This window comes from Actinosynnema sp. NPDC050801, assembly GCF_040673975.1.
Classification (GTDB): Bacteria; Actinomycetota; Actinomycetes; order Mycobacteriales; family Pseudonocardiaceae; genus Actinosynnema.
The window spans coordinates 286,917-517,602 of record NZ_JBFAQZ010000003.1; the positions used below are offsets into that span (position 1 = coordinate 286,917).

Consider the following 230,686-nt stretch of genomic DNA (forward strand, 5'->3'; position numbering starts at 1 on the left):
CACCGCGAGCCCGATCCAGAAGCCCTTGGTGCGCAGGAACGCCTTCATCTCCCGCTCGGCGACCAGCTTGGTGGCCGCCGCGAAACCGCGGGGCCTGCCGTCCTGCCGGGTCACGCCGGTCATCAGATCGCCTCCTTGAAGATCTCGTCGAGCGTGGGCACGACGGGGGTGAAGCTGCGCACGGGTCCGCGGCGCAGGGCGGCTTGCAGGACCACCTGGTCCGCGTCCGCGGCACCGTCCGGTTCGAACACCACGCGCGGACCGTCGACGTCCACCACGCGGACACCGGGCACGTCCCGCACCCACCCCGCGTCCGAGGTCACGACCAGCTCGAACCGCGCGGCGCCGTACCGGGCGCGCAGCTCGTCCCGCGCTCCGCTGACCGTGATCCGGCCGGCGGAGATGATGACCACGTCGTCGCACAGCCGTTCCACCACCGCCAGCTGGTGGCTGGAGAACAGCACGGGCACGCCGCCCGCGGCACGCTCGCGCAGCACGCCGAGCACCGTCTCGACCGCGATCGGGTCCAACCCGGAGAACGGCTCGTCCAGGATCAGCATCTCGGGGTCGTGCACCAGCGCGGCGGCGACCTGCGCGCGCTGCTGGTTGCCCAGCGACAGCTCTTCGAGCTTGTCCTGCGCCCGGTGCCCCAGCTCCAGCTGGTCGAGCAGGCGATCGGTGTTGCGCCGCGCCGCCTCCCGGTCGAGGCCGTGCAGCCGGCCGAGCCAGCTGATCTGCTCGGCGACGCCCATCTTCGGGTACAGGCCGCGTTCCTCCGGCATGTAGCCGAACTGCTGCCGCACCGCGCCGGTCACCGGCGAGCCCTGCCAGGCGACGGTGCCGCCGTGCGCGGCGAGCACGCCGAGGATGATGCGCATGGTGGTGGTCTTGCCGGACCCGTTCGCGCCGAGGAACCCGGTCATGCGGCCGGGTCGGACCTCGAAGGACACCTCGTCGAGGACCCGGTGGTCGCCGAAACTCCGGCTGACCGACGTCACTGTCAACATGGCGCCAACGCTATGCGCCCGGCGCCCCGGCCACGTCCGGCGCGAGATCGACCGCCGGGGTCATCCTCGCGGAGGACGCCGGTCAGGCCCGGCCCGGTTCCACGATCCCGTGCTCGTAGGCGAACACGACGGCGTGCGTGCGGTCGCGCAGGCCGAGCTTGGCCAGGATGCGCGACACGTGGGTCTTCACCGTCGTCTCGCCCAGGTACAGCGCCCCGGCGATCTCCGCGTTGCTCGCGCCGCGCGCGAGGTGGACCAGCACCTCGAACTCGCGGTCGGTGAGCTCCGCCGGCCGCCGCGACGGCGTCGCCCGGGCAGGCGTGGTGAACCGGGCGATCACCCGGCGGGTGACCTCCGGCGACAGCAGGGCGTCGCCCCGGGCGACCACCCGGACCGAGTCGACCAGGTCCTCCGGCGAGGCGTTCTTGAGCAGGAAACCGCTGGCGCCCGCCCGCAGGGCCTCGAACAGGTAGTCCTCGCGGTCGAACGTGGTGAGGATGACGACCTTGATCGGGTTGCCCGCGCCGTCCGGGCCGAGGATGCGCCGGGTGGCCTCCAATCCGTCCACGCCGGGCATCTGGACGTCCATCAGCACCACGTCGGGTTGGAGCCGGCCGACCACGTCCACGGCCTCGGCGCCGTCGCGGGCCTCGCCGACGACCTCGATGTCGTCCTCGGTGCCGAGGATCACCCGGAAGCCCGCCCGGACCAGGTCCTGGTCGTCGGCGAGCACCACGCGCAAGGGGATCGTCATGCGGGGAACCTCGCACGGACGCGGTACCCGGCGTCACGGCGGGGTCCCGCGTCGAGCTCGCCGCCGTGCACCGCGACCCGTTCCCGCATGCCGACCAGGCCGAAACCGGCGCCGACGACGGCCTTGTTGGCCCGGCCGCGGCCGTCGTCGGAGACCTCGACCTCCAGCGAGGTCTCCAGGAACCGCACCCGCACGTCGACCCGGCGCGCGTCGGCGTGCTTGACCACGTTCGTCAACGACTCCTGCACGATCCGGTACACCGACAGCGCCACGCCCTCGGGCACCGGCCGCGGCTCGCCGTACACGGTGTGGTCCACGTCGAGCCCGGCGGACCGCGCCTGCTCCGCGAGCTCGGGCAGCTGGTCCAGCCCCGGCGACGACGTCGCGCCCGCCGTCTCGCGGACGTCGTCCTCCGAGTCGGCGCGCAGCACGCCGAGCAGCCCGCGCAACTCGCCGATGGCGGTGCGCGCGGTGTCCTCCACGGTCCGCAACGCCTCGCGGGCCAGGTCCGGGTCGCGGTCGAGCACCCGCCGGGCCGCGCCCGCCTGCACCCCCATCACCGACACGTGGTGCGCCACGACGTCGTGCAGGTCACGGGCGATGCGCACGCGTTCGGCGACGATCGCGCCACGCGTGTTCTGCTCCTGCGACCGGCGCAACTGCTCGGCGCGGTGCTCCAGTTCGGCCTGCCGGCGGGCGGAGACCCATGCCATGTCACCGAAGAAGTACGCGGTGAGGAAGTACAGCACGTTGATCCCGATGCCGTAGAGGACCGTGGCGAGCACCGGGTCGAGCGGCCCGGCCGCGTCCTCGAACGACGGCGTCGGCGCCAGCAGGAACCGCATCAGCGAGAAGCAGAGCCAGCCGAACATCACCACGATCACCGCGAGCCGCGCCCACCGCGCCCGCCGCCGGTCCCGTCCCCAGGCGCCCGCGCTGAAGATCGCCAGGAACAGGGCGAGGGAGGGCACGAGGTTGTCGCCGACCTGCCTCACCTGCACCGCGATGAACAACGCGCTGACGACGAACAGCACGATCAGGGGGAACCGCCGCCGCACGACCAGCGGCGCGGTCAGGGCCAGGCCCCAGGCGAACTGCTCGACCAGCGGCGGTCCGTCCTCCCACGGGCTCGCGCCCATGCTGGTGATCAGCGCGGTCACCAGGAAGGTGCCCGCGATCGCGACCAGCGTCAGCCACACGTCTTGCCGCTGCTGTGCCGGCGTGGGGCCGGGGCGTTGCCAGCGAGCCCACGCGGGCTCGTCCCCGTGACCACCCTCGGGCGGCCGTTCGTCCGTCATGCCCGAGAACGTAACCCGAGCGGCGTTCGCCCAGCGCGTCGGACCGCTGCGGTTTACTGGTGGCACCGGGAGGCGCAGAAGGGTCGCGGATGGTCACCGACGAACCGAACTCGGCGCGCAACGAGTTCTCCGGCACCGCCGAGCACGTGGTGCAGGCGGGCCGCATCGACCAGGTGCACGTGCACGTCGGCGGGGCGTCCCCGCTCGACCAGGCGGCGCGGGAGCTGCGCCGGGTCGTCGCGGCGCAGTGGCGGGAGGAGGCGTCCGAGCGGCGCCTGTTCACGCCGGTGCCGCTGCGGGTGCGCTGGGAGCCGCGCGAGCCCGACGGCCCGCCCCTGCACAGCGACGACCCGGTGGAACTCGCGGCGGCGTTCCGGGCGGTGCCCCGGCGGCGTCTCGTCGTGCTCGGCGAGCCGGGCGCGGGCAAGACGACGTTGGCGCTGCTGTTGGTCCTGGCCCTGCTGCGGGACGCGCGCGAGTCCGACCCGGTCCCCGTCCTGCTGTCGTTGCGCGACTGGGCCCCGGGCCGCGAACACCTGCGCGCCTGGCTGATCCGCCGCCTGCTGGAGGACTACCCGGGCCTGCGGGCGCACGACGCGGCCCGTCGGCTGGTGACCGCGCACCGGGTGCTGCCCGTGCTCGACGGGCTGGACGAGCTGCCGCCGGCCGTCCGGCCCGAGGCGCTGAGCGAGCTGAACCGCGCACTCGGTGGTGACGCGCCCCTGGTGGTGACGTCCCGGACCGACGACTACGACGCCGCCGCGGGCGACGCGGGCCAGGTGCTCACCGCCGCGACCGTCGTCGAGGCACGGCCGCTCGACCTCGCCGTGGTCGACCACTACCTGCCCGCGTCGGCGTCACCGCGACGGGCCGCGCAGTGGCAACCGGTGCTCGACGCCCTGCGCGCCGAGCCGGACGGGCCGCTCGGGCAGGCCATGGGCTCGCCGCTGACGGTCTGGCTGGCCCGCACCGTCTACGCCAACTCCGCCGACGACCCGGCCGAGCTGCTCGACTTCACCGACCGCGCGGCGCTGGAGGAGCACCTGGCGAACGCGCTGATCCCCGCCGTGTACGCGCCCGGCCCCGCCCCGCCTTCCGCCGCCGGTGAAGCGCCGGCGCTGCCACCGCCGCGCTACTCCCCCGACCGCGCCCGCCGCCGGCTCACCTACCTCGCCCGCCACACCGGGGACATGGCCCACTACGGCGGCCTCATCCACGTGTCGAAGAAGCGGGCCGGCGAGATCGCGTGGTGGCGGTTGATCGACGCCATCCACCCGGTCCTGCTGCTGGCGATGCTGGTCGGCGCCGGCGTGCTGGGCACCGTCGCGCTCGGCATCCCCTACCCGGAGTTCGGGTGGCCGGAGAACGTCGTGTTCGGTCTGGTGGCCGGGGTCCTCTCGGTGCTGCTCGCGGTCGCCGACGACACACCGCCGATGCGGCACCGGTCGACGCTGCGGGCGTGGGTGCACTTCCGGCGCCTCTCCGGGCCGCTCGCCGTGATGCTGCTCGTCTTGGCGGCCCTGGTCGTGGCGAGCGAGGTGTCCGGTGTGGTCCTGTCGCTCGAAACCGTGGACGTGAACCGGAACGGCGTTCCCTCCCGGGACATCAGGTTCACGCCTCGCGGGAGCGAGTGGACGTGGGCGCACCTCCCGGCCGTGCTCAGGTACGTGCTGGCGCCGTTCGTGGCGCTCTGGTTCGCGATGACCGCCGCGGGGTTGGGCTCGAACTTCATCTCGTCGGAGACGCCGCACCTCGTCGTGGACCTCTCCGAGGACGCGCCCACACCGGTCGCGCTGCTGCGCGCCGACCGGCGCAACACACTGGTCAAGCTCGTGCGGTGCTTCGTGGTGGTGGAACTGGCCGCGTGCCTCTGCGCCGTGGCGCCGATGGACTGGGACAGCCTGCTCGCGCTGCTGCGACTGGGCGCGTTCGTCGGCTGTCTGGTCACGTTGTGGGTCCTGTTCTTCCGCACCGCGTGGGGGCGGTGGGTGTTCGCGCGGACCGCGTTGGCGGCGGTCGGCCTGGTGCCGTGGCGGCTGCTGGGGTTCCTGGAGGACGCCCGGCAGCGGGGCGTGCTGCGCCAGACCGGCGGGGTGTACGAGTTCCGCCACACCCGCCTGCTCGACGCGCTCGACGGGCAGGACCGCCCAACCCCCGAGCCACCGCGATCGCAGCCGCCGTCGGACCCGAGCTACTACGGCATGGGCGGTCCTCACCCGTACTGAGAACGCTGACCCCGCCCGGCGGGGTCAGCGCGGCGGGGTCAGCGCGGCCGTGCCCGCCCGGCGGGGTCAGCGCGGTTCGACCCTGGTGGCGGTGTCGCCGAAGACGAACGGGGACGGTTCGCACTCGGCGATGAAGTCGGACGGGAAGCCCAGCCGGAAGTCCACCGCCGCCTCCAGCCGCCGGATCGCCTCGTCGGGCAGGGTGACGTCCAGCGCGGCCAGGTTCTCGTCGAGCTGCGCGACGCTGCTCACGCCGACCAGCGGCAGCACCGCGCGGGACTTGGCGCGGGTCCACGCCAACGCCACCTGCGCCGGGCGCACGCCCAGGTCCTCGGCGACCTCCCGGACGGCACGGGCCGCGGCGCGCTCCGACCCGGTGAGCGTCGCGGGGTCCACCCGCCTGCCGGTGGCCCCGGTCAGCTTGCCCGCGGCGAGCGGGGCCCAGGCGGTCACGCTCAGCCCCAGCGCCTCGGCCATCGGCAGCAGCTCGCGCTCCACGTCCCGCTTCAGCAGGTTGTAGGGCACCTGGAGGCCGGCGAACGGGGTCCAGTCGCGCCACTGGGCGAGCGTGTTGGCCCGGGCCACCACCCAGGCGGGCGCGTCGGAGACACCGGTGTAGAGGACCTTGCCGGCGCGCACCGCGTCGTCCAGGGCGCGCATGGTCTCCTCGATCGGCGTGTGCCGGTCCCAGATGTGCACCCAGTAGATGTCGACGTGGTCGGTGCGCAACCGGCGCAGGCTCCGGTCCAGCGACGCCATCAGGTTCTTGCGGTGGTTGCCCGAGGCGTTGGGGTCGGCGGCGTCGCGCGACAGCGTGTACTTGGTGCCGATGACGAACCGGTCGCGTCGCCGCACGATCGAGCCGAGCAGCTCCTCACCGCCGCCGTACGCCGACGCGGTGTCGAGCACGTTGCCGCCCGCGTCGGCGTAGGCGTCCACGATGCGCCGCGCCTCGTCGGGGTCGCTGAACGTCATGGTGCCGAGCAGCAGTTCGGACACGCGCAGACCGGTCTGGCCGAAGAGCCGGTACTTCATCGTCATGACGCACAGCCTGCGACGGCGGCTCGGCCGGAGGGAGGCCCCGACAGGGCCCCTCTGCGGTGCGGGCGACCTAGACTGGGCGATCGTGAACGCGCTCGGAGGGTTCCTGCGCGCCCGCAGGGAGGCGATCACCCCGACCGAGGTGGGGTTGCCGACCGGCGCGCGCCGCCGCACGCCGGGTTTGCGCCGGGCCGAGTTGGCCGCGCTCGCGGGCGTCAGCGTCGAGTACCTGACCCGCCTCGAACGCGGTCGCGACCGCCACCCGTCCGCGCAGGTCGTCGGCGCGTTGGCGGACGCGTTGCGCCTGTCGCCGCACGAGCGCGTGCACCTGCACCGGCTGGTGAAGGCGGGCGGCGCGGTGTGCTCGGCGGTCGGTGAACCGCGCCCGGTGCGCCCCACCGTGCTGGCGCTGCTCGACCGGCTGGAGCCCACGCCCGCGTGCGTCGCCGACGCGCAGGGCGACCTGCTCGCCTGGACCGCCGGCTTCCGGTGGCTCGCCGCGCCGTCGGGCCTGCTCGACGTCGACCGGCCCAACCTGGCGCGGTTCGTGTTCGGCGACGCCAGGGCGCGCACCGCGTTCCCGGACTGGGACCGGGTGGCCGACGAACGGGCCGCCGCCCTGCGCGCGGCCGCCGACCTGGGCGACGGCTCGGCGGCCGCGCTGGTGGAGGAGCTGTCCATCACCGCGGGCGCGGAGTTCGGCCGCCGCTTCGCCGCCGCGGCCGTGCTGCCGGTCGGAACGGGCGTGGAGCGGTGGCGGCACCCCGAGGCGGGCGTGCTGCGGCTGGCCTACGAGAGCCTGGCGGTGCCCGGCGACGAGGACCACCACCTCGTCGCCTACCTCCCCGCCGACGACGCCACGTCGAGCGCTCTCACCGCGAACGCCCTCGCCGCCACCTCGTAGGACTTACAGGACGGCGGCCAGCCGTTGCAGGGCCGACACCGGGTCGTCGCCGATCGGGAACAGCACCGCACTGTCCACACCGGCCGCGAACAGCTCGTCCAGCCGTGCCCGCGCGTCCTCGGGCGTGCCGGTCACCGCGAGCTGCCGCACCCACTCCGCCGGGAGACTGCGCACGAACTCCTCGCGGCTGCCGCACTCGCGTCGCAGCGCGGCGAACTCCTCCGCGAACGGCAGCGGCTCGATGTGCGGCGCCCAGTCGGGCTCACCGATCCACGCCAACCCCTCCCGGACCGCGTCCACCGCCACGGCGCCGTCGGGGTGGACGGCGGCCACGTTGTAGCCCACGAGCCGGTGCGGCCGTCGCGCGCCGATCCGCGCCAACGCGGCCCGCGCGTACTCCGGGGTCGTCGGCTCGGCCAGGATCGTCCCGTCCGCGACCCGGCCGGACAGGGCCAGTGAACGCGGGCCGCGCACGCCGGCCAGCAGGCGTGGCGGGTCCGCCGGCACGCAGGCGTCCTCCAGGCGGACGCCGTCCAGGGTCACGTACCCACCCGCCTGCTCGACGGTCTCACCGCGCACCAGGGCCGCCACCGCGCCCAGGTACTCCTCCAGCAACGTCAACGGGCTGGCGGGCCACTCCCCCACCGACCGCATCCAGCCGGGCATGCCGTGCCCGATGCCGATGTCGACCCGACCGGGGAACAGCTGGGCCAGCGTCGCCACCTCCATCGCGGCGAACGCGGCGTTGCGCGCGCCGACGGGCAACAGCCCGATGCCGACCCGGATCCGCCCCGTCACCGCCAGGACCGCCGCGGCCTGCGCGACGCCGCCGCGGAAGCCCAGGTCCTCCACCACCCACAACTCGTCGAACCCCAGCTCGTCGGCACGCCGGGCGAACGGCAGCACCCCCGCCGGCGGGAGGTCGCGGGGCAGCATCACCCCGACCGATCCGGAACGGCTCACGTCGTCTCCTCAGGTCCGCAGGTAGGAAGCACCGTTGAGGTCCAGGACGGCGCCGGACGCCCACTCCGCCGCGGGCGAGGCGAGGTAGACCACCGCGGCGGCGACCTCCTCGGGTCGCGCCACCCGCCCGAACGGGCTCTGCCGGAGCACGTCGTCGGTCACCATGTGGGCCACCCGGTCAGTGGCCACGAAGCCCGGCGCCACCGAGGCCACCGCGATGCCGTGCGGCGCCAGGGCGACCGCCAGCGACTGGCCCATCGAGTGCAGTGCCGCCTTGCTCGCGCCGTAGGCGGGCATGTCCGGCTCACCGCGGAACGCGCCGCGCGAACCGACGTTGACGATCCGCCCGCGGGTGCCGCGCTCGATCATGTGCCTGGCCACGCAGTAGGACATGTCGGCCGCGCCGAAGACGTTGACCGCGAACGTGCGCCGCCACAACGCCTGCCACTCGCGGTACGACTTGTCCGCCACCGAGCCGAGCTCCACCAGGCCCGCGTTGTTGACCAGGACGTCGATGCCGCCGAGGGTGTCGACGGCGGCGGCCACGGCCCGCTCGACCGAGTCCGGGTCGGCCAGGTCGACGTCCGAAGAGGACAGCGCGGCGACGGTGTCGCCCTGTGCCCGGAACGCCTCCGCGATCGCCGCGCCGATACCGCGGCTGCCGCCGGTGACCAGGACGCCCCGGCTCACTTGGCGAACACCTGCGCCTCGTCCTTGAACGCCTTGAACTCCAGCGCGTTGCCCGCCGGGTCGCGGAAGAACATCGTCCACTGCTCGCCGGGTTCGCCTGCGAACCTCAGGTACGGCTCGATCACGAACTCACGCCCCGCCGCGCGCAGCCGCTCGGCCAGCGCGTGGAACTCGGGGATCGGCAGCAGCAGGCCGAAGTGCGGCACGGGCACGTCGTGGCCGTCGACCGGGTTGCGGCCGGCGTCGTCACGCGGGCCGGGCACGACGTGCGTCACGAACTGGTGGCCGTAGAAGTTCCAGTCGACCCACTTCTCGGCCGAACGCCCTTCTTCGAGCCCGAGCACGCCGCCGTAGAACGCGCGCGCCTCGGCCAGGTCGTCGACGGGGACCGCGAGGTGGAAGCCAGGTCTCATGCCTCCACCTTGACCAAGCGCCGCACTGATGTCAACATTCGACATTATGCAGTTGCCCAAGGCCGATCGGCGGGGTCTCGCGGACGAGGCCGCCGACCGGATCCGCGACGCGATCCTCGCGGGCGTCTTCCCACCCGGCTCGCCGGTGCGCGAGGTCGAGCTGGCCGCGTCACTGGACGTCAGCCGCGGGTCGGTGCGCGAAGGCCTCGCCGTGCTGGAGCGGGAAGGGCTGGTGCGCAGCGCCTGGCACCGCGGCACCAGGGTGATCGACCTGACCGCGCAGGACGCCGTGGAGGTCTACTCGGTGCGCGCCGCGCTGGAAGGGCTGGCGGGGCGCGGTGCGATCGGCCGCGTCGACCTGGACGTGCTGGGCCGGCTCGTCGACGCCATGGCGCGGCGGCTGGCCGCGGGCGCCCCCAGCGACGAGCTGCTCGCGCTGGACATCGAGTTCCACGACACGATCTACCGCGCGGCGGGCAACCGGCGCCTGCTCGAAGCGTGGCGGGCGGTGCGGTCGCAGGTGCACCTGTTCCAGCTCACCCGCATCCGGCTGGGCCACCACCACTACCGCGCGGTCGTCGTGGACGAGCACCGGGAGATCGTCCGGCTGCTCGACGCCGGTGACGCCGCCGAGGTCACCCGCTACGCCGAGGAGCACGTCCACTCGGCGTTGCGGGTGCTCGTCGGTCAGCTCGACGGCTCGACGAAGGACACCTCGGGGTAGCTCGCCGACGGCCGGTCGAGCAGGGGTTGCCGCTCGCCGCGCAGGTGCAGGTCGAAGAACGCCCGCACGTAGGCGCGGGTGATCGCCGCGCCGCGCTCCCCGCCCACGTCGGCGCCGAGGTCCAGGCCCAGCTGCGGCGCCACCACGCCGAGGTCGGTGAACGACGGGTGCTCCATGCCCGCCACCACCAGCCACCGCTTCCACCCGGTCAACCGCGGCCAGGTGTCCGACCAGGTCTGCGCCGCGCCGCCGGGCGCGCCGGGCGCGTAGGTGTTCTGCCGGCCCAGGAGCATGACCGGGCGCGACAGCTCGGGCGCCGGGTCCGGTGCGGTGATCGTGCCGTCGACGTTGATCGCGGCACGGATGCGGTGGTCGGCGTGCAGGGCGACGAGGCTGCTCACCCCGCCCACGGAGTGGCCGCCCATCGCGATCCGCGAGGCGTCGACCAGGTTCGCGCCGGGCCGGTGGCGCAGCGGCCCGGTGAGCTGGTCCAGCACGAACGACACGTCGGCCGCCCGGCCCTGCTGGAGCCTCAACCAGAACGGGATGTCGTACCGGCCGCACGCCACGCACGGCGCGACCCGACCGTCCGGGAACGTGGTGGCGACGTTCTCGTAGGTGTGGTCGACCACCACGACGACGTTGCCGTGGCTCGCCAGGTCCTCCGCCAGCGTGGTGAGGGTGGCGCGTGGCCTCTTGAACCCGGGCGACAGCACGACCAGCGGCAGACCGTGCCGACGACCGGCCGGTCGCGCGTCCACGACGGCGTTGGTCCGGACCGCGCTCAACGCGTCGGGCGGCACGGTGGTGATGCCCGCCTCCTCGAACACCGCGGCCGACTCGACCGCCGTCATGTACTGCTTCTTCGGCCCACGCGCCGACGCCGCCGGGTAGAAGAGGGAGACCATCAGCTCCCGGTTCGCCGTGGGCACCCACGGATCGAGCCGCGAGGTGTCCGTCAGGTGCAGCGATGTCGTGCCCACCGGGTGCCGGCCGGTGGGCGCGGGCAGGTAGGGCGTCGCACCCGGTTCGGGACCGGACGCCGCGGCGGACGCGGACGTGGCGGACAGGACGAGGGTCAGGGCGATGAAGAACGTGATGCCGCGCATGGGGTTCCTCCGTGGGAGTCAGGACAAGGTGCGGAGTCGGCGGAAGCAGAACCACGTCACCAGCGCCGCCAACGCGAGGTACAGCGCCAGCTCGGCCCACTGCAAGGGCCAGAACCGGCTCGCCGGCTGGTAGGCCAGGTGCTGCCGGTAGCCGAGGTCGTCCAGCCCGGCGAAGCACGCGCGGATCCGATCGAGTTCCGGCAGCGTGATGGGGTCGGTCTGCGCGGGCGGCAGGCAGTGGCCCACCGCGGCGGGCAACGGACGCACCGCGGCGCCGTTCGCGTCCACGGTCTCGTTCGCCAGCACCCACGCGCCCGCGGGTGTGAACACCTTCAACGACTCGGGCACGTCACCGTCAGGGCCTGGTTCCGTCTGGATGCCCGCGATGGTCCGCGCGGTGAGCGTGACGGACTCCCCGACCGGCGGCAGCACGTGCGGGCGCACCGCGAGCGGGACCGCCAGCTGCACGGCGGCGTACACGACGAGCGTCACCGCCATCGCGGTCACGGTGCGGCGCACCAGGATCGCCACCGCGATCCCGAGCACGAACGCGAACGCGGCGTAACCGATGGGCGCGATCCCCCGCACGGCGAACACCAGCGGCGTGACGCGCGGCTCGAAGCTCCGCTCGGTGTCGAGGCCGGCGGCCGTGTCGATGGGGTCGGCCCACCAGCTGACGACCAGGCTGAGCACGCCGGCCGCGACCGCGGCGGCGGGCAGGCCGATGCCGAGCTTGACGGCGAGCCACCGGGAACGGGTGACGCTCTGGTTCCACACCAGGTTGTGCGTGCCCGTCTCCAGCTCGCGGGTGATCATCGGCACGCCCCAGAACACGCCGAGGACGGCGGGCAGCAGCAACACGGCGAGCAGGCTGCCCATGTACAGCAGCTCCTGGTCGCCGAAGGGGCCGCGGGCCGGGCGACTGGCCGCCAGCACCACGCCGGCCAGCGCGAGCGCCCCGTACACCGACAACACCGGGAAGCGCAGCTGCCGCCACGTCAGCCAGGTCATCGGACGACCTCCAGACCGGGTCGCCCGGCGCCGGGGTTGGTCAGGTAGGCGAGGATCAGGTCCTCCAGGTCGAGCTCGCCGACGTCCCAGGAGGGGTCGAGGATCGGCGCCTCGGTGCGCACCAGCACGGTGGTCTGGCGGTCGGTGTGGCGCACGGAGACGACTTGCTGGTCCCCGGGCAGGGTGTCGACGTCCCGGCGCGGCCCGGTCAACCTGCGGTGGGTGGCGAGCAGGTCGTCCACCTCGCCGGCGATCCGGACCCTGGAGTCCACCAGCACGACGAGGCGGTCGCAGACCCGTTCCAGGTCGGCGACGAGGTGCGAGGACATCACCACGCTCAGCCCGTGCTCGGCCACGGCCTCCATCAGGTCCTGGAGGAACTCCCGCCGGGCCAACGGGTCGAGCGAGGCGACCGGTTCGTCCAGCAGCAGCAGCTCGGGCCGTTTCGCGATGCCGAGGGTGAGCGCGAGCTGGGCGCGCTGACCACCGGACAGCTTCCCCGCGGCCAGCGCCGGGTCGAGGCCGATCCGGGCGATCCGGGCGCGCGCCAGCCCGTCGTCCCAGCCGGGGTTGAGGCGTGCGCCCAGGCGCAGGTGCTCCTCGACGGTGAGGTTCGCGTAGACCGGGGCGTTCTGCGCGACGAAGCCGACCTTCGCCAGCTGGGCCGGGCCGCTGCCCGGCACGCCGCCGCACACCTCGATCGTGCCGCTCGACGGTGCGAGCATGCCCGCGGCGAGGCCGAGCAACGTGGACTTGCCCGCGCCGTTCGGGCCGACCAGCCCGGTCACGTGCCCGGCCGGGACGTCCAGCGTGCACCCGGTCAACGCCCAGCACCGCTTGTACTTCTTGCCCAGTCCCCGGGCGCTCAGCACGGTCACGCTATGTCCTCTCGGGACGCGGAGCGAAACGTGGTGAGGAACAAGGCCTCGATGCCCTCCTCGTCCAGACCGGCGCGGCGGGCCTTGGCGAGCCATCGCCGCAGGTCCTGGCGCAGCGGCGCGAGCGCGGTGAGCGAGGTGCCGGCGAGCGTGGCCGTCACGAAAGTGCCCACGCCGGGACGGGCGGCCACCAGGCCGTCGTGCTCCAGTTCCCGGTAGGCCTTGAGCACCGTGTTCGGGTTGATCGCGAGGTCCGCCACCACGTCCTTCACCTTCGGCAGCTGATCGCCCTCGTGCAGCAGGCCCAGCCGCAGCGCGTGCCGCACCTGCCGGACGAGCTGCTGGTACGGCGACAGGCCGGACCTCCCGTCCAGGTGGAACTCGATCACGACTACCTCCATTTATCTAGTTACCTAGCACTATAGGCACCTAGGCGCGCGGCGTCGAGTCGCCGGGTCGGCCCGCAGGCCGGTCAGCCGACGGTCAGCAGGCGGTCAGTCGGTGCCCCGACGGTGGGCACGCAGGACTCCGACATCCGTGAGGAGCACCATGAGCACCAGACGCACGGCCGTTGTCGCGATCGCGGCCCTGACGGGCGCGTTGATCGCGGTCACCGCGGCGGCCGCGGCCGCCGCGACGTGCACGCCGAGCTACCTGCCGCTACCCGCGGACCTGCCCAACGGCGCGGTCACGGCCGCCGACAGCGCGGGTGGCTACGCGGGGTACGGCTGGGTGGTCGTCCGCGGTCTGTCCATCACGATGAGGGCGATGCGCTGGTCCGACGGCCAGGTCACCGACCTCGGCCGGTTCGCGGGGACCAACCCCTCGGTGGCCGACGTGAACCGGCACGGCACCGTGGTGGGCTCCGCCGCCGGACGCGCCCTCCGCTCGCGCGACGGCAGGTTGGAGGCGCTGCCCACGCCGGCCGGCCACACCGGGGCGAGGGCCGTGGGCGTCAACGACAACGGCGACATCGTCGGCAACGCGTCCAGCACTCCCCCGGACACCGCGCCGTACTCGATCTCCACGCCCGTGCTGTGGCCCGCGAGCGGTGCGGCGCCGGTGGTGCTGACCGGCCTGCCGACCACCGGGCACGCGGAGGCCAAGGCGATCGACCAGGACGGCACGGTGCTCGTCGAACACCTGCCCCGGCGCGACTCCGGCGCCGCCACCGCGCTGTACCTGTGGAAGGCGGGCGCGGCCCGCAAGCTCGCCAACCCGTCCGGCACGACCACCGTGCGCGGCTGGGACCTGTCCGACGGCCGCGTCGCGGGTGAGACCTACCCGGCGTCGGGCTACGACGGCAGGGGCGCGCTGTGGGACCGGAACGGCGTCCCGTCACGGCCCGCCGGCAGCGCCTACCTGCACTCGATCAACCGGTCCGGCCAGTCGGTCGGCTGGTCGCTGAGCACGGGGACCTGGGGCGCGTGGCAGCTCGACACGCAGGTCGCCGCGCTGGACGACGACCCGAGCGTCGACGTGTCCGCGGACAACGGCACGGTCGCCGGTCGCAGCATCCCCGCGTCGGGGGCCAGGCAGCTGCCGACGGTCTGGCGCTGCGGCTGAGCGTCGGCACGAGCCCGCGGCGGGACAGCCGTGCCGATCCAGGGTGGGATCGCCACCCGGCGTCACCGGGTGGCGGTGACCCCGCCGCCGGACCTGGTGGCCCTGACCGGCCAGGGCAGCGGCTTGCGGTTGAACACGTCGCGCCAGCTGTCGGTGGGGACCGCGACCACGCCCACGTCGACCACGTGCTCCGCACCCGCCTCGACGGTGAAGACCTCGCTGCTCCCGTGGCGGTACCAGGCGTCCTCGGTGGTGGGCACGATGTCGGAGTCCGCGGTGTCGTTGCCGACGTTGGGCGTGGTCAACCGCCACGAGTTCTTGGACAGGCTCACGTGCGCCTGGAACCGCTTGGCGGCCACGTCCAGCCGGTACTGGCCCTGGAAGGTGTTCGAGAAGCCCGCGGAGTCCTCGTCGTCCAGCGCGCGGAAGGAGATGCCGACGCTGTCGACCGGGGGCTCGTTCGGCTCGCGCACGCCGTTGGCGTTCAGGTCGTGCCAGATCCGCCCCTTGACCACGCCCTTGCCCACGAAGTCGAACGACCGCTCGGAGTGGTTGTTGCCGGTGACCGACTCCGGCGAACCGGTGGTCACCGACGCGGTCGCGATGACCGACGTGCCGATCGGCGCCTGGTAGGAGACACCGGCGCTGAAGCGGAAGTGGAAGGGGGTCGCCCCCGGCTGGAGCGGACCGACGTGCTCGCACGTCGCGGTTCCCGGCGCCGGGCTCTCGCAGTCCCACTCCGACGACGTCTCGGTGCCGAAGGATTGGAGGTGGGACGGCAGGGTGACGGTGAACCGGACGTTCTCCGCCGGGGCCGTGCCGACGTTGCGGACGTGGGTGTAGACCAGGGTCCAACCGCCCGGCGGCAGGATGTTGCGCGGCGCGGAGACCTCGATGGTCACATCCGCCTCGGCCTCCTGCGCCGCCGCGGTTCCCGCCAGTGCGGTCGCCGCCGCGGTGCAAGCGATCACCAAGACGCCCGTGACGCGGCGCGCGAGTACTCCGACTGACATGGTTCCCCCCCAGCGGTTCCGTCCGGGAGATGGTAAGGCTTCGCCGACAGCGGCGGACCGGCTGTCGGCGAAGACACACCACTCGAAGGCGGAGCGCTGGAAGATGGACCGCTAGAAGCGGGCACCCACGTCGGCGCCGTTGGCCGGGCGCAGGAACGTCGACGACCGGATCGAGCCGTCGGCGTTGCGGGCTCCCGTGATCACGCCCGGGTCCGTGCTGACGAACGACCACGTGCCGCCGAGGTTCCACGAGTTGCCGCTGCCGGTCGAGGACGAGCCGAGCGAGGCGTTCGTGCCGTTGGCCGCGGCCAGGTTCCTGGTCAGCGTGCCGGACGAGCGGTCGAACTGGAACCCGGTCTTCGGGTTGTCCCACGCGGTGCTGCGCTCGACCTGGTGCCGGCCGGGGTTGTTGTTGTCCACGAAGCCGCCGGCCGCGTTGTCCCACGTCATCGTGTTGCGCACGGTGTGGTTCGCGGCCACGCCGTTGCCGCCGAGCTTGAACCCGTTGCCGTCGCCGGTGAAGTCGGGCAGGTTCCAGCGGTTGAACCCGTTGCCCCAGGCCAGGCCGTTCTCCAGCAGGATCGGCGAGGAGAACATCCAGTAGTCCAGGCCGTCGTCGGAGTTGTTCCACAACCGCGCGCCGCGCACCACGTTGCCGCTGCCGGAGCCCTCCTTGATGGCCAGGCCGTCGGCGCTCTCGCCGTTCTTGCGCGGGTCGCGGTTTCCGTAGGCGTCGAGGTTGACGATCTGGTTGTTGCCCGACGCGCCCTGGATGTGCAGGCCCGACTCGTAGTTGTCCCGCGTGACGAGCCGCTCGAAGACGTTGTTGTTGGTGTCCAGGCCGAACACGCCGTAGGGGCCGTGGACGATCTCCAGGCCGATCAGCCGCCAGTGGTCGCCCTCGATGTGCACGGCGCCGCGTTCGGGGCGCGGGATGCTGGAACCGACGGCGCCCGGCGTGTACGGCATGTTCTCGCCGTCGACGACCACGTGCTCGCCGTTGTAGTTGCGCAACGTGATCGGTTGGCCGGACGTGCCGTTCTTGAGGATCTGGATGTTGGTGCTCGGCGCGTACGTGCCGCCGCGCACGTGGATCGTGTAGCCGGGCTGGGCCAGGTCTACCCCGCGCTGGATCGTGCGCAGCGGTGCGGCGAGCGTGCCCGGGTTGGCGTCGTTGCCGTTGGTCGCCACGTACAGCGCGTCGGCCGGCGGCTGGGTGTCGTCCTGCGTGAAGTCCAGGTAGTCGACGTTCGGCAGCCCGGCCGAGGTGGTCGGGCTGAGCCGGATCGTGGTGGCGCCCGCCGGCACCGTGACGGAAAGGGTCTTGGAGACCCACGTGGACCACGCGCCCGTCGCCTCGAACGAGACCGACTGCGCGGTGGTGCCGTTGACGAGGAGGTCGGCGGACCGGCTGGTCGTGCCGCCGTTGGCGAACCGGACCACGACCGTCGCGGCGCCCGCGGTCGACGCGGTGACGGTGAACTGCGCGTGGGCGCCGACGGCGTTGTCCGCGTTGCAGAACCCCGTGCCCGAGTAGCCGGGCCAGTTGCTCTCGATGGCGCCCGTGCACACCGCGCTCTCGGCCTCGTGGTGCGAGGTCGCGGCAATCGCGGCGGCGCCGGGCAATCCCAAGGCTGCGGCGGCAACTGCTGCAATGCCGACGACAAGGGGTTTCACGCTCATTGTGCTCTCCCTTGGTGCGAGGCGGAGCGAACCTGGTTCACGCTTCTGAACTGGGCAAACCCGTTCTGGGAGCGTTCCCGGGGCACGCTAACGCACACCTTTGGAAAAGCGCAACGCACACCGCGACAATCCTGCGGTTTCACAATTATGAACTAATTGCCACGAGCGCCGGACGGGCGCGGGGACGACGAATCACGTCGTCCCCGCGCACGCCGCTAAACCGGCGACTCGGCCTTGCCGGCCTTGACCATGAACGAACCGGCCACCGCCACCAGCGACAGGATCGCGGCCAGCAGGAACGCCGTCTGCATGCCGCCCATCTCCGCGCCGGCGGCGGGCTCACCGGACGCGACCAACCCGGCGGCCCGCGCGCTCATCACGCTGACGAGCAACGCCACGCCCGCCGCGGCGGCGAGCTGCTGGGTCGTGCTGAAGATCGCGCTGCCGTGGGAGTAGAGCCGCGCCGGCAACGCGCCCAGGCCGGACGAGAACAGCGGCGTGAAGGAGAACGCCAGGCCCAGGCTCAGCACGAGGTGGAACACCAGCACCAGAGCCGCGGGCGTGGAGGTGTCGAACGTGGTCGCGAACCACAGCGAGCCGCTGGTCGCGACGGTGCCGACGATGAGCAGGACGCGCGGCCCGACCCGGTCGTAGAGGCGGCCGACGAACGGCGACAGCAGACCCATCAGCAGGCCGCCGGGCAGCAGGAGCAGGCCGGTGGCCAGCGGGTCGAGCGCGAGCACGTTCTGCATGTAGATCGGCAGGATCGTGACCACGCCGAGCAGCAGGCCCATCATCACCATCATCAGGGCGCTGGCGATCGTGAACGTCCGGAAGGCGAACGTCCGCAGGTCCAGCAGGGCGCGTTCGGTCCGCTGCAACTGCACCTGCCGCAGCACGAACGCCGTGATGCCCAGCACGCCCACCGCGAGCGACGCCCACAGCGTGGCGGACGACCCGCCGCCGCTGTGCCCGATGCTCGACAGGCCGTAGACCAGGCCACCGAAGCCGAGCACGGACAGCAGCACCGACAGCGGGTCGATCGGCGCGCTGCTCGCCTCGCCGATGCGAGTCACCCAGCGCAGGCCGAGCACCAGCGTGGTCACCGAGATCGGCAGCACGACCCAGAACATGGCCCGCCAGCTGAAGGAGTCCAGCAGCACGCCCGACACCGTCGGGCCGATGGCCGGCGCGACCGAGATGACGATCGAGATGTTGCCCATCACCGCGCCGCGGCGGGCCGGCGGCACGAGCGTCATCACGGTCGTCATCAGCAGCGGCAGCATGATCGCCGTACCGCTGGCCTGCACCACGCGTGCGGCCAGCAGCACCGGGAAGCCCGGCGCCAGCGCGGCGAGCAGGGTGCCCGCGCTGAACAGGCCCATCGCCACGCCGTAGAGCACGCGCGTCGACACCCGTTGGATGAGGTAGCCGGTGATCGGGATGACCACCGACATGGTCAGGAGGAAGCCCGCCGTGAGCCACTGCCCGACGGCGGCGGTCACGTCGAGCTCGGTCAGCAGCACGGGCAGCGCGACGCCCATGATGGTTTCGTTCAGGATGACCACGAACGTGGCCACGAGCAGCACGCCGATCACCGCGCGGTCGGCGCGGCTGAGCGCGGGCGGCGACGACACGGCGTCGGACACACCTGCGGAAGTCATGCGTAGATCCCCCAGAGGAAAAAGACGGGCGCGACAAAGAGGCAACGGCGCCCCGAGCGCCTCCAACACTACCTCCGTGGTTCACGACGCCAACTCACTTTTTCCCGTCGGCGAACCCGGCCGCGACCCGCGGGGGCCTCGGGCCGGGGGTGCGCGTCGCCGTGCCGGCGCGGGCCGGACTCGCGACCGGGCTACCTCCGCTCCGCCGGACGTGCGAGCGAGGACGCCTCCGGCGCAGCGGCCGACCGCGTCCCGGCCCCGTCCGCGGCCGTGGAGCCCCGAGAAAGTCGCATGACGATCAAGGAAGCTCCATTCCCGCTGATCAGGCCGAAACTTTCGGCACGCTCCGGGGTTGACGTGCTACGTCTCGTACCGGGCCACCGGCCACCAAAAGGACGCCGAGCCGGCCACCGAATGGGCTCTACCAGCCAAGTGGCCACCTTTTGATACGCGGTGGTACACCGGCAGTTCATTGACGCGACACCACGGTCACCCCTATCGTTTCGAAGCAGTTCCCGAAAGTTTACCCTAATATTCGAAAGTTTCGGCGACCGTCCTGCAGACCTCCGCCAAGAAGCGGTCGGTGCCCAGCCGATTTCGGCCTGCGGCTGTAGGAGGAACGAACGAGATGTCCCAACTCGTCCTGTTCGCGATAGACATCTGCGCGGTGGTGCTGCTCGTCTTCGGGCTCTACTTCCCGCGACACCGCCGCCGCGACCTGGTCGTCGCCTACCTCGGGGTCAACGTCGGCGTGCTCGCCGTGGCGAGCGCGTTGAGCACCACGAACACCGGCGCGGGCATCGGCCTGGGCATGGCGTTGTTCGGCGTGCTGTCGATCATCCGGCTGCGCTCGACGGAACTCGACCAGCACGAGGTCGCGTACTACTTCTCCGCGCTCGCCCTGGGCCTGCTCGGTGCGCTGAGCACGACCTCGCTGTGGCTCAACGGCGGCCTGATGGGGCTCATCGTGGTGGTGATGTTCCTGGGCGACAACCGGAGGCTGTTCCGGCACTACCGGCACCAGGTCCTGGTGCTCGACTCGGCCATCACCGACCACGTCGCGCTCGTCGCGCACCTGGAACAGCTGCTGAACGCCAGGGTGCACGCCGTCACCGTGCAGCGGCTGGACATGGTGAACGAGACCACGGTCGTCGACGTCCGGTACGCGCTGACCGAACGCGCCCTGACCGCGCCCACCGCGACCGCGCACTCCGGAGCGCGCCGATGACCACGACGACCTTCGTGCCCGCCCTGGCGCGGATGGCCCCGGTGGGGCTGGCCGAGCTGATCGAGCGGGCCGCGTTGCAGACCAGGGTGGACCGCAAGTACGTGATACCGGCCGAGGCGCTGCCCCACCTGCTGGAGCAGCTCGCGCCGCACGCACGGGTGCTGGACATCGACGGCGAGCGGACGTTCCGCTACGAGTCGGTGTACTTCGACACGCCGCGGTTGGTCAGCTACCACTCCGCGGCCTACCGCAGGCGTCGTCGGTTCAAGGTGCGCACCCGCACCTACCTCGACTCCGCCGAGTGCTGGCTGGAGGTCAAGATCAGCGGCGCGCGGGGCAGCATCACCAAGCACCGCCTGCCCTACCACCCGAGCGACCGCGACACCGTCAGCCCGGGACGTCACTTCGTCGAGGAGGCGCTCACCCGCGAGTCGATCGCGCCCGACACCGACGGCTCCCTCGACCCGGTGCTGATCACCGACTACCAGCGGACCACGCTGCTGCTGCCGGAGTCCGCGAGCCGGGTCACCATCGACACCGCGCTCTCCTGGCGGCACGACGGCTCCACGCTCCACCTGTCCGGCCTCGCCGTCGTCGAGACCAAGACCGCGTCGGCCGCGTCGCCGGTCGACCGCATGCTGTGGCAGCGCGGCGTGCGCCCGGTCCGCATCTCCAAGTACGCCACCGGTCTGGCCGCGCTCCGACTGGACCTGCCCGACGCGCCGTGGCGGCGGACGTTGCGCCGCCACTTCCGGGACGCGACGTCGTCGGTGGGCACCGTGCCGACCACCCAGTCCCACCGACCCGAACAGGAGGCATCGTGCGTTTGACCTTCCGCAGCAACGGCGCCGCGGCAACCCATCGCACCACGGGCCTGGCGGTCGCCGCCGTGGTCCTCGCCGGGCTCCTCGTCCCGCTGTCGGCCGGCGCCCAGCCGGGTCCGACCGGATCGACCGGCCCCGTCGGCGACAAGGCGGCCGCCGACGCCATCACCGCGGCCGCGGCCGCCGAAGACCTGGTCGGCGACATCACGTTCTCCGTGCCCAGCGGCACGTTCCAGGGACAGGTGTCGGTATCGCTGAGCACCACGATCAGCGGCGCCCAGATCCGCTACACCACCAACGGGCAGCTGCCCAACGCGCAGTCGACGCTCTACCAGGGCTCGCCCGTGCAGCTCACCCGCACCACGCAGCTGCGCGCGCAGGCGTTCGTCAACCAGGCGGCCTCCGGGCGTCCCGGCACGGCCATGTACGTCGCCCGCGAAGCCACCGCCACGGCGCACGACCTGCCCGTGGTCGCGATCGACTCCTACGGCGCGGGCAAGCCGCAGCGCGAGTACTTCGACGGCGCCACCATGATCTTCGAACCGCAGGCGGGCGGCACGACGTCGCTGGCCGCGGCGCCGAAGGTCGCCACCCGCGCCGGGTTCCGGTTGCGTGGGCAGTCGTCGGCCTCGTTCGAGAAGACGCCGTACCGCCTGGAGTTCTGGGACAACGCGGGCGACGACGCCGACTACCCGGTGCTGGGGATGCCCGCCGACTCCGACTGGGTGCTGCGCGGCCCGTTCACCGACAAGGCGCTCATCCGGGAGGCGTTCATCTACGACCTCGGCCGGGAGATGGGCCTCAAGGCGCCGCGGTACAAGTTCGTCGAGTTCTACCTCAACACCGACGCCACCGCGGTGGGTCCGAACGACTACATGGGCGTCTACATGATGGTCGAGACCATCAAGAACTCGAAGAACCGGCTCGACCTCAAGGGCCTGGACGAGGACGACACGACCCTGCCGACGATCCAGGGCGGGTACATCTTCAAGTTCGAGTGGATGGCGGCCGAGGAACCGACACTGCCGTGCACCGGGCCGACGAACACCTGCTGGAACTACCTCGAGGTGGTCGACCCCGACCCGTTGAACACGCAGCAGCGGGACTGGTTGCGCGGCCACATCCAGGAGTTCCACAACGTGCTGCGGGCACCGAACTTCGCCGACCCGACCACCGGGTACCACAAGTACATCGACGTGCCGTCGTTCACCGACCACATGATCATCAACGAGCTCAGCCGCGGCATGGACGCCTACCTGCGCAGCGCCCACTTCTACAAGGACCGGGACGGCAAGATCGTCGCCGGGCCGCTGTGGGACTTCGACCTCACGTTCGGCGTCGGCGGGTTCTTCCAGAACGACCAGCCCGCCGGCTGGCAGTACCAGCAGACCAGGCAGCCGCAGGCCAACGACTGGACCACCCAGCTCCTGCGCGACCCGGCGTTCGTCAACCAGGCCAAGTCGCGCTGGCAGTCGCTGCGGCGCGGCCTGCTCTCCGACTCCGCGCTGCAGAGCCGGATCGACACCCTCGCCCGGCCGCTGACCAACGGCGCCCAGCGCAACTTCCAGCGCTGGCCCAACCTCAGCTCGGCGACGGTCGGCTTCTTCCGCACCCCGACCGCGCCCACGTGGCAGGGTCAGGTGCAGGCGATGCGGGACTGGATGCAGCGCCGCATCACGTGGCTGGACTCGACGGCCGGTTGGGGCGGTTCGACCACACCGACCTCGACGACACCCACCTCGACCACCTCCACCACTTCGACCACCACGACAACGACGACCACCACCACTCAACCCGGTGGTGCACGGTGCTCGGCGACGTACACGGTGGTCAACCAGTGGCAGGGCGGTTTCCAGGGCGAGGTCCGCGTCACCGCGGGCACGTCGGCGATCAGCAACTGGACCGTGTCGTGGAGCTACGCCAACGGCGAGACGGTCAGCCAGGCGTGGAACGCCACCGTGACCAGCCAGGGCTCCACGATCACCGCCCGCAACGCCGCGCACAACGGCTCGGTCGGCGCCGGCGCCAGTGCCACGTTCGGCTTCCTCGGTTCATCCGGCGGGGCGCCCGGCACACCGGTGCTCAGCTGCACGGCGAGCTGACCGGACGCGTGCCCGGTGCCCCCGCGGCGCCGGGCACGCGTCCCGCGGCGGCACATTCGCGGCTTGATCACGTAATTCCGATCGGCTCGCCCGACCGGGACGTTTCGCAAACCGTTGACATGCTCGTTCTGGACCGACAGCCAGGGCACGGTCTCGATGGAACTGGGTTCCGGCGGCAATTACAGCACGTCGTTGCGCAACACCGGCAACTTCGTGGCCGGCAAGGGCTGGGCCACCGGCAGTCGCCGGACGGTGGCCTACTCGGGCAGTTTCACCCCGTCCGGAAACGCGTACCTGACCCTCTACGGTTGGACGCGGAACCCGCTCGTCGAGTACTACATCGTCGACAATTGGGGCACTTACCGGCCCACCGGGTCGTACAAGGGGACGGTCACCACCGACGGTGGCACCTACGACATCTACCGGACGACGCGGACCAATGCGCCGTCGATCGACGGCACCCGGACTTTCGACCAGTACTGGAGCGTCCGGCAGTCGAAGAGGACGGGTGGGGCCATCACGTCCGGCAACCACTTCGACGCGTGGGCCCGCCACGGGATGAACCTGGGCAGCCACCACCACATGATCATGGCGACCGAGGGCTACCAGAGCAGCGGCAACTCCGACATCACCGTCGACGGCGTGGTCGGCGGCAACCCGGTGGCGCGGCGGCCCTCCAGCCGCCGCGCCGCGCGGCCCGCCCTCACCAGAGGAGGTCGCCGCGCTCGAAGCCCAGCAGCATGCGCTTGCGCTCGATCCCGCCGCCGTAGCCCGTCAGGTTGCCGGTCGAGCCGACGACCCGGTGGCACGGCACGATGATGCTGATCGGGTTCTTGCCGTTGGCCAACCCCACCGCGCGGGACGCGGTGGGGCGGCCGATGGTGGCCGCCAGCTCGCCGTACGACACGGTCTCACCGTGCGGGATCGCTTTGAGGGCATCCCACACCGTCCGCTGGAACGGGGTGCCGGCCATCGACAGCGGCAGGTCGAAGTCGGTCCTCTTGCCGGCGAAGTACTCCTCCAGCTGGGCGACCACCTCGTCGAACGGCGCGGCGTCGCGCTCGCCGAAGGTCGCGAGCGGCGGCCGGTGGCGGTGTTCGGGCATGTACAGGCCGGCGAGCACGCCGTCCCGCGCGACCAGCGTGATCTCGCCGACCGGGCTGTCGATCACCGTGTGCACGGCGACTGCGGTTGACATGGTGGTCATTCTGCCGCGCGCACCCGCACCCTGATCATCCCGGCCGCCTTCTCGGCGAGCGCCACGGCCTCGCCCGGCGTGTCCGCCACGACCGTCACCGAACCGGCCCGGTCCCACGAGCTGCGCAGCTCCCGCACGGCCTCGCCGGGCGCCGCCGCCACCGACGCCGCCAGGACGCCGGGCATGGCCTTGGCCTCCTCGACGCCCTCCACCGACACGACCTCGCCGGCGGGCGCCTGCAGGAAGCGCACGGCCGCGGCGCGTTCGGCCCTGGTGGGCAGCGCGGGCGGCTCCTCGCCGCTCATGATCGTGTAGTACCGCTCGGCCAGGGGGAAACCGTAGGCCTCGTCGATCAGCCAGGTGATGCCGTCGCCGGGGAACCGCCCCGCGCACTCCACCAAGTGCGGCGTGCCGTCGGCGACGATCCACTCGCAGTGCACCACACCGGTGCCGAAGCCGACCGCGCGCAACACCGCCTCGGTGCGCTCGGCCAGCAGCGCGGTCGTGTCCTCGGGCAGGTCGGCCGGCACGAGGTGGCCGAGCTCGATCGGGCGCGGACCGGCGAACAGGGTCTTCCCGGTGATGTTGGTGAACAGCGGCACGCCGTCGCGCACCAGCATCTCCACGCTGTACTCGTCGCCGCTGACGAACGTCTCGACCAGCATCCGCAACGGGATCTCGCGGTCGGGCACCAGGATGCCCTCGTCCTGACCGGCCAGGCACTCCTGCCACGCCTGGTCCACCTCGGCCGGGTCGCGCAGCACCTTCGTGCCCAGCGACGCCTGCCGGTTCGCGGGCTTGAGCACGACCGCGCCGGGGTGGGCGGCCATGAACGCCCGCACCTCGTCCGGACCGTCCACGGCCGTCGAGACCGGGTTGGCGATGCCCGCGGCGCGGGTGACTCGGCGCAGCAACTCCTTGTCCCGCAGCAGCTGGGCCGCGCCGCTGGTCGCGCCGGGCACGCCGTAGCGCTCGGCGAGCCGGGCGGCGAACGGCGTCGCGTACTCCACCAGCGGCACGACGTAGGCCGGGTCGAGGTCGGGGTGGGCGTTGTAGAACTCGTCGGCCGCACTCGGCAGCTGGTACTCCCACGCCACGAGCTCGCGCAGCATGGGCGCGCCCGCCATCTTCGCCGCGACGTCCCGCTTGCGGATGACGTCCGGCTCGTCCACGAGGACCATCGAGGAGTCCTCGAACTCGGTGCGGGTGGGCAGCGGCGCCAGGAAGCCGACGATGATCACCGGTCGCGGGGTCATGGTGTCCTCTCGAAGCTCGGTCGGGTGGGGCACACTATCGGGTGATGCCGAGCGCCAGCGGGAAGACGGGCGCGCCGCCGAGCAGGTAGGCGCCCGCGGTCTGCAGGATGCGGTCCTGCGCCACGATGTGCTGGCACATGGTGGTGGTGTCGCGCAGCCACCGGTCCAGCGGCGACGGGCGGTAGATCGACGAGGTCTGCATCAGGTCGTACAGCCGGGTCACGATGGACCGGGCGGTGCGGAACGCGTGCAGCCGGGACAGCGGCAGCGCGGCGCGCTCGTGCGGCGAGAGGTCGTCCATGGTGCCGCCGGCGGACAGCACGTCCCACTGCCGCCGCAGGCTCTCGTACACGCCGGCGCGGGTGGCGGTGAAGTCCGCCTCGCACTCGGCGAGGGCCACCTGGATCCGGTAGTTGTCCGCCGACCCCTTGGCGACGGCGGTCTCCCGGACGTGGTCCAGGGCGGCGCGCGCCACGCCCAGCGGCACGCCCGGCATGTTGCGCATGTGCACCTCGGCCTGGGCCAGCGGCCCGGCGGGTCCGTGCACCTCGCTGAACAGCAGGGTGTGTTCGGCGGGCACGAACACGTCGGAGATCGTGTAATCGCAGCTGCCGCTGCCCGCGAGGCCCGTGGTGTGCCAGGTGTCGACCACCTCGACCTGCTCGCGCGGCACCATCATCAGCATGGAGTTCTGCGGCACGCCGTCGGGTTCGCCGTCGCGGAACAGCATGGCGCCCGACACCACCCAGTCGGCGTGCGTGATGCCGCTGCCGAACTGCCAGCGGCCGGTCAGCCGGTAGCCGCCGGGCACGATCTCGGCCCGGCCGGTCGGGAACAGCAGCCCCGCGGTGACCATGTCGATGCTGGGGAACATCTCCTTGGCCGCGGCAGGTTCCAGGAACCGGGCGTAGAGGCCGGTGTCCATGCCGATCATGGCGCACCACCCGGCGGAGGCGTCGCCGTAGGCCAGCGCCTCGACCACCCGGGTCTGCTGCTCCGAAGTCATCTCGGGGCCGCCCCAGTCGCGGCCGAAGCCCATCCGGAACACGCCCGCGTCGCGCATCAGCGCCACGACGTCGTCGGGCAGCCGGCGCAGTCGTTCGATCTCCTCGGACCGCTCGCGCAGCCTCGGTGCCAGTTCCTCGGCGCGGGCGAGGATCTCCTCGCCGGTCTCGGGCACGCTCATGTCACTCCTCGGCGTTCGGTGGGTCGGTGTCGTCCAACGTGCGGTAGTGACCGCGCAGGTAGACCAGGGGCACGCGGCGGGGGCCGGTGCCGGCGGCCACCACCTCGCCGACGACCATCGTGTGGTCGCCGAGCTGGAAGGAGTCCCACAGCTCGCACTCCAGCCAGCTCGGCGCGTCCAGCACGAGGGCGCCGGTGTGCCGACCGGGTGAGGCGCACAGCGACGACAGGGCGCCGACGCGGCTCGGCCGGTCACCGGAGCACAGCCGGGCCGCAGCGGCGGCCGAGCCGTCCAGCACGGACAGCGCCCACTTCTTCGTCGTCAGCAGGTCGGCCAGGAACCGGGACTCCAGCCGCAGGCACAGCGACACCAGGGGCGGGTCGAGGGAGACGGAGGTGACCGAGTTGACGGTCACCGCGTCGTGGTCCCGACGGTCGCCGCGGTCGACGTAGGTGGTCGCGATGCACACGCCGGTCGCGAGGTTGCGCATGGCGCCGCGCAGGTCTGGTGGCACCGGTGGCTCCTAGATCGCCTGGGGGAAGCGGAAGACGCGGTCGGGGTCGTAGCGGCGCTTCACCTCGGCCAGGCGGGCGTAGTTGGGCCCGTGGTAGGCCGACCGCCAGTCCCCCAGGTCGGGGTCGGTGAAGTTGACGTAGGCCGAGTCCGCAGCGAACTCGCCCATGCGCTCGTGCAACCCGCCGAGCCAGTCGAGGTTGGCGCGCACCACGGCGGGCCCGTCCTCGGTGTGCCACGAGGTGTCCATCGAGATCAGGAACAGCACGTCCCGGTGCGGGAACGCGGTCTCGGCCACCGGCACGCGGTTGATCGCGCCACCCCACGTGAACAGGGCGACGCCGGCGCCGTCGGCGTTGGTGCTGCCCGGCCACGCGTCCACCGCGTCCACGATCGTGGCCACGCCCGCGTCCGGCAGCGGCTTGGTGGTGGACCGGGTGCGCACGGCGAACGCGCCGCCCTCGGTGTTGTGGTGCAGGTAGTCCTTGGCCTCCCAGTAGGTCCGGTCGGCGATGTCGACGCGGAACGGCTCGGCGACGGCCAGCGCGGGGCGCAGCATCTCGCGCAACTCGTCCGCCGGGCCCAGGTGCCAGCCGACGACGGAGACGACCGCCTCCTCGCCGGGGGCGCGGCTGACGCCGATGCGCGCCGCGAACTCGTCCGGCGCCCGGTCCATGATCTCCTGCATGCAGGCCAGCACGTCGCGCGCGTGCCTGCGGTGCCACAGCAGCAGGCACGTCGAGCTCGCCAGCACCGGGCGGGCCTGGAAGGTGAACGAGGTGTTGACGCCGAAGTTGCCGCCGCCACCGCCCCGGCACGCCCAGAACAGGTCGGCGTTGGTGGTCTCGTTGCAGGTGACGGTGGTGCCGTCGGCCAGCACGACGTCGGTTTCCACCAGGGAGTCGCAGGTGAGGCCGAACGACCGCGACACCGCCGCGACACCGCCGCCGAGCACCAGCCCGCCGATGGCCACGTCGTCGGCGTTGCCCGCCGGGAACGCCAGGTCGTAGGGCTCCAGCGCGGCGTAGAGGGTGGACATCCGGGTGCCGCCGCCGACGGTCACCAGCTCGCTGGACCGCTCGACCCGCACCTGGTCCAGCCCGCGCAGGTCCAGCACCAGCCCGGTGTTGACCGAGTTGCCCGCGTAGCTGTGCCCGCCGCCCCTGGCCACCACCGGCACGTCGTTGCCGCGCGCCCAGACGATCGCCTTGCCCACGTCGTCCGCGCCGGCCACGGACAGCACGGCGGCCGGGCGGATGTCGGCGTAGCGCCGGTTGAACGGGCGGCTCGCGGCGTCGAAACCGGGGTCGCCCGGCAGCCGGACGTAGCCGTCGACCAGGTCCGCGAGCTTCGAGAAGTCGACCGTGCGGCCCACGTCAGCGCACCTCCTCCAGGTAGGACACGCCGGTTGCGGCGTGCTCGCCGTACCGCTCCCACTCCTCGCGCAGCACCAGCCGCCCGTCGGGCTCCTGTCGCGGCACGTTGACCGTGCTGCCCGCGATGACCTCGCCGGTGACCAGCACCATCGTGTAGGCCAGGCGGATCGTCCCGTCCTGGTCGCAGGTGCCGGTCACCGTGCCGCGGCGCACCTTGCCGCCGGTGAAGTCGGCCCACACCAGGTCGCCGTCCTGGTGGTAGCGGGCCTCGGTGCCGTCGCCGCCACCGGCCTTGCGGAACCGCCGCCCGTCGTAGTTGATCGTCATTCGTCCACGTCCAGGAGTCCGGTGGGCATTTCCAGGGTCGCGCCGGGCGGCAGCGGGTCGATGCGCTCGGCGTCCAGCGCGACCAGCGCCGCCGCCGCGTCCAGGCGGTCACCGCAGGTGTCGGCGTCGTCGGCCTCGCACACCACGAACGAGTGGCGCGCGATGTAGCCGCCGGGTGGCAGCCGCAGGCTCGCGCCGGGGTCGACCATCGGCGCGGCGACCACCAGCCCGGGCGACTCGCTGGGCACGGTCACCGACCGCACCACGCAGTCGTGCTCGGGGTAGCCGAAGCGGATGCCCGCCACGGAGCTCTTCGTCGGCGTGACCTCGGGCCGTCGGCCGGTGGCCACGTCGAACAGCACCTCGCCGGGGTCGATGCCGGTGGCGGTGCGGCCCAGGAACGGGATCAGGTCGCCGCCGAGCCTGCCGTTGATCTCGATGATCACCGGGCCGCGGTCGGTCAGCCGGACCTCGGCGTGGGTGATGCCGTCCTCGACGCCGAGCACGCGGTGCGCCCGGGCCAGCGTGTCGATCAGCGCCTCGTCGCGCAGCAGCGGGTCGGCCGCGTCCACGACGTGCCCGACCTCCTCGAAGTACGGCGGCTCGCCGGTCTGCTTGCGGGCCAGGAACAGCGGCAGGTACTCGCCCTTGTGCAGGGCGCCGTCCACGCTGATCTCGGGCCCGTCGGCGAAGCCCTCCACGATCGCGCCGCCGCGGTAGGGCTCGTCGCCGATGAGGCTGGCGTCCGAGGCGACCCGGAACGCCGCGTCCAGCTCGCTCTCGTCGGCGGCGAGCACGACGCCCATGCTGGCGCCCAGCGCACGCGGCTTGACCACGACGGGGTAGCCGATGCGGGCGGCGGCGGCACGTGCGGCCTCGACCGTCTTGGTCATCTCGCAGCCGGGCTGGGGCAGGCCGGCCGCGGTGAGCCTGGCCCGGGTGTGGTACTTGTCCCGGCAACCGTCCACACCGGACACGCTCAGCCCCGGCACGCCGAACTCGGCGGCCAGGTGCGCGGACGGCATGACGAACGGCTCGTCCCAGCACATCACGCCGACGATCCGCCGCCGTGACGCGATCTCGCGCGCGGTGGCGGCCACCAGCTCGTGGTCGAACAGGTTGACCACGGTGATCTCGTCGAAGTACGCCCGCTGCCAGGTCGGCTGGATGTTGTTGACCAGCACCAGTTCCAGCCCGGCCGCCCTGGCCCGGCCCGCGATCGAGCGGACCAGGTACTCGCGGTACAGCTTCAACCCGCTGCCGATCACCAGCACGGCGTCGGTCGTCCGGTCGTCGGCTCCACCGACGGACATCGGATTGTCGGCTCCGCCGACGGTACCGCTCATGCCCCTACCTCCTCGACGATCCGTTCGGCGACGACGGGAGCGGTGCGGAACCCGTCCCCGCCGCTGGCCGCGCGCGCCCACGTGGACGGTCCGGTCCGGACCAACCGGCCGCCGCCGGTCTGCGCGTCGACCGCGTAGTGGCACGTCCTGGTCGCGGTGACGGTGTAGCGCTCGTGGTCGGCCAGCACCGACGACAACGCCAGGTGGTCGGTCCACCCGCGTGCGTCGTCACCGACCTCCGCGACCTCCCGGCACAGGTTCGCGGAACTGATCTTGAGCTGCGTGCCCTCCCCCGGAGGGACCAGCCACGCCTGCCCGTCGTCCCCGATGCGGCCCGCGCTGGGCGCGCCCTCCCACCAGTGGACCAGGTCGTCGGGCGGGCTCAGGTGCACGGTGGTCTGCCGGTGCAGCACGGTCGGCACGTCCACCAGGTCGCCCGACCACGGCCCCGCGGCCACCAGGACCGCGTCGCCGCGCACGGTCGACCCGTCGGCCAGGCGCACCGAGGCGGCCTCGGTGTCGACCTCCCGCACCGCGCAACCCGGGCGCAGCGCCACCGACGGCCGCTCGCGCAGCCACCGCGCGGCGGCGTCGAGGACGCGGTCCGCCAGCAGGACGCCGGCGTCGGGTTCGAGCAGGCCGACCGACCCGGCGGGGAAGCGCAGGTGCGGGTACTTCTCCGGCTCCACCACGGAGACCGGCGTCCCGGACTGCCGTGCGACGTCCAGCGCCGCGTCCGCCGCGTCGGCGGGCCACCCGGTGACCACGCCGACCCGGCGGTAGAACCGCGTGCCCAGCAACGCCTCCAGCTCCAGCCAGCGGCGGTGCAGCGTCGCTGAGGCGCGGGTGGCGTCCACGTCGCCCGGGTCGAGCGCGCGGATCGCCCGGTGCTCGTCGTGCGACGTGGACGCCGGGTTGGGCACGGGCCCCGCGTCCAGCACGGTGACCCTCAGCCCGGCGAGCGCGCACCGGACCGCGGTGAGCAGCCCGGTGACGCCCGCGCCCACGACGACGACGTGCCGGGTCACCTCACACCACCCCTACCGACAACCTCGGCAGCTCGCGGGGCGTGACCTCGGTCGCCGACGGCTCGGCCGGGATCGCGGTGTCCGGGAGGGCTCCCGCCGCCAGGTCGACCAGGATCGGCGCGGCGCACCGCAGGAACACGTCCAGCTCGTGCCAGAAGTCGCCCGCGTCGGCCTCGGTGACCTCCCACCGCGACAACCGGCCCAGCTGCTCGGCGACGAGTTCCGCCGCGCGGTTGAGGCTGAAGTGGCGCAGCTCGTAGGTCGCGGCGAAGCGGGCGACCACCCGTGCCGCCACCGACCGGGACCGGTCCGACACCGGCAGCGGACCCCGCCCGACCCACGGCCGCGCCCTGTCCACCACCGCGTTCCACGGGTCGACCAGGCGGGTGCGGGTGATCGTCGCCAACGCGTCCAGGGTGAAGTTGGTGCGCTGGTGCTCGGGGCTGGTGGTGGCGAGGTGGAAGCGGATCAGGTCGCGCGGCACCCGCTCGGCCAGGTCCCGGCCCTGCACCACGTGCCCCCGGCTGGTGGAGAACTTCTCGTTGTCCAGCTCGTAGAACTCGTTGGTGACGAACCGGTGCGGCAGCGCGTAGCGGTCGCCGTGCGCCATGAGCACGGCCAACCCGGCGATGGCGAACGGGAACGTGTTGTCGAAGCCGAGGAAGTACACCACCTCCGAGCCCGCACCCGCCGACCACAGCTCGTCCTCCGCGCCCAGGGAGATGCCCTGGTGCTCGGCGGCCAGCGCGGCGCAGTGCATGCTCCACGCCTGCGTCTCCGCGTTCGGGTTGATCACCTGGCCGGGCGTCTCGGCGAACGGTGCCGGGATGCCCCACGACACCGGGTGCGTGATCGGGAAGTCGGGCAGCGGCCGGGACAGCATCTCCTCGACCAGTTGCGCCATGTGGGGGCGCATCGAGTCGACGTGCCGGGCGAAGTGCTCCCGCAGCCGCGGCCGGAACTCCTCCAGCGGCAGCACCAGGATGTCGGCCTCGCGCAGCTCGACCGGCTCGTCGGGGTGCAGGGTGGACCGCGGGTTCACCAGGTCGCCCGGCGCCACCGGGTGGCCGCAGCTCTCGCACAGCCCGGCGCACCCGTCGGCCAGGCACAGCGGGCACCCGCCGCGCACGTAGCCGTCCACCAGGAATTCGCCGGTGCGGGACAGGTGCGGCAGCTTCACCGTGCGCAGCCGCAGGTGCCCGGTGGCGTGCAGCTGCACCATGAAGCTCTCGACCCACTTGGTGAACCGGTCGTCGAAACCGGTGAAACCGTCGACGGCGACGCCCACCGCCGCCAGGGTCGCCTCGATCTCGGCGGCCGACCGCTCGGCCAGCTCCCGCGGCGCGAGGCCGAGGCGGTGCGCCGTGGTCACCACGTAGGTCGGCGTGTCCTGCGCGCCGGTCCCGAACACCACGTCGCGGCCCACCGCGCGGGTGTAGCGGGTGTGCACGTCGGCGGCGAGGAACGGGCCGGCCAGGTGGCCGAGGTGCAGGTCGCCGTTGGCCGTCGGCGCGGGCGACACCACCACCACTCGGCCGGTCACGGCCGTGCCTGTTCTTGGGAGGCGTGCTCTTGGACCTGGTCGCCGCGGGACCGCTCGTGGCGGGCCAGGAAGGCCTCGGACATGTCGGTGTCCCACCAGATCGCGTAGTACTCGAAGTCGGCGTCGTTCTCGTTGAGCACCTGGTGGGTCGTGCCCGGCACGAGGTGCGCGATGTCGCCCTGCACCAGCTCGCGGCGCTCGTCCTCGACGACCAGCGTCGCCCGGCCCTTCATCGCGATGAAGACCTCGTACTCGTGGTGCGAGTGCGCGGTGGACACGTCGCCGGGCCGCACCACGCACCACGCGCCCTCGAACGGCGCGTTGAGCACCTCCCACGGCAGCAGCCGCTCGGAGTCCAGGCCGTAGGCCCTGGTCAGGTTCTCCCGGTCCAGCCTGCGGATCTCGATCATGCTCCCGCCACCTCCACCGCGCGCCGGTCGAGCAGATCGCCGACGATGTCGCCCGAGCGGTGCGCGAGCACGCTGATCAGCGAGTCGGCGATGCCGTGCGTCTCCTCGTTCACACCCTGGAGGTACAGCGCGCCCCAGGCGGACTCGCCGAGGTCGACCCGGTACCGGCGGCTGACCGCGACGTCCTCGACGCCCGTGCGGGCCACCAGGTCGCGCACCAGCTTCGGCATCTGCGGCTCGTAACCGGTGCCCAGCAGCACGACGTCGCAGTGCAACGGCTCGACCTTGCCGCTCTTGCGGTCGCGCAGGTCGAGGACCACCTCGTCGTGCTCGACCCTGGCGCGCACGACCTCCGTCATCGAGCGGACGGTCGAGCGCGGCTTGCCCAGCATCTTCTGCTGGTAGAGCATCGAGTACGTCTCGTCCAGGAACGGCGGCGCGAGGCCCGCGTAGTTGGTCAGGTGCACCTCGTCCAGGATCTGCGACCGCACCTCCGGCGTGCAGTCGTAGAACTCGTCCACGAAGGACGGGAAGAACAGCTCGTTGACGAACTTGCTCGTCTGGTAGTTCTGGAAACCGATGGAGCGCAGCACGATCGTCGGCTCGCACTTCGGCAGGTCCTGGTGCAGCGCCATGAACATCTCGGCCGCGCTCTGCGCGCCGCCGATCACCACGGCCCGCAGCGGACGGTCGGCGTCCAGCGCGGCGACACCCGAGCAGTACTGCGTGCTGTGGATGACCCGGTCGGCCGGCAGCTCGCCGAACACCTCCGGGACGCGCGGGTCGCGGCCGATGCCGACGACCAGGTCGCGCGAGCGCACGGTGTCGCCGTTCGCCAGCGTGACCACCCAGCCGCGGATCGAGCCGTCGTCACCGCGCCACGGGTCGATGCGCTCACCGCGTGCGCCGTAGCGGACTCCCACGTGCTCCAGGGAGTTCGCGACCCACTGCATGTACTCCGACAGCTCCCAGCGGTACGGGTTGAACGTGCCCAGGTTGACGAACTCGTCCAAGCGGCCCGTGGTGTGCAGGAAGTTCAGGAAGGAGAACCGGCTGCGCGGGTTGCGCAGGGTCACCAGGTCCTTGAGGAACGAGACCTGGCTGCGGGCCCACGGCAGCAGCAGGTTGCGCTGCCACTTGATGTCCGGGTGCTGTTCGAGCAGCAGCGTGCCCTCGGCGAGCCCGAGCACCCCGGACTCCTCGATGGCCGCCGCGAGGGCAAGGTTCGCCGGGCCGGCGCCGATCGCCAGCACGTCAACCTCTTGGTCCGTCACATCCCACCCCGATCGTCGTGTTCGGTCGAAAACAGGCGCGTGGCAGTGCCAGCTGCGCGCACACGTGCGCGGCGGAGAATCGTCGGTTTGTCGGGAGAACAATCACCCGGGGCGCGGGAAGGTGATTCCCCGCACACATCCGGATCAATTACGACAAGCGTCCGGCACGACTACAGTCAAGCCGACGTGACAGTTGATCGGTAGTGCCGGCCGGCCGTGACAATCAATTCCTGGCGGCCGGACCGGCGGACCGTGTGACCGGCGCCGCGCAGGTCGAGGGCGAACGCCCGCGCCAACGGGTCCAGGCGGTACACGCCCGGCCGGCCCGCGCAGCGCAGCAACCCCGCGTCGGCGAGCTCGTACACCGGCTCGTCGTCGGCGAACGCGCCGCGGACCACCGGCTCGTCGGCGACCTGGTGGGCCAGCTGGTGCAGCACGGCCTTCGCCGCGTCGCCCAGCCCGAGGTAGGCCGACTGGTAGGAGTCGCGGACCGACAGGTCACCGATGCTCAGCCAGTCCAGCAGCGCGCACGGCTCGGTCAGCCGCGCGAGCACCCGGCTCACCGGGACGTCGGGCCTGGCCGCGAGCTTGCGCGCGGCGATGTCCAACGCCTGCGGCAGGTCGCCGCACAGCCGGGCGAGCCGGTCGCAGTCCTCCGGTTCGGCCGCGACCGCGAGCATGGCGACAGCCTCGGCCCGGGACGGCACGCCCAGCCGCAGCCTGCGCACGTCGCGCAGGCCCAGCAGCGGCGTCCGGCCGACGATCACGGTGGTGCTGTGCGCGCTCTCCACCAGCAGCGGGCGGACCTGGCGCTCGTCGCGGACGTTGTCCAGCAGCACCACGAGCCTGCGTTCGGCGATCAACGACCGGTATAAACCCGCCTGCTGGTCGACGTGGTCCGGCAGGTGTTCGACGGGCACGCCCAGGGCGCGGAGGAACCCGTCCAGGACGGTCCGCGCGCCGCGCTCACCCGGCTCCAGCGGCCCGAGGTCGACGTAGAGCTGGCCGTCCACCGCGGCGGCGGCCGAGCGGTGGGCGTGGTGCAGCGCCAGCTGGCTCTTGCCCACGCCCGCCGGACCGCTGATCACCACGGGTGTGACGGGGTCCGCGGCGAGCAGGCGCAGCTCGTCGACCCGGCCGACGAAGCCGCGCGGTCTCATCGGGAGCTGTGCCGGGCGCGGGACGCAGGACCGCACCACCACCGGTTCCGGGCGGCTCGGCGAGGTAGTCACCTCCGGGTCGAGCCCGCTGGAGACCTCCAACCACCGACGGCGCCACTGCTCGCGGTCGCCACCGCACGCGGCCACGAACGCGAGCGTCACCTGCAGGGTCGGCATCCGGTGGCCGCTGGCCGCGCTGGACAGCACCGACGAGGAGTACAGCGCCGCCCGACCCATGTCCCGATAAGTGGGGTTACCCGCCCGAGCGCGCAGTCGTCTCAATTCGCTCGCGAAAATCGCGACCGCGCCGGACGAGGCGTCGACAGGTTTTTCCGGTCTACCCATCCCCAGCGCATCCCTTTCTCTCCGTGTGCGCGCCAAGCATGAATAAGGGGCCGACCGGCCGCTACCGCCGATCGGAGGATGTAGGAATCCATAGGATTTGAACATGACCACGAACGCCGGTGCGTAACGTTCACCGCCGGGCACATTTGTGACGCATCGTCGCAGCACGTGCGCGGCGCGTTGCGGACCATATTGTGGGTGAACGGGAAATGTCCGGGAAAGAGTTATTCGTGACGCCGTTACCGCAAACGGCGACCGGCCCGGCAGGCGTCGCCTGCCGGGCCGGTCGGCCGAGGTGCCGGTGCTTCACACCGAAGACTTGCCCTCCCGCATGCCGACCAGGGCGAACCAACCGCCGATCAGGCCGAGCACGCCGCACAGCAACCACACACCGTTGCCGAACGCGCCCCAGGCCAGCACACCGAGCGTGGGCCCGAGCGCCGAGCCGAGGCCGAACGTGGCCTGGTGCGTGCCGACGTAGCGGCCGCGGACCGAGGCGGGGAACTTCGCCGGGTGCGCGAACATCGTCGGCCCGCTGATCATCACCCCGAGCACGAACACCGCGGTGCTGACCACGATCACCACCGCGTGCGAGCCGAGCCCGTACCCGGCCGCGCCCAGGCCCATCACCACCGTGCCGACGGCGCCCGCCGCCCACGGCACCCAGTTCTTGACGTACGAGGTGATCTTCAGCTCGGACACGACCAGGATGATCGACGCCGTGGTGAGCACGATGCTGTAGAGCGCCGCCGGGTGCCCCTCGCTGGTGATCTTCAGCGGGAGCGCCACCACGTACTGCACGTAGATGAGCGTGCCCAGCAGCACCGAGGCGAGGAACGCCAGGTACCGGCCGTCCCGCAGCATCACCGCGTAGGCCGACCGCTTCTGCGCGCCGGACTCGGCCTCGTCCTCGTCGTCGCGCGGCGCGTCCGTGGCGGGCAGCGTCAGCCTGGCCACCACCGCGTAGGCCAGCGCCGACACCGCGTCGAAGTAGAACAGCAGGTCCCAGTCGAGCAGGATCAGCCCGGCCGCGATGAGCGGTGCGAGGGCCGCGCCGCCGTTGAGGGCGATGCGCATCATGGAGAACGCCATGACCCGGTGCTCGGCCGGCATCAGCTCGCTGAGCAGCACCGCCGCCGCGGGCCGGTAGCACTGGGTGGCCAGGCCCGCCGCGCCGATCGCGACCAGCAGCACCCCGAACGACCCGGGCGTGCTCAGCGACGGCATGACCGCGAGGACCGCCGCCGACGCCGTCATCGCGCCGACGATCGTGGCGCGCGGCCCGAGCCGGTGCACCAGTTCGCCGCCGAGCAGCGTGCCGAGCACCGCGCCCGCGCTGTAGCAGGTGAGCGCGATACCGGCCTGGCCGATGGAGAACTGGCGCACGGTCAGGTACAGCACCAGGAACGTCTGCGCGAACGCGCCCATCTGGTTGATGAGCACGCCACCGAGCAGGTAGCGGACCGCCCGGGGCGTGGCCCGGACGCTCGCGAAGACGCCGCCCGGTGTGCCCGCTTCCTTCGTGGTCACTGCGATTCCCCGTCCGTTGCCGTCCGATTTACCAGTCGTCGTCCGCCGGGGCGCCGTTACGCGCCCCGACGGGGCCCAGTCCACCGGAGTCGGACGTTGTCCGACAGGGTTGATCTGACCTGGCGATCAATCGCGATCAGCGGGTGAACACACCGTTGACGGCGCCGAAGTCGAGCGCGCCTTCGAGTTCGGTGTAGGTGCCCTTGGTCAGGGCCTCCTCGGCCGCGCGGTGCGCGACGGAGTACGCGGCCTGGGTCACGGCCGTACCCAGGCTGACGCGCCGGACGCCGACGGACTCGAACTCGGCCACGGTCGGCGCGCCGGGGCCCGCCATCACGTTGACCGGCAGCGGCGAGGCCTCCACCAGCTGCTTGAGCACGTCGAGGTCGACCAGGCCGGGCACGAACAGGCAGTCGGCACCCGCCTCGGCGTAGGCGGCCGCGCGCGTCAGCACGTCGTCCAACCGGCCCTCGGGCTCGCCGACCTGGAACAGGAACACGTCGGTCCGGATGTTGAGCACCAGCTCGGGCAGCCCGGCGCGCTGCGCCGCCTCCCGCGCCGCGCGCAACCGGGCGGCCTGCTCCTCGGCGGTGAACAGCGGCACACCGAAGCCCTTGGAGTCCTCGATGTTCACGCCCACCGCGCCCGCCTCGACCACGGCCTCGACCGTCGCCGCCACGTCCTCGGGCGCGTGGCCGTAGCCGCCCTCGACGTCGGCGGTCACGGGCACGTCCACGGCGGCGGCGATCAGGCGGACCTGCTCGACCATCTCGTCGCGCGACAGGCTCTGCCCGTCGGGCCTGCCCAACGCCCACGACACCCCGCCGCTGGTGGTGGCGACGGCCTTCGCGCCGGCCCGCGCGATCAGGGCGGCGCTGCCCGCGTCCCAGGCGTTCGGGAGCACCAGCACCCCGTCCGCGTGGAGGTCACGCAGTAAGTCCGCCTTCGCCTTGTTTCTGTGCATTTAACGACACCTTTCGATCACCGCGACTGGGTGGGGCGGCGCATCGTAACAGCGCCGGATGACCACTCAGGGCAGGTGCCTCTCCACCGAACACCCCAGGGTGCGAGCGTCGAACCCCGACCAAAAGCAGGGCTTCGTGTCATCCCGCCGACCTGGCGCAGCCCTACCGCGCGTGTCAAGGGGGCACTCGGAGCCAGACCGCACCTGACGCTGGAACCGCCCCCTTGACACGTGTGGTTGCCCTTGTGGAGGTCGGCGGGATGACACGAAACCGACCACCAACACAGCCGCACAGACCGCCCAAACCCCGTCATCCTGCTGATCTGCCCGTCCGGCGAGGACTCTTTCGCTCTTTCTCCTTTGCTCTTTCCCTTTCAGACCCCCACCAATCACCCCTTCACCACCCACCCCTCAACCGGCCTTAAACCCTCACCATCACCCCTCTACCGGTTCGCGTCATCACGCGACAGCCGCCACCACCCGAGCAGCAACACCCCGACCGCCCAGCAGAGCATCGTCACCACCGACGACGTCCGGGTCATCCCCGGCACCTCCCCGATCAGCAGGAACGCCGCACCGGACCCGGGCAGCAGCTCCGCGATCGCGGACGACCACTCGTACCCGAAGTTCGGCAACATCAACGGCAGCACCAACATCAGCAGGAACACCGTCACCAACGCGCCCGCGGTGTTGCGCAGCAGGAAGCCCAACCCGACCGCGAACGCGGCGCCCGCCGCGAAGACGAACCCCACCGACGGCAGCACGTCCCAACCGCCGCCCAGGTCGAGCAACGGCCGCGCCGTCACGAACGACGCGACGGTCGCCGCGGACGCCAGCAGCACTCCGGCAACGGTGGCCGCGAACACCGCCACCGCCGCCCGGGACAGGAACAGGACCGCGCGCCTGGGCGTCCACTGCAGGCTGGGCACGATCCCACCGGTCGCGTAATCCGCCGTCACCGCCGTGAGCACGAGCGCGAGCAACGCGAACTGCCCCGGCAGCCCGGTGACGGCCGCCGCCGCCCAAGCCGACCCGCCCCGCGCGGGATCGGGGTCCGCCGCCACCTCCAAGCCCGCGATGGTGGCGATACCCGTCATCGTCACGGCCGCAGCGGCCAGGAACCACCACGTCGCCTTCACCGTCCACAGTCGCGTCCACTCGGCGGCGCACGCACGGGCGAACACGCGCCCGACGGGAACCTCTTGCGCCGCTGCCGTCACCGTGCCTCCTCCATCGTGAGCACGGGCTCGCGGCCGTGGTACTCGACACTGCTGTCGGTCAACCCCAGGTAGGCGTCCTCAAGGGACTGGCGCACCTCGGACAGGTGGTGCAGCGGAACGTTGAGCGCGTGCGCGAGCCCGCCGACCTCCTCCGCGGTGCTGCCGTCGACCCGCAACTCGTGGCCGTCGACCCGCACCTCGAACCCGCGTTCCCGCAACGGGGTCACCAGCAGGTCCGGCTCCGGGCTGTGCACGCGCACCTGGACGTGCCCGAGCCCGCTCAGGATCTGCTCCGTCGTGGCGTCGGCGATGAGCCGGCCGCGGCCGATGACGACCAACCGGTCGGCGATCTGCTCCATCTCGCTCAACAGGTGACTGGACACCAGCACCGTGCGACCCTCGTCGGCGAGTTGCCGCAGCAGCCCGCGGATCCACCGGACGCCGTCGAGGTCGAGCCCGTTGATCGGCTCGTCGAACACCAGCACGCCCGGGTCGCCGATCAGCGCCGTCGCGATGCCCAGCCGTTGCCGCATACCCAGGGAGTAGCCCTTGATCCGACGACGGGCCGCGCGCTCCAACCCGACCCGCTCGATCACCTCCTCCACCCGCCGGCTCGGGATGCCGTTCGACCGGGCGGCCACGCGCAGGTGGCTGCGTCCGGTGCGGCCGGGGTGCGCCGCTCCGGGGTCGAGCAGCGCGCCGACCTGCCGGAGCGGTTCGGCGAACGTCGCGTACCGCCGCCCGTTCACCAGCGCCGTCCCCGACGTCGGCCGGTCGAGGCCGAGCAGCACGCGCATCGTGGTGGACTTCCCGGCGCCGTTCGGCCCGAGGAACCCGGTCACCTTCCCGGGGTGCACGTCGAAGCTCAGCTCGTCCACGGCGAGCACGTCGCCGTACCGCCTGGTCAGCCCTCGGACCTCGATCACCGGCCGCCGCCCTCGTCCCCGGCCTGCGCGACGATGACGCCGTCCTCCTCCTCGTCGACCCATTCGAGCAGGTCGCCGGGCTGGCACTCAAGCACCCGGCACATGGCTTCCAGGGTGCTGAAGCGCACCGCCTTGGCCCGGCCGTTCTTGAGCACCGCCACGTTGGACGGCGTGAGCCCGATCCGCTCGGCGAACTCGCCGACGCTCATCTTGCGCTTGGCCAACTCGACGTCGATGCGCACGATGATCGCCATCAGATCACCGATTCCATGTCGGACCGCAGCGTGGTGGCCTGCCGCAGCAACGCGCGCATCACCACCATCAGCAGCCCCACCACGGTGATGCCGATCGACATCAGGAACAGCACGAGCGGCACGCCGGGGTCGTCCGCGTTGAAGCCCACGTAGAGGAAGAACGCCTGGAACACCACCCACGCCGCCGTGATGGCCCACACGATCGCGTCCACCCACCTCAGCGACACCTCGCTGAAGATGCGGTCCTCCTTGACGAGGGTGAGCAGCTTCCAGATGGACACGATCACCACCTGGACGCACAGCACCCAGAACACCGACACGGCCGTGAGCGGCCACCTCAGGTACGCCAGGTCCGGCGACTCCTCGGCCATGTGCCGGAACTGGCCCGGCAGCGACATGACCTGGAACAGGACGAGCACCCCGAACATCAACACCAGGAACACCCGGAGCGCGGCTACCGCTCGATGCGTTGTCACCATGCATCGAGTCTCGCGCGTTACCTATCGAATGTCAATCGGTAGCTATCGCCTCTCGCTACCTACGGTCACGCGTCAGCGGCCTCCGCACCCCCTGCCGCACCCAGCCCCAAACCCGCACCGGCCTCCGCACCCGGCCCTGTACCCGCACCCGACGCCGCACCAGCCTCCGCCCCCGCCTCCTCCTCCCGCCTCGGCTCCAGCTCGCGCGTCCAGGTCAGCTTGATCTTGAGGTGACCCTCCACCCCCGTCTTCGCGATCACCGCCCCCGCCTGCGCGTTGAGCTTGACCCCGAACTCGACCTGCACCTCGTCCGGCCGCACGTCCATGTCCCGGAAGTTGGCCAGCGCGGCCGACGCGGCCTTGCGGACGTGCCGCAGCGCGCCGTCGAGGGACGTCGCGGCGGACCGGATCACGTCACCGCCGCGCGAGACCGGCGAGATCTCCGGCCCGTCGGACTCCACCTCGACCAGCACCACGTCGTCGTCGGGCAGCGAGAAGCTGATCAGCTCGGGCACACGTCCCCCTGGTAGGCGTCCTGCGGCACCAGCTCCTGGACCGCTTCGTCGGTGTTCGGGTCGGCCAGCAACCCGCACAACCGGTCCATGATCTCCTCGGTGTCCAGCCGCTCCCGCTCCGACCCCTCGGTCAGCCGGCGCAGCGGCGACGGCTGCTCCGCACGCGGCAGGACCACCCCGATCGTGCTCGTGCTGATCAGCGCCAACGGCCCGCTCGCGAGGTCCGCCAGCGGGACCAGGTCCGGCCAGATCAGGTCGTGCGACACCGTGCCCTGCTTCGCACCGGTCGGCAGCGCCCACGTGGACAGGTGGTTGCGCGGAGTGCCCGCGAGCTCCCGGACATCGGTGGTGGACGTGTCGAAGTCGTCCCTCCACGAGAGCAGCAAAGTGGCACCGGCGCCGTCGAGACCCACCGTGCCGCCCGACTCCTCCGGGGACAGGCCGCTCACGCGCGTGGTGACGGCACGCGCACGGGCGTCCCACACGACGACCTCGTGGCCGTTGTCCGGTGTGGACACCTTGGCGGCGAAGGTGTGCCAGTCCAGGCTGACGGCCGTCGACCGGGCGTGCGCGGCGATCTCCTGCCTGGTCGGCTCTCCGGCGAAGTCCACCGCGGACAGCGCGGACCGGATCGACAGCGCTCCCTGCTCGCCCGACACCGTCTCCCGCAGCACCGCACGGCGCCCGCCCTGGCCCAGCCACAGGCCGGTGATCCGGCTGTGCCACGGCAACCGCCGCACCTCCCGCCGCTCACCGGTCCGCAGATCCCACACCGCCAGGTCGTTCTCGACCGAAGCGAGCCCGCGCACGTCGACGCTGCTGCTCGTCGGCAGCGCCGCGGCGACCACCTGGTCGTCCGGGTCGATGCTCACGTCCGACACGCCGAACAACGCCCCGCCCAGCCGCACGGCGGACGTGACGCGGCGGTCGTCCAGGTCGTAGACCACCAGGCAGGCCAACGATTCCGCGATGCTGCGCGGCACGCACGTGCGGTAGTCCGCGGGGTCGATGCTCGGCAGGCCCTCGTGGTCGACGGGTCCGGTGATCGAGCTCTTGTCGGCGTTCCAGAGGACCACCTGCAGGAAGGCGACGTACCGGCCGCTGCGGCTGATCGTCACGTGCGTCGCGTGATCTTGCGGACCGAACAGGTCGTCCAGCCGCACGGGCGTGACCCGGTCGTCCCGCACCTCCCACACCACGACCCGGCGGGCGGAGTCCGTGGTGGCGATGCGGCGGCCGTTCGCGCTGACCTTCTTGGACATCAGGGTGGCGTCGACAGGTTGCGGGGGCGATGTGCCGCCGGACGACGTCGGCGCGGAGTCGTCGCGCCGCTCCATCGTGTAGTCCGGCAGCAGGCGGTCCGCCGTGACGCCCCAGTCCGGCGACGGGCTGAACGTGACCTCGGGATCGGTGCGGTAGGCGCGCAGTGCCAGTTGCAGGCTGCCGTAGCTGTCGTAGGACCGGAGCTTGGTCGACTTCTCCGCCAGGTCGCCCGCCGCGAGCGCGGCCCGCCGCTCGTCGATCGTGCGGTAGGTGAACACGGTCGCGACCAGCGCCACCACCAGCACCACCGCCGTGCGCGCGGTCCTGCGGCGTCGCCGCCGGTTGCTCGCGTCCAGGTAGGCGCGTTCGGCGGGGGCGAGGTCCGCGTGGTGCTCACCCGCCCAGCGGTTGGCGTCACGCAGGTCCGGCCCGGACAGGAGGCGCCGCGGCGCGGAGCCCTCGTCCGACCAGCGCCGCACCCGCTCACGCAACGTCTCCTGCCACGTGCGGAACTCGCGGTACCGGCCGGTGGCCTCGCGCAGGCGTGCCCACTGGGTCAGCAGGGACTCGTGCGCGAGCTCGACGCCGGGCTCCGGCGCGACCCGCAGCACGAGCAGGCGCGTGCTCGCCAACCGTTGCGCGATCGCCCACTGGTCCTCGTCCAGCTCGTCCCGGCGGGCCGTGCGCCGGACCGCGAGGTCGCCCTCCGGCAGCGGCCGGACCAACTGGACCAGCAGGCGCGTGGCGACCCGTCGTGACGTCGGGTCCAGCGCGGCCCACACGTCCTCGGCGTACCCGGCGAGCGCGCCGCGCACCCCGCCCAGCTCGTCGTAGGCCTCGTGCAACAGCAGTCCGCGGCGCCGCCGCGCCCACAGCTCGGTCAGGGTGAACTGCAGCAGCGGCAACGGGCTCGCCGCGCTCTGCACGTCCTCCACCAGCCGGTCGACCAGCCCCGGTTCGCAGGCCACCGTGCCGATCCGGGCCAACGGCGCGGTGATCGCCCGGCGCAGCTGGGACGAGGTCAGCTCGGCGACCGTCACCGGCAGCCAACCGGCCGCCAGTTCCACCGTCGCCGGGTTGCGCAGGCCCGTGCCGAGGAACGTGTCGCGCAGGTTCAGCAGCACCGTCCACCGGGCCGAAGGTTCCAGCGCGGCTCGGAGCACCCTGGTGAACGCCGCCTGGACCTCTTGCGGGTAGGCGAAGAGCTCCTCGAACTGGTCGACGGCGACGACGAGCCGTTCCCGGTCGCACCGCTCCAGCACGGCGGCGACGACGTCGGCCACACCGCCACCGCTCAGCCGCTCCACCAGCCCGTCCACCCGCTCGGGTGACGTGCCGCCCAGGAGCCGGTCGAGCGCCGCGGCCAACGACCGCAGCGGCGTGCTCGCGTCGGAGGGCCGCAGCACCGCCACCGCCGCGTCCGCCCGCAGCCTCGGCAGGACGCCCGCGCGCAGCAGCGAGGACTTGCCCACCCCGGACGGGCCGACGACGCACACCACCGGCGCGGCGCGGGCCAGCTTCGCCACCTGCCCGGCCTGCTCCTCCCGCCCGAAGAACAGCTCCGCGTCCTGCTCGTCGAACGGCCGCAGCGCCCGGAACGGCGGCTCGCGCTCGATCACCTCGGCCAGCTCGGGCCACGCGGACAGCACCGCGTCCACGGTGACCATGTAGCCCACCTTCGGCGGCGCGCCGGTGATGCGGCGGACCACCATGCCGACGGCGGCGTCCAGCTCGGGCCCCCACACCGGCGTGCCGGAGAAGCCGGGTTCGAGGGTCGCCTCACGGCCGGGCTCGCTGTGGATCTCCACCCAGCCGGTGGCCACGGGTCCGCCCCGCCGCCCGTAGACCCAGCTCCCCATCTCCAACTTCCGGGGGAACCCGACCATCACCAGCTGATCCGGCGTGACCCCGCCCGACCGCGTGAGCACGAGCGGAGCGGCGCCGTCCGGCGGGTCCCCCACCAGTTCCAACCCCGCGACGTCCCCGCGGAGGTCCTCCCCCACCGGCACCCACGCCACCACCATCGCCGACAACCGCCGCCCGGGCGCCACCAGCGGGAAGTCCACTTCGACGAGCACCTCGGACCGGTCGCCACCCGCCAGACCGACCAGGTCCCCCTCCGCCAGACCGACCGCGTCGGCCACCACGTGCGCGGCCGTCACCACCTGCCTCGGCCCCGCGAGGAACCCGGCCCCGACCGGCGACCCACCCCGCCAGACGCGAACCAACGCCCCTTCGACCGAAACCCGTTCCACGCGCCCCTCCACCCCCGCCGACCAGGGCGTTCATGATCGGCTCAGGCTATCCGACAGGCCGCGCGCCACCGGTGGAAAGACGGAACTCCCGCGAGGTCTCGTCGATCCACCGCGTCATCCCGGTGGCGGCAGGGGCCACGGGTCGGCGGTCGCCCCGCCCGGCTCGATGCCGTACGCGTGCACCCGGCCCGCTTCGGCGGCGCGGCCGGTCCGCTCCAGCAGGTCCACCAGGTCCCGCATCCCACTCGGCTCGGTCTTGCGGGGACGGGGGAGGCCGCCTCGTGGCGCCCGCTCCGCCACCCGGCGACGCCACGCGACGGCCTCCTCCGCACGCCCCAGGCGTTCGAGCAGGCCGGCCAGCTTCTTCATGGCGGAGACCTCCCCCTTCTTCGCCTGGAACTCCAGCGGGCCTTCGGCCTCCTCCGAGCGCCCCAACTGCGCCAACCGGTCCGCCAGCAGGCTCACGCCGAGCAGGCTGTGCCGCGCGCTCGCCTGGAACCACCCGATCGCCTCGGGCACCTGGTCCCTGTTCACCAGCCACTCGGCCAGGTGCCACATCACGCCCGGATCCCCCGCCTCGGCGTGCGCCCGCAGCACGGCTTCGGCCTCCGCCTCACGGCCACGTCGCCGCAGCCGTTCGACGAACCGGGACACCGCGACCGAATCACCGGTCTCGGCGTGCCTGCGGATCCAGTCGAACGCCTCGTCGTCGCGGCGGTGCCGTTCCAGCAGGAAGACCAACCGCCACATCGCCTGCGGGTGGCCGGCTTCCGCCTGTCCGCGCAGCAGCGCTTCCGCCTCGTCCTCCTGGCCGACCTCCTCCAGGTGGTCGGCCAAGGACAGCACCGCGTCGGGATCCCCGGACTCGGCACGTCGGCGCAAGTCGCCCTCGTCCGGAACAGGAGGGTCGTCCGGCATCCAGAAGAACCCACCCACCCGGGAAACGCCGTCCACCTCGTCGGCACGCCGCGTCCACTCACGCGCTTCCGCCTCGGCTCCCCTGAGCTCGAACAGGTGCGCCAGCAACCGCATCGCCTCCGTGCTGCCCGCGTCGGCGGCGGGCACGGCGAAGCGCGCGGCCAGCCGGTACAGACCTCTCTGCCGGGCTTCGGCGGCCATCCGCGTCAGGTCCACGGCGTCGGTCGCCCCGGCGGCCAGGGCGGTCCACAGGCTCGCCGGCGGCGGCACGTGCGCACGCACGTCCCGCAGGCGGTGGTCGAGGTAGTCGTGCACCACGTAACCGTCGGCCGGACCCACCTCGGGGCGTTCGCGCACGGGGGTCAGCGCCGCGATGCCGTGTTCCCGCCGGGTCACCTCACCCAGTGCCTCGTCGAACCACCCGTCGTCGGCCACGCGCTGCCGGTGGTCGAGGTAGCCCTCCGCGGCCCGGCGCAGGGTTTCGGCGTCGATCGGACTCTCGCACCCGACCCGGCGGGCGTCCGCGGCGGCGGTGATGAGCGCACGTGCCCGCGCCGGGTAGCCGGGGTCCTGGTACCGCTCCACCAGCTGCGGGCCGCCGGCGAGGAGCTGGGTGATCTCCATGCGGTCGCCGGACATGCGCTCGGCCAACGACAGGCGTGGGTCGTGCCGCGCACACCGCTCGAACTCGGCCCACTCCTCCGCGGACGCCTCGGCGAAGCTGCCGGCCACCTTGACGTGCCGGACGTGCGGGTCGCGGCACAGCGCCCTGGCCTGTGCGCGCCACTCGGGCTCCTCGTCCCGGCCCTCGCCGGTCATCAGGTTCCAGTGCGAGGTCCACATGTCCGCGACGACCAGCACCGGATCGTCCCGGGACAGCGTCTCGATCAACTTCTCCGCGATCTCGGCGCCACGCGAGGTGCCGAGGTAGCGGCGGTGGGCGTCGTCGAGCCACACCACGCCGCGCGCGGGCACGCCCGCGTCGAGGATTTCCACGAGCTGCCGCGGTCCCGCCGGCCGCACGACCGGCCATGAGCGCAGGTGCGCGAGACCCCGCACCGCCTCGTAGGCCGCGCGCGTCTTCCCCACCGCCGAGTCGCCGACCAGCACCACCATCAGGCCACCCTCGGCGTTCTCCCGCAACGCCCGCCGGATCTCGTGGTCGTGGCGGCGCACCACGTACCGCGGCGGCTCGCCGGTGTCCTCGTCCCCGGCGGTGATCGACCGGTGGACGCCCAGGTGCCTCGCGTCCCACTCGGCGATGGGCTTCGCCTGCGACGACCACAGCCTCCGCGACTCCACCGCGGGCTGCGCCCCGGACCGCGGCGTGCCGACGTGGACGTGGACGCCGCCCTCGATGCTCCCCGCCTGCACGACCGGGCCGTGCGCCGTGCCCAGCCGGTTCCGCACCCCGGCTTCGTCCTCCGCCACCGCCCACCCCCGCACGACAGTCCCACCCCCGGCACAACAGTCCCACTCCCGCACGACAGGCCCACCGCGCACGACAGTCCCCCACCGCGCACGACCGTACCGAGCGGTCAGCGTCGTCGGGGACGGCCGAGCGCGGCGGGCGGGGTGTTGCCGGCGGTGGCACCCTCGGCGTACTGCGGCGTCACGATGAAGACGAACTCGTGCACGCGGTCGGCGGCGAGCCGGTCCACCACGTAGGACTCGCCGATGCGGATGCCGTGCCGCATGAGCAGTTCCTGGTGCACCGGGAACGCCGTGCCGTCGTCGTTGACCGGGTTGCCCAGCACCTCCAGGGCCCACGTGTCGCCGCCGACGATCGCGGGCCGGGACCGGGCCAGCCAGCGGGCCTCGCGCAGGTAGATGCCGGGCAGGCCGCGTGCGCCCTCCCAGCGGGCGATGTCGGCCGGGTCGCGCCGGGCCAGCAGCTGGTTCCAGCCGGTGTGGAACAGCACGACGTCACCGGGCTCGAGGCGGTCGATCCCGCCGAAGGCCATGGCGTCGCGGATGTCCTCGACGGTGATCCGGTAGTTCTCGCGCAGCAGCGGCCGGCCGTTGCTCGCGGGCTCGGCCAGGTCCTCGACGCGGTCACGGGCGAGCTTCACCCCGAGCACGTCCAGCAGCACACCTCGGGTGACCACCGGACCCATGTGCTCGGCACCCAGCCGGACCGTGCCGTGGCCGCGGGCGATGTCCGGACCGCGCAGGCCGTTGTAGAACAGGTCGACCGCGCCGATGTGGTTGAGGTTGTCCAGCTGGCTGCCGATCTGGTAGGTCGCGGCGAGCGGCTTCGGGTGCTTGGCCGAGAACTCCGCCTCGAACCGCTCCTCGTGCACGCTCATCCGGTTGGCGCCCAACGGTTCCAGCCCGACCAGGATGCCGCCTTCTTCGGCGAACCCCGGTGGCGGCGGGTATCCCCAGATGGTGAGCCGCTGCTCGTAGGTGCGGCGCGGGTCCGTGCTGAAGGCGGGGAAGCCGTTCCACATCAACTCGCCGAGGTTGTAGGTGGTCACCTCACGGTGGGCGCGGAGCAGGCCAAGCGCGGCGGCCGTCTTGGCCGGTGTCACCTCGTTTAGCGCGCCCCGCTGGTCCTCGGGGCCGTACCGGCTCGGCGCCCAGTCGGCCAGGTTCGCCGGATCGGCGTAGTCGAACGGCGTGTCGTCCAATCGTCCGGCACCGGCGGTGCCGGGCTCGGCGGCGGCGGGCGCGGCGCCCACCAGACCCGCGGCCCCGGCGGCACCCACGATCTTGAGCACGTCACGGCGCCCGAGGCGGTGCCGGGCGAGGTAGTTGCGCAGCAGGTCGGGGTTCACGCGGCGGCTCCTTCAGCATGGGGGCAACCTACGATCACTACCGGAAGTCCGCCGGACACCGCAACGGTCGTCACCTCAACACCGCAGCCCGGGAGCACGGCAGGATTGCCGGTTGGTCCGTTCGGGCACACCAGGTCGGTGACTACGACTCGTGAGCCGCGGCACGCGGTAGTGGCCGTCGAGAAGTTCGCGGTGCGCAGCGCGGTGTCCTTGATCGCCGCGAGCACCGCCGGGATCGCGTTCGCGGTGGTGATGATGTCGGTGTGGTCGGGCTGGGCGCCCGTCCGCGACCTCGACCAGGCGATCACGGCCAGGCTGACGGGGTGGGCGGGCGACCCGGGCGCCGTGGTCGCCGTGCTGGACGCGATCACGCGGCTCGGCGACACCGCCACCCTCACCGGCGTGACCACCCTGGCGGCGATGTGGCTGCTGCTGCGTCGCCGCCCGTGGGTGGCGGCGCACGTCGTCGTCACCGTGATCGGCGGTGGCCTGCTCGGCGTGGTGGTGAAGGAGCTGGTCGGGCGGTTGCGACCGCTGGTGGACGTCGAGGTGGCCACGGCCTCCGGCTGGAGCTTCCCGAGCGGTCACACGGTGGGCGCCACCGTCACCTACGGCGTGCTGCTGCTGGTGTTCACCTCCGCACAACGAGCGCGACGGGCACGACGTGTGCTGACCGCCCTGGTCGTCGTGATCGTGCTCGCGGTCGGGTTCACCAGGGTGGCGCTCGGCGTGCACTACGCCACCGACGTGCTCGGCGGTTGGCTGCTCGGCCTGCTGTGGTTGGCCCTCACCACCGAGGTGTTCCGCCGGTGGCGGCGTGACGAGGGGCTGCCGGACGTGCCGCTGTCCCGCGGCCTGGCGCCGGAGGCGGCGGACGACCTGCGACCGGTGTCCGGCCGCCGGGTGCACCTGCCGCACGACGCCTGGTTCACGGCGGCACGGCTGCTGGTGGCCTGGGGCTTGCTGCTGGGCGTGTTGTTCGCGGTGGGCTCGTGGCTCACCGCCGCCGGACCGGACGTGCCGATGGCCTGGGACCGCGCCGTCGTCGAGTGGTTCGCACGACACCGCACCCCCGGCTGGAACGCGGTGATGGAGGCGGTGGGCACCTTCAGCGGCACCGGACCGGTGATCGTGGCCGCGGTGGCCGTCTGCGTGGCGGCGATGGCCACGACGCGTTCCCTGCGGCCCGTGCTGCTCGTCGTGCTGGGGATGCTGGGCGAGATCACCCTGTTCCTGACCACCACCGCGATCATCGACCGCGCCCGGCCGGCCGCCAAGCTCCCCGACGACCTGCCGCCCACGTCGAGCTTCCCCTCCGGTCACGTCGCGGCGTCGCTGGTGCTCGGCACGGCGGTGGCCGTGCTGGTCGTGCGCGGCACGGCGAAGTGGTGGCGCGTGCCGGTGGCGGTGCTCGCCCTGGCCGTCCCGGTGGCGGTCGCCGGGCAACGGCTCTACTCGGGCGTCCACTACCCCACCGACGTCCTCGGCAGCTTCCTGCTGGCCCTGACCTGGATCACCGCCGTGTACCACTCCACCCTCGGCGACGCGTTCCGCGCCGTTCGAAAGCCATTCGAAGTCGAATTCAATCGAACGGCGTCGAACGCGGAAAGAACATGAGCATTCCATAAGGACTTCCGCTTCGCCTGGAATATCCGAGGCGATGCCCATTGCCTGCTGAAACTCTTCACGAAAAGTAATTCCCCTGCTACGGTCCGAATCCTGGGAGCGTTCCCATAAAAATCCGCCGCCGCCTGTTCCGATCTCCGACCAGGGAGCCGAAGATGCCACTGAAGTCATCGCCAGGCCCGACCAGGGGACGGCGACGTCGCGGACTCGCGGGGGCGGCGGCGTTCGCGTTCGCCGCGGCCATGGCGCTGGGCGCGGGCCCGGCCGCGGCCGACGACGTGACCGCCGCGGCGCGCGTGGACAACCCCTACGCCGGCGCGTCGGTCTACGTGAACCCCGACTGGTCCGCGAAGGCGCGCGCCGACGGCGGGTCCGCCATCGCCAACCAGCCGACGTTCGTCTGGCTCGACCGGATCGCCGCGATCAACGGCGTGAACGGCGCCCGCGGCCTGCGTGCGCACCTGGACAACGCGCTGAGCCAGGCGGCCGGGCGCACGATGGTCGTCCAGTTCGTCATCTACAACCTGCCTGGCCGCGACTGCGCGGCGCTCGCGTCCAACGGTGAACTCGGGCCCGACGACCTGCCCCGCTACAAGACCGAGTACATCGACCGGATCGCCGCGATCATGGGCGAGTCGAAGTACGCGAACCTGCGCATCGCCACGATCATCGAGATCGACTCGCTGCCCAACCTCGTGACGAACGTCGGCAGCCGGCCGACCGCCACCGCGATGTGCGACCGGATGCTGCAGAACGGCAACTACGTCAACGGCGTCGGGTACGCGTTGGCGAAGCTCGGCGCGATCGGCAACGTCTACAACTACATCGACGCCGCCCACCACGGCTGGATCGGGTGGGACGACAACTTCGGCACCTCCGCGACGTTGTTCGCCCAGGCCGCCCGCGCTTCGGGCAGCACGGTCAACAACGTCACCGGGTTCATCGCGAACACGGCGAACTACGGTGTCCTGCGAGAAGACCACTTCACCATCAACGACACGGTGAACGGCACTTCCGTGCGCCAGTCGAAGTGGGTGGACTGGAACCGGTACGTGGACGAGTTGTCGTTCGCCCAGGCGTTCCGCACCCAGTTGATCAGCGCCGGGTTCCCGTCGAACATCGGCATGCTGATCGACACCTCGCGCAACGGGTGGGGCGGCTCGCAGCGCCCGACGGCCAAGGGACCGACGACGAGCGTCGACGCGTACGTCAACGGCGGCCGGTACGACCGGCGCATCCACCTCGGCAACTGGTGCAACCAGTCCGGGGCGGGCATCGGCGAGCGGCCGAGGGCGAACCCGGCCTCGGGCATCGACGCCTACGTGTGGGCCAAGCCGCCGGGCGAGTCCGACGGCGCGAGCCGCGAGATCCCGAACAACGAGGGCAAGGGCTTCGACCGGATGTGCGACCCCACCTACGGGGGCAACGCCCGCAACGGCAACAACATGTCCGGCGCGCTGGCCAACGCGCCGCTGTCCGGCCACTGGTTCTCCGCCCAGTTCCGCCAGCTGCTGGCCAACGCCCACCCGCGCCTCTGACGGCGTGAGGGCACGGCGGGCGACGATCACCTGAGCCCGGACCGGCGGGGTCCGCCACTGACGGACCCCGCCGGCGGCCGGTCACCAGCCACCCAGCGCCGCTCCGTGGCCTCGGAGGCGCAGGTGGCGGCTCAAGCCGCCCAGCGGCCCGCCGCCGCGAGCACGTGCGGGGTGAGCGCGTCGGCGATGAGCGCGTAGCCCGCGGGCGAGGGGTGGAAGCGGTCCGCGGCGAACAGGCCGGGGTCGGTGGAGAACCGGTCGAACAGCTGCGCCCCGACGGCCGCGACCACCCCGCCCGCGCGGATCACCGCCTCGGCCTGCGCGCGGGCGTAGAGACCGCTGGCCTGCGACACGAACGCCCGGTACGCGGGTGGCACGTGCGAGACGACACCGAGGTCCGGCGCCGTGGCCACCACCACCTGCCCGCCCGCGCGGCGCAGCTCGGCCACGGCGTCGTGCAGCAGGCCCGCACCCGTCGCGGGCGGTGTGAACGACGTCAGGTCGTTCGCCCCGATCACGATCAGCGCGAGGTCGACCCCCGTCGGCACGGCGGCGCGCACCTGGGCCGCCAGCGCGGTGGACCGCGCGCCCGACACCGCGTGCACCCCGAGGTCCACCCGGTGCCCTTCCGAACGCAGCACCGCGGTCAGCCGCGCACCGAGGGTCTCCTCGACCCGGGTGCACCCCACACCGACCGCGAGCGAATCACCGAGAACGCGAAAGCGGAGTTGTCCGGTCATCACAGAGCACAACGCCCGAACCGCCTCCCGTGCTCCCGCACCGCGACGGATCACTCGAAAGCGCGCCGGAACGGCCCGACCGGACCCACGCCCAGTGCGCCCGCGGACCGCGACGGACACGTGGCGAGGCGTCGGGAGGAGCGCTCCGGCCCCTCCCGACGCGCACGCCCTACCGCGTGATCTTGTAAGCGCGGATCACGGTGTGCTCGAAGGTGTTGCCGTCACGGTCCGAGCCGGAGGCCCGCAACGAGGCGTAGCCGGGCGCGGCCGGGTGCCGCACCAGCGCCGCGCCACCCGCGACCGGCACCACCCGCCACGTCCTGCCGTCGTCGAACGACACCTCGACCCGGACCCGGTCCACCTCGCTGTTGTCCGCGCCGTCCTGCTGCTCCACGGTCAGCGGCACGCTCAGCAGCCGTCCGGCGGGCGCGGCGCCGGCGGCGTCGAGCTCCGGGGTGAACCGCACCACCGACATCGGCAGCCGGCGGCCGTGGCCGTCGGGCAGGACGTCCGTCCGGAACGTCCAGGCGCCGCTGATCCGCGTGCTCAGCTCCCAGGCCGCCGGATCACGCACCATCTCGTGCTCCACCCGGTACCGGGCCTCGCCCGCCGGCACCGAGAACTCGCCCCACTGGTCCCGCACCAGGCCGACCAGCCGCCCGTCGCGGTACAGCGACGTGCGCGCCGACTCGTAGTTGCCCCGGCCGAGGTTGCCGTCGTGGTCGTTGAGCAGCGGCACCTGCGACGTCACGCGGTCCTCGTGGATGCCCAGGTAGGTGGCCGAGTACCCGGACAGGCCGGGCCCGCGCACCGGGAACGCGAACCGCTCCGCGTAGTCGCCGCCCGTCTCGTACCGGCGGTTGAACGAGGAGTAGTCGGCCTCGGTCCGGTACTGGGGCGACAGCCGCTGGTAGGACCAGCCCCAGGTCAGCTGGTCGGCCGTGACGAGGTCGACCACCGCGCCGCCCGCGGGCACGGGCAACATCACCGACCAGCCGCCCGAGCCGTCCGGCGGGTTGGCGTTGCCGCTGTGCAGGTGTTGGCGGTCGGCCGGGCCGGGTGCGAACGTGGTCCGCACCTCGGTCAGCTCCTCCCTGGTCGGTGCGCGGCTGAACCCGGTCGGCACCGAGCCCGGCTGGTACCAGCGGAACCGGTAGTGCGTCGGCGTCCCGTCGACCGGCGGTGCCTGGAACTGCGCCCCGATCGAGGAGGACAGCTCCTGCGCGGGCAGCTGCGGGCCGACCTGGCCGACCGACATGTTGATGAAGCCGCCGATGAACGCCGTGTTGAGCACCACGCGCCGGCCGTTGAGCACCCTGGAGACGTTGATGTCGCCGATCATCATGGTGGCGCTCGGATCGGGCGCGGTGACGTGGATCGGCTCGGCCGCGCGGGCGTCGAAGCTGAACCGGGTGTGGTCTGCGTCGATGGTGAGGCTGGGTCGGGCCAGCACCGCGGCGCGGGCGTCCGTGCGCACGAACCCGCGGGCCAGGTACTCGCCCTTGGGCACGCGCGTGGTGGTGCCTGTGCCGCCGTACAGGTCCCGGTAGACGTCGTTGTCCATGCCGACGAGGGCGGTCATGTGGTCCAGCGCCGGGTTGCCGTCGGCGTCGACGTACTCGACCGCCACGTCGTAGCTCTCGACCTCGCGGGCGAGGCTGACCGGGACGCGCGTCGGCCCGCCGGCCAGGACGCCGGAGAAGACGCCGTCGGCACCGCCGACCCTGGTGTCCGCGGTGACCGTCACGGAGGTCGTGCCGCCGGCGGGCACGGTCACCCGTGCCGGGTCGACCGTGACCAGGCCCTCGGGCGCGGCGCGGCCGTCCGGTCCGCGCAGGTCGGCGGCGAGGTCGAAGGTGACGGCCTCGGCGCCCGCGTTGCGGTAGGTGACGGTCTTGGCGACCGGGGCGTCGTCGTGGTGCGGCCAGAGCTGCTCCTCGTAGGCGAGGCTGACCGGCTCGGCGGTGACGGCGGCGGTGATCGCGCGCGTGAGGTCCACCCGACCGGTGCCCTGGTCGAACACGTTCAGGCCCGGGTTCGGCTTGGCCGAGGCCATGAGCGCGGCCTTGAGCTGGGCGCCGGTCCAGTCGGGGTGCTGCTGGGCGAGCAGGGCGGCGGCGCCCGCGACGTGCGGGGTGGCCATCGAGGTGCCCGACAGGGCCAGGTGCCGCCGGCCGACCGGGGTGCCGATCGTGGCGTCGGCGGCCCTGGCGGCGACGATGTTCAGGCCGGGCGCGGTGATGTCCGGCTTCACCGCGCCGTCGCCGGTGCGCGGGCCGCGGCTGGAGAAGTGGGCCAGGTCGTCGTCGTGCCGCACGGCGCCGACGGTGAGCGCGGCGTCGGCGCTGCCCGGCGACTGGATCGACTTGGGCCGTCCCGAGTTGCCCGCCGCGACGACGAACAGGGTGCCGGTCTGCTCCGACAGCCGGTTGACCGCCTCCTCCAGCGGGTCCACGCCGGGCGAGTCGTAACCGCCGAGGCTGAGGTTGACCACGTCGGCGCCCTCGTCGACGGCCCACTGCATGCCGGCCATGACCCAGGACTCGGGGCAACCGCCGTTCATGCAGACCTTGCCGTCGAGGATCCGGGCGTCCGGTGCGACGCCCCGGTAGGTCCGGTGGCCACTGGCGATGGTGGCGGCGACGTGCGTGCCGTGGCCGTCGAGGTCGGCGTTGTCCGGGTCCTCGGTGAAGTTGCGCTCGGCGACCTCCTTGCCCCTCAGGTCGGGGTGGTCGCCGTCGACGCCGCTGTCGAGCACGGCGATCCGGGTGCCCTTGCCGGTGAGGCCCGCCCGCCACGCGGTGGGCGCGCCGATCTGGGCGGTCGACCGGTCGAGGGCCGGGCGGAGCACGCCGTCGAGCCACACCTTGGTCACGCCGGGGTCGGCGAGCAGGTCGCGGAACGCGGCGCCGGCGTCGGCCTTGGGCGCTTGCGCGGCCACGGCGCCGGGCAGTGCCCTGGCGGATCGCATGCCGGTGCCGGGCGTGCCGGTGACGATGAGCGGCACGTGGTCGCTGCGGGCGTCGTCGTAGCCCGCCTCGATCAGGCCGGTGACGTCGAACAGCCGCGGGTCGAGCCTGCCCGCGGCGATGCCCCCGGCGGCGTCCTCGGGGACGACGTGCAGCCGCCCGTCCCGGTGCGACGAGTGGAAGGTGATCGCGTCGCGGCCGGGGCCAGGGTGGAACGCGCCGACCGCCGCGCCGGACACCACGACCCGGTCGCCGGTGATCAGGGTGACGGTCCGCGGTTGGGCGCCCGCCGGCGCGGCCTCCGCGCCGGCCTGCGCGGGCTCCGCGCCTGCCACTCCCGCGGTCGGTGCGGCGACGAGCCCGAGCGCCAGGACTGCGGCGCCCCAGGCCTTACCGCGCTTTCGTGGTCTGAGCACAAATCCTCCCGAATCCGGTGGTGCGCGCTGGATCGCGCGGTCGGGAGGCGCCGCAGACCCGCGGTGGCGGTGAACCGGAAGTGACGGCAGTCCCCCCAACGGCCTCGACGCTATCCACCCGCAGGGGTGAGGTCTGCGTCCCTTGGAGGGCTGTTCGGCCACCCGAAAGCACCACCGGTCGTCGCTCGGGGTCGGCAGGCGGCGGAGTTCACCCTCCTGGTGTCACCCCGAGCCGCTACCGTGCTGACGACGTGACCGCCTCCACCGGAACCGCGCCCGGCCGACCGCCCGGCACGCTGATCCGCGCCCGACCGCTCCCGTCCCGGTTCCGGCCGGACCACGCGGCGGCGGCGTACCGCGTGTTCTACCAGGGCGTCGGCCACGACGGCCGCGGCCGCCTCGTCACGGGATCGGCGTTCGTCCCCGACGGCACACCACCCGCCGCCGGCTGGCCCGTCGTCAGCTACGCCCACGGCACCACGGGCCTGTCCGACCGCACCGCGCCGTCCCGCACCGGCCTGCTCCGCTGGGAACGCGCGCACATCGCGGCGTGGCTCGCCGCCGGTTACGCCGTCACCGCGACGGACTACGAGGGCCTGGCGACGCCGGGTCCGCACCCGTACCTCAACGGTGAGGCGGTGTCCGACGACGTGATCGACATCGTCCGCGCCGCGCGACAGCTCGACCACCCGCTCGACCGCCGCTGGCTCGTGGTGGGCTTCTCGCAGGGCGGCCACGCCGCGCTGTTCACCGCCTTGGTCGCGACGACCTACGCGCCGGAGCTGGACTTCCTCGGCACGGTCGCGCTCGCGCCACCCGTGCACCTGGCGCGCGTCGTCGCCGCCTGCACCAGCGACGCGTCCGCGGCCGTGTGCGCGATCGTGCCCATCGTCCTGGCGGGCATGCGCACCCGGTACCCCGACTTCGCCCACGGCTTCCTCACCGACCGCGGCACCGCCCTGGTGGACCTGGCCGCGCGGGCGACCCTGGTGGAGATGTTCCGCGCCACCAAGGTGATCACCAACCACGAGACCGGCATGACCGACCTGACCCGCCACCCGCACGTGACCCGGGTGCTCGACGAGTGCCGCGTCCCGGTCACCCGGCTGGACCGGCCGCTCTTCCTGGCCGCCGCGGGCCGGGACGAGGTCGTGCCGCCGGCCGTGATCCACGACTTCGCCGCCGACGTCACCACGGCCGGCAGCACCGTCCACCTGACCACCTACCCGGACGCCGACCACGGCACGATCCTGGCCGCCGCCCACGCGGACACGACCACCTGGGCGGCCGCGATCACCGGCCACTCCCCCGCCCCGGTCGCGCACGCACCGCGCTTCGACCTGCTGGACGCCACCGACGACGGCTACCTGCAACGCGACGACTACGAGGCCTTCGCCCTGCGCCTGGTCCAGTCGTTCGGCCACCCGCCGCGCTCGCCCGCCGCGATGGCGGTCCGCTCCGCCTACCGCGCCCTGTGGCGCGCCATCGCGGACGAGTCCGACCTGGACCGGGACGGCCGGGTCGGCAAGCCCGAGTTCCTCGCCTGGGCGGGCCGCACCACCCACACCGCGTTCGACCGGACCCTCCGGCCCCTGGCGGCGGCCGTGCTGGCGCTGGTCGACACCGACGGCACCGGTGTGCTCGAACGCGACGAGTTCGTGACCCTGATGACCCGGTGCGGCCTGCCCGACGACGAGTCCCGCGCCCTCTTCGAACGCCTGGACACCGACCGGCGCGGCACCGTCGAAGCGGCCGAGGTGGTCGAGGCAACCAGGGACTTCTGCCTCGACCCCGCCCCGGACAAACCCGGACACTGGCTCTTCGGCCGGTTCTGACCGCCGCCCGCGACCACTCGTGCGCGGGCGAGCCGCCGGGTTGTCAGCTCGTCACGGAGAAGCTGTTGGACCGGAAGTCCATGCCGCCGGAGGACGACGTGATCTCGAAACCGAATTGCACGTCGTTCAGCGTCACGTCGCCGTACCAGCCGCGCTGACTGATCCAGCGCAGCACCGCGAGCACGTCCACCGTCCCGGCGTTGGTGTTGCTCGTGCGGACGAACGAGAACACCTGGTTCGACCCGTTGGAACCGCGGTGCACGTCCCAGGTGTGACCGCCCACCGACACCGTGGTCACCCGCGCGCCGATGGGACCGACCGCGCCCTGCTTGTTGACCCAGATCATGATCTCGTACGCGTGGTTGTCGGCCCAGATGTCGTACGCGGTGGCGTAGGCGCCGGCACCGGGCCGCGTCACGTTGAACGAGCTGGACAAGCGGGTCAACGAACTCAGCTTCCGGCCGATGTTGCGCGCCGAGTGCGGGTAGGACTTCACGCCGCCGGTGTTCGGGTGGTTCGCCCACACACCCCAGTTGCCGTAGGAGTTCGCCCAGATCGACTGCGGCCCCGCGCCGCCGCCCCAGACGTTGTTGCGGACCGTGTACCCGCCGTTCGACCAGGTGCCCCACTTGTCGCTGGAGGACCACGTGGCGGCGTGCGCCGCCCCCGCGTTCCCGACCAGGAGACCGACGAGCGCGACCACCACCGCGGCCGACCGCATCCGGTTCGCCATGTGACCACTCATTCCCGGGCGTCGTCGCCCATTCCGGCGCGCCGTGCCGGTTCCGGCACAAAAGCGCGCGAGCTCGGGTGTTACGACGGCGGAGCCGAACTGTCGCACGCGATTCACGGCGGGTCAACCGGGGAATGTGGATTCGAGGAATTCGAAGATGGTTCGACGGATTCGTTCGCGAATTCATTCGATGGTGACCTGGCTCACGTGGTGGCCCGGGGACGGCGACCAGGTGGCGGGGCGACCCCGGAGACGACGACCCCGGAGACGACGAGGGGAAAGGAGGGTATCCGCTCCTTTCCCTCTTCAACATATAGCGCACCGGGGGGCTTGCGGCAAGACCCGGGTGGTACCGCAGTATTGCCCGTCGAGGCCGGAGGGGGTCCGCCGGAGGACTTGACAAGGGGCGGACAATAAAAAGTCGGCGTGCTCTCCGCTGCTGCATGGAGAACCCGCCGAATCTAAACCGATTTTAACGCTGTGAGGGGCCTGTGTCAACTCAGGGGTACGAAGACGAATTGCGGTCCGAGCGGGACTACGTGGCCGGGCTCTACACGCGGCTCGACGCCGAGCGCACGCGGGTGCGGCGCGAGTACGACGCGGCCCTGCGCGGGAACGGCGGCACGCCCCTGGAGCGCGATGACGAGGTGCGCGCTTTGGCCAGGGAGGCCAAGCGGCTCGACGTCGCGGACAACGGGTTGTGCTTCGGCCGGTTGGACACCCTGTCGGGCGACCACTCCTACATCGGCCGCATCGGCCTCTTCGACGGTGGGAACGACTACGAGCCGGTGCTGCTGGACTGGCGCGCACCCGCGTCGCGCGCCTTCTACACCGCCACCGGCGCGAACCCGGAGAACATGCGCCGACGCCGCCAGTTCCACACCCGCGGACGTCGGGTGGTCGAGTTCACCGACGAGGTGCTCGGTCGCCCCGACGGCGCCGAACAGGGTGACGCGGCCCTGCTCGCGGCGGTCAACGCGCCGCGCGGCGAGGGGATGCGCGACATCGTGGCGACCATCCAGGCCGAGCAGGACCGGATCATCCGGCTCGAACACCCCGGCGTGCTGGTGATCGAGGGCGGCCCGGGCACCGGGAAGACCGTGGTGGCACTGCACCGCGTGGCGTACCTGCTCTACACGCAGCGGGAGCGGATGGAACGCCACGGCGTGCTCGTGGTCGGACCCAACCCGGCGTTCCTGAACCACATCGGCCGGGTGCTGCCGTCGCTGGGCGAGTCCGACGTGGTGTTCATGACGCCCGGCGACCTCGTGCCCGGCCTGCACGTCACTGCCGACGACACGCCGGACGCCGCGCGGCTCAAGGGCTCGCTGAAGATCCTCGACGTGCTGGCGGCGGCGGTCGCCGACCGGCAGCGGCTGCCGGTGCACCCGTTGCCGGTCGAACTGACCGACGTCTCCGACATCACCGTGCGGATCGACGCCGAGACCGCGCAGTGGGCCCGGGACGAGGCGCGGTCGAGCGGGCTGCCGCACAACGACGCCCGCGGGGTGTTCACGGAGATCATCACGTACGTGCTCACCGAACGGGCGATCGCCCGGATCGGTCGCGGCTGGCTGACCAGGGACGACCGGGACGCGTGGGAGCAGATGCGGGGTGACCTGCTCAAGGAGCTCGCGAACAACGAGGCGTTCACCGCCGCGCTGGACCAGCTCTGGCCGGTGCTGACGCCCCAGACCCTGCTTGCATCGCTGTACGAATCGCCGGAACGGCTGCGCGCGGCGGGTGCCGACCAGGCGTTGTGGCGTGCCGACGGCGAGGCCTGGACGGTCTCGGACGTCCCGCTGCTGGACGAACTGGTCGACCTGCTCGGCGCCGACAAGACGGGCGAGCGGGCCGCCGAGCGGGAGCGGAAGGCCGAGGCCGAGTACGCCGCGGGCGTGATGGACATCCTCCAGGTCGACCGCCAGGACATGATGGACGACGAGGACCACCTGCTCGCCCAGGACCTGCTCTACGCCGAGGACCTGGCCGACCGGTTCGTCGAGCACGACACCCGTGAGCTCGTCGAACGTGCCGCGGCGGACCGGGACTGGACCTACCGGCACGTGGTGGTGGACGAGGCGCAGGAACTGTCCGAGATGGACTGGCGGGTGCTGATGCGACGCTGCCCGGGCCGCTCGTTCACGGTGGTCGGCGACCTCGCCCAGCGCCGGTCGGCGGCCGGTGCGACGTCGTGGGACGCGATGCTGGAGCGGTACGTGCCGGGCCGCTGGGTCTACCGGTCGCTGTCGGTGAACTACCGCACCCCGGCGGAGATCATGACCGTCGCCGCCGCGCTGCTCGCCGAGTTCGCGCCCGACGTCCAGCCACCGGAGTCGGTGCGCGCGTGCGGCGTGCGGCCGTGGTCGAGGCGGGTCACCGGGGACGAGCTGGCCGCCGCCATCGAGGAGTTCACCCGGGACGAGGCCGGCCGTCCGGGCACGAGCGTGGTGATCGGCCCGCCGGGCGTGCCGGGCACCGTGCCGCCGTCGGAGACCAAGGGACTGGAGTACGACGCCGTCCTGGTGGTGGAACCGGAACGGATCCTCGCCGACGGCCCGCGCGGCGCGGCGGAGCTCTATGTCGCGCTGACCAGGGCCACCCAACGCCTCGGCGTCCTGCACCGGGACGCGTTGCCGGAGTCCCTGACCGGCCTGGCCGAGACGGCGACCACCGCGCACGCCGGGTAGTGCGACGCCCCCGGCTCGGTGACGCCCGGAGTGGTCCTCCCCGAGGGGCGACCGGGCGACGTGCAGGACGGCGTGAGGACGTGGTCGACGCCCCGGTCGACCACGTCCCGCCGGCACGTCAGTCCTCGTCCGGCACCACCTTGCCGATGGCGAGGGTGGCCAGTGCGGTCGCGTTGCCCTTGACGTTCGCGCCCTCGGTCTGGTTGGCGTACGCGACGGAGTAGACGACGTTGCGGTAGCGGACCACGACCTCGGCCGACCAGTCGGTCTTGTCCTGCTGCACGAGCAGGGCGTCGTCGGCCTCCGCCACGTTCACCGCGACCCCGCCGCGCACCCGGCTCTTCAGGTGCTCCTCCGCCCGGTCCACACCGGACTTCGTCCGGTCGGCGTGGTAGACGTAGCTGGTGACGATCAGGTACGCCGCGCGGACCTTGTCCTCGGCCAGGCGGCCGCTGTTGTTCCAGTTGCACTGACCCTGGTCGTAGGACTCCCGGACACCGGGGTTGGCCGAGCCCGCCTCGTAGTTCATCCGGCCGGGGATGTACGGGGCCACCTCCGCCTCGTCGAACATCGCGCAGCCGATCGGGGCCTTCTCCAGGTCCTGGGAGGTGTCCACGGTGGGCCGCGCGTCGGCCGAGTCGTCGAGCCTGGACACCACCCAGTACCCGCCGAACCCCAGGCCGAGCACGAGGACGACGACCACCACCGCGATCAGCGGGCCCTTCCCCCCGCGCCGGGGCGGTCCCGGCGGTGCGTGATGTGGCCCGGGCGGAGGGAAATGCGTTCCGGGCGGCGGGAAGTTCGGTCCCGGCGGTGGGCGATGTGGTCCGGGCGGAGGGAAGTTCGTTCCCTGCGGCGGGAACCGCGGTCCCGGCGGCGCGGAATGCTGTCCCGACGGCGGGGGATGCGGCCCCTGCGGAGGGAAGTCCGGCGGTGGCGGGGGGGAAGTTCGGGTGGTGCGGCGGTTGCGGGTGGTGCCGGGGTTGCGCGCCCGGTGCCGGGAACCGTTGTGGCGCACCGGGGTGGGTCATCGGGCCTCCTCGGCCAAGGCCTTCGGGTACCACATCGAGCTGGGACACCCGCGCTTTCATGACGATCTACCGGCACACCCCGGGAACGTGTCGTGACCTACCGCGCCTACCCCACGAAGACGCGGTGTGCGGACGACGACGCCCGAGCTGGATCCGCGATCGATGCATCGCGTCCGGTCGACACCCTACGAGCGCGGCGGGCCGCCCGGTGTCCGGTGAACACCCGACAGCGACCGCGCTCCACACCCCCGGATCCCCCCGGTGGACGGCGGTGATCCGGAATTGTCGGTGGCCACCGATAGCGTGCGACCAGTTGCCGTGAAGGGGGAACCAACGCATGTCTGCCACGACGTACCTGGAGCTGTCCGAGGCGGGCGGCGGCGCGCACAAGTTCTACGAGGTGCGCGTCGACGACACCGAGGTCACCATCACCTACGGGCGCATCGGTGAACAGGGCCAGGTCAGGAGCGCGACCTTCGCCGACCACGCCAAGGCCCTCAAGGCGGCCGAGAAGAAGATCGGCGAGAAGGTGCGCAAGGGCTACGCGCCCGCCGTCAAGGGGGTCCGCGGGCGCCGGGCGGTGAGCAGGCGGCAGATCGTCAGCACCCGCTCGACCGCCCACCAGGCGCCGGTGCTGTGGCGGTTCGCCTCCGGCGCCCCGGCGTTCGGCATCTTCATCGGCGAGGACCAGGCCTGGGTCGGCAACGAGAACGGCGACGTCTACACCCTCACCCACGACGGCCGGGTCACCGGGCGGTTCGGCCTGCCCGACGCCGTCAAGTGCATCGTGGCCGACGACTTCTGGATCTACGCGGGGTGCGACGACGGCCAGGTGTACGACCTCGGGGCCAAGGTGCCGCGGGTGGCCTACGAGATCGCCGACGACGTCGACATCTACTGGCTCGACATCCACGACGGCGTGCTCGGCGTGTCCGACCGCGGGGGCCGCGTGACCGTGGTGGACCACGAGGACGAGTTCCAGTGGTCGCGGCCCGCCACCGGCGACAGCGCCTGGATGGTCCGCTGCTCGCCGGAAGGCGTCTTCCACGGCCACTCCCGCGGCGTCACGCACTACACCGACCGCGGTCACCAGGTGTGGCACGCCGACACCGTCGGGCAGGTGCTGTTCGGCTGGCAGGAGCGCACCGCGGTCTTCGCGGGCACCAGCCGGGGCCGGGTGCACCGGTTCGACAAGGCCGACGGGCGCGAGACCGGCACCTACCGCTGCGACGCGGCCGTGTTCTCCTGCGCGACCTCGCCCGACGGCGAGTTCGTCTTCGCGGGCGACAACCAGTCCTCGGTGTACTGCTTCGCCGCCGACGGGACCCGGTTGTGGAAGCTCGCCACGGGGTGCGGCTCGGCGTTCTCCATGCAGTACCGCGACGAGCGGCTGTACCTGGTGACGACGGACGGTTCGCTGGCCTGCCTCGACGCGAGTCCGGCCGCCGTGCACGCGGCCGAGCAGGGGCAGCTCCCGCCGCGCCAGGACATCAAGGCGGGCAGCATCGACCGCGTCGAGGCCACCGCCGAGGTCGAGGTCGTCTCGCACGTCGACCCCGGCGAGGGCGTCGTCGTGGAGTGCGTCCAGCAGGGCGGCCGGATCAGGGTGCACGTCGTCTCGGACGGGTACGACCGCACGTGGGGCGTGCAGTTCCCGAAGAACATCCGCGTGCCCGGCGCCCGCTACCTGGTCACCGAGGTGCTCACCTCGGCCGGCGGGTCGTTCTACCGCACCCGCGGCGAGATCAAGCGCATCCGCTGAGCCCTCCCGGGGGGTGCCGGCGGGCTGCGGCAGGCGGGGGCACGGTCCGGGCCGGCGGGCGGCGTCGCGTACAACCAGCCGCTCGCCGGAGGCACGGTCCGGGTCGGTGGCCGGCGTCGCGCACGCCAGCCACCCACCAGGGGGGGGACGGTCCGGGTCGACGGTCGGCGGGCGGCGTCGTGAACGCCAGCCGCCCGCCAGGGGCCACAGTCCGGTCGGGGGCGGCGTCGCGCACGACCAGCCGCCCGCCAGGGACACGGTCCGAGTCGGCGGCCGGCGGCGCGCACGACCAGCCGCCCGCCGGGGCCGCAGTCCGGTCAGGGGGCGGCGGCGCGTACGACCAGCCGCCCGCCCCGGGGCATGGTCCGGGGCGGCGTGCCTCGACGCGAACCGCCGGCGCTCGGATCAGGGCGCCTTCGAGCTCGCAGCGCCCGGCGAGCCGACCGCGTTCGAGACCGCCTCGCGAACGGCGGGCACGACCTCGCCGGCCCAGCGGCCGAGGGAGGTGGCGTCTGGCGTGCCGCCCTCGGGCGAGAAGAGCGTGAAGCCCGACGCGCCGTGGTCCAGCACCGCCGAGGTCAGTTCCTCGACCCACTGCCCGGTGTCACCGCCGACCCAACGACCGTCGTCGTCCCGCGTGGCGGGCAGCGGCCGGTCGGTGATGCGGCCGGGGAAGTTGAAGATCGTGCGGACCTCCCGGGGCTCACGGCCGGCGGCGGCCGCCGCCTCGTCGATGACCGGCCGCGACTCCCGGTACCGCGTGCTGAGCCAGTCCGCCGCGTGGCCGGGGATCCAGCCGTCGGCCACCCGACCGGTGGCGGCCAGGGACTTCCGGCCGACCGAACCCGTCCACACGGACGGCGCGGCCACCGGGGCGGGCTGGATCCGGTCCACCCGGTAGTGGCGGCCGTGGTGGGTGACCGGCGGGCCGCCACCGGTGAGCTCCCGGATCAGCACGATCGCCTCCTCGAAGGCGTCCACGGCCTCGCCGGGTGACATCCGCGGCACGCCCATGTCGGCGATCCGGTCCCACAACCCGCCCGCACCCATGCCGAGCACGACGCGGCCACCGGAGAGCGCCGACAGCGACGTCACCGCCCGCGCGAGCATGGGCGCGGGCCGGGTCGGCAGGTTGGTGACGTTGGCGAGGCCCGCGATGCGCCGCGTGCCCCCGAGGGCGAATCCGATGGTGGCGTACGCGTCCAGGCGCTCGCCGAGGTACGGGTGGTCCGACAGCGAGAAGTGGTCGAGCCCTTCCTCGTCGGCTTGCCGGACCATGCGGAGCAGCTCGGGCCCTTCGCCGATGCGGCTGTGCGCGCCGAAACCGAAGACGACGTCGTGTACGAGCACTGTCCTGCCTTCCCGTGTGATCACCGCGTGCGGAGACGCAGGCCCGGACAACATTGAAGTTCGTACCACGAACCTTATTCGTTCGTAGTACGAACTTCAACGCGCCGTCCCGTGGATCACACCGCCTCGTCGGCGGCGGAGCCCTCTTCCGCCGCCAGGAAGACCTCCGGCACCTCGTTGTCCAGCACGACTCGGCCGAGCAACGCGGCGAGCGTCTCGCGCTCCCCGGCACCGAGGCCGGCCGACAGCTCCTCGACCCGCCGGCACGTCTCGGCGTAGAAGCCCTCGACCAGCTCGCTGCCGCGCGGGGTGAGCGCCACCCGCACCGCCCGCAGGTCATGGGGGTCCGGCTCGCGCCGCACCAGGCCGTTGCGCTCGGTGCGGTCCACCAGTCCGGTCAGGCTCGACTTGGCCAGCCGCAGCATCGCGCCGAGTTCCCCCATGCCGCACGGCCGCGCCATCAGCACGCACAGCAGCTGACCCTGCTGCGAGGTGACGCCGTGCTTTCGAGCCGACTCGGCGTACACGGCGTCCACCAGGAACGTCGACCGCACGAGAGCGGCCACGACACCCATCCGGCCGTCACCCTGTTTGCTCACGCAGCCAGGCTAACACCGGCAATTCGTGACACGAACTACCTCGCCGCCCGGTCGTCGGGGGCGAGCACGACGGTGAAGTGGCGGACGTGGTCGTCGACGTCGTCCAGGACATCCCGGGCGGCCGGGGAGACGGTGGCGGTCCGGTAGGCGTCACCGGCGAAGCCGCGGATCGCGTCCAGGGACTCGAACAGCGTGAGGGAGACGAACTCGACGCCGGTGTCGTGGTCGCGCCGCAGGAGGTAGGCGCCGCGGAACCCCGCCACCACGGCCAAGGCGTCGAGGGGGAAGAGGTCCTGGTAGGCGTCGGCGTTGTGGCGGTGCTCGGTTCGCGCGCTCCAGAGTCGGGCGATCATGCGGTGATCCCTTCCGGTCGACCGGCACCGGCACCGGCACCGGCACTGGCACTGGCACTGGCACTGGCACTGGCACTGGCACTGGCACTGGCCAGGATGCGACCGACCGCCCGTCCGGGCTTGAACGCGTGTGATCACCAGCCGCGCAGGACGGCGCGGACCCGGCCGGGCGGGCTGCCCAGCTCCGCGCGCAGGGTGCGGGTGAGGTGGGCGTGGTCGGCGAAGCCGAGGTCGGCGGCCAGGTCGGCGAGGTTCGTCCGACCCGCGTCGATGGCGTCCAGCGCGGCACGCACCCGCACCCCGGTCCGGAACGTCGTGAGGGTCGCGCCGGTCACGGCGCGGAACACGCGGGACAGGTGCGGGCGGGACACACCGAGTTCGGCGGCGAGCGCCCCGAACGTCGGCCCGGCCGGATCGGCGACCAACCGCGCACGGGCCGCGTCGGTCAGTCGGCGGTGCGACGGTGACCCGCCGCCCGGCGGCCGCGGGAGTCCGAACAGCCGGTCGGCGAGCGTGAGCACGCGCTCGGTGAGCTCGAACTCGTCGGCACCCTGCCGGGCACGCGCGAGCAGCGTGCGGTGCGCGAGGTCGACCGCCGCGCTCGTGGTCAGCGGCCGGGCGGCCGGCCCGTCGGGCAACGCCTGGTCGGCCAGCGCCCCGTCGAGGCTGATCACCGTGCACGCGTCCGCGACGCCGGGCCGGTGCGCGATCGCGTGCTCCGCACCGGCCGGCCGGACGTAGGCCACGAGCGGGTCGACCAGTCCCGTCCACCCCGGCAACCGCACCCGGAACAGCCCGCGCCGCACGAAGACCACCCGGTGCTCGGACACCGCCTCGGGCGGCCACCACACCGGGGTGCGCGCCACGACCCGCAGGTCGTCGACGGCGAAGCCGGTCCCGGTGGCGACCCGCAGCGTCGTGCGCAACGCCCTACCGCCCGCGCTTCGGACCGGCGTCGTCGACGAACTGGCGCAGGAGCATCTCGATCAGCGCGGTCACGTCCGCGTCGACCATCGGCGCGCCGGTCATGCCCATCCGGTGCAGCAGGGTCCCGACGGTGATGTCGATGATCAGCAGGACCCGGTCCTCGGGCTCGCCGAGCGTGTCCCGCAGCGCGCGCAGGTACGGGTCCTGCAACCACTTGGACAGGATCTCGCGCAGGGCGGGATCGCTCATCCCGTCCACGAAGACACCCGCGAACGCCGCGCCCACCCCCGGCTCGGCGATCCGGGCCGCGCCCCAGCGGACGGCCGCGGAGATGTCCTCCGCCCGGCTGACGCCCTTCAGCGGCAGCGGGCCGAACGTGTCGATCAGGCAGTCCGTGATCAGCGCGCCCTTGGACGGCCAGCGGCGGTAGAGCGTCGTCTTGGCGACGCCCGCCGCGGCCGCGATGCGATCCATCGTCGCGCCCGCGTAGCCCAACTCGTGCACGGTCCTCAGCGTCGCCGCGAAGACCACGGCGTCGATGCCCGCGCGCGGGCGTCCTGGTGGCCTGCCGGACGGGGTCGCTGGGGTCATGGCCACACGATAGCCAATTGCGCTACCATCGGTATCGCTACTATCGGTAGCGAAACTAATGTCGAGGAGGAGCCATGGGGGACGTCACGGGCGCCGAGCGCCCACCGCTGGGCATCCGGTTGCTGCACGCCGTGCTGCGGGAACCGGACTGGTCGGCGATGACGACCGGGGAGTTGGTCGCCCACCGCGACGCGGTGAACCGCAAGCGGGCGTCCCGGACCGCCCGGGTGATCACCGGGTTCCCGGATCGCGGCGCGCGGATCCGTTGGGAGGAGGTGGCGCTACCCGATCGCCGGCTGCGGGTCCGGGTGCACCGGCCGTCGACCGCGCGCGGCGACCTGCCGCTCGTGGTCCACGTGCACGGCGGGGCGTTCGTCGGCACGGCGGCGCAGAGCGACTGGGTCAACAGCCACCTCGCGGCACGGCTGCCGGCGGTCGTCGTGTCGGTCGAGCACCGCCTCCTGGATCCGGTGACGCCGCTGCCGGCGGCCGTCGACGACGCCTGGGACGTGCTGCGGCACGTGGTGCGGCACGCCCGTGACTGGGGTGTCGACCCGGCGCGGGCCGCGGTCTTCGGCGAGAGCAACGGCGGGCTGATCACCGCGCTGGTCGCGCTCCGGGCCAGGGGATCCGGCCTGCCGCTGCGGGCGCAGGTGCTGGTCAACCCCGCCGTCGACCTGACCGGGACGGCGTTCGACCACCCGTCGATGACGCGGTACGCCGACAGCCCGACCCTGACCGCGACCCAGGTCGAGCTGTACCGGCGACTGGCAGTTCCGCCCGGAGCGGATCCCCGCGCCGTGTCGCCGCTGCACGCCGACGACCTCAGCGGGCTGGCGCCGGCGCTCGTGGTGGTGCCGACCCTGGACCCGCTGGCCGATCACGGCCGCCGCTACGCCGAACGGCTGCGCGAGTCGGGCACGCCGGTCCGCCTCACCGAACACCCCGGGGCGACGCACGCCTTCGTCAGCATGCCTGGCGTGGTGCGGCAGGCCAGGGCCGCGCGGGCGGAGATCGCGGCATTCCTCCGGGAGCACCTCACGTCGGACCGGGTCGCGCCGGCGGGAGAACGATGACCACCACCGACCTCGGCCCGGCGACGGCGCAACGCACGACGGCGCAACCCGGGGCGGTGCAACCCGGGGCAGACCAGGGCATGGCACGGCTGCTGCGCCCGCACCTGCCCGGCTTCGCGACCGTGGTGGTGCTCCAGGTCATCGGCGCCGTCGCGGGGCTGGCGCCGCTGCTTGCGGTGGTCGAACTGGGGCGCACCCTGCTGTCGCCCGGCCCGGTGGACCACGGCCGGGTCTGGGTCGTGGTGGTCGCGGGCGCGGCCGGTCTGTTCGTGCGCCTGCTGTTCACGGCGGCGGCGTCCGGCGTCGGGCACGTGCTCGACGGTCGGGTGCAACTGGCGTTGCGCCGGGCGCTGGCCGCACGCCTGGGGCGCGTGCCGATCGGCTGGTTCTCCCGGCGCCGGACCGGCGAGCTGGCGAAGGTCGTCGGCGAGGACGTGAGCGCGGTGCACCCGTTCATCGCCCACGCGCCCGGCGAACTCGTCTCCGCGTTCGTGGTGCCGCTGGTGTCGCTGGCCTACCTGGTCGCGATCGACTGGCGGCTCACCCTGATCACGCTCATCCCGGTGGCGCTGGCCGTGTCGCTGGTCCCCCTGCTGATGCTCCCCGGCCGGTTGCGCGAGCAGGAGGAGCTCGACGCGGCGATGGGGCGGATCGCGAACTCGGCCGTCGAGTTCGTGCAGGGCATCTCGGTGGTCAAGGTGTTCGGCGGATCCGGGCGGGCGCACCGCGAGTTCATCGACGCCGCCGACGCCTTCGTCGGCGTCTTCTCGCGGTGGGTGCGCGGCATGTCGGTGGTGGCCGCCGGGATGCAGCTCGCGCTGTCGCCGCCGTTCGTGCTGCTGGTGGTGCTGGTCGGTGGCTCGTCCCTGATCACGTCCGGCGGCCTGGCCCCGGCCGACCTGCTGCCGTTCCTGCTGCTCGGCCTGGGCCTGACCGCACCGGTGGCGGCGCTCGGCCACGGCTTCGACGACCTGCGGGCCGCACGGCGCGCGGTCGGGCGGATCAAGGACGTGCTCGCGGTGCAGCCCCTGCCGGAGCCCGGGAACCCCGTCGCACCGAGGGGTCACCGGGTGGAGCTGCGGGACGTCCGGTTCGGCTACGCCGAGGACCACGAGGTGCTGCGCGGGATCGACCTGGTGCTCGAACCGGGGACGGTCACCGCCGTCGCGGGGCCGTCGGGCAGCGGCAAGTCCACGCTGGCCCAGCTGGTGCCCAGGTTCTTCGACCCCACCGGCGGCTCGGTGCTGCTGGGTGGTGTCGACCTGCGTGAGCTCGGCAGCCGGGAACTCCACCGCACGGTCTCGTTCGTCTTCCAGGACGTCCGCCTGCTGCGCGCGTCGGTCGCGGACAACATCGCGTTGGCGGTACCGCGGGCCGACATGGACGACGTGGTGCGCGCCGCACGGTCGGCGAACATCCACGACCGCATCCTCCAGCTGCCACGCGGGTACGACACGGTGATCGGCGAGGACGTCGAGCTGTCCGGTGGCGAGGCCCAGCGGCTCTCGATCGCACGCGCGCTGCTCGCCGACGCGCCCGTCCTGGTGCTGGACGAGGCGACCGCCTTCGCCGACCCGCCGACCGAACAGGCCGTGCGCCGGGCACTGGCCGCGTCGGCGGGCGATCGGACGGTCCTGGTCATCGCCCACCGGCTGGAGACGGTCGCCGACGCGGACACCGCCGTGCTGCTGGAGCACGGGGTGATCGTCGAGCGCGGCAAGCCGGCCGAACTGCTGGCGCGCAACGGGGAGTTCGCCGCGTTCTGGCACTCCCACCGGTCGGCGACCCTGGACGAGCGCCCCGGCGCCGTGCCGCGAGGAGGCGGGTCCCGATGATCCGGATGGTGCTGCGCGTGCTGGGACATGAGTACGCCCGGTCGATGCGTCGCACGGTGGCCCTGATGACGATCACCGCGATCGCCGAGGGGCTGACCTGCGCACTGCTGGTCCCGGTGCTGCGGGCGCTGCTGGGTGGCACGCCCGGCGACGCCGAACCGTGGCTGATCGCGTTCGGGGCCTCGGTCGCGGTCTACGCGGTGCTGCGCTACGCCGGCGACCTGTCCGGCATGCGCGTCGGGACGACGATGTTGCGCGGCATGTACCACCGGCTCGGCGATCACCTGGCCCGGCTGCCCATCGGCTGGCACGACACCCGTCGGGTCGGCGAGGTGTCCCTCATGGCCGGCCGCGGCCTCCTGGCGGCGATGGGCGTGGCGGCGCACCTGCTGGCGCCGTTCATCTCCGCCCTGGTGACCCCACTGACGTTGGTGGTCGTGATGCTCGCGTTCGACTGGCGGATGGGGCTGGCCGCGTTGGTCGCCGCACCGGTCGTGGCGGTGATCCAGGTGCGGACGGCGCGTTCGGCGGCCGCCGTCGACGCCGAGCGCCACGAACGCGACCGCGAGGCCACCGCCCGGGTCGTCGAGTTCCTCCAGGCCCAGCCGGTGCTGCGGGCGGGTGGCCGGACCGGTGAACGCTTCGCGTTGCTGGACGACGCGCTGCACGAGGTCGAGCGCGCGTCCCGCCGGGCTGTGCGGTCGGCGTTGCCGGGCGCGGTGGGCCTGACGCTCGTGGTGCAGGCGGTGTTCACCGCGGTGGTGGCGCTGGGCGGCTACCTCGCGCTCGGCGGGCACATCGGCGCGGCGGAGGTCCTGGCGATCCTCGTGCCGGCCGCCCGTTGCGCCGATCCGCTGCTGTCGCTGTCCGACATCGGCGGCAAGCTGCGCGGCGCGCGGGCCGAGCTGGCGAGGCTGGAGGCGGTGTTGCGCACCGATCCCCTGCCCGAAGCCCTCGAACCGGTCCGGCCGGTGCGCCACGACCTGGAGTTCGAGGCCGTCACCTTCCGGCACGGCGAGCGCACGGTGCTCGACGGCATGTCGTTGACCGTGCCGCAGGGGCAGCGGCTCGCCGTCGTCGGGCCGTCCGGTGCGGGCAAGAGCACCCTGCTGCAGTTGGTGGCGCGGTTCTACGACGTCGATGCGGGCGCGGTGCGCGTGGGTGGCGTGGACGTGCGCGCGATCGACTCCGAGGTGTTGATGGCGGGCATCGCCATCGTGTTCCAGGACGTCTACCTGTTCGACGGCACGATCGAGGAGAACGTGCGCCTCGGCCGTCCCGACGCCGACGAGGCCGACGTGCGGGCGGCGGCGACCGCGGCGCGGTTGGACGAGGTGGTCGAGCGCCTGCCCGGCGGGTGGGCGACGAACGTCGGCGAGGGCGGAGCGCTGCTGTCCGGTGGTGAGCGCCAGCGGGTCTCGATCGCGCGGGCGCTGCTGAAGGACGCGCCCGTCGTGCTGCTGGACGAGGTGACCTCGGCGCTGGACCCGGTCAACGAGGCGGCCGTGCACGAGGGCGTCGAACGCCTGATGGCGGGCCGGACGGTGGTGATGGTGGCGCACCGCATGAGGACCGTCCGACGAGCCGACCGCGTCGTCTTCCTGGACGGCGGCCGGATCGTGGAGGAGGGCACCCACGACGAACTGCTGCGGCACGGCGGCCGTTACGCCGACTTCTGGCACATCTCCGGGACGGCGCCGGGGAGTGGCTGAGGCGCGTCCGAGCCGAACCGCGGTCCGGCCGGCCGTACCAACGGCGTTGGGCACTCGGGCGGCTTGCGCCCGGGCGCCGCGGCGGGTGTAGTGGAAAGCGCTTTCACCACCTGCCGCCACTACCGGAGCCGCCGCCACCAGACCCGACCGACACACCCCGATCGTGGAGAGGGCCGGTGAATGCCGACCCTCTCCACGGCGTGGTCCCGACTATTCCGTCTCAATGGTTTCACCGTCTTGGCGGTCACGAAGAGGGCGAACCGGACTTTACCCATACGAGATGCGGCCATTGACGTTGACGCGAGTCCGACGCAACTATTTCGCCGAGAAAAACCACCCGGTGGTACCGCCGCACCACCCCAGGCGAAAGGCACGGACATGACATTGTCGTCATCCGGTGCGCTGGCCGTCACGGTCGGGGTGCTCGCCGCGCTCACGTCGGTCGCGCCGTCGGCGCAGGCCGCCACCGTGGACACCACGGCCACGTACGCGGTGGTCGCCCGGCACAGCGGCAAGGCGATGCAGGTGCAGTCGACCTCCGACGGTGGCGCCGTCGTGCAGGCCACGAGAACCGATTCCTCGGCGCAGCAGTTCCAGTTCGTGGATTCCGGCGGCGGGTACTACCGGCTGAAATCCCGGCACAGCGGGAAGGTCGTCGGTATCGCCTCGTCGTCCACGGCCAACGGCGCGAACGTGGTGCAGTGGACCGACACCAATGGCGCCGAACAGCAGTTCAGCCTCACCGACACCGACGGTGGTCATGTCCGGTTCGTCAACCGCAACAGCGGCAAGGCGTTGGACGTGTGGGAGCGGTCGACCGCCGACGGCGCGCGGATCTCGCAGTACGACGTCAACAGCGGCACCAACCAGCAGTGGCAGCTCGTCCGGCTGGGCGGCGGCACGCCGGGCGGCAACGGCGCGCCCACCGACCCGAACGTCAAGTACTTCGGTCGGTGGAACACCGCCGACCCCACGGCGTACGTCTCGGAGTGGGCGGGCGCGTACGTGGTCGTGGGTTTCACCGGCCGCACGGTGAAGCTCAAGCAGCGCAACGCGATCGACTTCTACGTCAGCATCGACGGCGGTCCGGACGTGTCCTACGTCAACCGCAGCGGGACGGTGAACCTGACCCCGACTCCGCTGGCGGCGGGCAACCACACCCTGCGGGTGTCCTACCGGCCGATCGCCGGGTCCTACCGGGGCGACGCGGTCTACCGGGGTGTGGAGCTGGACCCCGGCGCGGGCACGTTCGCGCCGCCCGTGCCCGGCCGGGTCGTCGAGTTCGTCGGCGACTCCATCACGGTCGGGCAGCAGTCGTCCAAGCAGGCGTTGACGGCCTACGGCTGGCTGGTCGGCGAGCGGCTGGGCGTGGGCCACACGCAGATCGCCGTGGGTGGCGCGTGCCTGGTGTCGGCGGCGGACGGGTGCATCGGCATGAGCGACCGCTTCCTGCGCACCGGGTTGCAGGCCAACGCGACCAACTGGGACTTCTCCCGCTACCGCGCGGACGTCGTGGTGATCAACCTGGGCACCAACGACGTCGGCCACAACGTGACCGGCTCGCAGTTCCAGGCCGCCTACGTCACGTTGATCCAGCGCGCCCGGCAGAAGTACCCGACCGCCACGGTCCTGGCGATGCAGACCTTCCGCAAGCGCTTCATCCCCGAGACGCAGGCGGCCGTGCGGATCGTCAACGACCCGAAGGTCAGGTTCGTCGACACCACCGGGTGGATCGTCGAGTCCACCGACACCACCGACAACGTGCACCCCAACGACCAGGGGCACCGCAAGATCGCCGACCGGCTCGCACCGATCCTGTCGGCCGCGCTCACCGGCTGAGCCGGCACCACCCCCTCCCCCGCCGCACGTCCGGGCCGGGCAGCGCGCCCGGACGCGCAGCGGTGCCGTGCCCTGCCCACGAACCCGCAGCAAGGAGCGACCACCATGCCTCCTGGAACCGCCGTACTGCGTTCGGCGCTCGCCGTGACGCTCACCGCGTGCGCCTGGACCGCCCTCGCCGCCGCCCCGGCGCAAGCGGCGCCGGCCGGTTGCACCGGCACCGGCCCCATCACCTGCCGCTACGACGTGGCGCCCGGCCACTACGACGTCACCGTGCGGCTGGGCGCCACCACCCGCGCGGCCAACACCGGCATCACCGCCGAGGCGCGACGCCGGGTGCTCGGCGCCGTCGACACCGGCGCCGGTCAGCTCACCGAACGGGTCCTCACCGTCAACGTGCGACAGCCGGAGGGGCAGCCCACCGGCCAGGGCGGCACCGGGACACCCGGGCTGACCCTCGTGTTCGACGGTCGGGCACCGGCGGTCGAGGCCGTCACGCTCCGGCAGGTCAGGCCGCCCGCCCTGTTCCTGGTCGGCGACTCCACCGTGTGCGACCAGCCGGTCGCCCCCTACGCCGGCTGGGGCCAAGCCCTGCCCCGCCTCCTGCGCGAGGGCCTGTCGGTGGCCAACTACGGCGACTCCGGCGAGAGCTCCGGCTCCGTGCTGTCCAACGCGGCGCTGTTCCCCGCCGTGCGGTCGCAGACCCGCGCCGGCGACACCGTGATGATCCAGGTCGGCCACAACGACAAGCGCACCACCGCCACCACGTTCCGCGCCAACCTCACCCGGATGGTCCGCGAAGTCCGCGCGGCCGGCGGCACGCCCGTGCTGGTGACACCACCCGTCCGCAGGCTCCTCGACTCGAACGGCCGCCTCACCGGCACCGCGCGCCACGTCAACGAGCTCGGCGTGAACCTGCCCAACGAGATGAAGGCCGTCGCACGGGCCCAGGGCACACCCCTGATCGACCTCACCGCGTCGTCCGGCGCCCTGGTCGAGCAACTCGGCGCGTCGGCCTCCGAGAGGCTCTTCCTGACCAGGGAGAAGGGCGACAACACCCACTTCTCCGACTACGGCGCGGCCGCCATGTCCAACCTCGTGCTCACCGAGGCGGTCCGGCTGGGCGTCATCCGGTCGACGCAGGTCCGCTGATGTCACGAATTCCACCGAAACGACATGGAGGATCGATGAGGATTTCTTCACGGAGCAGGGTCCTGGCGGTCGTGATGGCCGTCTGCGCCGCGACGGCGACCCTGGTGACACCGGCGCACGCCGCGCCCGCTCCCGCCCGCTGCGCCGCCGAGCAGGCCGCCGGTCCGGGGGTCGCCGCCGCACCGTTCAAGGTGTGGCTGGCCGGCGACTCGACCATGGCCAACGGCAACAGCACGTGCCCGGTCGGCTGGGGCCGGGAGTTCGACCGGCTCTTCAACGACGACGTCACCGTCGTCAACAACGCCGTGGGCGGCCGCAGCATCCAGACCTGGCTGTACGAGTCGAACGTCAAGAGCACCAAGGACTCCACCGGCGAGTGCGTGGTCAGCCCGCGCACCTACGCCTCCCGCTGGGCCGGGATGCTCTCCTCGACCAACGGCATGAAGGCCGGTGACTGGCTCGTCATCCAGTTCGGCATCAACGACGGCGACCGCAACTGCCCGCGCCACGTCGGCACCTCGCGCTACCGCCAACTCCTCGCCACGATGGCGCGCGAAGCCAAGGCCCGAGGGGTCAAGCCCGTCTACGTCACCCCCGTCGCGGCCATCCGCTGCTCCGGCTCCACCGCCGTCGGCAACCGCGGCTTCGTGAACGAGACGATCGCCCAGGGCCAAGCCGACCAGGTGCCGGTCATCGACCTGCACCAGCGCAGCGTCAACCTCTACAACTCGCTGCGCCTGTGCCCCAACAACGGCAACTACGGCGAAGGCGCGGTCGGCGCGTTCTTCTGCAACGACCACACCCACTTCGAGGCGGCCGGCGCCGCCCGCATCGCCGAGGTGGTCGCCAGGGCACTGCGGGAACAGGGCATCGGCCTCGCGGCCTCCCTGCGCTAGGACGGCGCGGACCGGGGTGCTCCCGCCGGCACCCCGGTCCTCCGGCCGGCCGCGTTGAACGTTCCAGCGAACAGCCGTTGATCGGCGTGCTCGTCCGATGTTAGCGTTCACAGCACCGCTAGCAGTACGCCGCCGACCCGAGCCCGCGTTACGTGGAACGTTCAAGGAGAGGCAATGGCGCCTGCCGGCTTGCCCAGGAGATTGAGCCATGTGGTGATGGCGGCGGTCGCCGCCGCGGCGGTGCTGTTCGCCGCACCGGACCACCCGGCGGCACAGGCCGCGCCCGGTAGCCCGGCGGTCACCCCACCGCTGGGCTGGAACTCGTGGAACACCTTCGGCTGCAACATCAACGAGACGGTGATCCGCCAGGCGGCGGACGCGATGGTCGGCTCCGGCATGGCCGCGGCCGGCTACCGGTACGTCGTGGTGGACGACTGCTGGTTCGACCCGCAGCGCGACGCGCAGGGCAACCTGCGCGCCCACCCGACCAGGTTCCCCGCCGGCATGAAGGCGCTGGGCGACTACATCCACGGCCGCGGCCTGAAGTTCGGCATCTACATGGCCCCGACCGACCGCACCTGCGCCCAGCGGGTCGGCAACTACCCCGGCTCGACCGGCAGCGGCGGCCGGGAGGCGCAGGACGCCCGCACGTTCGCCTCCTGGGGTGTGGACTACCTCAAGTACGACTGGTGCTCGCCCGAGGGCACCCGCGACCAGCAGATCGCCCGGTTCACCACCATGCGCGACGCGCTCCGCGCCACGGGTCGGCCGATCGTGTACAGCATCAACCCCAACAGCCTGCACGCCATCACCGGCGACAAGTACAACTGGGGCGAGGTCGCCGACCTCTGGCGGACCACCGAGGACCTGCTCGACATCTGGCAGAACGGCAACACCAACAGCTACCCCATGGGTGTGGGCAACGTCGTGGACGTGACTGCGCCGCTGGCCGCCCAGGCCGGTCCCGGGCACTGGAACGACCCGGACATGCTCGTCGTCGGCCGTCCCGGGCTCAGCCTCACCGAGTCGCGGGCGCACTTCGCGCTGTGGGCCCTGATGGCCGCGCCGCTGATGGCGGGCAACGACATCCGCTCGATGTCGACCGACGTCAGCGCGATCCTGCGCAACCCGCGGCTGATCGCGGTGAACCAGGACCCGCTCGGCGCGGGTGGCCGCCGGGTGCGCGACGACGGCAACACCGAGGTGTTCGCCAAGCCGCTGGGCGACGGGTCGGTCGCGGTCGGCCTGTTCAACCGCGGGGGTGGCAGCACGACCGTCTCCACCACGGCCGCGCAGGTCGGGCTGTCCGGGAGCTCGTTCACCCTGACCGACCTGTGGACCGGCGCCACCGGCTCGTCCGCCGGCACCATCTCCGCGACCGTGCCGGCGCACGGTGTCGCGGTGTACCGCGTCAGCGGCGGCAGCGCCCTGGCCACCACCACCGGCAGGCTGCGGGGCGCCGCGTCCGGGCGGTGCGTGGACGTCGACAACGCCTCCACCGCGGCCGGGGCCGCCACGCTGCTCTGGGACTGCCACACGGCGGCGAACCAGCTCTGGACCAGCTGGGCGGGCGGTGAGGTCCGGGTGTTCGGGAACATGTGCCTCGACGCCGACAACCAGGGCACCACCAACGGCACGCGGGTCATCACGTGGACGTGCAACGGTCAGGCCAACCAGCGGTGGACGTTCGCCGCCGACGGCTCGATCCGCAACGTCCACGCCGGGCTCTGCCTCGACGCCGACCGGGCGGGCACGGCCAACGGCACGGCGTTGCTCCTGTGGACTTGCAACGGGCAGCCCAACCAGCGGTGGGCTCGCGCGTAGGCCGCACCACGCCCCACCGCGATGGTGGATCATGTGCGGATGCGCGCAGGAGGCGAGGACCCGGAGAACGGCTCGAAGCGGCGGAGGCGGCGCGTCGGCATCGTCGACGTGGCCGCCGCCGCCGGCGTGTCGCGCCAGACCGTGTCCAACGTCCTCAACGGACGCTCCGAGTACTACTCGGAGCCGACCCGCGAGAAGGTGGCGGCGGCCATGCTGTCGCTGGGTTACCAGCCCGACCGCGCCGCGCAGAGCCTTCGGTCGCGGCGCACCAGGCAGATCGGCTACCACATCTTCGGCGAGCAGCTCGACCTCGCGCAGGGCTTCACGCTCCACTTCCTCCAGTCCCTGGTGAAGTCCGCCGCCGAGGTCGACCACCAGGTCCTGGTGTTCACCCACCGCCACGACGACCCGCTGGCGGTGTTCGAGGACCTCGTCGCACGACACGCCGTGGACGCGTTCGTCCTGTCGGAGTCCGGCGTGGACGACCCGCGGGCCCGCTTCCTGGCCGACAACGGCATCCCGTTCGCCTGCTTCGGCCGCCTCGCACCGGACCTGCCGCAGCACTGGGTGGACGTGGACAACGTCGCCGGGATGCGGGCGGTGATCGACCTGCTCGTGGCCGACGGCCACGTCCGGTTCGCCTACCTCGGCGCCGACGGCGACCAGTACTGGAAGGTCGAGCGCCGGGAGGGCTTCACGCAGGGCCTGGCCGAGCACGGCATCCGGGCGCCCAAGGCGTCCGTCTTCCAGGGCTCCGACCAGGGCATCCGACGCCGCGCTCGGCGGCTGCTCGGCGACCGGAACCCGCCGACCGCGATCGTGACCGGCAGTGACGCGGTCGGCGCGGTCGTCGTGCACGTCGCCCAGGCCCTCGGCCTGCGGGTGGGCGTCGACGTCGCGATCACCGGCTTCGACGGCGGTGCCGTCGGCCTGATGAGCGAACCCACCCTGACCACCGCCCGCATCCCGGTCGAGCTCGTCTCCGAGCACCTGATCGCCCGCTGCCTGCGCCAGGTCGAGCACGGCCACGACGGCCGACCGGGCCTACTGCTGCCCACCGAGCTGGTGCGCGGCGACAGCACCTGAGCACCGGTCCCGTCACCCGTCCGGTCCCGGGTGTGGTGCCGCCGCCTTGGCGTAGCGGTGGGCCAGGCGGGCGAAGGCGTCCTTGAGCTCGGTCGGCCCCACGACCTCGATGTCGGCGTCGAACCTGCCGATGGCGGTGGCCAGGCCGGCCCACGACCACGATCCCGAGGTGAGCCGGCAGCGGTCCGGGCCGAGCGGCTCGACCACCCCGTCGTGGGCGTACGGCGCCACCTCGGCGGCGGGCAGGTCGAGGACCACCTCGCCGCGGCACGGCCGACCGCCGGAGTCGTCGGAGCCGGAGAACCTGGCGGCGACGAAGCCGGCCACGTCGCCTCCCGGCAGTGCACGCGGGGTGAAGCGGGGGCCGGTGGGCGTGCGCGGCGTGATCCGGTCGACGCGGAACGTGCGCCAGTCGTCGCGGTCGAGGTCCCAGGCGACGAGGTACCACCGACCGCCCCGGGTCACGACGTGGTGCGGCTCCACCCGGCGCGGTGGCGTCGCGACGGGGTCGACCTCCTCCGGGGTGGCGGCGTAGTCGAAGCGCAGCACTTCGCGGGCGTGGACGGCTCCGCTGATCGCGAGCAGCACGCCGCTGTCGAACGGCGGTGCGGCGGGACGTTCGACGGCGGTCACCTGGAGGGTGTCGACGCGGTGGCGCAACCGCGCGGGCATGACCTGGCGGACGGTGGTCAGCGCCCGTGCCGCGGCTTCCCCGATGCCGGCGCCGGTGGTGGCGATCCGGAGTGCCACGGCCAGGGCGACGGCCTGGTCGTCGTCGAACAGCAGCGGCGGCAGTTGGGTGCCCGCGCCGAGCCGGTAGCCCCCGTCCGGGCCCTTCACGGCCTCGATGGGGTAGCCGAGCTCGCGCAGGCGGTCGACGTCGCGGCGCACCGTGCGCGGGCTGACCTCCAGCCGTTCGGCCAGCAACGCCCCCGGCCAGTCCCGGCGCGCCTGCAACAGCGACAGCAGCGACAGCAGTCGCGCTGAGGTTTTCGGCATGGTCCCATCCTGCCCGAAGTAGAGGACACACCCTGGCCGCTTCCCCTGCGACCGTTGGCCCACAGCAGGCAGCAGGCAGCCGGCACGAATCAGGGAGCGATCTTGTCCGTCACGACCACGACCCACCTGAACTTCCGCGGCGACGCGCACGCGGCACTGGAGTTCTACCGATCGGTGTTCGGCGGCCACCTCGCCGTCGTCACGTACTCCGACGCCGGGAACGTGCAGGAGGACGCCGATGCCGACAGGGTGATGTGGGGTCAGGTGCTCGCCGGGAACGGCTTCCACGTCATGGCCTACGACGTGCCGTCGCGGCTGGCGCACGACCCGGGTGAGAACTCGTTCTTCGTCTCCCTGCGCGGCGAGACCGTCGACGAGGTCACCGGGTACTGGGAGGCGCTCTCCGACGGTGCGACCGTCGTCATCCCGATGGGCCCGGCAGGCTGGGCTCCCGCCTACGGGATGCTGCGGGACCGCTTCGGCGTCGTCTGGGTCGTCGACGTCGTCAGCGAGCACAACGGCTGACGCACCGCGCCTCGGGTGGGCGGGAGCACGTTCTCGCCCACCCGCTCGTCCGGTGGCAGCGTTCGGTGCGGCCGGGCGCGTGGTCGAAGCCCTGGCCGAACCACGACGACCGGCGGTTCGCAGAGATCGCGGATCCATCCACTGTAGACAGATCGCGGTTCGGCCGCATGTCGGGCGCGACCGACGCACCGGCCGCCGCGGGCGGACTGGCCGAGACTCCTCCACGCGCGCGGGAAGAAGCCCCGCAGAACATGTCTTCCCCCCGGAACGAGTGGGACCCGACAGCCCCGACTGAAGGCACAGTAAGCCACGGGTGCCGCCCGGTGGAAGTACCTGGTGAGTCACAGGCCGGAGGAGCTAAGGTGCCCGCGCCGTCCATCGTGGCCAGTCGAGCCGAGGGAAACACACCGTGCGCCATAGACCTTCCGTCCGCGTGCCCGGATTCAGACGAGCGCTGACGCTGCTCGTCACGGGGACCGCGATCACGCTCGGAGCGGCTCTCGCTCCGCCCGTCGCCACCGCGTCCGAGCCCACACCCGCGCCACCACCGGCCACCGCGCCCGACGCGAGCACCCCGGCGCCCACGCCGACGGAGGTCAACGCCCTCGAAGCGGCGAAGAGCTCCGGCAAGGCGGTCGAGGTGGCCGAGAAGACCACCGAGACCTCCACCGTCCTGGCCAACCCGGACGGCACGTTCACGCTGCACTCGCACCCGCAACCGGTGCGGGTCAAGCAGAACGGCGCGTGGCGCGACGTCGACACCACGTTGACCAAGCGCCCGGACGGCGGCCTCGCCCCGGTGGCCGCCGCGATCGACGTGGTCTTCTCAGGCGGCGGGTCCACGCCGATGGTCACCATGACCGAGGCCGACAAGTCGCTGTCGCTGGCCTGGCCGACGCCGCTGCCCGAGCCGGTGCTCGACGGCAGCACGGCCACCTACCCGGACGTGCTCCCCGGTGTCGACCTGCGGGTCACCGCGGGCACCATCGGGTATTCGCAGGTCCTCGTCGTCAAGGACGCCAAGGCCGCGGCCGACCCCGCGCTGAGGGCGCTGAAGTTCACCGCGGTCGGCAAGGGCGTCGCCCTCGACCGGTCCAGCAAGAGCCTGAGCGCCAAGGACAGCCACGGCAACCCGGTGTTCTCCGGGTCGACGCCCGTCATGTGGGACTCCACCCGTGACGACAAGGTCGGGCCCGCGCCGAGCGCGACCGAACCGGGCAGCGGCAAGCTGTCCGCGCTGGAGCTGTCGACCCGCGAGGTCGACGGCCCGGCCTCGGTCGAGCTGACGGTCGTCCCGGACCCGAAGGCGCTGACCGGCCCCGACGTCCGGTACCCGCTGTACATCGACCCGGTGATGTCGCGCAACAAGGAGTCGTGGCTCGAAGTCACCGACGAGGACTGGCAGTACTACAACGCGACCATGGACGCCCAGGTCGGCAACTGCGGCAACTGGACCGGGTGCGACGGCAACTGGGTCGCGCGTTCGTTCTTCAAGTTCGTGACCCCGGACCTGCAGTCGCGCAACGGCCGCAAGGCCACCCTGTGGAGCGCTTGGATGGTCGCGCTGCAGACGCACGGCACCAGCTGCACCGCCGAGTCGACCACCGTCTACCAGGTCGCACCCTTCTACTCCAACACCCGCTGGCCCGGACCGAACGGCCACGCCATCGACTCGAAGTCGTCCAACGCGGGCGACCAGTGCGGTGGCGCGCGCGACGTGGTGTTCAACGTCGGCCGGAGCGCGCAGGAGGTCATCGACGTCAACGCGGGCGACCTGCACATGGGCCTGCTCGCACCGGACGAGGGCAACAAGTTCCAGTGGAAGAAGTTCGGCAACAACCCGCGCCTCGAAGTGACGTTCTCCTTCCCGCCCAACGCCCCGTACGACCTGTCGGTGGGCAACGCGTTCGACTGCGGCAACGGCCTCATCACGCCGGACGCCTTCCCGACGCTGTACTCGCGGGCGACGGACAACAACGCCTCGCCGATGAACCTCGCGCTGTACACCGAGATCTGGGACACCGCGCACACCGCCAACAAGGCGAAGACCACCACCCCGCCGGAGATCGCGTCCGGCAGCCTCGGCAGCTGGCAGAGCGACGTCGACCTGGGCAACGGCACCTACGACTTCAAGGTCACCGCGCACAACATCTTCCCCGGTGACGGCACCAAGAACCTGTGGGCGGGCGTCTGGTCGCCGTGGCTGAGGTTCACCACGCGCAGCGTGCCGATCACGCAGGTGCCCACGATCACCAGCGGCGACTACCCGCAGGGGTACTGGGGCAAGCCGCAGAACCAGCCGGGTACGTTCACCTTCACGGCGCTCGGCACCTCGAACCTGGCCGGGTTCACCTACTCCTTCAACGGTTCCGGCACCCAGGTCGCGCCCACGAACTCGGACTGCGCCTACGACAGGACGTTCGGCACCGACGGCGGGTGGGTCACCGCCGCGGGCGGCCGGGGCACCATCACCGTGCCGCCGACGCTGAGCCCGGGCTACCACACGCTGCACGTGCGCAGCTTCGACGACGCGCACAAGCTCTCGCCGGAATCGCAGGCGTACGCGTTCTACGTGGCGCCGAGCTACGTCACGCCCGCGCCGACCCAGCGCATCGAGGGCGAGACCCTCGCGCTCAGCGGCATCGGCAGCGGCCAGCTCAGCGCGACGCCCGCCGACGACCCGCTCGTGTCCGGCGGCAAGTACCTGAAGCTGGTCGCGAACACCGACGGCGCCACCGGGAAGATCGCCTTCACCGTGCCGGCGACCGGGGACTACGACCTCACCGCGGGGATGGTGTCGAACAAGAACATGCCCGACCAGGTGCGGTTCACCCTCGACGGTCGCGAACTGGCCGGCTACTACTCGGGTGGCACCCAGACCACGACCCGGACGTACGACCTGCCGCTGGCCGGCATGCGGCTGTCCGCCGGGCAGCACGTCCTGGGCGTGAAGCTGAACATGAAGTGGGATTCGACCGCGACGATGTTCCTGGCGGGCCTGGACTACCTGCACCTGTCGCCGACGGTGAAGCTCGACGCGGAGGTGCTGCCGGAGGTCTCGACCGACAAGCCGCTCGTGCGCTGGGGCGGCTGCTGCAACATGCCGGTGAAGAGCAACAGCTACCTGTACTTCGACGGTGACGGCGTCGGCCAGTCGTTCAGCCTCAAGGTCACGACGCCGATCGAGGCGGACTACGCGATCGGCGCGGGCTTCGCGAAGTCCCCCAGCTACGGCACGTGGTCGGTCGGCGTGGACGGGAGCCCGCTCGGCACCACCTCGGTCGACGGCTACAGCGACACCTTCACCGCCGGATTCGCACCGCTCGGCGGGGTGCACCTGACCGCGGGCGAGCACGTGGTGACGTTCACGACCACGGGCACGAACCCGAACAGCACCGACATCCGCTACCGGATCGGGATCGACTACCTCACCCTCATCCCGGTCAACAACGTCACCACGGCGAGCTTCGCCGACGCGATGAACAACAAGGGCATCAGCTCGGACGGCACGACGACGGCGGTGCTGGACTACTTCGGCGCGAGCCTGTCCGCGCAGACGCTGGCCGCGGCGGGGCTCGCGCCGGGCAACAAGGTGACGATCAGCGGCGCGACGTTCACCATGCCCGCGGCGAACGCGGCAGGTAACGACAACGTGGTGGCGATCGGGCAGACGATCCCGTTCCCGGCCGAGCAGCAGGTGAAGGCGAACGCGGTCGGCCTGATCGTCACCAGCACGTGCGGCAAGACGCTGCCGCGCACCGGCACGATCACCTACACCGACGGCACCACGTCGAACCCGCTGTTCCCGGAGGCCGCCGAGTGGACCTGGCTGCCCGACGACCCGATCGGCATCAAGCTGCCGTACCGCAACGCGGGCCTGTCCAAGCAGACCAACTACCACCCGGTGCTCTACCCGGTGTTCGTGCCGGCCGACCCGACCAAGACGGTCAAGTCCATCACGCTGCCGAACTACGGGACCGGCTTCCTGGCCGGCACCTGTGACCCGGCTCCGGCGCTGCACGTCTTCGCGATGGCTCCCCGGCCGGTGGGCGCGGGCTGGGTCGGCGCGTGGGCCGCGCCGGCCGACAACGCCGTGGTCGTGCCGAACGGGTTCGCCGACCGGACCCTGCGCACCGTGCTCAAGCCCACCGTCACCGGCGCCCAGGTGCGGGTGAAGTTCGCGAACACGGTCAGCAGCACCCCGGCGACCATCGACGCGGCGACCGTGGCGGCGCAGTCGGGCACCGGCGCGACGACCACCGGCACGCCGGTGCCGCTGAAGTTCGGCGGCGCCGCCTCGGTGACCATCCCGGCCGGTGGCGAGGTGTACAGCGACCCGGTCGCGATGCCGACCGGCGGCAACCTCGTGGTCAGCCTGCACCTGCCGACGGCGGTGCCGCAGGCGCCGGTGCACGGCGAGGCGAACGCGCCGACGTACCTCGCGTCCGGCAACGTCGTGGGCAACGTCGACGGCGCTCCGTTCACCACGACGTTGAACGGCAGCTACTACGTGTCCGCGGTGGACGTGTCGACCGCGGATCCGGGCCACGGCACCGTCGTGGTGCTCGGCGACCAGCTGACGGCGCAGGCCCCTCCCGGTCCGGCGCAGCGCAACACGTGGGTGGACAACCTGCCCGGCAAGCTCGCCGCGTCCGGGGGCACCCTGCCCGGCGGCCTGATCAACGCGAGCCGGGCGGGCATCCCGGACACCGGGCGCTGGAGGATGACCGACGGCAGCGGCACCACCGCGCGCGACTTCACGGGCGGTGCCAACGCCACGGCGGCCGGCGGCGTCACGTGGAGCACCGACCACAACGGGTCCGCGGTCCTCGACGGCTCCACCGGGCACTTCCAGACGGCTTCGAAGGTCCTGGACACCGGCCGGAGCTTCAGCGTCTCCGCCTGGGTGAAGGTCAACGACCTGAGCAGGTCCTACACCGCGGTGGCCCAGGACGGCGGCTCGGTCAGCTCCTTCGCGCTGCAGTACTACCAGCCGCACCGCCGCTGGTCGTTCACGGTGGTGCGGTCGGACTCGACCGTCGTCGCGCCGACGCTGACGTCGTCGAGCACGTTGGCGGAGATCGGCAGGTGGACGCACCTGGTGGGCACCTACGACGCCACGACGCGGACGACCCGGTTGTACGTGGACGGGGTGCACCAGGTGGCCGCGAGCAACGTGACCGTCTTCCCCGGCAACGGCCCGCTCACCATCGGCCGCCGGAAGTCGAACGGGCAGCCGGCCGAGTACCTCAACGGCGCGATCGCGGACGTCCGCGTGCACCAGCGGGCGCTGGCGCCGCTCGACGCCCAGTGGTCGTTCTGGCAGAAGGACTGGAACGCGTTCCCGAACACCGGGTCCGTCGGCGCGGGCAACATCAAGCTGGAGGTCGACCGCTCGGTGCTCAGCGCGCCCGGTGTGCGCACGGTGCTGCTGGCGGCGGGTGCGAACACCGTCCTGCGCGGCGGGACAGCCGCCGAGGCGCGGGCGGGCCTGGAGCTGCTGATCAAGGCGGGCAGCCCGACGGGGATGAAGCGGCAACTCCGGCCGGACGGCACGCCGGTGCACGTCATCCTGACCACGGTGCCGCCGTTGGGGCTCGACGGGGCCGATCCCCGCGAGGTGCAGCGCAGGCAGCTCAACAGCGACATGATGGCCCACTTCGCGGACTACGGCGCCGACTACGTCGTGGACTTCGACGCGGCCGTCCGCAGCGGGGCCGATCCCGGGAAGGTCGCTCCGGAGTACCTGACGGGCGGCGTGGCGAACGGCGCCTACCACGACCGGATCGCGCAGTTCCTCGCTGACGCGATCAACGACTTCCCGCCGAGGGCCGAGCTCTAGGACGTTCGGTCGCACGAGGGCCACTCCCGCTCCGGGGGTGGCCCTCGTGCCTTTTCCGGGCCGTCGGCGTCAGGCCGGACCGAGCAGGTCCCACCGATTGCCGGCGATGTCCAGGAACACCGCGACCCGCCCGTAGGGCTCCGGCCTGGGCGGGGTCACGAATTCAACACCTGCTGAAATCATCCGGTCGTAGACGGCGTCGAAGTCGTCGACGCGCAGGAAGAACCCGACGCGGCCGGCGACCTGGTCGCCCACGACAGCCTCCTGCCGCGGACCGTCGGCGCGGGCGAGCAGGATCCCCGTCCCGCCGCCGGGCGGCCGGACGACGACCCACCGCTTCGGCCGGCCGTCGTTGGTGAGCGACGGTGAGTCCTCCACCAGCTCGAAGCCCAGGACCTCGGTGAAGAAGCTGATCGCCGGGTCGTACTCGGCGACCACGACGGTGATGAGATCAAGGTGCACGATCGCGATCACACCACGCCGTGCCGTGGCCGGTGACCGGCGGGCGGCCGAGCGCTGCGAAGGGGCCGCCGATCGCCCGTGACAGAATCGGCTGGGTGCAGATCGGGATGCTTGGACCGTTCGTGGTGAGCACCGATGAGGGCGTCCTCGCCGACGTGCCGGGCGCCCGGTTGCGTGGGCTGTTGATCGCCCTCGCGCTCGACCCGGGTCGCGTGGTCCCGAAGGCGACGCTCGTCGACTGGATCTGGGGCGAGCGCCCGCCGTCCGACGCGACGAACGCCTTGCACCGCTTGGTCTCCCGGCTGCGGAAGGTGCTGCCGGACGGGGTGGTCGAGGGGCAGACCGACGGTTACCGGTTGCGGGTGGAACCCGACGCCGTCGACGCCGTGCGGTTCGAACGCCTCGTCGCGCGCGCCCGCCGTGACGACGACCCGCGGCGGGTCGGGCCGCTGCGCGAGGCCTTGGCGCTGTGGCGCGGTGCGGCCATGCAGGACGTCGGGTTGCCGGAGAGCGCGGCGTTCGACGCGGCGGTCACCCGGCTCGAAGGGCTGCGCCTGACCGCCATGGAGGACCGGTTCGACGCCGAGGTCGACCTCGGCCACGGCGCGGAGCTGGTCACGGAGCTGACCGACCTGGTGGCCGCGCACCCGGTGCGGGAACGGCTCGTCGCCGCCCTGATGCGCGCCCTCGTCGCGACCGGCCGCGACACCGAGGCGCTGCTCGTCTACCAGCGCACGAGGGAGGCGTTGGCCGACTCGCTCGGCGTCGACCCGTCGCCGGAGCTGGCCGCGGTGCACGTGGCGCTGCTGCGGGGCGAGCTCGGCCGGCGGGAGGACAACCGGAAGACCAACCTGCGGGCCGAGCTGACCAGCTTCGTCGGCAAGGAGGCCGACGTCGCCGCGGTCCGCGAACTGGTCGCCGAGCACCGGCTCACCACCGTGATCGGGCCGGGTGGTTCGGGCAAGACCAGGCTCGCCACCGAAACCGCGCGCACGCTGCTCGGCGACCTGCCGGACGGCGCCTGGCTGGTGGAACTCGCCACCATCGGCGCGGAGGGGCACACGAGGGGTGGGAACGACACTGCGGGTGGGCCCGAAGGGCAGAGGGGTGGGAACAACACTGCCGGCGGGCCTGCCGAGCATGGGGGCGAGAACAAGATCGCACAGTCGACGCTCGCCGGGCTCGGCCTGCGGGACGCACTGCTCGGCGGGGCGCCGCACGCGGAGCTGACGGACCGGCTCATCGCCGCCATCCGCGACCGCGAAGCGCTGCTCATCCTGGACAACTGCGAGCACGTGATCGAGTCGGCGGCGACGTTCGCCCATCGCGTGCTCGGCGAGTGCCGCCGGCTGCGCATCCTGGCGACCAGCAGGGAGCCGCTCGGCATCACCGGTGAGGCGCTGTGGCCGGTCGAGCCGCTGGCCCTGCCCCCGGAGGGCGCCGGTACCGACGAGGTCGAGTCCTCCCCCGCCGTCCGGTTGCTCCGGGACCGGGCCGCCGCCGTGCGCAAGGACCTCACGCTCGACGCCGACACGGTGGCGACGATGGCGCGCGTCTGCCGTGCGCTGGACGGGATGCCGCTGGCGATCGAACTGGCCGCGGCCAGGTTGCGCACGATGTCCGTCGAGCAGCTGGCCAACCGGCTCGACGACCGGTTCCGCCTGCTGACCGGGGGCAGCCGGACCGCGTTGCCGCGGCACCGGACGCTGCGCGCGGTGGTCGACTGGAGCTGGGAGCTGCTCACCGACGCCGAGCGGGTGGTCCTGCGCAGGCTGTCGGTGTTCTCCGGCGGGGCGGGTCTGGAGGCGGCCGAGCGGGTCTGCGTCGGTGACGCGGTCGAGCAGGAGCAGGTGCTCGAACTGCTCACCGCGCTGGCCGAGAAGTCGCTGCTGCGCGCCGAGGGCGACGGCGCACCGCGCTACCGGATGACCGGCACGATCAAGGAGTACGCGGGGCAGCGGCTCGCCGAGGCGGGCGAATCGGACCTGGCCCGCCGCGCGCACCTCACGTACTTCACCGAGCTGGCCGAGACCGCGGAGCCGCGCCTGCGCCGAGGCGAGCAGCTGGCCTGGCTCGCCACGCTCCACGGCGAGCACGACAACATCGGTTCCGCGATGCGCGGCGCGCTCGCGGCCGGCGAGGCGCACGCGGCGATGCGGCTCGCGGCGGGCGCCGGCTGGTACTGGTGGCTCAGCGGGCACAAGACCGAGGGCATGGAGCTGATCACCGCGGCCGCCGGCACGCCCGGTGAGGTGCCCGACGAGATCCGAGCCATCGTGTACGGCCTGATCTCGATGTTCGTCAACTCCGGGCCGGGTGACGAGCACCTGGCGGCCGAGTGGATCCTCAGGACCTACGACATCAGCACGCGGGTCCGCAGCGCCCACCCGGCGCTGAGGCTGGTCGCCCCGCTGGAACGACTGTTGCGCGCGCCGGACCCGGACGAGGTCGTGCCCGCGTGGGAGCTGTTGTTGGGCGACGAGGACCCCTGGGTGCGCGCACTGGCCCGGCTGCACATCGGCAAGATGCGGATGCTGCTGGGCCAGGGTGGGCGGGAGGTGGACGCCTACCTGGAGACGGCCCTCGGGGAGTTCCGGGCGCTCGGCGAGCGGTTCGGGATCTCCTTCGCCCTGTGCGAGCTGGCGGACCGGATCGCCATGCGCGGCGAGTTCGCCGGTGCGTGCGAGTACTACGAGCAGGCGATCGCGGTCATCATCGAGATCGGCGCCGTGGACGACGTGATCACGCTGCGGTCGCGACAGGCGCAGCTGTACTGGCTGCTCGGTGACGAGGAGGCCGCCTCGGCCGCCGCCGCCGAGGCTCAGCGCCACGCGGAGCGGGTCACCTGGCCGGGCACGCTGACGTCGCTGGCACTGTCGAAGGCGGAGCTCGCCCGGTGGCGCGGCGACACCGAGGAGGCACGCCGGCAGCTCTGCGTCATGACGACCGAGCTGGGGGACGAGGCTCGACAGGCGAACATCCGCGGGGTGACGCACGACCTGCTCGGCTACCTGACCGACGACCTCGGCGAGGCCCGTGCGCACCGCGTGGCGGCTTGCGAGGCCGCGGCCGAGGCGGGGCACGCCCCGTTGATCGCGCAGGTGCTGGTCGGGGTCGCGGACCTGGCGCTGCGCCGGGACGAGCACGCGCAGGCCGCGCGGCTGCTCGCGGCGAGCGCCGGCGTGCGCGGGTTGCAGGACCGCTCCCAACCGGACGTGGCCCGGATCGAGCGGGCCGCGCGGAACCGCCTCGGCGACGCGCGGTTCGCCGAGGCGGTCCGGGAGGGGACGGGGACGAGCTGGTCCGAGCTGGTCGCGGTCACGCTCGCCGCGTGACTACCGGGCCGGGTCCGTCCAGGTGACCGGCAGGGCGTGGACGCCGTAGATGTTCATGTCCGACTTGACCTCCACCTCGCCGGCCGGGACGGCCAGCTCCAGGGTCGGGAAGCGACGCAGCAGCCCTTCGAAGCCGGCGCGCATCTCGATGCGGGCCAGTTGCTGGCCGAGGCACTGGTGGACGCCGTGACCGAAGGACAGGTGGCCGCGCGCCTGGCGGCGCACGTCCAGGGCGTCGGGGCGGTCGAAGCGCCGGGGATCGCGGTTGGCGGCCAGCAACGAGACGACGACCGTCGATCCCTTGCCGATCGTCTCACCGCCGACCTCGACGTCCTCCGTGGCGTAGCGGTAGAAGATGTCGGCGACGCAGAGGTACCGCATCAGCTCCTCGACCGCGCCGGGGAGCAGGTCGGGGTCGGCGCGCAGTCCGGCCAGCTGCTCGGGGTGCTCCAGGAGCGCGAACGTGCCCAGCGCCAACATGTTCGCGGTGGTCTCGTGGCCCGCGAGCAGCAGCAGGAAGGCGATGCCGACCAGCTCGTCGATGGCGAGGTCGTCCTGGCGGGCCAGGTCGGACAGCAGGTCCTCGCCGGGTGCGGCGCGCTTGCCCGTGACCAGTTCGGCCAGGTACGCCGTCATCGCGCCGTACGCGGCCATCTTCTCGTCGAGCGCGACGTCCTTCTCCAGGAACTTGGCGGAGTTGACCTGGAACGTCTCCCGGTCCGCGTAGGGCACGCCGAGCAGCTCGCAGATCACCAGGGACGGCACCGGCAGCGCGAACTCCTCGACCAGGTCGACGGGCGGGGTCAGCTCCGCCATCCTGTCCAGCTGCCGCTCGACGGTGTCGGTGATCTGCGCTTCCAGCGTCTTCATGCGCTTGACGGTGAAGGCTCCGGTGAGCTTGCGCCGCAGCCGCGTGTGGTCCGGCGGGTCCATGCTGATGAACAGGCCAGGCACCTGCGGTGACGGTTCGGTGGCGGCGGGGATGCCGGGCGTCTCGTAGGGCACGTGGACGACGTCGACGTCCCGGCGGGAGCTGAACCGGGTGTCGGACATGACCTGGCGGACCTCGTCGTAGCCGGTGACGAGCCAGCCCTCGTGTCCGTCGGGGAAGACCAGGGGGCTGACCGGTCGGGCGTCGCGGAGCCGGGTGATCGCCCGGGGCGGGTCGAAGGGGCCGGCATCGCGATCCATGGGCAGGCCGTGCGGTACGGGAACCGTGTGGGTCATCGGACTTCCTCTCGTGATGGTGCCAACCATCACCGCCCGGTCCGCCACGGCCCTGTCACGCCCCTGACACGACCGGTCTCAGCAGGTCGGGGTGCGGCGTTCGAGCATCACGGTGTCGCGCCACACGCCGTGGTGCCGGGCGATGCGCTCGCGGACGCCCACGGTGCGGTAGCCGGCGGCGTGGTGCAGGGCGATGCTCGGCCGGTTCTCGGGGAAGATCGCGGTCTGCAACGTCCACAGCCCACCCTCGTCGGCCGCGGTGACCTGCCGGTGGAGCAGGGACTTGCCGACGCCGCGACCGCGGAAGCCCTCGCCGACGTAGACGGAGGTCTCGGCGACGCCGGAGTAGCACTCGCGGGTCGAGACCCCGGTGGCGGCGGCCCAGCCCGCGACCCGGCCGTCGACGACGGCGACCCAGCGGTGGTCGGGCAGCCACTTGGCCTCCAGCGTGCGGCGGCTCGGGGTCTCGGTCTCGAACGTCGCGTTGCCGGTGGCGATGCCCTCGGCGTAGATGCGGCGCACGTCGGCCCAGTCGTCGTCGGTCAGGGCGCGCACGGTGACGTCGGTGGGCAGGTCGGTCGGGCAGCACGGCCGCGTCACGATGGTGCCCATGACGGCGTCCGCGGCGTGCGGCAGGCCCGTGCAGCACGCCGGGTTGACCGACACCAGGGTCGCGGTGCCCTCCTTGCGCAGCCGGACGAAGCCCACGTCGGCGAGCTTGCGCAGGTGGTGCGAGCAGGTGGACTGGCTGACGCCGACGGCCTCGGTCAGCGCGCCCACGGTCATCTCGCCGGGGTGGGTGGCGACGGTGTGCAGCAGGCGCACCCGGGTCGGGTCGGCCAGGCAGGCGAACCACTCGGCGTAGGTCGAGGCGTCCTCGGGTGCGAGCCCGACCGCGGGCAGCGTCGTCGTCATGACCCCAGTCTATCGACCGCGCTCGATGGTTGCATTAATCGACCGCACTCGATACATTTCCCCCTGTTCGATCGAAGAGAGCCGATGAAAGGGGTAGCTCGTGACTGAGCTTCCAGTGGTCGTGGTGGGTGCGGGGCCGGTCGGGCTGGCCGCGGCGGCGCAGTTGCTCGAACGCGGCTTGCGGCCGTTGGTGCTGGAAGCGGGCCCGCAGGCGGGTGCGGCGGTGGCGCGGTGGCACCACGTGCGGCTGTTCTCGCAGTGGTCCGAGCTCGTCGACCCGGCCGCGCGGCGGTTGCTGGAGCCGACCGGCTGGACCGCGCCGGACGGCCAGGCCTACCCGACCGGCGCCGAGTGGGCGTCGCGGTACCTGGTGCCGCTGGCCGAGGCGCTGGACGAGCACGTCCGGGTGAACGCCCGCGTGGTCGGCGTGGCCCGCCGCGGCCGCGACCGGGTCGTCGACGCGGGTCGCGACACCGAGCCGCTGACCGTGCACGTCCGGACCGCCGACGGCGAGGAGCGCATCACCGCACGGGCCGTGGTCGACGCGTCGGGCACCTGGGGTTCACCCAACCCGCTGGGTGGTGACGGACTGCCGGCGATCGGGGAGCGCGCCGCGGCCGACCGGATCACCTACCACGTGCCCGACCTGGACCACGAGGTCGAGCGGTACGCGGGCAAGCGGGTCGCGGTGGCGGGCAGCGGGCACTCCGCGCTCACCGCCCTGATCGCGCTGACCGACCTGGCGGCCGAGCACCCCGGCACGCACGTGACGTGGCTGCTGCGCCGCGGCGCGGTCGGCAACGTCTTCGGCGGCGGCGAGGCCGACCAGCTGCCCGCCCGCGGTCGGCTGGGGCTGAAGGCGCGGGCCGCCGCGCAGGCCGGGCACGTCGAGGTGGTCACCGGCTTCCGCACCGCCGAGGTCGGGCGCGACGGCGACCGGCTGGTCCTGGTCTCGCAGGACGGGCACCGGCTGGACCCGGTGGACGAGGTCGTGGTGCTGACCGGGTTCCGGCCGGACCACTCGTGGCTGTCGGAGATCCGCCTCGACCTGGACCCGGTGTTGCAGGCGCCGACCAAGCTCGCGCCGCTGATCGACCCGAACGTGCACTCGTGCGGCACCGTCTACCCGCACGGCGCGAACGAGCTCCGCCAGCCGGAACCCGACGTCTACCTTGTGGGCATGAAGAGCTACGGGCGCGCGCCGACGTTCCTGGCGATGACCGGCTACGAGCAGGCGCGCAGCGTCGTCGCCGAGATCGCGGGCGACCACGAGGCCGCGGCCAAGGTCGAACTGACGTTGCCGGAGACCGGCGTGTGCGGCGGGTCCGGGGTGTTCGACGTCGAGCCGGCGGCCGCGGGCGGTTGCTGCGGCGCCCCGCCGGTGGCGGAGTTGGCGCTGACGGCTCCGAGTGCGCGCGCCTGACGTCCGGCAGCCCGGCACGATCGAGGGGCGTGCCGGGCTGCGCCGTGTCCTGGTGGTGCTCTGCCTGAGCCAGATCACCGGCTGGGGCATCCTCTTCTACGCCTTCCCGGTGCTCGCGCCGTCGATCAGCGCGAGCACCGGCTGGTCGCTGCCCGCCATCACCGCCGGGTTCTCCCTGGCCCAACTCGTCTCGGCCGCCGTCGGCGTGCCGCTGGGCCGGGTGCTCGACCGGCGCGGGCCCAGGCTGGTGATGGCGGTCGGGTCCGTCGTGGCGGCGCTCGCGGTCGTCGGCATGGCCACCGCGCGGTCGTTGGCAGTCTTCATCCTGGCGTGGGCGGTGATCGGCACGGCCATGGCGGCGGTGCTGTACCAGCCCGCGTTCGCCGCCCTGACCCGCTGGTACGGCGAACGCCGGGTCGGCGCCCTCACCGTGCTGACCCTGGCCGGCGGCCTGGCGAGCACGGTGTTCGCGCCGCTGACCGCGGGTCTGGCCGAGCACCTGGACTGGCGCGCGACCTACCTCGTGCTCGCCGCCGTGCTGGCCGTGGTCACGGTCCCCGCGCACGTGTTCGGCCTTCGCCGGCCGTGGCCACCGCACGAGCACGAGACCACCCACGCACCGGACGCGATCGCGCGCAGCAGACCGTTCGTCGTGCTGGTCGTCGCACTGAGCCTGGGCGCCTTCGCGGTGTACGCGGTCGTGGTCGCACTCGTGCCGCTGCTGGCCGAACGCGGCCTGTCCACCACCACCGCGGCCTGGGCACTCGGGCTCGGCGGCGTCGGCCAGGTCCTGGGACGCCTCGGTTACACCAGGTTCGTCGCGATCGCCGGCGTGCGCACCAGGACCGTGGTCGTGCTGCTCACCGCGTCGGCCACGACGCTCCTGTTGGGACTGATCCCCGGCCCGGCCGTCCTCCTCGTCGCGGCGGCCGTCCTCGCGGGCACCGCGCGCGGTGTCTTCACCCTCGTCCAGGCCACCGCCGTCACCGACCGCTGGAGCGCCGCCCACTACGGCCGGCTCAGCGGAGTGCTCAACGCACCCATGGCCGTCACCGCGGCGATCGCGCCCTGGGCGGCCACCGCGTTCGCGGGCGCACTCGGCGGCTACCCGGCGGTGTTCGTGCTGCTGGCCGTGCTCGGCGTCGTGGCGGCGGCCGCCTCGGTGAAGTCGGTGCCGCCGCCCACCGCGCCACGGGGCGTCCCCCCGACCGCGGCCGACGACCGCGACTAGCGGCGTCGGGTGGCGCGCACGACGCGTCGTGGAGGGGAACCGCGCGGCCGGCGAGCGTCCGGTCGCACCCCTGCGCCGTGGCGACCTCCCCAGCGGTCGCGTCCAGCCGCGCCGTGACGACCTCGGCGGTGGCCGACGCCCCGGCGGGCGGGTGGTGCCCGCTGCCGGGGGTGTGGAGGTGACCGACGATCAACAGCGTGCCGCCGGGTGCGACCCAGCCGGACCCACAGGGCGATGAACCGGCAAATCCTGTTGCCGGAATGGCAACAGGCCCGGCAGCCGTGGTGGCTACGGCGCCAGCCCGCCGGCCACTTCCTCCAGACCGGACCGGTCGAGCACGTCCAGTCGCTGCTCGTCCGGCGACCCGGAGCGCTTGACCAGGCCCTTCCGCTCCAGGTGGCCCAGGGCCTTGCGGAGCTTCTCGGTCACCAGCGAGCCCTTGCCCTTGGCCGCGAACTCGTTCTTCTCCTCGGACGGCAGGGTCGACGTGACCGCCTTCTTCCACGGGGTCAGCAGGGCGGCGCGCGGGATCGAGGGCGCGTCGCCCGCCACGTCCAGGATGATCCCGGCCAGCACGCGCCCGAAGTCGTCCTGCCTCGCCGTGCGGCGCTGGACCAGCTCCGCCAACGGGCTGTGCCCGCCACCGGGCGTGCCCGGCACATCGAGCGTGGTCAGCCGCGCCCACAACGCCTGGTCGGTCGCGGTGGGCTCGGCCCCGTCGGGGAGCTCGGCGAGCACGGCGGCGCGGTGGGCGTCGATGGCGGAGCCCAGGGCGAGCACCAGGTCCATCAGCTCGTCGCGGACGTCGTCGCCGCGCAGCCGGCGCGCCGCGGGCGCGATCAGCCGGTGGTGCTCGCGCACCAACGTCTCGAAGTGGGCGGTCTTCGTGGCCTTGGCGGCCTCCTCGGCCGCGTCACGCTGGAACTCGACCTGGCTGATCTCCCCGGCGGCCGCACGCGCACGCGCGGTGGCGCGTTCGGCGCTCTGGTGCGTGCGGGCCACCGTGATCCGGTCGAGCATCGCCCGCAGCACCCGGTCGGTCTGCTCGACGTAGGCGTCGGAAGCCAGCAGCCGCCACGTCTCGGCGTCCCGGCTGCGCAGCGCGAGGTTGATGAAGCGGTCGGCGGCGTGGTCGTCGTCGGGTTCGTAGGGCAGCGTCTGCGCGGTCACCCGCGAAGTCTATGCATGGTCGCCGCACCGGGCATGAGCACACCGACGTGGCGACTACCAGCGCGAACGCAGCTGCCGAGACCTGTGGACGACCAGCGCACCGACCGGGGACCCGTGTGGGCGGCTCACGGCGTGAGAGGCCGCCCGAGGAGGTCTCCGATCTCGTGAGACCCCCTCGGCTTGGCGAAGAACCAGCCCTGGCCGGTGTCGCAGCCGATCCGGTGCAGCCGCTCGGCCTGCTGCGCGGTCTCGATGTCCTTCGCCGTCACGCCGAGCTTCAGCGCGTGCGCCAGCTGCACCAGCGTGGACACGATCCGGGCGTCCACCGGGTCCTCCTCGCCCGCCGGCCGCAGCCCTTCCATGAACGAGCCCGCGATCTTCAGCTCGTGCACCGGCAGCTGCGTGAGGTAGGCCAGGTTCGAGTAGCCCGTGCCGAAGCCGTCGATCGCGATCCGCACGCCCACGTCCGACAGCGCCCGCAACGTCTCCAGCGGCTCGTCGGCGGTGCCCATGATCGCGCTCTCGGTCAGCTCCAGCTGCAGGCGGTGCGGCGGCAACGCGCACTCGTCCAGGATCCGCTCGACGTCCCGGACCAGCTCCGGATCCCGGAACTGGCGCACCGCCAGGTTCACCGACACGAAGGGCGCGGAGTCACCGTACTCGTCCGACCACCGCCGTGCCTGCTTGCACGCCCCGCGCAGCACCCACCGGCCCAACGGGACGACCAGGCCGGTCTCCTCGGCCAGCTCGATGAACCGGTCCGGCGCCAACCGCCCGAACTCCGGGTGCTGCCAGCGCACCAGCGCTTCCACACCGACCACGGTCCTGTCCTCCAGCCGCACCAGCGGCTGGTAGTCCACGTAGAACTCGCCGCGCTCCAACGCCAGTGGCATCGTCGCCGACAGGGTGAACCGGGCGACCTCCCTGGCGTTGCGCTCCGGGTCGTACAACGCCCACCGAGCCCTGCCGTCGGCCTTGGCCCAGTACTGGGTGATGTCGGCGTCACGGATCAGGTCCGCGGCCGTGGTACCCGCCACCGGGCGCTCCACGATGCCGATCGACGCCGACACGGTCAGCTCGTGCCCGCCGATCCGGATCGGCGACTCCAAATCCCGCAGCACCCGGTCGGCGACGTCCACGAGGGTATGCACGCCGGCCGGGTTCTCGACCAGGATGACGAACTCGTCGCCGCCCATCCGGGCGACCAGCTTCCCCTCGCCGGACACCGAGTGGTCCAGCCGCCGCCCCACCTCGACCAGCAGCTGGTCGCCGAAGTCGTGACCGAGGCTGTCGTTGATGACCTTGAACCCGTCGACGTCCACGTAGCACAGGCCGACGCGCCGGTGCACCTCGCAGTTGAACACGTAGCCGAGTCGTTCCAGGAACAGGGCGCGGTTGGGCAGGCCGGTCAGCGGGTCGTGCAACGCCTGGTAGCGCAACCGGTTCTGCAGCAGGTGCCGGTCGGTGACGTCCTCGATCATCGCCACCTGGTACTGCGGGTCGCCGTGGTCGTCACGCATCAGCGACAGGGTCAGGTGCGTCCACACCTGCTCGCCGTCGGCCCGGCGGAACCGCTGCTCCACCCGGTTGTGGCCCGCTTCGCCCGCGGTGAGCCGGTCGTAGAGCCGCCAGGCACTGCCGCCGTCCTCCGGGTGCATCAGGTCGCGGATGTTGTACTGCCGCATCTCCTCCACGCTGAACCCCAGCATGTCCTGCAACGCCAGGTTCACGTCCAGGATCCGACCCTCGACGTCGGCGATGCCGATGCCGATCGCCGAATGGGTGAACAGCACGCGGTAGCGCGCGTCCGAGGCCAGGTCGAAGGTTTCGGGTGCAGGGTCGACCGGGTCGGTGTTCGCCGACTCCAGCTCCGACAGCTCCGCGCCCTGCGCGTCGAGCAGGCGTTGCAGCCGGTCGAGCCCGAGCGCGGTGTCCAGCAGGATCTCGTCGGCCGTCAGCGGGGTCGACTGCGGGACGACGGCGGCGTCGTCCTCGGGGTCGGACGTCGTGATGCCCAACTGCCGGATCCGGCTCTCCAGGCGACCGATCTTGTCCTGGAGGAGCTCGGTCAACGCCGCGGCCCGCTCCCGCTCCTGCTTGGCCTGACCGAGCTGGCTCTTCGCCTGGCCGCGGTGGCGATCGGCGTTGAACAGCCGCCGGTGCACCTGTTCGATCTCGGTCCGGTAGCCGGTGACCTCGGCCAGGTGGCGATCGCGTTCGGCGGTGAGGTGGGAGATCAGCGCGGACAGTCGCATGAGCACGACCTGGAGCACCGCGATCGCATGGGAGGAGCGGTGCTCGACCTGCACGCTCTCCAGCAGCTGCCGGCGCGCCGTGCTCAAATCGTCGGTGACGTCGATGAGGCGGCGCTGCGTCGCGATGGTCTCCGCCTGCGCGCGCACCAACCGCGTGTGGGCGTCGACCAGATCCGGCTCCGCCGGCGGCAGGTCCGCCTGCCTGGTGTGCACGGCGCGCTGCCACAGCTCCCTGGTCGTGCGCTTGCGGTCCGGCCGGTGCCGCTCGTCGGGCGTGCACGCCTCGACCACGGCCTCGACGAACTTCCACGGCGGCAGCTGGTCACCCGCCAGTTGCTTCGACACCGTCGTGTCGCTGCACCCGCAGTGCCGGCCGATCGCCCTGAGCGTCAGCTCCGAGTGGTCCACCAGGCCACGCAGGTGCCGAGCCAGGTCGTGCCGCGCCCGGTCGTCGCCTTTGAGGGCACCCCAGGGGCGACCTGACCGCATTCCCACCTCGCACCGCATCCCGTCCGCGGACAACCGGCGGTTGTCCGCGGCGGACCACATTGCCCGCACGGACAAGTGCGGGACCGGTCTTGAGCCGCGACAGTACGGCTCAAGGCAACGGCCGATACGCGGACGACCGGAGGAGACGCATTATGGCGGACGTGCTGGCATGGGCGGGAACCGCCGCGGTGGCGATCGGTGTCCTCACCCGCCTGCCGGACGCGGGCACGAAGTTCGTCCGCACCCTCATCCCCCTTGTCCGCGCGTGCCGCGACCTGTGGGCGGAACTGCGCGGACTCGGCCGTCACGGCGGTGACCGCGCCAAGTGACCGGCGTGGCGGTCCTCGGTGCGGTCACCGCCGTGCGGTCACCAGGTGATCGGGAGGGTGGCGATGTAGTCGGTGAGCAGGTCGGCGAGGATCCGGTGGTCGTTGAGGGAGAAGTGCCAGTCGCAGCCGAGGCGGTCCAGTCGCGGGTCGTCGTTGTTCCAGAAGCGGACCTTGTTGTCGCCGCGCGCGTTGCGGTCGGCGACGACCTGCTCGGCGGCCTGGGCGAACAGGTTCGAAGCGCTGACCACGATGACCGCGTCGGGGCCGTACTGCGTCCGGAGCTTGTCGAGGAAGCCCTGGTAGGCGGTCTTGTAGGCGGCGACCAGGCTCTCGGGCGTCCACGGTTCGCCCGCGTTGACCGGGGTGGAGAAGTCGTTGGTGCCCAGGCCGACCACGACGAGCCGCGGTCGCCACGTGCCGGGGTTGCGCCACACGTCGCCGGGCACGTGCTGCAGGGTGCGTTCGTAGGAGGTGCGGAAGTCGACGCCGGCCTCGCCGCCGTTGTAGTTGCGCACCATGCCGCGGCCGGAGTGGGCGTTGACCTGGTAGTCCGCACCCAGGCGCTTGGCGGTGAGGGCGCCGAAGCTGAGGTCGGTGTTGGTGTTGCGGGCGACGCCGCCGTTGGCCGAGCAGTCGCGGGTGGTGGAGGTGTTGCCGTAGCCGGCGGTCAGGGAGTCGCCGATGAACTCGATCTGCTTGGCGCGGGCGCCGGGCTTGGCCAGGATCTCGCCGCCTGCCACGGGGACGAAACCGCCGAACTCGCCCGCGGCCCACGTGCTCTCGGTGCGCTTGACCAGCCGCACGGTGTGCTCGCCGTTGGTGAGGCCGTTGACCTGGTGGGTGATGCGGCCCGGGGTCACCAGGGTGGCGACGGTGGCGCCGTCGACCTGGACGTCGTAGTCGTTGTTGGCGTCGTTGAGGACGATCCCGACGCCCGTGCCGCGGAAGCGGCCCTCGAAGTAGATGCCGGGCCAGGTGTACTGCGCGGCGCTGGTGGAGGCCTTGACCCGGCCCACGGTGTGCGCTCGCGCCAGGACGTCCCCGGGCGGCGTGGACGTGGTGGTGGTCGTCGTCGTGGTGGTTGTCGTGGTCGTGGTGGTCGTCGTGGTCGTGGTGGTCGTCGTGGTGGTGATGTCGCCGGTGCACCGGGTGCCGTTGAGGGCGAAGTCGGTGGGGGCCGGGTTCGAGCCGGTCCACGAGCCGTTGAACCCGAGCCCGGCGCTCGCGCCGGTGCCCAGGGAGCCGTTCCAGCTCGCGTTGTCGACCGAGACCTTGGCGCCGGACTGGGCCGCCTTGCCGCCCCAGAGCTGGGTGACCGACTGGCCCGCGGTGAACGACCACGTCAACCGCCAGCTCGGGACCGGGTCGCCGAGGTTGGTGACGTTCACGCTCGCGGTGAAGCCGCCCGGCCACTGGGAACCGACCTGGTAGGTCACCCGGCAGCCCGCCGCGGCCTGGGCGGGGACGGTGGCGAGGGTGACGACGGCGGTCGCCGCGGTGGCGATGCCGATGGCGGCGGCCAGCCGCGTCCTACGACGGGTGACGTGCATCTGGGTCCTTCCGAGGGCGGGTGGGGGTCTGACGCGTGGCAGCCGAACCGCCGGGCTTCACCGGATCGCTCGACCTCGGAATCTATGCGCTTAGATTCCGGCCGGTCAAGGAGGCGTCTCGGTTGGCGGGGCAGCTCCGCCGGCGCGGGTTCGGGCAGGTCAGCGCGGGGGTCGGCAGCCACAGCTACGGCGGAGGACGGGCTCGGTGGGCAGGGGCGTCCCCGCCTCCTCGGACCGCTCGGACCGCTCTGCGGCCGAGTGGACGAGCAGTCGCACGGCGGTGCGGCCGACGGCTTCCATCGGTTGCCGCACGGTGGTCAGCGGCGGTGAGGACAGGCGTCCGGCGAGGATGCCGTCGAACCCGGTGACCGCCACCCGACCGGGTACGTCGACGCCCGCTTCGCGGAGCACGTCCAGGACGACGAGCGCCTCCTGGTCGGTGGCGCACACGAAGACGTCGGGCAGCCGCGCTTCGGCCAGCGCCGCGCGGGTGGTCGCCTCCTGGCCGGGGCGGCTGTCCAGCGGCGGGTCGACGGGGATCCCCGCGGCGGTGAGGGCGTCGGCGTAGCCGCCGAAGCGGTCGGCGGACTCCGCCGTCCCGCCCGCCACGCCGACGTAGGTGAAGCGGCGGTGCCCGTGCTCGCGCAACAGGTGCTCGACCAGCCGGCGCATCCCCGACCGGTGGTCGACCAGGACCGTCCGCGCACCGGTCACCCGCGTCTCGCCGCCGAGCTCGACCACCGGGATGCGTCGCGCGATCCGGGTCAGGGCGTCGACCGGCGCGGCGCCCGCGAAGGCGATCAAGCCGTCGACGCGCCCGGCGACGTCCACGACCGCGGACAGGTGCCCGGCCCCGGCGCCGCCGGACCCGAGCATGAGCGCCAGACCCCGCCGGCGGCACTCCAGTTCCACACCCCGCTGGACCACGTCGGGGTAGAGCGGGAACAGCCGCTCGTCACCCGCCCGCAGCTCGTCGACCGGGTCGCGCTCGACCTCCAGCAGGTGGTCGAAGGAGTACAGCCCGATGGCGCCGGTGCGCCCCTTGGCCAACCCGCGGGCACTCGCGTTCGGGACGTAACCCAGGGCGGCAGCGGCGGCCAGCACGCTGTCGAGCGTCTTCTTGCGCACCCGCTGCGGCTGGCTGAAGGCGAACGACACGGTCGCGATGGAGACCCCGGCTCGTTCGGCCACGTCGTACACCGTGGGTTTCCCCGCCACCAGGTCCCACCCCCTCGGACCCGCGGCCCGGCTCCACCGACCCGCAGAGGATAAACCGGCCCTCACCGACCCGTCCGCCACGCGGTGGACGGGCGTCGGCCCCGGCGTCGACCGCGGCGACCGGCGACGTGGCACCCCGATCCCGCGGGTGCGCGGCCCGGAGTACTGTCGACGGTGGCAGGGGTACGTCGCGCGCGCCGAACCAGGGGCGTCTGCCGGGTCGTCGAACCCAGTGGAGCAGTCATCCGGACACCCCACACCCTGCCACCACACCGCTCATCGGAGCACCGCATGCCATCTGCCCTGTCGCCCGACGTGACGACCGACAACCGAGCGGACACCGAGGACCGCTGCCTCGCCTGCCGCCACCCGCGGAGCGAGCACGACATCCTCGGTGTCAGGTTCTGCACCGCCACCGCCTCGTCGGCGTTGTCCCGCGGTTGCATCTGCCGGTAGCCGCTGCGGCGGCCCCGGCGGCGATTACTTCGACGGAGTCGAGAGATGCCCCGAGTCCAGATGGTGACGCGGGCGCCGGTGACGGTGCTCGCGCTGGTGATGAGCGCGCTGTTCGTAGCCGCCGGCACAGCGGGGTTCATCCCCGGCCTCACCGCCGACCACGACGCGATGGAGTTCGCGGGTCACACGTCGGGCGCGCTGCTGTTCGGCGTGTTCCAGGTGTCGACCCTGCACAACCTCGTCCACCTGGCCTTCGGCATCGCCGGGCTGGCGGTGGCGCGCTCGGTGCGCGGCGGCACGCTCTTCCTGGTCCTCGGTGGCATCGCCTACCTGCTGCTGTGGGTGTACGGGCTGCTGATCGACCTGGGCGGCGCGGCCAACCTCCTGCCGGTCAACACCGCCGACAACTGGCTGCACGTGCTGACCGGGGTCGCCATGATCACCCTGGGGCTGGCGTTGGGCCGGCAGGTGGCGCCAACCGAGGCCGACGCGCGCTGAGCGGCACGTCACCGGTTGGACGACGGGAACCGGCCTCCGGGGCTGCCGAGGCCGACGAGACCGGTGTACTGGTCCTGCCACGACCGCTCGGTGACCAACAGGTCGGCCAGTCGCTGCACCCAGGCCGCGTCGACCGTCGGCGTCTCGCGTTCGAGGTGCCGCCGGGTCTCCTCTCTCGCCTTGAGCCACTCGGTCAGCGTGGGACCGAGCACGGGACCGCCTGCTGCATCCGGCATGACGACGACGGTACTGCTTGTCACCCGTACCCGTTGTTCGAGTAGGGACGGCACGGCAAGAACCCGTCGGGGTCGAGCAGACCGAAGGACACGTCGAAGTAGCGGTGCATCGCCGGCACCGCCTTGGTGCAGGGCGTGAGCGTCCGCCTGCCGAAGTGCTCCAGCGCCATGCGCCGGATCAACGGCCGGTCCTGCCGGCCGGCGTGCAGGCGGTCCTGCAACTCGCGCAACCGGACGCCATCGAGGTCCGGGTGGCGCGGCGTGGTCCACCGGTGCGAGGCGCAGATCAGCCCTACGTCGCCACCATCCCGCCGCATGTCGGCCACGTCGGATTCGAGCCGCCGCACCAGGTCGTCGTCCACAACGGGAAATGCTGCCCACAACCCGCACCGCGGACAACGCACCGATGCGGGCCGACCCACCCGCAACGGCCGACGTCCCGGGGTCAGCGCCGGGGAGCGGCCGTGCTGGCGCGGACCACCAGTTCGGTGGACAGGATCAGGCGGTGCTGCGGCAGTTCCCGGCCGCGGGCCAGGTCGATCACCATGCCGGTGGCGGTGCCCGCCATCTCGCACAGCGGCTGCCGGATGGTGGTCAGCGCGGGGATCATCCACTGGGCGGGCGGCAGGTCGTCGAAGCCGACCACGCTCAGGTCGTCCGGGATGCGCAACCCCGCCTCGTAGACGGCCTGGTAGACGCCGAGCGCCTCGCCGTCGTTGCCGGTCACCACCGCAGTCGGCGGGTTCGGCAGGCGCAGCAGCTCACGGGTCTGCTCCAGGCCGTCGACGATCTGGAAGTGGCCTTCGCGGACGAACTGCGGGTCCACCGGCACCCCGGCGGCGTCCATGGCCGCGCGGTACCCGTCGAGCCGCGCCCGACCCGACAGCATCCCGGTGGCGCCGGTGATCACGGCGATCCGCCGGTGCCCGAGGTCGAGCAGGTGCCGGGTCGCCGCCAAGCCGCCGCTCCAGTTGTCCGCACCCACCGAGGGCATCCCGTGCGCGGGCTCACCGGTCGGGTCGACCAGCACCACGGGGATGTCGCGGCTGTGCAGCTGCCGGTACTGCTCGGGCGTGGGTCCGGAGAAGACCGCGACGACACCGGTGGGCCGCCGGGCCAGCAGCCCGTCGATCCAGTTCCGGTCCGGGGTGTGCCGACCGTGGAGCTCGCTGAGCGAGATGGTGAGCCCGTGCTCGGTGGCGACGCGCTCGACCCCCTTGATCACCTCTACCGGGTAGACGCCCGCCAGCTCGTGGAACAGCACCTCGACCAGCGGCGCCTTGCTCACCCGCTTCTGCCGCCGGTACCCCTGCTCGCGGAGCAACCCCTCCACCAGGGCACGGGTCTCCGCGGCGACCTCGACGTGCCCGTTGACCACCTTGGACACCGTCGCCGCCGACACACCCGCCAGTTCGGCGATCCGCGCGATGGTGATCCCGGCGCCGCCAACGGCACCCGAGGCCGGATCAGGGGTGGATGCCATGGCGCCAGTCTAAGGGCCGCGCGGTCGTCCTCGACGGCGCCGAGCGTGATCGTGCGTTCGACACGGTGGCCGCCCGGTACCCGTTCTGCGCGGCTTGCCAGGAAGGCGTGCCCCGGACGATCCCGGTGGTCGCGCCGGCCCGTTCCAATCGGGACTGAGCGCGGGATTCCGGCTCCACGCGACGAATTCGATCAAACGCGCGCAAAGGGCCGTTCGCGACGGCCCTTTGCGCGCGGGACCGGTGGACTGGAACGAAGGACGGGGAGGGGGACGTCGAGTCCCCCTCCCCGTTCCGTGACGACCGATCACCGGAGCAGTGCCGAGTCCGGCGTCGGTGGTCGGGGTTCCTAGCCGAAGTTCACGTCACTGCACCACATGTAGGCCTGGTCGAGGTGCGAGGCCTGCCAGATGGTGAACACGACGTGGTGGCCGCGGTAGCCGCCGGAGGTCTGGACGTTGAACCTGATGTCCTTGGCCGGGGCGTACCTACCGGTCTGCATGATGAAGTCGAGGTCGCCCCAGCCCAGGCTCTGGGTGGTCGGGTCGAACCCCTGCTTGCTGACGTACACCCGGAAGTAGTCGGCACCGTGGCTGGCCTGGTCGTACAGGTGCAGCGTGAAGTTGCTGCCGACGCTGGTGGTCCTCCACCGGCCGGGGGTGTTCAGCGAGTTGTTGCGCGAGAGGGCGTTGCTGCAGAGCTGGCCGTTCGGGGTCCTCCCCTGGAAGTTCCCGCCAAGCCCGTCCCGCAGCGCGCTCATCCAGTTCCACATGGTGTCGGCGTTGGCCTGGAAGGCCTGGTAACACATGGGGTCCTGCTGCTGCATGGCGGGGTTCGTGTGCTGGCTGCCCCAGGCTTGCCAGCACTGGTAGGCACGAGTGGCGGGACCGACGATGGTGCCGTGGGCCGACGCCGTCGGCGTCACGACGAACATGCTGGCGGCAATCGTGCCGATGACCAGCGCGATGATGCCCCGTCGTCTGGCACCAGACCTGGAGGTGCTGCGCATACGCATTGGATGGGCCTCCATTCTCCGGATGATTCAGCGGCGGCGGTGATCGATATGGGAGCGCTCCCAGAGCGTTCACAGCATATCCGTCACGCAGCGAAACTTCAACGAAACATTGAGTAGTGATTGCGACTTGTTTCGAATTCCGGACAATGATCTTCGGCATTCCCCCGCTGACCTGCTCCAACGGTCCGCGGGCGGCGCACTACGAAGATCACGCACGCGTGCCCGGCACGTTTCGCCACCACGGACCGGCCGAACGACGGCCAACCACCCACCTCCCCCGACCGGCAGTACCGGCAGGGCTGTTCGGCGGGATGGGCAACCCGGCGCCGCACGGATCAAGGACCGACCGCGTCCCGGGCGGCGGGGCGGTGGGTGGGCTTGCGGCGTTCCAGCAGCCAGTCGGTGAACAGCAGCAGGAGCAGGGGGCTGAGCCAGACCCCGATGCTCGCGGAGCTGTACACCAGCAGGTCCCGGCTGCCCTTGAACGTCGTGTCCAGCTGGGGCATGAGCACGATCGTCGCCACGACGTTGACGATCCGGCTCAACACGATCGACATGCTGAGCGCGAAGCTGCGCGACATCCACCTGCGGTGCTCCTGGTAGCGGCGCCGGCGGGCCATCCACAGCCCCGCGATCGTGACCGCCAGCCACAGCGCCGAGCCCACGAGGTTCGCCACCCGCACCGAGGGGCCTGCCGCGGTGTGCCAGCCGATGTAGAGCCCGAGCACCCCGGCGGGCAGCGCTCCGGCGAAGACGTAGACCCGACCGGTGATCCGGTGCCCGCGCGGGTGGCTCGTGCGGAACGAGGGCCAGACCTGGAAGCAGGCGGTCACCATCGCGACGGTGCCGAAGAGGACGTGCCCGACGAGCAGCGGGTAGTAGAGGTCGTCGCCCTCCGGCGGTTCCAGGCGGGACAGGGACGGGTCGAGGGTCAGGTAGGGCGGGACGGAGAAGGCGAGGAACACCGCGGCCAACGTCATCAGTGGCGCGATCCAGGGGCGACGCCACCAGACCCGCGCACGACGGGGCGGAGCTGTGCGCGGCGGCTGCGTACGCTGTATTGAGGCCATGCGCCCACGGTATCGACGACGTGGACAAAGGCTGCCGTATAAGGCTTTGATGTGCACTAGTACGGCAGAAAAGTGAACTAGTACGATTCCGGCATGTCGTCGTCAGCACAGCGGCCGGACCCGCGCTACCGGCAGATCGTCGCGGAGATCCGCTCCCGCATCTCGACCGGCGCCCTGCGGCCCGGTGACCGGATGCTCTCCACTCGGCAGATCGCCCAGCGGTGGGGCGTCGCGGTCGCGACCGCGACCAGGGTGGTGGCGACCCTCCGCGACGAGGGGCTGGTGGAGACGAAGGTCGGTTCCGGCACGGTGGTCAGCGCCCGCACCGCCCCGGAGGCCGACCGGACCACGTCACCGCGGCCGCGCCGGCACGACGTCCCCAAGCAGGCGTTGAGCCGCGAGCACGTGGTGCGCACCGCCATCGCGATCGCCGACGCCGAAGGGCTCGACGCCGTGTCCATGCGGCGACTCGCGGCCGAACTCGGCGTCGGCCCGATGTCGCTGTACCGGCACGTGGAGAACAAGGACGAGCTGGTGGCCCAGATGGCCGACGAGGTCTTCGGCGAGTCGGTTCCGCCCGTGCCGGGGCCGTCGGGGTGGCGGGCCGAGCTGGAGCTGATCGCCCGCCGGCAGTGGCGGCTGTGCCGGCAGCACCTCTGGCTGCCCAGGGCCATCTCGTTCACCCGCCCGATGCTGGTGCCGAACATGATGGCCCAGACGGAGTGGGTCCTGCGGGCGCTCGACGGGCTCGGCCTGCCCATGGCGACCAGGGTTCGCGAGGCGCTCGCGCTGCACGCGCTGGTCATCGCCGCTGCCCTGCCCCTGGCGGACGAGGTCGAGGCCGAGCAGGAGACCGGCGTGCCGCTGGAGCGGTGGTGGCTGGCGCGGCGGGCGCACGCCGACGAACTCCTCGCCGGCGGCGACTTCCCCTTGCTGGCCACGATTCCGCCGGGTGCGGCGTCGGACCTGGACGAGCTCTTCGAGTACGGCCTCGCCCGCCACCTCGACGGGTTCGCCGCCCTGGTGGCGGATCAGGGCCGCAACCGGCCGTGAGGGTGCCCGACCGACACCTTCCGGAGGTCCACTGCCAGTCGAAGTGGGCCGATCTGACCGCTCCACGCCGCTGTCGACGTCCGGATGCCGCACACGCGACCGGAACTGCGGTGTGTGCGGCATCCGGGCGGGACACGAGATCAGGGGCAGGTGATGTCGTGTCCCGGCCTGGTGCCGTCGGCGAGGAAGTCGGTGACGACCCGATCGCCGCAGGCGTTGCCGTTGGCCACGTAGGCGTCGTGGCCGCCGGACTCCACGACGACGATCCGCGCGCGGTCGCCGAGTGCGTCGCGCATCCGGAGGGCGCCGGCGAGCGGTGTGGCGGGATCACGGCGGTTCTGGACCATGAGGATGTCCTGCGGGCCGTGCGCGGTCACCCGGGTGGGCCGCTCGGCGGGTCGGTGCGGCCAGAAGGCGCAGGGCTGGACGTTCACCGGCATGCCGTCGGTCAGCGGGTGGGCCGTCCGGTGGTCCGCGACATCGCCCGCGTAGTCGTGCCCGGGACCGGGCCAGGCCACGTCGTTGCACGCCGTGGCGATCTGCGCGGCGATGAGGTTCTGGAACACGGCGGCCGGCGGTAGCGGGAGGGGCGGCACCGGTCCCCCGGTCGACGCCGCCAGCATGAACGCGGCCGACTGCGGGAACCCGGCGTCCGCGTAGAGCGAGTTGAACATGACGGCGCGCAGCGTGGCGCCGGTGAGGCCGGGCCGCGGGTTGCGGTCGAGTTCCCCGGCCAGGCGCAGGTAGGTGGCGCGCACGGCCGCGGGCGTGGAGCCGAAGCCGTAGTCCGCGTCACGGGCGGCGGCCCACGAGGCGAAGTCGGGGAAGCGGTCCTCCGCACCGACGGCGAAGTTGGCCTGCCAGCCGCGCGCCACCCGGCGCGGATCGGGGTCGCCGCTGCTGTCGAGCACGAACCGGTCGGTGCGCCGGGGGAACATCGTCGCGTACACCGCGCCCACGTAGGTCCCGTACGAGGTGCCCCAGGCGGACAGCCGGGACTCGCCGAGCGCCAGGCGGATGCGGTCGACGTCCCTGGCTTCGTTGCGGGTGGTGATGGTCGCGACCACCGGACCGCCGTTGCGGGCGCACGCCTGCGCGACCCGCCTGGCCCGCTCGACGGTGCCCGTCACGTCGCCACCGGGCCCCGGCCACGGCAGGAACGCGGTCGGCTCGATGTCACGCGGCTCCAGGTCGCAGGAGACCGGTGTGCTGTGCCCGACCCCGCGCGGGTCGAACCCGACCAGGTCGTACCGGTCGAGCACCTCCCGCGGCAGCCGGGAGCCGTGCGTGGTCGGCCGGGCCAGGCCGGCACCGCCGGGTCCGCCCGGGATCAGCAGCAGCACCCCGCGGCGCAACTCCGGTCTGGCGGTGCGGATGCGCGACACGGCGAGCGAGATCCGCTCCCCGCCGGGCTTGCGGTAGTCCAGCGGCACCCGCAGGGTCGCGCACTCCTGCCGCGGGTCGAGCGGCCCCGCCGCGGCCGGGCACGCCCCCCATTCCACAGTGGACCCGGCGGTGGCTGCGACCGGCGTCACGAGTCCGGCCAGCACCACCAACGCCATCGTGCCGAGTGTTCTCCTCATGGCGCCAGGGTTCCCGACCCCGCGCACCGTGCCCATCCGGCCGGCCCCCGGTCGACGGGTGGGGCCGGCCCACCCCGGGCCCGAACCGACGAGCCCGGCCGATCACGGGCGGATCGGCCGGGCTCGTGGGCGGGGACGGCTCAGGCGAGGTCGAACCGGTCGAGCTCCATGACCTTGGTCCAAGCGGCGACGAAGTCGGCCACGAACTTGCCGCGGGCGTCATCGCTCGCGTAGACCTCGGCCAGGGCCCGCAACTGGGAGTTGGAGCCGAAGACGAGGTCGACCGCGGTGGCGGTCCACTTCAGCTCGTCGGTGGCCGAGTCGCGGATCTCGTACACGTGCTCCTCGGACTCCACCGACTGGGATCCCACTGGCTGCCACCGGGTGCCCGGCGAGAGCAGGTTGACGAAGAAGTCGTTGGTGAGCACGCCGGGCCGGTCGGTGAGGACACCGTGCCGGGTGCCGCCGTGGTTGGCGCCGAGGGAGCGCAGGCCGCCCAGCAGGACGGTCATCTCGGGCGCCGTCAGGTCGAGCATGTAGGCGCGGTCGACCAGCAGCACCTCCGGCCTGAGCTTCTCGCCGGCACGCACGTAGTTGCGGAACCCGTCGGCGCGCGGCTCCAGGAACTTGAACGACTCGACGTCGGTCTGCTCCTGCGTGGCGTCGGTGCGACCCGGGCGGAACGGCACGGTCACCTCGAAGCCGGCCTCGCGCGCCGCCTGCTCGACCGCGGCGGAGCCGGCCAGCACGATCAGGTCGGCCAACGAGATCTTCGCGCCGCCCGCGTCGTTGAACTCGCGCCGGACGCCTTCCAACGTCTCCAGGACCTTCGCGAGCTGCTCGGGCTCGTTGACGTCCCAACCGCGCTGCGGCTCCAGGCGGATCCGCGCGCCGTTGGCGCCACCGCGCTTGTCGGTGGTCCGGAAGGTCGCGGCCGAGGCCCAGGCGGTCGTGACCAGCTGGGCGGTCGTGAGGCCGCAGTCGAGGAGCTTGGCCTTGAGGGCGGCGACGTCGGCGTCGTCCACGAGCGCGTGGTCGACGGCCGGCACCGGGTCCTGCCACAGCTGCGCCTCGGGCACCCACGGGCCGAGGAAGCGGTCGACCGGCCCCATGTCGCGGTGCAGCAGCTTGTACCAGGCCTTGGCGAAGGCCAGCGCGAACTCGTCGGGGTTCTCCAGGAACCGGCGGGAGATCTTCTCGTACGCCGGGTCGACGCGCAGCGACAGGTCCGTCGTCAGCATCGTCGGCTTGTGCTTCTTGGCCGGGTCGTGGGCGTCCGGGATGATCGCCTCGGCGTCCTTGGCGACCCACTGCTTGGCGCCGCCGGGGCTCGTGGTGAGCTCCCACTCGTAGCCGAAGAGGATCTCGAAGAAGCGGTTGCTCCACTGCGTCGGCCGGTCGGTCCACGTCACTTCAAGACCACTGGTGATCGTGTCCGCACCCTTGCCGCTGCCGTGGGTGCTCAGCCAGCCCAGGCCCTGCGCCTCCAGCGGCGCGCCCTCCGGCTCGGCGCCCACGTGGCCGTCGGCGACGCCGGCGCCGTGGGTCTTGCCGAAGGTGTGGCCGCCGGCGATGAGGGCGACGGTCTCCTCGTCGTTCATCGCCATCCGGCCGAAGGTCTCCCGGATGAAATGCGCCGCGGCCAGCGGGTCGGCGTTGCCGCGCGGTCCCTGGGGGTTGACGTAGATGAGGCCCATCTCGGTCGCGCCGACCTCGGCCGCCATCTCCGCGTCGCCGACGTAGCGCTCGTCACCCAGCCAGGTGTCCTCGGGGCCCCAGAAGACCTCCTCCGGCTCCCAGACGTCCTCGCGGCCGAAACCGAAGCCGAAGGTCTTGAAGCCCATGGACTCCAGGGCGACGTTGCCGGCGAGCACGAGCAGGTCGGCCCACGAGACCTGCTGGCCGTACTTCTGCTTGACCGGCCACAGCAGCCGGCGGGCCTTGTCCAGGTTGGCGTTGTCGGGCCAGCTGTTGAGCGGCGCGAAGCGCTGACCGCCGTCGCCCGCGCCACCGCGGCCGTCGTGGGTGCGGTAGGTGCCGGCGGCGTGCCAGCTCATGCGGATCATCAGGCCGCCGTAGTGGCCGAAGTCGGCCGGCCACCAGTCCTGCGAGGTGGTGAGCACCTCGGTGATGTCGCGCTTGAGGGCCTCGACGTCGAGCTTGGCGAACTCCTCGGCGTAGCTGAAGCCCTCGCCCAGCGGGTTGCCCTTCGAGGAGTGGGCGTGCAACACCGAGAGGTCGAGCTGGTTGGGCCACCAGTCCCGGTTCGTGCGGGGACGGCCACCCGTCTTCGGGGTCGGCGAGTCGATCGCCGGGTTCTCGCTCTCGCTGCCGTGCGCGGTCACGGGGTCGTGCGCGACCGGGCAGCCGACCGCGGCCTTCTGGTCCACGCCCTGCGCGCTCGACTGGGGCGTTGCCTTGGGGTCGGTCATCTACGTCCTTCCAACTGGCGGTTCATCGGCGGTGTTCTCGGTGGAGCAGTCGGGGCAGGTGCCCCAGAAGACGACCTCCGCCTCGTCGACCAGGTAACCGGCGTCGTCCGAGGCTGTGAGACAAGGGCTGTGACCGACGGCGCACTCGACGTCCGCGATCATGCCGCAGGACCGGCACACGACGTGGTGGTGGTTGTCCCCGACCCGGGACTCGTAGCGGGCGGTCGCCCCGGCGGGCTGGATGCGCCGCACCAGACCGGTGTCGGTCAACGCGCGCAGCACGTCGTACACCGCCTGGTGGGACACCTTCGGGTGATCGACCCGGACCAGTTCGATCACCTTCTCGGTGTCGACGTGGGGGTGGTCGCGCAGCGCCGCGAGGACCGCCAACCGGGGCCGGGTCACGCGCAACGAGACCGCCCGCAGCTGCGCCTCGAAGTCGGGTGTCACGCCAAGACCCTAGATTGCTTGTCTGGAACTAATCAAAATTACCTTCGTCACACCGGGCGCTCGACCGCGGCCGCGGGCACGCTCGACCCCCCGGTCGTCGAGATCGCCGGCGGGTAGCCGGATCCCGTCCACCGGGGGGGTTCCGCGAGGGGCGTTACGTCGCGCTCAGCCGCCGTGGGTGCGCCTGCGCCGGGTGAGGACGAGCACCGCGGCGCCGGCCGTGGTCAGCAGCACGGCGAGCAGCACGGCCGTCCCCGCGCCGCCGACACCGGTGGAGGCCAGGCCGCGTTGCCGGGGACCGGGTGCCGCCGGTGAGGTGGTCGTGACCGGGGTGGTGGTGGTCGTCACCGTGGTGCTCGTCGCGGTGGTGCTCGGTGGTGCGCAGGCTCCGCCGGCCGTGGGGTCGACATCGCCGACGGCGACGGTGAAGACGTCGCTGTCGGCGACCGTGCGGCCGTCGGTGAGGGTGGCGGTGACCTCGATGGTGATCCGGTAGGTGCCCTCCGCGCCGAAGGCCCAGTTGGCGTGGGCGTGGGTGCCGAGCGGGACGACGGTGGTGTCGGGCAGGCCGTCCCCGGAGTCGACCAGCACGACGGGGGCCATGCCGGTGAGGAAGATGCCGAGGCGGCCGGGGCCGTCGACGGCGGTCACGCGGAGGTCGACGCCGCCGGCCACGTCCCGGGGGCTGAGCGACTCGGTGTTCCACCCCGCCCACACGATGCCGGGGATCTGGGTCTGCGGGATGAGCCAGACCGGTGCGCCCGGCGCGCCCAGGAACGAGTAGGCGGGGTCGGCGGGCACGGTGTTGCGCGCGGCGGGGACCAGGTGCAGCACGACGTCGGCCGGGTCGCGCCACACGGCGCGGTCGGGTCCGGCCGTACCGTCCTTGACCTGGGTGGTCAGGCCGCCGGTGAGGATGCGCGGTGCGATCAGGTCCACGTGACCGTCGTCGAGGACCACGCACGACGTGGGTGGCGCGGTGGTCGTCGTCGTGCCCGTGGTCGTTGTCGTAGTCGCACTCGTGGTGGTCGTCGTCGTGGTCGTGGTCGTAGTGGTGGTGGTGGTCGGGTCTACTCCCGTGCCGGGTTTCACGGTGGCGGGGTCGACCGCACCGACGGCGATGGCGTAGGTCGTGGTGTCGCGCAACGGCGACCCGTCGGGGGTGGTGGCCGTGACGGTGAAGGTGAGCCGGTAGACGCCCTCGGCGGTGAACGTCCAGTTGGCGTGGGCGTGGGTGCCGAGCACCAGCGGGTGCTGCTGCGGCAGCAGCAGGGCGGTGTCGAACACGCGCGGCAACGGCTCGCCGACCGGGCCGGTCTGGAACACGGTGAGCTTGCCGGGCGCCGCGCTGCCGGGCAGGTCGCCGCCGATCGCATCGAGGGTCCAGCGCACCGAGCCCGGGTCGACCTGGTCGGCGGTCAACGCCTCGGTGTTCCACCCCGCCCAGACCACGTTGGGGTCCTGGACCTCGGGGATGAGCCACAGGTCGCTGCCCACCGGACCGAGGAACGCGTAGTCGGGCAGGTCGGGCACCTGGATGCGCGACTCCGGCTTGACGTGCGTGACGACCCGCTCGGGGTCCAGGACCGTCGGCGGAGTGGTATTGCCGTCCTTGTAGCGGATGTCCAGCTCACCGTCGGTCACGGCCGGCGCGAGGAGGTCCACGTGCCCCACGTCGACGACGGTCGTGGACTCCTGGGCGAAGGCCGGGGCGAGGGACAGCGCGGCGAGGGCCGCGAGGGCGGCGACCGCGGCCCCCGCGCGGGTGGGGGTGATCACGGCGTCTCCTCGGCGGGGCGGCGGCGGGCGAGCACGAGCGCGGCGGCGCCCGTCACGACCAGGACGAGCGCGAGACCGGCGGTCGCGGGCAGGGCGGCGGGACCGGTGGACGCCAGGCGGTTCGGCGTGCCGGCCCGCCGGTCGGTGTTGCCCGGTTGCTGCTGGTCGACCGGAGCACCGGCGCCGTCACCGACGGCGAAGGTGAGGGTCTCCGCGTCGGTCAGCGCACCGTTCGCACCGGGCGCCGAGACGGCGAAGGTCAGGCGGTAGCGGCCGGGTTCGGCGAACGCCCAGTTGGCGTGCGCGTGAGTGCCCAGCGGGACGGAGAGGTTGTCCGGCAGACCGTCGGTGCTGTTGAAGATGACCTCCGGCGCGCCGAACGAGCCGGTGGTGAACAGGCCGAAGGCGCCGGGCCCGTCGACCGCGGTCAGCGTCCACGTCACCGGGCCCGACACCTCGGCCGGGCGCAGTTCCTCGGTGTTCCAGCCCGTCCAGAGCAAGTCGGCGCGCTGGGTCTGCGGCAGCAGGAAGACCTGCTTGCCCGCGCCGCCGAGGAAGGACAGCGCCGGTTGCGCCGGGAGTCCGACGCGCGCGGCGGCCGTGACGCGGAACTCGACGTCCGCGGGTTCGCGCCAGGTCGTGACGCCGGTGGCCGTGCCGTCCTTCACCTGGACGTGCAGGCCGTCCGGCAGGACGCGGAGCGCAACGGCGTCGACGTGACCGCGGTCCAGGGTGACCCGGCCGGTAGCCGTGGGCGGCTGCTCCGCCGCTGCGGCGACCTGCGGTTGTGGCGCGGAGAGGGCCGGGAGTTGCGGGAGTGTCCGGAGCTCGACGGCGACTCCGGGCCGGTCGACTTCCGGCCGGTCGGTTTCGGGTCGGCCGGTTTCGGGTCGGGCCTTCTCGGTGACGACCAGCCGGTAATCGCGCTCGACGGCCAGCGGCCGGCCGTCGAGCGCGTGGGCCGCGGCTTCGACCCGGAGCAGGTGGTCGCCCGGTGCCGGCACGTCGACGCGGAGCGTTCCGCTCGCGGCGACCGGGACCGTGACCGGATCCCCGTGCGGCACCTCCACCGCGGACGCGTTCGCGAGGGCGGTGCGCAGTTCGACCCTGTCCCCGAAGACGGTGCCGGGTTCGATCGCGGTGGTGTCCCAGCGCAGTTCCACCTGCTCGGCTCCGGCGGTGACGGCCAGGGCGTCGGGTGGTCCGTCGAGCGCCAGCCGGCCGGCTTCCACGTCCAGCACGGCGTCCGCGGTGGGCACGTCGGGTGGGGTGGTCGGTGCGGGGTCGGCTGCCGCGGTGGGCGCCGTCATCAGCAACGCGGCGGCCACGCCGAGCAGCGCGCCGGTCCGGGTGGGGGTCACGACTTCTCCTCGGCGAGGGCGGTGGCGAGGGCGGGGACGTCCGTCCGGCGGGTCCGGGTGAGCAGGCCGTGGCGCGGCGCGAAGAGCCAGCACAGCAGGAACACCGCGGTGAGGGTGAGCACGATCAGGCCGCCCGCGGCCAGGTCGAGCGCGTAGGACAGGTAGAGGCCGAGCACGCTGCCGCCCGCACCGATCAGCGGCGCGAGCAGCATCATCGTGCCGAGTCGGTCGGTGAGCAGCCGGGCCGCCGCGGCGGGGGTGACCAGCAGGGCGAGCACCAGGATGTTGCCCACGGCCTGCAACGAGATGACGATCGCCAGGGTCACCATCACGTGCAGCACCACGTCCAGCCAGAACACCGGCAGACCCACCGCGCGGGCCTGTTCGCGGTCCAGGGTCGTGGCCACGAACCGGCTGTTGAACAGCGCCGTGCACAGCAGCACCGCCGCGCCGATCACGGCGACCGAGATCACGTCCGAGTCGCCGATGCCCAGGATCGAGCCGAACAGGAACGACTCCAGCGAGCCGCCGTAGCCGGGTGCGGTGCTGAGGATGACGATGCCGAGGCCGAACGAGGCGGCGAAGAAGATCCCGATGACCGAGTCCTCCTTGAGCCTGCGGTTCTGCGTGAACACCGCGATCAGCAACGCGGTGACCACGCCCGCGACCGCGCCGCCGAGCACGAGGTTCGAGCCGAGCACGAAGGCCACCGCGATGCCGGGGAACACCGCGTGCGAGACGGCGTCGCCGATGAACGCCATGCCGCGCAGCACCACGTGGCTGCCGATCACGCCGCAAACCAGGCCGGACATCAACGCCACCAGCAGCGCGCGGCGCCAGAAGTCGTACTCCCACGGCCCGGTCAGGAACTCCAGGAACCCGGTCACCCGGTCACCCCCAACGCCTTGAGCAGTCGCTCCGCCCGGTCCAGGCCGAAGGTGCGCAGCCAGATGTCGGTGTCGGCCAGCGCGGCCGGCTCGTCGTCGGCGACCACGGTGCGGTTGAGCAGGCACAGCCGGCCGCACAACGTCGTCGCGGCGGCGAGGTCGTGGGTGGTCATCAACACCGCAACGCCCTCGTCCCGCAATTCGGTCAGCAACGTGCTCAGCAGTTCCTGGGTGGGTGCGTCGATGCCGGTGAACGGCTCGTCCAGCAGCAGCACCCGCGGTCGCAGGGCCAGTGCGCGGGCGACCAGGACCCGTTGCCGCTGACCGCCCGACAGCTCGCCGACCGGCCTGGCCCGCAGGTCCGCCATGCCGACGCGGTCCAGGGCCTCGGCCACGGCCTCGCGGTCGCGGGCCGTGCGGCGGCGCAGCAGGCCGGTCAGGTGGGTGCGGCCGGTGGCGACCGCGCCCTCGACCGTGACGGGGAAGTCCCAGGCAAACTCGTGGCGCTGCGGCACGTACCCCAGCGTGCCCTGGGCTTGGCGCGGCGTGCGGCCGCCGACCACGACCGAGCCGCGGTGGACCGGGACGAGGCCGAGCACGGTGCGCAGCAGGGTCGTCTTGCCCGCGCCGTTGGGACCGATCAGGCCGACCAGCTCACCGGGACGCAGCCGGAAGTCCACATCGGACAACACCTCCCGGCCGCCCAGGAGCACGGTCGCGCCGGTGACGTCCAGCACCAGGTCAGACATCGGTCCTCCTGGCGGCACGCCGGGAACGGACGACGAGCGCCGTCACCACCGCGGCCACGAGCACGCCGCCGACCGCGAGCCACACCAGGGGCGGGCCCCCGGCGTCGGTTGTCCGTGCCTGGGTCGTGTCGGACGGCGGGGTGCTCGCCGCCGTCGTGGCGAACACGGTCGCCGGGTCGCCCGGTCCGATGTGGACGTTGAGCGTCGCCCGGTCCGCGCGACCGTCGGCGGTGGCCATCTCCACGTCCAGCGAGTAGGCGCCGGGCGCGGTGAACACCCAGTTGCCGTGCACGTGGGTGCCCGCCTCGACACCGATCTCCTGCGGGTAGGGGCGGTCGCTGCTGAAGATCGTCTCCGGCGTGCCGAAGTTGCCGGTGAGGAACAGCTCGAAGCGGCCGGGCCCCTCGACGTCGTGCAGGCGCCAGTCCACCTCGCGGCCGACGACCTCGGCGATGCTGGGGTCCTGGGTGTTCCACCCGGGCCACACCACCTCCTGGTCCTGCACCTGCGGCAGCACCCAGATGTCACCGCCCGGCGAACCGAGGAACGCGTACGCCGGGTCGTCCGGGACGGTCGTCTTGGCCGCGTCGGCCACCTGGAGCACCACGTCGGCAGGTTCGCGCCACACCGGTCCGTCACCCGTGTCGTCGCGGAGCTGGAGGACCCACCGGCCGTCGACCAGGCGGGGGCCGAGGTCGACGTGGCCGTCGGCGATGACGACCGGCGCGTCGGCGTGCGCGGCCGGCTGCACGAGCAGGAGCGTCGCGACCGTGGCGAGCAGGGCCGGGATCAGGCGAGGCACCGGGCGATCTCCTCCGCGTTGTGGCGCATCATGTCCGCGTAGCTGCGGGTGCGTTCGTCGAAGGAGTCGCCGTAGAGCAGGCACACCTCGACCCCCTGGTCGCGGGCGACCTGGGTGAGCACCGAGCCGCGCTGGGCGAGGTTGGGTTCCATGAACACGGCGGGCACTTCCAGGTTGCGGATGGTCTCGGTCAGCTTGCGCACGTCCTCGACGCTGGGTTCCTGCGCGGGGTTGGGCACCACGAACCCGGCCACGCTCATCTCGTAGGCGCTGGCGAAGTAGCCGAACCCGTCGTGCGTGGTGACCAGGTGGCGGCGGTTGCGGGGCACGGCCGCCACGGTGTCGCGAACCTGCTTGTCGAGTTCGTCGAGCCGGGCGAGGTAGTCGCGGGCGTTGCGGTCGTAGTCCGCCGCGCCGTCCGGGTCGGCCGTGCGCAGGGTGTCGCGGATCAGCTCGGCGTAGGCACGGCCGTTGCGCACGTCCTGCCACAGGTGCGGGTCGATCTCGCCGTGCACGTGCTTGCCCAGCACCGCCTGCGGCAGCTGGTGCACCGAAGCGCCCGGTGCGCCGAGGAACGCGAACCGCGGGTCGTCGGGCACCGTGACGATCGCCTTGTTCGGCACCTCGATGACGGCCTGCGCCGCGGGCACGACCTCCTGGGTGGTGCCGCCGGCGCGGTCGTTGAACGTGTACAGCTCGCCGGTGTCCAGGTCCACGGTCACGTCCGTGTGGCCCTCGTTCAGCACCGTGCCCGCGGTACCGGTCGGGTCGATCCCCACCGCGAACGTGAAGGTGCTCTCCCCGAGCGGCACCTCGTCAGCACCGTTGAGCAACGACGCGCGCATCGTCAGCCGGTAGCTGCCCGGTGCGGTGAACGCCCAGTTGAGGTGGGTGTGCGCGCCGGGGGGCAAGGTGGTCGAGTCCACTTCGGACAGACCGTCGCCGGAGTCGAAGTACACCACCGGCTTGCCCAGCGACTCGGTCAGGTAGGCCACGAGCCTGCCCGGACCCTCCACCGCGGTCGCGGTCAGCCGCACCTCGGACGTGCGCGTGGCGCCGCGCTGCTCGCCGTCACCGCGCACGCGCAGTCCGAACCACAGCACGTCGAGCCCAATGTTCTCCACCAGCGGGATCACGTTGGCGCCGTAGGTCTCCGACGCTTCGGCCAGGGAGACGTTCGGCGTCCCCTCGCGCGCGTTCGCGTCGATGGCCTTGATCAACCGCTGCTCTTCCAGCAGCAGGTGGTTGGTGAACGTCACGTCCGCCGCGGCGACCTTCTTCGCGTCGGCGGGCGTCGGCTCGTACGAGTGCGGATCACCGCCCGGCGGCACCAGCGAGTCCACCCGGACCCGCTGCCCCCCGACGTTGCGCACCAGGTCGGCGAGGATCTCGGTGGTGGCGACCACGGACAGGCCCTCGCCACCTCCCGGCTCACCCGTCGAGGTGCACGCGGTCACGGTGAGCAGGACCGCGCACAGGGACGCGGCGGCCCGTGAGGGCGCACGCACTCGCATGAGTTGTCGAACCTCCAGACACCCGTCACCCGACCGGTGGGGACACCGCGAACCTAATCCGAACGACAACCGTTTTCAATAGACCATCCGGCCGCTATCGGTAACGATTTCCATGTGCGACGCTCCACTCGCGTCCTCCCTGGACCGCGCCCACCCGCATGATTGGAGTGCACCGACCTTGCGCACGACTGCACGCATCGCGTTGCTCATGGCGGCGGTGACCGGCCTGTCCGGTCTCGTCGCCGCACCCGCGACGGCCGCACCGGTCGTCACGATCGACACCGGCCACGTCGACGTCTTCGGCGTCGCCTACGAGGACGGCGCGTTCGACCTGCACGTCCACGACGAGACCAACGACGTCGAGTACGCACCCGCCGAGGTCCTGCTCGTCGCCAAGTCCGCGGCGAAGACCACCGTGCCCGCCGACCCCGCCTACGCCTTCCTCGGCGCACCCGGCGCGCCGGTCTGGGTGCTGCCCGAGATCGACGACCCCGCCCTGCTGTGGCCGGGCATCGCCACCGAGGAGGTGGAGCCCGGCGTCTTCGTCGACGGATCACTGCGCCTGAAGGTCACGCGCGTCTACGGCCCCGGCGACTTCAGCATCTTCACCACCGACGCCGTCGGCGCGCCGAACGTGCTGGTCGACAGCGGCAACGGCCTGCCCGACCGCATCGACCTGGCGGCCGGCAGCCACCTGCACGCCAACTGGGCGTTCGAGGCGGCCGGCTACTACCGCGTCACCGTCCGCGCCGTCGGCACCCTGGCCTCCACCGGTGCGCACGTCGTGTCCGACCCCGCCACCTACACCTTCAAGGTGAACCGATGATCGCCCGCCTCACCGCCGCCGCGCTCGCCGCCGGGCTCGCCCTGCTCACCACGGGAACCGCCCACGCGGCGGTCACCCTCTCCTCCGGCCACGTCGACGTCATCGACGTCGACTGGACCGGCACCGCGCTCACCCTCGACCTCGTCGACGCCACCGCGTCACCCGCCGTCGACCGCGACCCCTCCACCGTGACGCTCAACGCGGTCTCCGCGAGCAAGTCCACCGTCCCCTCCGGCAGCGCGTACTCGTTCCTCGGCGCACCCGGATCGACGTTCTGGGTCCTGCCGCAGAACCAGGTCAGCGGCATCCTCTGGCCCGGCTTCAACACCAGCGGCGTACCGTCCGGTGTGCTGCTGAACAACTCCGTGAGCCTGAAGCTCGTCTCGGTCACCGGCCCCGCGGACTTCAGCGTCTACACCACCGGCTTCGGCGGGTCCGTGACCGTGTGGTTCGACAGCGGCAACGGCCTGCCCGACAGCCGGACCCTGGCGATCAACAGCCACGCCCACGCCAACTGGGCGTTCGAGGCGGCGGGCACCTACACCGCCGTCTTCGAGGTCACCGCGACCAAGGCGGCGGGCGGTGCGGTCACCACGGGCCAGAAGAGCTACACCTTCACCGTGCAGCCCTGACCCCTGTGCAGCCCTGACCGCCGTGCACTCCTGAGCACCGTGCGGCCATGACCGCCATCGAGGCTCGACTTCGACAGGTCCGCGGCGCTCACCACCCGGTGAGCGCCGCGGACCTGCGTTTCCCCCGGTCAGCTCGCGGTGCAGGAGGCCGTCGGGGCGCTGTTGGTGGCCCGCGACGAGCCCGTGAACCCGAAGGTGGCACTGGCACCGGCGGCGAGGTTGCCGTTGTAAGCCACGTTGCGGGCCGTCACGGTCGATCCGCTGCCGGTGACGGTGGCGTTCCAGGCGTGGGTGACGGCCTGCCCGTCGGCGAAGGTCCAGCCGACGGTCCAGCCCTTGATCGCCGAGGCACCCGCGGTGACCCGGACCTCACCCTGGAACCCGCCCTGCCACTGGTTGACGACCCGGTACGTGGCGGTGCAGGCCAGTCCACCGCCAGGCGTGGTCGTGGTCGTCGTGGTGGTTGTGGTGGTCGTGGTGGTGGTCGTGGTCTGGCCACCACCGTAGATGGCGGCTTCCTTGGCGGTGGCCCTGATGCCGTTGGCGCCGTTGAAGATGCGCTGACCCCACGTGGTGAGCCTGGCCGGGTCGAAGTCGGTGGCCATGTCCAGGACCGGGTCGGTGTTGCCGCTCCACGACCAGGCCAGGTAGCCCAGGCCCCGCTTCTGGGCCTCGCTGAGGATCGTGTCGTGGTCTACCTCGTTCGCGGCGAACCTCCAGCCGAACTCGCCGATGACCAGGGGCCAACCGTTGGCCTGGAACCGGTCGAGGTAGTCGATGATGCTGGAGGCGGTGTTGAACACCGAGTACATGTGGATGGACAGCACGGTGTTGCGCGCGCTGTCGGCGTCGAGGACCTCCTGGGCGTTGTCCCGCATGACGTACTGCCAGTCCTGGCCCCAGTTCGGCCCGTCGACCATCAGCAGGTGCCGGAACCCGTTGGCGCGCATCTTCCTGATCGCGTTCGCGGTCGCCTCGGTCCACTGGGCGGCGTCGACGTTGCCGATCGGCTCGTTGCCGATGTTGATGACGACGTAGTCCTCCTGACCGACCAGGGCGCTCTTCTGGCTGATCCAGTAGTCGGCGGCCTCGTCCAGCGACGCCGCCGCCGCTTCCTCGCCGTAGCCGGTGGTGTCGTGCACCTCCAGCACGCAGATCATCCGGTTGCGCTTGCACAGGTCGATCACGGCGGGCACGTCCGTGGACGGCCCCCACCGCTTGCCGGTGCCCAGCACCACCCGCACGGTGTTCGCGCCCAACGCCTTGACGTCGGCGAACGAGTTCGTCCGACCGGTGTACCAGACGTGCGGGTGGTTGACGCCGCGCATGACGAACGGCCGTCCGTCGGCCTCGACGACCCTGGTTCCGCTGACGTGCAGGCCCACCGCTTCGCGGGCTGGTGGCGCCTCTTGGGCTTGTGACAGGGCCGTCACCCCCAAACCCGCGACGACGGACAGCGCGGCACCGATCATGGCGATTCTTCTCATGGTCCTTCGACACCTCATCGAGTCGACGACATGGTGTCCGCCCAGCTTTCTGGGAGCGCTCCCAGTCGGTGACGCACGGCTCCCAGCAGGAATAATTTCTGGACGGAACTTAAATTCTCACGCTACGACCGACGTCGTCCGGAAGTCAAGATCTGCCTTCAGGCCCCGCGCGACGACGACCGCGGAACCCCGTGGAAGGTCCGCCGGCACCGGTACCTTCAGCCGATGAGCTCGGAACCCGGCGACCGCGCCACCTCCTCGTGGCCGGACCTGTCCGAGGTCGCGCGGGACGTGCTGCTGGAGGTGTTGATCCACGGACCCCTGTCGCGGGCCGAGATCGCCCACCGACTGCGCCTGTCCCGGCCGACCCTCACCCGCGTGACCAGAGTCCTGGTGCGGGGTGGCTTGCTGGTCGAGGGCGCCGCCGCCAAGCCCCGCTCATCGGCCGGCCGGCCCGCCGAGATGCTCCACGTGCGGGGCGCGGCCCACCACTTCCTCGGCGTGAAGCTGACCGCCGAACGGCTCTTCGCCACGGTCACCGACCTGACCGCGACCCCGGTCGAGACCACCGACGAGGCTCTTCGCTCGCACGAACCCGACCAGGTCGTCGCCCAGATCGCCGAGGTCGCGGCCACCTTCCCGGGCATCACCGGTATCGGTGTGGCCCTGGGCGGGATCGTCCTGGACGGCCTCGTCGCCCGCCACGAGTTCCTGCACTGGACCGATGTCCCGCTCAAGGCCGCGGTGAGCCGGGCCACCGGCCTCCCCACCGCGGTCGACAACGACGTGCAGGCACTGACCACGGCCCAGCACTGGTTCGGCCCCGGCGCGGGCCTGCGGTCGATGGCGGTGATCACCGTCGGCGCGGGCGTCGGCACCGGTCTGATCGTCAACGGCGCCCTCGTCGAGGGCTCGCACGGCCTGCCACCGCACTTCAGCCACACCCTGGTCGGCCGCGACGGACCGCAGTGCGGCTGCGGCCGGCGCGGCTGCATCTCCAGCTTCCTGATGACCCACGTGATGCTGCGGCGGTTGTCCGGCCACCCGACCTATGCGGAGGCCCTCGACCGCGTGCGAGCGGGCGATCCGCAAGCCCGACAGGTGTTCGACGAGGCCGGCTACGCGCTCGGCGTCCTCATCGGCACCGTCGCCAACGTCACCGACCCGCAGAAGGTGCTGCTGACCGGTGACGGCCTGCCGCTGTACGAGATCGCGTCCCGTCACGTCCACGATGGCATCGGGGACACCTACGAGGACGACCCCGACCTGCTCGAACTGGACGTGCAGCCGTTCGACTTCAGCGAATGGGCCCGCTCCGGCGCCGTGCTCGCCATCAAGGCCACCATCACCGGGGACATCGTCGAGGGCCGCACCGACCAGGTGGGCACGTCCCGGCCAACGGCAGGTCGGTCCGCCGGCCGGTGAACGACACGACCGGGCGGCTCACCGGCCGGTTCCCCGCACGGGCGCGGCGATGCCCTGCAACGCGAGCAGGAGGTCGCGGACGTCGGTGGCGGCGACCCGGCCGGCGCGCTCGACCCCCGCCGGCACGGCGGGATCGGAGCACAGCAGCACCGGGCCGTCCTCGGCGCGGTCGGCGAGCCTGCCGTGCGTGCCGCGCACGCACGACGGGTCGAGCGGCACGACGTTCATCGCGTAGCGGAGGCCGAGCTTCTTGCGCGCCAGGTTGAGCCCCGCCTTGGCCTTGACGAACGGGTCGCCCGGGTCGAAGAACAGCTCGGCCGGGTCGTAGCCCGGCTTGCGGTGGATCTCCACGCCGCGGGCGAAGTCCGGTGCGCGATCGTCGTCGGTCCAGTAGTAATAGGTGAACCAGGCGTCGGGTTCGGCCACGGCGACGAGCTCGCCCGACCGCTCGTGGTCGAGGTGGACGCCTGCTTGTGCTTCGCGGTCGAGCACGGTGTCCACGCCGGGCAGCTCGGACAGCACGGCCCTGGTTCGCGGCACATCGGCCGGGTCGGCGACGTAGACGTGGGCGATCTGGTGGTCGGCCACCGCGAACGCGCGGGAGGTCCACGGGTCGAGCAGCTCCATGCCGGCTTGCGCGTAGACCTCCAGCAGCCCGGCGCGGCGCAGCGCCCGGTTGATGTCGACGGGCCTGCGCGCCGCCGTGATGCCGTACTCCGACAGCGCCACGACGGTCGCGCCGGCCGCCTCGGCGTCGGCGAGCAGCGGTGCGAGCGCGGCGTCCACGTCGGCTGCGGCCCGTGCGGCCTCCGCGCCGGAGGGGCCGAACCGCTGCAAGTCGTAGTCCAGGTGCGGCACGTAGACCAGCAGCAGGTCCGGGCGTTGCGCGGCGAGCACCCGGCGGGCCGCGCCGACGATCCACTCGCTGGACTTCAACGCCGCGGTCGGCCCCCAGTACTGGAACAGCGGGAACTCGCCCAGCGCACCGACCAGGTCGTCGTGCAGGGCGGGTGGGCGCACGTAGGCGTCGGGCGACTTGCGGCCGTCGGCGTGGTAGATCGGGCGCGGGGTGACGGTGACGTCGGTCGAGGCGCCCATGGCGTACCACCAGCAGATGTTCGCCGCGGTGTAGCCGGGCCGCGCGCGGCGGGCGGTCTCCCACAGCTTCTCGCCGCCGACCAGCCGGTTGTGCTGGCGCCACAGGTGGACCTCGCCGAGGTCGCGGAAGTACCAGCCGTTGCCCACGATGCCGTGCTGGGCCGGCGTGAGCCCGGTCAGCAGGGTGGACTGGGCGCTGCACGTCACGGCGGGCAGCACGGTGCCCAGCTCGGCCTGCCAGCCCCGGCGGCCGAGGCGGGCCAGGTTGGGCATGTGCGGTAGCAGGCCCGGTGTCATGCCGACGACGTCGATGACGACCAGCGGGTTCATGGTGTGCCTCCGTCACCGATGTGGTCAGCGGCCCAGCGCAGTTCGGCGGCGATGCCCGCGGCGAGGTCCGCGCCCGCACCGGGCAGGACCGCCCACGTGTAGGTCTCGACCTCCACGTGCGGCAGGGCGGCCGCGGTGGACCGGACCGCCTCGACCGCCGTCAGCAGCACGTCGGTGGTGGAGGTCAGCGGCGCCTCGGGCCGGGCGTGCAGGGGGACGTGGAAGTGCACCCGCCACGGGTGCGCGGCCGGCAGGTCGGTCAGCGCCGCGGGCAGGTCGTCGGCGGCGAGCACGCCACCGGGCGCGTTCTCCCGGACCTGGTGCAGGTAGCGCGGCTCGGCGAACGCGGCGATGGCGCGCCTGCCCTCGTCGGTGCCCGGTTCGGCGACCTCCAGCGCCGCCGACGCCTGGACCTTGACCACCGAGAGCCCGCTGCGGCGGATGGCGGTCACCGCCTCGGCCGGGTCGGCGAAGGACACCGCGAGGTGACAGGTGTCCAGGCAGATCCCGACGTGGTCGTGGTCGACGCGGTCGGCCAGCCAGGAGACCGCGTCGGCGACGGTGTCCATCACGCAGCCGGGTTCGGGTTCGACCGCCAGCCTGATCGGCCTGCCGTGTCGTGCCGCGTCGGCGCGCAGGGAGCGGGCGACGGCGTCGAGCGAGGCTTGGGCGCGCACGTCGTCGTCACCGGACCACGGCTCGCGCCAGGCCAGCGGCAACGTCGAGATGCTGCCGTAGGACGCGGAGTCGGGCAGCAGGTCGGCGAGCACGGTGGCGCACGCAAGGGTGTACGAGGTGCGTCGCGGGTCGGTCCACGGCGGGTGGTAGACGGAGTGCTTGACCACCTCGTGGTGGAACCCGCCGTACGGGAACGCGTTGAGGGTGCTCACCTCCAGTCCCCTGGCCCGCAGGTCCGCCGCCAGGCGCCGGCGGGCGGTCCCGTCCTCGGCGAGGCCGCGGGCGACGGGTTCGGCCAGCCACAGCCCGAGCGCGAGCGCGTCCACGCCCAGCTCCTCCCGCACCGGGACGGCGTAGCGGTCGAGCTGCGCGACCACCCCGGCCAGGTCCTCGGCCGGGTGGACGTTGGTGCAGTAGGCGATGGGCGTCACGGGCGTTCGCCCCGCAGCACCGAGTTCCCGGCGAACGTCTCCCCCGTCGCGGCGTCGTCCAGGACCAGCCGACCGCTCTGGCCGTAGAACTCGACCGGGTTGCGCCACAACACCTTGTCCACATCGGACTCGTCGAACCCGGCGGCGAGCATCGCCTGGCCGGTCTTGCGGGTCTTGAGCGGGTCGGACCGGCCCCAGTCGGCGGCGGAGTTCACCAGCACCCGATCCGTGCCGTACTCGCGCAGGACCGCCACCATCCGGTCCTCGTCCATCTTCGTGTCGGGGTAGATCGAGAAACCCATCCAGCAACCCGATTCGGCCACGGCACGCACCGTCGTCTCGTTCAGGTGGTCCACGAGCACCCGTCCGGCCGGCAGCCCGGACTCGCGGACGAGGTCGAGCGTGCGCGCGGTGCCGGCGGCCTTGTCCCGGTGGGGTGTGTGCACCAGCGCGGGCAGGTCGTGCCGCACCGCCAGTTCCAACTGCCGTGCGAACGCCTCGTCCTCCTCGGGGGTCATCGAGTCGTAGCCGATCTCGCCGACCGCGACCACGCCGTCCTTGGCCAGGTAACGCGGCAGCACGTCGAGCACGGCGGTGCAGCGCGGGTCGTTGGCCTCCTTGGGGTTGAGCGCGAGGGCGCAGTGGTGCCGGATGCCGAACTGCGCCGCCCGGAACCTCTCCCAGCCGATCAGGGCGTCGAAGTAGTCGGTGAACGAGCCGACGTTCGTGCGCGGCTGGCCCAGCCAGAACGCGGGCTCGACCAGCGCCCGCACCCCGGCGGAGTACATCGCCTCGTAGTCGTCGGTCGTCCGCGAGGTCATGTGGATGTGCGGGTCGAAGATGCGCATCAGCTCTCGCTCCTCAGCAGTTCGAGCGCGTCGTCGGGCACGGTGCGCCCGGCGGCCCGGCGTTCGTCGGCGAACGCGCCGACCATGCGCCGCAGTTCCGCGTCGGTGCGCCGGCCCAGCCCTGCCACGGCGGTGAGGGGTATGTCCAGGAACAAGCACTTGAGCACGCCGTGGCGCCAGGCGTGGGCGTCGAGGTGGTCGGCGGCGAACGGTCCGAGCGCCGCCGCGACGAGCCTGGTGTCGTTGGTGCGCAACGCGTCCTTGACGAGTTCGACACCGGCCGCGACCGCCTCGGCCCCGACGGAGGCGAGCCCGCGCAGGACGCCCCGGCGTTCGGCGTCGTCACCGAAGCGGTAGAGCGAGGTCAACTCGGCCGACAGCTCCTCCGGACCGGTCGTCGCCGCGAGCGCGGTCAGCAAGCGGGTGCGGGCCACGTCGTCGACGGTGCCGTGCACGACGCCGAGCGGGTCGGACCCGCCGCGCAACGCCTCCCTGCCCACCATCCGGCCGACCGCGGGGAAGAACGTCCGGATCGAGGTGGGGTCGGTCCGCACGGTGCGTTCGGCCTCCACCAACCACGGGTGCTCCGACGCCGGCTCGGGCGACGCCTCGCGCAGCGCGCGCAGGGCCCTGCGCGCCACGTCCGGTGCGGCGTGGCTGTGCCGGGGCAGTTCGACCGCGGCGAGGCCGGTGTAGCCGATCTCGTCCAGTGCGGCGAGGGTGGCGGCCAGGTCCAATTCGCCCTCGCCGAACTCCAGGTGCTCGTGCACGCCCGGCCGCATGTCGTCCAGTTGCACGTTGAGCAGGAGGTCGCCCGCGCGGCGGATGCAGGCGGCGGCGTCCTGGGGTTCGACCGCGACGCAGTGGCCCACGTCCAGCGTGATCCCGAGCAGCGCGGGCGAGCCGAGTTCGGTGCGCAGGCGCAGCGCCTGGTCCAGGCGTTCGACCAGCATGCCCGGCTCGGGTTCCAGCCCGAGCGGGATGCCGTGCCGGGCCGCGCCGTCCAGGACCGCCGTGACGCCCGACCGCATCCGCCGCCACGCCTCGTCGTCGTCCACGCCCGCGGGCACCACGCCGGACCAGAACGACACGCAGTCGGCACCCAGGTCGGCCGCGATCTCCACGGCGCGCAGCAGGAAGTCCACCCGGATCTCCTGCGTGTCGCTGACCAGCGTCGGGTGGTGCTTGCGCCACGGGTCCAGCAGGTACCGCGCGCCGGTCTCCACCACGACGCCGAGGCCGAGGCGGTCGAGCCGCCCCGCCACCTTCCCGACCCGCTGCGCCAGGTCGGGGCCGAACGGGTCGAGGTGGTGGTGGTCGAGGGTGAGCGCCACCCCGGTGTAACCGAGGTCGGCGATCACCGCGAGCGCGTCGTCCAGCCGGTGGTTGGCGAACCCGTTGGTGCCGTAGCCGAGTCGGAACGTCATGTCGGCCCCACCTTCCTGCTCAGCCGCCGGGCCAGCGGCAGCACCAGGGCCAGGCCGGCGGCGACGGCCGGTGAGCCACCGCGCGCCACGAGGGCGCATTGCAGCGGCACCATGCCGTGGATGCCGGTCTTCGTGGCCGACCGGACCGCGCCCGCACCCGGGTCGCGCACCGCCGCCAGTTGCGCACGGCCCACCGTGGCGGCGTACGTGGCCGCGCCGGCGATCGCGCCGAACCGGTGCCGCCAGGTCCGCCCCGGCCGGGCGAGCGCGGTCAACGTCGTCACGGCCGTGCCGCCGAGCACCGCCTTCGCCACACCGGCCGACCCGCCCCACACCTCGCCGCGCGACAACACCGTGACGCCGAGCGTGTGCCCGGCCATCACGGCGGCGGCGGGCAGCGCGCCCACCGCCCGTTCCCGGCCCGCGCCCAGCACCACGTCCAGCCCCCGGCACGCGGCCATGGCGAGCGGTCCGGCCGCGGTGTCCTTCAGCACGGTGTCGTAGGACCACACCGCCGCCGCCAACGGCACCGCGACCGCCAACGCGTCGCGCCCGCCGGCCAGCGCGGCGAGCCCGAGACCGGCCGCGCTGAGCGCCACGGCGGCGGTCAACGCGGCCCGGGGGCCGACCCGGCCGGACGGGATCGGGCGCTCGGGGCGTTCCACCGCGTCGAGCTCGCGGTCGGCCCAGTCGTTCAGCGCCATCCCGGACCAGTACAACGCCACCGATGACAGCGGCAGCAGCAAGCGCTTGCCCCGCAGGGGCACCCCGGCCGCGGCCGCACCGGCGAACGTGTCGCCCAGCACGGTCAGCGCGGCGGGCGCCCGGACGAGTTCCGCGTACGCCCTCATCCCAACTCCCCCGCCCACCGGTACAGCTCGCGGGTCTGCTCGGCGAACCGGTGCTCGTCACTGCCCAGCGGGTCCTTGAAGAAGAACGCGAGCGCACCCAGCGCACCGACCCGACCGGCGGCGTGCGCCGCGGCGACGAGCCTGGCGAGGTCGAGCACGAGCGGCGCGGCCAACGAGGAGTCCAGCCCGGTCCACGTCAGTTGCAGCGACATGCGCGCCCCGAGGAACCCCTCGAACGACACGTGGTCCCACGCCGTCTTCTGCTCACCGAGGTCGGGGACGTTGTCGATGTGCAGCGGTGCGATGACGTCGTCGCCGAGCAACGCCGCGAGGCCGCGCGCCTTCGACTCCAGCTTGCTGTCCGCGTGCGCCGGGTCCTCCAGGGTCGCGCCGTCGCCGCCACCCAGCAGGTTGGTGCCCGCCCAGGACCGCACCCGCAGCGCCCGCGCAGTGAACATGGGCGCGAGCACCGTCCGCAGCAACGTCTCCCCCGTCTTGCCGTCCCGCCCCGCGTACGGCAGCCGTTCGCGGTGGGCGAGTTCGTCGAGCGCGGGCAGGGCGATGCCGGTGGACGGGGTGAAGTCCACGAAGGGGCAACCCGCGCGCAGCGCCGCGTACGCCGCCACCGAACTGGGCGGCAGCACCGCGCGCGTCGGGTCGGCCAGCGCCGCCTCCAACGCGGCCAGGTCGTCGTGCTCGGGTGTGGCAGGCACGGGCGGTTCGGTCGAGGACACGTTGACCACGACGACACGGGCCAGGCCGTGCCGCTCGCGGAAGTCGTCGATGTCGGCGGCCAGCCGGCGGGCCGCCTCGGCCTGGCTGCCCGGGTGCGTCACGGGGTGGTAGCCGGGTCGGATCCCGGCGTCGGCCGCGTGCAGGCCGTCCGCGATCGCACCGAGCAGGCGGTGCGGCAGCACGCCGCTGTCCGCGAGCTGCTCGGCACGTTTGACCAGCGGCGTGGCGACGATGTCGTGCCCGCCGACGACCAGGTCCGACCAGCCCGGCAGGTCGACACCTGCCAGCTCGGGCCGTTCGGTCACGCAGCCCGTCGGCGGCGCCAGACCCGCGCGCAGCGCGAGCAGTCCGCTGATCGCCGTGGTCGCGACCGATCCGCGTGCCCCGATCAGCCACAGCCCGGTGGGTTGGTCCGTCATCAGCCCCCTCCTTCGCCAGCTCCACTCAAGAACGGTCACCGACCGGCACCGGGACGTGGACGTCCTGGCACCGGTCGGACGGGGTGCGGTACGGCAACCGCCCCCACGCGCGGGTGGCCGGAGCACGACGGCCCCCGCCCTCGCGATTCAACTACCGCTCGACTGGCTCCGCAGCACCGCGATCACCACATCGGTGTCGGCGCCCGACAGGTCGCGCACGACCCAGGTCCCCACCTCGCGGGAAACCGCCGTTCCGCCGCGAACCGGTCGGCCACCGCCTGGTCCCGTTCCGCCCGGCGCGCCGCTTCCGGTGAGCCGTGGTGACACCGCTCAGCGGGTGCCGACCACCTCCCTCAGGAACTTGAGCCCGTCCACGGCGAGCGCGTCCTGGGTCGGCGCGAGCGGGCGCCAGATGGACGCGGCGGTCGCGATGCTCGCGTTCTCGCCCGTGAACGACTCGATGCACAGCGGCCCGGTGTAGCCCGCCTCGGCGAGCGCGGCGGTGATGTCGGGCCAGTCGAGGTGGTCCGCACCCGGTGCGCCGCGGTCGTTGCCGCACACCTGGACGTGCGCGATCCGGCCCCCGGCGGACCGGATCGCGTCGCCGACGTGCTTCTCCTCGATGTTCTGGTGGTAGACGTCGACCCCGACGCCGCACCCGTCGACGGGCAGGCCGTCCAACGCCGCCAGCGTCTGCCCGATCGTGTTGAGCAGACTGGTCTCGTACCGGTTCAAGGGCTCCACCGCGACCCGCACGCCCGCCGCACGGGCGTGCTCGACCACCGGCGCCAGGTTGTCGCGCAACTCGGCGATCCGGTCACCCCGCTCCCGCTCCGACATGCGCCACGTCCGACCGACCGACGCGTACGCCGGACCCGCGATGACCGGCGAACCAACCTCCACCGCGATGTCCACAACCCGCCGCAGGTAATCCTGGGTGGTGCCGACGGTCGCGGACTCTGCCGCGACCAGCTCACGGCCTGGCGGCATCACCAGGCACACGGTCGCGGCGAGCCCGTGGTCCGCCAGCACCCGCGCGGCGTGCGCCGGGTCCCAGTCGTCGACCTCCTCCACCGGGAGTTCGAGCACGTCGAACCCCCACCCGGCCACCCGGGCGGCCAGCTCGGAGATCGTGGCGTCACGCAGCGGCGACGTCCAGACCCACGTGCTCACACCGATCGCGTGCACTGTTCCTCCGTCCGGAACGGGTTTGCGGGGTCACTTCCAGGGTGCGGGGTAACCGGCCATCGACTCGCACCCGCACATCGCGTAGTGCAGCGGCGGCATGTCCTGCTTCAGGAAGCTCTGGAGGTTGTCCTGGGTGACCTTGGGCTGGGGCAGCACCCACTCCTTCGGCACCTGCTGACCGTTGAGGATCTTCAGCGCGGCGATCACCGGGGTGCGCCACTGGTAGGTCGGGTAGGTCGGGGCGACCGCGGTCATCTTCTGCTCGGCCCACATCCGCAGGAAGTCCTGCTGGTCCTCGCCGACGAACGGCGGGATCGGCACGCCCGCGTCCTGGAACGCCTCGACCGCGGCCACGGCGGTCGCACCCGCGTCCATCCACACGCCGTCGATCTGCCCCTCGCGCTGGATGTAGTCGTTGACGATGGTCTTGGTCTTGGCCGCGTCACCGTCGGTGAACTCCACACCGACGACCTTGAGCTCGCTGCCGGCGAAGATCTCGTCGGCCGCCGCCCACCGCTGCTCCAGCACGTCCACACCGGGCAGGATGCGCAGGGCCAGCACCTTGCCGCCCGGCTTCACCTTCTCCTTCAGGAACTCCGCGCCGTCCGCGCCGAACGCGAACCCGCCGATCGGGTGGACGAACGTCACGGGACAGGTGGAGTTGACGCCCCGGTCGAACACGATCACCGGCACGTTCGTCCGGCACGCCGCCTCGATCGCGGGCGTCAACGTGGCGGTGGTGTTGGGCGAGACGACCAGCGCGCTGCACCCCTGCGACGCGAACGACTGGATGTCACTGATCTGCTTGTCGTCCTTGGCCTCCGCGTCCAGCACCGTGAACTTGGTGATCTCCGGGTGCAGCCTCACCTCCTCCTTCATCGTCTTGAACCCGACCTGCCGCCACGGGTTGTCGACCGAGGCGTTGGAGAAGCACAGGTGGTAATCGCCGCCCGGCTTGGCGAACCTCGCCGTGTCGACCAGCTCCGGGTCGAGCATCTGCTCCCACGGCTTGGCCGCCGGCCCCTCGGCGGCCGTCGACCGGAACTTCAACTGGCGCTCGTACTGCGCCTGGTCGAAGAACTCCGACTTCGCGCCGGCGTCCTTCGACGCGCCCGTCGTGCCGGGTGTGCCGGTGTCGGCGGGCAGGTCGCTGCTGCAGCCGGCCATGGCCAGCAGGCCCGCGACGGCCACGACGGACCACTTCCTGTTCATCGGTTCTCCTTGTGCGGCGGTGACTGGTGGCGAGCGGGCTCGGGTGTGCCCGCGCGGGGCCGGAACCTGAGCCGTGGGTTGACGCCGAGGGCGGCGTAGGCGACGGCGGCGATGATGATCACGCCCTGGACGGCGGACTCCAGCGCGCCGGAGACGCCGAGCAGGTTCAGCAGCGAGAAGAGGGCTTCGAGGGTCAGCGCACCGGCCGCCGAGGCGACGACGGAACCCCGTCCGCCGCCGAGCAGGACGCCACCGAGCACGACGGCGGTGATGGCGCGGAACTCCAGGCCGCCACCGACCTGTGCCGACACGCCCGCGAACCCGCCGAGCAGGATCGCGGCCAGCGCCGCGAGCAACCCGGACAGCACGAACGCCAGCACCTTCAGCCGGTCCACCCGCCCACCGGCCAGGCGCACCGCGTTCTCGTTGTCCCCCACCGCGACGAGCGTGCGGCCGGTGCCACTGCGCATGAACAGCACCGCGGCCACGAGGACGACCAGCAGGATCACCACCGACCACGGCAGGTGGCCGAGCACCGGCAGGTCGACGCCGCCGCGACCGAACACGCGGAACGACGGCGACAGCGCGCCGCGCGGCGCACCACCGGTCCACAGGAACACCGCGCCGTCGAGGATGAGCAGCATCCCCAGAGTCACGATGAACGACGGCACCAGCAGCTTGGTCGTGACCAGCCCGTTGACGAGGCCGACCAGCAGGCCGAAGCCGAGCAGCAGCACGATCACCCAGCCGGTCGCGGACTCCTGGCCGTCGATCAGGCGAGCCGCGATCACCACCTCGGCGGTGACCAGCGAGCCGACCGACAGGTCGAACCCGCCGGAGACGATGACGAAGTACTGGCCGATGGCCAGGAGCACCAGCGGCGCCGCGCGCTTGAGCAGCGCCAGGTACCCGGTCGGTTCGGCGTAGGCGGGGCCGGCGAAGGCCAGCGCCACCAGCAGCACGGCGAGCACCACCAGCACGGGCGCGGTGCCCTCCGCCAGACGGGGACGCCACGTGGTCGGCGCGCTCACGCGGACCTCCTGGGGAGCTTGCGGCGCGCGTAGAGCGCCACCGCGACGATGAGGACGATGCCGCGCACGACGTCCTTGAAGAACGGGTCGACCGCGAGGTCGTCGAAGACGGTGTCGAGGGTGGCCAGGATGAGGACGCCGCCGATCGTGCCGACGACGCCGCCGCGACCGCCCGCGAGGGCCGCGCCGCCCAGCACGACGGCCGCGATGGACTCCAGGTCGTACCCGGCGTCCGTGCCGACGTACGGCGCGCCGGACCCGAGCCTGCTGGCCAGGAACACCCCGGCGAGACCGGCGGCGACGGCGCACAGCACGTGGGCGATGACGATCGTGCGGCCGGTGCGCACACCCGACAAGCGCGCGACGTCGATGTCACCGCCGACCGCGTAGGTGTGGTAGCCGCTGCGCGTGCGCCTGAGGTACCACCACGCCGCCGCGGCGACGAGGAGCATGAGCAGGACACCGATCGGGACCGGGCCGATGCGGTCGAACCCGAGGTGCTGGAACGCCCGCGGCACGCTGCCCGCCGGTCCGGTGTAGTTGTCCTCCAGGTAGCCGCGCAGGATCAGCGCCACGCCGAGGGTCGCGATGAACGCGTTGACCTTGAGCACGGTCACGACCAGGCCGTTGACCAGGCCGACGACCGCGGCGACGCCGAGCGCCAGCAGCACGCCGGGCACCATCATCCCGTCGCTGCCCGCCATCGTCTCCGCCGCCACGAGCGAGCACAGCCCGACCAGGTAGGCCACCGACAGGTCCAGCGAACCGGTGATGATCACGATGGTCTGCCCGACCGCGACCAGCCCCAGCACGGTGCTGCGGGTCAGGATGTTGAGGATGCCGCCCTGGTCGAGCAGCACGCCGCCGTTCAGGCCGACCAGGACGCTGCCGACCACGAGCAGCGCCACCAGCGCCAGGTACACGGTCACGGTCGGTGTGAGGCTGAACTTCCGGACGCGGCCGCGGCGGGCCACGCCGCCCGCCGACTCGGTCTTCCCCTGTGCGACGCTCACGCCACTTCTCCCCTACCGTGCCCCGTGGCGAGGCCCATGACGGCTTCCTCACCGGCGCCCGCGGGCAGTTCGCCCGCGATCGCGCCCTCGTGGACGACCAGGATCCGATCGCTCATGCCGATCAGCTCGGGCAGTTCGGAGGAGACCATCAGGATCGCCACCCCGTTGCGGGCCAGGTCGCGCAGCAGCCGGTGCACCGCCTGCTTCGCGCCGACGTCGATGCCGCGCGTCGGCTCGTCCACGACCAGCACGCGCGGTCCCACGGCGAGCCACTTGGCCAGCACGACCTTCTGCTGGTTGCCGCCGGACAGGTAGCGCACCTCCTGGTGCTCGCCGCGCCCCACGACCGCGACGGACCTCAACAGCTCGCCGAGGTCGGACTTGCGGCGGCCGGGGCCGCCGGTCAGCGCCGCGCGGCGGACGAGCAGCGCGTTGTCCCGGATGGACTGCCGCAGCGCCAGCCCTTCGCCCTTGCGGTCCTCGGTGACGTACCCGATGCCCAGCCGCACGGCGGTACGCGGGTCGGTGATCCGCCGCACGACGCCGTCGACCTCCAGCGTGCCGGTGGTGAACGGCTCGACGCCCCAGATCGCCCGCGCGATCGCGGACCGCCCGGAGCCCTGCAACCCGGCGACACCGACGATCTCGCCCGCCCGCAGCTCGAACGTCACGCCGCGGACCCGGTCGTTGCCCGCGCCGCGCAGCGCCAGCCGCACCTCGCCGAGGTCTTCCGGGGCCGCGCGGTCGGGGTAGAGCGCGTCGAGGGACCGCCCGACCATGTGGCGCACGAGCTGGTCGGAGCTCAGCTCGGTGGTGAGCGCGCAGGTGACGAACGCGCCGTCCTTGAGCACGGTGATCCGCTTGCCGAGGTCGAACACCTCGCGCATCCGGTGCGAGACGTAGAGGATCGCGATGCCCCTGGTGCGCAACCGGTCGACGAGGTCGTACAGCAACTCCACCTCGTGGTCGGCCAACGCGGCGGTCGGCTCGTCCATCGCCAGCACCTTGGCGTCGGTGGACAGCGCCTTGACGATCTCCACGACCTGCTTCTGCGCGACCGACAACCGGTTGACCGTCTCCGCCGGGTCGACCCCGTCCTCGCCGAGCCAGTCCAGCAGCCCCTTGGTGTCCGCCTCCATCTTCCGGCGGTCCACCTGCCCCCGGCGGACCGGCTCACGGCCGAGGTAGACGTTCTCCGCGACGGTGCGGTGCTCCAGCAGGTTGAACTCCTGGTGGATGATCGCGATACCCGCTTGCTGGGCGTCGCGCGGCGTGGCGAACACGACCGGCTCGCCGTTGACCTCCACCTGGCCGGAATCGGGCCGGTGCACGCCCGCGAGGACCTTCAGCAGCGTCGACTTGCCCGCGCCGTTCTCACCCATGAGCGCGTGCACCTCGCCCGCGCGCAGCTCCAGGTCGACACCGCGCAGCACCGGCACACCCAGGAAGCTCTTGGTGATCCCGGTGAGCCGGACGACGACGTCACCATTGGCGGTCACCGGTCAACCCCGGTCTGATGGTCGACTCCGCCGACGGTGATCTGATCGTCGACTCCGCCGACGGTGATCCGATCATCGACTCCCCCGATGGTGACCCACGCACCACCGGACGCGGCGGACGACAACACGGCGTCGGTGATCCGGACCGCGCGCAGGCCGTCGGCGAACGTCGGCAGGCCGTCCGGGCTGCCCTCGCCGCGCACGGCCCGGTAGGTGTCGGCGACGAAGGCGTCGAAGCAGTCCTGGTAGCCCTGCGCGTGCCCGGCGGGCAACCGCGCGTACGCGGCCGCCGAGGGCGACAGGGTCGACGGGTCGCGCAGGAGCACCTGGCTGCCCTCCCGCTTGCCGACCCACAGCCGCTCGGGGTCCTCCTGGTCGAACGCGAAGCTGGATTCGGTGCCGGAGACCTCGACGTGCAGCCGGTTCTTGCGGCCCGCGGCGACCTGCGAGATGACCAGCGTGCCCAGGACCCCGGACGCGGTGGTGAACTGCACGGCGGCGACGTCCTCGGTCGGCACGGCGGCGGCCCGCGCCCGTTGCTGCACGGTCGCCGTCCGGGCGGACAACCGGTGGATCCGGTCCCCCGTGACGAACTCGAACAGGTCGCACCAGTGCGAGCCGATGTCGGCGAACGCGCGCGAGGGACCGCCGAGCGCCGGGTCGACCCGCCAGTCGTCGTCCTCCGGGCGGGACAGCCAGTCCTGGAGGTAGCCGCCGGTGACCGTGGAGACGACGCCCGCCTCGCCGGCGGCCAGCCTCGCGCGCATCTCGCGGACCATCGGGTGGAACCGGTAGACGAACGGCACCGCGGCCACCCGACCGGCGGCCGTTGCCGCGTCGGCCGCCGCGGTGGCGTCCGCGACACCGGTGGCCAGCGGCTTCTCGCAGATCACGTGCGCACCCGCGGCCAGCGCGGCCCGCACCGCCTCGGCGTGCCGGACGTTGGGCGTGCACACGTGCACCACGTCGGCCCCGGACTCGGCGAGCAGCGAGGCCAGGTCGGGGTAACCGCGTTCCGCGCCGACGGCCCTCGCGGCGTCGTCCGCACCGTCCGCGGTGCTCGCCACCGCGGCGACGACCGAGGCGCCCGCACGCCGTGCCGCCTCCGCGTGCACACGGCCCATGAACCCAGTGCCCACCACGGCGATCCGCAGTGTCCGAGGCTCGACACGACTACTTTCGGCCGTTTGAGTTAGGTGGGTCACAGTCATGCGGCGAACCGTAAGGGGGCTAATGGCGGATGTCAATCAAAAGTCAGGCAGGTTTCGCCGAACTGCGACAGATGGTCCCGTTCTCTGGTTCAATCACAGGGTGAAAGAAGACGCCCCCTACGTCGGAGCCGCGTCCGCCGGAGAGCTGTTGCGCCTGCTCCGCGACGGCGTGCCGCGCACCCGGACAGAGCTGACCTCGGTGACCGGCCTGGCCCGGTCGACCGTGCGGGCCAGGCTGGACGCGCTGCTCGACGCGGGTCTGGTCAGCGAAGGGGGCAGCGAGGCGTCGACCGGCGGCCGACCGGCAGGCCGGTTCGTGTTCAACGCGCGGGCCAGGGTCGTCCTCGCCGCCGAGGTCGGCGCCACCCACGCCACCGTGGCGGTCACGGACCTGACCAGCTCACCGCTCGCCGTGCGGCGCATCGACCAGGACATCGCCGACGGCCCGGACGTGGTCCTGCCGGTGCTGGTCAAGACGTGGAGGTCGTTGCTCGCCGAAGCCGGACTCGACTCGGTGCGGGTCGCCGGAGCGGGCATCGGCCTGCCCGGCCCGGTCGAGCACTCGACCGGACGACCGAACAACCCACCGATCATGCCGGGGTGGGACGGCTACGACGTGCCCGGGCGCATCGGCGGTGAACTCGGCGTCCCGGTTCTGGTGGACAACGAGGTGAACCTGATGGCCCTGGGCGAGCACACGAAGTGCTTCCCGGAGGCCGACCACGTCATCGTGGTGAAGGTGGCCACCGGCATAGGTTCCGGCTTCATCAGCAACGGCGAACTGCACCGCGGCGTCGTGGGCGCGGCGGGCGACCTCGGCCACATCCTCGCCCCGAACGCCGGCGACATGCCGTGCCGCTGCGGCAACACCGGCTGCCTCGAAGCGGTCGCCAGCGGGTCCGCGATCGCCGCCGCGTTGCGCGCCAAGGGGATCGAGGCGCACACCAGCGCCGACGTCGTCGCACTGGTGCGGGCGGGCAACCTCGAAGCGGGCCAGCTCGTGCGGCAGGCGGGTCGCACGATCGGCGAGGTCCTCGCCGCGTGCGTGAGCATGTTCAACCCGTCGTTGATCGTCGTGGGCGGCACGCTCGCGCTGGCCGGCGAGATGCTGCTGGCCGGGGTGCGCGAGGCGATCTACCGACGTTCGCTGCCGCTGGCCACGGAGAACCTGCGCATCGTCCCGTCCCAGGTCGGTGACGACGCCGGTGTGCTGGGTGCGGCGGCGATGGTGGTGCAGCACGTGCTGTCACCGTCCATAGTGGATCGCCAACTCGCCTGACGGCCGGGCACGCCCCCCGAACTCCGTCCGCCCGACCGACAGGAGGTGCGTTGTGCCACCCGGAACCGACGCGCGAGCCCGGCCGGTGCGCGAGGTCGTGGCGTGGAGTCGCGGCATGGTGCAACCGGCCCTGCGTGCCGCCGTCGACGGGTTGCCCGTCTCGGTGCGCCGCGTCGCCGGCTACCACCTGGGGTGGTGGGACGAGCACGGCAACCCGACCGACGGGGCCGGCGGCAAGGCCATCCGCCCGGTGCTGGCCCAGCTGGCGGCCGAGGCCGTCGGCGGCACGGCGACCTCCGCCGTGCCGGCCGCCGCGGCGGTGGAACTGGTGCACAACTTCACGCTGCTGCACGACGACGTGCTCGACGGGGACCTGACCCGACGGCACCGGCCGGCCGCGTGGCACGTCTTCGGCGTCCAGGACGCCATCCTGACCGGGGACGCGATGCTGGCGCTGGCCTTCGACGTGCTCGCCGCCGGCGGGCACCCGAGCGCCCTGGCCGGCGTGCGCCTGCTGAACGCCACGGTGCTCGGCCTGGTCGAGGGTGAACAAGCCGATCTCGCGTTCGAGGGCAGGCACGACGTCGGGCCGGCCGAGTGCGTGGCGATGGTGGAGCGCAAGACCGGCGGCCTCCTGGCCTGCGCCTGCGCCCTCGGCGCGATGTTCGCCGGCGCCGGGCCCGCCGAGGTCGCCGGACTGCGCGACTTCGGCCTGTGCCTGGGGGTGGCGTTCCAGCACGTGGACGACCTGCTGGGGATCTGGGGCGACTCGGCGGTGACCGGCAAGCCGGTGCACGGGGACCTGCGCGCCCGCAAGAAGTCCCTGCCCGTGGTCGCCGCGCTGACCTCGGACACACCGGCGGGACGGGAACTCGCCGCGCTGTACGAGGGGGACGGGCACGCGGTGGCCGCCGACCCGGCCCGCGCGGCCCGTCTCGTCGAGGAGGCCGGCGGGCGCGCGTGGAGTGGGCAGCAGGCGGAACTGCTGCTCGCCCGGGCGTTGCACCGGCTCGACTCGATCGGGCCCGCACCGCGTGCGGCGGCGGAACTGGCCGAGCTCGCCCGGGCGATAGTGCACCGCGACCACTGAACGCGCGCAGCGACGGGTCGTCCGGCCCCTGTGCCCGCTCCGCCACCCCCGCACACCCGGGTGGTGTGGACGCGGAACCGTCCACCACCCCCGACGGGATGGCGGACGGTTCTTCCGGAAGCGTCAGATCCGGGTCATCGTCGAGGTGTACCCGCCGCCGCCCGGGTAGACCCAGTCGCCGGTGACGGCGGTGCCGTCGGCGTTGAACGTGCCCTCGTAGTACGCCGGACTCCCCTTCGCACCGGCCCAGATGACCAGCCTGTCGCCGGTGAGCTCGTAGACGTAGTCGAAGGTGTTGCCGACCGCGTCGTAGAACCTCGACATCACGTCGGCGCCGACCGGCTCGCCGAAGGGCCGCAGGTTGCCGATCACCTCCAGTCCGGTGACCGGTTGGCCGAACTGGCTGAGCTCGACGTGCTGGAGCAGGAAGAACCCGCCGGGCATCCACTCGTAGCGCACGGTCCCCTCGGCACCGCCGGTCACCGACCAGGTGCCGACCAGGCGGTCCAGGGCCCGCAGTTCCGGGCTCGGGTGGTGGTTCTCGGACATCTCGTCCTCCTTGGTGAGTGCTTGCCGGTACCTCGGAGGCGGTCGACGCTTCTCGACACCCCACGCCATGTGACTCAGGTCGCTTTCACTCGGTGTCGAGATGCCCGGTCCGGCCACGAGGTAGCGACAACGACCCCGTCGAAGGAGAAGTCATGACCGCTCTCGCCGTCTCCACCGCCCACGGTTCGTCCGACTGCCTGCTGCGAGCCGGAGCACTGGCCGGGCCGGTGTTCCTCGCCTCCGCGGGCGTCCAGGTGCTCACCCGCGAGGGCTTCGACATCACCCGGCACCCGATCAGCCAACTCTCCACCGGCGGCCTGGGTTGGCTCCAGATCACCACGTTCGTGCTCGCCGGCCTCGGTGCGCTGGCACTGGCCGTCGGCGTCGGGCGCGCGCCGGCGGAAGGGCTCGGTCGGCGTGCGCTGCCGATCCTGATCGGGGTGTTCGGGGTCGGGCTGGTCGCGGCCGGCGTGTTCACCATGGATCCGGAACACGGCTTCCCGGTGGGCACCCCCGACGGCCCGGTGGCCCGGATGTCCTGGCACGGCGTCGCGCACTCGGTCGCGGCGGCCGTCGCGTTCACCGCACTGGCCATCGCCGCTGTCGTGCTCACCGTCCGTCACGCCCGCCGCCGGGCCGTGCTGCCCGCGGTGCTGAACGGCTTGGTCGCGCTCGTGCTGCTGATGCCCGTGTCACCGGATCACATGAGCGTCCACATCGCGGTGAACGGCCTGGTCGCGTTCACCTGGACGACCGTCCTCGCCCTGACCCTGCGACGCTCCGCCTGACCTGCGTACCGTGCCCGCACACACCGGAGGAGAGAACCGATCGTGAAGTACCTGCTGCTGGGTTACACCCCCGCCACCGCGTGGCAGGCCGCGACCGCCGACACACCGTCGGACGAGGCGCTGGCCGCGTTCGCCGCGTACCAGGACTTCGAGCGGGAACTGGTCGAGAGCGGCGAGTTCGTCGGCAGCGAGGGCCTCGGCCACCCCGCGGTCAGCACCACGGTCCGCAGGACCCCGAACGGCGTGGTCGCGACCGACGGGCCGTTCGCCGAGCTCAAGGAAGTCCTGGCCAGCTTCGCGGTGATCGACGTGGTCGGCCACGAACGAGCGGTCGAGATCGCCTCGCGCATCGTCGAGGTGCTGGGTGAGCCGATCGAGGTCCGGCCGATCATGGGCGAGGACTTCACGGCCTGACCACCCGAACCGGCGGGACGGCGGAACCCGGACCAGGAGCGCACATGACGGACGGAACCGGCGCGACCGCGGATGTCGAACACCTGCTGCGCGCGGAGGCGCCGCAGGTGCTCGGCGCGCTGGTGCGACGCTTCGGTCGGTTCGACGTCGCCGAGGACGCGGTGCAGGAGGCACTGCTGGCCGCGAGCCGGGCGTGGCCGGTCGACGGCGTGCCGGAGAACCCGCGCAGCTGGCTGATCCGGATCGGGTACCGGCGGATGGTCGACCTGCTCCGCTCCGACCAGGCTCGGCGCAGGCGCGAGCAGGAGGCCGGGCTGGCCGAACTGGCCATGGGGGAACCGTCCCGGCAGGCACTCCCGCCGGCGTACACCGACGACAGCCTCACCCTGCTCCTGCTCTGCTGCCACCCCGCGCTGAGCACCACCTCGCAGGTAGCGCTCACGCTCCGGGCCGTCGGTGGCCTGACGACCGCTGAGATCGCGCACGCCCACGGCACCTCGGAGAGCACGATGGGCACGCGGATCAGCCGCGCCAAACAGCAACTGGCTCGCGCGGGCGCCCGTTTCACCCCACCCACCGCCGACGACCGGGACAGCCGTGTCGCGGCGGTCACGCAGGTGCTCTACCTGATCTTCAACGAGGGGTACACGGCCTCCGCCGGCGACCGGCTCGTCCGGGTCGACCTCACCCGCGAAGCGATCCGGCTCACCCGCATGCTCCACGACTCGCTGCCCGACGACGCCGAGGTGACCGGCCTGCTCGCGCTGATGCTGCTCACCGAGTCCCGCCGCGCCGCCCGCACCGGCAACGACCAGCTGATGCCACTGGACGAACAGGACCGGACGCGGTGGGACACCGACCTGATCCGCGAGGGCACCGACCTGATCGACCGCGTCTGGCCCAGGCGCGAGATCGGCCCGTACCAGTTGCAGGCGGCCATCGCGGCCGTGCACGCCGCGGCCACGTCACCGGAGCTGACGGACTGGCCGCAGATCGCCGCGCTGTACCTGTGGCTCGAACAACTCGCCCCGACGGGCCCCGTCCGCCTGAGCCGCGTGGTGGCGGTGGCCCGCGCGTACGGGCCCGATCGGGCGCTCGGACTGCTGAACGACCTGAACGGCCGCCACCACCTGGACCGGGACCCACTGACCCGGCAACGGGAGCGCGCGGTCCACGCCCACCTCCTCGACCTGACCGGCGACCGGACCGGCGCGGCAACCCTGTACCGCGAAGCGGCGACCTTGACCGACAACCAGGTCGAACAGCGATACCTGCTCGGCAAGGCACGCGGTCTCGACTGACCTCGGCCCGCCCCGAAGCCGGACGGGCCGGCCCACGCGCGGTCGACGACCCGCGGAACCTCGTGCCGGCGCGAAAAACCCTCCTGCTGAGAGCTGATCCGCCCACAGCAGCACGACCGGCGAACCGCGCCGAGGGGTCGGCATTGTCGGGGCATGACCGACAACGAGAAGCGGCCGCTGTTCGACCACCGGCTCCGCGAACGGTTCCTCAGCCAACGGGTGCTGGTCCTCGACGGCGTGCTCGACGACGACAACGGGACGGTGCTCGCCACCCAGCTGCTCGCCCTGGCCGGTGAGGACCCGACGAGGGACGTCGCGCTGTGGATCCACTCGCCGGGCGGCTCGGTGCCCGCGATGCTGGCCATCCGCGACGTGATGCGGCTCGTGCCGTGCGACGTGGCGACGCTCGCGCTGGGGCTGGCGTGCAGCGCGGGGCAGTTCCTGCTGTCCGCGGGTACGCCGGGCAAGCGCTTCGCCCTGCCCCACGCCCGCATCCTGATGCACCAGGGCTCGGCGGGGATCGGCGGGTCGGCGGTCGAGGTGCAGGTGCAGGCGGATGACCTGCGCCACACCCGCGACACCGTGCTCGGGATCATCGCGCAGGACACCGGTCAGCCGGTCGACCGGATCTTCACCGACTCCCTGCACGACCGCTGGTTCACCACCGAGCAGGCACGCGAGTACGGCTTCATCGACCACGTCGTCGACAGCCTCGACCAGGTCGTGCCCGTGCGCACCCACGAACTGGGGCTCGGTTCGCCGACGGGAGCCCGCGCATGAGCACCTACACGATCCCCAACGTCATCACCCGCAGCACCAGCGGCGAGCGGATCATGGACGTCTACTCGCACCTGCTGTCCGAGCGGATCGTCTACCTGGGCACCGCGATCGACTCCGGGGTGGCCAACGCGCTCATCGCCCAGCTGCTGCACCTGGAGGCGGACAGCCCGGACCGCGAGATCAACCTGTACATCAACAGCGAGGGCGGCGACCCGTCCGCGATGCTCGCGCTGTACGACACCATGCGCTACATCAAGGCGCCGGTGGCGACGACGTGCGTCGGCCAGGCGGTCGCGGCCGGCGCGGTGCTGCTGGCCGCGGGTCAGGCCGGGCACCGCTACGTGCTGCCGCACACCAGGGTGGTGCTGCACCAGCCGGCGGCGCAGGGCCGCGGCACCATCCCCGACCTCATCCTCCAGGCCGACGAGGTCGTGCGCGTGCGCACCCAGCTGGAGGAGATCCTCTCGCTGCACACCGGTCGCGCGGTCGCACAGCTGCGGCACGACACCGACCGGGACCGCGTGTTCGACGCGGCGAGCGCGGTCGGCTACGGGCTCGCGGACCACGTCCTCGAACACCGGACCTGAGACCCCTCAGGCGGCCATGAGCACGGGTCCCGCGGTGCCGCGCCCGACCGCGGGACCCGTGCCGCGCAGTCGACGGACGTCGCCGGCGATCCCGGCGAGCAGGTCGGCCAGGTCGACGCCGAGCGCACCGGTGACCGCGGCGATCATCTCGCTGGAGGGCTCCTTGCGGCCGCGTTCGATCTCCGACAGGTACTGCGGCGAGACACCGGCCCGCTCCGCGACGTCGACCAACCGGCTGCCCCGCTCCTCCCTGGCCGCCCGCAGGCTCCGGCCCAGCACCACGCGCCACAACGGCTCCGGCCCGCGTTCCGGCGTGCGGGCGCGCTTCCGGTCCAGGGGGTGGATGTCCGCCATACCGCCATCCTCGCCGATGCCGGGCATCCGGGACCGCGGTTCCACTCCCGGCGAAACACCTCGCCCACCGGGTCGGTCGGATCGCCGTGGTCACGTGGCGGCACCTCGGCCACGCGGCGGCGTGGGGGTGGGATCACCCGCACGCCGCCGCGACGGCCGAGGTCAACTGCCGGTCAGCGAGGGCCGCGACCCCGACACCCGCCGGTCCTCAGTTGGAGACCGTCCAGGTGAACGTGGTCTGCCCGGGCGAGCCCGCACCGTCGCTGGCGAACGCGGTGACGGTGTAGGTGCCGGAGGTGGTCGGGGTACCCGAGATCACGCCGGTGCTCGCCGCGATGCCCAGGCCGGGGGGCAGCCCGGTGGCCGAGTAGGTCAGCGCGTCGTCGTTGCCGTCCCACGCCTGGATCGCCAGGCTCGCCGCCTGGTTCCGGACCGCGTACCGCGCTCCCGGGTTGGCGACCCGTTCCGGGAACTCGGCTCCGGCGAGGTAGTTGTCGATGGCGGTGCGCAGGTTCGGCAGCGGGCCGATCTCCTGGGTGCCGTTCTGCGCGGTGCCGGTGGCGATCAGGATCTCGCGCGCCTGCGCGGGCGACAGCGTCTGGCCGTTCGCCTCGGCCACGCTGAGCAGTGACGCCAGCGCGGACGCCACGATCGGCGACGCGCTCGACGTGCCGTTGAAGCCCCCGGTGTACTTGTCGTTCGCGCCCGTGCCGTGCAGCGCGCCGTAACCGGTGGTGGTGACGCACTCCCCCCAGCCCTGGAGGTCGACGCGGCTGCCGTAGTTGGAGAAGCTCAGCTTGGTCCGCGGCGTGCCGGTGCAGCCCGGCGCGGAGCCGGCGCCGACGATGATCGCGCCGGAGTCGGGCTTGTCGGCCGGGAACCGGGAGCCGAAGCACGGGTCGTCGAGGTTCTGGTTGCCGTTGCCGCCGGCCTCCACGACGTGCCGCCCGGACTGGACCACGGTGACGATCGCGTCGTACACCGAGTCCCACACCTCCATCGGCGCGTGGTTGCCGCAGTGCACGACCTGCTGCTCGATGATCAGCACGTCACCGACGTTCACGCCCGCGGCCGCGGTGAGCAGCGCGTTGGCCAGGTCGTAGCCGTACTCCGCGCTGACGACGTTGGTGTAGTGCAGCCCTGCCTCGGGGACCAGGCCGGTCACGCCGAACCCGTTGTCGTCGGCGCCGACCACACCGGTGACGGCCGTGCCGTGCTCGATGCTGGTCGGGGTGAAGTTCGGCGTGTGGTTGGGGATGAGCGCGCCGGGCAACCGCAGCTTGGACAGGTCCTCGTGCTGGGGGTTCCAGTTCCGCTCCAGGTCGACGACCTTGACGTTGGCGCCCTTGCCTCCCGTGATGGTGCGCGCGTAGTCGGCGTCGATTCCGCTGCTGCTCGCCGGGTCCGAGTAGCCCTGCTGCCCGGAGAAGTCCGGTGTGACCGGGTCGCTGCCCTCCGTCCGCTGGTAGGCGATCTCGACGCCGGGCAGCGCGGTCAGCTCCTGCGCCGCGGCCTTGGCGTCCACGCCGGGGGCGAGCTGGATGCGGTGCCACCGCGCCAGTCCCGGCGACGACTGGGCGCCCATCGGCCGCAGCGTGGCCAGTCGGGCGTCGAGCCGGGCGAACAACGGCGTCATCCTGGTGATCTCACGGTCGCTCAACGCGTGCCGCACGGCGGCGACGTCGGCACCTGCCGACAGCTTCACCTCGATCACGGCACCCGGTCCCGCCGCGGCGGCGGCGGGACCGGGCAGCGCCGCGGCTCCAGCGCCCGCCATGAGCACGGCGGCCAACAACGACAACGGTTTCTTCCGCACAGAGACACCCCTTCGTCACAGGACTACTGGCGAGGGTTTGCGGCACGGTCGAGGACTCGCGCTGACGCGCGCGAAATTCCCCGTGCACCAGCGATGCACGGAGAAAGCTTCGTGGACAGCCCCCAGTGATGCCCCCAGTGCCTTCCACTTCAGCGCACTCGGGCGTCGATGTCCAGCGTCAGCGATCAAATACGCCGTTCAGCCGACCGCCGGCCGGCCCCGGCACGTCCCTGGGGTTCGGGCGTCGGCCTCGTCGCACGGGACGCGGTCGCGGTCGGGCGGTGTCATTCGTCCCCGGCGCCGGGGCCTTCCAGCAGTCGGCGTTCCGCGTCCCCGGCCAGCAGCAGGTAGGCGCTCGCGGTCCAGGTGTAGGCGCGGTCGCGCAGGCCTTGGCCGGTGAGCGCGTCGAAGTTCTCGGCGAAGCCGGACTTCTCGCACACGGCGCGGAAGCTCGCGCTGACCTCGTCGGCGAGCGCCACCGCCCCTCCGCGGCGCAGGCCGTCCTCGATCAGCACGGTCGACGGCGCCCACACCGGACCGCGCCAGTAGCCGTCGGCCTCGTACCACGGCGAGTCGGGCAGCTCGGTGGCCAGGCCGACCGGGGTCAGGTGGGCGGCCACGGCGGCGGCGACCTCGGCGTGCACGTCGGCGGGCAGCTCGGCGCCGAGGACGACGGGCACCAGGTCGAGCAGGCTCGCCGTGGTGCGGGGTGTGCCGTCGAGCGGACGGCTGGTGAACCTGGCGCCGTTCCACAGCCGGTCGAGCATCCCGGCGAGCATGGTGTCGGCTTCACGCGTCCAGCGCGCCGCGGCGGCCGGGTCGCCGATCTCGCCCGCCAGGCGCGCCAGTTCCCGCAGCTGCACGACGAGGAACGCGGCGAGGTCGGCGGTCTGCACGAGCCCCTGCTCGCGGAACACGGTGGAGTTGTCCCAGCCGCTGTCGTTGCCGTGCTCGTAGTGCGGGAAGAGTTCTCCCGGGACGCGGCGGTGGTCGAGCCAGAACGTCGTCCACGCGGCCAGCTGCCGGTACAGGCGCGGCAGCTCGGCGGACGGCAATCCGCCGGGCAGGCGCTCGCGCAGCCGGCTCACCGCCCAGCCGTGGATCGGCGGCTTGACGAAGTTGTGCAGCACCTCGGCGTGGGTGATCGAGTCGGGCAGGGCGCCCTCCTCGGTCTGGTGGTCGAACACCACCTGCAACTGGTCCCAGGCCAGCTCCGGCGCTCCGGCCGCCAGCGCCACCGCGTTGAAGCAGTGGTCCCAGCTCCACACCTTGTCCATCCAGTGCTTGGACATCAGCACCGCCGGTCGCTTGACGAAGCCCGCCGGCGCCACGGTGGCCGACCACAGCACGTAGCAGGCCAGTTCGGCGGCCGGCGTGCGGTCGCCGCGCCACGGCGCGACCGCGTCGGTGAACCGCTCGAACGACCGCCGGGCCGCCGCCACCACCTCGGTGAACGTCGCGTCGGAGGAGAACGCCGCGCGCGCCGTCGTCAACTCCTCCAGCACGAGTTCCCACTCACCACCGCCCTCGCCGATCACGACCGCCCGGTCCGCCGTGCCCAGCGCGGTCGCGCCCACCACGTCGAACCGTCCGGAAAGGACGGTCACGCGGTAGCGGTGCCCGGTCTCGTAGGACGTGAACACGTACGACGAGGTGACCCGGTCGTGGAAGAAGTAGGTTCCGGTGAACGGCGTCAAGGTCCGGTCCGCGGCCGCGATGCGCATGCCCAGGCCGTGACCGCTGATCCGCAACGCGGAGGGTGACTCGAAGGCCGCCCCGGCCCTCCCCCGCCCCGCCGTCCACGTCAACGACGCCGGATCGGCCGTCACGTCGACCGGACCGTCGACGGCCAGGGGCACCAGCGACAGCACCGCGTGCATCCCGTTGCGGTGCGACACCAGGTGCAGGTCGTCGGCGTACGTGGCGAGCGCGGTGACCGGGGAGATCCCGAACCACGCCCCCGGGTGGCTGAACGGGATCTCCCGCACCGAGAAGTCGTCCACAGGCTTCCCCTTCAGTTCTTGACGGCGCCCGCCGTGACGCCCGCGGCGACGAACCGCTGGGCCAGCACGAGCAGCACGGTGGCGGGTACGGACGCGACGACGGCCGTGGCCATGATCGCGTTCCACTCCTGGTTGTTGTTGCCGATGTAGCGGTAGATGCCGAGCGTCAGGGGTTTCAGCGCGCCACCGCTGTCCAGGGTGGTGGCGAACAGGAAGTCCGACCAGGCCCACAGGAACGCGAACAGCCCGGCGGTGACGAGCCCGTTGCGGCTCGCGGGCAGCACGACGGACCAGAACACGCGGAACGCGCCCGCGCCGTCGATCCGCGCCGCCTGCACGACCTCGTCCGGCACGGCCGCCATGAACGAGGTGAGGATGAGCACGGCGAACGGCACCGCGATCGTGGAGTCGGCGAGGACCAGGCCCCACACCGTGTTGGTGATGCCCAGGCGCACGAACATCCCGTAGAGGCCCAGCGCCATGACGATGCCGGGGATCATCTGCGCGACCAGCAGCACGAACAGCAGCGTCCCGCGACCGCGCGGGCGCAGCTTCGCCAGCGAGTACGCGGCGGGCGCGGCCAGCGCCAACGTCAGCACGACGGTGCCCACCCCGACCAGCAGGCTGGTGCCGAAGTACGGCAGCTGCTCGTCGAGCACCCGCGCGTACCCGTCGAACGTCGGCGTCACGGGGAACAGGTCCGGCGGCGACTTGCGCATCCGGCTCGCCGGGGTGAGCGAGACGTTGACCATCCAGTAGACCGGGAACAGCATCACGCCGGTGAGCAGCAGGCCCACCGCGGTCCGCCACCACGAGCGCGTCACGCCGCCTCCTGTTCGCGCTGCACGCGCACGTACACCAGACCCGCCACCAGGGCGATCAGGATGAGCACGTTGCCCACCGCGGCGCTCGGCCCGAAGCGGGGCAGCGCGTTGCCGAAGCCGAGCTCGTAGGACCAGGTGGCGAGGGTGGTCGACGACCCGCTCGGCCCGCCGCGGGTCATGATCCAGATGATGTCGAACACCTTGAGCGTGTAGACCAGGCCCAGCAGCAGCGTGACCGTCGAGACCGCCCGCAGCAGGGGGAAGGTGATGTGCCGGAACGACTGCCACGAGTTCGCGCCGTCCAGCGCGGACGCCTCGTACACCGCGGCCGGGATGTTGCGCAGGCCGCTGTAGAGCACGACGAGGTTGAACGGGATGCCGATCCAGATGTTGGCGATGGTCACCGACACCAGCGACCAGTCCGGCGACGTCAGCCAGTGCACGCCGTCGACACCGGCGAAGCCGAGGACCGCGTTGACCACGCCGGCCTCGCTGTTGAGCATCCACGCCCACGTCGAGGCCGACACGATCAGCGGCAGGAGCCACGGCACGAGGAACAGTGCCCGCAGGGTCGCGGACAGCCGGAAGCTCCGGGAGAAGAACACCGCCATCGCGAGCCCGATGCCGTACTGGAACACCAGCGACACGACCGTGAAGAGCACCGTGTTGAGCAGCGCGGTCCGGAAGGTGGGATCGGCGAACACGGTGAGGTAGTTCGCCAGTCCCGTCAGCGGTGCGCCGCCGCGCACGAACGACCGGACGGTGTAGTCGCGGATGCTCAGGTCGATGGTCGTCACCAGCGGGTAGGCGTAGCAGAGCAGCAGGTAGGCCACGACCGGGCTGAGGAACGCCCAGCCGACGAGGTGCTTGCGCATCCGACCGCGTGCCCTACTTCGCCGCGGCCGCGGCGGCTTGGGCTTCCTTCAACGCGTCCGCCGGCGCCTTCGAGCCGGTGAGCGCCGCCTGCACCGCGGTCCACAGCGGCTGGGAGATCCTCGGGTAGCGGGTGCCGAGGTTGTCGCCGGTGCGCCCCTTGGCCGACTTCACCGCCTCCACCCACACCGCCAGCTCCGGGTTGGCGGAGACCTGCTGCTCCTGCACCGACGCGACGGCGGAGACGTAGGTCAGGGCCGTGTCGGTGGCCAGCACGGTGTCCGGGCCGGTGAGGCAGTTGGCGATCTTCGCCGCGGTCTCCTCCGCGCCCTTGTCGTCCTGGATCGGCACGGTGACGAACTCGCCGCCGGTCGGGGCGGGCGCGACACCGCCGGTGCGGGACGGGATCGGGATGACGCCGTACTCGAACCCGGCCTTGCCCAGCTGCCACGTGCCGTTCTCGGCGAAGGCGTACTCGCCGGTGGCGAACTCCTGCCAGCTGGTGGTCTGGGTGTTGCCGATGACCGAGTTCGGCGCGTGCCCCTTGTCCACCCAGGACTTCCACAGCTCCACTGCGGCCACGGCCTGCGTCGAGGACAGGTCGGTGAGCTGCGCGCCCGCGCCCCAGAACCACGGCAGGAACTGGAACGTGCCCTCCTCGGTGCCGATCGCGGAGAACGTGATGCCCTTCTTGCCCGCCGCGACGACCTTCGCCAGCGCCGCGTCCAGCGAGGCCCAGTCGTCGATCGAGGCCGGGTCGACGCCGGCGGCCGTCAGGACCGCCTTGTTGTAGTAGAGCGCCAGGGTGTTCGCCCCGATCGGCACGCCGTAGGTCTTCCCGTCCGACTCGGCCGCCGCCATGAGGTTCGGTGACGCCTTGGAGGCGTCCAGGCCGGTGTCCTGGTTGGCCTTCAGCACGCCCGCCTCGGCGAGCGTGGACACCACGGGGTTGTCCACCACCAGGACGTTGGGAGCGACGCCCTGCTGGGCGGCGAGCAGCACCTTGTTGGTCAGGTCGGACGTGTCGTACGCCTGGCGCTCGACCTTGACGCCGGCCTTCGCGCCGCAGTCCTCGATCACCTTCGCCCACTGCGAGGTGCCGTCGAACTGCGGGTACGGGTCCCAGACGGCGAACGTGCCGCCCGCGCCGGTGTCGCCGGAGCTCCCGGGGGACGAGGAGCAGGCGGACAGGGCCAATCCCGCCGCGACCAGGGCGACGGCGAACCGCTGGGTGATCGGTGAGGGGCTCATGGGGGTGGTCCTTCCTGGCGGCGGCGTCGACGACCCGTCAGACCTGCGGGTCGAACCGGTTCGACCCCTGGGAGTCCGGTCAACCTAACGGCCCGCACGAACCCGTGCAATACCTCGTTGGCCTATCATCGACACCAGTCGAACCGGTTGAACGGAGTGCGCATGAACATCGGGGAGATCGCCAAGCGGGCGGGTGTCTCGCGCAGCACGGTGTCCTACGCGCTGAGCGGGAAGCGGCCGGTGTCCACGGCGACCGCCCGGCGGATCAACGAGGTCATCGACGAGCTGGGCTTCCGGCCCAACGCCAGCGCCCGCGCGCTCGCCGAGGGGCGGACCCGCACGTTGAGCCTGGTGATACCGCCCGCCAGCAGCCGGCTCACCGACGCGCAACTCGGCTTCGTGGCCAGCGTCGTGGAGGTCGCCGCCACGCACGACCTCGACGTGCTGCTGTCGCCCAGCGGCGGCGACCACGACCGGTCGTTCGAGCGGATCGTCACCGGTCGCCGGGTCGACGGCGTGATCCTGATGGAGATCCTGCTGGACGACCCGCGGGTGGCGCGCCTGGAGCAGGCCGGGCTGCCGTTCGTGACCATCGGCCACGTCGAGCACCCCGGCGCGTCGTGGTGGGTCGACGTCGACTACGCGGCGCTGATCCGGCGTTGCGTGCACCACCTCGCCGACCTCGGGCACCGGGACGTGGTGCTGATCAACCGGTCCGACGAGCTGGTGGCCGCGGGCTACGGACCCGCCCTGCGGTCGTCGGCCGGCTTCCTTGAGGCGGCGGATGCGCGGGGGCTGACCGCCCGCACGGTGTGCTGCGCCGACGAGCCCGCGGCCGGGTTGGCGTGCTTCGAGGACATCCGGGGCCGCTGGCCCGAGGTGACCGCGGTGGTGACGATCAACGAGGCCGCGCTCCCCGGCCTCCAGCAGGCCCTGCACCGGGCGCGCCTCGACGTGCCGCGCGACTTCTCGATCACCGGCGTCATCGCGAGCCGCCTCGCCGAGGGCTTCCACCCCCAGCTGACCGCGGCCGACGTGCCCGCCGAGGAGATGGCCCGACTGGCGGTGGACCTGCTGATCGAGCGGATCGCCGACCCCGCCGCGGCACCCCGCAACGCCCTGCTCGAACCGGCCATCTCGTTGCGGTCGAGCACCGGGGCCCGCCGCTAGGCCCTTTCGCGCGACCGGTTCCCGGCCCATCCCGACGTCGGTCGAGCTCTGCGCGCACTCGATTCCGCGCCGAGGAGCCGCGCAATTTCGTGGAGCAAGTCATGGAGCGTCCACGACTCCCCATGGAGCAGCAGACATGGGCCGAGCGAGTGAATTCGCGAAGTCTTTCGAATCGAGAGCGAAAGCTTTCCACCTGCGACATCGGTCGCCGATCTTGATCGACCGGGCTATTCCGAACCTTGCCCTCGTCGACTCGCCCCTTCTAACTTCCGCATCGGGCGGGAGCGACTCGGAGGGACGACGATGATCCAGTGGAGAGGGTCGGCCGCGAGCCGGGGCGCACCCGCGATCGTCGCCCTGCTGGTCCTGGCGGCGTTGCTGCCCGTGGTCGTGATGGCCGCCCGCGCACCGGCCGCGGCCGCCGCCGAGGGCGACTACGTCTCGTTCACCCCGGTGGACGGCGGCTTCACGCTCGCCGCGAACGGCAGGGCGGCGCCGCTGTTCGTCGGCGGCGGCGACTTCCCCGGCGTGGTGCGGGTGGTGAACGACCTGCGTGACGACGTGCAGCGGGTCACCGGTGCGCGGCCGACCGTCTCCACGGGCACACCGACGTCCGGCGAGGTGGTGTTGATCGGCACCCTCGGCCGCAGCCCGCTGATCGACGGCCTGGTGTCCACCGGGAAGCTGGACGTCACCCGGATCCGGGGCAAGTGGGAGACCTCGCTGCAACAGGTGGTCGAGAACCCCGTGGCGGGCGTCGCCCGGGCGTTGGTCATCGCGGGCAGCGACCAGCGCGGCACGATCTTCGGCGCCTACGACGTCTCCCGCCGGATCGGGGTCTCGCCGTGGCACTACTTCGACGACGTGCCTGCGCGCAAGCACAGCGCGCTGTACGTGCGGCCGGGCAGCCACACCCAGGGCACGCCCGCGGTGAAGTACCGGGGCGTGTTCATCAACGACGAGAACCCCTCGACCGGCCGGTGGGCCCCGGCGACGTTCGGTCCGGGTCTGGCGCCCGGTCACCCCGCCGGGCTGAACCGCCTGTACTACGAGAAGGTCTTCGAGGCCATGCTGCGGCTCAAGGCCAACTACCTGTGGCCCGCGGTGTGGGGCAGGGCGTTCGCCGAGGACGATCCGCAGAACCACGCCACCGCGACCAGGTACGGCGTGGTGATGGGCTCGTCGCACGAGGCGCCGATGATGCGCGGCATCGAGGAGTGGAAGCGCAACCCCACCCGTTACGGCGGCAACGGCGAGTGGAGCTTCCTGCGCAACGCCACCACCGTGCAGGACTACTGGGCCGACGGCATCAAGCGCATGGAGCGGGAGGAGTTCGAGGGCGTCGTGACGTTGGGCATGCGCGGCGAGGGCGACACCAGCCTGCCCGACGGTGACGGCGTCGAACTGATGCGGGACATCATCGCGAGCCAACGCCGGATCCTGGACCGGGAGAGCAGCACGGCGCTCGACCGGATCCCGCAGGTCTTCACGCTCTACAAGGAGGTCCAGCGCTACTGGGACCGCGGCCTGCGCCCGCCCGACGACGTCACGGTGGTGTTCGCCGACGACAACTGGGGCAACATGCGCAAGGTCCCCGACCCCGCGCTCGCACCTCGGGCGGGCGGCTACGGCCTGTACTACCACTTCGACTACGTCGGTGGCGGCCGCAACTACAAGTGGGTCGACACGATCAACCTGGCCAACACCCGCGAACAGCTCGACCTCTCGTACCGCAGCGGTGTCGACCGGCTCTGGGTGGTCAACGTCGGCGACCTGAAGAACGAGGAGGCGCCCACCCAGTTCTTCCTCGACTACGCCTGGAACCCCGACGCGATCCCGGCCGACGGCATCGGGGACTGGACCCGGCGGTACGCCGCCCAGAACTTCGGCGAGCAGGCCGCACCCGCGATCGCCGACGTGCTGCACACCTACGGACAGCTCCAGGCGCGCCGCAAGCCGGAGGCCACCAACCGGCGCTACACCCGCGCCGCCACCGGCGCGATCACCACCGACGACGCGATGACCCCGTACAGCATCGAGAACTACGGCGAGCTCGACCGGGTCACCGCCGAGTGGCAGGCGCTCGCCACGAAGGCAGAGGCGGTGGGACAGGGCCTGCCGGCGGCCGACCGGGACGCCTACCACCAACTCGTGCTCTACGCGGCCAAGGCCACCGCCAACCTGTACGCCCTGCGCAGGGCGCAGTTCCTCAACCGCTGGTACGCGTCGCAGGGGCGGGCCGCCACCAACGACCTGGCCGCGACGGCCGAGGCAAGGCTGGCCGACGACGTGGCCATGTCGAACCACTACAACACCACCCTCGCCGGCGGGAAGTGGGCCGGCTGGCAGACCCAGACCAAGATCGGGTACGGCGACAAGGCGCGCTACGGCAACAACGCCAGTTGGCAGGAACCACCGGCGCCCGACCAGATCTACCCGGCGCTGCAACGCATCACCGTGCCGGCCGCGGCGCAGCTGGGCGTGGCGATCGACGGCTCGCTGAACTGGTGGCCCAACGCCACCGACCAACCGGTCCTGCCCGAGTTCAGCCCCTACCAGACCCAGCCGGCCCAGCACATCGAGGTGTTCAACCGGGGCGCCGGGCCGTTCACCTACCGGATCACGCCCTCGGTGCCGTGGCTGACCGCGACGCCCGCCGCCGGCACCGTGACCAAGCAGGTCCGCGCCACCCTGCGGGTCGACTGGTCCCGGGCGCCGGCCGGGAGGACGACGGTGCCGATCACCGTCACCGGCGCCGGGCGCACCGTCACCGTGCAGGCCGTGGTGAACAAGCCCGCCGCCGTGCCGGTGAGCGGTTTCGTGGAGGCAGGCGGTTACGTCTCCATCGAGGCCGACCACTACACCAAGGCCGTGGACGGCAACGGCATCACGTGGCGACGCCTCGCCGACATCGGCCGCACCGGCTCCGGCATGCAGCCCGGCCCGGTCACCGCGCCCGACCAGACCCCGGGCGGTGCCGGCGCCCGCCTGGAGTACGAGGTCGACCTCACCACGACCGGCCCGGTCACCGTCTGGGCCTACCTGTCGCCGCGCAACAACGTGCGTCCGGGTGACGGCACCGAGTACGCGGTGTCGATCGACGACCAGGCGCCCAAGACGGTCAACATCACGACCGCGACCGCCAGCGACGACACGGCGATGAACAAGGGCTGGGAGATGAACACGCTCGACGCGGTCAACCGCACCTCCAGCACGTTCACGGTCTCCTCGCCCGGCGTCCACACGGTGAAGTTCTGGGCCGTCGACCCGACCGTCGTGGTGCAGAAGCTCGTGGTCGACACCGGTGGCCTGAGGTACAGCTACCTCGGCCCGCCGGAGAGCCACCGGGCTTCCTCGAACAACCCGACCAGCACCACCACGACGACCACGACGACCACGACCACGACGACGAGTGGTCCGACCGGGTGCACCGCCTCCGTGTGGTCGACTCGTGGACCGGCGGCTTCACCGCCACCGTCGAGGTCACCGCCGGATCGTCCGACATCAACGGCTGGACGGTCGCGCTCACCCTGCCCTCCGGCGCGGCGGTCACCAACGCCTGGAACGCCAGGCGCAGCGGCGACACCGGGACCATCCAGTGGTCCAACGAGACCTACAACGGCCGCGTCACCGCCGGCCGGTCCACCGGGTTCGGCTTCCAGGGCACCGGCGTCGGCACCGGCATCACGCCCACCTGCGCCACCGGGAACACCTCCGACCCTAGGGTCGGAGGACCTTGATGTCGGCCGGGAACCTCGGGTCGATCTCGTAGTGGGTGTCGTACTGGCTGCTGAAGCCGGTCACGCGGACGGTCTGCCCGGCGGCGAGGCCGGTGAGGTCGATGCCGGTCTGGGTGTTGACGAAGATGGTGAGCTCGCCGGAACCGTCGTCGACGTAGAACTTGTGGCCGTAGGGCAGGTCGGACTCCGGGGCACGGGTGATCGTGGCGACCACGCGCACCAGCAACCCCTCGGTGGCCTCGCCGACGGCACCGGTGGCCAGCGGCCTCGGCTGGACCGGGAAACCCTTGCCGCGCACGCGGACCGCACCCGGGTCGGCGGGGACGAGGACGCGCAACCCGGCGCTGCTGCGCAGCGTGCCGGTCACCCGCACCCGGTCGCGCGGTGCGACGCCCAGGTCGACCGCGACGCTGACGTAGATCCCCGCACCGCGGTCCTGGATCGCGAAGCCCTTGTCGAAGAAGCTGGACTCGAACGCACCCGACGGCGTCGTGGCCGTGCCCTCGACCGTGACCACCGTGTCCAACGGCAAGGTCCGCGCCTGGGCGATGGACACCACGTGGTGCGAAGACTCCGCCCGGGCCGGTAGCGCGACGCCCACCGAGGCGAGCGCTAAGAGCAGCACCGGAACGACACGGGACCAAGAGAACATGAGGGGGAATCCTTTCCGGCCGCCGATACCACTTCGGCGATTTCGCCCGAGCCTCCCACATGAGCGGCGCGAAGATCAGGCCCAATGCTCGTAAATACCCGATCGCGATCAGGTCTACCGCATTCTCGACGGCCGCGGTCTTCGGGCTGTTGATCGGTGCACGGTCGACAGCCCGAACGATCCCACCGGCCCGGCCCACCGCGTCCGGGTGCGCGCGATCGCCTAACCGGCGTGCGCGGCGGCTCGTGCCACCAGCCTCTGCCCGTCCCTGAGACCCGCCACGACGGTCCCCCACAGCACCGCCGCGCCGCCGAAGCCGGGCACCAGCCGCCACGACCACTCCGGCCCGAGCGCGCCGAGCACCACCGCGAGCACGGCCGTCCCGCAGAGCAGGGCGGCCAGCAGCAGGTACCGGTCGGAGCCGAAGAGCTTCGCGAACGGCGCGAAGTGCGCGCCGACGACGAACAAGACCCATGCCGGGGTCGCCTGCGCGAGGTCGAGGGACGCCAGCAACCGCGAGCCCGCGAAGATCCCGACCAGCATCAGCAGCACCGCGATGCCGTACCCCTTGCCGAACGGGCTGTCGGACCGGCCGCCGCCAGGAGGCAGCTCGCCACCGGAGCGACCGAGGCGGAACACCCAGCCGGTCAGGGCCAGGGCGATCGCCACACCGACCACCGTCAGCACGGTCGCGCCGGCCGTCACCGAGGCCACGCCGGAGAACCACCACCCGACACCGAACCCGACGCCGATCAACGACGTGATCATCAGGGTGATCACGTGCCCCTTGGTGAACTGCTCGTCGCTCATGACGCCCCCTCGACCGCGATCGCTCGACGATTGCCTACACGGCGGGGAACGACCCGGCGCAGTCGGGGTGCGTGCCCGGACGTGCCGCGCACGGCGGCCGCGCGCCTCTCCTCAGTCAGATGACGACCACGGTGAACGCGTGCACGCACCACGGCCCGTCGAAGTTGGTCACCCACACGCTGCCGGAGCTCCCGTCGATCTTCTGCCCCTTGGCGGTGCCCCGCACGTAGAGCTGGAAGGACCCCGGTCCCGAGGTGATGCCGTCCTTCGTCGAGTCGACCGCGAGGTCGGGCTCGTACCCGATCAGCTCGTCGACGTGCCGCGGCTTCTTGATGGCGTCCGCGCAGAGCTGGGCCTTGGCCTCGGCCGCGTTGCCCGCGTTGAGGTTGTCCACGAAGGTCCGCAGGGTCTCCAGCCCGGCGGGGTCGACCGGTTTCCCGCCCGCCGTGGGCGTCCCCGGCGCGGTCGGGGCCGCGGTCGAGCTGGTCGGCTTGGCGCTGGTCTTGCCGACGTCGGCGCGGGCGATGTTGTGCCAGCACCAGGTGCCGCCGTCCCGGACGACCTCGACCTGGAACTTCTCCGTCTTCCACGCGGTGGCCACCTCGAAGGTCCCCACGGCCTCGTCGGCGGACGTCTTCGGGCTGCCCACGGGCTCGGCCCCGCGGAACGGGGCGACGTCGTCGATGACCTTGTGCACGGCGGACCCGGCCTCGGCACAGGCGACACCCTTGAGGAAGTCGGTGTCCTGCGAGCCCAGGGCTTCGACCACCGCGCCCACGAGCCGCTCCGGGTCGGCGCCCGGCGGCACGGAGGAGGACGTCCTGGGCACCGGGGTCGTGCTGCTCCCGCCCGTACCGCCCTCCGCGAGGAAGAAGCCGGGCGCGACGAACCCGGTGAACCCGATGCCACCCAGCACCAGCACGACCAGCGCGACGACCGCGACGACCGCCCCGGTGTTCCGCTTCGGAGGCGGAGGTGCGCCGAACCCGCCGTGCTCCGGCGTGCCGTACCCGAAGGGCGGCCCCTGCTGCCCCGGAGGCGGTGTCGGTCGCGGGAACCGATCGGACGGCTCGTGCCCGCCGAACGGCTGCTGCGGGTAGGTCATGCGGCCCCCTCTCCTGGTCGCCGCCTAGGACGGACGCCGACCGCCATCCGTTCCGGGTACCGCCGGTTCTTCGTCCCCCACCGGCCGGTTGCTAGCGTGACGCGGTGTCTGAGCGAGAGCACACCGGGCGAATCCTCGACGGCCGGTTCGAGCTGCTGGAGAGGTTGGGCAGCGGTGGGATGGGGACGGTCTGGCGCGCGCTCGACCTCGGGCTGCACCGCGAGGTGGCCATCAAGGAGGTCCGCCCGGCCGACGCCGACCAGATCGACGGCAATTCCGCGATGGCCGCCCAGCTGCGGGAGCGCGTGCTGCGGGAATCCCGTGCGCTCGCCCGGCTGCAACACCCGAACGTCGTGTCGATCTACCAGATCATCGAGTCGGCCGACTCGCCGTACCCGTGGATCGTCATGGAGCTGGTCCGCGGCACGTCGTTGGACGCGCGGCTGGACGCCGGTGTGCTCACCCCGGTCGAGGCGGCGGGCATCGGGCGGGACGTGCTCGCGGCACTGCGCTCGGCCCACTCCGCGGGCGTGATGCACCGCGACGTCAAGCCGGGCAACGTCCTGCTGCGCACGGACGGCAGCGCCGTGCTCACCGACTTCGGCATCGCCGCCCTTCAGGGCTCGACCCAGCTCACCGCGACCGGCGACGTCATCGGGTCCCCGGAGTACATCGCCCCGGAACGGCTGCGCGGCGACGAGACGCACACCGCGTCGGACTTCTGGTCGCTCGCGATGCTGCTGTACGTGGCCGTCGAGGGCTACCACCCGATGCGCCGCGCGAGCACGATGGCGACCCTCGCCGCGGTGATGACCGAGCCGGTCCCGCCGCCGCGGCGCGCGGGCGCCCTCGCACCCGCGCTCAACGCCGCCCTCCGCAACGACCCCGCCGACCGGCCGACCGGCGAGGTGCTGGACCAGATGTTCGCCGCGGCCGAGCGCGACTCGGCTCCGCTCCTGGGACCGCCGACCCCGGCGGGGTTCGCCGTTCAGGGACCTCCCACTCCGGCGGGGTTCGCCGTTCAGGGACCTCCGACCCCGGCCGGGTTCGCCGCCCAGGGGCCGCCGAGCGGTCCCCAGCCCCACTCGCACTGGCCGTCCGGACCGACGCCGACGCCGACACCGGACAGCGGGCTGCGTCCGCACGGCTACCCGCAGTCCTACCCCACCCCGCTCCCCGTGACGCGCAAGCGGACGGGTGCGGTGGCGCTCTCCCTGCTCGGGGTGGCGCTGATCGTCGCGGCGACCCTGCTGGTGGTCCACCTGACCCGCCCGGACGACAAGGGGGACTCCCGTGCGGGCTCGTCGACCACGCCCGGGACCACCCAGCCGAACATCGGCCTGCCCAACGGCCCGACGACCACGGTGGCCGACGCGGTGAAGGACGACCTGCTCACGCCCGCCGGCGCGCGCAAAGCGGTCGGCGCCCTCGGCGAGGTGATGGGCGGGACCAAGGTGTCCGAACTGACGCTGTGGCCGGACCACGCGACGGCGGTCGCCCCGACGACGGCGGTCGCGAACGGCTTCGACGAGTTCGAGTTCAAGAGCGGCGGCAAGGCGACCAGGAAGGGCCCGGACGGGGTCGACGCCGACCGCCCCGTGTTCGACCTGAACGAGGTGAACTGGGACGCCCTGCCCGCGCTGTTCGAGCAGGCGAACAAGGAACTGGGCGTCCCGCAACCGACCATGCGGTACCTGCTCGTCGACAGCGACATCATCGAGAAGACGCCGGCGCTGAAGGTGTACGTGATCGACGGTTACGGTGGCGCGTTCCTGCAGGCGAACCTGCAGGGCCAGGTCCAGAAGACCTACCCGCGCCCCCAGTGACCCCTCGTCAACCCTGACGCGGGATGGCCTCGATCCTCGCCTTGTGGTGCTCGCCCCACTCGCCGAGGGGTTCGAGGGCCGTCATCAGGGAGCGGCCGAAGTCGGTCAGGGAGTACTCGACCTTCGGCGGGACCTCGTGGTGCAGTTCGCCGAAGCGCAGGGTCGCGCAGTGCGGTTCCCACAGGACCAACGGCTCTTTTTGCCGCCCATGACGCCGATCGCCGCGTCCACCCCGCACGTGTACGTCCGGTGCCGCACCTGTTCCCCCTGACCAGAAGCTCAGTACCCGACAAATGACGCGGCCGGGCACCCGACCACGGTGTGGAACCGGACGCCCGGCAAGGTCCGGGTGGACGGCGCGGTGCACGCAAGCACGGCGGCCGAAGCGGTCGCGACGAGCGGGTTGGTCGTGGCGTGCTTGTCCACCTACGACGCCACGGTGGAGGCGCTTGAGGAAGCGGACCTGGCGGGGAGGACGTTGGTCACGCTCAACAGCGGCACGCCGTCCGGTGCGCGGTGGACGGCGGACTGGTCCGTCGGGCGCGGGGCGCGGTTCCTCGACGGGGCGGTGAAGAACGTGCCGGCGGCGGTAGGGGCGGACGACACGCAGTTGTACTACAGCGGGGACCCGGCGGTGTACGCGGAGCACGAGGACACCCTCCGGGTGCTCGGCGGTGACACCTCGCTGCTCGGTTCCGACGTCGACCTCGCGAAGCTCTACGAGTACGCGGTCGGCGGCACGCTCCTGCCCGCGCTGGTGGGGTTCTTCCAGGGCGCGGCGCTGGTGACGGCGCGGGACCGGACGGCCGCGTCGCTCGTGCCGCACGCGGTGAAGTGGCTGGAGATGATCGCCGCGGTCCTGCCCGGGTTCGCCGACGAGATCGACCGCGGCGACTTCACCCGGCCGCAGTCGTCGGTCGGGGTGTTCCACGACGCCATCCCGTACGACCACGAGGTGACCGGGGAGGCCGGTCTGGACAGCACTTGGCACGAACCGCTGCACGACCTGCTGCGACGCGCGGTCGCGGGGGGTCGGCGGGAGCACAGCATCGCGGCCCTGGTCGAGGTGCTGCGCGAGCCCGTGGTGTGATCACCGGCCGGTCCCCCGCCTCACCCACGCCCGCGACACGGCCGAGGATCGGCGTTGCCGAGCCATTCGGCGTGCCGGGCAGCCGGGCGCGGGCCGGCTGCGGGTGGACGTGCCGGCGGCGCGAGCGGGCCGGAGGTGCACCGGACCCGGCCCATCAGGTCGGCGGAGCACCGCTGCCGGTCCCGGGGACGGCGTGCGGAGGACGGGGGCGCCGGGCTAGGTTCGTCCTGGAAGTCCGCACGAGCGGAGGTGGTCCGCGCGTGCGCGGACGGACTGACCGCAGGTGGTGTCCGCGGCCTCGTCGGGCGGGGGGCGCACCGCCGGTGGTGCACCTCACCGGTGACGACGAGGACGGATGTGGACGGGCGGCGTCGAGATCTGCTGGCGCGGATGGTCGCGGAGTGCGAGCCGGGCCGCGCCGACTGGGCGCGGGCGGTGTCCGCGGTGTGCGTCCGGGCCGTGGCCGGTGTGGAGGGCGCGGCGTTGACGTTGCGCAGCGCGTCACGGGCGCAGGAGACGCTCGGGGCCAGCGACCCGTGGGCGTCCGGGCTGGAGGAGATCCATTACACCCTCGGTGAGGGGCCCGCGGTGGAGGCGTTCGCCACCGGCGGCCCGGTGCTCGTCGCGGACCTGCGGGTCGACCAGGTGCGCTGGCCGGTGTTCGCGGAAGCGGGCACGGCGGTGGGCGTGGCGGCGGTGTTCGCGTTCCCGTTGCAGGTCGGTGGCATCCGGCTGGGCACCTTGGACCTCTACCGGCGCCGTCCGGGCGGCCTGTCGTCCGACGCGGTGACCGACGCGCTGGTGCTGGCCGACGTGATCACGCTCGCCCTGCTCCAGCACACCGACCGGGTGGGTGAGGACGAACTGCACCAGGTCGTCTCCTACCAGGACGTCAACATGGCCACCGGGATGCTCGCCGCGCAGCTGCGGGTCAACCTGGAGGACGCGTTCGCGAGGCTGCGGGCGCACGCCTTCGCCACGAACCGCTCGGTGGTCGAGGTCGCGGGTGACGTGCTGGCGCGCCGCATCCCGCTGGATCGACTCGCGGGATGACCGGCTGACGTGAGCGCGATCAGGGCGCCGGACCGTATGCTTCGGGTGTGCCAGGCGTCCCGGATCAGATCGCCGTCGCGTTGAGCGAGATCACGGCGGGACTGGCGGACGGCCGGGACGCGGACTCGGTGCTGACCATGGTCACCTCGGCGTGCACGCGACTGCTGGCGGCGTCGGCGACGGGCGTGCTGCTGGTCGACCCGCGTGGCGGGATCCGGGTGGTGTCGGCCTCCGACGAGCGGGCGCGGTTCGTGGAGCTGATGCAGACCCACGCGGACCAGGGCCCGTGCGTCGACAGCATCCGTGACGACGCGGCCGTCGACTCCGTCGACCTGACCGAGGACCTGGACCGCTGGCCGGTGTTCGGCCCGGCCGCGGTGCGGGCGGGTTACCGGTCGATCCACGCGATCCCGATGCGGCTGGACGGCCGTGCAGTCGGCGGCTTGAACGTGCTCTACACCCGGGCCACGCCGTGGGCGGCCTGGCAGGCGAAGCTGGGCCGTGTCCTGGCCGACCTGGCGGTGCTGGGTCTGTCGCAGGAAGGCGACGTGCGGCGGGTCGACCGGCTGGCCGAGCGCACGTTGACCGCCCTCAACGACCGGGTGCAGCTGGCGCACGCGATCGGGATGGTGGCCGGTGCGCTGGCCATCGACACCGACCAGGCCAGGAGGGCGATCCTCGATCACGCCCGTGCCCACGCCCGCCCGGTGCGCGACATCGCCCGCGCGGTGACCGACGGCTCGCTCGACCCGGCCTCCGTCTTCCCGCTCACGGCCGACGACTGACCAAGCACCCGCTCCGGCGTCTTCCCCCTCGCGGCCGACGACCGACCAGGCACCCCACTCCGGCGTCGTCCCGCTCACGGCCGACGACTGACTAGGCGTCCCACTCCGGATCGGCCCGCGGGTCGGCCGTGGCGTCGACCTCGGCCGCCACCCGCGCCACCTCGGCGTCCCGCTGCGTCTCGCCGCCGCAGGCGCGGAACCGGGCGCCGGCCTGCCGCAGGGTGCCGCCGTCCCACGCGCGGACCGCGCCTATCGCCTCGTGCAGTGCCGCGCGGCGGTCCAGCGAGCCGGCGATCCGCCGTGCCGCTCGGATCTGGCGTGCGGAGGATGTCATGCACCCCAGCGTGCTCCCCCGGCCGGGAAACCACCAGGTCGCGTCAGCCGTCGGCGGTGAGGGCGTCGTCGACAAAGCGCTCGGCGAAGTCGCGGAGCTTGACGTTCTCGCGCTGGGACCGGTCGACCAGCATCGCGAACGCCTCGTCGGCCCGCACCCGGTGCACGGCCATCACGATGCCCTTGGCCTGCTCGATGACGGCCCGTGAGGTCGACGCGCGGCGCAGGTGAGCGGCCTGCTCACGCGCGCGCAGGTAGCGGCGGGCGTTGCGCAACGCCGCCTCGGCGGCGGTGGTGTACAGCTCCAGCAGGGCCGCGTCGAGCGCGCGGAAGCCGTCCGCCGCCCCGCTGTAGAGGTTGAGCGAGCCGGGGGTGTCCTCGTCGACGCACAACGGCGCCGACAGGTAACCGTCGACGCCGAACCCCGCGGCCCGCGCGGCGAAGACCGGCCACCGCTCCGGCAGTTCGGCCGTCGTCGCGTGCACGACCTCACCGGTCCGCGCGGCTTGCAGGCACGGCCCTTCGCCCGCCCGGTACTGCTCGACGTCCACCTCACGTGCCTGCGGCCGGGTCGCCGCGCCGGTGACAGGACCGTCGTCGGACAACAGCGTCACGCTCACCATCTCGGTGCCGGGGATGGCGTGCGCCACCTGTCTGCAGATCCGGTCGAGGATGACCGACAGGTCCTCCTCCTGGTCCAGCGCCTCGCAGAGCCGCTCCAACGCACCGGTGACCCCGTCCAGCCGCCGGACCAGCACATCGGCGGCCTCGTCACCCACGCCACCCCGCTGCCCTCCGCCCATCGCCACCCGCCTCCTCCGTCGGCCCCACCGCCATCGTGCTCCCACGGTCCGGCCGGCGCCGGAACACCGTGGTCACGCCACGACTGTGCCCCCTTCGAACCGTCGTCACACCTGCACCGCGGCGGATGGCGAGGTGATCGGGGAGCAGGGTCAGATCAAGCCGAGGTCGCGGGCTCTCGCGCCGGCCTGGAAGCGGGACTCGGCGCCCAGCGCCGTCATCAGTTCCGCCACCCGCCGCCGGTAGGTCCGCACGCCGAGGCCGAGCGCGCGGGCCGCCGTCTCGTCCTTGCAACCCGACGCCAGCAGCTCCAGCACCTGCGGCACCAGCGTGAACAGCTCCGTGTGCTGGGCGTCGTAGACCGCCAGGTCGGTCGCCGAGCGCCAGGCGGCGTCGAACAGGGACGCCACGTTCTGCACCACCGTCGGCTCCGTCACGACGCCGTAGCCCCGGCGGCCGTCCACCACGTCACCCGCCAGGATCGCGAAGCGGCGGTCGATGATGATCGTCTCGTTGATGTCGTCCCGCGTGATCCGCACCGCCGCGCCCCGCGCCGAGGCCGCGCGCACGTGCTGCGCCATCGACGGGTGCAGCAACACCTCCGGCCGGTACAACTTGCGCAGCCTCGGCGTCGGCACCGACCGGTCGTCACCGCGGCGAGGCCGGGTCGCCGCCCACGTGTTCAGGTCCCGCGCGGCGCACGTGACCTCGCTCGCCGTCGCGAACAGGTGGGCCGTCCGCCGGTACAGCTCCTCGTCGCCGTGGAGGACGGGCACGTGGTCGAGGCTCATGCCACCAAGTGTGCGCACGGCGCAACCCCGCCGCCGATGTCGGCAGGAAGTTGCCATCCCCGGCGGTCGGTACCCGGGGAACCCAAGCTGGGATCATGAGCACAACGATCGACGCGACCGCCGCCGGCACCTGGGAACTGGGCGACCGGACGGTCAACCGCCTCGGCTTCGGGGCCATGCGGCTGGTGGGCGGCACCGACGGCGGCACCGGCGACCGCGCGCGGGCCGTCCAGGTCCTCCGCAGGGCCGTCGAACTGGGTGTCAACCACATCGACACCGCCGCCTTCTACTTCTCCGCCCTGCGCTCCGCCAACGAGCTGATCAACACCGCCCTCGCGCCGTACCCGGACGACCTGGTCATCACCACCAAGGTCGGTCCCGGCCGCGGCCCGTCCGGCGACTGGGTCCGCGCGGACGACAAGGCAGGACTGCGCGGCCAGGTCGAGGAGAACATCCGCCAGCTCGGCGTCGACCACCTCGACGTCGTCAACCTCCGCATCGGCCGGAACCTCGACCGGGGCGAGGGCTCGATAGCGGACCGCTTCCAGGCGCTCGCCGAGCTCCGGCAGGAGGGCCTCATCCGGCACCTCGGCATCTCGAACGTGGGCGTCGAGCACCTGGAGGAGGCCCTCGCGATCGCACCGGTGGTGTGCGTCCAGAACCAGTACGGACTCGTCACGCGCCGCGAGGACGACGCGCTCGTCGAGCTGTGCGCGGCGAACGGCGTCGCGTTCGTCCCGTTCTTCGCCATCGGCGCCGGCATCACCGGCGCGTCGCCGTTCGGACCGGCCGACGAGACCGGCAAGGACGTGATCGCGCAGGTCGCGGAGGCGCACGGCGCCACCGCCGCCCAGGTCCGCCTCGCCTGGACGCTGCACAAGGGCCCGAACGTCCTCGCCATCCCCGGCACCGGCGACCCGGCGCACCTGGAGGAGAACGTGGCGGCGGCCGGGCTGCGGCTGACCGATGAGGACATGTCCCGCCTGGGTACCATCGCTTGAGCCCACCGGATCCCGTAACCGACGCCACCCCCTGCCATCCGGGCCACCGCCACTCCACCACCGGCAGGCCCTGATGACGTGAGTCATGTGGTTGGGTGGGCTCCGACTGGCCGGAGGTGCCGTGAACGGTGACGGGGTGCGCCCGGGTGACGTGCTGGCGGCGGCCGAGAGCGCGCCGCCGGTGGAGTCCGTCGAGGTCGTCGCGCGCGACCTGGCGAAGCGGTTCGAGGCGTTCGACGTGTCGTTCCTGCTGGTCGACCTCGTCGACGAACGGCTGGTGCGGCTGGCCTCGACCACGCTGGACGTCGGCGGGGACGGTGCGGAGGGCGTCGACCTGCGCGACAGCGCCTACGAAGAGGTGCTGCGCACCCAGCGGCCGTGGCAGGTGCGGGACGGCGACGGGGTGCGCGTGGTGCTGCCGGTGACCAACCGCGGCGACTGCCTCGGCGTGCTGGAGGTGACCGTGCCCTCCCTGGACGAGGAGATGCTGGCGCAGCTGTCCGAGGCCGCCCACGCGCTGGCCTACGTCATAGTCACCGACCGCCGCTTCACCGACCTCTACCACACCGGCCGGCGCACCACGACGATGAGCCTGGCCGCGGAGATCCAGCACCAGCTGCTGCCCACGGCGTCCTGCTGCGAAGCCGCCCAGTTCACCGTCGCCGGCGCCCTGGTGCCGGCCCACGACATCGGCGGGGACACCTACGACTACACCCTGGACCGCGACACCCTGCACCTGTCGATGACCGATGCCGTCGGTCACGACGTCGCCTCGGCGCTCACCGCGACCCTGCTGGTCGGTGCGCTGCGCAGGGCACGCCGGGCCAGCGGGGACCTGGCCGAGCAGGCGCGGCAGGCCAACCAGGCGCTGCTCGACCACGGCGGGGGATCCCTGGCGACCGGGCTGCTGCTGCGCGTGGACCTGAGCGAGGGAGTGGTCGAGCTGGTCAACGCCGGTCACCCCGCGCCGCTGCTGCTGCGCGACGGGGTGGTGGAGCCGATCGAGCTGGAGATCGACCTGCTCTTCGGCGTCACCCCGTACTCGTACCGGGTGCAGCGGTTGGACCTGGAACCCGGTGACCGGCTGCTGCTGCTCACCGACGGCATGTTCGAACGCGACGCCGCCGGCGCGGACCTGCCCGCGCTGCTCCGCCGCACCGACGGGCTGCACGCCAGGGAGGTGGTGCGGGCGGCGACCAGGGCCGTGCGGCAGGCCTGCCGCGACCACCTCCAGGACGACGCCACCGTGCTCTGCCTGGACTGGCGCGGAACCGGCCGCACCGAGCGCCGGGCCGACAACGGCGCCGACACGGACACCGCCTCGCCCGCCCTCGACACCGGCTCGCGCTGAGTCGACGCCCGCCCGGTCCGGTGCGGGCTAGCCCCGCGCCTCGTCGTGCGCGGGGCTAGCCCCGACGACCTGGCTCCCGACGACCTGGCTCTCGACGACCTGGCTCCCGAACCGCAGCGCCAGCTCGGCGTTGACCTGCACGTGGCGGAGCAGGAACGCACCCTCGTCCAGCCGCTTGCGCCGCAGCCAGCCGGTGACCTCGTCGTTGCACTTGCTCGCATTGCACGACCCGCACGCGGGCACGATGTTGTCGAGCGTGTACCGCCCTCCGCGCGACAGCGCCTGCACGCAGTCCTTCTGGAGAGGTGTGCCGGTCGCCCCGCAGTAGGCGCAGCCGCCCCACGCCGCCTTGAGCGCGCTCCACTCCGCCACGGTGAGGTCGTTCTCCACGCGCTCCATCCGGCGCTTCCGCTTGCGCGCGGCACGTGCCCGCCTGCTGCCACCCACGGCCATGCGCGGACCCTACGCCCCGTCGCACCTCCGGGACGGCAAGACCCACCGCACCGCCCGGTCCCGACCGCCGACCGCCGCGGTCAGGACCTCCACTGCTGGTTGGCCTGGCCGGTGCAGGACCACAGGACCAGCCGGGTGCCGTTGGTCGAACCCCAGCCCGAGGCGTCCAGGCACAGGGTGGACAGCGCGTTGGTGATCGTGCCGTCGGCGTTGACGTTCCACTGCTGGTTGACGCCGCCGTGGCAGTCCCAGATCGCCACCGGGGTCCCGTTGGTCGAACCCCAGCCGGAGGCCTCCAGGCACTTCGCGCCGTAGACCACCAGTTGCCGGTCGGCGGTGTGGGTCCAGCTCTGGTTGGTCCCGCCGTGGCAGTCCCACAGCTGGACCTGCGTGCCGTTGGTGGTGGTCGCCCCCGGGACGTCCGCGCAACGACCCGAGTGCACGCCGACGACCTGCCTGGCCGCGGGCGTGGTGGGATCGCCGATGCTGCCGGGCACGGCGCGCAGCGCGGCGTACCAGGTCGCGGCCATCTTGTCGTAGCCGGTGGCGGTCGGGTGGACCCCGTCGATCAGGTCGGCGGTGGTGAGCGCGGCGTGCATGTCGACCAGGTGCACGCGCTTGCCCGCGTCGGCCTTGTTCCGCACCATCGCGGGGATCGTGGCGTTGTACGCGCGGGCGGCGGACTCCCGCGCCTCGCCACCCATCGGGATGATCGTCGCGACGAACACGTCGGCGCCCGGCGCGGTCGCGGTGATGCGGTCGACGAGGGCCGACAGGCGTGCGGGCGCGTTGGCCAGGTCGTGTTCCTGGATCACGTCGTTGGTGCCGATGTGCAGCAGCACGGTGCGCGGGTCGGTGTTGCGCAGCCAGGTCACGACGTTCGCGTCGACCTGGTCGATGCGCCAGCCGGGGTGTCCCTCGTGGTCGTGGTCCCCCAACGACGCCGGGCCGTTGAACTCCCCGCCGACGAGGTCCACGCGGTGGTTGCCGCCGCCGAACCGCTGCCACAGCCCGATGCGGTAGCCGCCGGGCACCTGCGTCCCCTCGGTGATCGAGTCGCCCAGCGGCATGACCCGTGTGCCACCGTTGGATTCCGCGGCCGCCGGTGCGGTGGGCAGCAGCGCGGCGGCGATCAGCGCGGCGGCGCAGGCGATGAGCCGCCGTGACCTTATCTGCATCATGTTCTCCCTGGTCGACGCGAGCATGGTGCGTTAGCGCTAACATTTGGGGTCCCCGATGACGTGGATGTCAAGAAATCGGTCCACGTGAGACGGTCATTGCCGCACCGGTGGCGATGCCGCACATTGACGCGATGACACCAATTTCGACCCGAACCACGTTTGACACGTTTCATCGTCTCGATACGCACGACCCGTCTTGCAGCCGCGCAGCCCGGACGTTAACGTTCACATCCGCCACCCGGCAGGCTGGTGCGCACCGGTGCCCGGCAGCGTCCACAGTGGCCGCTCGTGCCCCCTGCCGAGTCCACACGGCGCAGCGACGGGGTCCGAACGAAATCTTCGACCTGGCGGCAACCTTTCGCCGAGCGGCGGCAACTGGGGGGCAGGTCCGAGTCGAGGAGTGCTGCTATGAGTGAGACCGAGTCCGCCGGCGGCCGGCGCGTGCGCCGCAGCGGTGGCGCCGTGCCGCGCGGACGACGCCGCGGGCGCTGGACGGCGATCGCCGTGGCGCTGGGCGTGGTGGCGTTCGTCGGTCCCTACCTGCTGTTCATGCGGGACGACCCGGAGGCGGTGGCGGTCGACGCGGCCGCCTACTACCAGTTCGTCTCCGTGCACAACGGCAACGCGCTGGACGTGGCCGGGGCGGACGACGCGGACGGCGCCCGGATCCAGCAGGAGCAGCTCGCCGCCGACTCCGCGAGCCAGCAGTGGCGGTTGCGGCCGGTGGAAGGCGGCTACTACCAACTGGTCAACCACAACAGCGGGAAGGTCCTGGGGGTGCGGAGCGGTTCGACGGCGCAGGCCAACGTCGAGCAGCAGTCGGACACCGGCGCCGTCACCCAGCAGTGGAAGCTGACCGATGTCGGCGACGGCGCGGTGAAGATCGTGTCGCGCGGCAGCGGCATGGTCCTGGGCGCGAACGACGGCTCCGACGGCCGAGCGGTCGTCCACTCCGCCGACCGGGGCGGCGCCGACCAGCGTTGGCGGCCGGCCAGGGCGAGGACCGTCGCCACGCCGTCTCGCCCCGCGATGGCCACCGGCGCGCCCAAGCCGACCCACAGCACGTCCACCGCCCCGTCCACGCCGTCCGAGCCGGCGACCGGCACGGGTGGTTACACCTGGCGCAACGTCCGGATCGCGGGTGGCGGCTTCGTCACCGGCTTCGTCTTCAACACCGCCCGCAAGGACCTGCTGTACGCACGTACCGACATGGGCGGCGCGTACCGCTGGGACGGCAAGGCCGGCCAGTGGGTGCCGCTGACCGACTGGGTCCCGGACTGGAACATGCTGGGCATCGAGAGCGTGGCGACCGACCCGGTCGACCCGGAGCGGGTGTACCTCGCGACCGGCACCTACACCAACGACTGGGCGGGCAACGGCGCGATCCTGCGCTCCACCGACCAGGGCAGGACGTTCGAGCGCACCGACCTGCCGTTCAAACTGGGCGGCAACGAGGACGGCCGGTCCATGGGCGAGCGGCTCGCGATCGACCCCGCCGACCACCGCACCCTCTACCTGGGCACCCGCAAGAACGGGCTGTGGCGCAGCACCGACCACGGCGTGACGTGGAGCCAGGTCGCCGGTTTCCCCGTCAAGGACGGCGCCAGCAGCGGGGTGGGCCTGTCCTTCGTGACCTTCGGGCCCGCCGGCAGCAGGACGATCTACGTGGGTGTCGCCGACAAGACCACTTCGCTGTACCGCTCCACCGACGGCGGCGGCACCTGGCAGGCCGTGCCCGGCCAACCCACCGGGCAGCTGCCGCACCACGGCGTCCTGTCCGGTGACGGTTCGCTGTACGTGACCTACACCGACGCACCCGGCCCGAACGGGGTGAAGGCCGGTTCGGTGTGGAAGCACACGCCGTCCAGCGGTGAGTGGGAGGACATCTCGCCGATCCCCGGCACCGGCTTCGGCTACGCCGGGCTGGCGGTGGACCCGCGGCGCCCGTCCACGGTGATGGTCACCACCCTCGACCGCTGGTGGCCTTCCGACGAGCTCTACCGCTCCACCGACGGCGGCGCCACCTGGAAGGCCCTCGGGGCCACGTCCGTCCGGGACGCCTCCGCCGCGCCGTACGTGGGCACCGGCATCGGCCACTGGATGGGCGCGCTGGCCATCGACCCGTTCGACTCCGGGCACGTGCTGTACGGCACCGGAGCGGGCCTGTGGGCCAGCCGGGACGTCACCGCGGCGGACAGCGGTGGCGACACGCACTGGACGGTCCCCGTGCGGGGACTGGAGGAGACCGCGGTCCTCGGCCTGGTCGTGCCGCCCGGCGGCAAGCTGGTCAGCGCCCTGGGCGACATCGGCGGGTTCCGCCACGACGACGTGGAGCGGGTGGCGGCCGCGGCCTCGTCCGGGCCGCGCTTCAGCAACACCACCGGCATCGACTTCGCGCAGGCCGAGCCGAACGTCGTGGTGCGGGTCGGCTACGGCGGCGAGGAGCGCGGTGCCCTCTCCACCGACGGCGGTGCCACCTGGACGCCGTTCGCGGGTGCTCCGGTGAGCGGCGCGGGCGGCGGCACCGTGGCGATCTCGGCGGACGGCGGCACCGTGGTGTGGACCGCGTCGGGGCAGGTGCCCCACGTCTCCGCGGACCGGGGCAGGACCTGGACGGCGTCCTCCGGCCTGCCCGCGGGCACGGCGGTGGTGGCCGACCGCGCCGCGGCGGGCACCTTCTACGCGCTCAGCGGCGGCACCCTGTTCGCCAGCACCGACGGCGGCCGGAGCTTCACCGGCCGTGCCGCCGGTCTCACCGGGGGACGTCTGAAGGCTGCTCCCGGCAACGCCGGCGACCTGTGGATCGCCGACGGCGGCGGGCTCTCGCGCTCCACCGACGGCGGGACGAGCTTCCAGGAGCTGGGCGCCGTGCGGGGAGCCACCGCCGTCGGCTTCGGCAAGGCCGCCCCCGGTGCCCGCTACCACGCGCTCTACCTCATCGGCACGGTGAACGGCGTCACCGGGATCTTCCGCTCCACCGACGTCGGCGCCACCTGGGTGCGGGTCAACGACGACCGCAACCAGTTCGGCGGCGCCGTCGGCGGTGTCATCACCGGGGACCCCGAGGTGTACGGCCGGGTCTACGTGGGCACCAACGGCCGCGGCGTGCTGTACGGGGAACCGTCCTGACCACCGGGCACGCGGGTGGGAGGAGGGCAGCCGACAGAGATGCTCCCTGATGACACGTCGGCGGAGTTCCACGCCTTCTTCCAACGGCACTACGCCGAGTTGTCCCGGCTGTCCTACCTGCTGACCGGCGAGGCGGATGCCGCGGACGACCTGGCCGCCGACGCCTTGATCGCCCTGTGGCAGCGCTGGGACCGGCTGCGCCGGGCCGACCACCCGCTGGCGTACGCCCGCGGCGTGGTCGCGAACCTGGCGCGGGAACGGATCCGCGGCGCGACGCGGGAACGCCGTCGGATCGCACTGTTCTGGTCACATCGACCGCAGCAGGCGCAGGACCCGGACGTGGCCGCCGTGGTGGACGTGCGGGCGGCCCTGGACCGGCTGCCGTTCCGCAAGCGGGCCTGCGTCGTGCTCCGGCACGCCTTCGACCTGTCGGAGAAGGACACCGCGCTGGCGCTGGGGATATCGGTCGGCGCGGTGAAGAGCCAGACCTCGAAGGGGCTGGCCGAACTGGAACGGATCCTCGGCGTGCGCGCGACGGGGGACGTGGTGGCGGGGAGGAGGAGTCGGTGAACGAGGAGATCAGCAGGCAGCTGCGGGAGGCCGCCGAGGCGCACCAGCCCGATCGCGGTCGGGTGCTGGCGCGCGTGGAGCGCGGCGTGGCCGGCGCCACCCCCCGCCGCCGGGCGCCGGGCATCGCGCGGTCCTGGCCGAAGGTGGCGCTCGCCGGCGTCGCCGCGGCCGGGATCCTGGCGACCGCGGGCCTCGTCGTCACCGGCATCGTCCGGACCGCACCGGCGCACCCGGACAGCGCGACCAGTGCCGTCGTCACGTCCCTGGGCGCAACCGCCGGCTCCACGGCCCCCGCGCGCACCACCGACGGCTCGGCCCCGCCGCCCGCACAGGGCAAGCCGGAGCGGACGACCACCGGCCGGTCGACGGCGGGCGACCCGGACCCGGTTCCGCCCAACGACGACCGGTCCACCGACGGGCCGCTGTCGTCGGAGGGCTCGATCGACCCGGACAGCCACGCCTACTGGACCGAGAGCAGGCTCACCCTCACCACCACCCATCCGCTCACCGCGCTCACCGTGGAACTGCGCATCACGCAGACCGGCGGCGTGCTGACCACCGGCCAGTGGCAGACCGGCCCCGGCGACGACTTCACCGTCACCGTGCAGGAGGTCGACGGCGCGGTGGTCCACCGCTGGACCCTCAAGCCGGACCGCACCGTGCCCGCCGGCCACCACGCCTTCGCCGCCCAGTACAACCACCCCGGCGGCAGCCGCGACGCCCGCACCGACGGTTACCGCGCGGAGGCCACGGCCGCCGACGGCGCCCACGCCGTCCGAGGTGACTTCACCCCCGCCGGGTGAGCGGTGCTCGAACGCGGTTGCGCGTCGTCCGATCCGACGGCTACGATGCGTGGCATCTCGTTCTCGTGGACGTAGGCGCTCAGTCCCCTCCACGACAGTTCTCACGAAATCCCGAACCGGCCGGACGTGGCTCACGCAGCCTTTCCCGGCGCGTCGACGGGTCCCACCGCGGCACGGCCGCGTCTGCACCATTCCCGAGATCAGGGAGAAACCCTTGAACCACAACGAGCACAACGAAACCCGGCTCGCTTCCGGCATCCTGGACATCGTGGACCGGGGCGCCGTGCTCCGCACCGACGGCTACCTGCCGGACCCGGACGACATCGCCGTCGCGGCCCGACTGGTGCGCGAGCACGGGTTGCGGCGCGGCGACGAGGTCCACGGCAGGGTCGCGCCCGCGGCCCGCGACGGCAAGGCCGCGCCACTGGTCACGGTCGAGGCCGTCAACGGCGCGCACCCGCGCCACTCCCCCGCCCGACCGTCCTTCGCCGACCTCGTGCCCACCCACCCGGACGACAGGCTGCGGCTGGAGACCGAGCCGCACGAGCTGACCACGCGGGTGGTCGACCTGCTGATGCCCATCGGCAAGGGGCAGCGCGCGTTGATCGTCGCGCCGCCCAAGGCGGGCAAGACCACCGTGCTGCGCGCGATCGCGCACGGCCTGGCCAAGAACCACCCGGAGTGCCACCTGATGCTGGTCCTGGTCGGCGAACGCCCGGAGGAGGTCACCGACCTGGCCCGAGGGGTGCCGGCCGAGGTCGTCGCCGCCACGTTCGACCACCCGCCGCGCGACCACACCGCGCTCGCCGAACTGGCCGTCGAGCGGGCCAAGCGCCTGGTGGAGCTGGGCCGCGACGTCGTGGTGCTGCTGGATTCCGCGACCAGGCTCGGCCGCGCCTACAACCTCGCCGCACCGGCGTCCGGGCGGACCCTGTCCGGCGGTGTCGACGCCGGGTCCCTCATCGCGCCCAAGCGGTTCCTCGGTGCGGCCCGCAACGTCGAGGGCGGTGGTTCGCTGACCATCATCGCCACCGCCTTGGTGGACACCGGCTCCGCGGGGGACGCGCTGCTCTTCGAGGAGTACAAGGGAACCGGCAACGCCGAGCTGCGGTTGGACCGCAGGAGCGCCGCCCGACGCGTGTTCCCCGCCGTGGACGTGCACCAGTCCGGCACCCGCCGCGACGACCTCCTGCTGACCCGGGCCGAGCACGCGGCCGTCCGGGTGCTGCGCCGGGCGCTCGCCGGCAAGGAGGATGCGATCGACGTGCTGCTCGACGGCCTGCGCAAGACCGGCGACAACGCCGAGTTCCTCACCCGCCTCGTGGCCGGCCACCACCCGCGTTAGTCCATTGTGGAACCCCCCGCAACAGTTTCGCGAACGCTTGTGGCGCGGTGTCCGACACCGCTAGAACTGGTCGGACGTCGGTCGGTTCAGGGGGGATCGCACATGCGCTCGATGACACTCTTGTTACCCGCGTTGGTGGCAGCGGCTCTCATCACGCCGGTAGCGGCGACCGCCCAGGCCGGACAGCCGCCGGACCCGGCGGCGTCCGGATGGACCATCACCGGCGCGCGGTTGGCGTGGACCGCGCCCGCCCCCGTCCCGCCGGGCGGCGCCGCGGTCGAGTTCTGGGAGGGCGACCGGCTGCTGGGCGTGCCGCGGCCCTCCACCGACCTGCGCACCTACACCCTCGACGCGGTCGGGTTCGACGACGTCGACGGGCTCCAGGTCCGGTTGTCGGGCAGGAGGTTGGACGCCGAGGAGCCCGCGCCCGCGTCGACCGCGGCCGTCGCGACACCGCCCGCGGCGCTGCCCGCCGGGATCACCGATCCCGGCCGGCCGGGCCCGTTCGCCACGCACAGCGGGGAGTACGAACTCGACCCGATCACCGCGCCCGGTTACCCGGTGCCGCTGGAGATGAAGGCCGTGGTCGTCGCGCCCACCGACGCGCCGGGCAGGCGGCCGCTGGCGCTGTTCCTGCACGGCAGGCACATCACCTGCTACAACGGGACCCAGATGCTGTTGGAGTGGCCCTGCCCGGCGCCGGCCAAGCCGGTGCCGAGCCACCGCGGCTACCTCCAGGCGCAGCGGCTGCTCGCCTCGCAGGGCTACGTGACGGTGTCCGTGTCGGCCAACGCGGTCAACGCCCACGACACGCTGGACGTCGAGGCGGGCGCGGGCGCGCGGTCGGCGCTGGTCCGCGCCCACCTGGCCAGGTGGGCGGACTGGGCGGGCGCCGGTCGCGACTCGGCGCCCGAGGTCGTGCGCGCCTCGCCCGTCGCCGACCTGGCCGAGGTGCTCCTGGTCGGGCACTCCCGCGGTGGCGAGGGCGTCAACCGGGCGGCCGTCGACAGCCTCACCCCACCGGCCCCGGGCAGCGGCCACGACGGACCGGTGCGCTGGACGATCAGGGGCGACGTGCTCATCGGCCCGACGATCTTCGGGCACAACCCGGCGCCGGACGTGCCGTCGGTGACGATCCTGCCCGGCTGCGACGGCGACGTGTCCGACCTCCAGGGGCAGCTGTACCCGGACGCGACCCGCGGCGTCAGCCGTGGCGCGGCCCTGCACAGCGCGCTGTACTTCGTCGGCGCCAACCACAACTACTTCAACACCGAGTGGACGCCCGGTCAGGCGGAGGCCCCGGCGCAGGACGACTTCCGCTCCCCGCCCGAGGACGCGGTGTGCTCGCCGGGAACCGCCACCCGGCTCACGGCCGAGCAGCAGCAGACCGCCGGCGCCACCTACATCGCCGCGGCGGCACGGCTGTTCGTCGCGGGTGACCGGCGCGTGCTGCCGCTGCTCGACGGGTCGGGCGTCCGCGCACCCTCGGCCGACCCGGCACGCGTGCTCAGCCACGCCGTCGGCGGCGCGCGCTCCCCGTTCGTCGTCCCCGACGGCGCGACCTCGGCGGGCGGTGCCGCGCAGGTGTGCGCGCAGGTCTCGGCCGACCCGGCCGCGGCGTGCGTCGATCCGGCCGACACCCGGCCGTCACCGCACTTCGTCCGGTTCAACCGCATCGTGCCGGAATCGGGCAGGTTCGCCGTGGCACTGCGGTGGACCGGGGACGGGCGGGCGGCGACCGTGCGCCCCGGCGCGCCGGTCTCCCTGGCCGGGGCGCGGCACCTGGCGCTGAGGCTGGCCGTGCCGCCGAACACCGCGGCCAACCGCTTCGACGTGGCCGTCACCGACACCGCCGGGCGGCGCGCACAGCTGGGGTCGGTGACGCTGGACGGGTTGCCCGCCACCCAGCGGATCTCCGCGCGCTGGGCGCAGGAGGTCCGCGTGCCGCTGCCGAAGCACGGGCTCGACCTGCGCCACGTCGCCGAACTGGAGCTCGTCCCGCACGGCGGCTCCGGGCAGGCGTGGCTCATCGACGCCCACGGCTGGGCACCCGGCCTGCCGAACCCGCGCCCGGTGGCGCTGCCCCGCGTCGACGTGGGTGCGCTGACCGTCGCGGAGGGCGACTCCGGCACGCGGACCGTCCGGTTCCCGGTCTCGGTCACCGGCGACGGCGCGGGCTCCGTGCGGGTGTTCGTCCAGGACGAGGACGGCCGCGCGTACACCGAGCGGCTGGTGGCGATCGAGCCGGGGCAGCGCGAGGTCGAGGTGCCGGTGCAGGTCAACGGCAACACCCGCTGGAGCCTGGACGCGAGGCGGGTGGTGCTGGTCAAGGCGGTGCGCGGCGTGGTCGTCGGTCACCACACCGACCGGTTGACGGTGCCGAACGACGACCCGGTGCCGACCATCACCGCCACCCCGGTCACCGACGTGGTCGCCGAGGGCGGCACCCTGACCTGGCGGGTGGTGCTGTCCTCGCCGACCGACTCGAACTTCACGGTCCGGGGCCTGCCGAAGGCCCCGGACGGGGTCGAACTGTCCACAACGGACGTCGACGAGGTGTGGTTCCGCCAGCGCGTCTCCCAGGAGGACCCGCTGCCCTCGCGGCCGTTGTCGACGACCGGGTTGGGGGTGACGGCCTACTTCCAGCGCGGAGAGGTGAGCAGGGACGTGTCCGTGCTGACGGTGGCCGACGCGGAGGTCGAACCGGACGAGCGGATCCGCTTCGACCTCGCCTCGCTCACGCCTGGTTCCGTCGGCGTCTCGGTGACCGGCACGGTCACCGACGGTGCGCCCGGCGGGCGGTGACCGACAGGGGTGCGGACTCGCCCGTCCGCGCCCCTCGGTGCCCCGCCGACACCGCCAGGTCGTCTTCCCGAGCCGTGTCCCCGGGTCGTTCCCCGCACTGAGAACCAGCTCAAATTGTTAGCGCTAATGAGATTTGGGTAGCCGTGCGGTGGTCTTGTCCGCGGCAAACGGCGTGCGCTACGGTGGCCTGGGAGCGCTCCCAATCGGGTCTGCCCGATACCTGGCGACGACCAGTACGCACCCTGCTCGCAAGGAGGCGAAGCATGGCTCTACGTGCGCAAACGGCCTTCGGGTCCGTAGTTGTCCACGCCAGACCCGGCTCAGCCCTCACCGCGAGCGCCCACCGGCGCGTCTAGCAACGCCATCACTGTGGTGCACGTCGACCGCCATCGACGGAGCATGGTGCCGCATCACTTCTGTTAGCGATAACAAGGCGAGTCGCCTTGCATTTGCGAGAGAGGAACACCATGCGAGATCCCCTCGCGACCAGGAAGAAACCGATCCCCCGCTCGCGCCTCAGGGCGGCGTCCGTGGTGGTGCTGCTCGGCCTCGGTGTCGTACTCCCGGTACCTGTCGCGTCGGCCGCCGTCGTCGACACCAACGCGTCGTACGTGCTGGTCAACCGCAACAGCGGCAAGGTGCTGCAAGCACGCGATCGCGCCACCTACGACGGTGCCCCGATCTCCCAGCACACCCGCGACAACGGCGCCTGGCAGCAGTGGCAGTTCGTCGACTCCGGCGGAGGCTACTACCGCATCAGGTCCAAGCACAGCAACAAGGTCCTGAGCTTCACGTCCACCGCGGAACGGGCCGGCCTGGTGCAGAGCACCGACGCGAACCGCACCGGCCAGCAGTTCCGGTTGGCCGACTCCGCCGGCGGCCACGTGCGCCTGCTCAGCCGGGCCAGTGGCAAGGCCGCGGGCGTGCTGAACTCCTCCACCGCCGAGGGCGCGCGGGTCGTGCAGCTGACCGACGTCGGCGGCGTCCACCAGCAGTGGCAGTTGGTCAGGCTCACCACCGACACCACGTCGCCGACCGCGCCGGCCAACCCCCGCACCTCGAACCTGACGTGCACCGGGGTGACGTTCTCGTGGTCGGCGTCGACCGACGACGTCGCGGTGGCGTTCTACGACATCTACCACGACGGACAGCTCATGACCTCGGTGCCGGGCACGGCGCTGTCGGCCGCCCTGACCGTCGTGCCGGGCGCCACCTGGGGCCTGTACGTCAACGCCCGCGACGCCGCGGGCAACGTCTCCCAGGCCAGCCCCACGGTCACCATCACCGTGCCGCAGTGCCAGGCCGACGACGAGCCGCCCACCACCCCCACCGGCGTGACGGCGACCGCGTCCGGCACCACCGTCACGGTGCGCTGGACGCCGGCCACCGACAACATCGGTGTCGCGGGCTACGAGGTGCTGCGCGACGGCGCCCAGGTCGGCTCGACCAGCGGTGCGAACACGACCTCCTTCACCGACAGCGGCCTGGCCACGGACACCCGCTACGAGTACCAGGTGCGGGCACGCGACGCGCAGGCCAACCGCTCGGCCGCGAGCGCGCCGGTCGCCGTCACCACGGGCGCCTCCTGCGCCACGGCGCTGTGCTCGGTCACCGGGGTCGCCACCGAGACCGACCTGCCCTGGGGCCTGACCACCCTGCCCGACGGGCAGGTGATCTACGGCCGCCGCGACACCTTCGAGGTCGTCCGCCTCGACCCGGCCACCGGCACGAAGACCGGCGTCGGGCGGGTACCGGGCGCGGCGGGGACCGACGGCGAGGGCGGGGTCCTGGGCATCGCCGTGGCCGCCGACTTCACCGCCGACCCGTGGCTGTACGTCATGCACACCAGCGCGACCGACAACCGGGTCGTGCGCATCCGCTACACCGGCGGCGCGCTCACCGGCACCCCGCAGGTGCTGCTCACCGGCATCCCGCGCAACAAGTACCACAACGGCGGCCGGCTGCGCTTCGGTCCCGACGGCAAGCTCTACATCGCGACCGGCGACGGCCAGAACGCCGACTGGGCCCAGGACCGGGCCAACCTCGCCGGCAAGGTGCTGCGCATCAACCGCGACGGCACCATCCCGTCGGACAACCCCTTCGGCACCTCGGTGTGGAGCTACGGCCACCGCAACCCCCAGGGTCTGGCCTTCGACTCCCAGGGCCGGTTGTGGGAGCAGGAGTTCGGCAACTCCGTCATGGACGAGACCAACCTGATCGTCCGCGGCGGCAACTACGGCTGGCCCAGCTGCGAGGGCACCACCGGCAGCTGCGACGAACCGGGCTTCGTCGCGCCGAAGCGCACCTACCCCGTCGCCGAGGCCTCGTGCAGCGGCATCGCCGTGGTCCGCGACGCCCTCTACATCGCCTGCCTGCGCGGGGCGCGGCTGTACCGGGTCGAGATCTCCGGCGAGAACCTCACGAACGCCGAGCAGTACCTCACCGGCACCTACGGGCGGCTGCGCACCGTGGAACCGTCCGCCGACGGCGGCCTGTGGCTGACCACCAGCACCCGCGGCGACAAGGACAGCATCGCCAACAACAGCAACGAGAGCATCCTCAAGGTCGAGCTCGGACGGTGAAACCGGTCGCGGGCCGGGACAACCGGCCCGCGACCTTCCCGCTCACGAAAGGTGGAGTCACCATGACTCACCGCAGGACTCCGCGTCACCGTCGCATGAGGACGTTGACGGCGGTGGCGATCGCCATCGCGGGCGCCGTGGCACCGGCGCCCGGTGCGCTCGCCGACGCCGCGGCGGCCTCACCGTGCACACCGGGAACGACCTACGGCCCGCCGTTGCCCACCCAGGCGGTGGCCGCCCAGCTCATCCGGAGCGGGTTCAACTTCCTCGAAGGCCCCACCTGGGACCAGCGGACGGGCACCCTGCTGCTGTCCCACATGCAGAACCCCACCGGCCCCCAGGGCGTGCAGCCGTCGGCGGTGCTCCGGTTCACGCCGCCGGCCACCTTCGACTCGTTCATCGCCGCCTCCGGCAGCAACGGCCTGGCGATCACCCCCGACGGCACGCGGCTGCTCGCCGCCACCCACGACGACCGCACCGTCTCCTCCTACAGCCTGACCGACCGCAGCCGCACCACCGTCGCGGCCAACCACCTCGGCCGCGCGTTCAACTCCCCGAACGACCTGGCCATCGGCCAGGACGGCACCACCTACTTCACCGACCCCAACTACCAGCGCGGCAACCGCGCCGACGAGCAGGGCGGTCGCACCGGTGTCTTCCGCGTCCGCGACGGCGTGGTCAGCCTCGTCGACAACACGCTGCGGCAGCCCAACGGCATCGTCCTGTCGCCCGACGGCAGGACGCTCTACGTGGGGGCCACCGGCAGCAACGCGATCGTGAAGTACACCGTCTTCCCCGACGGCACCACCGGCAACCGCACGACGTTCGCGAGCATGCGGACGCCCGACGGCGCCACCGTCGACTGCGCGGGCAACCTCTACTGGGCCTCCTACGACGAGGGGCTCGTCCACGTCTTCTCCCCGACGGGCGCACGCCTCGGCACCATCTCCGCCGGTCGCAACACCACCAACGCGGCGTTCGGCGGACCGGACGGGCGGACCTTGTACATCACCTCCGGCACTCCCGGGGGCGGGTTCGGCCTCTACCAGACGCGCCTCAACGTGCCTGGCAACCACTACTGAGCGACCCGGATTCCAGGACGTTGCCGTGCCCGGTCCCGTGGGAGGTGTTGCGTTGCTCCCCGGGTCCGGGCACGGCGCCGGACATCACCACCGCCTTCAGCTCCGCGGCACGTCGCCCAGGGCGTCGAGCTGTCGTTGGACGCGGTCCGCGGCGGCGTGGTGGTGCTGCGCCCGGTACACCCGCAACGCCGCCTGCCACAGGTCGCGGGCCTGCTCGTGCCGGCCCAAGGCGGCGTGCGGGTCGCCCAGGCGGTCGCGGATGGCGGCGACCTGGTAGGTGTGGCCGAGGTCGCCGAGCAGGCCCAGGGCACGCCGGTAGCAGTCGATCGCGTCGTGGTGCCGACCGGTCCGGTGGGCGATGTAGCCCATGGTGTCCCAGGCGTTCGCCTCGCCGTCGGGGTCGGGGTGGCGGCGGTACAGGGCCAGTGCGGCCCGGCAGTGGTCGCGGGCTTCGTCGTGGTCGCCGAGCCGGGCGGCGCACCAGCTCACCGTGTTGAGCGCGGTGGCTTCACCCACGGGGTCGTCCAGGGCGCGGAAGAGAGCGAGCGCGTCGGTGGCGTGGCCCAGGGCGTGGCGGAAGGCTTCCCCTTGCTCCGCGGGCGGTAGCTGGAAGGACCACACCTGCCAGGTCCGCGCGAACATCAGGCGGGTGGCAGCTTCGTTGGCGCGGTCGCCGTGTTGTCCCGTCAGGGCGAGGGCCTGCTCCATGTGTGCGATCGCCTCGTCGTGCCGCCACAGGTCGGCGTGGCAGTTGCCGAGGCGCCGGTGGGCCGTGGCGCGCAGGGCGGGGTCGTCGAGGTGTTCGGCGGCGACCAGCCCGGCCTGCCAGGCGGCGAGGTGGTCGCGGCGGTGGCCTCCTCGGATCAGGAACGTGCTGAGGTTCCGGACCAGGTGCCAGGCGACCTGGTGCCACTCCTGCGCGATGGCGGTTCGCAGGGCCGCGAGCAGGCAGAGGTGCTCGACCTCGAACCAGGCCAGCGCCGCCGGGAGGTCCGGCAGCCCGTGGCGACAGGTGGGCTCCGGCAGGTCGGGCAGCCGATCGGACCGGTGGGAACCGAGCCGTCGGTCGGCGGTGTGGGCGGTGTGCAGGTAGAACTCCACCAGGCGCCGCAACGCCGCCCGCCGGAGCGGTTCGGACAGGTCGCGGTGCGCGAGGGACGCGGCGAAGTCGCGGACGAGGTCGTGCATCCGGTAGCGACCGCGTGCGTCGCGGTCGAGCAGGCACGCGTCCTCCAGGCCGCGCAGCAACGCGCGGGTGCGGGTCAGGGAGTGGCCGACGAGGTTGGCGACCGCGTGCAGGTCGGTGTCGGGGCCCGGGACGACGCCGAGCAGCGCGACGACCTGCCGCTGTTCGGGTGTCAGGGCGCGCAGGGACCAGGACAGGACGGTCGGCAGGCTCGCCATGGGGTCGTCGTCGTCCAGGGCTGCCAGGCCCGAGTCGCGGAGTTCCTCGGCGAGGTGCGCCAGGGAGGTCCCCGGTCGGGTCCGGGCGTGGGCGGCCACGATGCCCAGGGCCAGCGGGAGCCCGCCGCACGACCGGATCAGGTCGCTCGTCGCCGCCGGTTCGGCGGTCGTCCGGTGCGCGCCGAGGCGTCGGGTGAGCAGTGCGCGGGATTCCTGCTCGCCGAGCATGCCCAAGGGCACGTGGTGGGCACCGTTCGCGGTGATCAGGCCGGGGAGCTTGTGACGGCTGGTGATCAGGACGGTGCAGGTCCCTCCTCCGGGCAGCAGCGGGGTCACCTGGTCGGTGGTGGCGGCGTTGTCCAGCACGATGAGCAACCGCTTGTCCACGACCAGGCTGCGGAACAGCGCGGCCTGGGCGTGCGCGTCGACCGGAATGCGGTCCGTGGGCACGCCCAAGGCGTCGAGGAAGCCGCGCACGGCCACGGCCGGCTCCATGGGCCGCGCGTCGGGGCTGAAACCGCGCAGGTCGACGAACAGCTGCCCGTCGGGGAACCGGTCGAGGTGGCGGTGCGCCCAGGTGACCGCCAACCAGGTCTTGCCCACTCCGCCCACGCCCGCCACCGCGCAGACCACCACGGCGGTGGAGCTCCCGTGCGCCGCGAGATCGAGTTGCTCCAGCTCGTCGTGGCGGCCGATGAACGGCTCGGGCGGTGCCGGGAGCTGACGCGGCGTGACCACCGGGTCGGCTCCGTCGTTTCCCGACGACCCGTCGGCGGACGACCCGTCGGCGGACGACCCGTCGGCGGACGACCCGTCGGCGGACAACCCCTCGGCGGACAACCCCTCGGCGGACAACCCCTCGGCGGACGACTGCGGCGGCGCGGAGGGAGGCGAGGCGATTTCCTCGGCATCGGTGAGGATCTGCTGGTGCAGCCGGCGCAGCGGAGCACCGGGATCGGCACCGAGCTCGTCCGCCAACCGCGAGCGCAGCCGGTCGTAGTGGAACAGCGCCTCGGCCTGGCGGCCACCGCGGTGCAGGGCGAGCATCAGCTGACCCGCGACGCGTTCGTCGAGCGGGTGCGCCTGAGCGCGGACGGTCAGCTCCGGCAGCACCTCGGCATGGGCGCCCAACCGCAACCGCAGGTCGATCCGGTCGGCGTCGGCGGCGAAGCGTTCCCGCTCCAGTTCCTCGCGCACCGCGTTGATCCACGGTGTGTCCAAGCCCGCGCAAGGCTGCCCACGCCACAGCCGGCCGGCCTGTTCCAACAGCGCCACCGCCTCGTGGGCATCGCTTCGAGACCGCGCCAGGCGCACCAGCTCCCGGAACCGGTGCAGGTCCACCGCGCCCTCGTCCACCTCCAGCACGTACCCCGGGGAACGCCGCCGGATGGTCACCGGGTGGTCGCCGACCGCCAGCACCTTGCGCAGCCGCGAGAAGTAGCTGCCGACCACGTCCCGCGCGCGGTGCGGTGGGTCGTCGGCCCAGACGCGGTCGATGACCTGCTGCACCGTCACCACCCGGTTCGCCTCCACCAGCAGCACGACCAGCACGCACTGCTGCCGGGCATGTCCCACGCCCAACCGCGTGCCGTCGACCCACGCCTCGACGTTGCCCAACAACCGCAGCTCCACGAAGCCTCCCCCCTCGTGCGACCTCCCTACCCCCGTCCGCGCCGGGTCGACACCGCCGACCGGTCGATCGCACGGATCCGGCTGTCGCCGCGCGCACACGGTCTGCCGTCGGTCGTCTGGGACGTCACCGGAACGGCGCCACAGAAGTCCACAGTGGACCGTCAGCGAGGGGGTCCGGCGAGCGCGTCGTCGTGGGTCAGGAGGACAGCACGGGCGGCACGTCTCAGGTCGCCAGGCCGTGCCGGTACGCGTAGACGACGGCCTGCACCCGGTCGCGGAGGTCGAGCTTGGCGAGGATGCGGGACACGTACGTCTTGACGGTCTCGTGGCTGATCACCAGGGTCGCGGCGATCTCGCCGTTGGACAGCCCGTCCGCGATGAGGCGCAGCACCTCCAGCTCGCGCGAGGTCAGCGGCATGTCGTCCGGCAAACCCTGGACGGGCCGGATCCGCTCGGCGTACCGGCCGACGAGCTCACGGGTCACCTCGGGCGCCAGCAGCGCCCACCCGGTCGCGACCGTGCGGATCCCGTGCAGCAGCTGCGCGGCCGGCGCGTCCTTGAGCAGGAACCCGCTGGCACCCGCGCGCAGCGCCTCGTACACGTACTCGTCCAGGTTGAACGTCGTCACCACGAGCACCTTGACGGGGTCCGCCACGCCCTCGCCCGCCAGCAGCCGCGTCGCCTCGATGCCGTCGAGCACCGGCATCCGGACGTCCATCACCACCACGTCCGGGCGCAGCCGCCCGGCGAGGTCGACCGCGGTGCGCCCGTCCCCGCACTCACCCACGACCTCCAGGTCGGGCTGCGCGTCGATGATCGTCGCGAAACCGGTGCGGACCAGCGCCTGGTCGTCGCACACCAGCACCCGCACCGGCGCGCTCACGACGAGAACCCGGCCGGGATGCGGGCGCGGACGACGAAGCCGCCGTTCCGCCCGCCCGCGCTGAACTCGCCGCCGAGCGCGCCGACCCGGTCGCGCAGCCCGGCGAGGCCACGACCGCCACCACCGGGTGACGCGGCGGGCGAACCCCCGCCTTCGGTACCGACCTCCACCACGATCTCGCTCCCGCCGTGCCGCACGCGCACCGTGGTTTGGCGGCCGTGCGCGTACTTGAGCGCGTTCGTCAACGCCTCCTGCACCACCCGGTACGCCACCACCTTCGCGCTCCCCGCCGGCGGCACGCCCTCCTCGGTGAACTCGACCGGCTGCCCGGCCTGCCTGGTCTGCTCCACGAGCGCGCTCAGCTCGCCGACGGACGGCGTGCGCGGATCGGCGTCGTGGTCGGGGTTCAGCAGGTCGAGCAGGTGCCGCAGGTCGGCGATGGACCTGCGGCCCGTGCCGGTGATCGCGGCCAGCGCCTGGTCGAGGCGCTCGGGTGACCCGCTCAGGTACCGCGCCGCCTCGGCTTGCACGACCATCGCCGTCACGTGGTGGGTCACGACGTCGTGCAGCTCGCGGGCGATGCGGGTGCGTTCGGCCAGCCGGGTCGCCTCGGCCAGGTGCCGGCGGCGTTCCGCCTCGCCCGCCCTGGACAGCCGCAGCCACGCCCCGATCGCCCACGCGGCGGCCAGCGTCAGGTAGAACGTCACGAACCCGGTCACGCCCTCAGGGGACCCGTGCCGGTCCAGCGCTACGGCCAGCGGCACGTACGCCGCGGAGGCCAGCACGGCGGTCGCGCGCCGGTGGTGGTCCAGGTGCAGACCCGTGCTCAGCAGCGCGATGGGCAGCGCCGTGCCCGCGACCGCGTGGTAGCCGAGGAGCTGGTCGGCCGAGAACCCGACGCACACCAGTGCGAGGCAGACGACCGGCCACCGCCTGCGCGCGATCAGCGGCAGGCATTCCAGCGCGATCACGGCCACGGCCAGTGCGTCCATCGGGCGGGTCGGCAGGTCGCCGAGCTGCGTGCCCCGGTTGTGCAGCGCGGGCACCAGCGACGCGAGCGCCAGCGCGAGTGCCAGTGGGACGTCGCGGACCGTGACGTCCCAGCGTCGCCACAGGTCCGGGACCTGCCGGAAGCCGCTCACCCGGCGAGGGTAGCCGCGGCGGTGGAGCGTCGGCGCGCGGGCACCAGGTTGCCGCGCCGGCGGGCCAGCCACAGGAACCCGGCCGTCACCACCACGCCCGCCAGCACCGAGTACGCGCTCGCCTCCGGGCCGAACTCGCCGCCGCTGAGCAGCAGCGGGCCGGACGTCACGCCGTCCAGCAGCCCCTGCGGGGCGTCCCCGCCGGACACACTGGTGCTGAAGACGCCGCCCTGGGCGAAGTTCCAGCCGAAGTGCACGCCGATGGGCACCCACAGGTTGCGCGTGGCGGCGTACGCGGCGGCCAGCATGAATCCGGCCTCGACCGCGATGGCGACCGCGGTCCACCACGTGGCGTGCGAGTTGAACAGGTGCGCCGCGCCGAACAGCAGCCCGGTGAGCGCGAGCGACGCCCACGTCCCGACGCGTTGCTCGACGATGCGGAAGAGGATGCCGCGGAAGATCAGCTCTTCCACCACGACCGCGGCGGCCATGAAGCCGAACACCGCCACCGCGCCCCCAAGCGAGCCCCAGCCGAGCACCTCGTAGCCGCCGAGGAACGCGATGTTCGCGATCACGGCACCGAACATGCCGAGGCCGATCAGCAACCCCCGCCCGAACGCCGGGCCCGCTCCCCTCGGCACTACCTCGACCGGCACCCGGCGCTCGGTCCGCCGCACCACCCACGCGTACGCGCACAGCGACAGCGCCGCCGTCGCCAGGCCGAACACCAGGGTGAAGGGCACGTTCCACCGCATCGCGCCGACGAGCGCGTTCCCGGCGAAAGCCACCAGCCCGACCACTCCGAGCTGCATCAACAGTCGCATGACCAATCCTCCGCGAGACGCCCGCGGCCCATCGCGCCGCGGTTGCCCGAACGCTATGGATTCGCCGGCCCGAAATAGTCACCGCGCGGTGGACACTTGTGGGTAGCTCGCACGGGGGACAAACCCGGACGACGTCTCCGGCGGGCACCGCGCCGGTGGCGCTCGCCCGGTGCGGTGCGCGGTGCGGCGGGCGGCAGGCTAGTTTGCTCGGGTGAGTCTCCTCGACGACGTGGCCGAACGCGACGGCTGGCGCTGCTGGGTGTGCGACGAACCGGTCGACCCCGACATGTCGGTGAACGACCCGCGGGGTCCCAGCGTCGACAGCCGCACCACCGACCGCAAGGCCAAGGTCGCCGAACGGCTCGCCCACCGCGGGTGCAACACCCGCAAGGGCGCGGTCAAGGTCGTCATCGCCTGGCCGGACCGCCTGCACGTCGCCGAACCGGCACCGCTGATCACCGTCGCCGGCAGGCTGGAGCGCAAGGGCGGCCGCGAGATGGTGGCCCGCTGCCCGACCGAACGGGACGCCCGGGAAGCGGCGGACTGGCTGGTGGACCGGTTCTCCCGGCTGGCACCGGACCTGCCGATCACCGCCACCATCGAACCCGGCGGCGGCCAGTACCTCGTCATCCTCTCCACCGGCCGCCGCTGACCGGGACATCGGCCGGCGCCCACTCGCGTCGAGCCGAGCCGCCGGTCCACGTCGACCTCACCGCACCGCCCGCTGCCGTCGGCTCGCGTCCTACCCGTCCTCCAGACCGCGGGCGACGACCTCCGCCAACGCCGGCACCTCGGCCTCCCGATCGCCCGCGTACAGGCGCAGGAACGGTGGCCTGCCGGGTGCCATCGCGTCCGCCGCCGAGGCACGGGGTACGGAGAAGCCGAAGCTCGCGCCCTTGGTGAGTTGCACGCCCGCCGCCCTGGCGTGGACCAGGATGCGGTCGATCACCTCGTCGAGGCCCTTCTTGGTGTTGCGGGTCGCGTCGTGGAACAGGAAGGTCGCGAAACCCGTGACGCAGTCGGACCCCTGGACGAGGAGCCGGTCCGGGTGGTCGGGCAGCGACGGGTGGAACAGGGCGCCGGACCTGGCGGTCCTCGGATCGGCGTGGAGCAGGGTGGCCAGCGCGGTGGCGTTCGCGCAGATCCGTCGCACCCGGGCGCGCAGCAGGTCGCGGTCGTAGCGCGGGAACAGCTCGGCGCTGTGCCGGTACAGGACGGCCCCCGCGTTGCGGCGCAGTCGCAGCACCCGCTCGGTCAGCTCCGCCGGGTGCACGACCACGCCCGCCATGCCCGAGTCCAGGCCCAGTTGCAGGTACTTCGAGCAGCTCTCGTAGTACAGCACCTCCACCAGGTCGTCGCTCTCCAGCAGCGCCGGGGGCAGGGTGGCGGAGGCCATCGTCCCGTCGATGACCACGGTCAGCCGCTCGGTGAGCACCTGCCGCAGCCCGGTGAGCAACGCGTGCAGGTCCACCACCCGCTGCTCGGCGGTGTTCGCGATCCGGTCCACGAACAGGACCTTCGGCCGCAACCGCCGCACGTCGTCGACGATCCCCGCGGCCTCGTACGCCCGCGCCCGCTCCAGCCGCACGAACGGCAACGCCGCCAGTTGCTCGTCGGACTCGAAGTAGACGTAGGGCGCGAGCAGCACGACGTCACCCGGCCGGAGCCGGTCGCGCACCAGGAAAGACTCGATCACGCTGAACGCCGCCATCCCCGACGACGTCGTGGTCGCCGCGAGCCGATCGGACAGCCCGAACACCTCGTGCAACTGACTGTCGACGCGGTCGACGGCGGGGTGCCCGTACCGCTCGTAGTTCACCGTCGGCGAGTTCTGCGCGCGCGGGTCGAAGAACTGCACCGCCCGCGACTGGTCGTAGGACTGGGCGCACCACTCCAGCGCACCGCGCACGTAGGCCACTGTGGACAGACCGAACCGCAGCACCGCTTCGCCGGCGCTGAGGTCGGGGCCCACCGGCTCGTCGGCCACCCGTCGCTCGGCCCGTCGGGCCGCGTCGAGCAGGCACCCCGTCACACCGGGGTCCACCGGCAGCCCCAGGTCCGCGCACGACGCGGCGAACCGCCGCACCTCCTCCTGCGCCGCCCGCAGCTGCGACAGGCACGCGTCCAGCCCGCGGGTCAGCTCGGCCGCCTGCGGCGAGAGGCGCCCGCCCGCCGTTCCCGGCACCCCGGACCGGCCCGGGACTCCCTCCACGTCGGTCCGGTCCGTCACCTCGGTCACGCCGAGCCCGCCTCCTCCACCAGCGACCCGGCCCGCAGCACCGACCGGCTCTCGAACAGCCTCGGGTGTGCGACGCGGATGCCTTCCACCACCAGCTCGTAGGGCAGGTCGTCGAACTCGCCGTACTCGTGCAGGAACTCCATGTGCCGCCGCCCGCGGGTGTCGAACGGGTGGTACACGCTGTCGGCGGTGCCGTCGAAGTCCAGCGGCGTGATGCCGTAGAGGCGGCACAGCGTCCGGTTGAACACCGGTGTGGCGCGCACCCACTTCCCGTTCAGCAGCAGGGAGTTGAGCGCGTGGAACCGGAACACGTCCCCGCCGACCAGATCCCGCAACCGGGCTGACGCCAGGTGGTTGCGCACGTCGGTCAGCACGATCCGACTGGGCACGCCGATCGCGCGGCACGCCGCCGCGTACACGATGGACTTGTGCACGCAGAAACCCTGTCCGCGGCTGATGACGGCGCTCGCCCGCAGGCCTTCCCGGCTCAGGTCCGCGCCGTAGACCTCGTACATGATCCGGTCGCGCACCGCGTAGTACAGCGCGACGACCGGGTCCGCGGCCCCGTCTACCACGCGGTCCACGAAGTTCTGCACCTCGGCCGAGGAGTGGTCGAGGAACTCGGTCTCGACGATCACCCGTCCCACCTCCGCGCCACGCCGAGCAGCCGGGCGATCTTGTCCCGCTGCACCTCCGAGGAGCCCGAGTAGATGGTGCCGCCGGTCGCGTCCCGCAAGTCCTTCTCCAGACCGTGGTCGGTGCTGTAACCGCGGGCGCCGAAGAGCTGCACGGCGTCGGCGGCCGAGCGCACGTTCGCCTCGCTCACCAGGAGCTTGCCGATAGCCACGTCGACCATCACGTCCTCTCCGGCGGCGAAGCGCCGCCCGGTCTCGAACAGCCAGCGGCTGGAGGTCTCCAGCCCGATCTTCATGTCCACGACCTTGTTGGCCACCGACTGGAACGCGCCGATCGGCCGACCGAACTGCTCGCGCGACCGGACGTGCTCGACGCAGCGCTCCAACCGCCACCGCATCGAGCCGACGCTGATCGCGAAGGAGCACAGCACCTCCCACGCCATCACGTGGTCGAGGATGCGGAACCCCTGGCCGACGCGGCCGATCACGTTCGCCGCCGGCACCGCGCAGTCGCGGAAGACCAGGTGGCAGAACGGCGACGTGCGCAGACCCATCTTCTCCACCGGCGGCCCCACCTCCAGCCCCGGCGTCGAGCGCTCCACCGCGAACGCGGTGATGCCGAACGGTCCGGAGCCCGCCGAGGTGCGCGCGTAGACCACGACCAGGTCGGCGACCGGGCCGCTGCTGATGAAGCACTTCTCGCCGTTGAGCACGAACCCGTCGTCCCGGGTGACCGCGGTCGTCCGCATGGCGGCCGCGTCCGACCCGCCCTGGCGCTCGGTGATGGCGTGCGCCCCGATCAGGTCGCCGGCGCAGATCCCCGGTAGGTAGCGGCTCTTCAACTCCGTCGACCCGAACCGCTCGATCGGCACGCCCGTGCTCACCACGTGCGTGGACACGCCGAAACCCAGACCGGTGTCACGGCACGCGTACCCGAACTCCTCCAGCAGGTGCATGGTGTCGAGCAGGCCGCCGCCCGCACCGCCCCACTCGACCGGGAACGGCTGCCGCAGCAGGCCGGACTCGGCGACGGACTTCCACTGCTCGTGGGGGAACGCGGCCGCCCGGTCCCGGTCCAGGTGGCCCTCGCCCCACGCGCTGAACAGGTCGGTGAACCGCGCGCGGAGCTGTCGGGCTGTCGTGTCCACGGCCACCCCTCAGTAGTGGGAGAAGTCCCGGGTCAGGTCGTGCACCTCGTGCCCCTCCAGCGCGGGGGTGAACACGCAGACCAGGCGCAGGTCCTCGATCGGCGACGCGATCAGGTAGTGCGCGTCGTGCTGGTCCAGCGCGTACATCGTGCCGGGCGTGATCGCGTGCTTGTTGCCCTCGGCGTCCATCAGGAAGCCGCTGCCGGCGATGCAGTAGCACGCCTCCAGGTGGTTGCGGTACTCCAGGCGCGACTGCGTACCCGCGCGGACCACGGTGTCGGTGAGCGTGTAGCCCATGCCGTCGCGAGCGGTGAGGAAGCGCCGGCTGGTGCCGTTGCCCCACTCGTGCGGCTCGACGTCGATGAGGTGGCGGACGATCACCTCGCCCCCTCGGCGGCCACCCGAGCCGGATCCCCCGCCGCGTCGGGACCCGCGGCCGGCACGGCCCGGTCCACGAAGCGGCAGATGGCCTCGACGGTGCGGAAGTCGTCCTCGGCCAGGTCCACGTCGTCGGGGTCGAAGCCGTGGTGGTCACCGAGCCAGGTGACCAGTCGGAGCAGCCCGAGGCTGTCGACGACCCCGTTGGCCAGCAGGTCGTAGTCGTCGGCCAGCCGGTCGGGGGTGACGCCGGGCGCGAACTCCCGGACGATGTACTCCTTCACGATCAGCGGATCACTCATGGTCCGTTCCCTCCAGTGCGGTGCGGCGGATGCGCTGCCGGTCGACCTTGCCGGTGGACGTGCGGGGCAGCGGTTCGTGAACGACGTGGAGCCCCGACGGGATGGCCACCCGGGGCAGCCGGCGGCGGCAGTGCGCCCGCAACGCGAGGCCGTCCAGGCCGACGCCGCGCACCACGGCGTGCAACCGGGTGCCCGCGAGGTCGTCGGGCAGGCCCACCACGGCGGCTTCCAGGACGGCGTCGTGGTCGAGCAGGACGCGCTCGACCTCTTCGAGGTTGATCCGCGTGCCGCGGACCTTGACCTGGAAGTCGTTGCGCCCCAAGAGGTGGTGGACGCCGTCGGCGTCACGACGGACGATGTCGCCGGAACGGAAGTAGGTGCCGGTCCGGCCCGGCACCCGGGTGAACCGCCCCGCGGAGTCCGCCGGGTCGAGGTAGCCGGTGGTCTGGAAGGGCGTGCGGACCAGGAGTTCACCGGTGGCGGGCGTCCCGTCGACCGTGAAGGGGGTCTCGCCGCCATCGGGGGCGATCAGTGCGTCCACACCGGGCAGCGGTCGGCCGATGGGCAGGTCGCGCGGCGGCGGCTCGCCGGGAGGGACGGTGTGCAGGAAGCTGTCGTTGGTCTCGGTGCAGCCGTAGACGTTGTGGATCGCGGCGGTGGGGAACATCCCGGGTAATCGGATCAGCAGTGGCGCGGAGGTCTTGTCGCCGGTCAGCACGACGTGGCGGACGCGGTCGAACGGCGTGCCGTCCCACGCGTCCAGCAGCAGCCGGAACAGCATGGGCACGGCCTGGACGACCTCGACCCCGTTGTCCCGCAACAGGCTCGCCACGTGCTTCGCGTCGGTGGCGCGCTTCGGGTCGACGAGCACGGCGGTGCCGCCTGCCTTGAGCGTGGCCCAGACGTCCAACAGGCACAAATCGAACGTGAACGGCGCGTAGTTGAGCACCGCCGTGCCGGGCCCGATGCCGAACTGCGCCACCGCCCAGTCGGTGAACCGCTCCACCGCGTCGAAGCCGAGCGGGACGACCTTCGGCACACCGGTGGAGCCGGAGGTGGTCAGCACGAACGACACGTCCTCGTCCGGTGTCCACGTCGCCATGTGCTCGCGCAGCACCGCCGCCGTGTCCTCCCCCAATTCGGGCGACACCAACAGGAACGGCCGACGGGCGGCGAGGTGCGCGGCGATCAACGCGACGGTCTCCGGCGTCTTCAGGGCGGGCACCACCACGCCGTCCACGGCGACGGGAAGCCCGGACAACTCCTGGTACCCCACCCGCCGGTCACCGTGCACGAGCGCGATCGCCCCCGGCCGCTCGCGAGCATGCCGCCCCAACGCGGCCACGATCGAACCTGGCATGCGTCCCCCCTTGCGCCGCTTCCCCCGACGACGGATGGCGGATGGCGGATGGCGATCAAGCCGCCGGCACCTCGATTCCGGTCGATCGTACGCTTTTCCCCCGATTTCGGTAGCACACTGGGTGGATGAATCTCCAACGGGTCGACCCGTCCCACCTCGCGGACCCCGGACTGACCAACGGCGTCCTGGTCACCGGGGCACAACGCTGGCTCTTCGTGACCGCGCAGCCGCCGTTCACCGACGGCGAGACCGTGCCGGACGGGTTCGACGCGCAGTGCAGGCAGGCGTGGCGCAACGTGCTCGCGGTGCTCGCCGAGGCGGGGATGGGCGTGCCGAACATCGTGAAGGTGGGGATCTACCTGGCTTCCCGGGACGACCGCGAGGCGAATTCCATGATCCGACAGGAAATACTCGGCGACCACCGGGCGTCGATGTCGATCATCGTCGCGGACATGTGGGACGAGTCGTGGCTGGTGGAGATCGACGCCGTGGCGGCGGCCTGACCCGGTTCACCGCTCAGGGGCACGGTTTTCAGGACACGACTCCCAGTACACGACTCCCAGGACACGACTCCCAGGACACGACTCTCAGGACACGACGTCCCACGGCATGACGCGACCGATGTCGGTGCGGTAGCGGATGCCGGGGAAGTCGACCTCGGCCACCGCGCGGTACGCGTGCGCGGTGGCCTCCGCCAGCGTGCGTCCGCGACCCACCAGGTTGACCGCCTTGCCGCCGTCGGTGACGACCCGGCCGTCCGGCAGCGCCCGCACGGCGCCGTGGAACACCCGGCACCGCTCGGTGTCCACGCGGTCGAGCCCGGTGACGACCTGACCGCGCGCGTAGGCGCCGTACGGCCATCCGGGGTGCTCGCCGAGCGGGCCCTGGGTGACCACCACGTTGACGAAGCACTCGTCGGTGACGGTCAGCGGGGGCACCTCGCCCAGCCGGCCGGCCAGGATCGCTTCGCAGATCGCGCCGAAGTCGTCGGTGAGCCGCGGGAACACCACCTCCGCCTCGGGATCGCCCATCCGGGCGTTGATCTCGATGAGGCTCAGCTCGTCGCCGTCGAGCATGCAGCCCGCGTAGATCACCCCGGTGTAGTCCAGCCCCTCGGCGCGCATGGCCGCGAGCAGGGGCCGCAGGATCTGCCGTTCGAACCGCTCGACCTGTTCGGGGGTGTCGTCGGGGGCGGGCGAGAACGCGCCCATGCCGCCGCACATCACGCCCCGGTTCCCGTCGTCGGAGCGCGGGTAGTCCACGGCCATCGGCAGCATCAGGTGGTGCTCGCCCCCGACGATCGCGAAGAACAGCACCTCCCGGCCGACGAGCCGCTCCTCCACCAGGATCGTCTCACCGCCCGGCCCGAAGTCGCGGGCCACCATGAGCCGTTCGATCGCGTCCACGGCCTCCTCCGCGGTGTCGCAGACGAAGACACCGTTGCCCTGGCACGATTCCACGCACTTCACCACCACCGGCGCACCCACGTCGCGGACGTACGCGATGGCGGGTTCGGGATCCTCGAAGTAGCGGTAGCGCGCGGTCGGGATGCCGTGGCGCTCGCACAGCCGCTTCATGTAGAGCTTGCTCGACTCCACGCGGGCCGCCGAGCGGTCCGGGCCGATGGCCGGTATGCCCGCGGCGCGGAAGGCGTCCACGAATCCCTCGGCCAGCGGCCGCGGGTGGGCGACCAGGGCGTAGTCCGCGCCGATCGACCGCGCGTACGCCACGGTCGGCGTGGGGTCGTAGATGTCGACGCCCGTGACCGGCACGACGCGGTCCTCGGCGATGGCCGCGCAGCCGGGCGCGAGGTGCACGGTCACGTCCGGGCTGGTGCGGGTGAAGAGGTCCGCGTAGGCGTGCCCCCGCCCGGTGTGGTCCACGACGACGACGTTGCGCACGGTTCCCCCTATGTCACGACGGGCACCGCCGGTTCGACCACCGTCCGGGTCTCGTGCCGGCTGCGGACCAGCACGGCGAGCGCGACGAGGGCGGTGATGCCCAGGATGCAGACGAGTGTGAGCGCCGACGGCGTGAGCCTGCCGTCGGCCAGTTGCAGCAGGAAGGCGAAGACCGGCGACAGGGTGTCCACCAGCGAGGCCGTGATCGGCTCGACGTGCTTGATGCCGACCTGCCCGAGGTAGCTGGGCAGCGCCACACCGATCACCGCCACCACACCCGCCGCCGGGACCGCCTCGTCGACCACCGACATCCCGGGGCCGACCGCGAGCACGGCCCAGCTCACCGCGACCATCAGGAAGAACCGCGTCGCCAGCGAGGCCAGCGGTGAAACACCGCGATCGCTCAGCCGCTTGGAATAGATGACGTTCCCGACGCAGGCCACCCCGCAGGCCAGGCCCAGCAGCAGCCCCACCACGGCCTGCCCGGTCGCGATGTGGCCGACCGCGCTGCGCCCGCTCACCGAACCCCAGCCCAACAGGCTCAACGCCACCACGATGCCGACGGCCACGGCCACCTCGGTGGGCAGCACCCGGCTGCCGCGCCGCAACACCGGCCCCAACAGCACCGTGAGCACCGGCCCGATGGCGAACGCGACGACGTTCACCACGGCCGGTTCGAGGAACTTGAGCGCCGTCAACAAGGTCAACCACGCGCCGGCCGTGGTGATGTTGAGCGCCAGCACGTCGCGGCCGTGCAGCCACAGCGGTTCGAACGCCCGCCGCCCCTCGCGGGCGAAGCCCAACCCGAGGAACCACACACCGGCGGCGGTGAACGACAGCGCGCCGACCGCCACCGGGTCGAGCTGCTGGAGCCGGTTGCCCGCGAACACGTCGGTGGCGGCGATCAGCAGCGCGTAGCCGAGCAACGGCACCAGCCCGCGCAACGTGTTCGACATGGCTCCCCCGCTCCGGCTCACCCAGGGTAATCCGCCCGGCGCACGGTGTCCGCGATTCAGGCAAGCACCCTTCGGCACCTCGACCGCCGCAGCAGTGGCACGCCCGGGCGGCCGGCGTCGCGATGTCACGGAATCGGTGCAGTGGCCCGTACACCGCGCGGGTGACGGCTACCGGCTGTCCGCATCGCCGACCGCCGCGAAGGCGGCCACCCGGATCCCGTCGGGTGCGAGTGCGTCGACGTGCGGGTCCGGTGCGGCCGTCCGCCGGGAGCCGTCGGGTAAGAACAGGTGGAAGTCGCCGTCGAGGACCTGGGACACGAAGGCGCAGCGGTAGGCGTCCCAGTCTCCTCTGCTCACGCCCGCCGCGCCGGCGGTCTCGCACTGCTGGCACGTGTAGTAGCCGTAGGGGTTCATCGTCCACCCCGTGCCCGGTGCCGGGGGAAACCAGCAGGGGTACGTGGGTGTGGTGGCGGACGGGGTCGCGGCGGTGGCAACGGCGGTGGCGCCGGCCACCGGCAGGAGGACCACGGTCAGGACGGTCGCCAGCAAGGTCGAGGTGCGCATCGTCCGAGTATCCGCGCCGACCGTGCGCACCGGGACGTTCCGTCAACGGATTACGACATCCGGTGACGCGCCCGGCCGTGTACCGCACCTGCATCGCCTTGCCGCTGCGCCGGGTGGGCGTGGCCGTCGAACGTGTTCGACAGCAATGGCGCCCACCGGGTGAACCGGTATCGCAAGGGCCGGCGCTCCCACCCCGGTGAAGGGTGGGAGCGCCGGCCCGGTTGGCGTGAACCTGCGTCAGGCGATCAGCGTCGCAGCGTCAGCAGGCCCGGTCGGTAGGGGAGCAGGCCGTAGTCCGTGCCGTCGGAGCGGGGGTCGCGGCCTTGGTAGAGGAGTTGGAGGTTGCAGGGGTCGATGGTCTTGGTCTGGTCGGCGTTGACGCGGATCAGGTCGCCGTGGCTGATGTCGTTGGTCCAGGTGGCGCCGCTGTTGGCCTTGCCGGCGAACGGGTTGCTCTCGGTGGCCGCGTTCGGGGTCCAGGAACCGCCCAGGCTACTGGAGGTGAACGACCGGAAGTAGCGGCCGTTGGAGCCGATCGCCTCGACGATCATCAGGTACTGGTTCTGGCCCTGGACCTTGTACACCTCGACCGCTTCGAACAGGTTGTTCGTCGTGTCGCTCATGATCGTGGTGTAGGACGAGCCGAAGCTGCTGGGGAAGTTGCCCAGCGGCATGACCTGGCGGTAGATCTTGCCGTTGTCGCCGGCGAAGAACAGGTACATGTTCGTGCCGTCACCGATGAGCGTCTGGTCGATGGGGCCGGTCTGGGAGCCGGTGATGCTCGCCGTGGAGAGCACCTGCGGCGAGGACCACCCGTTCGGGTTGGTCGGGTCGCTCGACGTCCGGTAGGTGAACGCCGTCCCGCCCCACTGGTAGGCCAGCACCCAGATGTTCTTCGGGGCGAAGTACAACAGCGTGGGCGCGACGGTGCCGACGTTCATGGCCTGCTGGGGTGCCGAGGCCATCTCCGACCAGTTGCTGAACAGCCCGAAGTTCATCGACCCCCAGCTCGACCCGAAGTCGTGGGTCGTGCCGTAGACCAGGTGCTTGCCGTTGTGGGGCACGTAGGTGAAGTCCTTGAGCGAGACCCACCCCTGCCTCGGGTTCGCCAACGAACCCGTCGACGTCCAGCTGTACCTCGACGGCAGGGTGCACTGACCGGGCGTCGAGGTCGTCGTCGTGGTGGTGGTCGTCGTACCGCCGCCGACCCGGGCGAGCTGCCACTGCTGGTTGGCGCCACCCCAGTCGCTGTACTGCACGACGTTGCCGCCGTCGGCGGTGGAAGCGCCCTGGACTTCGACCGCCTTGTTGCTGTGCCGTGCGATCAACCGCACGTGGCCACCGTCGGAGTCGGCCAGCCGGAACTGCTGGTTCGTGCCGCCGTGGTCGGTCCACTGGTGGATCGCCGCGCCGTCGGCGGTCGACAGGTTCGACACGTCGAGCACCTTGCCGGAGTGACGGGACTTCACCCGGTAGTAGCCGCCGCCGGAGTCGACGAACTGCCACTGCTGCTGGTTGCCGTCGTTGCGGGTCCACTGGGTGATGCGGGCGCCGTCGTTCGTGGCGAGGTTGTAGACGTCCAGCGCCTTGCCACTGTTACGGTTCACCAGCACGTACCAGGCGTTCGTGTCGACGGTCGCCGCCGAGGCGGGCGCCGCGTTGAGCGCCGCCACCAGCCCGCCGAGCAGCACGGCGGCGACGGCGGCGGCACCGGCCACGCGGCGCTTGCGGGCTCGTGGAACGGCGGTGGGCGGGTGATGGCCTGATGCGGCCATGGGCGGGCTCCTCTTCGTCGAGGTGGGGGGCGGTACCGCGGCACGGGCGGCTTCGAGGACCACTTGCGCCCAGTGGTCGATCGCGCGCCGTCTGAACGGGCGACTATCAGGTCGGCGCGGACAATCCGAGGACCGAAGTCGGGCGCACGGATCGAAGTGCCCTGCCGCGGGTGCCGGTCACATTCTTCAAACTGTGAGGGACGATCTCCGTACGGTCAAGATGCGACGAAAATGTTTCGTACGGTTAGCGTACGGATGGTGCGGGCGCATTGTCGATTGCTAAAACGGCACAAATAATTTTAGCTCTTGCGAGCGCCGACCGCCGCAGTCCGGCGTCGACCAACCGGACCGTCTCCGCACCCGGTCGGCATAGCCGACATCGGGCTCTACCGGGCCGGGGAGACCGGTCGGGCGCGATGGAGCAGCGGTACCGCACCGGGACTGCTCAAAGTATCAGCACCCCTACCTCGTCCTGCGGTTCGTGCGGCGGAACCCGACTTTCAACCCCTTGCGGAACCGCGCCTGACGTGCACATATTCGAACGATGCCGAAGGCGTTCGATTCGAACGATGGCGAAGTCGTTCGACACGTTCGTTGCGCTTCCCGATCCCGGACGCGCACGCACGCTCGACGAACTCACCGAATGTCTGCGATCGCTGAAATCCCGGGCCGGCAGCCCTTCGTACGAGGTCATCACCAGCCGGATCAAACTCGGCCTGGGCGAAGGCCGGACTTCCGGCGGTCGAACCGGCCCGGAGAGGGCTGGTCGTCGACTGCTTCAAGTCCGGTCGGCGCAGGATCGACACCGAATTGGCGGTCGCCGTCGTGCAGGCGTTGCACCCGGACTCCGGTTACGCCGCGCAGTGGCGACAGGCAATGCGCGTGGTCGTCGGCGGAATCACCGCGGCGGCGCAGGTCCGGGTCCGGACGGACTCCCGCGGGACCTGGTCGAGTTCACCGGCCGCACAGCCGAACTCGCCCGGATCCGGGCGGCACGGGTCCGGGCCGGTGCGGCGCCCACTGCTCGGCCACCTCTCCCACGATCACCCGACCGACGCCCTGGCGATCCACCGCCACACGCGAGACGCCGCCCACGACGCCGACGACCCGGCCGGGCAAGCGCACGCGCTGATCGGACTCGGCGGCGCCCACGCGCGCTTGGGCCGCTTCGAAGAGGCCGTCGACGCCTTCCGGGAGGCACTGCTGCTGTTCCAGCGACCGGAGACCCGATCTGCCGAGCGCGTGCCCACATCGACCTCGGCGTCATCACACCCCGGGCGACCTCGGCCAGGCGGGCGGCTCGGTAAATCCGTTCACCGATCCGGTCGGGCGCTGCTAGCGTCGGCGCGACCGCTGACTGTGGAGGAAGCCATGGTTGCCCGGGACCTCACGCCGGGCCACCGCACCGAGGCCGTTCGACGGCCCGGTGCCGCCCGGTGACATCGCCCTCGAAGCCGATGCACCGCAAGGAGCCCTCCCATGTCCGGAACACCTTCCTCCACCTGGTACGTGGACTTCTTCACCGAACTGCCCAACGAGTTCTGGCGCCGCGCCGTGCCGCCGGAGGCCACCGCCGAGGAGATCGACTTCGTCGAGCGGCGCCTCGGCCTCGCGCCGCGCTCACGGATCCTGGACGTGCCGTGCGGCAGCGGCCGGCACAGCCTGGAACTCGCCCGCCGCGGGCACCGGGTCACCGGTGTCGACCTATCCGCCGAAGCGATCGCGCACGCCCGGCGCGCCGCCACCGGTCTCGACGTGGAACTCGTCCACGCCGACATGCGCGACATCCCGCAGGACAACGGGTTCGACGCCGCGGTCTGCCTCGGCAACAGCTTCGGCTACCTCGAACCCGACGGCCTGCGCGGGTTCGCCGCCGCGCTGGGCGGTGCCGTCCGGGCCGGCGGCGGCCTGGTCGTCGACTTCGCCTCGGCGGCCGAGTCGGTCCTGCCCGGCTACCGGGCCGAGCCGCGGACCATGCGGACCGGTGACATCACCGTCCTCGCCACCGGCGAGTACGACCTCGCCGGGAGCCGGATGTTCAGCCACTACCGGTTCACCCGCGGCGACGAGGAGCTCGACGTGACCGCGATCCACCACGTGTACACGGTGGCGCAGGTCGTCGAACTGCTGTCGGACAACGGGTTCACCGACGTCGAGCTGTTCGGCGGCCCGGGCGGCGAACCCTACGCGATCGGCAGCGGCCGGCTCCTGCTCACCGCACGCCGGACGTCCTGAGTGGATCGGCTCCGGCCGGGGCACCACCCCGGCCGGAGCCGATCCGGATCGATCACCACGAGTAGTCGGGTGATGCGAAGAAAACGACTTCGCGACGGCCGGCCGCAGGTTCGCGGTAGAAATGCCGCGCCGCCCGTCGTGCGTTCCCGAGGAGACATCGTGCGCTTGCCCACCATCGCCGCAGCAGCGGCACTCGCGATCCTCGCCGGGGTGGTGTCGGTACCGGTGGCCCAGGCCGCGGCCACCACGCTGTACGTGCGCGACATCGCGACGTGCACCGACAACGGCGACGGCAGTGCGGCCACGCCGTTCTGCACGGTCCAGGCGGCGGCCGACGTCGTCAGCCCCGGTCAGGTCGTCGAGATCACCGGCACGCACGACGAGAGCGTGACCATCACCCGGTCCGGGACCGCCGACGCGCCGATCGTGTTCTCCGGTGGAGCCGTGCGGCGGCCGGCGGGCAGCACCGCCCCGACGATCACCGTGCGCGGGGCGCACGACGTGACGCTGCGAGGCATGACCGTCCACGGCGCCACCGTCACCAACGCCGTCGTGATCGACGGCGCCGGCCGGGTCACGATCGACCGCGGCTCGATGCGCCCGGACGCGGACCCCTACGGCGGCGCCGACACGGTGCGCGTCACCGGCGGCTCCACGGCGATCACGGTCAGCCGCACGGACTTCGGCACCCGCGGGCGGGCCGTGTACGCCGACGGCAGCGCCGGCGTCACGGTCACCGGGAACACGATCACCGCGCTCGGCAACTTCGGCGTGATCGCCGAGAACGTCGACGCCATCGCCGTCACCGGCAACTCCTTCCGCGACTCGTGCTTCCGCGGCGTCGCGATCACCGGCGCGACCACCGCGTCCTCGATCCAGAACAACGTCATCTTCGAGGTGCTGTCCAACTCGGTCAGCAGCTACTGCCCGCGGGGACGGGTGTTCCCGATCGAGGTCGACAGCGCGGCGGCGCCCGGGGTGACGGTCGACTACAACGTCGTGGACCTGTACGTCAACGTGTACCAGTGGGCGGGGACCGTCTACCAGGGCCCCGCCGAACTGCACGCGGCAACCGGGCAGGGCGCCCACGACCTGCGAGCGGATCGGAACGACGTCAAGGCGACCGTCGACTCCGGCAACGCGGACGCACCGGGCGTGATCGACGCCGTCAACGGCCCCAGGGTGGACAACCCTCAGGTGCCCGACACGGGCGCGGGTGCGATCTCCTACCTCGACCGGGGGGTGCGGGAGCAGCAGGACCGGTTCACCGACTCCGACATCACGGTGTCGGCGTCGCAGGCCCCGGTCGGTGGTGTGGTCACCGTCGGCGGCACCATCCGCTCCGAGTGGGGATCGCCGGTCACCTGCGCGGTCGACTTCGGGGACGGCACGACGACGTCGGTGTCGCCGTGCTCGACGTCCCACGCCTACCACTCGGTCGGCACCTACACCGTCAAGGTGACCGCGAGGACCGAGTCCAAGCTGACCACCAGTCGATCGTGGGAGCTCAAGGTCGTGCCCGCCGGCGGGGCGCTGAAGCCCAGCCTGACCGCGACCAGGCTGGGTGGCATGACGGCGTCGTTCGCCGTGGACTCCGGCGGCGATCCGTGGAACGTCGCCCGCACCGCGTACGACTTCGGCGACGGCCGCACCGAGACCGTGACCGGCGGCGTGGCCTACCACCGGTACGAGCGCCCCGGCACGTACCAGGTCCGGGCCACCGTCACCGACGCCGGGGGCAGCACCGCGACGACGTCGACCAGCTTCGCCACGCTCAGCTCGGGTTACGTCGAGCACGGACCGGCCCGGTTCCTGGACACCAGGACCGGTGTCGGCGCCCCCGCCCGGAAGGTCGCGCCGTACAGCGCGGTGCGACTCGCGATCGGCGGTCGCGACGGGATCCCGGCGGGCGTGACGGCGGTGGCCATGAACCTCACCGTCACCAACGCCACCGCCGACGGGTACCTCACCGCCCACCCCTCCGGGCAGGCGAGGCCCAACGCGTCCGTGGTGGACTTCCGGGCCGGCGGGACCGTGCCCGGGCTGACGACCGTCGCGGTCGGCGGCGGCCACGTCGACCTGTACAACGGCAGCCCGGGCACCGTCGACCTGATCGCCGACGTCGCCGGCTACTTCATCAAGGACGCGGCCAGCGAGGGCTTCAACCCGATCTACCCGAGCCGGCTGCTCGACACGCGCACCGGCACCGGGATGCCGTTCCCCCGGCAGATCGCCGCGGGCGAGACGTTCACCCAGAAGGTCGCCGGCCACTACACCGGCAACGTGCCCTCCCACGCGGACGCGGCACTGCTCAACATCACGGTGGTCAACCCGCGCGCATCCGGTCACCTGACGGCATTCCCCACCGGCAAGGCCAACCCGCAGACCTCGAACCTCAACTACGGGGCCGGAGAGACCGTCACGAACTCCGTGATCGTCCCCATCGGCATCAGCGGCAGCGTCGACTTCCACCCGAACGCGACCACGGACGTCGTCATCGACGTCGTCGGCTACTTCGTCTCGGGCGGCGAGAGCTACCTCATGCCCGTGTCACCGCTGCGCACGGTCGACACCCGCACCGGGATCGGGGGTGCCGCCGGTGTGCTGCCAGGCAGGTCGACCACGCAGTACACCCTCGACCAGGGTGCTCCGCCACTCGACCACGGCCCCATCGCGGTGATGTTCAACGCGAAGGTCGTCGGCCCCCAGCGCGGTGGCTACCTCACCGCCTACCACCCGACCCAGGGTTGGCCCCGACCGGATGCCGCCACGCTGAACTTCACCCCCGGCGCCGTGACCAACAACCTCGCCGTCACCGAGGACGTGACGGCCGCGTTCCACAACGGGAGTGACGGCAACCTCGACCTCGTGGTCGACGTGACCGGCTACTTCTACGAGTACTGACGGGAGCCACCGCGACAGCACGTCCTCCGAGTCGGAGGCCACCGACTACCCCGACACCGCCGTGATCCGCTCTTCGAGCACACGGGTCACGGCGGTCCGGAAGGTCACCGGCACCAGCCCGACCGCCTACCGCCGGACCTTCAGCCGGACCTGAGCGCACGGTGAGCGCTCAGGAAGGCAGCTTCCCGGCGGCCGCCACCGCCAGGCTCGTCGCCTGCGGGCAGTACTCGATGCCCGGCCGGTCCCCCTTCACCGTCAGCACCATCACGTCGATGTGCGCCCGCTCGGCCAGGCTGGGCGGCCGGTGCGGAACCCTGACGGTGCAGCTGGTGCTCGAATCCGTGTCCAGCTGGACGTACGCCGCGCGACCGCCCAACTCGACCAGCTCACCCTGGACCACCTCCTGCGCCGAGTGCTGGTCGTAGCGCAGGTTGATCGCGGGCCCGCCGACCGTGCTGAACCACTTGCACGCCCAGTTGCCGAACACGTTCACGGGCGAGTCGCGGTCGACCGCGGTCAGGGTGGCGAGCGCCTGGTCGTCCAGCAGCTCGCAGGCGTCGACGTGGGCGAGGGAGCCGGTGGGGAACGGGATGGCGCGCCGGGGGATGGGGCCGCTGCGCAGCACCTCCAGCACGCCGGCCGCCGCGACCTCGGCCACCGCGCAGAGGTCAAGCGGCGGGTTCGCCAGCTTCGCCGTCACTCGGACGGCGTACCCGTCGTCCACCACCACGGTGCGGTCGCACTCGCTGTCCATCCGAGGTTCCTCGACGACCTCCAGCGGTCGTCCCTGCACCACCCGCGACGATCGGGTGATCAGCTGTACCTCGACGTCCACCAGGTCTTTCGCGCGGACGTCGACCAAGGCGTCACAGCGGTTGAAGTTGCCGTAGGTGGTCAGCAGCTGCGTCGGGCCGAACCGGCGCAGCTCCTCCTCGTCGATCAACGCACAGGGGTCGGCGGTGCGCTCTTCGCCGACGAGACCGCTCAGGGGTGCTTGCTGCGGCGCGGCGGGCGCCTGGTGGTTCATGGCGGCCATGACGCTGAACGCCGCGAGGACCGCGACCCCCGCGGCGGCTCGGAGGAGGGGACGGCGCCGGAACGGGGAGCGGGCGGGGCGTTCGGCGGACGACGGTGGCGGCTCCCAGTCGCCGACGATGTCCTTGAGGCGTAATCGGACCTCCTCGGCCCCAGGTCTCCGGTCCGGACGTGGTCGCAGCATCTCGGCCAGCAGCGGGGCGAGCGGGCCCGCCTGGCGCATCGGCAGGACCTCGCCGCGTCGCACGCGCTCCAGCACCTCGGACGGCTCGCCGTTGCCGAACGGCGGCGTGCCCTCCACGGCGGCGAACAGCGTGGCACCGAGTGAGAAGACGTCCGAGGCCCGGCCGGCCGGGTATCCGCCGGCCACCTCGGGCGAGGTGTACGCGGGTGTGCCGCTGACCCTGCCGTCGTCGGTCCGGGTGACCTCCCGCCAGACGGAGATGCCGAAGTCGGTCAGCTTGGCGAGGTCGTCGTCGGCGACGAGGATGTTGCCCGGCTTCACGTCGCGGTGCACGATGTTCTTCGCGTGCACCGCGGCCAGCGCGCCCGCGATCTGGACGCCGATCCGCGCCACCCGCTCCGCCGGCAGCGGCCCCCTCGCCGCCAGCGTCCGGTCCAGGCTCTCCGCGGGCAGGTACTCCATCACGAGCCAGCAGCCGTCGGCGTCGACGGCGTCGAAGATCGAGATCGCGTTCGGGTGCTGCACCTGCGCGGCGGTCTCGGCCTCGCGGTGGAACCGCGCCCGGTCGGCGCCGTCCGCCACCGCGTGCGGCCGCTTGAGGGCCACCCGCCGCTTCAGCTTCCGGTCGAACGCGGTCCAGACGACACCCCCCGATCCGGAGCCCCTGGCGTCCTCCAGCTCGTACCGCCCGTCGACCAGATCCCCCGTGCGCACGGGGCGTAGTATAGTGACTGCGCTGCGTGCCGTCACGGACGTCCTCCGGCTGTTTCCTCGCGACGTGGTCAGGTATGCCTGACGTGCACCCGGTAGACGATCACCTGGCCGTAGTTGCTCTCGTCGCAGGGCGCGGAATTGCCGCAGTTGGCCTGGGTGTACGCGCCGGTCTTGAAGTAGGCGCCGTCGGCCGGCACCGGGATCTCGTCCTGGAACACCCCGTTGTAGTACGCCCTGGCCGCGCCGCCGGTCACCACGAACTTGGCCTGGAAGCGGGTGCCGAGCCGGTAGTCGTCGGTGATCAGCTTGTGGTGCGTGTCGTCACCCCGGGTGAGGTAGAGCCGCGTGCCTTCGAGCCGGAAGACGGAGACGTCGTCGCCGCCGTCGTGGATCTGGCCGGCCACCACGTGCGGCCTGTCGTTCGGCAGGTGGGTGATGGCCTGGTCGATCACCAGCGTGTGGGTGCCGGACACCGGCGACCACCGGAACTCGGTGGCGCCGTCCTCGGTCATCTCCCGCAGCTCGGACCGAGGGTTCTTGCTGTTCGCGGTGGTCACGCCGTTCACGGCGCTGCGGAACAGGACGCCCTTGCAGCGCTTGTCCACCACGAACCACGGGTCGATCGAGTAGTCGTCGAGCGCCGGTTGCTTGACGTCCAGCGGCTGCGGGCCCGGCTTGGCCGGGTCGTCGACGGGCAGCGTGATCTTCCAGTTCGTCAGGTCCAACACCTGCGCGGGGCGGGAGCAGGCGTCGTGCCCGGCGGCGGCCGCGGAGGCGTCCGGGGCCTCGGACGCCTCCGCCGAGGAGCCGGCGAGCACGGCCAGGGCGACGACCGCGAACAACCTTCGTGACTTCATCGGGCACCCCGATCATCGGATGACGGGAGCGGGCAGTGTCGGCCCGCCGCAGCGGGGCCGTTCCCGCTCAGGACAACGGGTCGAGCAGGACCAGGTCCGGTGGCACGAGGCTGGTGGACAGCACCAGCTCGCGCAGCAGGTTGTCGTTGAGCGTGTTGCCGACCGGTTCACCGACCTCCTCGCGCAGCAGGCCGTGCACGCCACCGGCGGACAACCGGGCGCGGACGTCGGCCACCATGTGCTCGACGCGCTTGACGCTCCAATTGGCCTCCGGCTGGAGCTCCGCCAGCATCTGCGCGGTCTGCTGACGGGACACGGGCTGGGGGTTGGCCTCGTGCAGCAGGTAGCGCTGGCCCAGCACGACGAGCATGAGGTGCTCGTCGTGCGTGAACCGCCACCGCGTCGGCGGCTGGGTCACCGAGTCGTGGAGCGGCACCATGTGCTTGGCCGTGCCGTCGGCGACGTACAGCTCCAGCAGGTGCTCGCGATCGCGCGAGCCGCGGACGAACAGCGGCGTGTAGCCGTCGGGCAGCGACACCGACTCCTCGTCGCGGAACAACCACCGGGTTCCGGGCAACCGGATCGGCAGCTGCCCGGTGTTGGTGACCCACCAGTGGCCGTCGCGGCGGGTGAGCAGGCCGTGGTGGCGGCTGACCCGCAGGTCGGTCTCGCCGACGCACAGGTCGACGTTGGGGCGGTTGCGCCCGAACCGGACCGTGCGACCCTCGACGGGATCGACGTGGAGGCGCCCTGTCAGCGCACGGGCGACGATGGCTCCCGGGGCGGCGTGCGGCACGCCGCGGGCCAGGCTTTCGTGGTTCATCAGGCTCCCTAGGTCCGCCGACCAGTGTGACGACGTCGTCGGGGACCCGTCCCGGAACTCGTCCGGTACGTGCCTGTGCCGCTCGTACACCGCAAGCCCGGGGAGCGCCGGGCACGGTCGGTGCCCAGCGCGTGAAGAGGCGGCGGACGCCCCATGCGTCACAGGCCGCGATCCGAGCGACCGCGGGTTCGCCGCGGTGTGCGCCGATCGGGCGGAGGCGGCCGGGACCGGTCCCCCGCGCCGGGGTCATTGTTCCCGGTAGCTCCGAACGAAGGGGACGACCATGGGGGCATCCTCCCGCGCAGGCCGCTTGTCCGCGATGTCCGTGCTCGTGGCGGCACTCGTCGCGCCGGTGCCGCCGGCGTTCGCCCAGGCGGCGGACACGCCCGCCCGCGTCGCCGCACCGCCGTCCGCACAGTGCGCCACGCTCGGCGTGGTCGACGTGAAGAGACCGGTCCGGCACTCGCCGCAACCCCGTGCCGTCGTGCGGGCGATGGCGGTGAACGCGGCGTACTCCGCGCCGGACACGCCTCGCCGCATGATCCCCGGCGACGAGTACTCGGTGCGGGTCACGCTCACCAACACCACCACGAGCCCGTTCAGCACCGCGCAGCACGCGTTGTCCTACCACTGGACGTTACCCGGCGGCGTGGACGCCACGCCTGCCGATCGGCTGGAGACGAAGCTCCCCGACCTCGCGCCCGGCGCGACGGTCACGGTCGAGGCGAAGGTCGAGGCACCGACGCTCGCCGACGTCGGCAACGAACGCGAGCAGTTCGTGCTGCGCTGGGACGTCCGCGACACCACCGGGAAGCGGTGGCTCTCCGAGATCGCCGGGGTGCCGACGCTGGACCAGGACGTGCGGGTCGAGCGGCCCACGTCGGACCAGCTCGGGTTGGAGCAGTTCTACCAGTACGGTGGGGTCGCCACCGGCGCGGGCGGGAACCTGTCGGTGAACCAGTTCTCCGGCAACGCGGTGTGGGGCTACGACGCGCTGACCAACCCGAGCCGCGGTCTGGCCAGCTTCGTGCGGTTCACCTACAACAGCGCCGACACGTCGGACTCCTACACCGGCACCGGTTGGTCGGTCACCGCGTCCACGCTCAACCGACTGGGCACGCCGCTGGAGTTCAGCGGCACCGGCTGGGCCCCGACGGTGACGCTGGTCGACGGTGACGGCACGGGCCACTTCTTCGAGCTGAACAAGAACGGCAGCGACGACTCCGCGCGCTGGACCTACGACAGCCCCGCGGGCGTCCACCTCCACCTCCGCCACCTGCCGAAGGAGGAGGACGGCCGCCGCTGGGTCTTCACGACGCCGGAACGCACGCACTTTTACTTTGACCACCAGGGCTATCACACGTCCACGGTGGAGAAGAACGGCAACACCATGACGTTCTCCTACGAGCAGGCGCTCGTGGGCGGGCGCAACGCCAAGGTGCTCACGCACGTCACCGACGCCACCGGCAGGCGCACCCTCACGCTGGACTACTACCAGCGCGACGACCCGTTCACCACCTTCCGCGGTGACCACAAGGTCAGCGGCACCGAGCTGGCCGAAGCGGCGATCATCGACCAGCTCAAGTCCGTCACCGACGTCTCGGGCCGGGTCATCCACCTGACCTACGGCGAGCACGGCGCGTTGCAGGAGGTCGTGGACGGCACCGGGCGGCCCGAGGCCAAGACGTTCACGTTCTTCTACGACAGCACCACCGCGAACCTGATCCGGGTGGTCGACCCGCTCGGCAACTCGACCGGCCTCGACTACTTCACCGACGCCGCGGACCCCCTGCGCGAGGGCCACGTCCGCACCGTGAAGGACCGCCGGGGTGCCGCGATCGGGTTCGACTACGCCGATCCGGACGGCGCGAAGGGCTCCGAGATCGACGCGAGCCTCACCGACGGCAACGGCCACACGTCCCGGGCGCTGATCGACGGGTTCGGGCGCCCGACGCGGCTCACCGACGCCAAGAAGCAGGTCACCACGCTGCACTGGGACGAGGACAACAACGTCGTCCGCCTGGTGGAGAACAACGGCGCCACCACCAGTTGGGCGTACGACCAGAAGACCGGCTTCCCGCTGGAGATCCGCGACGCGGAAGCCAACAGGCAGAACTGGCCACCGACCAGGCTCACCTACCGGACCGCGATGGACGGTCACGTCGCCGACCTCACCGAGAAGGTGACGCCGGAGGGCCGCAAGTGGCTCTTCGTCCACGACGACAACGGCAACCTGCTCTCGGTCACCGACCCCAAGGGCACGGTGACCGAGGACCCCAACGACTACACCTCCCGATACTCGCACGACGAGTTCGGGCACCTGATCGACCAGACCAACGCCAACGGGCACACCACGGCGTTCGGCGACTACGACCCCAACGGGTTCCCCCAGATCATCACCGACGCGCTGAACTGCGCGTCCCGGTTCCGCTACGACGACGTCGGCAACGTCGTCTCCACGGTGGACGCGCGGGCGAAGACGAGCACTTTCACGTACGACATCTTCAAGCGCCCGCTGGACTCCAGGGAACCGAAGGACCAGGCGGCCGGCGTCTACATCGTCACCCCAGGCCCGCGCTACGACGCGAACGACAACGTCGTGTCCAGCACCGCCGCGAACGGCGCGGTCACCCGCGTCCTCTACGACGAGATGGACCAGCAGGTCGCGATCTACGCGCCCGAGGACACACCGGACGGCCCGGAGAAGCTCACGACGTTCGTCTACGACCCGGTTGGCAACCTCGTCAAGCAAACGCTCCCCAAGGGCATGTTGACGTCCGCGGATCCCCACGACTTCAGCTCCACCATGGCCTACGACGAAGTCGGCCAACTGATGCACATCACCGACGTCAACGGCAACCGCCACAGCGCCGAGTACGACGACGTCGGCAACCTGGTGAAGGAGGTCGACGCCAGGAAGAACAAGACGCCGGACGTGAACGACTTCACCACCCGGTACGTCTTCGACGCCAACCACCAGGTCGTGGAGACCGTCGACGCCGACCAGAACTCGACGAAGACCCGCTACGACAAGGACGGCAACGTCGTCGCGAGCGTCGACGAGGACGGCAATGAAACCCTCATCACGCTGGACGAGCGGGGCAAGCAGGAGGAAGTCCGGTCACCGCACGACAACCCCGGCGGCACGATCCGCTACTTCACCACGCGCTACGAGTACGACCAGGTGGGCAACCTGACCCGGACGATCAACCCGCGTGGCGTCGACACCCCGGACGAGCGCGACGACTTCGTCGCCGAGACGGTCTACGACGAGCTGAACCGCCCGCGCGAGGAGATCCTGCCCTACGACCCGGGCGACCCGGAGCACAAGTCGCCGGTCAGCACGATCTACGGCTACGACGAGCTCGGCCGGGTCATCGAGGTCAGCGCGCCGCCGTCGCGCGGGCAGTCCACCCGCAACGTCACCCGGCAGACCTACTTCGACAACGGCTGGGTGCGCACGTCCACCGACGCCTGGGACATCAAGACCTCCTACGACTACACACCGACCGGGCAGCAGTCGAACCGGACGGTGACGAGCGCGGGCGGGTCGTCGCACCGCGTGCAGACCTGGGAGTACTACCCCGACGGCAAGCTCAGGACCCGGGCCGACGACGGCGTGCCGGTCGGTCAGGAAGTCGTCCTGGTAGACAACTCGAACGCCGTCCGCACGCAGGCGACACCGGGTTGGCGCGCGGCCGACTCCGCCCGCGGTTTCCAGGGCAGCCAGTACCGGACGACCGACAAGCGCAGCGCGAACGAGGAGTTCGTCTGGAAGGCCGCAATCCCGACCGACGGCAACTACGAGGTCCTGGTCCACTACCCCGAGGGCACCGCGACCGACGCCGCCTACACCGTCGATCACAACGGCGGCAGCAGCACGGTCGAGGTCGACCAGTCAAAGCGCGCGGGTGAGTGGGTCAGCCTCGGCAAGTTCGCCTTCGGCGCGGGCCAGACGCGCGACGTCACCTTGTCCGGACAGGCTGACGGCACCGTGTCGGCCGACGCCGTGCAGCTGGTGCGCGACCACAGCGCCGACGTGGACGACGAGAAGAAGGTCTTCAGCCACTTCTACGACGCCAACGACAACCTGGTGTCGCTGACCGACTCCTCACCGGGCACGCCGGTCGACGAGTTCGAGGTGACCTACAACGAACTGGACCTCGCGACCAAGGTCGACGAGCTCGACGACGGGTCGGTCGAGGCCACCACCGAGTACCGCTACAACGAGAACGACAACCTCACCTTCGCGAAGTTCGACGGGAAGTCCGCGGTCTACGAGTACGACGCGCGCGACCTCGTCTCCAAGGTGGTCAACAAGAAGAGCGACGGCGACTCGGGCCGGGCGACCACGTTCAGCTACACCAAGCGCGGGCACATCTCACGCCAGGTGAAGGGCAACGGCAACACCGTCGACTTCACCTACTACCTCGACGGCCTGGTGAAGCGGCAGACCGAGAAGAACTCCGGCGAGGTCGTGCTCGACCACCAGCTGGAGTACGACTCCAACTCCAACCGCAGCCGCGACAAGAGCAAGAAGCAGGACGCCGACGACCACGACAACTTCATCGACAACGACACCGAGTACACCTACGACCCGCGAGACCGCATCCGCAAGGTCGACAAGAACGGCGACGGCGACCGCACCGAGAACTACAAGACCGACGACAACGGCAACGTCTGGGACCAGGAGGTCGACGACAAGGGGACGGAGTTCGAGTACGACCGCAACCGCCTGGTGTCGTCGGAGACCGACGACGAGGAGGAGGCGAACTACGACTACGACGCCTTCGGCAAGCTGAAGAAGGTCACCCAGTCCGGCGAAGAGCTGGAGCGCTACAAGTACGACGGCTTCGACCGCAAGATCGAGCACGCCAAGGACGACGGCGACAAGGTCACCAAGTACACCTACGACCCGCTCGACCGCGAGCGCACCAAGGAAGAGGACGACGAGGAGACCACGGTCCTGCACTACCTCGGCCTGTCCGAGCAGGTGCTGACCGAGGAGGAGGACGGCGACCTCACCAAGAGCTACCAGTACTCCGCCGACGGCGAGATGCTGGGCCAGGTCCACTACGACGACGGTGACGAGGACCAGGTCTACCTGAGCTTCAACGCCCACTCCGACGTGGAGATGGTCACCGACTCCGACGGCGACGCCCAGTCCACCTACGGCTACACGGCCTACGGCAAGGACGACGTCAAGGACTTCACCGGCGACGACAAGCCGGACCCGGCGGACCCGGACAAGGACGAGAAGAACTCCTACCGGTTCAACACGGCCAGGCACGACAAGAACAGCGGCACCTACGACATGGGTTTCCGCGACTACGCACCGGGCCTGAACCGCTTCCTGACGCTCGACCTGTACAACGGCGCGCTCAGCGACCTGGGCATGACCACGGACCCGTGGACGAACAACAGGTACACCTTCGGGGCGGGCAACCCGCTGTCCCAGGTGGAGATCGACGGCCACGGGTGGTTCGACGAGGCGGGCAAGTGGATGTCCGACAACGCCTCGGCCATCGGCCACGCGGCGCTGGACGTGGCCGGCCTCGTCCCGGGCGTGGGTGAGGTCGCCGACCTCGCCAACGCCGCCTGGTACGCCGCCGAGGGCGACTACGCCAACGCCGCCCTGTCCGCGGCGGCCGCCATCCCCTTCGCGGGGTGGGCCGCCACGGCGGTCAAGGCCGGCAAGTACGCCGTCAAGGGCGCCGAGGCCGCGCAGGGCGCGGGCAAGGCGGCCGAGGGAGCGGGCAAGGCCGCGGACACCACGGCCACCGCGAACACCGCCGCCAAGGCCGCCGACGAAGGCGCCAACGGCGCCAAGACCGCGCCCACACCCAAACCATCGCCCAAGGTCGGCGGACCGTCCGCCGGCAAACCCGCCGGTGCCGGTGGCGGGAAGGCCGGCGGGACGGCCAGCACCGGCCAAAAGCCGTCCGGCGGCGGATCGGGCGGCGGGCAGGCCGCGAACGGCGGCGGGTCCAGCGCCACCAAGAGCAGCGGCACCAACGGCGGCGGACCCAACGCCACCAAGTCCAGCGGTACCAAGTCCAGCGGTACCAACGGCGACGCCACCAACGGCGGCGGCAGTGCCCAGAGTAGCTGCCGGATGCACAGCTTCGTCGCCACGACCTCGGTGCTGATGGCAGACGGCTCGACCAAACCGATCTCCGAAGTCGACATCGGGGACGAGGTCGAGGCAACCAACCCGACAACCGGCGAAACCACCGACCGCGAGGTCACCGCCACCTTCGTGCACGGCGACGAAGGCGACGCCTTGGTCAAGCTGACCATCACCGCGGAGGACGGATCGTCGGGCGTCCTGGAGGGCACCTCCTGGCACCCGGTGTGGCTGGCCGAGGAACAGCGGTTCGTCAACCTCGGCGATCTCGAGGTGGGTCAACGGCTGACCGCGGCCGACGGCTCATCGCCGACCGTCACCGCAGTTCACGCCCACGCTCGCCAGAGAACCGTCTATGACTTCACCGTCGACAGCGTCCATACGTACTACGTTTTGGCCGGTAATACCCCGGTGCTTGTGCACAACTGCGACACCGACGGCGGCGTATACGTCTTCGCGGAGAAGCAATCGGGTTTGCCCTACGTGGGGCAGACGGACAACTTCGGTCGCCGACTTGGCCAGCACGCGCGTGCGGGCAAGCGCGATCCGGGCGACCACGTCGTGTGCATCCACGTTTGCGGGGGCAGGCACGAGCGAGAGGCCGTCGAATCCGAGATCATCGAACTCCTGGGCGGTAAGGGCAAACTCGCGAATAAGATCAACTCACCCGGCCTCACTCGCCAAGGACGACCCTGATAGGCGGGATTCGGTAGGCCGACCGTCCGCGAGCGTCCATCGAAGTCTGGATACAGCAATTCTCTCGACACGGAACAACCGCGATGCGCGGCCGTTCACCGGAGGGACGACCGAGCAACTCGTCGCGGCACGGGATTTCCTGGAAGAACACGGCTTTGACGATCTTGGCTGGAGGATTGCTGTGAAACGCACGACGGCGGCCGGACTGGGTGCCGCGATAATTCTGGCGACAACGACGTTCACCGCGCCCGCCGCCTCCGCGGCGACCGCCCTGCCGTTGTCCGGCTTCGGCGACATAGCGGTGGACCAGGTCCACCAGAGGGTGTTCGTCAGCGGCGGGCCGACGTCCAACGGGATCGTGGTGACGGACTTCGCGGGCAACGTGGTCAAGTCGATCAACGGCCAGTCCGGCGCGACGGGGCTGGAGCTCTCGCCGGACGGCACCCTGCTGTTCGCCGCCCTGGCGGCGGGTGACGCGATCTCGGTGATCAGCACGACGAGCCTCACCGAGACGCACCGCTACTCGACCGGCCCGTGCCCGACCCACCTGGCCAGGACGAGGACCACGCTCTGGTTCGGCTACGGCTGCGAGGGCACCTTCGCCGGCAAGATCGGCAAGCTGGAACACCTCGCCGCGAAGCCGGTCACCGGCGACTTGCAAGGCGGGACGAGGTACCAGCGCGCTCCGCTGCTCACCGCAACCGACGCGGACGTGCTGATCGCCGGCCAGCTGGCGCTGAGCCTGTCCACGGTGCAGGTCTACCAGGTCGAATCCGGCGCCCTCACCCCCGACTCGACGGGCGAGGTGGGCGCGGGCCTGGTCGACCTGGACCTGACCCCGGACGGCCTGACGCTGCACAGTGCGGCCGGGTCGCGAGACCGGGTGGAGGCGTGGTCGCCGACGAACCTCGCGCGCCGGGGTGCGTACGCGGCCAGGCCGCGGCCCAACGCGGTGGCCGTCACCGAGCGGTTCGTCGCGGTCGGTGCGCTGACCGGGGACGCGAACGACGTGCTGATCTACGAGCACGGCGGTTCCGTGCCGACGTCCACGCGGGCTTTGGCCACGGGCGACACCGTCGCTCCACGAGGGCTCGCGTGGGGCGCAGACCGGCTGTTCGTGATCACCAGCCACGACAACCGACCGCAGCCGAACATCGAGGTCTTCACCGCGTGACGCGACCTGCGCCGGCGTCGACGGGTCGACGCCGGCGCAGGTCGGCGGTGTTTGACTGCCCATCACGACCGGGCTTACCTGCTCGCGGTGCGGAAGTGCGCCTGGGACAGTGTGTCGGTGTCGAGGTTGTCCATCGCACAGGCGTCCGGTTGACCGCCCGGCTGCCAGGCCCACCCGAAGGCGCCGGCGTTGGCGCCGTCCCGGACGTAGGCGTTGATCTTGATCGACACCTGCGTCGCCCGGGCGGCGAACGAACGCGCGCAACCCTCACCGGTCGCGTTGGCGGGCAACCCGAACTCGCCGACGACGAGCGGCTTGCCCGCCGAGTTGGCCTTGGCCGCGACGTAGTGGGTGGAGATCGCGGCGTCCGCGTCGAACTCGTGCACGGATGCGACGTCCACGCCGCGTGAACCGGACAGGGCGCGGTAGTTCGCCTCTCCCCCGACGGCCTGAGGGGAGACGGTTCCGGCCGAGAACAGCCGGTCCGGGTCGACACCGGTGGCGATGTCCCCCATGGCGTCGTAGAAGTCGCGGACCTGGCGCCAGGTGTTGTCCCCTCCCGGCTCGTTGAGGAACTCGAACCAGGCGATGGCGGTTTCGCCGCGGTAACGTTCGAGCAGCTGCGCCATGTGCCGGCGGTAGGCCTCGCGTTCCTGGGGGTTGCCGAACCACTCGGGTGTCTTGTGGGTCTCACCGCAGCCGGCGATCGCGTCGTCGAGGGTGATGGTCAGGTAGACGTTGTGCCGCCGCGCCGCCACGACCGCCGCATCGAGGGCGGTGAGGTCCCACCCCTCGAAGAAGAACAGTCGGACCGCGCCGTGGCCATCGTGGCGCATGCCGGCGAACCAGGCGTCGACCTGCGCGGGGGTCATCCTCTCGTCATCACGGCCGCAGTCGCCGCTCCAGACGGCGGAGTTGTAGCCGGTGAACCACCAGTCCTGGCCGTTGCGCTGGATGTTGTCGCCCTGCACGGTGATGCGCGGCAACGAGATCGCCGGGGTGCCGATCAGTTCCGCGGAGTCGATCGAGATCGTGCCGGAGGCGACGGTGAGGGTGACCGTGTGGGTGCCTGCGGCGAGCGCCGCGGAGGTGAAGAAGGGCACGTTGTCCTGCCGCAGTGCCCCCTGCTGCGACACGGTCGTCGGTGCGCCTCCGTCGACGGTGACGGTCGCGGTGCCGTGGTGTGGCGCCACGGCTCCCTTCAGGATGACCTGCGCACCGGTGAACCGGAGCTGCGCGCGGGCGCCGACGTCGCTGGAGAAGTGGTCGTCGGCGTTGAACTTCGCCGGTCTGCCGGTGGTCGTTCCCCACGTACCGCTCGGATAGGTGAAGTAGGTCGGGTCGGCGTCGTTCACGACCTGGCCGGCGCTCTCGGCGGCGGGCGTGGCGGCGGCGGGCGTGACGGCGGCCGCAAGCGTGATCACCGTGGCGACCAACGATATCGCGAGTCTCATGGGCCGGTTGTACAGCGGCTCCAGGGGACCGGTCCCTGGGTCGTCCCCGGTGCTCCGGCCTGGAGCCGGCGCACCGGGGACCGACGCGCGCCCAGGATCTCCTCGGCGTTCTAGTGCAACAGGTCCAGGTCCTTCGGCGCGAGCGCGGTCGATTGCACGAGTTCCCGGAGCAGGTTGTCGTTCAGGGCGTTGCCGACGGGTTCGCCGACCTCGTCGCGGGTCAGGCCGTGCACCCCTCGGCGGGACAGGCGTTCGCGCACGACGCTGACCCGGCGTTCGAGCTTCTTCGCGGTCCACCCCGCGTCGGGTTGGAGCTCGGCGAGCCGGAGGGCGGCTTCCTTCCACGTCAGCGGTTTGGGGTTGGGCTCGCGCAGCAGGTAGTTCCGGCCGAGGGCGACGAGCATCAACTTCTCGTCCGGGGTCAGCGCGTACGGCCGGGGCGGGTCGGTGTGGGCGCCGTGGCGGGAACCGGGCTGTTCACCGTCGGCGCCGGTGACGTAGACCTCCAGCAGGTGCTCCCGGTCCCGTGAGCCGGGCACGTACAGCGGCGTGTACCCCTCGGCCAGCGGGATCACGCCCTCCTCGGCGAAGAGCCACTGCGACCGCGGCAGGCGGATCGGCCTGCGTCCCCTGTTCCGCAGCCACCACCGGCCCTGGTGGTGGGTCAGCTCGCCGTGCCTGCGGCTGACCTGCGGGTCGTCCTCACCGACGCAGACGTGCACCAGCGGGCGGTTTCGTCCGAAGTAGATGATCCGGCCGTCGCGCGGGCCGACCGCGTACCCGCCGCCGAGGGCGACCACGTAGACAGACCCCGGCACGGCGCGTGGGACGCCTTGAATCAGGCCGTCGTGTCCCCCGGGCAGCAGGATTCCGCCCGGGTGTGCCAACTCGGGCTCCACTCACCGACCTCCTCACCTGTGGCAGACCGCCCCGCGCAGGCCCTCGGTCTGACTCTCGTAGATCTGGTCCTCACCTCTGGTGCCGCGCACCAGGAAGCAGTACTTGCGGCCCGGGTCGGGATCGATGGTCACCGTCGCCGTGTGGCTGAACTCGACGATCTCCGTCCGGCTCGGCTCGCCCTCGGCCCAGTAGCTGACGGCGAAGTACAGCCGCTCGTCCGTCGAACTCCAGCTGAGCGAGGCCTTGTCGCCCAGATCGGTCGGCGCGTCCAACTCCACCACCGGCACCGCCGCGTCCGTGACCGGCGGCAGGGGGTCCGTCGCCGGTGGCTCCGGCGCGGCACGAGGCCACAGGACGACTGCCAGTACGGCGGCCGGTATAGCCACCAGAGCCGCGTACCAACCCCACCGCGCGGGTCTGCCCGGCGGTGCCTGGGGCACGTCGGCCGCCGCCGTCGCGGGCCGCCGCGCCGGATCAGGGGCCAGCATCCGCCCGATGGCGGTGGACAGCGCGACGGGGACGTCGGGCCGGCTGACCGCGGGCACCGGATCGCCGAGCACGCGCAGGATCCGCTCGCCGGTGAGCTCCCCGATCCGACCCGGGTGTGGCGACCTCCCGGTCAGCGCGAAGTGCAGCACCGCGCCGAGGCCGTACACGTCGGTCGCCGCTTCGACGACGCCGGTGCGCAGCGTCTCCGGCGACACCCACTCGATGCCGGCCAGCGGATCGCGCCGGAACTGCTGCCGCTGCGCCACGCCGAAGTCGGCCAGCACGGCCTCGCCGTTCCCGCGGAACAGCACGTTCGCCGGGGTGATCCCGCCGTGCAGCACGCCGAGCGCGTGCGCCGCGGCCAGCGCCCGCGACAAGGACTCGCACAGGGCGCCCACCTCGTCGGACGACAGCGGCCCCTCCCTGCGCACGCGGTCGGCCAGCGAGTCGCCGCACAACTCCATCCGGAACGCGTGCTTGCCGCCGTCGACCAACTCGACGCCGTCCAGCGGCAGCACCGGCGCGGACAGCCCGGCGAGCTTGGCCCGTTCCCGCTCGATCGTCGCGAGCGTGCGCCGGTCGAACCTGCCGGGGAAGACCTTCAACGCCATCCCGTCGACGGCGTACACCTCGGCGACCGGGCCGGTGCCCAGCAGTAGGCTCATCGGATCGCGAACGCCGCCCTGATCCGCGAGCCGAGCGAACGCCCGGCAAGCGCACCGCGGATCTCCGCAACGGCCCGCCACGCGGCCCTCACCGTGCCCTCGTCCGCTCCGGCGCCCGACCACAACGCCGCGTCCAGGTGGATCGCGAGGCGGTGCAGGCTGTCCACGACGGGTCCGCCGGAGACGGCCGCGAGGTCGCGGGCGGTCATGCCGGGTGTGATCCGGGTGCCGTGCGCACGCAGCAGGTCGCGGGTCTCCCACCAGGCGCCGACCACACCGCGGGCACCGGTGAGGCGCTTGCGGCGCGAGGTCCGGACGAACTTCCCGACCGGAATGGCGAGCAGCACCGCCACGAGCAGCGCGAGCAGGACGGCCAGACCCCACAGCGCCAGCGTCCCGACCCCGGCCCAAGGACTCCTGCCGTCCACCGGTGCGGACGCCGACACGGGCGGGTCGGGCAGCTTCTCGTTCGGTGGCGGCAGCTCGGCCCGGGCCTTCGCCATGACCTCGGCCAGCTTGGTCGGCGCCGGACCCGCGTCGCTCGCCGCGCCCGCCGGATCGAGCGGCACCCAGCCGACGCCCTCCACCGCGACCTCGGGCCAAGCGAGCACGTCCTTGTTGCGCACCACCACCTCGCCGTCCACCGGCTCCCGGGACGCGCGGTAACCGACGGCCAGCCGGGCCGGGATGCCGACGATCCGGGCGAGGACCACGTAGGACGCGGCGAACTGCTCGCTCGTCCCCCGCTTGGTGTCCAGGAGGAACTCGCGCAGCTGGGGCCAGCCGCTCCCGGTCGGCAGCTCGGAGCCGGTCGCGACCTTGTAGTTCTCGCTGAGGTACTGCTCCAGCACGAGCGCGGTCCGGAACGTCGGCCGCGCGTCCCTGGTGGCGGTGTCCGCCAGGTCGGTGATCTCCTCCCGCACGGTGCCGAGGTCACCGGGTCGGACCTCGGACGACACCGCGGCGTCAGCCAGGCCGGAGAGGTCGCCGAACGGCTCCCGCCAGCGCAGGTCGTACGCCACCGGGCCACCCCGTTGCGGCAGCAGCAGGGTGCCGGCGTCCTGGTCGACGAGAGGCCTCACCGCGCCCGTCACCGAGGTGGGCACGGGCTGGCTCGGCAGCCACCGCGCGCCGCCCGGGACCGTGACGTGCGCGGAGTGCTGCGTCGTCGGCACGGTGATCCCGGCGGGCGGCGCGATCTCCGCGCCCAGCCTGCGGTACCGGTCGCTCGCCGTCCACGTGACGCCGTTGAAGCCGTCCAGCACCACCAGTCGCCAGCGGTCCACGGGCGTGTCGCTCGTGTACCTGAACACCTCCGTGCCCGGATCGGCCAACCGCGCCGCGACCTCGGTCAGCGGGCTCACCTCCCTCGGCAGCGGAACCTGGGCGAACTGGTTCTGCCGCACCGAGTACGGGGGTCCCGTCGGCACCGCCAGGGTGGCGACCCCCGCCACGACGCTCAGCCCGACCGTCAGCGCGACCGCCGACCGTGCCGGGGAGATGAACAACCCGGCGACGGCGACCCCGTAGGCCAGTGCCACCAACGTCGCCACCGTGCCCGACGTGGCGATGAAGGCCTGGCTCAGCAGGAGCAGCCCCAGGCTCGGCAGCACGGCCGCGGCGGGCCGGCGCAGCAACTCGATCCCCGCCATGGCCGTGAGCAGCACCAGCAGCGGCACGAACAGCAGCAGGTCCGCCTCCGGCCGCACCGGCCACGTCGATTGCAGGGTGAGCTGCCAGGAGTCGGTCACACCGGCGACCAGCCGCGTCAGGCTGTCCAGGGTCGGCAGGCCGTTTCGCGTGGTGTCGAAGAGCGCCAGTTCGACCAGCGCGAACGCGCCCACCAGCAGCGCCAGCAGGGGCCGCCACGGCCGCAGCGCCGGAACCCTGAGGCACAGCTCGAAAACCGCGTAACAGGCCACGACGGCGGCGGCGATCGGTGGCACCAGCGCCCACAACCCGAACACCGGGGCGAACAGCAGACCCGACATCGCGGTGGCGAGCAGCAACCAGACCGCGTGGACCCTCGTCATGCGATCACCGTCTGCCACTGGCGGATCGCGTCCACGGCGCTCGCCGCCCGCAGCACCCGCACCCCCGGCACCTCCGGCGCGGTGCCGGGCAACCCGACCACCAGGATCATGTCACCGTACCGGGGTCGCATGCCGACCAGTGCCGCACGGTCATCCGGCGAGACGGCCACCGCGGAGGAGGCCACGACGAGGGTGCCGCCGCCCGCCCGCGCCAGCGCACCGGGCACGAGCGGCAGGCCCGCCTCGTCGGTCCGTGCCACGACGCACAGCTCCTCCAGGTACCGCTGGACCGCGTCCCACCCCGAGTCGGTGGCCACGTCGACACCGCCTGGCGTCACCAGCCGACACCGGTGGTCGGCCTCGGCGGCGGCGACGACCAGGGACGCCGCGAGTTCGACCGCCTCCTCGAACTCCGGCGCGGTGACCTCCCGCCGGTCGTCCAGCAACACGGTGAACTGCGGCTGGTGCGGGTCGGCGTAGTCGCGGACCATCAGCTGCCCGGTCCGTGCCGTCGCCTTCCAGTGCAGGTGGCGGACCTCGTCGCCGGGGACGTACGGGCGCACCTCGCGGATGTCGAGCGACCCCCGCGGCGAGGTCTCCGTGGCCTCCCCGTCGTGGTGGTGCAGCGGGAGCCCGCCGGTGACGGCGCCGACCGGGTGCGTCCGCGGGTACACCCACAGCGTCGCCGTCCCGCCGAGGGAGAGCTCGGAGCGGCCGAGGCCGAGCGCGTCGGCGCGGAACAGGGTCAGCGGGCCGACCTCGTGCCTGCCCCGCCGCCCGGTCGGCAACTCGTTCAGGTAAGGCTGTTCGGCACCGGCCCCGAGCGGCCGGACCGCGACGGTCACTCGGTCCTCCCCGACCCGGTCGACCGCGGTGAAGCCCCCCTGCCGCCGCGTGCCGGGGTTGTGGACGCGAAGCGTGATCACGGCTCGACCGTGCCGCTCGACCCGGTCGGGGAACAACTCGCGGATGACCTCCACCCGGGGCTTCCGGCCCGCGACGCCGAGCGCGGCGACCACCGCGCCCACCGCGATCGCACCCAAGCTGACCAGCAGCGGGTAGCCCGCGACCAGACCGAGCACGATGAGCACGAGGGCGACCGCGAGGGTGCCCACGCCACGTCGGGTCAACCGCATGGTCAGGCTCCCGACGCGTTCGTGACCGCGACCGGGACCGGGATCTCGGCCAGCAGGTCGGTCACGATGCCCTCGGCCTTGCGCTGCCGCAGTTCCGCCTCCGGCTTGAGGATCAGCCGGTGGTCGAGCACCGGGTGCGCGACCTCCTTAATGTCGTCGACCGTCACGAACGTGCGCCCGTACGTCGCCGCCAGCGCCTGTGCCGCGCGGACGAGCGCGATGGTGCCGCGCGGGCTCGCGCCGTACCGGACCTCCGAGTGCAGCCGGGTCGCGGAGGTGATGCTCGTCGCGTAGTCGACCACCGCGTGCTCGATCCGGACGGCACGCACCTGCGCGATCGTGCTCCGCAGCGTCGGGATGTCCACCACGGCCCGCAGTTCGTCCGGATCTACCCCGGCACGGTCGCTCAGGACCACCAGCACCTCGGACGCCCGGTCCGGGTACCCCATCCGCAGCCGCATCAGGAACCGGTCCAGCTGCGCCTCCGGCAGCCGGTACGTGCCCGCCATCTCGATCGGGTTCTGCGTGGCGATCACCATGAACGGCCTCGGCACCTCGTGGGTCTCCGCGTCGACCGTGACCCGCTGCTCCGACATCACCTCCAGCAACGCCGACTGGGTCTTCGGGGTGCCGCGGTTGATCTCGTCGGCCAACACGACGTTCGCGAACACGCTGCCCCGGTGGAACGCGAACTTCTCGTCGCTCTGGTGGTAGACCTGGACACCGGTGATGTCGCCGGGCAGCAGGTCGGGCGTGAACTGGATCCGGTTCCAGGTGCCGCCGGTGCTGCGTGCCAGGCACCGGGCGAGCGTGGTCTTGCCGAGCCCGGGCACGTCCTCGATGAGGAGGTGCCCTTCGCTGAACAACGCCGCCACGGCCAGCCGGACGATCTGAGGCTTGCCCCGGACGACGTTCTGGACGTTCGCCGCGATCAGCTCGTACACCTGACCGGGAGTCTGCGTCACGATTTCCCTTTCCTTCACTGAGAACTCACCAGGGCACCCGGTTCGACGGGATCGGAGTAATCGGGGTGCCGTCCCGGCTGATCACCTCGACCCACACCGTTTCCCCGATGCCGGCGTAGGCGAACGCTTGGAAGGTCGCGCTGCCGTTGGCATCGGTTGTCGTTGTGTGCCCGTCATTTTCGTAGGTCGTATTGGTGCTGTGCGGCTTGACGGTGTAGCGGGTGTCGGGGTCGAATCCGGTCAGGACGACGCGCATCCACGCGCAGCTGTCGTTGACGTCGCCGCACCACTCCTCGGTGCTGTCGCCCTCGCTCAGGTGGACCTGCGGCGGCGGCACGGCTTGGTGGGTGGCCGAGGCGGGCGCGCCGGTGAGGAGCTGCCCGTTCGGTGCCCTGGTCACCGCGGACACCGTGAAGGTGACGGCCTGGGATGCCGGCACCTGTCGGTACACGACCTGGGTTCCGGTCACCTGCTGCGTGCCGAGGCCGGTGGCGGTGACCTCGTAGTGCGCCGGCGTGCCGCCGTTGAGGGCCGGCTGTGCCCAGGTCAGCGTGACGTCCCGGGCCGGGCGGGCGTTCGCGTTGTAGCTCGCCTGGAGGTTGACCGGCGCCGCTGCCGGTGAGACCGGCGCGTTCGGCGTGACGGGGCCGGTCGACGCGCCGGGGCCGGTGCCCACCTGGTTCGTCGCGGCCACGGTGAAGGTGTAGCTCACGCCGTTGATCAGGCCGCCGACCTGGTACGCACCCGCTCCGCCGCCGACTTGGACGGACCCGGTCCCACCGTTGCCCCCCTGCCAGGACACCACGTACGAGGTGATCGGCGCGCGGTTGTCCGGTGCGGCGCCCCAGGTGACGGTGGCCGAACCGTTGCCGGGCTGCGCGGCGACCCCGGCCGGGGCACCGGGACGGCTCGGCGGCACCGGGGGCGGCGCCCGCGTCGTGAGCACCGGGACGGTAGGTCGTTCCGTCCGACGGGGCTCGTCGCCGGGTTGCCCCGACTGGTCGGACGACTCCGGGCTCGGCTTCTCGGTCGGCGTGGCTGCCTTCCGGGTCACGTCGACGTTCGCCACGCTGCCGTCCTCGGCCACCACCAGCACCTGCGTGCCGGTGCTGTCCTCGACGTAGACCCGCTTGTCCTCGCCCAGCGACAACCGCGGTTCGCCCGTCTTGTCCCTGAGCGGCTTCTCGTCCTTCCTCTTGCCGTCCACGCCGTAGGTCAGCACGGTGCCGTTCTGCCGGTCCACCAGCGCGACGATGTCACCGGTCGACACGGGGCCGTCGTAGTCCCCGGTGCCGAGCGCGACCGTCACCGACTCGGCCGGTGTGGTCCTGGTGTCCACCAGGACCAGGCTGCTCTGCGTCGACCCCGGGTCCAGGATGGCCAGCCGGCCGTTCGCGTCCTGTGCGGCGGGCCTGGAGTTGGGCGACAGCGGGACGCCGAGTTCGACGCCCTCGCCGAGGGTGTCGCCGTCGATGAGGTGCAGCCTGCTCGTGAACAGGTCGAGGAACGCGGGCCGCCCGTCCACGACGGTCAGCGCGCCCGCGTGGTCCGGCGGCGCGGACACCGGGCAGCCGGAGACCTCGACCGCGTCCCTGTCCACCGTGCAGATCTGGCCCTTTCCGGTGCGGTGGAACCACAAGGTGCCGTCCTGGGTGACCACCGGGGTGCCGATCGCACCATTGGTGGCGATGGACGCGGCCGGGTCGCCGAGCCGGACGATCCGGCCGGTGGTGGGGTAGACCGCGTACGGTCCACCGACGACTTCGAGGCCAAGGGGTATCTCGTCCGAGGGGGGTTTCGCCGATTGCCGCGGCGTCAGCGACTCCTTGTCGAACTCGGTGATCCGGTTCGGGCCGACCACCCAGCCGCTGGTGTCGCTCTGCAGGACCTGGCTGCCCACCTCGGCGTCGAGCGCGAACTCGGCGTCGAGGTTGGTCGTCGCCCCGTCGACGTGGAACACCACCCCCAGGACCGAGTTGTACATCCAGTGGCCGGTGTTCGCGAACCTCGCGGCGGACAGCGGTGGGGTCACTCCGGCGACGACGGCGACCACGACCGCCACGCACACGACGGCAAGCAGGACGAACGGCTGGCTCGCGCGGGCCGCCGAGCGTTTGGTGGTCACGGGGCGGGATGCTAGCGACGGTGTCCGGGGACCGGTCCCCGACCTCACTACCTGCGGTTTCATCACTGGGACAGGCGGAAGCTGTCACGGACGGCGGTGATGAGCGGTTCGGCAGCCGCCCACTCCTCCTCCAGCGTTCCCGGGTCGGTGGCGTACAGCGAGAACGTCAGCTTGTAGAGCGCCCCGGATGCCACGGCCCTCGTCCGCGTGCGGTAGTGGACGGTGTCGGCGCGGTAGGTGCACTCGAAGTTCGCCGACGAGGCGTCGCCGGACAACTCGAGCCGGCGGTAGTCCAGGTTCTGCTGTCTCGTGCGCTGGGCTTTCTCCTCGGCCTTCAGCGAGTCGATCGCCGACGCCCCGGGCTCGCTCGTGTTCCGCTGCACCTCCACCTTCAGGGTGCCGACCTTCGGGTCGGTCCGCCTGCCCACCCAGGTGACGGAGCTGAGTGCACCGTCGATCGACGAGGTGCGCGGCCAGTCGGCCGGGATGCCGATCTCGAAGCCCAGGCGTTCCCGGTAGGTCTTCAGCGTGAAGTCCTGAGTGCTCGCCGCGGTCGACGCGGACTGGGTGGTAGTGGGCAACGCGGTGCCCTGACCACCCGGTGGCAGGTTCGCCAGGACCACCGTGACCACCACTGCCACGACCACGACCGCGGTGCCGATCGCGATCAGCGGCCCACGCGTCGGCCGCGACCTGGGAGGCGGGGCGGGAGGGAGCGTAGGGGCGTCCGGCGCGACCCGTCCCGGTGAGGGCTCCGGCAAGAACGGCGGCACCGCGGTGCGGGTGTTCGGCACGGTCCCGTGGGCGACCGTCTGCTCACCGGTCGGGTTGACCACCCTGGTCGGGTACTCCAGCCGCACCCTGGTCCCGGGCGGTGCCGAGGCCGGCAGGGCGGCGATCTCGGTCAGCTTGTCGATCGCGTTCCTGGCCGTCATGCGCTCGGCGGGTTTCTTGCGGAGCAACCCGTCGATCACCGGTGCCAGCCGACCGACCTTCGGATCAGGGGCCGGCTCCCAGGAGAGCACCGCCCCCAGCGTCGCCTGGACGTCACCTCGGGAGAACGGCGTCCGGCCGACGACCATGCCGTAGAGCATGATGCCGACCGACCACAGGTCCGCCGCCGGCAGCGCTTCCTCTCCGCGGATCCGCTCCGGCGATATGTACTCCGGCACTCCGGGGAGCTGTCCGGTCGCGGTGAGCACCGAGTCGCCGTCGATCAACGCGATCCCGAAGTCCGTGAGCACGACCTGGTCGTCGACGAGCATGACGTTGCCCGGTTTGACGTCCCGGTGCAGCACGCCGTTGCCGTGGGCGTAGTCCAGTGCCTCCAGGATCTGGATCCCGATCCGCGCGGCCCTGTCCACCGCCATCGGGCCGTCGGCTTCCAAGGCGTCGCTGAGCGAGCCCCCCTGCAGCAACTCCATCACGATCAACGGCAGGCCCCCGTCGGTCACCACGTCGTAGACCGTGATGACCCTGGGGTGCTTGCTCAGCTTCGCGGCCGCTCTGGCCTCGCGCAGCGCACGCCGGACCTCCGGGTCGTCGTCCCTGATCACCCGCCCCCTCGGCGGCACGATCTCCTTGATGGCCACCTCTCTGTCGAGGTACTCGTCATACGCATGCCAGACGATGCCCATTCCGCCTCGACCGAGCGCCTGTCGCAGGCGGTACCGCGCAGCGACAAGTCTCCCCTCGCCCTCAGTCACGCCCGCAATATACCGACCACCCTCCGTTGCCGGACCGCATTCCGGCACATACCGGGACGGCGGAAGAAAAGCGGGTCCACTCGGTCTGCCAACGGCGGGCCTTTGATCGACCAGGTCATTTCCCGCGTCGGGAACCACCTGTGTCGACTCGTGCTGGCGACCCTGCCCGCTCCCCTCTCGCGGGCAGGGTCGATCGCATTCTCGTTCGGCGCTCGTCCCACGCCTGCGCGTTCCACGAGGCAGTCGGTGCCCCGGTCCAGGACGGACCGTACCCGCCGGCGCGGGGACCCCTCCCGACGCGCTCTGCCAGGTACGTGACGAGCCACGGGACGGGTGTGCCGTTCAGCGCAGGGCGCTGTTGACGTCGGTGAGTTCGGCGGCCAGGTCGCGGCAGCCCGCGCATTCGTCGAGGTGTTCCTCCACCTGCGCGGTCTCCCGGCGGGTGAGGCCGCCACGCGTCCAGGAACCGAGTTTCGCGCTGGTGACACGGCACCGATTCGTGGGGTCGCCGACCAGATGGGCTTCGACGTAGGCCTTCTTGAGGCCTTCGCGTGCACGGTAAGCCAGCGCGGACACCCCTTTCGGGGTGAGGTCCAACAGCGATGCTACTTCCTCGGCGGGTTTTCCCTCGATCTCGGTGTGCCACAGCACGGTCTGCCAGCGCTCCGGGAGGCTCGCGAACGCCCGCGCGGCGAGCGATCGCTCCAGCGCCGACACAGCGGGGTCTTGGAAAGGGGGCCGGGAGGACTCGACATCCGTTACGGCCTCCACGTCGTCGGCGAGCACGAGCTTCTTGTCCGACCGAGTCCGGTCGTAGGCGGTGTGGCGCAGTGCGGTGAGCAGGTAGGCCCGGAACGCCGACTCGGGTCCGCCGCCGGTGCGCAGCGCGTCCAACACCTTGGCGAACGCCTCCGACACCAGGTCGTCGGCTTCGGCGCTCGACCTCGCCACGGTGCGGGCGAGGTTGCGGGCAGCGCGGACGTGACGTTCGTAGAGCCGTCCGTAGGCCTCGATCGCTCCGCCGCGCACGGATTCGATCAGTTCGGCGTCGGACGGCGGCCGGGAGGGGAGCGGTCCGCCGGCCGGGTGTGCATCGACCTGGAGCGCGCGGTCGAGGTCCAGGCGCAGTGCCGCCGTGTCGGCGGTGCGCCACCGCTGCACGTCGTGCTCGTCGACGTAACCGGGGTGGCGTTGCACGCGCGGCGGGGCCGCGGCGGGTTCCGGGGTGCCGATGTCGCTCGGGGCGTCCTGATCGTCGGAAAGGATCGCGCCGCCGTGGTGGATCAGCAGTTGCGCGGCCACTGCCCTGGTGGCTTCCTCGTAGCGCCGTTGCGTCGTCCTGGGGTTGCTGTTGACGCGCGAACTGACCCGCGCCACGCGTTCGTTCATGGGCAGTCGTTCTCCGCCGGGGACCAGGCAGGTCATCTCGGCGAAGACGACGGACTGGTAGGACGGCAAGGACTCCACGACCGGGGTGAGCAGAGCGACGATGCGTCGGCGGGTGGCCGTCACGTCGTCGTCGGGTCGTAGCCGCGCCAACCCGGTCAGGAGAGGCCCGATCGGGGGCAGGGGCAGGGCGGGGCCGCCGATCCCGTGTCCGCGGGCGAGGTCGCGCAGTTCCTCCTGGAGCGCGGCGACCTTGCGCTCGGTGTCGGGCTCGATCATCGTGGTCGCGTGGCGGGCCAGGATCTGCCGCACGGCGTCGGGTCGGGTGCGGCGCCGCGCGTCGCGGGCGCGGTCGGTGCCCAGTGAGGAGCGCTCGACCAGGGACAGCAGTTCGGTGAGCGACACGGTGCCGACAGCGGTCGCCGTCGCGTCGCGGACCAGCGCGATCGTCGCCACCGCGAGCCGGTCCTGTCCGGTCTCGTCGCCGAGGGCCCGCACGAACTCAGCCGCACCCGGAGCATCCGGTCCGGTGGGGCGGGCAACCGGGGCGGTGCGCTCGGCCGGCGCGACGTGGTGGCCGATCTCGATGAGGGCCAGCGTCGTGGCGATCCGGCGTTGGGCGTCGTTGGGGGTGTCGGGGAACTCGGAGTGCCCGGACGTCACCTTGGCCAGCCAGGCAGCGTGTTCCCGGACCCGGTGGTGGTCGGGAGGTGCGGTGTCCGAGGGCGCGGTGTTGCGGGGTGTCGCGTCAGGGGGTGTGGTGTCGGGGCGCGGTGGTGTCATGACTCCCCGCCGTGGTCGTGCTTGACATGCCGGGCGCGGTAGCGGCGCAGGCGTTGTTCGACGGCTCCGGGTGTGGTGTCCAGGTCCTTGGCGATCTCGACCAGCGTCGAATCGTGCAGCACCAGAGGTTCGGCGACGACGCGGACCTTGGGCGGCATCGCCTCCAGGGTTTTGCGGACGTAGTCCTCGGAGGTGACGCGCCGGGCGGGATCGGCGTCGAGGTCTAGGTGTCGACCTGTGGTGCCGTACCTGCCGACGGGATCCTCGGTCGGGATGTCGGGGACCTGTTCCCTCCGCCAGCGGTCCCACACGTTGGGGAAGCGCTGGACGCAAGTGCCGACGAAGTAGGTGGTCAGCGAGGCACC

182 protein-coding genes and 3 pseudogenes (2 of these 185 only partly in view) are annotated in these 230,686 nt (G+C 72.2%); 62 read left to right on the forward strand and 123 right to left on the reverse strand.

Features of this window, described 5'->3' with window-relative positions:
- The 4 genes from AB0K14_RS09335 to AB0K14_RS09350 all read right to left on the reverse strand — a co-directional run.
- Nucleotides 1–123, reverse strand: the beginning of a protein-coding gene (locus tag AB0K14_RS09335) for an ABC transporter permease (RefSeq protein WP_360465216.1). 987 nt of this gene lie to the left of the window's left edge; only the first 123 of its 1,110 coding nucleotides appear in the window; it begins with the start codon at nt 121–123; its stop codon lies off the left edge, out of view.
- Nucleotides 123–1,007 (reverse strand): ATP-binding cassette domain-containing protein, encoded by an 885-nt coding sequence (locus tag AB0K14_RS09340; RefSeq protein WP_360465213.1) that lies wholly within the window; start codon nt 1,005–1,007, stop codon nt 123–125. The genes AB0K14_RS09335 and AB0K14_RS09340 overlap by 1 nt, the downstream gene beginning before the upstream one ends.
- A gap of 82 nt (nt 1,008–1,089) precedes the next feature.
- Nucleotides 1,090–1,761, reverse strand: coding sequence for a response regulator transcription factor (locus AB0K14_RS09345; RefSeq protein WP_360465210.1), 672 nt, complete (start codon nt 1,759–1,761; stop codon nt 1,090–1,092).
- The gene (locus tag AB0K14_RS09350; RefSeq protein ID WP_360465207.1) at nt 1,758–3,059 is read right to left on the reverse strand and encodes a sensor histidine kinase; all 1,302 of its coding nucleotides are present in this window, start codon (nt 3,057–3,059) and stop codon (nt 1,758–1,760) included. The genes AB0K14_RS09345 and AB0K14_RS09350 overlap by 4 nt, the downstream gene beginning before the upstream one ends.
- A gap of 89 nt (nt 3,060–3,148) precedes the next feature.
- On the opposite strand from AB0K14_RS09350, the gene AB0K14_RS09355 reads away from it, so the two are divergent.
- Entirely contained in the window at nt 3,149–5,284 is a 2,136-nt protein-coding gene (locus tag AB0K14_RS09355; RefSeq protein WP_360465204.1) for an NACHT domain-containing protein, read from the forward strand.
- Nucleotides 5,285–5,350: 66 nt separating this feature from the next.
- Here the strand turns inward: AB0K14_RS09355 and AB0K14_RS09360 are convergent, their stop codons facing one another.
- A complete protein-coding gene (locus tag AB0K14_RS09360) occupies nt 5,351–6,325 on the reverse strand; it encodes an aldo/keto reductase (RefSeq protein ID WP_360465201.1) in 975 nt (324 codons plus the stop codon).
- An 85-nt stretch (nt 6,326–6,410) separates the two neighbouring features.
- Here AB0K14_RS09360 and AB0K14_RS09365 point away from each other — a divergent pair, with 85 nt between their 5' ends.
- Complete coding sequence (locus AB0K14_RS09365; protein ID WP_360465198.1) at nt 6,411–7,229, forward strand: helix-turn-helix transcriptional regulator; 819 nt, start codon at nt 6,411–6,413, stop codon at nt 7,227–7,229.
- Nucleotides 7,230–7,232: 3 nt separating this feature from the next.
- On the opposite strand, the gene AB0K14_RS09370 is transcribed toward AB0K14_RS09365, so the two are convergent.
- From AB0K14_RS09370 to AB0K14_RS09380, 3 genes are read right to left on the reverse strand one after another with little or no spacing between them, the layout of a single operon-like run.
- On the reverse strand, nt 7,233–8,192 hold the full coding sequence (locus AB0K14_RS09370) for an LLM class flavin-dependent oxidoreductase (RefSeq protein WP_360465196.1): 960 nt from the start codon (nt 8,190–8,192) through the stop codon (nt 7,233–7,235).
- 9 nt (nt 8,193–8,201) lie between these two features.
- Nucleotides 8,202–8,882 (reverse strand): SDR family oxidoreductase, encoded by a 681-nt coding sequence (locus AB0K14_RS09375; RefSeq protein WP_360465193.1) that lies wholly within the window; start codon nt 8,880–8,882, stop codon nt 8,202–8,204.
- Complete coding sequence (locus AB0K14_RS09380) at nt 8,879–9,295, reverse strand: VOC family protein (protein WP_360465191.1); 417 nt, start codon at nt 9,293–9,295, stop codon at nt 8,879–8,881. The genes AB0K14_RS09375 and AB0K14_RS09380 overlap by 4 nt, the downstream gene beginning before the upstream one ends.
- 46 nt (nt 9,296–9,341) lie before the next feature.
- Here AB0K14_RS09380 and AB0K14_RS09385 point away from each other — a divergent pair, with 46 nt between their 5' ends.
- Nucleotides 9,342–10,019, forward strand: coding sequence for a GntR family transcriptional regulator (locus AB0K14_RS09385; protein ID WP_360465188.1), 678 nt, complete (start codon nt 9,342–9,344; stop codon nt 10,017–10,019).
- On the opposite strand, the gene AB0K14_RS09390 is transcribed toward AB0K14_RS09385, so the two are convergent.
- Genes AB0K14_RS09390 through AB0K14_RS09405 form a run of 4 tightly spaced genes read right to left on the reverse strand, consistent with a single transcriptional unit; the run spans nt 9,983 to nt 13,406 of the window.
- Nucleotides 9,983–11,128, reverse strand: a complete 1,146-nt coding sequence (locus tag AB0K14_RS09390; protein ID WP_360465185.1) for an alpha/beta hydrolase — start codon at nt 11,126–11,128, stop codon at nt 9,983–9,985. The genes AB0K14_RS09385 and AB0K14_RS09390 overlap by 37 nt on opposite strands.
- A gap of 18 nt (nt 11,129–11,146) precedes the next feature.
- Complete coding sequence (locus AB0K14_RS09395) at nt 11,147–12,139, reverse strand: ABC transporter permease subunit (RefSeq protein WP_360465182.1); 993 nt, start codon at nt 12,137–12,139, stop codon at nt 11,147–11,149.
- Entirely contained in the window at nt 12,136–13,017 is an 882-nt protein-coding gene (locus tag AB0K14_RS09400; RefSeq protein ID WP_360465180.1) for an ABC transporter ATP-binding protein, read from the reverse strand. Before AB0K14_RS09400 ends, AB0K14_RS09395 begins: the two co-directional genes overlap by 4 nt.
- Entirely contained in the window at nt 13,014–13,406 is a 393-nt protein-coding gene (locus AB0K14_RS09405; protein WP_360465177.1) for a GntR family transcriptional regulator, read from the reverse strand. Before AB0K14_RS09405 ends, AB0K14_RS09400 begins: the two co-directional genes overlap by 4 nt.
- 160 nt (nt 13,407–13,566) lie before the next feature.
- On the opposite strand from AB0K14_RS09405, the gene AB0K14_RS09410 reads away from it, so the two are divergent.
- Nucleotides 13,567–14,583 (forward strand): hypothetical protein, encoded by a 1,017-nt coding sequence (locus AB0K14_RS09410; RefSeq protein ID WP_360465174.1) that lies wholly within the window; start codon nt 13,567–13,569, stop codon nt 14,581–14,583.
- A gap of 62 nt (nt 14,584–14,645) precedes the next feature.
- On the opposite strand, the gene AB0K14_RS09415 is transcribed toward AB0K14_RS09410, so the two are convergent.
- The 3 genes from AB0K14_RS09415 to AB0K14_RS09425 all read right to left on the reverse strand — a co-directional run bounded on the left by AB0K14_RS09415 (nt 14,646) and on the right by AB0K14_RS09425 (nt 18,943).
- The gene (locus tag AB0K14_RS09415) at nt 14,646–15,596 is read right to left on the reverse strand and encodes an SdrD B-like domain-containing protein (protein ID WP_360465171.1); all 951 of its coding nucleotides are present in this window, start codon (nt 15,594–15,596) and stop codon (nt 14,646–14,648) included.
- 111 nt (nt 15,597–15,707) lie between these two features.
- Nucleotides 15,708–17,279 (reverse strand): carbohydrate-binding protein, encoded by a 1,572-nt coding sequence (locus tag AB0K14_RS09420; protein WP_360465168.1) that lies wholly within the window; start codon nt 17,277–17,279, stop codon nt 15,708–15,710.
- 215 nt (nt 17,280–17,494) lie between these two features.
- A complete protein-coding gene (locus tag AB0K14_RS09425) occupies nt 17,495–18,943 on the reverse strand; it encodes a DHA2 family efflux MFS transporter permease subunit (protein ID WP_360465165.1) in 1,449 nt (482 codons plus the stop codon).
- Between the two features lie 628 nt (nt 18,944–19,571).
- Here AB0K14_RS09425 and AB0K14_RS09430 point away from each other — a divergent pair.
- The 4 genes and pseudogenes from AB0K14_RS09430 to AB0K14_RS09445 all read left to right on the forward strand — a co-directional run.
- Nucleotides 19,572–20,171, forward strand: a complete 600-nt coding sequence (locus AB0K14_RS09430) for a DUF4956 domain-containing protein (protein WP_360465162.1) — start codon at nt 19,572–19,574, stop codon at nt 20,169–20,171.
- Nucleotides 20,168–21,001: a polyphosphate polymerase domain-containing protein gene (locus AB0K14_RS09435; RefSeq protein WP_360465159.1), complete on the forward strand. Its 834-nt coding sequence runs from the start codon at nt 20,168–20,170 to the stop codon at nt 20,999–21,001. The genes AB0K14_RS09430 and AB0K14_RS09435 overlap by 4 nt, the downstream gene beginning before the upstream one ends.
- Nucleotides 20,992–23,097 (forward strand): CotH kinase family protein, encoded by a 2,106-nt coding sequence (locus AB0K14_RS09440; protein ID WP_360465156.1) that lies wholly within the window; start codon nt 20,992–20,994, stop codon nt 23,095–23,097. Before AB0K14_RS09435 ends, AB0K14_RS09440 begins: the two co-directional genes overlap by 10 nt.
- Nucleotides 23,098–23,226: 129 nt before the next feature.
- Nucleotides 23,227–23,733, forward strand: a pseudogene (locus AB0K14_RS09445) (glycoside hydrolase family 11 protein); the annotation flags it as partial.
- A 67-nt stretch (nt 23,734–23,800) separates the two neighbouring features.
- On the opposite strand, the gene AB0K14_RS09450 reads toward AB0K14_RS09445, so the two are convergent.
- From AB0K14_RS09450 to AB0K14_RS09555, 22 genes are all read right to left on the reverse strand, one after another.
- Nucleotides 23,801–24,295: a methylated-DNA--[protein]-cysteine S-methyltransferase gene (locus AB0K14_RS09450; RefSeq protein ID WP_360459733.1), complete on the reverse strand. Its 495-nt coding sequence runs from the start codon at nt 24,293–24,295 to the stop codon at nt 23,801–23,803.
- A gap of 5 nt (nt 24,296–24,300) precedes the next feature.
- Nucleotides 24,301–25,551 (reverse strand): ATP-grasp domain-containing protein, encoded by a 1,251-nt coding sequence (locus AB0K14_RS09455; protein WP_360459734.1) that lies wholly within the window; start codon nt 25,549–25,551, stop codon nt 24,301–24,303.
- Nucleotides 25,552–25,585: 34 nt separating this feature from the next.
- The gene (locus tag AB0K14_RS09460; RefSeq protein WP_360459736.1) at nt 25,586–26,737 is read right to left on the reverse strand and encodes an acyl-CoA dehydrogenase family protein; all 1,152 of its coding nucleotides are present in this window, start codon (nt 26,735–26,737) and stop codon (nt 25,586–25,588) included.
- 1 nt (nt 26,738) lies between these two features.
- A complete protein-coding gene (locus AB0K14_RS09465; RefSeq protein WP_360459738.1) occupies nt 26,739–27,251 on the reverse strand; it encodes a flavin reductase family protein in 513 nt (170 codons plus the stop codon).
- Between the two features lie 9 nt (nt 27,252–27,260).
- Nucleotides 27,261–28,625, reverse strand: coding sequence for an FAD-binding oxidoreductase (locus AB0K14_RS09470; RefSeq protein ID WP_360459740.1), 1,365 nt, complete (start codon nt 28,623–28,625; stop codon nt 27,261–27,263).
- Between the two features lies 1 nt (nt 28,626).
- Nucleotides 28,627–28,953, reverse strand: coding sequence for a hypothetical protein (locus AB0K14_RS09475; RefSeq protein ID WP_360459742.1), 327 nt, complete (start codon nt 28,951–28,953; stop codon nt 28,627–28,629).
- Nucleotides 28,950–30,299, reverse strand: a complete 1,350-nt coding sequence (locus tag AB0K14_RS09480) for an ATP-grasp domain-containing protein (protein WP_360459744.1) — start codon at nt 30,297–30,299, stop codon at nt 28,950–28,952. Before AB0K14_RS09480 ends, AB0K14_RS09475 begins: the two co-directional genes overlap by 4 nt.
- The gene (locus AB0K14_RS09485) at nt 30,296–31,327 is read right to left on the reverse strand and encodes an FAD-dependent oxidoreductase (RefSeq protein ID WP_360459746.1); all 1,032 of its coding nucleotides are present in this window, start codon (nt 31,325–31,327) and stop codon (nt 30,296–30,298) included. The genes AB0K14_RS09480 and AB0K14_RS09485 overlap by 4 nt, the downstream gene beginning before the upstream one ends.
- A gap of 1 nt (nt 31,328) precedes the next feature.
- Nucleotides 31,329–32,870, reverse strand: coding sequence for a class I tRNA ligase family protein (locus tag AB0K14_RS09490; protein ID WP_360459748.1), 1,542 nt, complete (start codon nt 32,868–32,870; stop codon nt 31,329–31,331).
- Nucleotides 32,867–33,280 carry a cupin domain-containing protein gene (locus tag AB0K14_RS09495; protein WP_360459750.1) on the reverse strand — a complete coding sequence of 138 codons (414 nt, stop codon included), beginning with the start codon at nt 33,278–33,280 and terminating at the stop codon, nt 32,867–32,869. Before AB0K14_RS09495 ends, AB0K14_RS09490 begins: the two co-directional genes overlap by 4 nt.
- Nucleotides 33,277–34,554, reverse strand: a complete 1,278-nt coding sequence (locus AB0K14_RS09500) for a SidA/IucD/PvdA family monooxygenase (protein WP_360459752.1) — start codon at nt 34,552–34,554, stop codon at nt 33,277–33,279. Before AB0K14_RS09500 ends, AB0K14_RS09495 begins: the two co-directional genes overlap by 4 nt.
- A 176-nt stretch (nt 34,555–34,730) precedes the next feature.
- A complete protein-coding gene (locus AB0K14_RS09505) occupies nt 34,731–35,951 on the reverse strand; it encodes an NB-ARC domain-containing protein (RefSeq protein ID WP_360459754.1) in 1,221 nt (406 codons plus the stop codon).
- Nucleotides 35,952–36,365: 414 nt separating this feature from the next.
- On the reverse strand, nt 36,366–37,589 hold the full coding sequence (locus AB0K14_RS09510) for an MFS transporter (protein ID WP_360459756.1): 1,224 nt from the start codon (nt 37,587–37,589) through the stop codon (nt 36,366–36,368).
- 136 nt (nt 37,590–37,725) lie between these two features.
- Nucleotides 37,726–38,553 (reverse strand): isocitrate lyase/phosphoenolpyruvate mutase family protein, encoded by an 828-nt coding sequence (locus AB0K14_RS09515; protein WP_360459758.1) that lies wholly within the window; start codon nt 38,551–38,553, stop codon nt 37,726–37,728.
- A gap of 443 nt (nt 38,554–38,996) precedes the next feature.
- Complete coding sequence (locus AB0K14_RS09520) at nt 38,997–39,773, reverse strand: hypothetical protein (protein WP_360459760.1); 777 nt, start codon at nt 39,771–39,773, stop codon at nt 38,997–38,999.
- Nucleotides 39,770–40,699, reverse strand: coding sequence for an ABC transporter ATP-binding protein (locus tag AB0K14_RS09525; protein ID WP_360459761.1), 930 nt, complete (start codon nt 40,697–40,699; stop codon nt 39,770–39,772). Before AB0K14_RS09525 ends, AB0K14_RS09520 begins: the two co-directional genes overlap by 4 nt.
- Nucleotides 40,696–40,953 (reverse strand): helix-turn-helix transcriptional regulator, encoded by a 258-nt coding sequence (locus AB0K14_RS09530; RefSeq protein ID WP_360459763.1) that lies wholly within the window; start codon nt 40,951–40,953, stop codon nt 40,696–40,698. The genes AB0K14_RS09525 and AB0K14_RS09530 overlap by 4 nt, the downstream gene beginning before the upstream one ends.
- On the reverse strand, nt 40,953–41,432 hold the full coding sequence (locus AB0K14_RS09535; RefSeq protein WP_360459765.1) for a DUF2975 domain-containing protein: 480 nt from the start codon (nt 41,430–41,432) through the stop codon (nt 40,953–40,955). The genes AB0K14_RS09530 and AB0K14_RS09535 overlap by 1 nt, the downstream gene beginning before the upstream one ends.
- Nucleotides 41,433–41,497: 65 nt before the next feature.
- Complete coding sequence (locus AB0K14_RS09540; RefSeq protein WP_360459767.1) at nt 41,498–41,947, reverse strand: CU044_2847 family protein; 450 nt, start codon at nt 41,945–41,947, stop codon at nt 41,498–41,500.
- Nucleotides 41,935–45,465, reverse strand: coding sequence for a serine protease (locus tag AB0K14_RS09545; protein WP_360459769.1), 3,531 nt, complete (start codon nt 45,463–45,465; stop codon nt 41,935–41,937). The genes AB0K14_RS09540 and AB0K14_RS09545 overlap by 13 nt, the downstream gene beginning before the upstream one ends.
- Nucleotides 45,466–45,579: 114 nt before the next feature.
- Nucleotides 45,580–47,814, reverse strand: a complete 2,235-nt coding sequence (locus AB0K14_RS09550; protein WP_360459771.1) for a hypothetical protein — start codon at nt 47,812–47,814, stop codon at nt 45,580–45,582.
- Between the two features lie 107 nt (nt 47,815–47,921).
- On the reverse strand, nt 47,922–49,163 hold the full coding sequence (locus AB0K14_RS09555; RefSeq protein ID WP_360459773.1) for a cyclase family protein: 1,242 nt from the start codon (nt 49,161–49,163) through the stop codon (nt 47,922–47,924).
- 138 nt (nt 49,164–49,301) lie between these two features.
- Here AB0K14_RS09555 and AB0K14_RS09560 point away from each other — a divergent pair, with 138 nt between their 5' ends.
- On the forward strand, nt 49,302–50,780 hold the full coding sequence (locus AB0K14_RS09560; RefSeq protein ID WP_360459775.1) for a phosphatase PAP2 family protein: 1,479 nt from the start codon (nt 49,302–49,304) through the stop codon (nt 50,778–50,780).
- A 164-nt stretch (nt 50,781–50,944) separates the two neighbouring features.
- Nucleotides 50,945–52,327, forward strand: a complete 1,383-nt coding sequence (locus AB0K14_RS09565; RefSeq protein WP_360459776.1) for a glycoside hydrolase family 6 protein — start codon at nt 50,945–50,947, stop codon at nt 52,325–52,327.
- A 131-nt stretch (nt 52,328–52,458) separates the two neighbouring features.
- Here AB0K14_RS09565 and AB0K14_RS09570 read toward each other — a convergent pair whose 3' ends face one another.
- Both AB0K14_RS09570 and AB0K14_RS09575 read right to left on the reverse strand, forming a co-directional pair.
- Nucleotides 52,459–53,067, reverse strand: a complete 609-nt coding sequence (locus tag AB0K14_RS09570; protein ID WP_360459778.1) for an SGNH/GDSL hydrolase family protein — start codon at nt 53,065–53,067, stop codon at nt 52,459–52,461.
- A gap of 169 nt (nt 53,068–53,236) precedes the next feature.
- The gene (locus AB0K14_RS09575) at nt 53,237–56,452 is read right to left on the reverse strand and encodes a S8 family serine peptidase (protein WP_360459779.1); all 3,216 of its coding nucleotides are present in this window, start codon (nt 56,450–56,452) and stop codon (nt 53,237–53,239) included.
- Nucleotides 56,453–56,703: 251 nt separating this feature from the next.
- Between AB0K14_RS09575 and AB0K14_RS09580 the strand changes: the two genes are divergently transcribed.
- Complete coding sequence (locus AB0K14_RS09580; protein WP_360459781.1) at nt 56,704–58,287, forward strand: lipase family protein; 1,584 nt, start codon at nt 56,704–56,706, stop codon at nt 58,285–58,287.
- A 43-nt stretch (nt 58,288–58,330) separates the two neighbouring features.
- Here AB0K14_RS09580 and AB0K14_RS09585 read toward each other — a convergent pair whose 3' ends face one another.
- On the reverse strand, nt 58,331–59,020 hold the full coding sequence (locus AB0K14_RS09585) for a hypothetical protein (RefSeq protein WP_360459782.1): 690 nt from the start codon (nt 59,018–59,020) through the stop codon (nt 58,331–58,333).
- A 491-nt stretch (nt 59,021–59,511) separates the two neighbouring features.
- On the opposite strand from AB0K14_RS09585, the gene helR reads away from it, so the two are divergent.
- Nucleotides 59,512–61,710 (forward strand): RNA polymerase recycling motor ATPase HelR, encoded by a 2,199-nt coding sequence (gene helR / locus AB0K14_RS09590; RefSeq protein ID WP_360459784.1) that lies wholly within the window; start codon nt 59,512–59,514, stop codon nt 61,708–61,710.
- Between the two features lie 118 nt (nt 61,711–61,828).
- Here the strand turns inward: helR and AB0K14_RS09595 are convergent, their stop codons facing one another.
- Nucleotides 61,829–62,416: a hypothetical protein gene (locus AB0K14_RS09595; RefSeq protein ID WP_360459786.1), complete on the reverse strand. Its 588-nt coding sequence runs from the start codon at nt 62,414–62,416 to the stop codon at nt 61,829–61,831.
- Nucleotides 62,417–63,078: 662 nt separating this feature from the next.
- On the opposite strand from AB0K14_RS09595, the gene AB0K14_RS09600 reads away from it, so the two are divergent.
- Nucleotides 63,079–64,503 (forward strand): WGR domain-containing protein, encoded by a 1,425-nt coding sequence (locus tag AB0K14_RS09600; RefSeq protein WP_360459788.1) that lies wholly within the window; start codon nt 63,079–63,081, stop codon nt 64,501–64,503.
- 405 nt (nt 64,504–64,908) lie between these two features.
- Here the strand turns inward: AB0K14_RS09600 and AB0K14_RS09605 are convergent, their stop codons facing one another.
- From AB0K14_RS09605 to AB0K14_RS09625, 5 genes are all read right to left on the reverse strand, one after another.
- Complete coding sequence (locus tag AB0K14_RS09605; protein ID WP_360459789.1) at nt 64,909–65,853, reverse strand: LLM class flavin-dependent oxidoreductase; 945 nt, start codon at nt 65,851–65,853, stop codon at nt 64,909–64,911.
- Between the two features lie 116 nt (nt 65,854–65,969).
- On the reverse strand, nt 65,970–66,428 hold the full coding sequence (locus AB0K14_RS09610) for a MarR family transcriptional regulator (protein ID WP_360459831.1): 459 nt from the start codon (nt 66,426–66,428) through the stop codon (nt 65,970–65,972).
- Nucleotides 66,429–66,487: 59 nt separating this feature from the next.
- Nucleotides 66,488–66,805 (reverse strand): antibiotic biosynthesis monooxygenase, encoded by a 318-nt coding sequence (locus AB0K14_RS09615; RefSeq protein ID WP_360459791.1) that lies wholly within the window; start codon nt 66,803–66,805, stop codon nt 66,488–66,490.
- A gap of 134 nt (nt 66,806–66,939) precedes the next feature.
- Nucleotides 66,940–67,731, reverse strand: coding sequence for an AraC family transcriptional regulator (locus tag AB0K14_RS09620; RefSeq protein ID WP_360459793.1), 792 nt, complete (start codon nt 67,729–67,731; stop codon nt 66,940–66,942).
- A 4-nt stretch (nt 67,732–67,735) separates the two neighbouring features.
- Nucleotides 67,736–68,323, reverse strand: coding sequence for a helix-turn-helix domain-containing protein (locus AB0K14_RS09625; RefSeq protein ID WP_360459795.1), 588 nt, complete (start codon nt 68,321–68,323; stop codon nt 67,736–67,738).
- A gap of 74 nt (nt 68,324–68,397) precedes the next feature.
- Between AB0K14_RS09625 and AB0K14_RS09630 the strand changes: the two genes are divergently transcribed.
- The 8 genes from AB0K14_RS09630 (at nt 68,398) to AB0K14_RS09665 (ending at nt 79,743) form a co-directional block, all read left to right on the forward strand.
- Nucleotides 68,398–69,399, forward strand: a complete 1,002-nt coding sequence (locus tag AB0K14_RS09630) for an alpha/beta hydrolase (protein ID WP_360459797.1) — start codon at nt 68,398–68,400, stop codon at nt 69,397–69,399.
- Nucleotides 69,396–71,234 carry an ABC transporter ATP-binding protein gene (locus AB0K14_RS09635; RefSeq protein WP_360459799.1) on the forward strand — a complete coding sequence of 613 codons (1,839 nt, stop codon included), beginning with the start codon at nt 69,396–69,398 and terminating at the stop codon, nt 71,232–71,234. The genes AB0K14_RS09630 and AB0K14_RS09635 overlap by 4 nt, the downstream gene beginning before the upstream one ends.
- Nucleotides 71,231–72,946, forward strand: coding sequence for an ABC transporter ATP-binding protein (locus AB0K14_RS09640; RefSeq protein ID WP_360459801.1), 1,716 nt, complete (start codon nt 71,231–71,233; stop codon nt 72,944–72,946). The genes AB0K14_RS09635 and AB0K14_RS09640 overlap by 4 nt, the downstream gene beginning before the upstream one ends.
- A 378-nt stretch (nt 72,947–73,324) precedes the next feature.
- Nucleotides 73,325–74,785, forward strand: a complete 1,461-nt coding sequence (locus AB0K14_RS09645) for an RICIN domain-containing protein (RefSeq protein WP_360459802.1) — start codon at nt 73,325–73,327, stop codon at nt 74,783–74,785.
- A 105-nt stretch (nt 74,786–74,890) separates the two neighbouring features.
- Nucleotides 74,891–75,937 (forward strand): rhamnogalacturonan acetylesterase, encoded by a 1,047-nt coding sequence (locus tag AB0K14_RS09650; protein WP_360459804.1) that lies wholly within the window; start codon nt 74,891–74,893, stop codon nt 75,935–75,937.
- A gap of 35 nt (nt 75,938–75,972) precedes the next feature.
- Nucleotides 75,973–76,833 carry an SGNH/GDSL hydrolase family protein gene (locus tag AB0K14_RS09655; protein WP_360459805.1) on the forward strand — a complete coding sequence of 287 codons (861 nt, stop codon included), beginning with the start codon at nt 75,973–75,975 and terminating at the stop codon, nt 76,831–76,833.
- Nucleotides 76,834–77,007: 174 nt separating this feature from the next.
- Nucleotides 77,008–78,657 (forward strand): ricin-type beta-trefoil lectin domain protein, encoded by a 1,650-nt coding sequence (locus tag AB0K14_RS09660; protein ID WP_360459807.1) that lies wholly within the window; start codon nt 77,008–77,010, stop codon nt 78,655–78,657.
- A 39-nt stretch (nt 78,658–78,696) separates the two neighbouring features.
- Complete coding sequence (locus AB0K14_RS09665) at nt 78,697–79,743, forward strand: LacI family DNA-binding transcriptional regulator (RefSeq protein WP_360459809.1); 1,047 nt, start codon at nt 78,697–78,699, stop codon at nt 79,741–79,743.
- 12 nt (nt 79,744–79,755) lie between these two features.
- Here AB0K14_RS09665 and AB0K14_RS09670 read toward each other — a convergent pair whose 3' ends face one another.
- Nucleotides 79,756–80,742 carry a WYL domain-containing protein gene (locus AB0K14_RS09670; RefSeq protein WP_360459811.1) on the reverse strand — a complete coding sequence of 329 codons (987 nt, stop codon included), beginning with the start codon at nt 80,740–80,742 and terminating at the stop codon, nt 79,756–79,758.
- A 102-nt stretch (nt 80,743–80,844) separates the two neighbouring features.
- Between AB0K14_RS09670 and AB0K14_RS09675 the strand changes: the two genes are divergently transcribed.
- Both AB0K14_RS09675 and AB0K14_RS09680 read left to right on the forward strand, forming a co-directional pair.
- Nucleotides 80,845–81,267 carry a VOC family protein gene (locus AB0K14_RS09675; protein ID WP_360459813.1) on the forward strand — a complete coding sequence of 141 codons (423 nt, stop codon included), beginning with the start codon at nt 80,845–80,847 and terminating at the stop codon, nt 81,265–81,267.
- A gap of 433 nt (nt 81,268–81,700) precedes the next feature.
- Nucleotides 81,701–87,109: a LamG-like jellyroll fold domain-containing protein gene (locus tag AB0K14_RS09680; protein WP_360459815.1), complete on the forward strand. Its 5,409-nt coding sequence runs from the start codon at nt 81,701–81,703 to the stop codon at nt 87,107–87,109.
- A gap of 69 nt (nt 87,110–87,178) precedes the next feature.
- On the opposite strand, the gene AB0K14_RS09685 is transcribed toward AB0K14_RS09680, so the two are convergent.
- Nucleotides 87,179–87,574, reverse strand: coding sequence for a VOC family protein (locus tag AB0K14_RS09685; protein WP_360459833.1), 396 nt, complete (start codon nt 87,572–87,574; stop codon nt 87,179–87,181).
- A gap of 92 nt (nt 87,575–87,666) precedes the next feature.
- Here AB0K14_RS09685 and AB0K14_RS09690 point away from each other — a divergent pair, with 92 nt between their 5' ends.
- Nucleotides 87,667–90,906, forward strand: a complete 3,240-nt coding sequence (locus tag AB0K14_RS09690; protein ID WP_360459817.1) for a BTAD domain-containing putative transcriptional regulator — start codon at nt 87,667–87,669, stop codon at nt 90,904–90,906.
- On the opposite strand, the gene AB0K14_RS09695 is transcribed toward AB0K14_RS09690, so the two are convergent.
- Both AB0K14_RS09695 and AB0K14_RS09700 read right to left on the reverse strand, forming a co-directional pair.
- Nucleotides 90,907–92,133: a cytochrome P450 gene (locus AB0K14_RS09695; RefSeq protein ID WP_360459819.1), complete on the reverse strand. Its 1,227-nt coding sequence runs from the start codon at nt 92,131–92,133 to the stop codon at nt 90,907–90,909.
- A 78-nt stretch (nt 92,134–92,211) separates the two neighbouring features.
- Nucleotides 92,212–93,048: a metalloregulator ArsR/SmtB family transcription factor gene (locus AB0K14_RS09700; RefSeq protein ID WP_360459821.1), complete on the reverse strand. Its 837-nt coding sequence runs from the start codon at nt 93,046–93,048 to the stop codon at nt 92,212–92,214.
- A gap of 100 nt (nt 93,049–93,148) precedes the next feature.
- Between AB0K14_RS09700 and AB0K14_RS09705 the strand changes: the two genes are divergently transcribed.
- Nucleotides 93,149–94,471: an FAD-dependent oxidoreductase gene (locus tag AB0K14_RS09705; RefSeq protein WP_360459823.1), complete on the forward strand. Its 1,323-nt coding sequence runs from the start codon at nt 93,149–93,151 to the stop codon at nt 94,469–94,471.
- Entirely contained in the window at nt 94,458–95,702 is a 1,245-nt protein-coding gene (locus AB0K14_RS09710) for an MFS transporter (protein WP_360459825.1), read from the forward strand. Before AB0K14_RS09705 ends, AB0K14_RS09710 begins: the two co-directional genes overlap by 14 nt.
- A gap of 288 nt (nt 95,703–95,990) precedes the next feature.
- Here AB0K14_RS09710 and AB0K14_RS09715 read toward each other — a convergent pair whose 3' ends face one another.
- Complete coding sequence (locus AB0K14_RS09715) at nt 95,991–96,872, reverse strand: hypothetical protein (RefSeq protein WP_360459827.1); 882 nt, start codon at nt 96,870–96,872, stop codon at nt 95,991–95,993.
- A gap of 125 nt (nt 96,873–96,997) precedes the next feature.
- The gene (locus AB0K14_RS09720) at nt 96,998–99,616 is read right to left on the reverse strand and encodes an EAL domain-containing protein (protein ID WP_364337801.1); all 2,619 of its coding nucleotides are present in this window, start codon (nt 99,614–99,616) and stop codon (nt 96,998–97,000) included.
- A 152-nt stretch (nt 99,617–99,768) separates the two neighbouring features.
- On the opposite strand from AB0K14_RS09720, the gene AB0K14_RS09725 reads away from it, so the two are divergent.
- The gene (locus AB0K14_RS09725; RefSeq protein ID WP_360464186.1) at nt 99,769–99,945 is read left to right on the forward strand and encodes a hypothetical protein; all 177 of its coding nucleotides are present in this window, start codon (nt 99,769–99,771) and stop codon (nt 99,943–99,945) included.
- Nucleotides 99,946–99,983: 38 nt separating this feature from the next.
- Here AB0K14_RS09725 and AB0K14_RS09730 read toward each other — a convergent pair whose 3' ends face one another.
- Together AB0K14_RS09730 and AB0K14_RS09735 are read right to left on the reverse strand one after the other, a co-directional pair.
- Nucleotides 99,984–101,495: a cellulose binding domain-containing protein gene (locus AB0K14_RS09730; protein WP_360464183.1), complete on the reverse strand. Its 1,512-nt coding sequence runs from the start codon at nt 101,493–101,495 to the stop codon at nt 99,984–99,986.
- Nucleotides 101,496–101,654: 159 nt separating this feature from the next.
- On the reverse strand, nt 101,655–102,713 hold the full coding sequence (locus AB0K14_RS09735; protein ID WP_360464180.1) for a LacI family DNA-binding transcriptional regulator: 1,059 nt from the start codon (nt 102,711–102,713) through the stop codon (nt 101,655–101,657).
- A 291-nt stretch (nt 102,714–103,004) separates the two neighbouring features.
- Between AB0K14_RS09735 and AB0K14_RS09740 the strand changes: the two genes are divergently transcribed.
- A complete protein-coding gene (locus AB0K14_RS09740) occupies nt 103,005–103,169 on the forward strand; it encodes an RGCVC family protein (RefSeq protein ID WP_360464177.1) in 165 nt (54 codons plus the stop codon).
- Between the two features lie 45 nt (nt 103,170–103,214).
- Entirely contained in the window at nt 103,215–103,667 is a 453-nt protein-coding gene (locus tag AB0K14_RS09745) for a DUF4383 domain-containing protein (protein WP_360464174.1), read from the forward strand.
- Between the two features lie 8 nt (nt 103,668–103,675).
- Here the strand turns inward: AB0K14_RS09745 and AB0K14_RS09750 are convergent, their stop codons facing one another.
- From AB0K14_RS09750 to AB0K14_RS09770, 5 genes are all read right to left on the reverse strand, one after another.
- A complete protein-coding gene (locus AB0K14_RS09750; protein ID WP_360464171.1) occupies nt 103,676–103,903 on the reverse strand; it encodes a hypothetical protein in 228 nt (75 codons plus the stop codon).
- Between the two features lie 20 nt (nt 103,904–103,923).
- Complete coding sequence (locus AB0K14_RS09755; protein ID WP_360464168.1) at nt 103,924–104,265, reverse strand: hypothetical protein; 342 nt, start codon at nt 104,263–104,265, stop codon at nt 103,924–103,926.
- 83 nt (nt 104,266–104,348) lie between these two features.
- A complete protein-coding gene (locus tag AB0K14_RS09760) occupies nt 104,349–105,386 on the reverse strand; it encodes a LacI family DNA-binding transcriptional regulator (protein ID WP_360464165.1) in 1,038 nt (345 codons plus the stop codon).
- A gap of 347 nt (nt 105,387–105,733) precedes the next feature.
- Nucleotides 105,734–106,399, reverse strand: a complete 666-nt coding sequence (locus tag AB0K14_RS09765; protein ID WP_360464162.1) for a lytic polysaccharide monooxygenase — start codon at nt 106,397–106,399, stop codon at nt 105,734–105,736.
- A 335-nt stretch (nt 106,400–106,734) separates the two neighbouring features.
- Nucleotides 106,735–107,379 (reverse strand): DUF2306 domain-containing protein, encoded by a 645-nt coding sequence (locus AB0K14_RS09770; protein ID WP_360464159.1) that lies wholly within the window; start codon nt 107,377–107,379, stop codon nt 106,735–106,737.
- A 183-nt stretch (nt 107,380–107,562) separates the two neighbouring features.
- Here AB0K14_RS09770 and AB0K14_RS09775 point away from each other — a divergent pair, with 183 nt between their 5' ends.
- Nucleotides 107,563–108,522 carry a TetR/AcrR family transcriptional regulator C-terminal domain-containing protein gene (locus AB0K14_RS09775; protein WP_360464157.1) on the forward strand — a complete coding sequence of 320 codons (960 nt, stop codon included), beginning with the start codon at nt 107,563–107,565 and terminating at the stop codon, nt 108,520–108,522.
- A gap of 140 nt (nt 108,523–108,662) precedes the next feature.
- On the opposite strand, the gene AB0K14_RS09780 is transcribed toward AB0K14_RS09775, so the two are convergent.
- From AB0K14_RS09780 to AB0K14_RS09820, 9 genes are all read right to left on the reverse strand, one after another.
- A complete protein-coding gene (locus tag AB0K14_RS09780) occupies nt 108,663–110,105 on the reverse strand; it encodes an alpha/beta hydrolase (RefSeq protein ID WP_360464154.1) in 1,443 nt (480 codons plus the stop codon).
- Between the two features lie 140 nt (nt 110,106–110,245).
- Nucleotides 110,246–112,537, reverse strand: coding sequence for a catalase/peroxidase HPI (gene katG / locus AB0K14_RS09785; RefSeq protein ID WP_360464151.1), 2,292 nt, complete (start codon nt 112,535–112,537; stop codon nt 110,246–110,248).
- Nucleotides 112,538–112,987 (reverse strand): Fur family transcriptional regulator, encoded by a 450-nt coding sequence (locus tag AB0K14_RS09790; protein WP_360464148.1) that lies wholly within the window; start codon nt 112,985–112,987, stop codon nt 112,538–112,540. It abuts the gene before it with no gap.
- A 165-nt stretch (nt 112,988–113,152) separates the two neighbouring features.
- Nucleotides 113,153–114,766 carry a choice-of-anchor M domain-containing protein gene (locus AB0K14_RS09795; protein ID WP_360464146.1) on the reverse strand — a complete coding sequence of 538 codons (1,614 nt, stop codon included), beginning with the start codon at nt 114,764–114,766 and terminating at the stop codon, nt 113,153–113,155.
- Nucleotides 114,763–116,127: a choice-of-anchor M domain-containing protein gene (locus AB0K14_RS09800; protein WP_360464143.1), complete on the reverse strand. Its 1,365-nt coding sequence runs from the start codon at nt 116,125–116,127 to the stop codon at nt 114,763–114,765. Before AB0K14_RS09800 ends, AB0K14_RS09795 begins: the two co-directional genes overlap by 4 nt.
- Nucleotides 116,124–117,014: an anchored repeat-type ABC transporter permease subunit gene (locus AB0K14_RS09805; protein WP_360464140.1), complete on the reverse strand. Its 891-nt coding sequence runs from the start codon at nt 117,012–117,014 to the stop codon at nt 116,124–116,126. The genes AB0K14_RS09800 and AB0K14_RS09805 overlap by 4 nt, the downstream gene beginning before the upstream one ends.
- Nucleotides 117,011–117,763, reverse strand: coding sequence for an anchored repeat-type ABC transporter ATP-binding subunit (locus tag AB0K14_RS09810; protein ID WP_360464137.1), 753 nt, complete (start codon nt 117,761–117,763; stop codon nt 117,011–117,013). Before AB0K14_RS09810 ends, AB0K14_RS09805 begins: the two co-directional genes overlap by 4 nt.
- Entirely contained in the window at nt 117,756–118,565 is an 810-nt protein-coding gene (locus AB0K14_RS09815) for a choice-of-anchor M domain-containing protein (RefSeq protein WP_360464134.1), read from the reverse strand. Before AB0K14_RS09815 ends, AB0K14_RS09810 begins: the two co-directional genes overlap by 8 nt.
- On the reverse strand, nt 118,553–120,079 hold the full coding sequence (locus AB0K14_RS09820; protein WP_360464131.1) for an anchored repeat ABC transporter, substrate-binding protein: 1,527 nt from the start codon (nt 120,077–120,079) through the stop codon (nt 118,553–118,555). Before AB0K14_RS09820 ends, AB0K14_RS09815 begins: the two co-directional genes overlap by 13 nt.
- A 178-nt stretch (nt 120,080–120,257) precedes the next feature.
- On the opposite strand from AB0K14_RS09820, the gene AB0K14_RS09825 reads away from it, so the two are divergent.
- Nucleotides 120,258–120,905, forward strand: a complete 648-nt coding sequence (locus tag AB0K14_RS09825) for a choice-of-anchor M domain-containing protein (RefSeq protein ID WP_360464129.1) — start codon at nt 120,258–120,260, stop codon at nt 120,903–120,905.
- Nucleotides 120,902–121,537, forward strand: coding sequence for a choice-of-anchor M domain-containing protein (locus AB0K14_RS09830; RefSeq protein ID WP_360464126.1), 636 nt, complete (start codon nt 120,902–120,904; stop codon nt 121,535–121,537). Before AB0K14_RS09825 ends, AB0K14_RS09830 begins: the two co-directional genes overlap by 4 nt.
- A gap of 128 nt (nt 121,538–121,665) precedes the next feature.
- On the opposite strand, the gene AB0K14_RS09835 is transcribed toward AB0K14_RS09830, so the two are convergent.
- Complete coding sequence (locus tag AB0K14_RS09835) at nt 121,666–123,024, reverse strand: cellulase family glycosylhydrolase (protein ID WP_360464123.1); 1,359 nt, start codon at nt 123,022–123,024, stop codon at nt 121,666–121,668.
- A gap of 225 nt (nt 123,025–123,249) precedes the next feature.
- On the opposite strand from AB0K14_RS09835, the gene AB0K14_RS09840 reads away from it, so the two are divergent.
- Nucleotides 123,250–124,449: an ROK family transcriptional regulator gene (locus tag AB0K14_RS09840; protein WP_360464120.1), complete on the forward strand. Its 1,200-nt coding sequence runs from the start codon at nt 123,250–123,252 to the stop codon at nt 124,447–124,449.
- A gap of 18 nt (nt 124,450–124,467) precedes the next feature.
- Here AB0K14_RS09840 and AB0K14_RS09845 read toward each other — a convergent pair whose 3' ends face one another.
- The 12 genes from AB0K14_RS09845 to AB0K14_RS09900 form a co-directional block, all read right to left on the reverse strand.
- Nucleotides 124,468–125,877: a nucleotide pyrophosphatase/phosphodiesterase family protein gene (locus AB0K14_RS09845; protein WP_360464117.1), complete on the reverse strand. Its 1,410-nt coding sequence runs from the start codon at nt 125,875–125,877 to the stop codon at nt 124,468–124,470.
- A complete protein-coding gene (eboE, locus tag AB0K14_RS09850) occupies nt 125,874–126,986 on the reverse strand; it encodes a metabolite traffic protein EboE (protein ID WP_360464114.1) in 1,113 nt (370 codons plus the stop codon). Before eboE ends, AB0K14_RS09845 begins: the two co-directional genes overlap by 4 nt.
- Nucleotides 126,983–127,834: a TatD family hydrolase gene (locus AB0K14_RS09855; protein WP_360464111.1), complete on the reverse strand. Its 852-nt coding sequence runs from the start codon at nt 127,832–127,834 to the stop codon at nt 126,983–126,985. The genes eboE and AB0K14_RS09855 overlap by 4 nt, the downstream gene beginning before the upstream one ends.
- Nucleotides 127,834–129,261: an EboA domain-containing protein gene (locus tag AB0K14_RS09860; protein WP_360464108.1), complete on the reverse strand. Its 1,428-nt coding sequence runs from the start codon at nt 129,259–129,261 to the stop codon at nt 127,834–127,836. Before AB0K14_RS09860 ends, AB0K14_RS09855 begins: the two co-directional genes overlap by 1 nt.
- Nucleotides 129,258–130,112: an SCO3242 family prenyltransferase gene (locus tag AB0K14_RS09865; RefSeq protein WP_360464106.1), complete on the reverse strand. Its 855-nt coding sequence runs from the start codon at nt 130,110–130,112 to the stop codon at nt 129,258–129,260. Before AB0K14_RS09865 ends, AB0K14_RS09860 begins: the two co-directional genes overlap by 4 nt.
- A complete protein-coding gene (locus AB0K14_RS09870; RefSeq protein ID WP_360464104.1) occupies nt 130,109–131,266 on the reverse strand; it encodes an inositol-3-phosphate synthase in 1,158 nt (385 codons plus the stop codon). Before AB0K14_RS09870 ends, AB0K14_RS09865 begins: the two co-directional genes overlap by 4 nt.
- A 330-nt stretch (nt 131,267–131,596) precedes the next feature.
- Nucleotides 131,597–132,439 (reverse strand): sugar phosphate isomerase/epimerase, encoded by an 843-nt coding sequence (locus AB0K14_RS09875; protein WP_364337812.1) that lies wholly within the window; start codon nt 132,437–132,439, stop codon nt 131,597–131,599.
- Between the two features lie 45 nt (nt 132,440–132,484).
- Complete coding sequence (locus tag AB0K14_RS09880) at nt 132,485–133,666, reverse strand: ABC transporter substrate-binding protein (RefSeq protein ID WP_364337814.1); 1,182 nt, start codon at nt 133,664–133,666, stop codon at nt 132,485–132,487.
- Entirely contained in the window at nt 133,663–134,697 is a 1,035-nt protein-coding gene (locus AB0K14_RS09885) for an ABC transporter permease (RefSeq protein WP_360466282.1), read from the reverse strand. Before AB0K14_RS09885 ends, AB0K14_RS09880 begins: the two co-directional genes overlap by 4 nt.
- A complete protein-coding gene (locus AB0K14_RS09890; RefSeq protein WP_360466285.1) occupies nt 134,694–135,671 on the reverse strand; it encodes an ABC transporter permease in 978 nt (325 codons plus the stop codon). Before AB0K14_RS09890 ends, AB0K14_RS09885 begins: the two co-directional genes overlap by 4 nt.
- A gap of 35 nt (nt 135,672–135,706) precedes the next feature.
- Nucleotides 135,707–137,209 (reverse strand): sugar ABC transporter ATP-binding protein, encoded by a 1,503-nt coding sequence (locus AB0K14_RS09895; protein WP_360466279.1) that lies wholly within the window; start codon nt 137,207–137,209, stop codon nt 135,707–135,709.
- A complete protein-coding gene (locus AB0K14_RS09900; protein WP_360466276.1) occupies nt 137,206–138,420 on the reverse strand; it encodes a Gfo/Idh/MocA family oxidoreductase in 1,215 nt (404 codons plus the stop codon). Before AB0K14_RS09900 ends, AB0K14_RS09895 begins: the two co-directional genes overlap by 4 nt.
- 100 nt (nt 138,421–138,520) lie before the next feature.
- Here AB0K14_RS09900 and AB0K14_RS09905 point away from each other — a divergent pair, with 100 nt between their 5' ends.
- Nucleotides 138,521–139,699: an ROK family transcriptional regulator gene (locus AB0K14_RS09905; protein WP_360466273.1), complete on the forward strand. Its 1,179-nt coding sequence runs from the start codon at nt 138,521–138,523 to the stop codon at nt 139,697–139,699.
- A 52-nt stretch (nt 139,700–139,751) separates the two neighbouring features.
- A complete protein-coding gene (locus AB0K14_RS09910) occupies nt 139,752–140,789 on the forward strand; it encodes a family 2 encapsulin nanocompartment cargo protein polyprenyl transferase (protein WP_360466270.1) in 1,038 nt (345 codons plus the stop codon).
- Nucleotides 140,790–140,912: 123 nt separating this feature from the next.
- Here the strand turns inward: AB0K14_RS09910 and AB0K14_RS09915 are convergent, their stop codons facing one another.
- Entirely contained in the window at nt 140,913–141,338 is a 426-nt protein-coding gene (locus tag AB0K14_RS09915) for a hypothetical protein (RefSeq protein ID WP_360466267.1), read from the reverse strand.
- Between the two features lie 152 nt (nt 141,339–141,490).
- Between AB0K14_RS09915 and AB0K14_RS09920 the strand changes: the two genes are divergently transcribed.
- The 5 genes from AB0K14_RS09920 to AB0K14_RS09940 all read left to right on the forward strand — a co-directional run bounded on the left by AB0K14_RS09920 (nt 141,491) and on the right by AB0K14_RS09940 (nt 145,208).
- On the forward strand, nt 141,491–142,126 hold the full coding sequence (locus AB0K14_RS09920) for a DUF998 domain-containing protein (RefSeq protein ID WP_360466264.1): 636 nt from the start codon (nt 141,491–141,493) through the stop codon (nt 142,124–142,126).
- 42 nt (nt 142,127–142,168) lie between these two features.
- Complete coding sequence (locus AB0K14_RS09925) at nt 142,169–142,540, forward strand: YciI family protein (RefSeq protein ID WP_360466261.1); 372 nt, start codon at nt 142,169–142,171, stop codon at nt 142,538–142,540.
- Nucleotides 142,541–142,584: 44 nt separating this feature from the next.
- Entirely contained in the window at nt 142,585–143,841 is a 1,257-nt protein-coding gene (locus tag AB0K14_RS09930) for a sigma-70 family RNA polymerase sigma factor (protein WP_360466258.1), read from the forward strand.
- A gap of 153 nt (nt 143,842–143,994) precedes the next feature.
- The gene (locus AB0K14_RS09935; protein WP_360466255.1) at nt 143,995–144,621 is read left to right on the forward strand and encodes an ATP-dependent Clp protease proteolytic subunit; all 627 of its coding nucleotides are present in this window, start codon (nt 143,995–143,997) and stop codon (nt 144,619–144,621) included.
- On the forward strand, nt 144,618–145,208 hold the full coding sequence (locus AB0K14_RS09940; protein ID WP_360466252.1) for an ATP-dependent Clp protease proteolytic subunit: 591 nt from the start codon (nt 144,618–144,620) through the stop codon (nt 145,206–145,208). Before AB0K14_RS09935 ends, AB0K14_RS09940 begins: the two co-directional genes overlap by 4 nt.
- A gap of 6 nt (nt 145,209–145,214) precedes the next feature.
- Here AB0K14_RS09940 and AB0K14_RS09945 read toward each other — a convergent pair whose 3' ends face one another.
- From AB0K14_RS09945 to AB0K14_RS09970, 6 genes are all read right to left on the reverse strand, one after another.
- The gene (locus AB0K14_RS09945; RefSeq protein ID WP_360466249.1) at nt 145,215–145,562 is read right to left on the reverse strand and encodes a helix-turn-helix transcriptional regulator; all 348 of its coding nucleotides are present in this window, start codon (nt 145,560–145,562) and stop codon (nt 145,215–145,217) included.
- Between the two features lie 208 nt (nt 145,563–145,770).
- A complete protein-coding gene (locus tag AB0K14_RS09950) occupies nt 145,771–147,378 on the reverse strand; it encodes a S8 family serine peptidase (protein ID WP_360463679.1) in 1,608 nt (535 codons plus the stop codon).
- A gap of 284 nt (nt 147,379–147,662) precedes the next feature.
- Complete coding sequence (locus tag AB0K14_RS09955) at nt 147,663–149,381, reverse strand: trehalase family glycosidase (protein WP_360463682.1); 1,719 nt, start codon at nt 149,379–149,381, stop codon at nt 147,663–147,665.
- An 11-nt stretch (nt 149,382–149,392) separates the two neighbouring features.
- Nucleotides 149,393–150,154, reverse strand: a complete 762-nt coding sequence (locus AB0K14_RS09960; protein ID WP_360463745.1) for a carbohydrate ABC transporter permease — start codon at nt 150,152–150,154, stop codon at nt 149,393–149,395.
- A 47-nt stretch (nt 150,155–150,201) separates the two neighbouring features.
- On the reverse strand, nt 150,202–151,080 hold the full coding sequence (locus tag AB0K14_RS09965; RefSeq protein ID WP_360463685.1) for a sugar ABC transporter permease: 879 nt from the start codon (nt 151,078–151,080) through the stop codon (nt 150,202–150,204).
- A gap of 13 nt (nt 151,081–151,093) precedes the next feature.
- Nucleotides 151,094–152,329: an extracellular solute-binding protein gene (locus AB0K14_RS09970; protein WP_360463688.1), complete on the reverse strand. Its 1,236-nt coding sequence runs from the start codon at nt 152,327–152,329 to the stop codon at nt 151,094–151,096.
- Nucleotides 152,330–152,491: 162 nt separating this feature from the next.
- Here AB0K14_RS09970 and AB0K14_RS09975 point away from each other — a divergent pair, with 162 nt between their 5' ends.
- The 3 genes and pseudogenes from AB0K14_RS09975 to AB0K14_RS09985 all read left to right on the forward strand — a co-directional run bounded on the left by AB0K14_RS09975 (nt 152,492) and on the right by AB0K14_RS09985 (nt 157,239).
- Nucleotides 152,492–153,499 carry a LacI family DNA-binding transcriptional regulator gene (locus AB0K14_RS09975; protein WP_360463691.1) on the forward strand — a complete coding sequence of 336 codons (1,008 nt, stop codon included), beginning with the start codon at nt 152,492–152,494 and terminating at the stop codon, nt 153,497–153,499.
- Nucleotides 153,500–153,892: 393 nt separating this feature from the next.
- A pseudogene (locus AB0K14_RS09980) lies at nt 153,893–156,826 on the forward strand (glycosyl hydrolase 115 family protein); the annotation flags it as partial.
- Nucleotides 156,827–156,939: 113 nt separating this feature from the next.
- Nucleotides 156,940–157,239 (forward strand): cellulose binding domain-containing protein, encoded by a 300-nt coding sequence (locus AB0K14_RS09985; RefSeq protein ID WP_360463748.1) that lies wholly within the window; start codon nt 156,940–156,942, stop codon nt 157,237–157,239.
- Nucleotides 157,240–158,113: 874 nt separating this feature from the next.
- Here AB0K14_RS09985 and AB0K14_RS09990 read toward each other — a convergent pair.
- Nucleotides 158,114–158,701 carry a hypothetical protein gene (locus AB0K14_RS09990; protein ID WP_360463694.1) on the reverse strand — a complete coding sequence of 196 codons (588 nt, stop codon included), beginning with the start codon at nt 158,699–158,701 and terminating at the stop codon, nt 158,114–158,116.
- A 115-nt stretch (nt 158,702–158,816) separates the two neighbouring features.
- Nucleotides 158,817–159,806, reverse strand: coding sequence for a hypothetical protein (locus AB0K14_RS09995; RefSeq protein ID WP_360463698.1), 990 nt, complete (start codon nt 159,804–159,806; stop codon nt 158,817–158,819).
- A 104-nt stretch (nt 159,807–159,910) separates the two neighbouring features.
- Here AB0K14_RS09995 and AB0K14_RS10000 point away from each other — a divergent pair, with 104 nt between their 5' ends.
- A complete protein-coding gene (locus AB0K14_RS10000) occupies nt 159,911–161,632 on the forward strand; it encodes a protein kinase (protein WP_360463700.1) in 1,722 nt (573 codons plus the stop codon).
- A 7-nt stretch (nt 161,633–161,639) separates the two neighbouring features.
- On the opposite strand, the pseudogene AB0K14_RS10005 reads toward AB0K14_RS10000, so the two are convergent.
- A pseudogene (locus AB0K14_RS10005) lies at nt 161,640–161,842 on the reverse strand (winged helix-turn-helix transcriptional regulator).
- 109 nt (nt 161,843–161,951) lie between these two features.
- Here AB0K14_RS10005 and AB0K14_RS10010 point away from each other — a divergent pair.
- The 3 genes from AB0K14_RS10010 to AB0K14_RS10020 all read left to right on the forward strand — a co-directional run bounded on the left by AB0K14_RS10010 (nt 161,952) and on the right by AB0K14_RS10020 (nt 164,560).
- Nucleotides 161,952–162,722, forward strand: coding sequence for an NAD(P)-dependent oxidoreductase (locus AB0K14_RS10010; protein WP_360463703.1), 771 nt, complete (start codon nt 161,952–161,954; stop codon nt 162,720–162,722).
- A gap of 339 nt (nt 162,723–163,061) precedes the next feature.
- Nucleotides 163,062–163,775, forward strand: a complete 714-nt coding sequence (locus AB0K14_RS10015; RefSeq protein ID WP_360463706.1) for a GAF and ANTAR domain-containing protein — start codon at nt 163,062–163,064, stop codon at nt 163,773–163,775.
- Between the two features lie 47 nt (nt 163,776–163,822).
- Nucleotides 163,823–164,560: a GAF and ANTAR domain-containing protein gene (locus AB0K14_RS10020; RefSeq protein ID WP_360463709.1), complete on the forward strand. Its 738-nt coding sequence runs from the start codon at nt 163,823–163,825 to the stop codon at nt 164,558–164,560.
- Between the two features lie 91 nt (nt 164,561–164,651).
- Here the strand turns inward: AB0K14_RS10020 and AB0K14_RS10025 are convergent, their stop codons facing one another.
- The 3 genes from AB0K14_RS10025 to AB0K14_RS10035 form a co-directional block, all read right to left on the reverse strand.
- The gene (locus AB0K14_RS10025) at nt 164,652–164,894 is read right to left on the reverse strand and encodes a hypothetical protein (RefSeq protein WP_360463712.1); all 243 of its coding nucleotides are present in this window, start codon (nt 164,892–164,894) and stop codon (nt 164,652–164,654) included.
- A 43-nt stretch (nt 164,895–164,937) separates the two neighbouring features.
- Nucleotides 164,938–165,696: a GAF and ANTAR domain-containing protein gene (locus AB0K14_RS10030; protein WP_360463751.1), complete on the reverse strand. Its 759-nt coding sequence runs from the start codon at nt 165,694–165,696 to the stop codon at nt 164,938–164,940.
- 150 nt (nt 165,697–165,846) lie between these two features.
- A complete protein-coding gene (locus AB0K14_RS10035; RefSeq protein ID WP_360463715.1) occupies nt 165,847–166,485 on the reverse strand; it encodes a DNA-binding response regulator in 639 nt (212 codons plus the stop codon).
- Nucleotides 166,486–166,580: 95 nt separating this feature from the next.
- Here AB0K14_RS10035 and AB0K14_RS10040 point away from each other — a divergent pair, with 95 nt between their 5' ends.
- Nucleotides 166,581–167,486 carry an oxidoreductase gene (locus AB0K14_RS10040; protein WP_360463718.1) on the forward strand — a complete coding sequence of 302 codons (906 nt, stop codon included), beginning with the start codon at nt 166,581–166,583 and terminating at the stop codon, nt 167,484–167,486.
- A 121-nt stretch (nt 167,487–167,607) separates the two neighbouring features.
- Nucleotides 167,608–168,837, forward strand: coding sequence for a PP2C family protein-serine/threonine phosphatase (locus tag AB0K14_RS10045; protein ID WP_360463720.1), 1,230 nt, complete (start codon nt 167,608–167,610; stop codon nt 168,835–168,837).
- A gap of 27 nt (nt 168,838–168,864) precedes the next feature.
- Here the strand turns inward: AB0K14_RS10045 and AB0K14_RS10050 are convergent, their stop codons facing one another.
- Nucleotides 168,865–169,290: an HNH endonuclease signature motif containing protein gene (locus AB0K14_RS10050; RefSeq protein WP_360463723.1), complete on the reverse strand. Its 426-nt coding sequence runs from the start codon at nt 169,288–169,290 to the stop codon at nt 168,865–168,867.
- Between the two features lie 80 nt (nt 169,291–169,370).
- Nucleotides 169,371–170,495, reverse strand: coding sequence for a ricin-type beta-trefoil lectin domain protein (locus AB0K14_RS10055; protein WP_364337825.1), 1,125 nt, complete (start codon nt 170,493–170,495; stop codon nt 169,371–169,373).
- A 384-nt stretch (nt 170,496–170,879) separates the two neighbouring features.
- Between AB0K14_RS10055 and AB0K14_RS10060 the strand changes: the two genes are divergently transcribed.
- The 7 genes from AB0K14_RS10060 to AB0K14_RS10090 all read left to right on the forward strand — a co-directional run bounded on the left by AB0K14_RS10060 (nt 170,880) and on the right by AB0K14_RS10090 (nt 182,787).
- Nucleotides 170,880–173,600 carry an RICIN domain-containing protein gene (locus AB0K14_RS10060; RefSeq protein ID WP_360463729.1) on the forward strand — a complete coding sequence of 907 codons (2,721 nt, stop codon included), beginning with the start codon at nt 170,880–170,882 and terminating at the stop codon, nt 173,598–173,600.
- A 39-nt stretch (nt 173,601–173,639) separates the two neighbouring features.
- Complete coding sequence (locus tag AB0K14_RS10065) at nt 173,640–174,170, forward strand: SigE family RNA polymerase sigma factor (RefSeq protein WP_360463731.1); 531 nt, start codon at nt 173,640–173,642, stop codon at nt 174,168–174,170.
- The gene (locus AB0K14_RS10070) at nt 174,167–174,973 is read left to right on the forward strand and encodes a hypothetical protein (protein ID WP_360463734.1); all 807 of its coding nucleotides are present in this window, start codon (nt 174,167–174,169) and stop codon (nt 174,971–174,973) included. The genes AB0K14_RS10065 and AB0K14_RS10070 overlap by 4 nt, the downstream gene beginning before the upstream one ends.
- A 214-nt stretch (nt 174,974–175,187) precedes the next feature.
- Nucleotides 175,188–176,318 carry a transcription termination factor Rho, short form gene (locus AB0K14_RS10075; protein WP_360463737.1) on the forward strand — a complete coding sequence of 377 codons (1,131 nt, stop codon included), beginning with the start codon at nt 175,188–175,190 and terminating at the stop codon, nt 176,316–176,318.
- Between the two features lie 111 nt (nt 176,319–176,429).
- Nucleotides 176,430–179,123 (forward strand): hypothetical protein, encoded by a 2,694-nt coding sequence (locus AB0K14_RS10080; RefSeq protein WP_360463739.1) that lies wholly within the window; start codon nt 176,430–176,432, stop codon nt 179,121–179,123.
- A 467-nt stretch (nt 179,124–179,590) separates the two neighbouring features.
- A complete protein-coding gene (locus AB0K14_RS10085) occupies nt 179,591–181,705 on the forward strand; it encodes a PQQ-dependent sugar dehydrogenase (RefSeq protein WP_360463742.1) in 2,115 nt (704 codons plus the stop codon).
- Nucleotides 181,706–181,800: 95 nt separating this feature from the next.
- On the forward strand, nt 181,801–182,787 hold the full coding sequence (locus tag AB0K14_RS10090) for an SMP-30/gluconolactonase/LRE family protein (RefSeq protein ID WP_360465931.1): 987 nt from the start codon (nt 181,801–181,803) through the stop codon (nt 182,785–182,787).
- Between the two features lie 96 nt (nt 182,788–182,883).
- Here the strand turns inward: AB0K14_RS10090 and AB0K14_RS10095 are convergent, their stop codons facing one another.
- The 4 genes from AB0K14_RS10095 to AB0K14_RS10110 all read right to left on the reverse strand — a co-directional run bounded on the left by AB0K14_RS10095 (nt 182,884) and on the right by AB0K14_RS10110 (nt 188,672).
- Nucleotides 182,884–185,823: a BTAD domain-containing putative transcriptional regulator gene (locus AB0K14_RS10095; protein ID WP_360465934.1), complete on the reverse strand. Its 2,940-nt coding sequence runs from the start codon at nt 185,821–185,823 to the stop codon at nt 182,884–182,886.
- Between the two features lie 223 nt (nt 185,824–186,046).
- Nucleotides 186,047–186,706 carry a response regulator transcription factor gene (locus AB0K14_RS10100; RefSeq protein ID WP_360465937.1) on the reverse strand — a complete coding sequence of 220 codons (660 nt, stop codon included), beginning with the start codon at nt 186,704–186,706 and terminating at the stop codon, nt 186,047–186,049.
- A complete protein-coding gene (locus AB0K14_RS10105) occupies nt 186,703–187,848 on the reverse strand; it encodes a histidine kinase (protein WP_360465940.1) in 1,146 nt (381 codons plus the stop codon). Before AB0K14_RS10105 ends, AB0K14_RS10100 begins: the two co-directional genes overlap by 4 nt.
- Nucleotides 187,845–188,672, reverse strand: coding sequence for a CPBP family intramembrane glutamic endopeptidase (locus AB0K14_RS10110; RefSeq protein WP_360465943.1), 828 nt, complete (start codon nt 188,670–188,672; stop codon nt 187,845–187,847). The genes AB0K14_RS10105 and AB0K14_RS10110 overlap by 4 nt, the downstream gene beginning before the upstream one ends.
- Before the next feature lie 211 nt (nt 188,673–188,883).
- On the opposite strand from AB0K14_RS10110, the gene AB0K14_RS10115 reads away from it, so the two are divergent.
- Nucleotides 188,884–189,324 carry a hypothetical protein gene (locus tag AB0K14_RS10115; protein WP_360465946.1) on the forward strand — a complete coding sequence of 147 codons (441 nt, stop codon included), beginning with the start codon at nt 188,884–188,886 and terminating at the stop codon, nt 189,322–189,324.
- Nucleotides 189,325–189,414: 90 nt separating this feature from the next.
- On the opposite strand, the gene AB0K14_RS10120 is transcribed toward AB0K14_RS10115, so the two are convergent.
- The 6 genes from AB0K14_RS10120 to AB0K14_RS10145 are packed head-to-tail and all read right to left on the reverse strand — an operon-like array spanning nt 189,415 to nt 194,734.
- A complete protein-coding gene (locus AB0K14_RS10120) occupies nt 189,415–190,911 on the reverse strand; it encodes a PLP-dependent transferase (RefSeq protein ID WP_360465949.1) in 1,497 nt (498 codons plus the stop codon).
- Entirely contained in the window at nt 190,908–191,549 is a 642-nt protein-coding gene (locus AB0K14_RS10125; RefSeq protein ID WP_360465952.1) for a transglutaminase-like domain-containing protein, read from the reverse strand. The genes AB0K14_RS10120 and AB0K14_RS10125 overlap by 4 nt, the downstream gene beginning before the upstream one ends.
- Nucleotides 191,546–192,694 carry an acyl-CoA dehydrogenase family protein gene (locus tag AB0K14_RS10130; RefSeq protein WP_360465955.1) on the reverse strand — a complete coding sequence of 383 codons (1,149 nt, stop codon included), beginning with the start codon at nt 192,692–192,694 and terminating at the stop codon, nt 191,546–191,548. The genes AB0K14_RS10125 and AB0K14_RS10130 overlap by 4 nt, the downstream gene beginning before the upstream one ends.
- Nucleotides 192,695–192,703: 9 nt before the next feature.
- Entirely contained in the window at nt 192,704–193,075 is a 372-nt protein-coding gene (locus tag AB0K14_RS10135) for an ectoine synthase (RefSeq protein ID WP_360465958.1), read from the reverse strand.
- The gene (locus AB0K14_RS10140) at nt 193,072–193,374 is read right to left on the reverse strand and encodes a phosphopantetheine-binding protein (protein WP_360465960.1); all 303 of its coding nucleotides are present in this window, start codon (nt 193,372–193,374) and stop codon (nt 193,072–193,074) included. The genes AB0K14_RS10135 and AB0K14_RS10140 overlap by 4 nt, the downstream gene beginning before the upstream one ends.
- A complete protein-coding gene (locus AB0K14_RS10145) occupies nt 193,367–194,734 on the reverse strand; it encodes an AMP-binding protein (protein WP_360465963.1) in 1,368 nt (455 codons plus the stop codon). The genes AB0K14_RS10140 and AB0K14_RS10145 overlap by 8 nt, the downstream gene beginning before the upstream one ends.
- Nucleotides 194,735–194,859: 125 nt before the next feature.
- Between AB0K14_RS10145 and AB0K14_RS10150 the strand changes: the two genes are divergently transcribed.
- Nucleotides 194,860–195,237: a RidA family protein gene (locus AB0K14_RS10150; protein ID WP_360465966.1), complete on the forward strand. Its 378-nt coding sequence runs from the start codon at nt 194,860–194,862 to the stop codon at nt 195,235–195,237.
- An 84-nt stretch (nt 195,238–195,321) separates the two neighbouring features.
- Here the strand turns inward: AB0K14_RS10150 and purD are convergent, their stop codons facing one another.
- From purD to AB0K14_RS10170, 4 genes are all read right to left on the reverse strand, one after another.
- Nucleotides 195,322–196,635, reverse strand: coding sequence for a phosphoribosylamine--glycine ligase (purD, locus tag AB0K14_RS10155; RefSeq protein WP_360465968.1), 1,314 nt, complete (start codon nt 196,633–196,635; stop codon nt 195,322–195,324).
- A gap of 8 nt (nt 196,636–196,643) precedes the next feature.
- On the reverse strand, nt 196,644–197,591 hold the full coding sequence (locus AB0K14_RS10160; RefSeq protein WP_360465971.1) for a DMT family transporter: 948 nt from the start codon (nt 197,589–197,591) through the stop codon (nt 196,644–196,646).
- A 168-nt stretch (nt 197,592–197,759) separates the two neighbouring features.
- A complete protein-coding gene (locus AB0K14_RS10165; protein WP_360465974.1) occupies nt 197,760–198,155 on the reverse strand; it encodes a hypothetical protein in 396 nt (131 codons plus the stop codon).
- A gap of 245 nt (nt 198,156–198,400) precedes the next feature.
- Complete coding sequence (locus AB0K14_RS10170) at nt 198,401–199,930, reverse strand: non-reducing end alpha-L-arabinofuranosidase family hydrolase (protein ID WP_364337833.1); 1,530 nt, start codon at nt 199,928–199,930, stop codon at nt 198,401–198,403.
- A gap of 1,479 nt (nt 199,931–201,409) precedes the next feature.
- Between AB0K14_RS10170 and AB0K14_RS10175 the strand changes: the two genes are divergently transcribed.
- Both AB0K14_RS10175 and AB0K14_RS10180 read left to right on the forward strand, forming a co-directional pair.
- Complete coding sequence (locus AB0K14_RS10175; RefSeq protein WP_360461301.1) at nt 201,410–202,165, forward strand: class I SAM-dependent methyltransferase; 756 nt, start codon at nt 201,410–201,412, stop codon at nt 202,163–202,165.
- Nucleotides 202,166–202,324: 159 nt separating this feature from the next.
- The gene (locus tag AB0K14_RS10180; protein ID WP_360461298.1) at nt 202,325–205,069 is read left to right on the forward strand and encodes a PKD domain-containing protein; all 2,745 of its coding nucleotides are present in this window, start codon (nt 202,325–202,327) and stop codon (nt 205,067–205,069) included.
- 169 nt (nt 205,070–205,238) lie between these two features.
- Here AB0K14_RS10180 and AB0K14_RS10185 read toward each other — a convergent pair whose 3' ends face one another.
- The 3 genes from AB0K14_RS10185 to AB0K14_RS10195 all read right to left on the reverse strand — a co-directional run bounded on the left by AB0K14_RS10185 (nt 205,239) and on the right by AB0K14_RS10195 (nt 208,682).
- Nucleotides 205,239–207,002 carry a serine/threonine-protein kinase gene (locus AB0K14_RS10185; RefSeq protein WP_360461295.1) on the reverse strand — a complete coding sequence of 588 codons (1,764 nt, stop codon included), beginning with the start codon at nt 207,000–207,002 and terminating at the stop codon, nt 205,239–205,241.
- Nucleotides 207,003–207,070: 68 nt separating this feature from the next.
- Entirely contained in the window at nt 207,071–207,859 is a 789-nt protein-coding gene (locus AB0K14_RS10190; protein ID WP_360461292.1) for a polysaccharide lyase family 7 protein, read from the reverse strand.
- Nucleotides 207,860–207,926: 67 nt separating this feature from the next.
- Entirely contained in the window at nt 207,927–208,682 is a 756-nt protein-coding gene (locus AB0K14_RS10195; RefSeq protein WP_360461289.1) for an FHA domain-containing protein, read from the reverse strand.
- Nucleotides 208,683–208,965: 283 nt separating this feature from the next.
- Here AB0K14_RS10195 and AB0K14_RS10200 point away from each other — a divergent pair, with 283 nt between their 5' ends.
- Nucleotides 208,966–215,505 carry a polymorphic toxin-type HINT domain-containing protein gene (locus AB0K14_RS10200; RefSeq protein ID WP_360461286.1) on the forward strand — a complete coding sequence of 2,180 codons (6,540 nt, stop codon included), beginning with the start codon at nt 208,966–208,968 and terminating at the stop codon, nt 215,503–215,505.
- Nucleotides 215,506–215,686: 181 nt separating this feature from the next.
- Nucleotides 215,687–216,679, forward strand: coding sequence for a hypothetical protein (locus AB0K14_RS10205; RefSeq protein ID WP_360461283.1), 993 nt, complete (start codon nt 215,687–215,689; stop codon nt 216,677–216,679).
- Nucleotides 216,680–216,753: 74 nt separating this feature from the next.
- Here the strand turns inward: AB0K14_RS10205 and AB0K14_RS10210 are convergent, their stop codons facing one another.
- From AB0K14_RS10210 to AB0K14_RS10255, 10 genes are all read right to left on the reverse strand, one after another.
- On the reverse strand, nt 216,754–218,133 hold the full coding sequence (locus AB0K14_RS10210; protein ID WP_360461280.1) for a cellulase family glycosylhydrolase: 1,380 nt from the start codon (nt 218,131–218,133) through the stop codon (nt 216,754–216,756).
- A 110-nt stretch (nt 218,134–218,243) separates the two neighbouring features.
- Nucleotides 218,244–218,951, reverse strand: coding sequence for an FHA domain-containing protein (locus AB0K14_RS10215; RefSeq protein WP_360461277.1), 708 nt, complete (start codon nt 218,949–218,951; stop codon nt 218,244–218,246).
- A 93-nt stretch (nt 218,952–219,044) separates the two neighbouring features.
- Nucleotides 219,045–220,187: a serine/threonine-protein kinase gene (locus AB0K14_RS10220; protein ID WP_360461275.1), complete on the reverse strand. Its 1,143-nt coding sequence runs from the start codon at nt 220,185–220,187 to the stop codon at nt 219,045–219,047.
- Nucleotides 220,184–222,220 carry a transglutaminaseTgpA domain-containing protein gene (locus tag AB0K14_RS10225; protein ID WP_360461272.1) on the reverse strand — a complete coding sequence of 679 codons (2,037 nt, stop codon included), beginning with the start codon at nt 222,218–222,220 and terminating at the stop codon, nt 220,184–220,186. The genes AB0K14_RS10220 and AB0K14_RS10225 overlap by 4 nt, the downstream gene beginning before the upstream one ends.
- Nucleotides 222,217–223,356, reverse strand: a complete 1,140-nt coding sequence (locus AB0K14_RS10230; RefSeq protein WP_360461269.1) for a DUF58 domain-containing protein — start codon at nt 223,354–223,356, stop codon at nt 222,217–222,219. Before AB0K14_RS10230 ends, AB0K14_RS10225 begins: the two co-directional genes overlap by 4 nt.
- A gap of 2 nt (nt 223,357–223,358) precedes the next feature.
- Nucleotides 223,359–224,321 carry a MoxR family ATPase gene (locus AB0K14_RS10235; protein ID WP_360461267.1) on the reverse strand — a complete coding sequence of 321 codons (963 nt, stop codon included), beginning with the start codon at nt 224,319–224,321 and terminating at the stop codon, nt 223,359–223,361.
- A gap of 25 nt (nt 224,322–224,346) precedes the next feature.
- Entirely contained in the window at nt 224,347–226,446 is a 2,100-nt protein-coding gene (locus AB0K14_RS10240; protein ID WP_360461264.1) for a fibronectin type III domain-containing protein, read from the reverse strand.
- 62 nt (nt 226,447–226,508) lie between these two features.
- Nucleotides 226,509–228,152, reverse strand: coding sequence for a serine/threonine-protein kinase (locus AB0K14_RS10245; RefSeq protein ID WP_360461261.1), 1,644 nt, complete (start codon nt 228,150–228,152; stop codon nt 226,509–226,511).
- Between the two features lie 342 nt (nt 228,153–228,494).
- Complete coding sequence (locus AB0K14_RS10250) at nt 228,495–230,321, reverse strand: sigma-70 family RNA polymerase sigma factor (RefSeq protein ID WP_360461259.1); 1,827 nt, start codon at nt 230,319–230,321, stop codon at nt 228,495–228,497.
- Nucleotides 230,318–230,686, reverse strand: the end of a protein-coding gene (locus AB0K14_RS10255) for a hypothetical protein (RefSeq protein WP_360461256.1). Its footprint extends 513 nt past the window's final position; the window shows 369 of its 882 coding nt (coding positions 514–882); its start codon lies beyond the right edge, outside the window; it ends in the stop codon at nt 230,318–230,320. Before AB0K14_RS10255 ends, AB0K14_RS10250 begins: the two co-directional genes overlap by 4 nt.

Bases quoted from the DNA above. Each gene is read 5' to 3' on its own strand.
- AB0K14_RS10065 (WP_360463731.1), top strand. From the start codon at position 173,640: ATGCTCCCTGATGACACGTCGGCGGAGTTCCACGCCTTCTTCCAACGG.
- AB0K14_RS09570 (WP_360459778.1), bottom strand. From the start codon at position 53,067: ATGACCGGACAACTCCGCTTTCGCGTTCTCGGTGATTCGCTCGCGGTC.
- AB0K14_RS10250 (WP_360461259.1), bottom strand. From the start codon at position 230,321: ATGACACCACCGCGCCCCGACACCACACCCCCTGACGCGACACCCCGC.
- AB0K14_RS09855 (WP_360464111.1), bottom strand. From the start codon at position 127,834: ATGCGCATCTTCGACCCGCACATCCACATGACCTCGCGGACGACCGAC.
- AB0K14_RS09635 (WP_360459799.1), top strand. From the start codon at position 69,396: ATGACCACCACCGACCTCGGCCCGGCGACGGCGCAACGCACGACGGCG.
- AB0K14_RS09745 (WP_360464174.1), top strand. From the start codon at position 103,215: ATGCCCCGAGTCCAGATGGTGACGCGGGCGCCGGTGACGGTGCTCGCG.
- AB0K14_RS09615 (WP_360459791.1), bottom strand. From the start codon at position 66,805: ATGATCGCCCGACTCTGGAGCGCGCGAACCGAGCACCGCCACAACGCC.
- AB0K14_RS09460 (WP_360459736.1), bottom strand. From the start codon at position 26,737: ATGAGCGTGCCCGAGACCGGCGAGGAGATCCTCGCCCGCGCCGAGGAA.
- AB0K14_RS09810 (WP_360464137.1), bottom strand. From the start codon at position 117,763: ATGTCTGACCTGGTGCTGGACGTCACCGGCGCGACCGTGCTCCTGGGC.
- AB0K14_RS10030 (WP_360463751.1), bottom strand. From the start codon at position 165,696: ATGGGCGGAGGGCAGCGGGGTGGCGTGGGTGACGAGGCCGCCGATGTG.
- AB0K14_RS10150 (WP_360465966.1), top strand. From the start codon at position 194,860: ATGAATCTCCAACGGGTCGACCCGTCCCACCTCGCGGACCCCGGACTG.
- AB0K14_RS09450 (WP_360459733.1), bottom strand. From the start codon at position 24,295: ATGTCAACCGCAGTCGCCGTGCACACGGTGATCGACAGCCCGGTCGGC.
- AB0K14_RS09640 (WP_360459801.1), top strand. From the start codon at position 71,231: ATGATCCGGATGGTGCTGCGCGTGCTGGGACATGAGTACGCCCGGTCG.
- AB0K14_RS09360 (WP_360465201.1), bottom strand. From the start codon at position 6,325: ATGACGATGAAGTACCGGCTCTTCGGCCAGACCGGTCTGCGCGTGTCC.
- AB0K14_RS10170 (WP_364337833.1), bottom strand. From the start codon at position 199,930: ATGGCCGCATCAGGCCATCACCCGCCCACCGCCGTTCCACGAGCCCGC.
- AB0K14_RS09725 (WP_360464186.1), top strand. From the start codon at position 99,769: ATGGCGGACGTGCTGGCATGGGCGGGAACCGCCGCGGTGGCGATCGGT.
- AB0K14_RS10080 (WP_360463739.1), top strand. From the start codon at position 176,430: ATGACACTCTTGTTACCCGCGTTGGTGGCAGCGGCTCTCATCACGCCG.
- AB0K14_RS09830 (WP_360464126.1), top strand. From the start codon at position 120,902: ATGATCGCCCGCCTCACCGCCGCCGCGCTCGCCGCCGGGCTCGCCCTG.
- AB0K14_RS09565 (WP_360459776.1), top strand. From the start codon at position 50,945: ATGCCACTGAAGTCATCGCCAGGCCCGACCAGGGGACGGCGACGTCGC.
- AB0K14_RS09480 (WP_360459744.1), bottom strand. From the start codon at position 30,299: ATGAGCGGTACCGTCGGCGGAGCCGACAATCCGATGTCCGTCGGTGGA.
- AB0K14_RS09600 (WP_360459788.1), top strand. From the start codon at position 63,079: ATGTCTGCCACGACGTACCTGGAGCTGTCCGAGGCGGGCGGCGGCGCG.
- AB0K14_RS09585 (WP_360459782.1), bottom strand. From the start codon at position 59,020: ATGGCGAACCGGATGCGGTCGGCCGCGGTGGTGGTCGCGCTCGTCGGT.
- AB0K14_RS09970 (WP_360463688.1), bottom strand. From the start codon at position 152,329: ATGAGCCCCTCACCGATCACCCAGCGGTTCGCCGTCGCCCTGGTCGCG.
- AB0K14_RS10220 (WP_360461275.1), bottom strand. From the start codon at position 220,187: ATGAGCCTACTGCTGGGCACCGGCCCGGTCGCCGAGGTGTACGCCGTC.
- AB0K14_RS09665 (WP_360459809.1), top strand. From the start codon at position 78,697: ATGCGCGCAGGAGGCGAGGACCCGGAGAACGGCTCGAAGCGGCGGAGG.
- AB0K14_RS10025 (WP_360463712.1), bottom strand. From the start codon at position 164,894: ATGACATCCTCCGCACGCCAGATCCGAGCGGCACGGCGGATCGCCGGC.
- AB0K14_RS09630 (WP_360459797.1), top strand. From the start codon at position 68,398: ATGGGGGACGTCACGGGCGCCGAGCGCCCACCGCTGGGCATCCGGTTG.
- AB0K14_RS09940 (WP_360466252.1), top strand. From the start codon at position 144,618: ATGAGCACCTACACGATCCCCAACGTCATCACCCGCAGCACCAGCGGC.
- AB0K14_RS09965 (WP_360463685.1), bottom strand. From the start codon at position 151,080: ATGCGCAAGCACCTCGTCGGCTGGGCGTTCCTCAGCCCGGTCGTGGCC.
- AB0K14_RS09455 (WP_360459734.1), bottom strand. From the start codon at position 25,551: ATGACCCCGCGACCGGTGATCATCGTCGGCTTCCTGGCGCCGCTGCCC.
- AB0K14_RS10035 (WP_360463715.1), bottom strand. From the start codon at position 166,485: ATGAGCCTCGACCACGTGCCCGTCCTCCACGGCGACGAGGAGCTGTAC.
- AB0K14_RS09750 (WP_360464171.1), bottom strand. From the start codon at position 103,903: ATGCCGGATGCAGCAGGCGGTCCCGTGCTCGGTCCCACGCTGACCGAG.
- AB0K14_RS09960 (WP_360463745.1), bottom strand. From the start codon at position 150,154: ATGCTGTTCCCGGTCTACTGGATGGTCAACGTCTCGCTCACCCCGGCG.
- AB0K14_RS09610 (WP_360459831.1), bottom strand. From the start codon at position 66,428: ATGGGTGTCGTGGCCGCTCTCGTGCGGTCGACGTTCCTGGTGGACGCC.
- AB0K14_RS10200 (WP_360461286.1), top strand. From the start codon at position 208,966: ATGGGGGCATCCTCCCGCGCAGGCCGCTTGTCCGCGATGTCCGTGCTC.
- AB0K14_RS09410 (WP_360465174.1), top strand. From the start codon at position 13,567: ATGAGCACCAGACGCACGGCCGTTGTCGCGATCGCGGCCCTGACGGGC.
- AB0K14_RS09840 (WP_360464120.1), top strand. From the start codon at position 123,250: ATGAGCTCGGAACCCGGCGACCGCGCCACCTCCTCGTGGCCGGACCTG.
- AB0K14_RS09415 (WP_360465171.1), bottom strand. From the start codon at position 15,596: ATGTCAGTCGGAGTACTCGCGCGCCGCGTCACGGGCGTCTTGGTGATC.
- AB0K14_RS09625 (WP_360459795.1), bottom strand. From the start codon at position 68,323: ATGACCCCAGCGACCCCGTCCGGCAGGCCACCAGGACGCCCGCGCGCG.
- katG (WP_360464151.1), bottom strand. From the start codon at position 112,537: ATGACCGACCCCAAGGCAACGCCCCAGTCGAGCGCGCAGGGCGTGGAC.
- AB0K14_RS09350 (WP_360465207.1), bottom strand. From the start codon at position 3,059: ATGACGGACGAACGGCCGCCCGAGGGTGGTCACGGGGACGAGCCCGCG.
- AB0K14_RS09930 (WP_360466258.1), top strand. From the start codon at position 142,585: ATGACGGACGGAACCGGCGCGACCGCGGATGTCGAACACCTGCTGCGC.
- AB0K14_RS09770 (WP_360464159.1), bottom strand. From the start codon at position 107,379: ATGACGTTGGCCGCGGTGTTCCTCGCCTTCTCCGTCCCGCCCTACCTG.
- AB0K14_RS09435 (WP_360465159.1), top strand. From the start codon at position 20,168: ATGACCACGACGACCTTCGTGCCCGCCCTGGCGCGGATGGCCCCGGTG.
- AB0K14_RS09720 (WP_364337801.1), bottom strand. From the start codon at position 99,616: ATGCGGTCAGGTCGCCCCTGGGGTGCCCTCAAAGGCGACGACCGGGCG.
- AB0K14_RS09780 (WP_360464154.1), bottom strand. From the start codon at position 110,105: ATGAGGAGAACACTCGGCACGATGGCGTTGGTGGTGCTGGCCGGACTC.
- AB0K14_RS10230 (WP_360461269.1), bottom strand. From the start codon at position 223,356: ATGCGGTTGACCCGACGTGGCGTGGGCACCCTCGCGGTCGCCCTCGTG.
- AB0K14_RS09695 (WP_360459819.1), bottom strand. From the start codon at position 92,133: ATGACCCACACGGTTCCCGTACCGCACGGCCTGCCCATGGATCGCGAT.
- AB0K14_RS09765 (WP_360464162.1), bottom strand. From the start codon at position 106,399: ATGCGTATGCGCAGCACCTCCAGGTCTGGTGCCAGACGACGGGGCATC.
- AB0K14_RS09860 (WP_360464108.1), bottom strand. From the start codon at position 129,261: ATGACGTTCCGACTCGGCTACGGCACCAACGGGTTCGCCAACCACCGG.
- AB0K14_RS10110 (WP_360465943.1), bottom strand. From the start codon at position 188,672: ATGCGACTGTTGATGCAGCTCGGAGTGGTCGGGCTGGTGGCTTTCGCC.
- AB0K14_RS09390 (WP_360465185.1), bottom strand. From the start codon at position 11,128: ATGCGCGGCATCACGTTCTTCATCGCCCTGACCCTCGTCCTGTCCGCC.
- AB0K14_RS10050 (WP_360463723.1), bottom strand. From the start codon at position 169,290: ATGGCCGTGGGTGGCAGCAGGCGGGCACGTGCCGCGCGCAAGCGGAAG.
- AB0K14_RS09425 (WP_360465165.1), bottom strand. From the start codon at position 18,943: ATGACTTCCGCAGGTGTGTCCGACGCCGTGTCGTCGCCGCCCGCGCTC.
- AB0K14_RS09345 (WP_360465210.1), bottom strand. From the start codon at position 1,761: ATGACGATCCCCTTGCGCGTGGTGCTCGCCGACGACCAGGACCTGGTC.
- AB0K14_RS09650 (WP_360459804.1), top strand. From the start codon at position 74,891: ATGCCTCCTGGAACCGCCGTACTGCGTTCGGCGCTCGCCGTGACGCTC.
- AB0K14_RS09385 (WP_360465188.1), top strand. From the start codon at position 9,342: ATGCAGTTGCCCAAGGCCGATCGGCGGGGTCTCGCGGACGAGGCCGCC.
- AB0K14_RS09990 (WP_360463694.1), bottom strand. From the start codon at position 158,701: ATGAGCGACGAGCAGTTCACCAAGGGGCACGTGATCACCCTGATGATC.
- AB0K14_RS09430 (WP_360465162.1), top strand. From the start codon at position 19,572: ATGTCCCAACTCGTCCTGTTCGCGATAGACATCTGCGCGGTGGTGCTG.
- AB0K14_RS09380 (WP_360465191.1), bottom strand. From the start codon at position 9,295: ATGAGACCTGGCTTCCACCTCGCGGTCCCCGTCGACGACCTGGCCGAG.
- AB0K14_RS10090 (WP_360465931.1), top strand. From the start codon at position 181,801: ATGAGGACGTTGACGGCGGTGGCGATCGCCATCGCGGGCGCCGTGGCA.
- AB0K14_RS10195 (WP_360461289.1), bottom strand. From the start codon at position 208,682: ATGAACCACGAAAGCCTGGCCCGCGGCGTGCCGCACGCCGCCCCGGGA.
- AB0K14_RS09820 (WP_360464131.1), bottom strand. From the start codon at position 120,079: ATGCGAGTGCGTGCGCCCTCACGGGCCGCCGCGTCCCTGTGCGCGGTC.
- AB0K14_RS09660 (WP_360459807.1), top strand. From the start codon at position 77,008: ATGGCGCCTGCCGGCTTGCCCAGGAGATTGAGCCATGTGGTGATGGCG.
- AB0K14_RS09515 (WP_360459758.1), bottom strand. From the start codon at position 38,553: ATGCACAGAAACAAGGCGAAGGCGGACTTACTGCGTGACCTCCACGCG.
- AB0K14_RS10175 (WP_360461301.1), top strand. From the start codon at position 201,410: ATGTCCGGAACACCTTCCTCCACCTGGTACGTGGACTTCTTCACCGAA.
- AB0K14_RS10140 (WP_360465960.1), bottom strand. From the start codon at position 193,374: ATGAGTGATCCGCTGATCGTGAAGGAGTACATCGTCCGGGAGTTCGCG.
- AB0K14_RS10055 (WP_364337825.1), bottom strand. From the start codon at position 170,495: ATGCTCGCGTCGACCAGGGAGAACATGATGCAGATAAGGTCACGGCGG.
- AB0K14_RS09700 (WP_360459821.1), bottom strand. From the start codon at position 93,048: ATGACGACGACGCTGCCCGCGGTCGGGCTCGCACCCGAGGACGCCTCG.
- AB0K14_RS09495 (WP_360459750.1), bottom strand. From the start codon at position 33,280: ATGATCGAGATCCGCAGGCTGGACCGGGAGAACCTGACCAGGGCCTAC.
- AB0K14_RS09975 (WP_360463691.1), top strand. From the start codon at position 152,492: ATGAACATCGGGGAGATCGCCAAGCGGGCGGGTGTCTCGCGCAGCACG.
- AB0K14_RS09340 (WP_360465213.1), bottom strand. From the start codon at position 1,007: ATGTTGACAGTGACGTCGGTCAGCCGGAGTTTCGGCGACCACCGGGTC.
- AB0K14_RS09535 (WP_360459765.1), bottom strand. From the start codon at position 41,432: ATGGTGACAACGCATCGAGCGGTAGCCGCGCTCCGGGTGTTCCTGGTG.
- AB0K14_RS10165 (WP_360465974.1), bottom strand. From the start codon at position 198,155: ATGCGCACCTCGACCTTGCTGGCGACCGTCCTGACCGTGGTCCTCCTG.
- AB0K14_RS09945 (WP_360466249.1), bottom strand. From the start codon at position 145,562: ATGGCGGACATCCACCCCCTGGACCGGAAGCGCGCCCGCACGCCGGAA.
- AB0K14_RS09835 (WP_360464123.1), bottom strand. From the start codon at position 123,024: ATGAGAAGAATCGCCATGATCGGTGCCGCGCTGTCCGTCGTCGCGGGT.
- AB0K14_RS09880 (WP_364337814.1), bottom strand. From the start codon at position 133,666: ATGAACAGGAAGTGGTCCGTCGTGGCCGTCGCGGGCCTGCTGGCCATG.
- AB0K14_RS10190 (WP_360461292.1), bottom strand. From the start codon at position 207,859: ATGAAGTCACGAAGGTTGTTCGCGGTCGTCGCCCTGGCCGTGCTCGCC.
- AB0K14_RS09760 (WP_360464165.1), bottom strand. From the start codon at position 105,386: ATGGCATCCACCCCTGATCCGGCCTCGGGTGCCGTTGGCGGCGCCGGG.
- AB0K14_RS09645 (WP_360459802.1), top strand. From the start codon at position 73,325: ATGACATTGTCGTCATCCGGTGCGCTGGCCGTCACGGTCGGGGTGCTC.
- AB0K14_RS10160 (WP_360465971.1), bottom strand. From the start codon at position 197,591: ATGTCGAACACGTTGCGCGGGCTGGTGCCGTTGCTCGGCTACGCGCTG.
- AB0K14_RS09775 (WP_360464157.1), top strand. From the start codon at position 107,563: ATGTCGTCGTCAGCACAGCGGCCGGACCCGCGCTACCGGCAGATCGTC.
- AB0K14_RS10225 (WP_360461272.1), bottom strand. From the start codon at position 222,220: ATGACGAGGGTCCACGCGGTCTGGTTGCTGCTCGCCACCGCGATGTCG.
- AB0K14_RS10040 (WP_360463718.1), top strand. From the start codon at position 166,581: ATGAGCACAACGATCGACGCGACCGCCGCCGGCACCTGGGAACTGGGC.
- AB0K14_RS09395 (WP_360465182.1), bottom strand. From the start codon at position 12,139: ATGACCTGGCTGACGTGGCGGCAGCTGCGCTTCCCGGTGTTGTCGGTG.
- AB0K14_RS10085 (WP_360463742.1), top strand. From the start codon at position 179,591: ATGCGAGATCCCCTCGCGACCAGGAAGAAACCGATCCCCCGCTCGCGC.
- AB0K14_RS10145 (WP_360465963.1), bottom strand. From the start codon at position 194,734: ATGCCAGGTTCGATCGTGGCCGCGTTGGGGCGGCATGCTCGCGAGCGG.
- AB0K14_RS09505 (WP_360459754.1), bottom strand. From the start codon at position 35,951: ATGGGTCGGGCGGCGCTGTACTCCTCGTCGGTGCTGTCCAGCGCGGCC.
- AB0K14_RS09530 (WP_360459763.1), bottom strand. From the start codon at position 40,953: ATGGCGATCATCGTGCGCATCGACGTCGAGTTGGCCAAGCGCAAGATG.
- AB0K14_RS09915 (WP_360466267.1), bottom strand. From the start codon at position 141,338: ATGTCCGAGAACCACCACCCGAGCCCGGAACTGCGGGCCCTGGACCGC.
- AB0K14_RS09845 (WP_360464117.1), bottom strand. From the start codon at position 125,877: ATGAACCCGCTGGTCGTCATCGACGTCGTCGGCATGACACCGGGCCTG.
- AB0K14_RS09935 (WP_360466255.1), top strand. From the start codon at position 143,995: ATGACCGACAACGAGAAGCGGCCGCTGTTCGACCACCGGCTCCGCGAA.
- AB0K14_RS09420 (WP_360465168.1), bottom strand. From the start codon at position 17,279: ATGAGCGTGAAACCCCTTGTCGTCGGCATTGCAGCAGTTGCCGCCGCA.
- AB0K14_RS09900 (WP_360466276.1), bottom strand. From the start codon at position 138,420: ATGACTGTGACCCACCTAACTCAAACGGCCGAAAGTAGTCGTGTCGAG.
- AB0K14_RS09670 (WP_360459811.1), bottom strand. From the start codon at position 80,742: ATGCCGAAAACCTCAGCGCGACTGCTGTCGCTGCTGTCGCTGTTGCAG.
- AB0K14_RS09870 (WP_360464104.1), bottom strand. From the start codon at position 131,266: ATGACGGACCAACCCACCGGGCTGTGGCTGATCGGGGCACGCGGATCG.
- AB0K14_RS09920 (WP_360466264.1), top strand. From the start codon at position 141,491: ATGACCGCTCTCGCCGTCTCCACCGCCCACGGTTCGTCCGACTGCCTG.
- AB0K14_RS09865 (WP_360464106.1), bottom strand. From the start codon at position 130,112: ATGAGGGCGTACGCGGAACTCGTCCGGGCGCCCGCCGCGCTGACCGTG.
- AB0K14_RS10060 (WP_360463729.1), top strand. From the start codon at position 170,880: ATGAGTGAGACCGAGTCCGCCGGCGGCCGGCGCGTGCGCCGCAGCGGT.
- AB0K14_RS09655 (WP_360459805.1), top strand. From the start codon at position 75,973: ATGAGGATTTCTTCACGGAGCAGGGTCCTGGCGGTCGTGATGGCCGTC.
- AB0K14_RS09475 (WP_360459742.1), bottom strand. From the start codon at position 28,953: ATGACGATCAACTACGACGGGCGGCGGTTCCGCAAGGCCGGTGGCGGC.
- AB0K14_RS09740 (WP_360464177.1), top strand. From the start codon at position 103,005: ATGCCATCTGCCCTGTCGCCCGACGTGACGACCGACAACCGAGCGGAC.
- AB0K14_RS09730 (WP_360464183.1), bottom strand. From the start codon at position 101,495: ATGCACGTCACCCGTCGTAGGACGCGGCTGGCCGCCGCCATCGGCATC.
- AB0K14_RS09355 (WP_360465204.1), top strand. From the start codon at position 3,149: ATGGTCACCGACGAACCGAACTCGGCGCGCAACGAGTTCTCCGGCACC.
- AB0K14_RS10210 (WP_360461280.1), bottom strand. From the start codon at position 218,133: ATGAGACTCGCGATATCGTTGGTCGCCACGGTGATCACGCTTGCGGCC.
- AB0K14_RS09995 (WP_360463698.1), bottom strand. From the start codon at position 159,806: ATGACCTACCCGCAGCAGCCGTTCGGCGGGCACGAGCCGTCCGATCGG.